The organism is Pseudoalteromonas sp. 68 DY56-GL68 (genome assembly GCF_041414825.1).
Classification (GTDB): domain Bacteria; phylum Pseudomonadota; class Gammaproteobacteria; order Enterobacterales; family Alteromonadaceae; genus Pseudoalteromonas.
The window spans coordinates 230,687-461,372 of sequence record NZ_JAOCZL010000006.1 but is presented as its reverse complement, the minus strand read 5'-3'; the positions used below and the strand labels follow the sequence as shown (position 1 = coordinate 461,372).

Sequence of the window (230,686 nt, the reverse complement as noted above, 5' to 3'; positions counted from 1 at the left end):
AGAGCTGATTGATTTTGCGCATCAGTAAAAGCAACTAAGTTTAGCTGTAAAATAACAAATTAAAATATAAATAAAAATCATTTGCATTTGATCTTTTCTGTGTGTAGTTTAAATACACAGGTTTTAAGTGCAGGTGATTTTATGACTCAAACAACATCCCACACAGCGCCAACATATCAACCAATTGACGATGCACTTGCCCCATGGCAAAAGGCAATTTATGAAGGTAATTTATCATTTGAATGTGGGGACTTAGTTGTTGCTCGTGACCACTATACAGTCGCTGCAAATATTGCGGAGACACTAATGGCACAGTTTACGAATATACCCTACAGCCACACAGTGGCCGATTCACTATCACATTGCTTCCCGGCGTTTGTTGTTGCAACGCATAACTTAGCAGATACGTTTAAAGTGATGGGTCAACCAGAAAAAGCATGTAATTGGTTATGCCACGCTCATCAAAAGCTTAGCTTGGTGTTATGCCATCCCAATGAAAAAATACGACATCTCGTTCTGCATCATCATCACAAAACCTATTTTGAATTGGTTAAATTTGCCCAAATGTCCGCAGATTTTCCTGAATTGATCACACGCATAAATCATGTATTAAGTGATCATCCTCACAAAACACAGTTACTTCATTAATGATAAGGAAACATGATGGCTTACACATTACCGACATTAGAGTATAGCTATGAAGCACTTGAACCACATATTGATGCGAAAACGATGGAAATTCATCATACACTCCATCATCAAACTTATATCAATAAAGCTAACGCCGCATTAGAAGGCAGCCACTATAGTGAACAGGATGCTGAAAAGTTACTTCGTACCATAGGCTCACTTCCTGAGTCATTACAAAAAGCGGTGCAAGAGCATGTGGGCGGTCACCATAATCATTCATTATTTTGGCAAGTGATGACACCAAACGGTGGCGGTCAGCCAAGTGGTGAATTAAATACAGCGATTGTTGAAGCATTCGGTAGCTTTGATAAGTTTAAAGAGCAATTTACCAATGCAGCGGTTAGTCGCTTTGGTAGTGGCTGGGCTTGGTTATGTGTTGATAAGAACAACCAGCTTGTTGTTGAAAGTAGCCTAAATCAAGATAGCCCTTTGATGCATAACCACACACCTATACTGGGCCTAGATGTATGGGAACACGCCTATTATTTGAAATATCAAAATCGTCGTCCTGAATACATCGCCGCATTTTATGAGGTTATTAATTGGCCTGAAGTTGAGCGCCATTATTTAGCAGCAACTAAATAAACGTTTATCAAATAGGTCAAGGTCCGAAACTGGCTAGTCAAAAAAAATTATTCAGTTAAGCTAAGCATATTAGCGAGTAACGAGAATAATTATGACTAGCCAACAATGGCAAACAGCGAGGCAAAGCCGTGACGCTCGTTTTGACGGCGTATTTTTTGTTGCTGTTAAAAGTACGGGCATTTATTGCAGACCTATTTGCCCCGCACCGACTGCGCAAGAAAAAAATGTTGAGTACTATCAGTACGCGCATTTAGCCGCGCAAGCTGGTTTTAGACCTTGCATACGCTGTCGTCCAGACAGTGCCCCCAATAGCCCTGCATGGTTAGGGACCAAAACCACCGCATTACGTGCTAAGCAACTCATTGATAAAGGAGAAGCCTACGATTGTGAGGTATTAGCTGATAGGCTAGGGGTGTCGAGTCGTTACTTACGTCGTTTGTTTAATCAACATTTTGGACTCTCGATCACCCAATATCGATTATTTAATCAATGCAATTTTGCCAAGCAGTTATTACAAGAAACCGATTTGTCGGTGGCAGATATCGCATTTGCATCAGGTTTTAACAGTATCCGCCGTTTTAATGATGCATTTTTGAAGCAATTAAATATTGCCCCGTCCAAGCTGCGTAAGTCAGATAAAAAGCCAAGTGCGACATTAAATTTAACACTGGCTTTTAGGCCGCCTTATAATTGGCAGGCATACCATGGCTTTTTACAGCGCCGTTTGATTAGTGGCCTTGAATGGCTTACTGCAACGAGCTATGGTCGAACCTTTAAAGACAAACATTGCCAAGGGCAATTTACCGCACATTTTGTTGAGCATAAAAATCACTTTAAAGTGGTCATTGATATTGATAACACCCGTTATTTACAGCAAGTGATCAACAATATTCGACGTGTGCTAGATTTAGATGCCGATACGCACACCATAGAGCTGCATTTAAATGCAGAGCTCAAAGGTGCAATGCCGCTAAGTGAAGGGCTGCGATTACCTGGGATTTGGTCAGAGTATGAAGCAGGTATTCGCGCCGTCCTTGGTCAGCAGGTAAGTGTAACGGCTGCTCATAACCTAGTGACGCAGCTTGTGAACGAGTTTAATCAGCACAGCGACACCTCTTATTTTCCAAGCCCCGAGTGGGTCGCTAACTCAGAGCTCGACTTTTTTAAAATGCCGCAAGCACGTAAAGATGCGCTTAGGCGTTTAAGTGATTATTGTTATCAAAACCCAGACAACCAAGAACTTGATAATTGGCTAGAACTAAAAGGTATTGGCCCATGGACAGTTAATTACGCCAAACTGCGTGGTCAAAGCCACCCTGATATTTTACTGGCTGGCGATTTAGGGGTTAAAAAAGCCCTCGCTGGAGTAAGCGAATTTGATAGCGAACGATGCGCACCTTTTCGTTCATATTTAACTTTTCAACTATGGCAGCAACTATGAGCATGCAACAAGTTATTATGCCAAGCCCCATTGGCGACATTACCATTCAAAGTACTTCAAAAGGTATTAGTTATGTAGGCTTTTACCCAGTTGAGAACATGCAAACAGATAAGGTGAATGAACATACATTGACACCGATTTTAATCTGTATTAGCGAGCTGAATGAATATTTTAACGGTGAGCGTACTGCGTTTACTGTGCCGTTAGATACCAAAGGTACAGACTTTCAAAGGCAAGTTTGGCGTGCACTAATGAACGTTGAATTTGGCGCAAGTAAGAGTTACCAAGATATTGCGCTGGCTATTAATAACCCAAAAGCAGTGCGTGCTGTTGGGGCGGCAAATGGTAAAAATCCAATCAGTATAATTGTGCCATGCCATCGAATTATTGGCGCAAATGGTAAACTAACAGGCTACGCTGGGGGACTTAGTAGAAAAGAGTGGTTGCTTAGGCACGAAGGCATTTTGTAAAAATTAAGTTTGGCTTCTACACTGGTATTAATTTACTAAATTCGTAGTTTATTATGACAGTGACGTTATTTTATATTAGGTGTGTAGTAGCCATTGCCATGTTTGCCACATTTTATTCGCAAGCCAGAAGCATACAGACTATCAATATTTGTTATGCTGATTCTGCGAAAGCGCCACTATTTTTGAACGCCCGGAATGAAATCCCCATTTTTGCGGCCCAAACCCAATTCAATATTTTAAAACACATTGACGATAACCTGGCTAAGATAAATTTTATTTTGCACAAAAAAACACGGCAAGCTTGTATCGAAGCAATAAAAACAGGCGAAATGGATGCTCATCTAAGCGCATTTAATCACGAAAAGTTAAGCTATGCGGCTTTTCCTGTTAATGGCAATAAGCAACCTATTAGCGAATTTGCACTTACACGATTTAGCCAATGTTTACTTGGTAATAGGCGCTTTCATACCAAGTGGGAGTCGCGGGAAGTGTTTCAGCGAAAAGCGTTCTCTCTTGTTGTGCCAAATGGGTTATTTATAGGTGATGCTGCAAGTGAAGAAACATTTTTTATAGAGCATTCATTTACGCAACAAGAGGCGGTGAATCGAGTTATAGCAGGAAATGCAGATGCAACGTTAGCAATATGCGAAATCGGTAATAACACAGTTGATTTGTCTGTATACCATAAACATAAATTAGCGCCTGTATTTCCGCCGCTTAATACGACAACGGCTTATTTAGCTTTTTCAAACAGCTTTTATTCAAAACATGAAAATGTGGCTAAACTAGTGTGGCAGCAGCTAGCAAAACAACCTATTTCCTCTCATTACGCTCAACTTCTTCATCTAAACGTGACCGATTAAAGCACTGCACTTTAAAACGCAAAGGAAAGGGTGATGTTACGGCGTGATTAAGGTAGCATATTGCGACTTTATTTTATGGGCAACCTCATGGCACAGCTGTACTTTTATTATTCTGCGATGAATGCAGGAAAATCGACAACACTTTTACAATCTGCATTTAACTACCGTGAACGAGGTATGGAACCCGTTATTTTAACTGCGGCAATAGATGATCGTGCAGGGGTGGGTAAAGTGTCATCGCGAATTGGTTTACAAGCTGATGCACACATTTTTGATGCTGATAAAAACGTATTTGAATTGATTAAAACGTTGCACGCGGAGCAAAAGCGTCACTGTATTTTAGTTGACGAATGTCAGTTTTTATCAAAAGAGCAAGTTATGCAACTGACTGATGTGGTTGATGAATTAGGTATACCGGTACTTTGTTATGGCTTACGTAATGACTTTAGAGGCGAGTTGTTTAGCGGCTCACAATACCTACTTGCATGGGCAGATAAACTCATTGAGCTAAAAACGGTGTGCCATTGCGGCCGTAAAGCGAACCATGTACTGCGCACAGATGAACAGGGCAATGCAATAGCTGACGGTAATCAGGTAGAAATTGGCGGCAACGACCGCTACGTATCGGTATGCCGCAAACACTATAAAGAAGCGTTAAATCTCGGCCGATAACGCCGAAATAAAGCTATCTATATCCTGCTTAGTGACACCTAAATGGGTTACTAAGCGCAGTGGTTTACCTGCTGAAAATAGTATGCTTTGCTTTTTTAGGGCTTTTACTACAGCGTTTAAATCGATACTTTCATCAACATTTGCGTAAACAATGTTGGTGTCGATTTGAAACGATGATGTGTCAAAACCCGCTAACGAATTTAACTTCTGTGCTAAATAAGCGGCGTTATCGTGGTCATCAGCAAGTCGTGCTACGTGATGCTCAAGTGCATACTGCCCTGCGGCAGCAAGCATACCCGCTTGGCGCATACCACCACCGAGCACTTTACGCCAGCGGCGTGCTTTATCTATTAATGCTCTGTTACCTAACAAAAGTGAGCCTACAGGGGCTCCAAGCCCTTTTGATAAGCAAATAGACACCGAATCAAAATACTGGGTGATTTCTCTAATATCAACCCCTAACTTAACCGCAGCGTTATACACACGGGCACCGTCTAAGTGCAGAGCAAGATTATGTTTATTTACACATTCTCTTGCTTGTTTAAGGTAGCTAAGCGGGAGTACTTTGCCGCCAATGGTGTTTTCTAAGCTCAGTAGTTTGGTTTTTGCAAAGTGAAAATCATCAGCTTTAATTGCAGCCACTACTTTGTCTAAATCTATGGTGCCATCAGTATTATTTTCGATAGGTTGTGGCTGAATAGAGCCTAAAACAGCAGCACCGCCACCTTCGAATTTGTAATTATGTGCTTGTTGACCGCAAATGTATTCGTCACCACGTTCACAATGCGCCATCAGTGCCAGTAAATTTGCTTGTGTACCTGAGCTACAATAAAGGGCGCTTTCAAAACCATGGCGCTCAGCAGCATATTGTTCAAGCTGATTAACGCTTGGGTCGTCGCCGTAAACATCATCACCGACAGCTGCGTCATTCATAACTGCGCGCATCTGTGCTGTTGGTTTAGTTACTGTGTCTGAACGAAAGTCGATCATCTTATTATCCTTATACTAGTTCGTTGAGAATGGCTTGGCGGTCGTTTTTATCAAAGTAACTCCAAGCGATGAAGCGACTTATTTTTTGGCCTTGTGCCATTTTTATAACTTTTACATCTTTCACATCAAGTGTACTAAGCAATTTTTTTAAAGCTGGCAAGGTGTCAGACTTAGAAACCAGTGACGTAAACCAAATACATTGCGCAGCAAACTCTTGGCTTTCAATGATCATTTTACTGATAAATTCGCGCTCACCACCTTCGCACCAGAGCTCATTTTGTCGGCCACCAAAATTAAGCACTTTTTGCGGGGCTTTGTTTAAGTTTTTCCACTTACGGTCAGTACCTTGTTTGGCCTGTTGTTCACTGGCATGAAACGGTGGGTTACATAAAGTAAGGTGAAACACATCTTTATGAGAAATAATCCCTGTAAACATTTTATTGGTATTGCTTTGCTGCTTTATAGTAATTTTAAGTCGATTAAATTGCACAATTTGCTTTGCAATTTTAACGGATAAGGCATCGATATCTGAACCTGTAAAGTGCCAGCCATATTCGTGATTACCAGTAAGTGGATAAATCACATTTGCACCTGTGCCTACATCAAGCACTTTTACTTGTTTACCTGTTGGTATGTGCCCTTGGTTATCTTTTGCTAGTAAATCAGCTAAGTGATGAATGTAATCAACACGCCCAGGTACCGGCGGGCAAAGGTAGGTGTCGGGCAAATCCCAAAAATCGATTTTGTAATGACTTTTTAATAACGCTTGGTTGAGCGTTTTGACCGCTAATGCATTGGTGAAATCTATCGTATCAGTGCCCGTTGGCGTTTGCTTTATAAAGGCTGCTAGGGCAGGGGTATCTTTGCATAGCAAAGTAAAGTCGTAGCCATTTAAGTGGCGATTTCGCGGATGCATTAAGAAAAACCTATGTATATAGCCATATTAAAAGCAGATTGTAACAAATTAATCTTGGCTCTGGCGCAGTTACGGTGGATATTTTTATAACTAGCAAAAGGCAAACTGTATCTATTGCTAATTTCTTAACTTAGATATAGAAGGCTATTCGTTAACTTATCGTGTCCTAAATACGTTAAAGTTAAATACACTTAAGGTTTGCTTCGAGTGTGAAGCAAATTAGAGTAAATTTATATAACGAATTTTTACTCGGCTCTCTTTGATGATTAGTTTGGTTTCTACCAGAATATTCTTGTTGCATTTCAGTTAATAAAAGATTAAGTTCGTGAGTTGTTTAGTTTAAAATTAATTGGAATGGTGTTTAGAGACTTAATAGTGAAATTTCTATACGCACTTCTAATCATTAAGCTGTTAGTATTCTCAAGGAGAGTTCGAGTTATGATGGAAGTCTTGGGTTTAGTTATCGGGGTAATCGGTACTGCAATAGCCATATATCAAGCTGCAATTATAAATGAATCAAAAAAACGTAAGAATGAGCTCCAGTACCTTTTCGCTGGCATCAACGCTGCCGCTACTCAGAAGCAGCAAGCTTGGCAAAACCAAATTTCATTAATGCCAAAGCCAAATACTCAAGAAGAGTTGAAGTTAGCTCAGTTATGTGTAAGGGCGAGAGATGATGCTGCAGAAATTGCTAACTTAACTAGTGCGCTTGAAGGAACGATAGATCCAGATAATAGTGCAATTGTGAATATGATGGACAAATACAAATTAATTGTTGAGAAGACAAAAAGGAACGCACCTCCAACAGAGTTTGATCAGGCACCATCGAATACTAACAAGCAAAATCAACCAGACGCTGAACAGCGTGCAGCTGTTTAGGGCGTTAACTTTCATTTTTAATTGGAGGGTAGTGTCTACTACTATTATTACTATATGTATGAGCGAGAGCAGTACTCACTAAAGATGTCATTTCAAGATCTTGAAGATATAACACTTTCAGATTTTGCTGATTTATTTAGTGCCTTAGATTCATCTAGCAAGTTTATAAATGAGTTAGATAATGATGCTGAGGATCTAATTGTTAAAAAGCTTAGTTTAAATTCACCATTTTCATTGGAATTGATTGCAGCGGGTTTTGGAACAGTATATATACTCGTTCAAATATTCGATAAGGTTAATTCATGGAGAAAAACACCTCACGAAATTAATAAGCTAAAGCTTGAAAATGAAAAGCTTCAGCTGGAGATGTCAAAAATTAGAAATGATAACATGGAGTTAAATAAAGTTTTGACAGAACTTAATAATATTAGATTTAAACTAGATAAACTTCAAATCGAAAAGATAGATAAGAAAAGCTAATAATCAACGGCAGCGGTCTGTAAAAGTGTTATTCAAATTGCTACGCAATTATCTACCACTTTTGCAAGTCGCTGTGCTGAGTGCTTCCACCCTCCTGTTTTGGCATTAACATAAATAACTCACTGAATTTGTTTATGTCACAGGCAGTGATAAGCAAATTGCTTGCGCTAGTATAATTAAGCTCAATAGGATATTCTCATCGGCAATTTTTATTAAGATGTATTTTATTATAAAAGGATTTTTATGTTTCAGAGCATCTCTGCGCTATCTGGTTTACTGGCTACGATTTGGATTTCTGTCGGGGTTTTCGTAACGGCTAAGTTTTACCCGAATTACGATCATAAAAACCAATTTTGCAGTGAATTAGGCGCTGCGGGTAGCCCCACTGAAAAGTTATCACCTATTATCAATAATTATCCCCTCGGTTTTATCTTTTGTTTATTTGGTTGGCATTTAATACAGCTTAATAATGCGAACATAGCTCTTGTCGTTACAGGTATTCTTATAATGCTCCATGGAATAGGAACATGGGTTGCGGGTTACTTCCCAATGGATAAAGACCCTTATACCCAGTCACCAACGTTGAGTTGTAAAATACACTCATGGGCGGGTGTTATCATGCTTTTATCTCTTTTACTTGCCCCAATAATAGTCGCATTCAGCCCTCCCTCTACTTATATTTCTTTTGAGTTCAGAGTGCTTTCAATCATTGTAGTTTTGTTAGCTATTTTTTATATAGTAAAAATGGCTAAAGGTTTGAAAAATAGAAAATTAACTGGCTTTTACCAGCGTCTATCGTACTGGATAAAGTTGATCTGGCTAAGTGTTTTATCTTTGTTATTAATATAAGGTTAGTTACATAGTTAAAGTCTGCTGATAGCACTAAAAATACAAACAATAGATTGACAGGAAATTTATGAGAGAAGAATTGAGAGCCAAAATACTGGAAGTTTGCGATAAGAAAATGAAGAGCAAGGGAGAGAATGTTGGTCTGTCATTTTACGCCTTTTTTAAAAATAAAAATGATTGCCCTGAATTGCTAATGGAAGCGGCTACATGGTGGATCCAAACTCATAAGTTGGATCACTTTGTTAAAGCAAAAACGATCAAAGAGATGGTAGAAAGTAATTTATAACAAGCTCTCTTAAACGCCACTAACATGTCGTTTCTGGAACTGAGCTGTTATGAAGAGCGAATCACAGAACTTTTCTTTAGTATTTTCGGCTAGTTGTATCGATTAGTTATCCCGTAAGGTACTTTTTGCTGTGCTATTAACAGACGGTGTTCAAAAAATAGTACTTAGGCAAAGGTAACTACAAATTTATTTAGGCATAGCCATTCAAAGAACCTTTTTGGTTGTTCATTTAGCAAGAGTCACTCATCACATCATGCTTGCTTTGCTTAATAGACTGGCGTAACTTAACACTGGTACGATGAGTCTATAAGAATAAAAAGGTCAAACGTGACGATTAAACAAGAATCAGTATTTATAAAGCTCGCCGAAAGCCAAACATTACACTTACGCCGTATTAGTAGAACAGATGCCAAAGGACCTGCAGTGTTTTTTATGCATGGTGCTGTAGAAAATGGCAAAATCTTTTACACCCACAGTAATAAAGGCTTGGCCCCTTTTTTAGCTGAGCAGGGTTATGTTTGCTATGTAGCTGATTTACGTGGTCGTGGAGAGAGTAAGCCTGCCATATCAAAGCATGCAAAGTATGGCCAAACTGAGGCTATTTTAGAAGATATTCCCGCATTTTTAGAAAAGATTAAACAGCTTGAAGGTGAGCCTGCTCGTTATTGGGTGGCACACTCTTGGGGTGGGGTGTTAATGAACAGTGTATTTGCGCGTTTTCCTGAGCTGATTGACGATGTAAAAGCGTGTGCTTATTTTGGCTCTAAGCGGTCTTTGTATAACCACCATCCGAGTAAGTATATTCAAGGTAATTTAATTTGGTATGGACTGGCACCATTAGTTGCACGCAAGCATGGCTTTGTTCCTGCTAAAAAACTTAAGTGGGGCAGTGATGATGAAACCCGTAAATCCCATTATCAAAGTATGCAATGGGCTAAGCGCAAACCTTGGGTCGATACTGATGATGGTTTTGATTACGCTAAAGCATTAGCCGATAAAGCGTTACCACCTATCATGCATGTTGCGGGGATTAAAGACAAAGCACTGTGCCAGCCCATTGATATCGAAAAGTTTATGGCTGAGTCAGGTATAGGTAAACAAACTATGACTATTTATGGGCGAAAATATGGTCATAAAGTCGATTATGACCACATTAACATGCTTACTCACCCACAGGCTCGTCAGGACCAGTTTGTTGATCTTCTGAACTGGTTTGAGGGCCACTCATAAGCTTTTGCATTGCTACTTCGTAGCGTTTGTATTTTTCTGTTGCCTTTGTTGAAAGCGGTTGCCTGACAGCCGCTTTACTGAGTGTCGCTACAGGCTTATTCGATTTATAAAAATCTAAAAAGTGGTCACTGTATTTAATAGTCAAAAACTCGCTTAAAGATTGCAATGTTTGTTTTGGCTCTGTAACAAGTTGTTCATAGTTAAGATCAAAAATCGCTTCTGGCATAATGTGCTGCCAATGTGCCATAAGCTCAGTGTATAAATCAAAGTACTGTTTGAACTCAGTGAGAGAGCAAAAGTAGGGTTCGTTTTCAGCAAAATAATTGCTAAAGACTGACCATGCAATCGCATTGTAGTCGCGCTGCATATTAATAAACTTGGCATTTGGAAATAACAAATAGATTAAGCCAAGAGATTGATAGTTAGCGGGTAGTTTGTTGATCATAAATGGGCGCACTTGGGGCGCTTGTCTTATTCGTTCAATGTAGATGTTACGGGCATGATTGATCAGCCCTTGATCAAGCTTCGCCAAGCAAGCAGGGTAAGGGGTCTGCGTTTGTTGTTCAATATACGCGACTACTTCATTACTAATGCTTGCATCTTCGCCTAAGCTTGAAAAGCTATCATGGCTTATTAACATTTGCTCAAGCAAAGTTGAGCCACTTCTGGGCATACCAATAATAAACACTGGCGTAATAGTGCCACTAAAAAAGCGATCGCGAGAATTGATTAAAGCCTGGCTATTATGTTGAATAATATCGTGGTAAAACGGCGTAAGCGCTGCGGTTTTAAATGTTGTTAACTTAGACTGTAGTTTGTTGGCAAGTGTAAAGTAATTAAATGCTTGGTCTGTGTCATCTAAAATATCGTAGCTTTTACCTAGCGCATAATAACAAACCATTTTTAAGCGTAAATTATTCGTGAGTGTGAGAAACTGATGCAGTTCTTGTATGTAGTTTTGCTCATGATTAAACCGAGCAAACTGCACAAGTTCAAATAAAATATAGGCTTTTACAGGGTAGTCACCCATAGTCAAAGCATGTTGCAATGTGCTGTACGCTTTATCTAGCTCGCCATAAGTTAAGTAGTGTTGAGCAAGGTAGTAATGAGGCTCAGGATTGTGACTGGCGATGGACTTTGCATACTCCAGTACAGTTAAAGCATCGTTTGGAGAGTGAACACCATTAAACGCATCTGCAAGTGCATGCAAAGGCTCAAGCATATATGGAAGCCGCTCACAAGCGCGTTGTAATAAGTAAACAGCGGCGTCATATCGCTCTAAGCGTAGTGCAATTCTACCTAAACCAAATAGGGCTTCACCACTTTCAGGATTGGCATCTAACAACGCTTTGAAGTGAAATTCAGCTTCTTTTAATTTGTTTTCTGCAAGGAGTTGATTGGCTTTATTTAGCAACATGACATTACGATGAAATTATTATTTTTATTCACTATAAAACGAAAAAGGCGAAATGTCTTTCGCCTTTTTATTTAGCATGGTTAGTTCCTAAGCTCGCTTAGAACGTATAGGTTGCTTTTACGTAGTAGAAACCGCCGTTAATACCAAATGGAGATGTTTCGTAGTACTTACCACCCCAGTTGCTATTTGGAATGCCTGTGTTATCAAAGAAATCGAGTTTTTCAGCTTCTTGGTCAAACAGGTTTTGTGCACCCACAGAGAAACTGATTTCTTCAGTTAAGAAGTACGTTACTTCTGCATCAATGGTTACAGCTGCATCAGCTGTTTTAGCTGTTGCGTCGTAATCTACGTGCACACCTTGGTATTCACCGAAATAGTTCACACGTGTAAATGCAGAGAAATCTTCCCACTGTTGCGCCCAGCTAAGTGTTGCGCGGTGATTTGGTAAATCATTTTCAAGGCGGCTTACTTTAAATTCGCCTGTGATTGGGCTTGATTTAGTTACTTCAGTATCATTCCAGTTATAGGCTAAGCTGAATGTAGAGCTACCACCTAACAATTCAGTTGCATAGTTAGCCACTAAGTCAACACCTTGCGTTGTGGTATCAAAGTCATTGGTAAAGAAACTAACTTGAGCAAGATTTTGTACGTTAGGTACGCCTGCTGCCTCTAGTGTGTCTTTATCCGCTTGGCTTAGCTCAATTTTGTCTGATTGACTGATACGGTCATCAACTTGAATGTTGTAATAATCAACCGTTAAGAATAAGTCACCTAATGTCCAAACTGCACCAAATGTGTAGCTTTGCGATTCTTCTGGCTCAAGCTCTGTACCACCTAATTGCACTGCAATTGGGTTTGTTGGTGGTAATAGGGCAGAATCCACTAACACACCACTGCTTAGGTTTGTTTGCACGTTACTAACGTTAGCCTGACCAACGGTTGGAGCACGGAAACCTGTACTTAATGAACCACGAATATTTAAGTCTTCAGTTAAGTGGTATTGCGCTGTTAGTTTGTAGTTAGTGGTTGACCCAAAGGTGTCATAATCTTCGTAACGAAGTGCTAAACCCATTAAAAAGTCTTCGGTAAATGGTGCTTCAATATCGACGTAAGCTGCGTAGTTACGACGGGTGTATTCACCAGCATCAGATGGTTTGAAACCTGGGAAACCATTTGAGCCAATACCAAAACCTTGCTCTGTTAAAGGACCCGCAGTAAAAGAAGCCACATCACCTGAAACAACAGTGAATGTTTCTTCATGCCACTCTAAACCACCGGCAATGTTTACGTCGTAAGCTAAACCAAAGTCAAAGCCTTTTGATAAATCAGCGTTAAAGTTCTTTTCTAACTGTGTGTATTTACCAGGGCTAAAGTCACGCGGGCTTTCAGGGCCAAGCGAAGCATTGATTGTATCGTAAATGAAATAGCGAGATTCATTAAAACCAACAGAACCACTTAAGTCGTAGTATGCGCCTTCTAAAAAGCCGCTAGTTACTTCGCCTTTAGTACCAATTGTTAGTGCAGTATCTGTAATGTTACCGCCAAAGTTAGGTGTAAAACCGCCTGGTAGAATTTCATTAAATGCAAAGCAGTCAGGGTTGTTAGCAACACCGTTAATGTAATCTGGGTTATCTAACACGTTGTCATCAATCATGATATCAGTCGGACAGTTGCCGCTCATGTCGCCAGTTAAATCACCAACAAGTAGCGTTTCGCCGCCGTCATTTGAGTACACACCTGGGCGAGTATGTGGGTTACGATAGTAGAAACCACCGCGCACATCACGCTCAGAGTAGTTACCAAACATGTAAAATTGCGATGTATTACTTAAATCGAGACCGATATTACCGAAAATTGAAATATCGTCATCAACTTCTGGTGCCCCCCAAACTTGCGCTAGAGGAGAGACATCAGGAACACCTGCATCAGCAAGTGCAGCTGCATCAGGACGCTGAACTGAGCGACTTGTTGCGTCAGCCGTTTTGTATTGGAAGCTTAAGTTTGCAAAGCCATCATCAGTGAAAGGAAGACCTACGTTACCAGAGATTTGCGTGGTATCGCCATCACCTTCATAGTATTCACCTTTACGGATCTCAAAAGAGCCGCCTTCAGAGGCATCTTTTAATACAAAGTTCATTACACCCGCGATAGCATCAGAACCATACTGTGCAGCAGCACCATCACGAAGTACTTCAACTTGTTTTAGAGCAATACTAGGAATTACTGAAATATCAGCACCCTGAGCACCGTCATTAATACCACCGCCTAAAAATGCAATAACAGAAGCACGGTGGCGACGTTTGCCGTTTACTAATACTAATGTACTGTCAGACGGTAAGCCACGTAAGTTGGCAGGGCGAACAAGTGACGCAGCGTCACTGATTGGGTTTTGATGCACGTTAAAAGACGGAACTGAGCCTTTTAATAGCTCAAGCATGTCTGTGTTACCTGCTTTCGTTAATTCTTCACCACCGATAATATCAATAGGTACCGGTGAATCACCAATTGAGCGTGGTGCTGAACGTGTTCCCACAACAGCTATTTTTTCAACATTTTTATTAACTTTTGTTTCTTCAGCTGTCTGCTCTGCCGCAACGACTGAACCTGATACAAATAGACCAGCCGTTGTGGTTGCTAATGCAAACTTAATTGCGTGATGTAGCGCACTATTTTTTAATTTCATTCTGACTTCCCCAGTTAGAATAGTTATGATTATGCCACCAAATAGGTATTTAAACTTGGTGTAGACAACTTATACCGACTGTAAATTTATTTTGCAAATTGTTAATGGTGTGTTGTTTTTGGTTCGGAGGAGTCTAATTTATTGTGATTATCTTTATTATGTGCATGAAAGATAAGAAGATAAATTATTCTTAAATTGATTGAAAATAGTCAGGATTTATCGGTTTGTTAGAAAAAAAATTTAATTATTGATTGTTTGTATGATTTTTGAGCTGAAAACAGGTTGGAACGATTTACTTATTTTGTTGTGTTTTATTACTTAATTGCCATTGCTTTAATTTTTCACGGTATTCATCCCAAACACAAGGACAGCAACTACCTACACCACAGCACTCATCTGGGGCTGGCTTTTGTGGTTTATTATCGCTGTGCTGGTTAGTTTCGTACATGTGAAATTTAAAATAGTAATAAAAGGATGTGCAGGGTAATGTAAAAATTAATATAAGTAAATTATGCTTTGTGAAGTCCCCTTGCTGTGTGAGAATAGCAACATGCGATTATATAAAGTCATTCATAGAGCCCCGTTTAGGGTGGCTAAAATTACAAAAAGACGTCAGCAATTACGTTTCAAGCGCGCTATGGTGGCACTAAAAATTGCACTTGCCCAAGAAAAGCAAGAAACCAAAGAAATGTTGCATATCTACAAGCGTTACACCCAAGGCAATGCCAGCAAAGAAGAATTACACACTGCTAATGAACAATTCTTAGATATTTTAAAAGGCTTGGGTCTTGGCGTCTTTGCTGTTTTACCCTTTGCACCAATAACGATCCCCTTAGTTGTAAAGTTAGGTCATTGGGTTGGTGTAGATGTTTTACCTAGCTCTTTTAATATCAACAAGTCAATTAAAGAGATCGATCAGCAAGTAGCCAAAGAAGAGGCCGAAGAGAAAAATCAAAAATAATTTTTATTTCTTTGATTTAGCCAAATAGCTTGAATGCTATACCTTTTGTTGCTTGTTATTGGTATGCTTAATTATCTTTTCTTCATTTAGAGTCGTTTAATGAGTTCATTAATTCGTCATTCTTCATCGGGTATTCCTTTATCTTTCGTTGAAAAAGCGCAACTTTCAGATTGGCTTGAATCACAATCTAAGGCACTGCAAAATTGGCTTGCTAATTGTGATTTTAAGAATAAAGGTTTGGCTTTGGTTGCCGACAGTGAATCCGGTGAGCTTACTCACGTTTATTGTTTAGTGGCAGATCTTCAAGATTTTTGGTTAGCCGGTGAGCTATCGACAAAACTGCCTGCTGGTTGTTACCAAATACAAGGTGAAGAAAAGTTCATAGAACAGGTTGCGCTTGGTTTTATGCTAGGCGGCTATGAATTTAGCGAATACAAAGAGAAGCCTTCACCGCGCGCGCAATTAGCAATTACAAATAAAAGCCTTGTTGAGCGTTTAACACAACAAGCAAATGCAATTAATCTTGTTCGTGATTTAGTAAACACGCCCGCTGCAGATATGATGCCTCAGCATCTATCTCAGGTTATGGCAGACCTAGCCGACACCTACGATGGTGATTTCAGTGAATGGGTTGGGGATGAGCTTTTAGAACAAAACTACCCAACTATTCATATGGTGGGTCGTGCGAGTGAAAATAAACCTCGCTTGCTAGATTTACGTTGGGGAGCACAAGATGCACCTCAAATAACGCTAGTAGGTAAGGGGGTTTGTTTTGACTCAGGTGGTTTAGATTTAAAACCAAGTTCGGGCATGCGCAACATGAAAAAAGACATGGGTGGTGCTGCACACGTGATTGGTCTTGCACAGTTAATCATGGCTGCCAACCTGCCTATTCGTTTACGTGTTTTAGTACCTGCGGTTGAAAATGCCGTATCACGTAATGCATTTAGACCAGGCGATGTGATCAAAACACGTAAAGGGATCACGGTTGAAATTGACAACACTGACGCTGAAGGTCGTTTGGTCTTATGTGATGCTTTAGCTGAAGCGCAAAATGATAATCCAGAACTTATTATCGACTTTGCAACGTTAACAGGCGCATGTCGTATTGCCCTTGGTACTGAGTTACCTGGTTTTTTTGCGAATAACCGTGATGTTGCCAATAAATTATTAGATGCCGGCGAAAGCTGTCATGACCCAATTTGGCAACTTCCGCTGTTTGATCAATACAAAGCACTATTAAAAAGCGATGTGGCAGATATTGCCAATTGTGCGTCAACTCCATTCGGCGGTGCAATTACCGCAGCGCTTTATTTGAAGGAGTTTATTGAACCGAGCACGCCTTGGGTTCACTTTGATGTAATGGCTTGGAACTTACGTGCATTACCTGGACGCCCTGTTGGCGGTGAAGCACTGGGTATTCGAGCGGTGTTTAATTACCTACAAGAGCGCTTTCAATAAAATTAAAGTTGGTATAGCTCTAATGGCAAATCATCGGGATCGGCAAAAAACGTAAACTGCTTCCCGGTGATTTCATCCACTCTTATTTCTTCAACTACAATTCCATGCTGTTCTAAATATGTTTTCGCTTTAGCAATATCAGCAACTTTAAACGCTAAATGGCGTAATCCCTGAGCCTCTGGATAGCTTGGCCTTTGTGGTGCATCAGGAAAAGAAAATAATTCAATCTGACTGCCATCAGGAAGTGCTAGATCTAGCTTATAAGAATCACGTGCACTGCGATACTGCTCATGAATGACAGGCAGTTTTAAAATTTCTGTATAAAAATGCTTTGAGTGAGCGTAATTACTACAAATGATAGCTGCATGATGAATGCCTAACAATTCCATTGAAACCCTCACAAAAAAGCGCGACTATTGCCGCGCTTATATCTAATTTAATTTGAATTATTCAGTGCCTTTACATGCAGCTACCGCAGGAGCCACTAACTCTAGCCCTGTTTTATCGCAAGGTGGTAAAGCTGCGTCAGACTTCGCTATTGGCGTTACGCGCTCCCCCCATTTTATGTAGCTTGCAGCCCACGTTAAACCAGCACCAAAGGCAGCTGACATTATATTTGAATGCGGCTTAATTAAGCCTTGTTCTACGGCCTCACAAAGTGCGATGGCAATTGTTGCTGCGGATGTATTGCCGTAATCCGCTATGTTAACCATAACTTTTTCGTCAGCTACTTTTAGGCGCTGTTGAATTGCTTGGATAATGCGTAAGTTAGCTTGATGAGGCACTAATACATCAATATCATCAAGTTGTAACTGTGCTTGGTTTAAAACATCATCACAGGCTTCACTCATGCCTTTTACTGCACGTTTGAAAATTTCACGGCCTTCGAATAATAAATTAGACGGGCCAATTGGTTGGTACTTGTTAAGATCGCTACCAAAGTTTTCGATGTGAAGAATATCTCTGTCTTCGCTATCACAACCCGTTTTGGTTGCAAGCAAACCAGACGGTGTATCTGACGCTTCTAACACAACTGCACCAGCACCATCACCAAATAATACCGCACTGTCACGGCGAGCCCAGTTTACATACCAAGTCATACGCTCAGCAGCAATAACGACAGCTTTTTTGATCATGCCTGCACGAATTTGTGCGGTTGCAGCTTGTAATGCATATAAAAAGCCTGAACATGCAGCGTTGGTATCCATCGCGGCGGCGCCTACCGCACCAATATTTTTTTGAACCAAAGACGCTGTGTTAGCAACCATCGTTGAAGGGGTACATGTAGCTAATAACACCAAATCAATGTCTTTAGCGTCAACACCAGCACAGGCAAGGGCTTGCTTTGCGGCAACAGTGGCTAAATCGGCAGTAGAAACATGACTGACACGACGAGATTTAATGCCTGTACGTGTTGTGATCCATTCATCATTGGTATCAACAATATTGCTAATTTCATCATTGCTGATGCTTGCTGGTGGTATACATTTACCCCAGCCAGTAATTTGGGCATAAGACATAATGTGTTCTCTTTATGTGGTCAGACGACTTTAATTTTTTCGAAGTTATATCAAAATTCACATCCTAAGACTAGCGTAACGCAGTTTCACATCGTAAATAATGGCATTTACTCGGTATTTAAGTTAAACCTAGTATAAAAAAGAGGCGATCATGAAAAAAATAAATCTAAAAATAAGCACATTATCGGTACTGTCTTTATTATCCGCATTTTCTGTTAACGCACAAACGACGATTATTTACGCTGGAAAAATGCTCGCAGGCACTGAGCAAGATGTAAAAGAGAAGCAAACACTTGTTATTGAAGACAACAAAATTGCTGCGATAAAATCAGGCTACTTAACTAAAGAGCAGTTAAATCTCAGTGATGCTGATGTTATTGATTTAAAAAATCAGATGGTATTGCCAGGTCTTATTGACATGCACGTACATGTTACGTTTGAGCGCGATGCAAAACGTAACCCACATAAATGGACCACCGAATACGAAGCAGATAATGCACTACGTTCTTTAAAGTATTTACAGCGCACCGTGAATGCTGGTTTTACCTCTGTGCGTGACCTTGGTAGTAGCTATCAAGTTATTTTTCCATTGAAGCGAGCTATAGAACGTGGCGATATCGTGGGCCCGCGTATTTTTGCTGCAGGAGATATGATCACTCCAACGGGTGGTCATGCTGATATGCATGGCTATCGTCGAGACATCAGTGAAGCTGTAGGTGCGGGGTTAGGGGTCTGTAATGGGGCTGACGATTGCACTAGAGCAGTTCGTGATGTGATAAAAAGTGGCGCTGATGTGATCAAAATCACAGCAACTGGCGGGGTTTTGAGTAATACTGCCGCAGGTGTTAATCAACAATTTACCGATGAAGAGCTCTCTGCGATCGTTAATACAGCGCATCATTTGGGGCGAAAAGTAACGGCTCACGCACACGGTACACAAGGAATAAAAGCCGCATTAAAGGCGGGGGTTGATTCAATTGAACATGGCTCGTTTTTAGATAAAGAAACGATAAAGCTATTTAAACAGCATGACGCGTATTTGGTGCCAACCTTGTTAGCAGGTGCTACTGTTAAAAAAGAGGTTTTAAGTAATCCAAACATGCCTAAGGCCATCGCAGATAAAGTTGAGTTTGTGGCTCCAAAAATGCAAGCCTCATTTAAACTAGCGCTAAAAAATAACGTTAAAATTGCATTTGGTACTGATTCAGGCGTCTCAAAGCATGGTGATAACGCCGATGAATTTGCACTCCTTGTAAAGTATGGTATGACACCTACGCAGGCTATAAAATCAGCGACTGTTGAGGCGGCAAAGTTGTTAGGGCAAAGCGAGAAACTGGGTGACTTGAGTGTTGGTAAGCAAGCGGATATCATCAGTGTTAACACACACGTTCTTAATGATATAAGTCAGCTAAACAGCGTCAACTTTGTTATGCAGGGCGGTAAAGTGCTCAAACAGTAAGGGTAAAGATGAGCGGAAAAATTAAAGCGACGTTATTTAATCATTTGATTGATGCGGAAAGACAATTGCTAGAGCCTGAGGTGAGACAATCAACTGAGGCTCTTGATGCTTTGCTCGATGATGATTTTATTGAGATTGCTGCAGACGGCACGTCATTTAATAAATTCCAAGTGTTAACCCGTCTACCTACAGAAGTTGTTCCACAGTTTTATAATCAACACTTTAAAGGCCGTATGCTGAGTGATGATATTGCGCAATTAAGCTATCAAGCTGCGTTTAGGCGCTCTGCGCGTGCAGAATTTAATTATTCTGTGCGTATGTCGCTTTGGCGTTTTAATGGCAAGCAATGGCAAATGGTCTTTCATCAAGGCACCCCCTGTGCTGTGTTTACTATTTCTATGGACGATGATTAAGTCGTAAAGAGTCCGCTATGCAAACCGATCCGGCTATAAGTCGTTTATTAGTACTTCGTAGTGCCGCCATTGCAGTGCAATTTATTGCTGTGATTGCGGTTTATTTTCTATTTGAATATCAGATTGCTTTACTGCCTCTACTCACTGTTATTTGTGTTGAAGCCGTTTTTCAACTGTTGAGTATTTTTGCTTATCGAAAAGTAACAAAAGCCAAGCCAACGGCTGTTTTAATGCAACTTACCGCTGATCTCCTGTTTTTAACTATTTTACTCTCGTTAAGTGGCGGTGCAACGAATGCATTTGTCTCGCTATTGTTGTTGCCAATAATGATAGCCGCGGTTTCTGTGAGTGCTAAGGGGCTTGCCTATATCGCAGTGTTAGCAATAGCTGCCTACAGTTTTTTACTGATAAAAATGCCTGAACACACCATGCACCAAATGCAGATGACGCATCATTTTATCGGTATGTGGATAAACTTTGTTATTAGTGCCATTGTTATCGCGTTTGTCATTGGCACATTAAATAGCACGTTAAGATCAAGAGAAGCCACTATTGCTCGAACCCGCGAGCAGCAGTTAAGACATGAGCAACTATTGACACTCGATGGTGCCGCAGCCCAAGTGACGCATCAATTAGCAACCCCTATTGCCAACTTACAGTTGTTATTCGAAGAGCTGCAAGAGCAACAGTCTGATGATCCTATTGTACGAGAAATGGCTAAGCCATTAGCACAATGTAAAGAACAACTTGAGCATTTCAGAGCACTTTCAAATGCCTTAAGAACCGGCGAAACTCAGCAGGTGATTAGCGCCAAAACATTACAAAACACCATTCAAGATGCTATGACACTGCATTTTCCTGAGCAACGCTTACATTGGCTAAATGATGCGCCCAGGTGCTCTATATTAAGTGATGCCATGCTGTTGCCTGCCATTTTAAATTTATTGCAAAATGCAGTCTCGGCGAATAATAATAACCAGCAAAATACTATTGAAGCCGATTGGCAAAGCGATAAGCAACAACTTTCATTGTCTTTACGTGATTTTGGTCAAGGCTTTAGTGAGCAGCAAATGGCATCATTAGGTGGTCAGCTAATGCCAAGTAGCGCAGGTATGGGTATGGCAGTCATGCTATCTAATGCGACCTTAGAGCGCTTAAATGGCTCATTAACACTATGTAATCACCCTAAGCAAGGTGCCATTGCGATGGTTAGTTTAAAAATTGTATGAAACTTTTAATTATCGAAGATGATGTAAACCTTGCTAATACATTGGCAAGGCGTTTTGCAAAACAGGGTTTTGAATGTGAACTTGCTCATAGCAGTGAACATGCATTAGAAAAAGTAGCTGCTTTTAAGGCAAGCCACTTTTTGGTGGATTTAAAACTTGGCGATGATAATGGTCTTACATTAATTAAACCAATCAGAACACAATTTCCAACGGCTCGAATAGTGTTATTAACAGGGTTTGCTAGTATTGCCAGCGCTGTCGAAGCTATTCGTTTAGGTGCAGACGACTACCTACCAAAACCTGTCGATTTTAATTCATTATTAAAAACAATGTTAGGTGACACTGAGATAAGTTCATCACTGAGTGACACTCAGCCGAGTCAGGTTATGTCGCCCGAACGCCTTGAATGGGAGCATATTCAGCATGTGCTACACAGGAACGAGGGGAATATTTCCCAAACAGCTAGGCAATTAAATATGCATAGGCGTACGTTACAGCGAAAATTACAAAAAAAGCCTGTTCAGCAGTAACTCCAAACTGCTCACCTTCCATTTGTCCCATTTTATTTGCTGCTTTGGGGATCCTTAACTACATTCAGAAATAATCACTAGCTGTATGAGTCTTGGTGTATGGATTTTTCAGAGCTTAATTTTTTGGCTATCTTATTTGCTGCACTTGCTTCCTTTTTACTGGGCGCTGTTTGGTATTCTCCATGGTTATTTAAACGTATTTGGATGGAAAGTTGTGGCTTAACCGAGCTGGATTTACAGCAAATTAATCCATTTCGTGTGTTTGGCGGCAGTTTTATTCTATGTTGCGTCATTTCTTTTACCTTAGCTTTGTTTATTGGAAAGCAAATAAGTGTTGGTTTGTCTGTTGGAACAGGTTTTATGGTAGGGCTATGCTGGGTGAGTAGTTCACTTGGCTTGTGCTACATCTTTGAGCAACGGCCATTAAAATTGTTTTTAGTTAACGCTGGTTATTCAATTCTACAATTTTCAGTTATTGGTTTGGTTTTGGGCGTATGGCCTTAGCCATGTTAGCATAGCTCGTCAAATTCAAGTGATGAGAGGTTCATGGCTAAACCCAATAAAAAAGGGCCGATAAAAACGGTCGATATTTTCTGCAGTCAATGTAAAACACAGTTATTCAAATATCGAAAAGGTGGCAAAGGCGCGCTGGTTAAATGTTTTATCGAGCGCATAAGTCAAGACTTTACTTCTAAACAGGGTGTATGTCCGCAATGTGAACGCCCGTTTGCACGCGAAACGATGATTCGGGGGGCGCCCGCATTAAAAATCATTGGTGGCAAGGTGACCCATAAATAGAATTTAAAATACGGACATTTATCCTCGTTTATACATTTTGTTTTGATACCATTACTCGGTTTGCTGTTTCAACGAATGAAATCAACCCTCCCCATGGATTGGGCCAGTTATTTGGGTATAAACAAATTGAATATAATGGACACATAAACGTGATAGCACTTTTATTTGATATTATTGGCATGACAGGTACATTTCTAGTTGTTGGTGCTTTTTTCTTACTGCAACTAAATAAAGCGTCTCCTACAGGGCTTGTTTATAACATGATGAACTTAACAGGCGCGATTTTGCTGTTAATTAGCCTGTGCTACAATTTCAACTTAGCCAGTTTTGTTATTGAGATCTTCTGGATTGCTGCCTCTTTAATCGGGCTGTATAAATACATCAAAAACAAACGCACAGACAGCGCAAAGCAATTTAGCTAGAAAAGTTTAATAATCTCTTTGTGGCTAAGAGATAAAAGCTCATTAATTACGCATTTAAGCTATTGTTAATGAGCTTTTTTGTGTCTTTAACTATAAAAATATTGCAAGCGTGTCTATCTTTTGTATTAATAGTGTAAATGGTGTGTTGCATGTCAGCACGTTGCTTTGATACAGGTCTTACGCAGCAAATGTTTTTAAGATGTTCAGCAATTCTCTCACTTTCTTTGTATTCGGCCGCTTCTACTGCTGAACTGGTGAATATTGAGCAAGATTTATTTAGCCTAAGCTTTGAAGATTTACTCAATGTGCAGGTTGATATCGCTAGTAAAACGAATGAAACCCTTTCTTCAGTTCCCTCAACGATGAGTGTGTTTACTCGAAAACAAATACAGGCTTTAGGGGTCGATAATGCCTATGAGGTGATGAACTTTGTTCCTGGTATGCAATCAACGCGAGGAGACTGGGTTGGTGCGGTACCTAAAGAACATGCACGCGGCGTCTATTTAGATAATGGTAATGTCTTAGTGATGATCAATGGAGAGCGAGTCAATGAATCATCATTTGGTAAAGCATCAGTTTACATGCCATATATTCCTATTGATATTATTGAAAAAATTGAGTTTATAAGAGGTCCAGGCTCGGCCTTGTACGGTAGTAATGCGTTTCTTGGTGTGATGAATATTGTCACAAGTAAAGATCGTAATTCACTCAATCTGCTTGCTGGTAGTAACGGTCGTCTTGGGGTGACTGGGCAGTTCCACAAACAATTTAACGAACAAACATCTGCTTTTTTTTCATTTTCTTATGACAAAAAAGACGGCGAGAAATACTCACAAGGCGTAAGAGACCCTTTAGAAGCTGTTTATTTTGAAGCTGGGCTTGATATCGAGCAACTTGAACTGCGTGCCCGATACAACAAAACAAAACTGGATGAATTTTTAAATCTTGCTGGTTACTCATCTCAAAACCAACACACAAGTGATAATCAGTTTTTAGGTGCCAACTACACATGGTTTGAAAGCGAGAATCTAACCATTGATAGCCATGTATCTTATACCGAACATGCTATTTCGAGTGCAGGCTTAATTGCGGCTTTTACTGATATACCCGATTTTTTACTTGGGCCTAAGTGGCAAACGACAGACACTAAATTTGATACCGAATTAAACTACCAATTTAATAATCAATGGCAGTTAGTAGCGGGTTTAGAATATGCTCAAGCTGAGCAGGTAGAGGCGGGCGTTAGAACCACCTATTATGATAGCGAATCTGAACTAGTCATAGTAGCGCCAGAGTATTATCAACAAGGCATTGTTACTGTATTAGACTTTCCTGAATTTGACTCGTTGAAATATACTTTTGAGACTTACAGTGCCTATGGGCAGGTAAAAATTCCTTACTCTGATACGTTAACGTTTTTTGTTGGAGCACGTTATGACAACGTTAAGAACATTGATAGTAAATTATCACCGCGCTTAGCAGGTATACTTGTTATTAATCCTCAACATACATTAAAAGTTCAATATGGCGAATCGTTCAGGACACCTGTCACTAATGAGTTATTTTCAAACGACAATGTAACCATTGGCAACCCTTCACTCAGCTCTGAACAAATAAAAACGACAGAGCTTGTTTGGCATTATGAAACTGACAAATTACAAACGAATACAGTTTTGTTCTACAACGAATTAAATGACTTTGTAAACGTAGAACCCTACCAAGGAAATGAGGCTTTCTTTACCTTTGCTAACTCATTTAATACGCAAAATAGTGGTGTTGAGCTAGATGGCGTATGGCAAATTGATGAAAACCTGCGCTTGTCTGGAACTTACACGCAGTACTTCCATGATCCAATTAACCCTAGCTTTAAGCGATTTGCTAGTTTAATTACCAGCTACAATCTTTTTGATAACTGGCAATTCAATTTAAATGTAATTTGGCGTGATACAGTAGAGGTAACTGCTGAAAATGGCGATTACTTTAAACAATCTGCATATAGTTTACTGGGTGGAAGTATCAAATGGCAGTTAACGGATAAAAGCCATTTAGCCTTAAAAGCTGAGAATTTATTTGGCAAACGCTATGATGTTTTTGATCCTCGCGTTGCCAGTGGTGCTGTCGCTGGAACAACCGAAGAATTATCGTTACACTACCAAGTCAAATTCTAGTAGTGTTATGACTTAAGGTCACAATGTCATCGTTAAGTAAAAAGTTAGTGGGCGCGATAGCGCTGTTGGTGTGCTTATTAGTACTTGTTTTTTACTTTGGTAGACAACACGATTTTGATAAAGCCAAGCAGCAAAGTGCTGTTCAAGCGTCGCAATTGAGCCATTACTTTTCAAGTGAATTGGCTCGCTTTGCAACGATCCCCTCTCTTGTTAGTGCAAATAACTTAGTTAAATCGTTCGTTTCGAATAAAAAAGTTGGCGAGCAAGCCGTTAATTATTATTTAGAAGATATTCAAAGAGCCAGCGGAGCATCGGATGTTTACTTAATGGACTTAACAGGCTCGGTCATCGCAAGTAGTAATTGGCAAGTTGACTATACCTTTTTAGGAAGTAACTTTGCGTTTAGGCCGTACTTTTATTTAGCTAAAAACAAACAAAAAGTAGCCTACTTCGCCCTTGGAATGCGTTCTAGTGAACGAGGCTTTTATTTTTCGGAACCTGTGATTGAAGATGGCAAAGTAATTGCCGTTGTCAGTTTAAAAGTCAATGCAAAAAAGTTTGAACAAGATCGCCAACTACTAAATACATCTCAAAGCACACATTTTTATATTTCGTTGCCCGATAGTGTCATCGTGATGTCTGATGTAGCAAGTTGGCGTTTGACTTCGTTGAATAAGTTAAGTGAACAAGAGATGGTGAATCTCATTGATTCAAGGCGGTATTTATCGCACATCCCAGAAAGATTAGCTTATTCAGGGCAAGCACTTAGTGAAAATGTTGCATTACAGCGAATTATGCTCAACGATAAACGCGCAAGCTTTGTTGCCGCATCCCAAAATATCGATATTATTCAAGCGAGAGCGACTGTGCTGGTTGATATAAGTCATTTATCTGCTGCACAAATCCCCAGACTTTTATGGTTTTGTTTATTTTATGTTGTTGTTGCGGCGTTAATTCACATGTCAATGGTGAGGTTTGCTGGCTATAAAAAGTTACTTTTTTCTCGTCATAGCCTGGAACAAGAAGTCATCGAACGCACACAAGCATTAGAGAAGGCACAAAAGGCGCTTATTCAAACAGCTAAGCTTGCGACAATAGGGCAGTTAAGTGCAGGTATAAACCATGAAATAAACCAACCACTTAGCGCGATGAATACTTATTTGGTGAGTGCCAAACGCCTGCTTATAAAAGGCGATATAGCGCGGGCAAGTGAAAATCTCGTTTTAGTTCAGTCATTAATTGAACGCGTTCATAAAATTGTTGCACAACTTAAGCACTTTAGTAAGCCATCACAGACTCAGTTACGCCAACATAGCCTCGCCCAGATGTTAAAAAATGCCTTGATGATCGCAAGCGCGCAACTTAAGCAAGATGCCGTTACTATTAAAAGCGCATCTATCGATGAGCATATAAGCGTGTGGGTCGATAGCGTTAAGTTTGAACAAGTTTTGGTGAATGTAATAACCAATGCCAGCCAAGCTATGTCTGAGTGTGAACAGCGAGAGTTAAGTTTCGAATTAGAGTTATTTGATAATCGTGTGAAATTATCGATATTAGATACGGGGCCTGGTATTGATCAGCACGCCTTAGGAAATATTTTTGAGCCATTTTACAGCACTAAGACCAGTAATGGTTTAGGGTTGGGTTTATCAATTTCACGGCAAATAATAGACTCATTCAATGGCCGCTTAAGTGCCCATAACCGGCCTGCTGGTGGTGCTCAATTTATTATTACATTGCAAACGAATAAGGAAACACAATGAGCTTAGTTACGGGGGCTTGTAAGCAAGTCATTGTTATTGATGATGAGGCCATGATCCGAGATTCATTGAAGCAACTACTGGAAATTGAAGGCTATCAAGTGCAATGTTTTAATGAACCTGTGAGTGCTTTAACAAAGTTAAGCCGCCGCTTTGAGGGAGTTGTTTTAAGTGACATTAATATGCCGAAAATGGACGGCTTGGCTTTTCTTGAGCAAGTAAAAGCATTTGATAGCGAATTACCTGTTATCTTTTTAACGGGGTTTGCTGATGTCTCTGTTGCTGTAAAAGCAATGCAACTTGGCGCCTATGATTTATTTGAAAAGCCACTCACAGAGCAACTGCTTGACTGCCTTGCTCGTGCTTGTGAAAAGCGTGCTTTAGTAATGGAAAATCGCGCATTAAAACTCGCAGTCGAAAAAACCTCTGCCCCGGGTGTGCGTATTTTAGGCGAAACCGAACAAATGCAGCAAATGATGTATTTACTCAATGCCGTGATAGATACGCCCGCAGATGTATTAATTGAGGGAGAGACAGGTACCGGTAAAGAGCTTGTGGCTCGTTACCTACATGATCAAAGTAATCGTTCTAGTGCCAATTTTGTTGCTATTAACTGCGGCGCTATTCCAGAGCAATTAATCGAGAGTGAATTATTTGGTGCAGCCAGTGGTGCATACACAGGAGCGACTCAGTCGCGCCAAGGTAAGTTTGAATTTGCCAAAGGTGGGACCGTTTTTCTAGATGAGATTGAATCAACACCGGCAAGCTTACAAGTAAAGTTACTTCGTGTTCTTGAAGAAAGGAGAGTAACTCCAGTGGGGGATAACCATGCAATTGATCTTGATGTGCGTATTGTTGCAGCGACCAAAGTTGATTTGCTAAAACTGGTTGAAACGGGCGAATTCAGAGCCGATTTATACTATCGGTTAAATTTAGTTAAAGTCAGTATTCCTGCTCTTCGAGATAGAAAGGCCGATATTCCATTATTATTTAAGCACTTTAGCTCGATTGCTGCGACACGCTTTCATAAGCCGCCCGCACCACTTAGCACCGAGGCTAAGCAGCGGCTGCTCGCCTATGATTGGCCTGGGAATGTTCGAGAACTCAGAAACCAAGCTGAACGTGCTGTGTTGCTCGGCTCTGATTTAGCATTTGCCTCTTATAACCAAAGCAATAATGACAATGAACTTGCTCAGGATTTAAGCTTAGCGGAAAAAGTCAGTTTTTATGAGCAATCATTAATTGAAGATGCGCTAGAGCGAAATAATGCGAGTATCAAAAATACCATGGCCACCTTGCAGATTGCACGCAAAACTCTTTATGACAAGATGGCAAAATATGGAATCAACCGCGAAATGTTTAAAGACTAGTGCGGGTTTGGTGACAACTAAGCGTTTTAATTGTGTGGAAAACCGCACATTTTTCGCCATCTAAATTGATTAAATAGTGACATGGCACTGTTATTAAAGGTATTTAATTTAACATTCTGAGTTGGCAACCAATTTGCCTCTGTAGTTAGGAACAGCAATTTGAACCTAATAACAGGGGGCACATAATGACAACAATATTAACTCAAACAAAAACATACCTAGCGGCGAGTGTGGCTATCGCCTGTTTTGCCAACTCAGCATTTGCTGCTGATTATGCAATATATGGTAAAGCAGAAGTCCAAATCGCAAACACAGATACAGGTGTTATGCGCTATGTCGATGAAGGTACTCAAATTGAAGCACCGTTTTCTCGAATTGGCATTAAAGGTAGTCATAAACTAACCGAGTCTTTAAAAGCCGTTTTCAAATATGAAGTGCAAGTAAAAGGCTTTGAGCATGATGATACTGACGAACCGTTTTCAGCTCGCAACACCTACTTAGGCCTTGCTGGCGATTTTGGTGAAGTGGTTGTTGGTCGTAATGATACCCGTTTTAAATACTCAGAAGGTAAGATTGACGGCTTTAACGAAACCCAAGCAGATATTGCGCAGCTTATTCCAGGCCAAGATCGTATTGGTGACACGATTACATACAGTTCTAAAGCCTATGGTGGTGCATCTTTAGCACTTACTTATGCGCCTAAAGATGATAGCAGTAATGATGAGGCTGGTTTTGCTGCAACTATTATTTATGGTGACCGTGCATTAAAATCAAAAACATACTATGTTGCCATAAGCCATGTTGATGCGTTAAATAAATTAACAGCAAGTCGTGTTGTTGCAACTTGGAAGTATGACAATTTGCAACTGGGTGGTTTATTTCAACGCAGTGAATCTACCGACGGCATAAAAGAAGGGAATGGTTATGCACTCAGTGCTAGTTACACGATTGATAAGTGGGTACCAAAGCTTCAATACGTGAAAGATGACTCTAAAATCCGTCATGCAGAAGAGGGCAAGCAATGGACAGCGGGACTTGACTACGTATTTGATAAACAAACTACGGCTTACTTATTTTACACTGATTTAGATCTTGAACTTGAATCAGACAACAGTATTGCGCTTGGTCTTAAATACAAGTTCTAGGAGTTAGTATGTCATTAGTTAATCAAACAAAAGATGGTACACAGCCACGTCCATTAATGAGCACAGTTATGTTATTACTAGGCCCATTAGTGATGCTGTTAACGTGTTTTATTGAGCCACCTGCTGGTATGAGTGTGCCAGCTTTAAGAACGGCAGGCCTTGCTTTTTGGATGGCTTCTTGGTGGGTGAGTGAGGTTGTGCCAATTCCTGCAACATCTTTATTGCCTCTTGTTATATCCCCTCTTGCTGACATTGCAGCAATCAAAGGCGTCGCAGCACCTTATGCACACCCTTTGATCTTTTTATTCTTAGGCGGCTTTTTGATCTCAATCGCGATGGAGCGTTGGGGTCTACATAAGCGTATTGCACTCAATACCATGCTTCGTGCGGGGACAAAGCCAAGCCTACAAATTTTAGCCATGATGTTGGTAACGGCATTCTTGTCAATGTGGATGTCTAATACAGCAACAGCAGTGATGATGTTACCAATTGCGATGTCGATTACTATGTTGGTTAAGCAGTCAAACCCAGAAAATGACCAATTTGGTAAAGCATTATTATTATCAATCGCTTATGGTGCAAGTATTGGGGGTATTGCAACACTTATTGGTACTCCTCCAAATGCATTAATGGCCGCCTATTTATCAGACAGCTACAAGATAGATATTGGCTTTGCTGAATGGATGAAAGTCGGTGTACCACTTGCGACCGTTATGCTTATTTTATGCTGGGTGTGGTTGACTAAATTTGCTTATAAAGTAGATACACAATGTGCAAAAACGGCCAGTAAAGACACTAAATCACTCTTTTTGTCTCAGCTTCAAGAGCTGGGAGCAATGCAGCGTGCAGAGAAGGGTGTTGCCCTAGTATTTGCTTTAGCAGCTATTTGCTGGATCTTCAGACCTTTGATCGCTGACTACTCAGGGTTGAATGTATCAGATACTGGGATTGCTATTGCTGCTGCGCTGCTGTTATTTGTACTGCCTGCTAATAAAGGCGATGGTGAGCGTATCCTTGATTGGGAAAGTGCAGCGAAAGTACCGTGGGGTGTGTTATTACTGTTCGGTGGTGGTTTAACATTGGCAGCACAAATAAAGTCATCAGGCTTAGCTGAATACATAGCGCATATGATTGAAGGTGCCAGTGCTATACCTCTGGTACTGAGCGTATTAGCCGTAACCGCGTTAATTACTTTCTTAACAGAGATTACCAGTAACACAGCGACAGCGGCAGGCTTCTTGCCACTGTTAGGGCCGGTTGCTGAATCAGTATTTGGTACCCCACTTGTTTGGGTTATTCCAGCGGCAATTGCGTGTAGTTGTGCATTTATGATGCCTGTAGCAACACCACCAAATGCCATTGTGTTTGGTTCTGGGCAAATTCAAATGCGTGACATGATCCGCTCTGGTTTTGCACTGAATATTATCGCCATTGCGATGATCACTATAGTGACAATGACCCTGGTAGCTGCTGTTTTCGGCTTCTGAACAGTCAGCGTTTAAACCAACCATCCAACCAATAAACAGCACCCAACTGGGTGCTGTTTTTCAATGTGTAATATTGCCCACAGAATTATAGAAGGTTATAGTCTGAACTTAATCTTTTAAGGGGTTCAATTTTGACGAATACTCAAATGGGTTTGATTAATCAATTCGAGCAGCTGAATAACGCTTTTTTATCTCAACCTTTCCTGCCAATACAGACACGTATCAACCTCTTAAAAACGATTAAAAAGAGGTTGATTGAGAATGAGCAACAGCTTGTTGCTGCTGCGAGTAAAGACTTTGGCTATCGAACAAGTTTTGATACTGTACTCGGAGATTTGCTACCAACAGTCAAAGCGATTTCTGATACCATAAAACGTTTACCCAAGTGGACGCGTAACGAATCTCGTTCTGTTGGGATCAGCTTATGGCCTTCACATGCCCACATCCAATATCAACCTAAAGGGGTTGTGGGTGTTATTGCGCCTTGGAATTACCCTATTCAATTATCCCTTGTGCCTGTTATTAGCGCTTTAGCCGCTGGTAATCGGGTTATGCTAAAACTCAGCGAGTTTACCCCCCATACAAATGCACAGTTAACAGAAATATTTAAAGATGAGCTTGCAAACCATTGTGTTGTAATCGAAGGGGGCCCTGATATTGCCGCCGCATTTAGTGACATACCGTTTGCACATCTGTTGTTCACGGGTTCAACCTCGGTTGGTCGTAAAGTGATGCAATCCGCAAGTCAGCACTTAACCCCTGTGACCCTTGAATTAGGAGGTAAATCTCCCGTTGTTGTGCTTGATGATGTGAATATTAAAGCCGTTGCTCGCACATTATTATTTGGCAAACTTAATAATGCAGGTCAAATATGTGTTGCGCCTGATTATGTATTTGTTCCAAAAAACCTAGAGCACCAACTTATTCAGCAGCTTTGTGAACTTTATAAACAGCATTACCAGCAAGGTGTTGAAGGAAAAAATCTTAGCTCAATAATCTCCGATGCACATTTTGCTCGTTTATCTAGCTATGTAGAAGATGCACAGGCAAAGGGCGCGCAATTGTTTACAGCTCTCGAAGAGAATACGGCTGATGAGCTTAAGCATCGTATGGGTTTGCATATCCTCACTCAAGTAAGTGATGATATGAAAGTAATGCAAGAGGAGATTTTCGGACCGATATTACCAATTATGAGCTATGACTCACTCAGCCAAGTAGTCACTTATATTAATAGTCGTCCGCATCCACTGGCTTTGTATATTTTTGGTCATGATTCGACAGTCATTTCTGATCTTAGTGCGGCAATACGAAGTGGTACACTTGCGATTAATGATGTTTTGATGCAGGTAACAGCGGATCAACTACCGTTTGGCGGTATTGGTGAGTCTGGAATGGGGCATTATCATGGTATAGAAGGGTTTAAGACCTTTAGCCATGCTCGCAATACACTGGTGTCAGGAAAGTTTAATCCGCGCACATCAATGCTGCTAAAACAGAATAAATTATTAATAAAGCTATTAAAATGGATGTACTTGCGCCAGTAGGCGCAAGTACCAGAGATTACAGACGTCCATCAGGCGCATAGAGACCTGCTTGAATTTTAGCGTAAATGGCATCAGCCTTTTCTTTTGCTGCTTCAACCTCTGCTGGCATCATGTTTCGCTCGTCTAGTTTACGGCTATGACTTGCATCCATATTGCCGTTGTATTCAGCAATTGTATTCCAAATATATGATTTTTCGAGATTCTTAGGAACGCCTAAGCCATCATAATACATCAGTGCCATATTAAACTGCGCCAAGGAAAAGTTGTTCGCAGCTGCTTTTTGATACCAACTCATGGCAGTACGGTAGTCTTGTAATACACCTTCGCCATTCGCGTACATCACACCTAAATTGTACTGTGCTGCAGGGTGATTTTTTTGCGCCGCCATTTCAAAAAGTGAAATTGCTTTTTCTTTATCTAGCTTCACGCCTTTGCCTTCTTGGTAGAGTACGCCAAGAGCAAACATAGAGTCAGCATGAATTTTCTTAACTGCCTTTTGATAAAGCTCTGCTGCTTTATGGTAGTCACGTTTTACACCAAAACCACCTTCGTATAATTTACCAAGTTCATACATGGCAGGGGCATAACCTCTATCAGCCATATAATTATACGTCTGTAGAGCTTCTTCAAATCGTCCCTCGTTAGCGGCTAGTTGGGCGTCTTCGAAACTAGCACTTGCTGCTAAAGGTGAAATAATTAGTGCACTACAAAGTATGAGTGATTTTAAATTAGGCTTGAACATAGTCGGCCTCCAAATGTGTGTTTAAATATCAACTTTTATTGATAATTGCATTGCCATTGTAGCAAAGGGCGAAACATCACTTTTAGTTTAGACCCAACCACTTCAATTGCCCAATTTAGCAGCAATGGCATGCTTTAAAAATTTTAAGTAGGCCTAAGATACAGATTTTACAGAAAAATTAAAGAAATAAAAAAAGCCCTTAGCGGGCTTTTTCGTGTCATATCTACCGTCACCGATATGAGCAATGTAGCAAGTAAAGTGTAACGTTTTATGTCGATGCTTGGGTCGAGGAAGCAACTTACAATCAAGAGTTACATCTTGAACAAACTTGGCGAAGCAATATCAATCTTTTATAAGCATTGATTTTGCTGTGAGAATTTTGAAGTGAACCAAGTTGTTGATAACGATTATTACTTAGGTTCTCGCATTCGTCAATAGTTAAATGATAATTAATTTCATTTAAGTTGGCCAAATAATATTTACACAGTCTATTAACTTGCTAAAGTATTCATTAGGAACAAGGTTTAGAAAAAGAACAATGAACAATTTATTAAAATATTTCGTCATTTTATGCTTAGTTTTTGCCACGGTAGGATGCTCTGCCAGTTTTACTTATAACAATCTGGGTTGGTTATCAGGCTTTTGGATTGATGATTATGTTGATCTAAATTCTCAGCAGTCAGACAAATTTAAGCAAATAGTTAAAACCAGCAGAGATTGGCACAGGGAAACACAGTTACCTTTATACAAGAAAGATTTAGAGAGTCTAAAATCGATGCTTGATGTTGATGTTAATCAACAACAGTTAAAACAACACTTCTTGCAAGCTAAACAACATTGGCAAACGTTAGTTGAAAAGCTTGAACCTGATCTGATCAATTTAGCAAACTCGTTGTCGATAGAACAGCGCACTGAATTTGTTGCTGCTATCCAAGCCTCAATTGACGATGAGTATGAGGAATATAAAAAGAAAACACTTGCAGAGCATAAAAAAGAACGCTTAGAAGAGAACCTTGAAAATTATAAAGAATGGCTCGGAAAACTCTCTAATGAGCAAAAAAAGTTAATTGAAACAGCAGCTAACGATCGAATTGAAACCTCTTTACTTTGGCTGGAATATAAGCAAACACGTTTGGATGCACTAAAACAACTCTTTACAGCAGAGAGTAAACGAGAAGATTTTGACCTAGCCCTAGCGGTGATAATTAATAATCGCAGTTTGTATATGAGCGAAGCGCTAATTAAAGCTGATGATGAGAACCTTGATAACTATGTGGAGCTGCTCGTCGCGTTACAAGGAACGCTCACACAGAAGCAGCGACGTAACATTCATGACGAGTTTGATGAATTAATCGAACAAGTGAGTGATCTAATTGATGACTAAATAGGTTAATTCAAGGGCTTATCTGCTGATTTAAAAGTAAGCTACTAATTGAATCAGTATGCTAGATTCATAGAACTTTTCAGAATCGTGTTTTTACAAAGTACTTAAATTGTGTACATTATTGCATTAAATAAAAATGTTCCGAAAATACTGGTTTCGCGTTAAAATTAGTCAATAACAAAGTTAATGAGATTAATAATGGATATTGGCGCACTGCGTGGCACCGAAGCTTTACGAAATAACGTTCTTAAATGGATGGGATTTTGTTTGGGGATCCTTGCAAGTATTTTTGCTTTTTTTAATCTTTTTATAAACGAGTTTTACCTACTCGGTATTTTAGAAGTTGGTTTTGCGGCTTTTTGTTTTTATATCTATTTGTACACACGTAAGCGCACTGGTCATTTGTGGCAATCGCTTACCTTATCTATTTTCCTAACTGTCTTAGTTACATTAGGTACTTATTTTAGTAATATCAAAAGCTTGTTGTTCATTTGGACGTGCTCGTTACCAATTTTGTTTTACCTATTGCTAGGTAAACAATATGGCGTTGTTTTTTCGCTTATAGTGGCAGTTGTTCAAGCATTAATTCTCGGTACTAAGCAGAGCTTAGAGCCTTTGAATACGGTTAACTTTCTACTTAATTTTTCGTTTACCTATATTAGTATCTGGGCAGTGTCTCATACCTTTGAAAATAGTCGGGCAGAGTACGGAAAACGGCTTGAAAATTTAGCACTTTTAGACCCACTTACAGGGGCTGGTAACCGTTTAGCAATGACTCACTACTTTGAAGTGGATTTGGCTGATAAACCTGGCACATATGTATTAATGATCGACATTGATTATTTTAAAAAAATAAACGATCAGTTTGGTCATGGAGTCGGTGACCGCGTATTAATTAATGTAACGGCTTTTTTTGCTGAGCGAATCAATAAAAACGTTATTTTCCGCATCGGCGGAGAAGAGTTTGCTATATTCCTTTCCCATAGTGATCCGCAAAGCGCCTATGAGTTTGCGGACATGCTTAGAGAGAATTTATCAAAGACTATTCACACTATTGATGAACAAGCGATAAACTTAACAATCAGTATTGGCGTTGCTTGTTATATGCCAAACCAAACGCTTAAAAATCTCATAAAACGTGCAGACGATGCGCTTTATCAAGCAAAAAAACAGGGGCGAAACAGGGTAGTAACAGCCTATGAGTTAAATCAACAAGCGCTTAAGTGTGATAAAGCGAGTTAAGATACTACGCACTACCTTTGTACATGCTATCAAACTCTGGAATATTCGCTTCCCATATAGGGATATCTTTACCGATGAATTCACGCATCGCATCAAAGAATAGCCGCGTTCTTACAGGTAAATCTCTGTGCGGATAAACCGCGTATACTGCGCTGTAATCGAGTAATTCCATATCGGTTAAAATAGGCACTAAATCACCACGTTTTACTTCATCATCAAGAATAAACGCTGGTGCAAGAACATAAGCATTACCTGAGATGGCTTTCATAAGAAGTACTTCGGCATCGTTAGCACGAAAAACACTTTTAATGTTTTGCTCAACAACATCGCCTTTGGCATCGCGATAGCGAATCCCGCTAATACGTTTACTTGGGCTCGAATAACTGGCAGCAGGCAGGTCTTTTAAATCTTCAACATGTTTTGGCATGCCGTAGGTTTCAATAAATTCCGGTGAGGCCAGTAGTAACATACGGTTGCGGGCAATTTTACGAGCTATAAATGACGAGTCTTTTGGCTCGCCAACACGAAAAGCCAAATCGTAGCCTTCTGACACTAAATCAATCAGTCTGTCGTCTAAACGAAGCTCTACTTCAACTTGCGGAAAGCGTTTTTGAAAGTCGTTAATTACTGGCTGAATATACCGTTTACCAATAATACTTGATGAGGTAATTTTTAATGTACCACGGGGTTCTTGGTGATAATTCTCAGCTAGTCTGACGGTATCTGATAACAAATCTCTGAGTTCGGCTGCTTTTTTTACCATTTCAGCACCCGCGGCAGTCAATGAAAACGAGCGCGTGGTACGATTGAGTAAGCGCACCCCTAATTCATCTTCAAGGCGGCTAATTTGTTTTGATATGACCGAGCGGTCTATATTCCTAGACTCTGCTGCTTTAGCAAATGAGCCTCGTTCAATCACTTCAAGCAACATTAATAAGCGGCTGGTGGTATCCATAGCAGTTCCTTAAACTTTATTGGTGCCATTCTGGCATTAATGAATTTAAAAATCTATCGTTTTTATCCGCTAATTAGTTCCGTAACATTGTCTCCAATCTATTAACAGGAGAGTCGTGATGAACAAATCTATTCTTGCAGTGGCGGTGACCATTGCGAGCTTAACGCTTGCAGGGTGTGGTACAGAAGCCAACCAAGCAGCGCAGCAACAACATTTACAACCCATTGACGTAGCAAAAGTACTTGTTAAACCAGTGCAAAATTGGCACACCTATACAACGCGGTTAGAAGCGCCACACGAAGTTGCACTTATGCCGCGTGTTTCGGGTGTTATTGATAAAATTAATTTTAAAGAAGGCGACAGCGTGAAAGAGGGTGATTTGCTTTTCACTCTTGATGCACGTCCTTTTGCTGCAGTGGTTGATAGCCTAAAAGCACAAATCGAAAGTGCTAAGGCAGCACTTGAGCAAGCTAAAAGTGAAGCCAAACGCGCGGAGCGCTTAACAGAGCGTAAAGCGATTTCAACTGAGCAAGCTGAATCTCGTAAATCAACGCTTAGACAACGCGAAGCGCAGTTGCTAGCACTACAGGCTGAGCTTACTTCGGCAGAGCTTGATTTAGAGTTTACCCAAGTGCGTTCACCCATTGATGGCGTTGTATCGCGTGCGAATATCACCAAAGGTAACAACGTGCTAGCTGGTCAAAGTGTGTTAACAAGCATTGTGTCAAACCAGCAAATGTATGCTTATTTTGATATTGATGAACGTACGTGGAATCAGTCATTTGCTGATGTGACAGCGCAAGGTGAACAAGCAGTTGTGATGCAAAAAGTGGGTGAAACCAGCTTTAACTTCAATGGCAGAATCAACTTCATTGATAACCAAATCAACCAAACTACCGGTACTCTTCGTGTACGTGCTGTGTTCGAAAACGATGAACAACAACTGCGTGCGGGTTCATTCGCTCGCATTAAGCTTGCAGCAGATAAAGTCAGTGAAAAAGTCATCGTGCCTGAACGCGCTATAGGAACAGACTTAAAGAACCGCTTTGTACTCACTGTGGGTGAGGGCAATGTTCTTGAATACAAATTAGTGACAGTAGGTGAGCGTTACGGCAGCTTACGAGCAATTACATCGGGTCTAAACGAAAGCGATGTGATTGCTGTGAATGGTCCTGCGCGTGTTGGCCCTGGTATGCCAATTTCACCAAACACAGTAATCATTAATAGCGATGGTATTGCGTTCACTCTTTCAAATAATCATTCAGATTTGGTTGCAAAACAGTAGGGCAAAATGAAATTTTCACACTTTTTTATCCAGCGACCCATCTTTGCAGCGATGCTGTCGCTTATTTTTCTCATCGCAGGGGCAATCTCGTTATTTCAATTGCCAGTGAGTGAGTACCCTGAAGTGGTGCCGCCAACAGTTGTTGTAACGGCAAGTTACCCAGGTGCAAACCCGACGGTGATAGCTGAAACGGTGGCAACGCCGCTTGAACAAGAAATCAATGGTACAGAAAACATGTTGTATATGTTTTCGCAAGCGACCAGTGATGGCCGTATGACATTAACGGTAACCTTTGCGTTAGGTACTGATTTAGACCGCGCACAAGTACAAGTGCAAAACCGTGTAAATAGTGCACTACCACGCTTACCACAAGAAGTTCAGCGTTTAGGTGTTGTAGCAGAAAAATCATCACCAGATTTAACCATGGTGGTGCATTTGTACTCGCCTGAAAAAACGCATGATACAACTTACTTAGCGAACTATGCTGATTTGTATATCAAAGACCAAATTGCACGCCTTCCTGGGGTGGGTGATGTACGTATGTTTGGTGGTGGTCAATACTCAATGCGGGTATGGCTTAACCCAGATGCGCTATCGGCACGCGATTTAACAGCAATGGATGTAGTAAATGCATTACGCGCGCAAAACCAACAGGTTGCTGCGGGGAGTTTAGGTGCGCAACCTACCTCGAAAAGTAATCAATTTCAAATTCTGATGAATGTAAAAGGGCGCTTAAGCTCACAAGAAGAATTTGAAAATGTGATCATCAAAGTGGGTGAGCAAGGTCAGCTTACACGCCTAAGTGATGTTGCACGCCTTGAATTAGGTCAAGACACCTATGCGCTAAGAGCAATGTTAGATGGTCAACCAGCTCTTGCAATGCCGGTATTCCAACGTCCGGGTTCTAATGCGATTGAGCTGTCTGATCAAGTACGTGAAACGATGAAAGTATTATCAAAAGACTTTCCGGCAGGTGTTGAATACGACATTGTTTATGACCCAACTATTTTCGTACGTGGTTCTATTGATGCTGTTATCAAAACACTGCTTGAAGCAATTGCATTAGTTGTAATCGTTGTCGTGGTGTTTTTACAAACATGGCGTGCATCGGTAATCCCACTGATTGCAGTACCGGTATCTTTGATTGGTACGTTTGCAGTTATGCAATGGCTGGGTGTATCGATTAATACCTTATCGCTATTCGGCTTGGTACTTGCCATTGGTATTGTTGTTGATGATGCTATTGTTGTGGTTGAGAACGTTGAGCGTAATATCGAGCAAGGCTTATCACCACTAGAAGCCACTCGAGTTGCGATGACAGAAGTAACAGGACCAATTATCGCCATTGCACTCGTACTGTGTGCGGTATTTATTCCTACTGCTTTCATTACAGGTTTATCTGGTCAGTTTTATAAGCAATTTGCATTAACCATTACTATTTCAACGGTTATCTCAGCGTTTAACTCGTTAACATTATCACCTGCGTTATCAGCGTTACTATTAAAAGGTCATGATGCAAAACCAGACCGCTTAACGAAGTTATTAAACCGTGTATTTGGTAATTGGTTATTTAAACCTTTTAACCGCTTGTTTGATAAAGGCGCAAATGGCTACGAAAAGCTGGTGCAAAAACTGATTCGTATGAGTGTGATTGTATTAGTTGCCTATGTTGCGCTTGTCGGTGGCACAGTTAAATTATTTGATGCGGTACCAGGTGGCTTTATTCCACAGCAAGATAAGCAATATTTAGTGGCTGTTGCGCAGTTGCCTGATGCGGCAAGCTTAGACAGAACCCAAGAAGTCGTGCAAGAAATGGAAAAAATTGCATTGCAAGTACCCGGTGTTGCAAACACAGTATCGTTTCCTGGTTTATCGGTGAATGGTTTCACAAATAGCCCTAACAGCGGCATTGTATTTACTCCGCTTGCCCCTTTTGAAGAGCGTCAAGATCCGAGTATGTCGGCAATGGCAATTGCGGCTCAGTTAAATCAAAAGTTTGCCAGTATTGATGAAGCATTTGTTGCGGTATTTCCGCCACCGCCAATTCAAGGTTTAGGGACTACTGGTGGCTTTAAACTGCAAATTGAAGACCGTGCTAACAAAGGCTTTGAAGCACTCTTTAACAGCTTACAAGCAACCATTAATAAAGCGCAGCAAGACCCTGCATTAATGGGACTTTACTCAAGCTTTAGAATTCAAGTGCCACAAATGGATATCGATATCGACCGTGAGCAAGCGCTTATTCAAGGTATTCCACTTGATGAAGTATTCAATGCCTTACAAGTGTACTTAGGTTCTGTTTACGTGAATGACTTTAACTTGTTTGGTCGTACTTATCAGGTTAATGCACAAGCTGATGCTGATTATCGCCAAGATCCAGAGCAAATTTTGAATCTTAAAGTGCGTAACCGTATGGGTGAGATGGTGCCTCTTGGTTCTGTATTAACGGTCACGCCAACAACCGGTCCAGATCGTGTAATGCATTATAACGGTTATCCTACAGCTGAATTAAATGGTAGCCCAGCGCCAGGTTATAGCTCTGACCAAGCGCAACATGCGATAGAAGCAATCCTTGCAGAGACATTACCAAATGGTATTGAGTTTGAGTGGACAGAAGTAACTTATCAGCAAATATTAGCGGGTAATACCATGGTGTATGTTTTCCCACTGGTAGTATTGCTTGTGTTTATGGTGCTCGCTGCGCAATACGAGAGCTTAAGATTACCACTTGCGATTATTCTGATTGTGCCTATGACGATTTTCTCGGCTTTATTAGGTGTGTGGTTTGTCGGTGATGACAACAATATTTTTACGCAAATTGCATTAATTGTACTGGTTGCGCTAGCAAGTAAAAACGCCATCTTGATGGTTGAGTTTGCACGAGATCAGCATAAAACGGGAATGTCTCACCTTGAAGCCATAATTAAAGCGTGTCGCTTACGACTTCGCCCAATTTTAATGACATCAATTGCCTTTACGGCAGGTGTTGTACCCCTTGTTTTAGCAACAGGTGCTGGTGCTGAGATGCGTCATGCTATGGGTAACGCAGTGTTCTCAGGCATGATTGGTGTAACTGTGTTTGGCTTATTGTTCACCCCGGTATTTTATATGTTAGTAACTAAAAAATCGCAGAAGGATCAACACGATGCATAAGCTTCCTCATGCAATTTTGAAACACGGCAAACTAGTTAGTGCAATGCTGTTAGTGGGTGCACTGGCAGGCTGCGCACAAAGCGTCGATATGCAAGCGCAGCAAGTGAGCCTGACACAATTTGTTAGCGATACACAAATTGGTGAACAAAACCAAGGTGCGAGCGAAAATAACTGGTGGCGCCGTTTAGATTCAGCGCAGTTAAACAATTTAGTGACTGATGCATTAGCAATGAATCACGATTTAAAAACCAGTCAACTTCAACTGGATGCAGCCATTGCCCGTTTAGGTGCAGCCCGTGCGGATTATTATCCGCAGGGCAGCCTAAGCGTAGGCGCAGAGCGCAGCAGTTTAGATGGCGCAATTACGCGCCAATCAAACGCTGGTGTTAACGTAAACTGGCAGCTTGATTTGTTTGGCCGTATTACAGCGTTAGTCGATGCTGCTAATGCGGGGGCACTCAACCAAGCAGAACAGCTCAGAGCATTACAGGTTGAAGTGGTTTCTGCCGTAGTGCAAGGCTATGTAAGCTATCAAGGTAATGTGCAAAAGCAAGCGATTATTGAGATGCAAATCGAAGCGCTTGAGCAAAGTATTGATGTGCTCAAAGCGCGAGTAGAGGAGGGTGTTGCGAATGAGCTTGATCTTAACCGTACCCTTGCTCAGTTAAAGCAGCAACAAGCGCTTATTCCTGAGCTTAGTTACTTGCAATATCGCGATTTGGCAACCCTTGCGGTGCTAACAGGGCGACTGGCAAGTGACATATCATTGATAGAAGAGCCTGAGTTATTAAGCCACGAATTTAGCGTGTCGTTTAATAAAGCCAGTGAAGCAATGGCACTGAGACCCGATATCACCAGTGCCTTGTATCAGTTTAGTCAGGCTTATTCACTGAGTGTTGCAGCTTCCAAAGCGTTACTGCCCGATATTAGTCTGGCAGGGTTTGCAGGCGTAGTGAGCTTAACTAGCAATGGTTTAGAAGATACCGTGCAACAATGGCAAGTGACACCAAAAGTTGAATGGTCATTGCTGAGTTATCCTGCATTATTAGCTCAACGTGATGCGCAGCAATTTTTAAGTGAAGCGGCTTATAGCGATTACCAAAGTAAAGTGTTAAAAGCGATAAGCGACAGTGAACTTACGCTGCAAAGGTTAGTCAAACAAAGTGAGCAGTTAAACTTCGCTGACGAGCGTTTTAATTATGCGAATAAAGCATTTGGTCAAGCACAAGCAATGTACGAAGAAGGGCAAATTCCTTACTTAGAGTTGTTAGATGCTCGACAGGATGTTTTAATAGCGCAAGAAAATGCTGTTGATTCAACAATTGCTTCATTGCAGGCCAAAGTGAGCGCTTATCAAGCGTTTAATGGTCGCTGGAGCTTTGAACTAAACAACCTTTAACCCAGAGTATTAAATGTCACATATTCAACAAAACACTGATCTTCCTTCAACAATGCGCGCACTAGCACTGCTTGAGCCTAATGACGCTATCGCGTTATCGGAGTTATCTGTGCCAGTCCCTTGCCCTGAAGGCAACGAACTTTTGATCAGAGTTGAATATGTGGGCTTAAACCATGGGGATGCTAACTTTGCAAAGCAGGGGTTTTGCAAGTGGAGTTATCCCCATATACTTGGTCATGATGCTGTGGGTGTTGTGATTCATGCCAATAAGGGTGTGTTTCCTGGCGTAGGCGCACGTGTTGTGTGGCACGCTAGCCTTGGCGACCAAGGTGTATTATCTGAATACACAACAGTGCCAAACTATGCAGTGTCGGTTGTGCCAGATAACGTCTCACCGTGCGATGCTGCAACCTTACCGTGTTCAGGTATGACGGCATTAATTGCCCTTGATAAGTTGCAGCTAAGCGAAGGGGATTCACTGTTTATTGATGCAGGCGCAGGTGGTGTAGGTCAGTTTGCTATTCAATTTGCTAAGCAACGTGGGGCAACAGTGTTTACCACTGCCAGCAAACACAATCATAAGTTACTTAAGCAATTAGGTGCTGATGTGGTGTTTGATTACAAAGACCCTAAACTTGAAGATAAAATTCGTCGTGAGCTTGGCCCCCAAGGTTTTGATGCCGTGCTTGACTGTATTGGTGGCGATACCACCATTCGTAACGTTGAGTTAATGCGTTTTTGTGGCCACATTGCGTGTTTAAATGAACTACCTAAATTTGAACAAGAGCTCATGTTTAGGCGTGCACCTAACATTGGCATTGTGTCTTTAGGTGGTGCGTGGCTTGCAAATAGCTTATGTGCTCAGCAAAGGCTGAGTTTTATGGGTAATTTATTACTTGATAATGCAGCCAGAGGCGAGATCAAATTGCCGAAAATTCATGCTGTAGATTTTACCGCTGAAGCTGTTTCAGCTGCATTAAATAAACAACTTGCTGGTGGCTTAACGGGCAAACAAGTTGTACAAGTCAGTGGTTAAGTTTGCAAACGAGCAGCTCAATTATCTTGTTTGATGGTCAGTGCAACCTGTGCCATTTTTGTGTGCGCTTTATTCTTCGCTTTGATAAGCAAATAACCTTTAAGTTATGCCCCATGCAAAGTGATAAAGGTGAACGTTTATTAAAGGCGCATCAAGTTGACGATCCACTTTCCTCAATGTTAGTGATTGATAAAAACCAGCTATATAAACAAAGTGATGCTGTGTTATTTATTGCCACTAAATTAGGTTTTCCATTTTCCCTTGCTAAAGTGTTTTATCTAACCCCAAAAGGCTTGCGTGATCGTTTTTATGATTGGGTTGGTCGTAACCGATACCGATTTTTTGGAAAACAAGCACAGTGCAGGTTGCTGACTGAAAAACAAAAACAGCATTTTCTATAAACTTTTTATTTAAAGCTTGCTATTGTCGTTATTGGGAACGAACAACAATAACAAAAAAATGAACATTCTCTATTTACTCTTAGCAACGTTTTACATCGCTCTATTGATGTTACAACCTGCGCTTCCTCAAGGTGTTACTGCGCTATTAAAAGCAACGCCAATACTCTTTTTAATTGTGATGGTAGTTAAATATCGAGCGCAAATACAAAACCGTACTGTTATTACTTTATTATTAGCTCTTAGCTTTTCTGCATTAGGGGATGTACTGCTAGCCCTTGATACAGGACAGCTTTTTATAGGCGGTTTAGCTGCATTCTTTGTTAGTCACTTATTTTACATCATCACAATGCTACCCGTTAAAAAGTACCGCATTGATGTGTTGCTGCTTTATTTATTTTTAGCGATAGGGGTATTTTGCTTATTGTATCCCACTTTAAATGAAATGCTTATCCCTGTGATTTTCTATACGATTGTTTTGATGATAATGGCAAGCCTTACTTGGATGACAGATAAATCGAACGGCTTCTTAGTATTAGGTGGGGCGGTTTTTGTTATATCTGACTCAATACTGGCTTTGAATCGTTTTTATATGCCCTTTTCTTACGCTGATATCGCAATTATGTGTAGTTATTATTTAGCACAATTTTGTTTAGTGAAAGGTTTTTTACAAGCTCCAGACAAAAGCAAATAGGCTTTGTGGCTGTGCTAGCTTAGCCGTGATAAAATGCGCGCGTTTAAATTTTTGAGATCTCCCATGGCAAACACAGCGCACGCACTGCACATTTTAGTTAAACACAAAGAACAAGCTGAAGTCATTATCAAGCAACTTAAAAAAGGTGCGAAGTTTCAGACTTTAGCTAAGAAACATTCAACCTGCCCGTCGGGTAAAAAAGGCGGTGACTTGGGTGAATTCAGACGCGGTCAAATGGTGCCACAGTTTGACAAAGTAGCATTCAGCGGCGAAATCTTAGAGCCACATTTAGTGAAAACGCGCTTTGGTTGGCATGTAATTAAAGTGCTGTATAGAACGTAAAGTTTAAAGCCTTAGATTTTAACTCATTTTTGGACAAAAACACGTTAGAGTATATATTCGGTAACGCCCAATTAAGGTGTGAAGCACGCGTCCACAACACTCAATTTGGCTGCCGTAAACCTAAATTAAACCCAAACCCAAAATGCCAAGTGTGCTGAATCACTCTTAAATTGTTTGTTATGTTTAAAGCCAAACGAGCCCACTGTATGGTTTCGTTCTTAGAGATTCCAACCTGCTTTCCAGCGAACCTGAATGTATCTCTAGTTTGTGGCCATCAGGGTCTAAAATGTAGAGTGATTGCCCTTCACTTTTGTTCTCTTTCCAAACTTCCACACCCAATGAAACGACACGCTTCGCAAAGGCTTCAAATTCTTCAGATGCAATGTCAAATGCGACATGGGTATAGTCGGCTTTTGGGCAAGGTTCATCGAGAGAAAGACAAAACCAGAGCCCACCTATAGATAAGTAAACTCCCCTGTCCCACTTCGCATGCGCAGTGAACCCCAAAATATCTCTATAAAACTTAAGAGAGGATCCCAAATCACTAACTGCAATTGTGATATGATTTAGCCCTAAAATCACCGTTTCCTCCATTAAACATAACGCCCGCATAATGGGCGGATTAAGCTTGGCTAAAATTAGCGAAGAATGAGTGTCAGCCAAGCTTTAGACGTCCATTTTTAATGCGCTTGTTATGTGCCTTTGTCGATTAAATGCTCATTATCAATAAATGAACTCACAGTTACAAATACATGTTTAGATGACCAATTTATTGGTTTATCTAGCTCAGGAGCACTGCCAAAAATGTAATCGTTACAGATTGAACATCTAGGTACAGCCCAAGCTCTAAAACGACCACCACAGCTACACGGATTAAAAAGTGCTTCTATTTTTTCATATGTTGGTATTAAGTGCCTGTCGTAAAATTCCCAGCCCTCGTCACTAGGTTGAAGCTGCGGAAATTTAATTCCATTTTTCTTTAATATACTACCGTCTTTTAAGAGCAATACCTTAGGGCAAGAATCACAATACATGCAGCTCATATTACTAAAGCCTAAATGATATAGTTCTCCGATTGACTCTTGTTCGCAAGATTTACACTTTTGTCCACTTTAAACAGTTTGTTAGGCATCAAAATGCCAATACCCTTGAAAAGCTATATAACAATTTTCCATTAAGGCACTCATGATTACTTGATACAAATTGAGCTGTCCATCCCTTTGCATCACTTGAGCCAATTTTAGATTCAATTAACTGATTATATATCTGTTCTAAGTTTAATTCTTGGAAAGAAGATAGTGCTTCTTCCAAGTCAGTCTGACTCCCTGATGCGGGTATATTTACGTTGGCGTTGTAAATTGCATCAATACTCTTAGGTTTGTATGCATCAAACTTTGTAACCAGCTCAGGGTTACTTTTTATAAACGAATCCAATTCTTCTTTTTCTTTTAAATCCAAATGATAAACAAATGCTGAATCACAGCTTTCAGCTGAAAAGGAGCGCTTATAAGAGTCGTTCACAAAGCGAGAAGAGAAAACAACAGTTCTAGGTTTGTTAGTTTGACTTTGAATATCAAAATCATTGAGTTCTAGAATTCTGTGAACTTTCCATATTCCTGAACCATAGCTTCTAACCCAATCTCCGATCTTAATGTTATCGTCCATACTTTCCTTGATTCCTAACGCCTTACTAATGGGCGCATAAATGCTTGGCTAAAATTAGCGACGAAGGAGCACAAGCCAAGCGTTTTGCGTCCTTTTGAGTAACTTGTTATAAGTCATTAATTCAATCTAAAGACTCAGAAACAGCTACTTCTGCCTCTATGATAGATCGATGTGCCTTTAAGCCAACATTACTAGAATAAAAATCTGCTGCAATCTTTAACTCTTCGGCTGTTAATAACGAGAGAAGCTTTGTTCTAAATACAACTTTAGCTGCATTTACATTGATAGGATCAGTCATTATTTTTGAAGGCATAGACTCGATAAAAATTCTTTTTTGATTTTCAGGTAAATCACTCAACGTTTCTGAAAACAATTTTTCAGGACTGATATTTATTTCACCACCAAATGAACTTAAGATTTCTTTCATTCCAAGCGCGACATAGAGTCGTTCGAATTCTTCGTTTGCATCAAGCTTAGGAGGAGTCGAAGAGCATGCGAATAGCGAAAGAGACATTAGCAGTAAAAGATTTTTTTTCATCATCATCCTTAATTTAGTGCCAAACTAGAGTGGCTTATAACGCCGCAAATAAACGGCAAAAATTAGTTGGCTAAAATTTGTGAGGTACGAACAAAGCCAACTGATTTTTGTCCGCCCTTTTTAATTTGCTTTGTTATATAACACATTAAAAGCCAATTACATTTTTAAATTTATAAGCCAATAAACAGATAATACCAACAGCTAGAAAATGTAACCTGTAACTTATTAGAGAAAATGATTTACTAGCTTCAATTTTTAGATAGCTTTCTTCTGAGCTCTGTTTTAGGAAATCAACTGGTAAGAAGTCAGCAATAAACATCAGTGCACCTGCAACTGCTAGAGCTATACCGATTATTAGTAAGATTTTACTCATTTCTCCGATTCCCGAGTGTTATATAACGCCCGCATAATAGGCGGATTAAGCTTGGCTGAAATTAGCGAAGAATGAGCGCAGCCAAGCTTTTTGCGTCCACCCTTAATGCGATTGTTATGTGCCTTGTACTACAAAACGTGAATATCATTTATAGTGGCACTAAACTGATTATTTTTGACCCGAGAAAACTCGAACTCTACGGTTAAATCTGTGATTTCACCATTCACAGGGAAATAGAAACCAAAAAGGTAACTACCGTCATTACATTGCAGGAATTCTGGTGTACAAAAAGCTATATCAGTATTCTCGATTTTAAATTCTGATTCGTTACCGTAATAATCAAAAACAGCTTCTCTTATTTCTTTTTCACCCCAGCGTGCACCGTAATTATTAGGTACAGTTACCAAACTAAGTGCTTGTTCAAAACTATCCTGCGACAGGTAGCAAAGCCATTTTTGACAGTATGCTTTTAACTCAGGTTCAACATTTTGGTTTAACAGTTTTAGCATGACTTTCCTTAGGCACATAACGCCGCCATATGGGGCGCACAAATGCTTGGCTAAACTTAGCGACGAAGGAGCGCAAGCCAAGCGTTTTGCGTCCAATTGCCATTATGGCCTTGTTATATTTGCTTTCCACCATTGAGGTACTCAGCAATTAACTTTTTGTTTTGTTCATTTAAATGAGGTATGGAGCACTCAGCTAGCCTTTGTTTCGCTGTTTTTCCACTGTTATCTTTTAAATTAGGTTTAGCTCCATTAACGACAAGCAACTTTACTATATTTGGATAGCCAGCGGTGACAGCTCTGATTAGAGGAGTTGTATCCGAATAACTAGAATTCAAATCAACACCAGCTTTTATGAAAAGGGAAACAATGTCTTCTGCCCCGCATTGGATTGCCATAATCAAAGGTATTCCATTTGGGTTTGCTCCAGCTTCAAGCAACTCTTTAGCAGATTCGAGGTCACAATCAGCAGCTTGAATTAATGCATCATTCAATTCCCTTTGATTCAAAACTTACCCTCGATTCTGATTGCAAATATAACGCTTGCCGTAAGCGGCACAAAATAGCAGACTAAAATTTGCTACGAAGGAGCACAGCCTGCTGTTTTGTGTCCTTTGTTTAACGGCCTTGTTAGCTGCGCTTACTCTATTCTGCTAATGACCTCAACTCTTGAATTGTTTGGGCAGTAAATTTCAAGTGTTTCAGAATGAGAGTTTGTTTTACCCCAAGTACGTTCTATATGCCATGCAGGCAATTCCTCAGAATCTTCGTCCGAAGGGCTAACTGCGAAGGACCAATGACCACTGTAAAAGCAATGAATGAGAACTCCTTGAGATTCATTAGGCGCACTAATCTCCAGAGTGCAAACGTAGCCTATTTCACTTAGTTTAGGGTTAGAAGTGACATTAAACTCGTTCACCTCACAATCAATGCCCTCGCAACAAACCATTCTGTCACTAGCTCCCCAAAATATTGCTTTCTTGCCTAGAGGCTGTAGCTCTTTAGCTTGCTCTTTGCTCTTTTTCTTAAAAAACACCTTGGGACTCCATGTGCAGCTAACACCCCGCTTAGGGGCAAAAATACGTGGGCTATAATATCGAGCGAAGCGAGGACAGCCCACGTGTTTTTGTCCCAGCACGCTCTACGTGCGTCTACAGCGGTTTGTTAGGTGTTTCTATAGTGCCATTCCATTGATAGTAGTTCCTTTTCACCTTCTAACTCTCCTATTTTCACGTAAACCCTTACCCCGTTGTGTGAGACTCTCTCATCTTTAACAACGGCTTTAAATGGCTCTTGCCAGAATTTTTCCTGATTTAGGCAAACATACATGTAGCCAGAAAACACAACTCTATTTGAATTTTCGACATTAGCGACCATGTTTGATACACCATCGTACCAAATCCCTTCTATGAGCTGTTCCGTTAATATTTCTGCAGCAATGTATTCAAATGATGAAGACACACTTTCACCGTAGAGATCTATTTGTTCTCCATTTAGCAGACGTTCAATACATCCAACGAATTGATTTATCGCCTCGACTCTCACGAAACACCTAACGCCCTGCTAAGGGGTGAGCAACGCAATACCGATGTTGCCGCACACCACCTTAATCACTAAATTCAACGCATAGTGAAAATGCCACGCGTTGCGAATCCCTCTTGAGCAGTTTGTTAGGCAGATTTTTCAATGAACTTTCTTAACTCATGTGCTCTGATATCCGCTTCACAATTTTGTGAATAAATTTCGACAGTCCCAAAATCTCTTAGCTTATCGATATAGTTACTAGGCATTTTATCACCAGAAGAAAACTGCGTTTTTAACACCCAGAAATAAAGCTCATATCCATTTCTCTTCAACTCGCTCAAGAGATTAACTGTTATTTCATAACGATCATCATCGAAGTTTGGACAAAAAGCTGCGATAAGGTAGGACTTAGTCAAGCTATCCATAAAGTTATAGTAGCCATCGGGTTGATCATCATTTGACATACGACGAATAAACCAGTCATGCCCGCCGAGTTTATAATTTTTAATATATCTATTATTATCTGTCAAAGCTTTGAGAGTCTTTGATTTTCCCCAGTTCTCATGCCCTACAACAAAAACGATTTTTTTATTACTCACTCTAAACTCCACAATATACCTAACAATTTAATAGTGCGCAAATCGCGCATATTTCTGATTTGCAATCGCGCACTTTCTGAATGGGTTAGTTTTAACAAAGTTGATAACTCGTTGCCAGCGTAATTAAAATATATGTTGTTAACTTTTGAGCCAGATAAAAATGCGCAAATTGCTCATTTTCCTGAATATAGGGGAAAAGTGCTTCTGCTGGATATACAATCAGCTTTAATAGAAGAGGTTTAACGTCCGTTTATCGCTCATAACCGCCATTAGAGTATTTACGTTAGCTCGGAATGGGGCAGAATTAAGTTACGCCTAATGTTCTGGTTTTGTCACAGAGCCGTCCTTCAGCTCCAACGCATTTCTATCTAAAATGTATTCTAGAAATTAGTTTATATAAACTAAAAAAGCGCCCTAGGCGCTTTTTTAAAATCAACTAAATTAATTTAGTGTGGGCTGCACATCTAAGCCATAGCCAAACATTACAGCTAATACTAATACAACTGATGCTGCGACCATTAGTTTAATCAACAGTGGTAAGCAGAATCTGAACCAATGTCCGTAAGGCACACCTGCCATGCCTAAAATACCCATAAGTACGGCATTGGTCGGAATGATCATATTGGAAAAGCCATCACCAAATTGATAAGCAAGCACGGCAACTTGTCTTGGTACACCCACTAAATCACCCAGCGGGGCCATTAGTGGCATGGTGACATAAGCTTGCCCTGAACCAGAAGGAATAAAGGTATTAAGTAGGGTTTGAATAACCAACATGCCAATTGCAGATATTTCAGCTGATACATAAGAAAGTGGTAGCGACATGCCATGTACAAGGCTATGCAGGATTTGGCCGTCTTCTAAAATTAGTGCGATACCCCGTGCAACACCAATTAACACTGCGGTGGTAACAAGATCAGACACGCCCTCTATAAATTTGTTTGCTGCTTCATCAGCAGAGAGTTTGCCTAAAATGGCGACAACCACACCCCAAGCAATAAAAACACCACCTAGCTCGTATAAATACCAGCCCTTAGTTGCGATGCCCCATACTGCAATTGCAAGGGTAATAATAAAGCTGCCTAAAATGAGTTTATGGCGTAGGGCAAGTGCTGGGTAACTGGTGGCTGTTTGATTTTCAAGTGGGCAAGGTACGCCAATCATCATTGATTTAGATGGATCGTTCGCTACCTTTTTGGTGTATTGCCAAACATGATGAAAACCAATGAGCACAAATGGAATAAATATAGCTAAACGTAACCACAGCCCAGAGTAAACCGGGATCCCTGCAATTTGCTGTGCGATTAATACGGTAAATGGGTTAAATGCCGATACCCCATAACCAATACCATAACCTGCGACTATCATACCTACAGCGGTCATTGCATCTAAGCGCATTGCCTTACAAAGCGCGACGAGAATAATAACAAAAGGAATGTATTCACCAGCGGTACCAATACTGCTTGATGCTAAGGCAAAGCAAAATACCACCATAAAGATTAATCGTTGCGGCTTTTTGCCGTGGCGCTCTAAAAGCCTACCAATCAGTGCATCGACTGTACCTGTGGCACGTGCAACAGCTAAGACGCCGCCAACAATTAACACAAAGAAAATAACATCTTGAGCAGCAGCAAACGCGCGGGGGATGGCTTGTAATAAATCCCAGGGGGTTAAGTAATGGCGTTCTTCAACTGTTTGATAGGTGCCAGCAACGACCATTTCGCGACCAGATTCACTGAGTGTTGTGGTGAAAAAACCTTGTGGTACTAGCCAAGTAGCAATAAGTGCAATGACCATCATACTTAGCAGTAAGATAAGTGTATGCGGGACTTTAAAACGTAAACCCATTTATTCTCCGTAATTATGTGTGGTATTTAGGTTAAATTCTTAAAATCATAACACAATAAAAGCTGACAGGTTGTCTCTAAAATGTTCACACTGTTAAAGATTGTAATAATTCAGATACAAAAAAGGCCAGAACACTGGCCTTTTTAAAGTATTTTAATTTTATTTAGCTAAACCAAATGGGTCATCGATGCTATGAGCTGGCTCGGTAAACCAACGCGGACCTTCGTCTGTCATATAAAAGTGATCTTCTAAGCGAATACCAAACTCATCTGGTATTACAAGCATAGGCTCATTACTAAAACACATGCCTGCAGCGAGTGGGGTAGGGTTACCACCGACAAGGTATGGCCATTCATGAATATCTAAACCAATTCCATGGCCTGTTCTGTGTGGGCAGCCTGGTGTTTCATACTCTGGCCCCATGCCATTTTCGGCTAGGTACTGTCTTGCTGCATCGTCTACTTTGCCACATGGCTCACCAATTTTTGCGGCAGCAAAAGCAGCAAGTTGGGCATTTTTCTCGTGCTGCCAAAACGTACGTTGACGTTCGGTGGCATCTCCAAATACATACGTACGGGTAATGTCAGAGAGGTAATCATGTACTTTACAGCCAGTATCAATCAGTACCACATCACCTTTTTTAAGGGTTTGCGGGTTTTTAACACCATGCGGGAAAGATGACGCAACACCAAATAGCACAATACAAAAATAGTTACCTGGTGCACCGACCTTTTGGTGCGCTTTTTTAATAAAGGCTTCAACTTCAGTGGTGGTAATGCCTTCATAAAGCATACTTGCCGTTGCTTTGTGTACTTCTAAAGTCATATCCATAGCACGCTGCATCAAGGCAAGTTCATTTGCCGATTTATGCATGCGGCAATGAGCAGTCACGCACTGCGCGTTAATAATGGTGTAATCGCTGTTCGCTTTATTAATGCCGTCGTAGATGAAAAACTGTGCGCTTTCATCAATACCAAGGGTGCCATCTTTGCTAATACCCATTTCTGAAAGTACTTCAACACACAGTTGGTATGGGTTTTCGTGCTCTTGCCAGCCACGAATTGGGCCATCAATCACCATGAAATCGTTTAAGCTGCCGATTTCAAAAAACGGCGCTATGTATTGCACGTCACCTTTGGCGGGTAAAATAGCACCTACTAAACGCTCACTTGCGTACCAACGCATACCCGTAAAATAAGCAAGGTTAGTGCCGGCATTTAAATAAATTGCATCAATATTATTTGCTTGCATATACGCTTGTGCTTTTGCGATACGTGCATAAAATTCGTCATTTTGAATAGGGGTTAAATCTGTTGTCATATCTGACAAAGAGTCAAGCGCCTGCTCTGGCGTTTGTGTGCCAATACCATGTGTTGTCATCGTGTACTCCTTGGTTTTTTTGTGCATTGTGGCTTGAGTAAACACTTGATGCAAACTCACTGCGACTAATCGCATAATATTCGTATTTATGGTTATTACTGTTAGCATGCGCAAAAAATAAGGAGCGACAATGCAAGTGAATTACTTAAAGAGACAAGCTGAATTTAAAGCCCTGCTAGCACAACAAGGTTACAGCGCCATGTTAGTACTAGGGCATGAAAATATTCGTTACTTAAGTGGCTTTAGTGGTAATGCCGCTTATGCATTAATTACTCAAAACGCGTGCGTGTTGATCACTGATTATCGTTATCACCAACGTGCAATTGCAGAAACAACAGGGTTTGAAGTTGTTTGTCGAGATAGAGACAACGAAACCCTTGGGCATTGTATTAACAGACACCTTAACCCAAACAGCCATGTCGCATTTGATGCAAGTTATGTCACTGTAGCAATTTGGCAAGGTGTGGCAGATGAGCTAAACGGCCACACTTTAACAGCTGTAAACGGTTTAATAGAAAAACTAAGACGCGTTAAAGACAACTGGGAAGTTACGCAAATCAAAGCGGCCGCAGCCATCGCTGATGAAGCACTAGCACAAACACTGCCTTATTTTAAACCAGGTGTAACTGAGCGAGACTTGGCCTTAGAGCTTGAATTTAGAATGCAAAAGCTAGGTTCAGAAGGAATGTCGTTCGCAACCATTATGCTGTTTGCTGAACGCTCAGCTTTGCCTCACGGTAATCCATCAGATCAGGTTTTAAAACAAGGTGACTTTGTAACGCTTGATTTTGGCGCGGTTGTGAATGGCTATCGCTCGGATATGACACGCAGTTACATTATTGGCGAAGCGTCAGAAAAACAAACCCGTATTTATAACACTGTGCTTGATGCACAAAATGCGGCACTTGAAATGGTTAAACCAAGCATTAATTGTTTAGATTTAAATGCTATATCAAACAAGGTGATTGCTGATGCGGGCTTTGGCGAATATGCGGGTAAAGGCTTAGGTCATGGTTTAGGACTATTTTTACATGAAGTGCCATTTATCAACACATTGACAGACTACAAGCTTGAGGTTGGCAATGTGATCACCATTGAGCCTGGCATTTATATACCAGGCTACGGCGGTGTGCGCTTAGAAGATGACATAGTTGTCACCGAATCTGGCTTTGAGATGTTAACCCATGCGCCTAAGCCATTTATAATCTAGTGATTACTTTTTAGCATAAGCTAAGCGGGCTAAACGTTCAGTTACATGGTAACTATCGAGCCCGCTAACTGCGACTGTATCGATAGCTTCAATATCAATAAAGCCGTCTTCAGCTAGGCAATTTTCATCTAAGTGTACGTCAGTTATTTCACCTATAATCAGCTCAGTTCCGTTAATAGCTAGGTGGTGATGTTCTTTTAAGGTAACAGCATATTTTAACCGACTGTTTGCAACAAAAGGCGCTAAAAAATCATTCAAATACTGTGTTTCTAGCCCTGTAGCATCAAACTCAGACTCTTCTTTATCATAACGTGCAGATGTTTGGTGTGCTTGATGATAAATATCTTTATTAACCTGATTAATGGTGTAACAACCTGTTGAAAGAATATTTTCAAGGGTATGTCGCGGTACAGAATGAGGGCGGATTATCATACCCACTAGCGGAGGATGCGCGCCTAAATGAAATACTGAGCTGACGATAGCGAGGTTTGTTTGATTATGGCAATTTTGAGTACCTATCAAATTAGCGCTTTTGAACCCTGATAAACTATTAATTAAATGAGCGCGATAACGGCTATCAAGGTTTGCAATTGCTTGTTTTGTTAAATGCATGAAGTTCCTTATTACCAATCTATGGGTTGTCCCTGCCAATCAAAATAAGCAGGGTTGTCAAAATTAGCTAAAAAGCGAGTGTCTGACAGAAATTTAAATAGCTGTTCTGCTACAAACTCAGGGGTAAAGAGCTTTCCGTCAGGTACATTTACCTGAAAAGGCTTTGATAGTGGTGTATCCGTTGTACCTGGATGGAAAAGCACACAACGATTTTGTTTGTTACGACGGTTAAGCTCAATTGCTGCTGATTTAAATAACATATTTAATGCGGCCTTTGACGCTCTGTAACTGTACCAACCCCCTAAATTATTATCGTTAATACTGCCTACACGGGCGCTCAGTGCACAGATGACGCTTTTAGTTTTGGTATCTAATAATCTAGAAAAGGCCGTTACGCAGCGAATTGGCAGTAGCGCGTTTGTTTGCATACTATTAATGAAATGCGTGTCAGAAATTTGTTCAAGTTTACGTTCCGGTTGGTTGTTTAGATCATGCAAAATCCCATTAAAAATAACTAATTCACTCAAAGAGGCCTGTTGTTCTGTGAGGGTTTTTGCTATCGCCGATAAGCTAGCTTCGCTGTAATCTGTTTCAAAATGAAGGTGTTTATTGCTGTGCTTTATATTTGAGCTATCAATCAAAGGTTGAGGTTGTCGACTAATTGTCACTATTAGACATGACGATAAATGTTTATTGAGTGTTGTGAAGTAGGCTTTTGCAATCTCACTACTTGCTCCACAAAGAATATATAGTTGCATTTTTGACCTGTTTTAAAAATATTTGAAAAAAATTTCGTACAAACTATCAGCCACTAATAAAGTGACAGCAGCTCTTTTTCTCATAGGGCAAAGCTAAAGCGCAGAATAAGTGAAAGGTAAAAAGTTGACCACGCGCACATCAAGGATGCCTTAACACATGGGGATTTTACCGTTTTAATTGGTAAGTCCATTTTACCAATTAACTGTATTGCAAAGTGCAACACTTAACCAAGCTGCGTATTTATTACACTTTTATGTTGAGATATTGGTTATTCTTTTTTACGAGTTTGTTAGAAAATTCGATCTATTAAATTAACGCTGACAATGATATTAATAAAAAGGATCAGTATTTAGCGGCATTTTTGCAAGCTTAAATACTGTGCAGTAAGTACTTTCAACTTAGTTAAAGAAAGGAGTATGAGAATGAGTGAACAATACGCTGCACTTCGCGGTAATGTTAGTATGCTTGGACAAATGCTGGGTCAAACTATTAAAGATGCTCAGGGTCAAGCCATTTTAGATAAGGTAGAAGAGATTCGCGCTTTATCTAAATCGTCACGTAGTGGTAACGAAGCTGATAGGCAAGCACTTATCGATGTACTACACGCTCTCACAGATGAAGAACTATTACCGGTTGCACGCTCATTTAATCATTTTTTGAATCTTGCTAATGTTGCTGAACAATTTCATACAGTATCGCGCTTTAATGACGTTGGTTTTTGCCAACTAAACCCTCTCACTCAAACATTAAAAGCGTTAGCATCAGCGGCAAAACAAGGGCAGGTTGACCCTAATAACCTTGCGCAAACTCTCTCAAAACTCCACATAAACCTTGTACTGACAGCTCACCCTACAGAAGTGACACGTCGTACTATGATCAATAAACACGTTGAATTAAGTGATTGCTTAGCGACGCTTGAGCGCAAAGATAATTTACCAACTGAACGTGATGAGCTTTTAAATCGCATAGAACAGCTAATAAGCCAAGCATGGCATACCGATGATATTCGTCGCTCACGACCAACGCCAATTGATGAAGCTAAATGGGGTTTCGCAGTTATTGAAAATAGCCTTTGGCATGCTGTGCCGCGTTTTTTACGCGAGTTTAGTCAAGATGTTAAATCTCAACTAAATCTAGAGCTACCTATTGATTATAGCCCCATTGAGTTTACTTCTTGGATGGGCGGTGACCGTGATGGTAACCCATTTGTAACTGCCGAAGTGACTCAGCAAGTGCTTGATCATGGCCGCTGGATGGCACTTGATTTATATTCCCGCGACATTGAAACACTCAGTAATGAGTTATCAATGTCAGAAGCCAGTGATGAGCTAATAGCACTTGCAGGACAAGAATTTGAACCTTACCGTGCTGTTCTTAAAAACCTAAGAAATCAAATTGTTGAAACGGTTGCCCACTTGGGGGCAAAGATCAAACAAAAGCGCACTGATGCACAAGACTTGATCACTGACATAGCACAAATTAAGCAACCGATAGATGTTTGTTATCGCTCATTGCTTAAAAACAATATGAAAGTTGTCGCAGATGGTTTGCTATTAGATGTTTTACGCCGCGTAAACAGCTTTGGCCTGCGACTCGCTAAGCTTGATGTTCGCCAAGACTCATCTCGCCATAGTGATGTGTTTTCTGAATTAACACGTTATTTAGGTTTAGGTGATTATCACCAGTGGCAAGAAGATGACAAGCAAGCCTTCTTACTTGCAGAGCTTAACTCTCGTAGGCCGCTTATTCCGAAACATTGGCAACCAAGCCCAGAAGTGAAAGAGGTTCTTGATACCTTTGATGTTATTGCTGCTCAGGATTCACAGACATTTGGTCTTTATATAATATCAATGGCTCGAACAGCATCTGATGTATTAGCTGTGCAATTATTGCTTAAAGAGAGCGGTTGTACGTTCAATTTGCCTGTTGCCCCACTTTTTGAAACGCTTGATGATTTAAATGCAGGTAAAGATGTAATTGAATGCCTGTTGGATAACACTTGGTACCGTGGTCATATTCAAAATCAGCAAAATGTTATGATTGGTTATTCTGATTCGGCAAAAGATGCCGGTATGATGGCCGCAGGCTGGGCACAATATGAAGCAATGGATAAGCTCGTTCAATTAGCTGAACAACGTGGTATTGAGCTTGTTTTATTCCACGGTCGCGGTGGTACTGTTGGTCGTGGTGGTGCACCTGCCGCACAAGCATTGCGTTCACAACCGCCGGGTTCTTTAAAAGGGGGTTTGCGCGTAACTGAGCAAGGTGAGATGATCCGCTTTAAGTTTGGTTTACCAGCTGTTGCACTACAAAGCTTAAACATTTATGCCGGAGCAGTGCTTGAAAGTAACTTATTGCCACCACCAGAGCCTAAAAGCGAGTGGCGTGATGTTATGAAGCTTATCAGTAATGAGTCATGTGAGCATTACCGTGCAGTTGTCCGCCATGATGAAAACTTTGTACCTTACTTTAGAATGGCAACCCCAGAGCAAGAGCTCTCTAAACTACCACTGGGTTCTCGTCCTGCGAAGCGAAATCCTAATGGTGGCGTGGAAAGCCTACGTGCAATTCCTTGGATATTTGCTTGGAGTCAAAACCGATTGATGCTGCCTGCATGGCTTGGGGCATTAACAGGGCTTAAGGCTGCGCTTGATAAGTATGGGATTGAAACACTTCATGAAATGAGTTTACAGTGGCCTTTCTTCCGTGCTCGCTTAGAGATGCTTGAAATGGTATTTAGTAAAGCCGATAGTTGGTTAAGTGCACATTATGACGATGCATTAGTCACTGAGCAATATCGACCACTTGGTGTAAAACTTCGCCAAGAGTTAAGTGAAGCGATTGAACTTGTACAGTCACTCAGCCCACAAAAAAGCTTACTGGCAGATCAACCTTGGATTAAAGAGTCTATTGCGCTTCGTAATCCGTATACCGATCCGCTTAACTTACTACAAGTTGAGTTGTTGCGCCGTTCACGTGAAGCAGATGAAAGCTCTGAGGGTGATATCGACAATGCCTTGATGATCACCATGACAGGCATCGCAGCGGGTATGCGTAATACTGGCTAATCAAATGCCTCTTGATTGTTTGTAACTAAACGAATATCTAGAGGCAGAGTAATAATAAATCGTGCGCCGTGTTCACATGACTCGGCGCATATCTCACCTTTTAAGTTATATTGAACAGCGTTGAATACCACATTCAAGCCTAAACCTAAGTGTTGCTCACCTAAGTTTGTGGTGTAAAAAGGTGTAAATATTTCTGACAAAATCTCATCTTTAATACCCACGCCATTATCTTGATAGACAATATCTACGTAGTCTCCATGCTCAACAAGGTGCATGTTAACACTGCCGTTGTCCTGATTTTTAAAGCCATGTTCATAACTGTTTATTACCAAGGTTTTAAGCACGTCTGTGATGATAGAGGGGTGCGAAACAATGGATACTTTGCTACCTCTAACAGAGTATGAGATTTGCTTACCTAAATAATTATCTAAAAAAGAGAGTTGTTGCTTCAAATAATCAGGCAATGAAATTTCAACGGGTGGTTTATCAAGAGCAATTGACACATTGAGTGCTTTAAACTCTTCGACAATACTTGCAAGACGATTAATATTACTTATAACCAATTCTTTTGCGCTGGCTGTGTTAGTAATGAATTGGTGAAAACACTTACTGGTAAGTTGCTGAGCCTTGAACTTTTCTGAGATTGATAGCAAATATTCATCAATTAAAGAGCTGGCAGTGACAATTGTGCCGATAGGCGTATTTAATTGGTGCGCCATACCTGAAACCAAAGCCGTAAGAGACGCTATTTTTTCAATTTCGATTAAGTGCTTTTGTGTATCATGAAGTTGTTTGAGTGCATTGGCTAACTTTTTATTTTTATTATCAATGCTATGAATTGCGGCGAATGAGCCAAACAAAATAACAACTAAGCATATCGATATAGCAATTGTCAGTTCTTTAAAAGCCTTTGCTTTGGTTGCTTTTATTTGTTCTGCTTTGGTGAGTTCTGCAATTCGTATTTCTTTTGCAGCTAAGTCAGCCTCGGCTAATGCTTTTGCAATATTTACGCTAGCTTGTCGGGTCAACACAGCGGTTTTAATTTCATTATATTGTTTAAAAGCAGATAGGGCGCTTTCAAAGTTCCCTTGCTTTTCGTATAAGTGTGAAGAAAATTTAGCAATATCTAGCTGGGTAGTGAAATCTACATATTTATTATTTTTTAAACCAACAGAGGTGAGTATTTCTATTGCCTTTTTAACATTGTTTTGAGCATCATAGGTCGTTGCTAAGCACAAAATTGCATTCATGTACTCGCTATCAATATCTTTCTCGTTGATAAGCTTTAAGGCTTGAATTTGCACCGCTTCTGAGTCAGCTAAACGGTTACTTAAACGGAGTACTTTTCCTCTTAATACTAAACTTGTGGCTAAATGGTTTGTGAAATTATGCTGCTCTTGTAAGGCAATTGCTTGATCTAATATTTTTAATGCCTCATCGTACTTGTTAAGTCCGATCAGAGCTAATGCTATATTGGTTGATGCAAAAGACTCATTTAAATGTTGGTTATTTTTTTTGGCATAGTCTTTATAATTTTCGAAGGTAACCAAGGCTTCAGAAAAGCGCTCTAATTTAAGGTAAATAAGCGCAATATTGTTTTCTGTTTGATAAACAAGGCGTTCATCTCTTGATTTAGCAAATGGCATGGCATCTCGATAGTAATTTAATGCCTCATTGTATAGCCCTAATCGCGCATAAATACCGCCTGATATATTGAAGTACCCATACATCAAGCTTTTTTCTTCTGAGTGTGCAACCATACTTTTATATTCAACAATGGTTTTCATTGCCTGTTCTAATTCATCAACCTCTAGTAAAAACCAAGCTTTGTAATTAGTAACCATGATGCTTTGTTCAAGCGTGAAAGATTGGCTATCGAGCAAAAAGTTTACACGTTCAAGACCTTCTATAGGGGAGCGAGCATAGCTTTGTCGAATTGACTCGCGGAGTTTATCAAATTCAGAATTAGAAATTGTTTCAGCTTCCACTGTATTTAAGCCTGCCAAAAAGAGTAGGCTTATAAAAAAGAAGATACGAGCACTCATAACGTATTATTCCGGTTAACAGTAAAAACCAAAGCCTCAGGCGAGGATAGTCGATGCACAGCATAATTTGAGGTGAGTACTTTAAATTGTATTTAAACTGAGCGTTATCTGAAAAAGCTTATTCTTATCTGGGAAAATCCTTAGTTATTGTAAAAGTAAGTTAACTGTTAAAAGCCGTTACAAATGGCCTAACACTAGATAGCTATAAAGTATGGTTTTTATATCTGGTCAGACCTATTTGGGCTTAGGCTATTGACTCGTTAGAAGATCGCACTAGAATGGCTCGGCTTTTGCCCCCCATCGCTTAAGCTTTTATATAGTCTTTTTCCCGAGTTAGTTTATGTCGAACGTGTCTACTTGTATCACTTATGATACAACGACGTCATTAGTAATGATGACGTTAAGAGGGACTGCAAGTGCACAGGATGTGATTAATTTTTACCAAATAGCGCATCAATACTCGTTATTATATGGCTCAGATAAAATTTTAGTTGATGTGTCAGAGTTAACTCATAACTTTGCTCCTGCTGAGTTATTCAATATTATGCCAGTGATTGCTCATTCATTAAAAAAAGCATGTGTAGCAATCGTGGTAAGTTTTGATGGTTTCATGCATGATTTGTTTGTTCAAAAGGCGAAGCGTTATAACTTACATGCTGAAAACTTTGAGTGTTTTCAAAAGGCCAAAACTTGGTTGGTCGCGCAATAAATTGACCTTAATTACTGATATATGAGGCTTGTTTTAGTTTTATAATGACGATGAAAACCTAGTATTTCATGATGTAACCTTTTACACTGTATAGCCAATTAATAAATATAATTTGTTATGACAGCAAGTAATAGAAAACATAGTCAAACAGAGCAAAAACAAGCGCCATTTAGCTTTTCTGAACAACAACAAGATACACTTTTCACTGAACTTAAAACTAAGCGCGGTATTTTATCCCACAGTGACATAATCCAGCTTTGCAATGAGCACCAAGTTACCGAATTAGAGCTTTTAAAAGCATGCGTGCCAGTCGCTAGCCTATTTTCTGTTGCACCTATCTCTAAATTTTATGTAGGCGCAGTTGCCCTTGGAATAACAGAACAAGGTGACAGGCAATTTTATTTTGGCGCAAACGTCGAGTTTTCCCATCAAGCGCTCAGCTTAGTTGTTCATGCAGAACAATCGGCGATAAATAATGCGTGGTTAAATGGTGCATCAAGTATAGTAAAAATAGCGATAAGTGACGCTCCGTGTGGTTATTGCCGCCAATTTATGAATGAACTAAACACCGCGGACACACTGGATATTCATCTTCCTGAGCATGATTTTACACTACGCGAGCTCCTCCCCAATGCATTTGGTCCAAAAGATTTAGGTAACAAGGTCAGCTTATTATCTAACACCAGTCAATCACTTAGCTTTGTTGATGAAGATAGCATTGAGCAAAAATTAGTTATCACCGCATTAAATTCTTATGTGCCTTATACAGGCAATTACAGTGCCGTGAAGATCGCTACCTATCAGCATGGAGATTTTTATGGCGGCTATGCAGAGAATGCAGCATATAGCCCAAGCCTTTCACCTTTACAAAGTGCATTAAGCCAACTTTATTTGGCTGGAGTCGCGTTTACTGGCGAAAATGTGGAGTCGATTAGTTTGCTCGAAACACAAGGTGCAGAGAATCAATTAGAGGTGACTAAAAGCGTGCTGGCGAGTTTTGATTTCTCACCAGCATTTGAACATATTATTGCTGCTTTATCCGAGTAATTGTTTTGCAGCTTCAATCACTACGGCGACTGATTTTCTTTCAATCTCGCCGTGGTCTACATTAGGAATTTCTTGCTTAGTACGGTTAACAAGCACCCCAGCTACACAGGCTGCACGTAATCCTAAAGCAGCACACATAGTGAATAAGGTCGCTGATTCCATTTCATAGTTCATTACACCCAGTTTTTGCCATTCTTCACAACTACCTTGAAAAGCGCGAGGCACATAACCCGAATGGGTATCATAGCGTTCTTGTCCTGGGTAAAAGGTGTCACTAGAGGCTGTAATTCCAATGTGAAATTGAATACCTAACTCATTACAGGCATTGACCATTGCTTGTGTTGCAAAAAAGTCTGATGCAGCAGGGTAGCTGAGTGGAGCAAAATGTTGGCTTGCGCCATCTAAACGAACAGATGCTTGGCTAATTAGAATATCACCTTCATTTATATGCGGTTGAATAGCGCCAGTGGTACCAATTCGTAAAAAGGTATTAATACCAAGTTGTGCTAGTTCTTCAACGGCTATCGATGTAGATGGACCACCAATACCAGTAGAACACACAACTATATTGTGACCATTTAAGACACCACGGTAGACATGAAATTCACGGGTTTTTGCAAGACATTCAGGATCATCTAAAAGAGAAGAAATACGTGCAGAACGATCTGGATCCCCAGGAACTATTGCAAGAGTTGCACCTTTTAAGTCGTCACGTGTTAGTCCTAAGTGAAATACCTTTTCCATTTTTGAACCTTATTTTTAGCTAAAGCGTAATACTTTATATATCTGCTGCGAATGTACAGGACAGATGTCCTGCAATACGATTGTTGCAAGAATCGAGCAGATAACCTAAACCTTAATAGATAATGATAAATGAGGATATACTATGCCTGCTTCATCTTCTATGAGTAAACATCAACAATTTGCTCGTTGTTTACAAAGCACTCAAATTTCTGCTATGGCCCCCTTTCACTGGTTGGCGTTGGCGTTTAAAGACATCGCAAATGCCCCAATACTCAGTTTAGTCTATGGGTTAGTTTTTACCCTGATACCAGCCGCGATTATGTTTTTTGTATACAGGTTCGACACGCATTTGGTTATTTTACCTGCCGTGGTTGGTTTTGCATTAGTTGGACCTGCATTTGCTGCTGGCCTGTATGACGTTGCGTGGGAGCTAGAAAAAGGCCATAAGCCAACACTACTGCACAGCTTAAAATCAATGTTCAGGAATCCCGCTGGGGAGTGGGGGTTTGCCGTTTTACTCATGGTGATCATGATAGTGTGGATGCGATTGGCAGCGCTTATTCATGCTTTATACCCTAATGTGGTTAATCCTAGCTTTGAACAGTTATCTGCTTTTTTAACATTGGGTAGTATTGTCGGTGGAATACTCCTAGTCACTGTTTTCGCCATTTCAGCATTCGCGCCTCAAATAATGATGGAGCGTCGTGTAGATATCATGACTGCGGTTATTTCTTCTATTAATGCAGTAAAAAACAATGTAGGCGCCATGATTGTCTGGGCTGCATTAATTTTGTGTTTAGTGTTTGTCGGTTTTATTACAGGCACAGCTGGCTTTATTGTAATCATGCCATTACTTAGTTATGCCAGCTGGCATGCATACATAGCCGTTATCAAAACTAAGAAGCCAAGAGGCTACGAATAATGAGTATTCACTCTGATTGAATATTAATTTAACGCAGCAACTTAAAGGGTTGCTGCAAAGTTTGACTTTAAAATTCCCCATGTTATATCTGCCAAAAGCAAGGTGCTTATGCTCGAGATAAGCCAGCAAAACCCTTCTGTTTTGAAAAAGAACTTCAATTATATCAATTGTTTGTTTTTTCAAGTTTTATTTTCTTTTACCTTTGATTGAGTTGAACATAATCAAAAGTAGAGGATAGTGTAATTTTTTAAATTACGCATGAATATGCAGATACTTACCAGCGGAGTGAAAATGAGTAACACACAAAAAACGTTCCATGAAAAATTAAGCCAGTGTTTATGTCCACCGGGTGATGGTGTTTTTACCGTTAATACGGCAAAGGAACGAAAAGATGCATTACGTACAAAGCTTTATGGGCAAACTGATAACGTTGATGTGCTTTGGAAGGAGTCACTTGAAACACTGGCTGATTCTGAGCACAAAGCGGTAATTTTAGGTATTAGCTCTGATTGTGGTGGTGGTATTTTACGAGGCGCTAACTGGGGCCCGTTATTCTTACGTTCAACCTTAATCGACCAACAGCCACAAGTACGTGCTTTTGATCTTGGTGATGTACGTATTATCCCTCACTTACTACACGATAAATATTTAAACGATGCGACAATCACTAACTGTCAAAAGGCGCTGTACGCAGACGAAAACAGTGAATACCACGTATCACCTTTGTCGATTACAGAAGATGTGTGTGATGGTTTTTACGCTAACTACCCAGACAAAGGAATTTTCGGTATTGGCGGTGACCATTCAATTAGTTACCCGCTAACAAAAGCATATTTAAAGGCAAAACGTGATGCAGGCAAACGCACTGCAATCATTCACTTTGATGCTCATACAGACTTATTAGTTGAGCGTTTAGGTATTGATTTATGTTTTGGCTCATGGTGTACGCATATTCTTGAGTATTTACCCTCACCGCGTAATCTAATTCAGTTTGGTATTCGTTCGAGTGGTAAACCGAAAGAGCATTGGGAATCAACGTTTGGTGTTAAACAGCATTGGGCCCATGAAATCTTAGAACGCGGCGCGCAAGCCGTCGCTGATGAAGTAATTGCACAACTTAAAGCCGATAACATTGATGAGCTGTATGTTAGCTTTGATATTGACGCATTAGATGAAAGCTTTGCCTCAGCCACCGGCACGCCTGAAGCCGGCGGACTAACGCCGCAGCATGCACTTGATATCTTAGTTGCTATTGCTGATGAGTTTCCGATCACGGGGGCGGATATGATGGAAATAGCGCCATTCACTGATAGCTCTTTAATTGGCCAAACAAGTTCTGAGACGACGCTTCGTGAAGGGGCAAAGATTTCAGCTTTCTTAATTAACGCCATAAATAAGTAACTGGTTTAGGTGAAAGGCGTAGTTTGCCTTTCACCTATCATTAGGTACTTCAAATTTTATTTCCAAATCTTACACTTCAGACTATATTTATATAAAAAATAATTATAACTTTTTGGTATAGTCAATTTATGCTCAAACCTATTATTCTGTCACTTGCTATGTTGTTGCAACCTTGCTTTGCAGCAATCACCGTTGTGACAGAAAATCTTCCTAGTTTTCAATATCAGAATGCGCAAGGTGTTCTTGTAGGGACTGTGGTTGAAGAAGTAACTAACGCTTTAAAGAAAAGTGGTGTTGAGTATACGTTGTCAGTAAATGCATGGCCCATATCATATAATGCCGCCTTACGAGATGAAAAAACGTGTATATTCTCCATTGCTAGATTACCAAGCAGAGAAGATAAGTTTAGCTGGGTTGCAAAGCTAGGTAATTTCACAGCTTCTTTTTATAGTTTTAAGTCACAACAGGTTAAAATTGAAAACCTAGAGCAAGCAAAAAAATACCGAATAGCAGTCTTAAAAGACAACTACAGCCACGTATATTTGTCTGAACATGGTTTTAATGAACAAAATCAGCTTATTTTGCTAGATAGCTTTGAGAACATTTATGATGTTCTCAAAAGCCGCCGCTCTAGCATTGATATGGTTGTGCTTAGCGATGAACAATTCAATTATGAGCTTAAAAAAGATAAAACCCTTTCATTGCTAAAAGCTATTTATAAAATTCCTACCGATTATCAAGATTTGTACTTTGCTTGTAATAAAAATCTTGAAAGCACCACCTTAGAAAAATTAACTAACGCCTTTTCATCGAACCAAGCAAAATAGGCTTGTTGATTATAGTAAACTAGCTATAATCAGCTGCTTTTTGAACAATTTCGCAAACCCAAATAACCGATTTTCTAGTGTTAAACATTTTAAATGTAAGACAGTTTAATCAGGTTACTCAGCGTGAAAACGTGCAAAAAGTATTATGCATTGAAAAATTCAATGCGCCTGTTTTTTTAGGAGTTTTAAAATGAGTGATCTGCTCGTTATTGTTTTCTTAATTTTCATAAGTGCATTATTTGCGATGAGCGAAATTGCCATTGCAGCTTCACGGAAAATTAAATTACGAGTCATGGTTGATGAAGGGAATAACAAAGCCCAAGCGGTTCTCGCTTTGCAGGAAAACCCAGGGGCATTTTTTGCAATGATTCAAATTTCTTTGAACGCGATTGCAATTCTTGGTGGTATTGTCGGTGAGCAGGCATTGTCGCCTTATATAGAGCAAATCCTTGTGATGATTTACCAAGGTCCTTTGCTTAGTCAAATTAGTTTTTTGATTTCGTTTTTAAGTATTACTTCTTTATTTATTTTATTTGCTGATTTATTACCAAAACGTTTAGCGATGATTATGCCTGAAGCTGTCGCTGTCAGAGTTGTGTCAATTATGCGTTGGGTCACATTTGCTTTAACGCCGTTTGTTATGTTTTTTAATGGTACAACGAATGTTATCTTGCGTGCCTTTAAGGTGCCTGCTGAACGTGAGGATATTGTTACTACCGAAGATATTGTTGCGATGATGGAAGCGGGGGCTGAATATGGCAGTCTTCAGCAGCAAGAATATCAATTGATTGGTAATGTGTTTGATTTAGAAGCGCGCTTTTTATCCAGTGTGATGACACCAAGGGATCAGATTGTTTATTTTGATGTTAGAGCAGATGCACAAGAGGTTGCTACAAAAATTATTGAGCATCCACATAATCACTTTTTAGTCTGTGACGGTAGTTTAGATAAATTAATTGGCTCTGTTGAGTCTAAAGATATCCTTCGTAAAGTGCTCAAAGGGCAAAACGCTGAAATTGACAGCGAACTAATTACTCGTGATGTCTTCTACTTACCAGAAACTTTGAGTCTTTCAGAAGCACTTAATACCTTTAAAAAAGCAGCAGAACCATTTGCGGTTGTAGTAAATGAGTATGCGCTAATGGTGGGGATTGTCACTGTTAAAGATTTAATGAAAGGGTTTATGGGCGACTTGATCACTCACCAAGGTGAAGAGCTCATTATTAAACGTGATAACTCCTCTTGGCTGGTGGATGGCCTTACACCCGTAGTTGAACTCGCTAAAGTTCTTGAAATTGAAGAGTTCCCTGAACAATCTCATTATGAAACCGTCGCAGGATTTTTGATTTACACCATGAAACGTTTACCTAAGCGGGCAGAGTTTATCAATTTTGCCGGATACAAGTTTGAAATAGTTGATGTTGAGGGCGTGAAAATCGAACAGTTAATTGTTTCACGAGTGACTGAAAGTGAAGGCGCGTAAGCGCCTTCGTCATTATTTTAAGTGTAATGAAAAATCTGTATACTGCGGCTTAGCTCCTTTAATACTAAAAGATTTTTTATGTTTCTTTTTAAAACCTTGTCTCGTATTTTTCTGACCACATTCATAGCTTGTTTATCAATATTATCGATTTCAAGTTTTGCGCAATCATCAAAAAATCAAACCTTAGTAATGGTTGGTGGTGCCCTTAATGTATGTAGTAGTGCCAAAACTCATTACTGTACAAATCAAAACGAGCTACAAGGTAAACAAGCAGCTCAATTTAAGATCACAGAGCGTGCTTTAACAGAATTAGAAAACGCATGGCCGAGTAATAACGAATCACACCGTAAACGCGTAATTCAGGTACTCAGCAAGTTGGCTAAAAGTCATTCACAGACAGTGACAAAGTCAGCTTTGTTATGGGCGTGGCGTGATATTGACAATGAAAGCTTGAGTCAACTTAGCAGCCATGAGTTTAACTTTATGTTGGATATGCTCGAAGTAGCTGTTCTCGATTCTAATGGGAATAGACTAAAAGAGCAGGTTTTTAATGACCTTAACCGAGAACAGGCGAACTCAGATATTGTTGACTTTGTTGGTGCAAGTATAAAAGTCTCGAGTCAAACGCCAACAGTGCTTGTTATAACAGCAGCAGATCGTGACCCATATGCTTCAGCAGATTTTTACGAGTCGCTTTTTGAAAATAAAGGAATCAAAACAGAGTGGCTTGCGTTAACACCAGCCTCAGCGTTTGCTATTACACGTAATCAATGTGCTGATTTAAAAAATATTCGCCAAGCAACAATGCATGTTTATAACCGTCAACAAGTCTACGCAGATAGGGTATTAGCTGAACAAGCTTTGTGTGACGCTGGTATAAAAACTGTGCGGGAAAAAATTCAGTCGGCAACGGCTGTGATCTTTAACGATGAACAGCAAACAAACCTGCAACAAGTTTTGTTTGATAACAAAGGCAATAAACTGCCTTGGTTTGATGATTTGCAATCTCGTCCAGTGATTATGTCAACTGGAGTCAGTAGTTTATTACAAGCAGGTGGCCGGAATACATTCGGTTTTGTGCCTAGCATAATTAGTGGTGACGGTATTACTTCACTGAGAGACAAGCCCATAGAGCAAGCATGTACGGGCTGTGTGAACGAGCAAGCAACAGGTGGACTTATTTACTCATCTATTGGCGGACTCGGAACATTCAATTACGGCCCTGTTGATAGTCAATTTAGTGAAAATAATCGTATGCCTAGGCTAATGAGCATTTTAAATGCAACAGGCCAGCGAAATGGCTTTGGAATTGATGAAGCAACTGCGCTTGTTATGATCCATTCTACTGATACTCGCTTAATGACCGTTATTGGTCAAAGTGGTGTAACGCATATACAGTCAGAGGGTGAAAATAAAGGTCTAATAGACTATTGGCCGACGGGGGCTGTCATCGAGGTTAAGGATAATGATTTTACTTTATCAAAAAGTTCGACAGATAAGGCGCTACCTACAATCAAAATTCCACCACTACCCATGCAGCGATTTGGAAATATTTTTGAAGCTGAAAAATTGCGTTCTTTATTGCAAGCTATTTGCTTAACACAAGAAAAACAAGCAGTAGCGCAACAAGATGAGTTTTTACTTGCTCTTAATGCAAATAAAAATACAGAGTATCATCGTCTTAATAATTCACAAACAGGGTGTGCTATAAGCAACCTAGCATTTTCTATTAAGACCTTTTAGTTTTTTAACTTAATGTCTGTATAGATTTTGTTATTGAGTTGATTTAGGTCATACACTTTTCTTACTAATATAAGCTAACCTGTAAAAAGTGCTTTAGCGTCAGTGGAAAATGTATGAAAAAATTACTGCTATTAACAAGTGGTGGGGATTGCCCTGGTCTCAATGGGGTGATCCGAGCGGTTGTCAAAGCCGCTGAACATGATGGTAACTGGCAAGTATATGGTAGCCGAAGAGCCTACTGCGGGGTATTAGAAACACCGAACGACATTGTCCACCTTACAAATGAGCTGATTGCAGGCATTCATGTTCGTGGTGGAACAATATTGGAAACGGTGAACAAGGGCAACCCCATTGCCTTTCCTATAAATGTTGATGGTAAACACCTACTAGTTGACCGTTCTAAGGAGTTAATTGAGAAGCTAGCAGAGCTTGGTTTTGATGCGGTTATCAATATTGGTGGTGATGGTTCTCATAAAGTCTCTCAGCACTTGTTTGAACATGGTTTAAATATCGTAGGCGTACCAAAAACCATTGATAATGATTTATATGGTACTGATTATACAATCGGTTTTCAGACTGCCGTCGACACCGCCACAGAAGCGATAGACCGCTTAATACCAACAGCGCAAAGCCATAACCGAGTGATTATTACCGAAGTAATGGGTCGCGATGCTGGTTGGATTTGTTTGCATTCAGCTATTGCTGCTGGTGCAGAAGTGGCGCTTATCCCAGAAATTCCCTACGATATTGGAGCGATTAAAGCCAAACTAACATCACGTTTTGATAAAGGCCATGGATTCGCCAATATTGTCATTTCAGAAGGGGCAAAATCCCTTGCTGGTGGTGTTGTTAGTAAACAATCAAATGAATTTGGCTACGAAAACCCAGTGCTTGGTGGTATTGCTGAGCAGCTTGCCTCACAAATACGAGTTGCGCTTGACCTTGATGTCAGAGTAACCGTGTTAGGTCATATTCAACGCGGCGGTACACCTAATGCGTTTGATAGGGTGTTAGCAGCAGAGTTTGGTGTGCAGGCATTCGAGCTAGTTAAGCAGGGGCGATTTGGTTTTATCCCTGTTAGTAAAGACGGTGAAATTAAACCGATCAGTTTAAAAGAAGCAACTTCAGAATATCGTGTTATCCCTTCAGAACATTCGTTAATTACAAGTGCTCGTGCAATGGGCATTTGCTTAGGCGATTAGTCAACGGCCTCTAACTGATAGTTTTAAAACGATTTTATAATCAAAATTATCAGTTATAACCGCAAATCTGCGAATAGTAATTATTTATTGCACAAAAAACACGCTCTAAGGCAAGCTTTTTATTTAATGTAAATTAGTTTAAAGACGCTTGATCTGCGTGCTTTTTAGTTTAGAATGATCGTTCACTCTAAACTAAGGATTTAAACATGCAGCGCTCTCGCATTCCATTTTTTGCAGTGTCAGCTCTTGCTGGTGCTGTTTTTTTATCAGGCTGCGGCCAATCAGAACAGGCTCAAGGGCAGACTCAGGCAGCTCAAGCGGTTCCTGTTGGTGTAATTGAGATGCAAAGCAAACCACTTACACTTACAAAAGAACTTCCTGGTCGCGTATCAGCGTCTCGTATCGCTGAAATAAGACCGCAAGTGAACGGCATTATACAATCGCGTTTATTTGTTGAAGGTGCTGAGGTTGAAAAAGGCCAAGCCCTTTATCAAATTGACCCATCGACGTTTGAAGCGCAAGTAGCAACAAGTAAAGCGGCAATCACAAAAGCAGAAGCAAGTATTGCAAATGCAAAAGCTAAATCAGAGCGTTATAAAGAACTGTTAAATATTAAAGCAGTGAGTCAACAAGATTATGACGAAGCTGATGCAGCATACAAAGGCGCTAAAGCAGATTTGTTGACAGCTCAAGCACAATTAAAAACTGCAGAAATTAATTTGAACTACAGCAAAGTGTTAGCACCTATTAGCGGTCAAATTGGTAAGTCAGATGTTACAGCGGGTGCACTTGTCAGTGCGAATCAGGCAACGGCATTAGCGACAATTACACAACTTGATCCTATTTTTGTGGATTTAACGCAATCAAGCAGTGAATTAACCCGTCTTAAAAAAGCAATTGCAACAGGCCAGCTTGATAAAGATGCCGTACAGCATTCTAAAGTTGAGCTAAAAATGGAAGACGGCACCACTTATGCTCATAAAGGGACACTTAAGTTCTCTGAAGTGACTGTTGACCCAAGCACAGGCTCTGTCACTCTTCGTGCTGAATTTCCTAATCCTGAAAAATTGTTATTACCGGGAATGTATGTACGTGCTGTTGTTGTTGAAGGCGTTAAGAACGACGCTATCCTCGCTCCACAACGTGGAGTAAGCCGTAATACTAAAGGTGAGCCAACTGCGATGGTGGTAAGTAAAGATAACAAAGTTGAGCCTCGTATTTTAAAAACAGACCGTACAGTCGGTGCTAACTGGTTAGTGACTGAGGGACTACAAAGCGGCGATAAGCTGATTGTTGAAGGTCTTCAGAAAATTAGACCAGGTGCACCTGTTAATCCTATGCCTGCTGAGTCAGTTGCAAATAGCCAGTAACGGAGAAACTTAATGTCACGATTTTTTATTGATCGGCCCATATTTGCTTGGGTACTTGCCATTGTAGTCATGCTGGCAGGTATTCTAGCAATTAGAAGTTTGCCGGTTGCACAGTATCCATCAATTGCGCCACCAGCAATCAGTATTCAAGCCAATTACCCAGGTGCGTCGGCCCGTACATTAGAAGATACGGTTACCCAGGTTATTGAACAAAAGATGAAGGGTCTTGATGGCTTGTTATATATGTCGTCTACCTCAGAATCGAATGGTTCAGCGACATTAACATTGACTTTTAGTGCTGATACGGACCCTGATATAGCGCAAGTTCAAGTACAAAATAAGTTGTCACTTGCAACACCATTACTTCCGCAAGAGGTGCAGCGTCAAGGTGTCTCTGTTGCTAAGTCTGCTAGAAACTTTTTAATGGTAGTGGGCTTTGTATCCGAAGATGGCAGCATGAATAATATTGATATCGGTGATTATGTTTCATCGAATGTACTTGATATTATTTCCCGTGTGAACGGCGTTGGTGAAGTTCAGCTTTTTGGTTCACAATATGCCATGCGAATTTGGTTAGACCCATCAAAACTGCAAAAATACGCACTAACACCAGCGGATATCAGCGCTGCGATTAGTGCTCAAAACGCGCAGGTTTCCGCTGGTCAACTCGGTGCGCTGCCTGCAGTTGATGGTCAGCAATTGAATGCCACAGTAACCGCACAAAGCCGCTTACAAACACCAGAGCAATTCAGAAATATCTTTGTAAAAACGAATGCAGATGGTTCAGTTGTTCGCTTAAGCGATGTGGCAGAAGTGGAGCTTGGTGGCGAAAACTATGGCGTTGTTGCGCGCTTTAACGGTAAACCAGCCTCTGGTTTAGGTGTTAAACTTGCCAGCGGTGCAAATGCACTTGATACTGCCGATGGTGTAAAAGCAGCACTTGCTGAGCTTGAGCCATTTTTTCCTGAAGGGCTAACAACTGTTGTTCCTTACGACACGACGCCATTCGTATCATTATCAATTGAAAAAGTAGTCAGTACATTAATTGAAGCCGTTGTATTGGTATTCTTAGTAATGTACTTATTCTTGCAGAATTTTAGAGCCACACTTATTCCAACCATAGCGGTGCCTGTTGTATTACTAGGAACCTTTGCGATTTTGCAGGTGTTTGGTTATTCAATTAACACATTAACCATGTTTGCAATGGTACTGGCAATCGGCTTGCTTGTTGATGATGCCATCGTTGTTGTTGAGAACGTGGAACGTGTAATGACCGAAGAGAACTTATCTCCACTGGAAGCAACACGTAAATCGATGGATGAGATTAAAGGTGCGCTTGTCGGTATTGCTATGGTGCTCTCAGCGGTGTTCGTTCCGATGGCATTCTTTGCGGGCTCTACAGGCGTTATTTATCGTCAATTCTCGATCACCCTTGTTACAGCAATGAGTTTATCGGTATTGGTGGCGTTAATTTTAACACCTGCTTTATGTGCAACTATGTTAAAGCCTAGCCATGTCCATAATGATAAATCACTTTTTGGCCGCTTCTTCTTAGGATTTAACCGAGGATTCGATAAAACCAATAATGGTGCGCAAAGCTTCGTGTCACGCATGATCAAGCACAGCAAACGTTACTTACTTTGTTATGGTTTGATTGTTGGTGGCATGGTATTTATTTTCTCGCAATTGCCATCTGCTTTCTTGCCAGATGAAGACCAAGGGATTTTATTTAACCAAGTTAGCTTACCTGCAGGTTCAACAACAGAACAAACGTTAAAAGTTGTTGAAAAGATGGAGCGCCACTTTTTAGAAGACCAATCTGAAGCTGTTCGCTCTATCTTTACAGTAACAGGCTTCAGTTTTGCAGGTTCTGGGCAAAATGCTGCAATTGGCTTCGTTGGCTTAAAGCATTGGGATGAACGTCAACGTGACGATCTATCTGTTGGTGCAGTAGCTGGTAAAGCAATGGGCTTTTTCTCAACTATTAAAGAAGCTTTTGTATTTGCTTTTCCACCTCCCGCTGTTGTTGAACTAGGCACGGCAAATGGTTTTACTTTATTCCTACAAGATCGTGTTGGCTTGGGGCATGACAAGTTACTTGAAGCGCGCAATATGTTCCTTGGTATGGCGGCTCAAAACCCTGTGCTTTCAGGTGTACGTCCTAATGGTCAAGAAGATAAGCCAGAGCTTGAACTTGATATTGATTTGGCTAAAGCTGAGGCACTGGGTTTAACACAGGCTGATATAAATAACACGCTATCAACCGCTTGGGGTAGTAGTTATGTAAATGACTTCATTGACCGTGGACGCGTTAAGAAAGTGTATCTGCAAGGTATCCCTGAATCACGTATGGTTCCAGAAGATTTGGATGAATGGTATGTGCGTAACTCTGCAGGTGATATGGTGCCATTTACAGCATTTGCACGTTCATTCTGGACGTATGGCTCACCACGACTAGAACGTTATAATGGTTTTTCAGCTATGGAAATCCAAGGTGCAGCTGCGCCGGGTTATAGTACTGGTCAAGCAATGATTGAAGTAGAAAAAATTGTTAAGAAATTACCGCCAGGTGTTGCCTTTGAATGGACCGGCATTTCTTATGAAGAGCGCCTAAGCGGCGGTCAAGCTCCATTATTGTATGCACTTTCATTATTAGTTGTATTCCTGTGTCTTGCCGCATTATACGAAAGCTGGTCTGTGCCTGCTGCTGTAATGCTAATTGTACCATTGGGTGTATTTGGTGCAGGAGTTGCGTCATTTGTATTTAATTTATCGAATGATATTTATTTACAGGTAGGTCTATTAACCACCATAGGTTTAGCATCCAAAAATGCCATTCTTATTGTTGAATTTGCTATTCATAAAATGGATGAAGGAATGAAGTTAGTTGATGCGGCTGTGGCAGCTATTCGTCTACGTTTACGCCCGATCTTTATGACCTCAATGGCGTTTGTATGTGGTGTATTACCCCTTGCAATAGCCTCAAGTGCAGGCTCGGGTGCTCAAAATGCACTAGGTATTGCGGTTATCGGCGGTACGCTTGCTTCATCAAGTATTGTGGTGTTGTTTGTGCCGTTATTCTTTGTATTGGTACGTCGTATCTTCCCTGGTAAGCATAAAGCGACAAATGAGGAGCAAGCATAATGACCCTTAAACTCGTTTCTGTTTCTGTGGCAGCTTTGTTACTCTCTGCTTGTAATATGGCGCCAGACCTTGAACAACGTGAATTACCCGTTGCGCAAAACTATGATGTAGAGGGTAGTGAAGGCGATATAAACGCGCTGCATTGGCAAACATTCTTTAGTGATGAACAATTACAACAGTTAATTCAACTCACGCTTGAGAATAACAAAGACATTCAAACTGCTGCACTCAATGTGCAGCAGGTGAGAGCTATGTATCAAATCGAGGATTCAAATTTGTATCCAAGTATCGATTTAAATGCATCAGGCACACGTCAGCGTTTACCAGCAGATTTATCTAACACAGGGCAAGCGACAATCACAGAGCAATACTCTGCAACGGTTGGCTTAACGGCTTACGAGCTTGACCTGTGGGGGAAAGTACGTAATCAGTCTGAGCAGGCACTGCAAAACTTATATTCAGCAGAGTATAGCTTGACCAGTGTTCGCATCAGCTTGATATCTGAACTGGTTAATGCATGGCTAAACTACGCAACTGATAAAGCGTTACTTGCGCTTGCTAACGATACGCTTAAATCACAACAAGAGTCATTAGAGTTAACGCGAAAGACTTTCGCATTGGGAGCTGCCTCACAGTTAACGCTATCTCAGTTAGAAAGCACAGTAGCAACAGCAAAGGTGGATATTGCAAATTATCAACGCTTACTTAAGCGTGATAAAAATGCCTTAGACTTTTTAGTGGGTAAAACGGTGAGTGCCGATTTATTACCTACGCAAAGTATTGATACAGTGCTTAACATGCCTGAGGTGCCTGTTGGTTTACCGTCTGAGTTATTAACACAGCGTCCTGATATAAGAGCTGCTGAGCATGACCTACTTGCTGCTAATGCAAATATTGGTGTTGCGAAAGCGGCTTTTTATCCAAGTATTAGTTTAACAGCCAATGCTGGAACAGCTTCTGCTGATCTTGATAATTTGTTTGATTCAGGCTCAGGCACATGGAGCTTTGTACCTTCGATTAACTTACCTATTTTTAATATGGGACGTAATCAGGCTAACTTAGATGTGGCTAAAGCACAGCAAGAAGCTGCGTTAACAAGTTATGAGCAAACCATCCAGCAGGCGTTTAAAGAAGTGTCTGATGCACTTGCAGACCGTCAAGGTTATAAACAACAGCTTGATGCTTTAAATGATCTTTATCGTAGCAATGAGGTGTCTTTTACCTTGTCGGATGCACGCTTCCAAAAAGGTGCAGATAGTTATTTGCAAGTGCTGGATGCACAACGTAATTGGTATAGTGCAGGGCAGCAGTTAATTTTAGGTAAGCAAGCGTATCTTGCGAGCCAAATTAACCTTTACAAAGCCCTCGGTGGTGGCTGGAGTGCCCAACAGGTTGCTCAATAAACTATCAATTGCATAATTTATTTAAGGACTTGCATGATCTTAGTTGTTTTACCACAAAGCAATGATTAAGATCATGTAAACCTTATTTAAGTTATAGTTAACCCTCGTCACATTACCTCGGAGACAAAATGACGCAAAAAACCAAAAGACACAACGACCCTGCGCTTGCTGAGGCCAGACGGAATCAAGTGCTTTGTGCGGCTGCTGATTGTTTCCGACGCAAAGGTTACCATGGTGCGGGTATGGCTGAAATTTCTAAAACAGCGGGTATGAGTGCTGGCCATATCTACAATTACTTTGCGAGTAAAGAAGCTATCATTGAATCTATTGTCGAGCGCGACATGGAAGAGATGTTCTCTATCTTTAAAGAGTTTGCTAATAAACCCGGTGACCGTGTAACGGTGCTACTCGATGGCCTAGAGCGAGGGGTTGAACGCCATACTGATTTAAACCAAGGTGCGCTTGATTTAGAAATGTTAGCTGAAGCTGCGCGCAATGAAAAAGTGGCTAATTTACTGAGAGAGTCCGATACCCATGCTCGTGATTCTATGCGTGAGTTACTAATCGGTGAAAGAGGTCCTTTGCAAGACACAGAGCTGTCTGAGGTAAATGCCCGTATTGAAGTAATGTTTTCAGTAATGGGCGGGTTATTGCTCAGAAAGATGCTTAATCCTTCCCTTGATACTGAGCAAATAATGAAGGCACTAAAACCCGCCATGAAGACTTTGTTAGTCCCTTTTGAGTAATATCAAATAGAGGCGCGATACGCCTCTATTTTTAAAATCGTTCTATTGACCACTGTAACGCGATAAGAGCAATCGCAACTGACCCTACTGGCATGACCCATTTTTTGTACCAATCATAATTTCGCATAGCAATAAGTAACGGTAAGCAAACAGCTAAAATTGCAAGTTGACCTAGCTCTACACCTAGATTAAATGCAAGTATGCTCATCAATTGGTAATTAGAAGATAAGCCAAGCTCACCGAGTACGCTGGCAAAGCCCATTCCATGCAAAAGACCAAATGCAAAGGTTACCCATCCTAAGCGAACAATTAGTGGCCAAATATTATTAAGCGCTGCAAATAGCACTGAAATTGCTATTCCCAGTTCAACCCAACGACTATTAGGTGATACCAGTTCCAATGCAGTAGCTGTCAATGTGATTGAGTGGGCGAGTGTAAAAGCGGTGATGATCCACGCTGTATCCACGGCTATTTTCTTTTTAGAATTAATCCCTTGCCAACGTTTATCATTTCTAACGAGAACGCACGTTAATAATAGAGCCACAAGGAATAAAATATGGTCGACACCCATCCAAATATGTAACACGCCCTGATAGACATATTCGATGAATGTGTCACTGTAACTCGATTTATTGAAATTAACGACTTGCGATTGTTTGTTCTGACTAAACACTCTGCTTGAATTAGCAACAGCTGCAATCGCTTTATGATTTGAGTCTATATCAAATAGCGCGGTGTATTTTAAGGTAATTGCGGCAGACGCGCTTGGGCAAATTATCTGAACAGGGACATCAATGTATGATTGATTAAAGTGAGAGTCTACTTTTAATTCTCCATTGTAAGATAATAAGCAAGGCGCTGCAGATTGCACTGTAGAAAAATGATTACTTAGATAAGAGGTAATTGCCGATTGTTTGGTTTTAATTTCTTGCCATGTAATCACGTTATCTTGGTTTAAATCAAAGGGGATTTTTTGTTCTAAATCACCAACGGCAACCTGCCAAGAACCCGATAACTTTAACTGCTCGGTCGAATCAGCTTCGAGATTCAAATAGGCTGTACTTAACTGGTGTGCTTTTAACGTAAAGCTACAAGCAAAAAGCATTAAAGCAATTAAAAGTGACTGTTTCATTGTAATTTCCTAGTTGTTCTTGGTCGCTAATTCGAGCAGGCGTTTATCGCTCTCTAACTTAGCATGCTGCCAGTTAATGTTTGCCCAATAAGTGGCTTTTATAGGATCATGATTTATCATTAAATAATACCAAGCAAGGTCACTGGCATGATAGGTGTCTTGTCTTAATTCTCGTAGTGTTACTCGCTTTTTCAGCAGTGTTTGCCACTTACTTGATTGGCTGTCTTCTTTATTTAGTTCTGCTTGTGCCAAGCGAAGTAATAAAGCATCTTCTAGATTGCTTTCATCTGCTGTAAGTTTTGAAAGTGTCACGAGCACTTTTTCGTTATTACCAAGTGCTAATTGCGCATTTGCCCACAACACAACTAAGCTGACAGGTGCTTTGGCTAAGTTAACTTCATTTAAATACTGTAAGGTTTGCTCTGGCATGTTTAATCGATAAGCCATTTCTGCAAGAACATGGCGTGTATTCATGCTTATGTTTCGTTCTTTGATAATTTTTTTTAAGCCTTCATAGCTTTTTGCCAAATCACCCATTTGGCTTTTAACATCAAGTGAGCAGGTTGAAATTGTCTCAATACTGGCTTTACCCATCAGCGATAAACAACTTGAATTTGCTGCTGCAAATTGGCCTTGTACTTTAAGAATATTTGCTTTTAGTAAAATTGAATTCACATGGCTAGGGTCGTTTTTCAATAAATCATTCAGTACCGCCAAAGCAAGTTCGAACTTGTGCTCGCGTTGCAGCAGGCGTGCATAATAGTAGTGGATATCAGGGTCATCAGTTTCGCGAATTTTTTCTGATAAGTAATTTTTTAACAGGCCTTGGTTTGATTCTGTTTTACCAGCCCATTGATTCTGCTCAAATAACGTTGCCAATTCGTATTTTGTTAATGTGGCAGGTAAAGGACTTCTTGAACTAGCTATTACATCTTCGTCGTTTGGTATATATGGCTCTGCTTGCAATAGCGTTGCTGTAAATAGTAGGAAGAAAGAAAATAATTTCATGATTTATCCTTATAAAGGCCATCCATGGCCAAGTTTGCAATTAATTTCCACTAACCAGATCATCAAAGTTTGCCTCTGCGCCTGTATTTGTAAATACACGACCGTTTAGGCTCAATGGTTTATCTGATGCACTCTGACTAAATGCAGCACGGCCAATTGTTGCAAAGTCAACTTGCAACGCCTCAATGGTGATACTCACAGTGGCTGTTGCTTGACTGTTTTTACTATCAGTCACAGCAAAATCAAAACTGTCAGAGCCTGTTGTTTCTGGATTTGGCGTATACGTATAACTACCATCAGCATTAACAACAACATCACCTAAGCTCGGTTCTGACACTAAACTGTAAGTGAGTGCATCCCCGTCAGGGTCAGACCCTTTTAGCATATCTTCAATAGCAACTTCTGTTTGTGTTGTTACCATTGCATCAATTGCACTGGGTGCATTGTTTACAGGTGTCGGTTTCATTTTGTCATCATTATCACTACCGCCACAGCCTGCGAGTACGCCTGCAAAAACGCTAAGGAGTAAGGTAGAACGATTGAATTTACACATAATTGCCTCCTTACTTAGACCCAGCAATTGGCGTTGCAAGATAAGGGAAACTAGCATCCATCATACTTGCATCCAATGGTGCACCATCTGTGAATGGAACAGTACCTACACTCGCATCATCTGATGTGCATAAGCCTAAGTCTGTGTCGGTGCCGTTGACAGGGATTGGATAACACAAACGACCCATTACAACACGAAGCGCAATATCAACAACATCATCACCCGGACGACGACCGTTAGGGAAGCCAGCTAAATCATCACCTGCTACGCCAAAGGCGGATTGTTCTGACTGCGCCGTTGCTGCAATAGCGGTATTTAAACGTAGCATTTCTGATGGTGTTACAGTTGCAAGCTGGTTTACACCTGGAAAACCAGTTAAAAACGCAGTTACCAAGTCAACACGAGGGAAGTTGGTTGGTGCAAGGGTTTCGATATTTGTACCTAAGGTAGTATTTACTGCATCTTTAAATAGGATGTTAAGTAGCTCGGGTAGTGAAGGGTGTGTTACATAATCAGCGAACTGACCATCATCAGCAGGAGCAGATGTAGAGAAAGTGTCTTTATCCTTAAGGCCAATGACAAGCTCGTTTACAAGTGGGTTACCAAGGCGAGACACTTGTGTTAAGGCACCCCCGTTCACAGCATTTCTAGCAAATGACGCATTTGGGTTTAAAATGCGTGCTTGAGGTAAACTTGCCGTTGTCCAGCTACCAATTGTGCCGTTACCTTCACCGGTGACACATGCTTTGGGTACTTCAACTGCAATTGCAGTGACATTTTTCATTGCTAAATCATCATTGTCTGCAGATTGCGTAATACCTCCCGGAAAGCCATTACCGTCACCTGCTCCAGGGGCACTGTCGCCTTCAACTGGTACATAATTAACTAAATCAAAGGTTTTACCAAGGTTAACAACAAATGGGTCTTTACGCTGGCCTACAAATACTTTACCCATACCGCTACATCCTGGAATCGCAACAGTGTAGATATACTGGTTTGCATATTCTTTATAAGCAGACATCGATGAGAATGTTTTGTTACCGATGTAATCAAGTGGTTTGTAAAACTCATTACTGCTGTTCATGGTATTGGTCAGCATTGCTTTAGTGCCGGTACGTTGTGGGCCTGAAATAACACTAACAGTATATGATTCACTAAAATTTACTGCAGCGTCATTTCCAGCTGCGACACCACCTACGTTTTTAAGAGGTACTGCCACGGTTCTTTGGTTGCCTTCTGGTCCCACAGTGAGTGCAACTCCCATATTGTCATTAGGGAGCATGCTTTTGAAATTAAAAGCAAAAGTCATATCTTCAATGGCATCACCGTCATTATCGATATGAATGCTGTAAGTTGCATCAGGATCCATAGCGAAATAATTAGGGCCGCCATATGCATCCTGAAGTGGGATATAGTTAGCGATAAAGGTGACATAGTCGCCACGACCTTCTTCGTAGCTATTAAACGCGTAAAAGTCAGTTGAATCTAATGTCGGGAAGCGCGCGATGTTTGGCGCTTCACGATGACTTGAAGCTTCAGTTGGAGAGCTGAATAGGGTACTACATACTACAATTGCAATAAGAGATGGAGTTACGTTCTTCATGACTTTATCCTTAGTTTTTTAAATTAAGTCATAGTGAATACGTATTAGTAATTTAACTGGATGCAATAATTTTAAAGTTTTTTAACAAAAATATAAAAAGCCGTGCTTAGCACGGCTTATTAGTCTAAAGAACAACTAGCTCTGTGGTGTAAAGAACCTCAGTTGGTGAGCCATTTGGGGAGCCCCCTAATGGTTCAAGGCTGACTGCAAGTAAGCTTATGTCATCCGCATTAAAGCGGGCATCCTTAGGTAGTTCTATTCTTCCTGACTTTGGTAATAGGCCAAGGGAGATAGGCGCTTCTTGCCCTTTTATTATCATCCAAAGTTCATAATCCTTATCGGTGCGAGGAATTAACGCGGCAGATGCTTTCACTGATAGGTTATTTTGTTGAACATCAATAAACCATAAAGGTGTTTGCTCTTGGTTTTTGAATAATGCGATTTGTTGTGCTTGAGATTTTGCAGACTCATGAGGCTGCCAAATGATCAGAGCAAGCACAATACATGCAGCAGTTGCTATTAATGACCATGCTTGGAGTATCGATGAATTCGATTTTTTTGCTTTGCTGTGAATAGGAATAACATCTGGGTCGACACGACTAACTATTTTTTCCCATACATGATCATCAGGAGGGATAGACTCAATGGAACTTGCTAAGTTGTTAAGATGCTGCTCCCACATCCATGTTGCTTCTCTGGCACGAGTTGATGTTAGCATTAATCTGGCAAACCTATCACGGGCAGGGCCTCTTAAAGTGCCAAGCACATATTCAGCGGCTAACATATCAATAAGTGTTTGGTTTTCATAATTCATAATGTTAAGCACCTTTGTAGCTGTTGTAACCCGCGTCTGATCCAGCTTTTAACAGTACCTAGAGGAGACGATATATGATCAACAAGTTCATGATGAGTCAAACCCTTATAATAAGCCAAGTGAATAACTTGTCTTTGTTGTGGATCAAGTTGTTCAATACAGTCTACTAATTTTGAGTCATCTTCATAGGACACCTGTATGGAGGTCAGATCTTCTTGCTCTTGCTCATCAGTTAAACTTTGCTCTTTACGTACCTTTTTATGACGTAACAGATCTAAGCAGCGATACCTCACGATACTTATCATCCAAGACATTACAGCACCTTTAGATACCTGATAGTCACTGGCGTTATGCCATATTTTAACAAAAGCATCTTGTAAAACTTCTTCAGCTTGAGCTCGATTACCCAGCATTTTTACGCTGATAGCAAATAACTTCGCACTGGTTGACTGGTACAAATCAGCAAAAGCGCGTTTATCACCTTTTGCTGTTGCACTGAGCAGTGCTAATAGTTGATCATTGTCCATAAAGTTCCTGTTGTTCTTGTTGTATTTAGTTAACGGTTAACTCATCTTTTTAGATGCAAAAAAACATTACCTTTAGAGAAAAGACTGTAATTAAATAATAAAACCACACCTTTTCTATTAGTTAGCCTAGCATGGATGTCCAACTTGGCAACTTTAGCTCATTTATTTTCATGCACTTATGTAAGTTATTCATAATTTTGTGAAAATATGACCTAAACTATAAGATAGATTTATTTTAAATTATTAAGTCACTGTTTTTATTAGCTCTAATTATGAGTGTTTAAGTAAATTACTGGTTTGAAACTTGCTTTTAATTAATAAATTAGAAAAACAAGGAGTGATTATGTGGGCTGCTATAAGTTATTTGGCGCTGGGAATTGCATTTATAATTGCAGGGTTGAGCGTTAAGGCTATTTATTTTGCGTTATTTTTTTACTGGACTGCTTTATCTTTACTTCTCGTAAGCGGTGCTTATTTCTTTAACTTGGCACGTATATTTCGTAAGCGTGAAAATGGCGTTATTCCCATTTATATCCGCTGGGCATTTATCCCTTTTCTGATGGGTGCACAACTATACAATGCCTGGTCTCGCAAAAATGACAAAGTTCCGCCATTACAGCAAATTGACGAGCAGTTATTTTTAGCATGCCGTTTATTCCCCTCTGACATAGACACTATGAAAGAGATGGGCATAACAGCTATTTTAGATGTTACATGTGAATTTGATGGGCTTGAGTGGTCATCTACTCAAGAAAATATTCGTTATTTAAATATCCCAATTTTAGATCATAGTGTGCCAACTAGGGCACAATTAAACCAAGCAATTAACTGGATCCATCATCAGGTTAAACAAGACCGCCGTGTTGTCGTTCATTGTGCTCTTGGCCGTGGACGCTCCGTTTTTGTGATGGCTGCTTATCTGTTAAGTCAAAATAAAGATGCAGATGTGCACGACATTCTATTGAAAATTAAAGAAACCCGCGAAACTGCAAATTTAAATAAGCGCCAATTGCGCCATCTAGTTCGTCGTCATCGAAATGGCGATTTATTAATTAAAAATAAAGCTGTGTTAATTGCAAACCCAGTTTCGGGCACCAAATTATGGGAATCTAAAAATAAGCAAATAACCTCACGGTTATCGCAATATTATGATCTTACTGTAAATACAACCACTAAGGATACAAATGGAACAGAGCTTGCCAAAGAAGCGATAAAGTCACAACCTGATGTAATCATTGCATGTGGTGGCGATGGAACTGTGACAGAGGTTGCCACAGTATTAGTTAATACAGATTGTAAACTAGGTATCATCCCGCTTGGCACAGCAAATGCGCTTGCCCATGTTTTAATGGGAATTAAGTCAAAAATTATTCCCGTTGAGCAAGCCTGCGAATTAATCATAGAAGGACAGGCGACGCGCATTGATACAGCGCTTTGTAATGGCGAAAGAATGTTACTTTTAGCCGGTGTAGGGTTCGAGCAACAAATGATTGAAAAAGCGCACCGTGAAGCCAAGAATGAATCTGGTCAACTTGCGTACTTGCAAGGCTTTTGGCAGGCGTTGGGAGAGCATGAAGCACAGGACTATACAGTGACAATCGACAGTAATGAGCCGCAAGTGATTAATACCACAAGTTTGATTGTGGCAAATGCAGCACCTTTTACTACTTTGTTGGCTCAGTCAGCGGGTCAGCCTGATCATCAAGATGGCCTATTAGATGTGAATTGGTTAACACCTAATACAGATTCAAAAGCAAGTACCTTGAGTATTGCCGAATTGGTTTTCTCGAGTATTACGCAAACAAGTTTCGCGATTGACAGTCATCACACAAATGCGAGGGAAGTGACTATAAGTGCGGATCAACCGCTGAGTTATGTGATAGACGGGGAAGTTAAAACAGCCGATAAGCTGGTGGTTGAAGTATCACCGAAATCACTTTCGGTGATAACATCAGAGCAGGCTTAACGCTACTTTTTTATACTTTTCCATTGGAACGGTGCGTCGTCATCGTTAGAGGTATTAGAAAAGGTATCAATGTATAATTGCTCTACCTTTTCGCGTGCCCAAGGTGTTTTGCGTAAAAACTTGAGGCTTGATTTAACACTCGGATCATTTTGAAAACAGCGCACATCAATTTGCGCCGCCAAACCATCCCAACCAAGCTTTTCTTGCAGCTTAGTTACGATATCAGCGAGTTTAACACCATGTAGAGGATTGTTAGGTTGATTGTCCATGACTCTTCTTTATAACTTTAAACCAGTGCATTCTAACTTAGAACGGCTACCTTTGCTATTTACAGATCTAGTTAACACGAATAGTTTTGGCTGGACGTGGTCTCATAATGTTGCCATCTTTATCAATTCTTAACCAAGATAACTCGCTGTTGTTAAAGTGTGTATGCTTTGCAGCACAAACGAGCTCGCTTTGACCTATCTGAATAATTGCGCCCTCAGTGTAGCGTTTGTTGTCATACCAACACAGCTTTGATTGGTCATATATATCTTGAGAATCAAATACAACAACAGGCTTATCTCTTGCGATTGAGCTCACTGAAAATAAAATACTAAACATTAAAAACGTATGCTTTAATAGACTCAAAATGTACCTCTGTGTATGCAGTTTTATATATCTACACTAAGCTTAATCCTTGTTACTATAAAAATACACATATCTATAATAAAAAGGAGAACACATGCAATTTGATACTAATATGCTTGATGAGTTAACGCTTCTTGCAAAGTTTCCGCGTGATTCACAAATGCAGGGTATTAAAATCCACTCAGATGCAGATACTTCAATAAGGGATGCCGCAAAGCGCCTCTATGATAAAGGCATTACTGATAGCCCTGATGGTGGCTATTTAACGGATTTAGGACTGGATTTGATCAAGCATGTAAGCGTTATTAATTCAGCGCTCAGTTAGAAAATATGAAATTTAAAAGGCCCGATATTAACGGGCCTTTACTTTGTTCCTTGCAAGTTAGTTTAATTAAACTGCATCAGGTTGATTCTGCGGCGCAGCATCAATAAAAGCATCAAGCTTATTACATTGCTCGTAGACAGCTGCAATCTTAGGGTATTTAGTCATATCGACCTTAAAGCGCAGTGCATTAAATACTTGCGGAACAAGGCACACATCAGCAAGCGTTGGTTTGTTCCCAACACAAAAAGTATTCGCTTCATCAAGTAGCTTTTCAATGCTTTGAAAACCAACTTCTACCCAATGCTTATACCAGGTCGTTTTTGCCTCTTCATCAACACCAAGATCGTTAGCTAAATACTTTAATACGCGCAAATTATCAATAGGGTGAATATCACACGCTACGGCATAACATAAATTGCGGATCTGAGCTTTTTGCCATGCATCACCAGTCAAAAGCGGTGTGTCTGGGTGCGTTTCTTCAAGCCACTCTAAAATAGCCAGAGACTGAGCAAGTACACCTTGCTCAGTTTCAAGTGCAGGTAATAAACCTTGTGGGTTTTTTGCTAAGTACTCGTCACTTTGTTGCTCTGATTTTAACAAGTTAACTGTCACCAGCTCGTGATCAATGTTCTTCAAATTAAGGGCAATGCGCACGCGGTATGCAGCAGATGAACGAAAATAGCTATAAAGTTTCATTATGCGTCCTGTTTACCAGTGAAATGTTTTTTAATAGTACGCCAACAGTCTGTGTAATTAGGCTGACGCTCTTTACCTTCAAGGGCATATTTTGTTGGTGAAATAACGTAACGTGATTCGAACATAAATGCCAAGGTATTTTCGTAGCGTTGTGGTTGAAGATCAGCATTTGAGGCTTTTTCAAATACATCAGCTTCTGGACCATGTGGCGACATACAATTATGTAAACTTGAGCCACCAGGCACAAAACCATGCTCTTTCGCATCATACACACCTTCGATTAAGCCCATAAATTCACTCATAATATTACGGTGATAATAAGGTGGGCGGAATGTATTCTCTGCAACCATCCAACGAGGCGGGAAGATAGCAAAGTCGATATTAGCAACCCCCTCAGTCCCCGATGGTGATGTCAATACGGTGAAGATTGATGGATCTGGGTGGTCATAACTTACCGTATTCATAACATTGAAACGGGCAAGATCATATTTGTATGGCGCACTATTTCCTGTCCATGCTACAACATCCAAAGGAGAATGGCCGATATCACAACGGAACATATTGCCATTGAATTTAGCAACTAGTTCGAAATCACCTTCTACATCTTCGAAAGCGGCTACAGGGTAGTGGAAGTCACGGTCATTAGCATAACCATTAGCACCCACTGGGCCGCGCTCTGGTAAAATATAGGCATGGCCATAGTTTTCACAAATATAGCCACGGGCTGTATCTGTTAATAAATCAACTGCAAATTTAATCCCTCGAGGAATAACTGCAATTTCACCTGCACGAATGGTCAGTTTACCGCACTCGGTTCTCAGCAATAGCTCACCGTGTTGCGGCACAAACAACATTTCACCATCTGCATTATAAAAGTAACGGTTTTGCATTGATTTATTGGCGACATAAATATGAATACCAATACCTGTTTGTGCATTGGCACTGCCGTTGGCAGCCATGGTGACTAAACCATCAATAAAATCAGTTGGCTTTTCAGGTATTTCAATTGGATCCCAACGTAGCATTGTCGGTGGCGTTGGTACTTCTGTGATAGGTGCGGTGCGAATAAGGCCATTATCAATTGGTGTATAATCACCTTGTACAACTGATGGGCGAATGCGGTAAAACCATGTTCGGCGGTTATCAGCGCGAGGCGCTGTAAATGCCGTTGTACTGAACTGCTCAGCATATAAATCGTATTTTACTTTTTGTGGGCTGAATTGACCGATAGGTAATGCACCGGGTAATGCTTCGGTTTCAAATTCATTACCAAAGCCTGTCATATATTGTAATTCGTTATTCATCACTAGACTCCTGAAAGGTTTTAGGTAAGATACTCTCATATGAGAGTAAATTCAAACCACGCTGAATTTCATTATGTAAACATTCTTTGACAGTAGTGAAGCCATGACAACAGATAAACAGCCAACACTCGATTTACAAAAATTCTTACCTTACTCACTCACTAATATAGCTGTGCAAATGAGTGATCAGTTTAGTGAACTATATCAACAACAATTTGATTTAACGGTGCCGCAATGGCGCGTTATTGCCAATCTTGCTCAATATGGTCAGTGTAGTTCAAAAGCTTTGTGTGATATGGCACAAATGGATAAATCGACTGTATCCCGTGCAGTAAAGTCACTATTAGCAAGAGAGCTCTTAACGGCGCAGCCAGACCCGATAGATAAACGTGCAAACCTGCTTATGTTGTCTAAAAAAGGGGCCTGTTTACATGAACAAATTGTACCCGAAGCAATTGCATGGCAAGCACATTTAGTTAGTGGCTTAGATAATCATGAATTAACACAATTTTTTAACATTCTTACTAAGCTTTCCAATCACTTAAATAAAAATGTGTAAATCTGTAATCAGTGCTTTATAGCAATTGATTTAGGCAATCTATACGTATATGATAATGGCTATCATTTACAATTAGAAACTTGGATGTCTCCCTATGAAATTAGCGTTAAACACCGTGAAAACGCTAGGCCTTAGCCTAGTATTAGCATCTACTTTTATTGCCCAACCTGTATTGGCAAATGGCCCAATTGGTGAGCACGTTAATCATCTAAAAGAAAATTTAAAAGATTATTCTGAGGACGTAGAGTGGATGATCGGCAAAGTAGACACTTTGGTAACCGATTACGAAACAAAAGGTGCAAAAGCGGTACAAAGCGATGACCTACTCGAATATTGGGAATCGGTGAAGTTTCACAGTGCGATAGAAACAAACTACGTACCGGTTTATGCATCAATTTGGCAGAGTATCTATGGCATTAAAATGGCCATTGATGATAAAAAGCCTGCAAGTGAAGTACGTACGCACCAAAAGGCCTTGAATGCTGCCTTGTGGCAAGGTTTAGGAGCTGTTAAACTGGCTGCCGACTTCCAGCAAAAAGGTTTATTAAAAGCTGTAAAAGCAACGGCTTCTGAAACAATGACGCAAAGTGCAACAATTGATGAAATTAAACACAAGTTAGATCGTGTTGTTGCAAAATATGCAGAGCGTTTAAGCGAAGAAGCAACACAGATTGTACACGATACTTACCTTCACTTATTCGAAGGTGTTGAAGGTACACTGATTGAAAAAGATGCGAAGTTAGTAGAAGTTCTCGAAAAAGATTTTAACGTAACCCTGCCAAAAGCTATTTCAGATAAAGGGTCTGTTGACCAAGTACGTGCAGTGGTTGTTGATATGCAAGAAAAACTAGATCGCGCTAAGGTGTTACTAGAAGAAGCCGAAAAAGCACGTAAGGATGTATTTTAGTGAAGCGTAGGACCTTTATTCAAGGCCTGGCTGCGTTTGGGGTAGTGGGCGCAATGCCGCTACCTCTATCACAAGCCTTTGCAGCGACTGCTGCAAGCCCAATTTCAGTGAAAGACTTACCAGCCCTTGAGGGTGATTTAACATTATATTTAGGCCGCGGCGAAGGCGGTTTGTATGAAAATGTACTGCAATCAATCCAAAAGAAAAACCCAAAACTTAATTTATCGATTCGACGTGGGCCTACTGCAGCATTAGCTAATATGATTGTTGCGGAAGCAAAAGCGGGTGTAAAACGTGCTGATTTATTTTGGGCCGTTGATTCTGGTGCAATTGGCTTAGTTACAGACGCAGGTCTGGCTAAACCTTTACCAAGTGATTTAGAAACTCAGTTACAACCACAGTTTCGCTATCCTGGTTGGGCACCAGTGACAGGTCGCATTCGTACATTACCTTATAACACTAAGCGCCTTAGCAAAGATCAGATCCCAGATAGTATTATGGCGATTGCAGATAGCGATTTATCAATCGGCTGGGCACCGGCTTATGCGTCATTTCAATCGTTTGTAACAGCAATGCGTATTCTTGAAGGTGAAGATAAAACAGCGAAATGGCTTAAGAAAGTTCAAAAACGCTCAAAAACCTATGCGGGTGAGCTTGGTGTAGTGATGGCGGTTGAACGTGGCGAAGTTGATATTGGTTTTGCAAATCATTATTACACATTACGTCTTAAGTCAGGTAAACCAGATGCTAACCTTGACCTTGCGTTCACTAATCAAGATGCCGGTTGTTTAGTAAATGCGTCAGGTGTGTTATCGCTGACCGACAATCCTAATGCTATGAATTTCATGCGTTACTTGTTAAGTGAAGAAGTACAAAGTTACTTAGCGCGTGAAGCGTACGAAATTCCATTGATCCAAGGCATTGACCAGCCAGCTGGGTTACCAGCGTTAACGGATGTGTCACCGCCGAAAATAGATTTAACTCAATTGGCAGATTTAAGGCCAACACTCGACCTTATGCGCAGTAGCGGTGTTTTATAATGCGCATACCTGCTTCTTATCCGATGGCGCTGCTTGCAGCGCTTTTGGCGTTAGTGCCAGTTTATATTCTGATCACATTAGCCAGTGATGCGACGGCTGTTTTTGATAGTCATAATATAAAAATTCTTGGTAACACCTTATCGCTTATGGTGTTAACTGTATTAGGCTCTATTTTAATTGGCGTGCCTCTGGCGTTTATTAGTGCTTATGTACAACTTCATTTTAAAAAGCTTTGGTTAGTGTTATTTGCAGCTCCACTTGCAATTCCAAGCTATATTGGTGCGTTTACACTCTATGCGGCATTTGGCCCAGGTGGTGAAATAAACCAGCTGTTAGGGTTTGAAACCCCAGCTATGTATGGCTTACCTGGTGCTGCCATTGTAATGACCTTGTATACTTTTCCGTTTGTTATGCTAACAACACGTTCTTCTTTACTCAGCCTCGATGCGAGTATGGTAAATGCTGCGCGTACTTTAGGTATGTCGATGAGCATGAGTGTGTTTAAAGTTATTCTTCCGCGTGTAGTTAATGGGATTGCCGCTGGCTCATTACTGGTTGCCCTTTACACACTATCAGATTTTGGTACGCCGGCGATGATGCGCTTAGATACCTTCACCCGTGTTATCTATGTGGAATACAATGCATTTGGTTTAAGTCGTGCTGCGATGTTATCGCTGCAGTTAATGGTGATAGTTGGCTTTTTATTGTTCATCGAATCGCAAATTAAAACCACGTCAGAGCGTCATGGTCGAGCTCTGATGTTATTTCCAACAAATGCGCAAAAACTGGCAATGCTAGTAACATTTTTGCCTGTATTGTTATTGGCAATATGTTTACCACTGGCAATTTTTACCCTATGGCTTGCCCGTGACGGGATTGCTGATTTTGATTTCAGCATTGCTTGGAATTCGGCTTATGCTTCTGGGATTGCTGCTATTGCAGCTGTGGTTGTTGCTGTGCCAGTTGCTCATGCCGCACTAAGCGGTAAAGTAGGGCGCTTTATGGAACGAGTAACCTATTTTGGTTTTGGTATTCCAGGTATCGTAATGGGAACTGCCCTAGTTTATGGTGGCTTACAATTACCGCTTTTATATCAAACGTTGGCATTATTGGTTATCGCTTATGTACTGCGGTTTTTACCGCTGGCTGTTGGTTCTGTGCGTACTAGTACTGAACACCTAGATTCAAGCTTAATCAAATCAGCGCGCGTACTAGGTGCAAGTCCACGTGAAGCATTTATGCGTATCACCTTGCCTTTAACACTGCGCGGTATTATTGCCGGCGCGGCTTTGGTATTTTTAGAATCAATGCGTGAGCTTGAAGCGACACTTTTATTAGGCCCGACAGGGTTTGAAACCCTTTCAACGTATTTATGGCGTGTTTATGAAGCCGGCTATTTTGGCCGTGCTGCAATACCAGGCTTATTGTTGGTAGTGATATCAGCTTGTGGCTTGGCTATAATGCTCTCTGGTGAAAAGCGCAGTCAATTAGAACATTAAGGATCAGTATAAATGCTATCAGTTAGTAAGCTGTCTATCGATTATGGTAGCAATCGTGTGGTGAGTGATCTTAATTTATCACTTGGAGAGAGTGAGATCCTTATGCTAGTTGGTCCAACTGGCTGTGGTAAAAGTACAATTTTGCAAGCTCTGGCAGGGCTTATTCCTATCAGCGAAGGTGAAATTAATTTAGGCACATGGCGTGCTACTCCAAAGCTCAAAGTGCCGCCTGAGAAACGCAAAGTAGGTATGGTTTTTCAAGACTTTGCGTTGTTCCCGCATTTAACGGTGCAACAGAATATATGCTTTAGGTTGACCGATACATCCAAAGCAGATCATTGGATAAAGTTACTGGGTCTTGAGGCGTTTCGTAATAAAAAGCCTGCAACACTATCAGGTGGCCAAAAGCAACGTGTCGCGCTTGCGCGTACATTGGCTCATGAACCTGATTTTGTACTGCTTGATGAGCCCTTATCTAATCTTGATGCAGCGCTTAAAGATACTTTACGATGGGATATTCGTAATGCATTAAAAGATGCTGGCGTCCCTGCTATTTGGGTCACTCATGACCAAGAAGAAGCCCTATCCATTGGTGACCGTGTTGGTGTACTAAAAGAGGGGGTAATTCAGCAAATCGATACCCCTGAGCGTTGTTTTAGCTTACCAACAAACCGTTTTGTGGCTCGTTTTTTAGGTGAAGCGAGTTTCATAGCAGGTCAATGTGAAGGTGATATAGCTACAACAGACTTAGGTAATGCCCCTGCAATTAAAGTTGACCACAATGCCGCAGCGGTTGATGTGCTATTGCGACCTGATGATGTTCATTTAATTCAAAATGCACAATCGTCAAATGGTGTGGTTACATGGGTGCGCTACGAAGGTGGTAGCCGTTTATGTGCTGTAGAACTTGCCTGCAAAACAACAGTTACAAGCCGTGTAAGCCATGAAGTCGTTGTGCGGCCGAATGACCACGTACATGTATCAATTAACACAACCCATCCGCTGGCCGTATATTCGCGCTAACTAATAAAAAGCCCGCCTAATTAGGCGGGCTTATAATTTGCTTTTAACTATTAGAAGCTATAACGAACCCCGATACGCATCTCCCATAAAGAAGGTTCAGTTTGTACACTCGTACCAGCAGGGTTGTTGAAAGAGCTATAAACGTACTGACCATCAACAATGTCAGCTGTTACAGCACTTTGTAACGAACTACCTGATTTTAAAACACCCCAATCATCATTTAACAGATTACCGATGTTTTTAATTACGAAATAAGCAGAGCCTTTTTGATCAGGCGTGAAGCCCATGAACTCTTGCTCAACTTTTAGATCGAATGTAACCCACCAGTCGCCATCAATATTATTACGTTTTTGGATCTCACCTCGTTTTAAGCCTTCACTTTCAATCCAGTTATTAAAGGCGGTTTGATCGAAGTCAGGTCCATAAACAACTGCTGCATCATCAACTTCTGGTACATATAAAAGTTGGCGACTCGCATCATTAAAGCCTAAACCACCTGAATCTCTATCAAAGGTATACGAGTATGGGTTAGTCTGTTGTGCTTGACCAAATAGGTTGAACTTAGTTTCGTAGCCATCAAAAATTTCATGGCTATAACCTAAAGATAATGTAAAGCGATGAGGTATCTCATAATTAGAAGTTGTCACCCCAGGATTCTCTGAATCAGATACCGCAATAAAGTGGTAATTAGAGAATGCTACAGAGCTTGTCATTGGGCTCACATCTTTAGCCACGGTATAAGCATAAGAAAGCGCTAAATCTATGCCATTATCAAATGCTTTATTCATCGATAAAGAAAGTACATGTGAATAAGCATCGCTGCCTTCTACGTTTGTCAGCATAAAGTCAGATACACGTGGGTGTAAAACATCGTTGTAAACAGGGCGGCCATCTGGCGCTGTGTCTGTTTGTACGTTGGCGATGTTGCGAATGATTGCTGAGTCTTGTTTATCTGTGTAGAGATAATCAACATTGAACACATAATCATTGCTGGTGATGTAAGTACCACCTAAAGAGAACTTCCATTCTGAAGGAATTTCAAAGTCAGGGTCTGTAACATTTGCGCTTGCATCTGCACCACCTTGTCCAACCTCGTCATAGAGTGATTGAGGAATGTCATAACCTGGCATACCGCCACCATTAAATGCAATGGCATCATCACCAAGAATTTGTAAATCTCTTTGGTTAATTTGAATATTTCGTACACCGTCATTAGAGTAGCTGTTCGAAACCCAAACATTTGGATTACCACCAGAATATAGACCAAAACCACCACGTAACTCTAATTGATCGTTATAAATCCAGTTGATGCCTAAACGCGGTTGAAGAAGGTCAATACCATCGAGGTTTTGGCTATTTGAAAAGCCATATCTGTCTTCAAAGTTTTGGTTATGGGTTGGTTTATCGCTGCTTGTATACCAATCATAACGTAGACCCGCTGTAATCGTGATATCGTAGTCAATTAGCTCAAATTTATCTTGAAAGTAAACGGTGTTTAAAGCGTAAGCAAATTCGCCTGCTGCATCGTCTGGATTTTGTGATGATGCGTTGCCATAGTAAACACGCGCAATACCATTTTCAAAATCTTCTATTGAACTAAAGCGGTATTCGCCTTCTGTGTGCTGAACAAATAAGTTGTATACATCCAGTTCTTCACGCTCATATCCAAATGATAATTCATGATCTTCTAAATAGTATGTGCCACCTAATTTAAGTGATAGGTTGTCATAGTTTAGGATATTTGATTGGCGAGAATCATCAGGGCCGATATAAACATCGATATCACCGGTGTCGATACGGAATTCACCAAAACCAGATGCAGCATCTAATGATTGTTGGCGGTTATCGAGTTTTGAATAACCCACTCTTACTTCTGTTGAAAAGTTATCTGTCCAATCAGAGTAAACAGAGGCAACATAAGATTCTAATTTAGCGCCACGCTCATAGAAGTGGTTTGAAAGAGCTATTTCGTTAGAATCAGCATCAGATTGAGCTAGAGAGAAGCCATCATTGTAGTTATACACTAGGCTTGCACGGTGGGCATCGTTAATGTTCCAATCAAGCTTTACTAAAATCTTTTCGTCTTCGACAGGTAGGCTTGGAATCATGCTACCTGGGTCGTAGTTATAGTTATCTTTGGAGATTTGTGTAATACGGTCGATCGTTGCTTGATCAATACGGTTGTCAGCAAATGGAATATAATCGAAGATTTGCGCGCCTTCTAGTTTCTCATAAGAGGTAAAAAAGAATAGCTTATCTTCAATTAAAGGTAGACCTAGGTTAAAACCATAACGTTTCTCAGTGTAGTTTCCTGTATCAAGCTTTTTACCTTCGATAGAGTCGCCTGACATTGAGTCATTGGTATAGTCGTAAAATAAACCACCATGAATTTCATTGGTACCTGATTTTGTTACCGCATTAATATTACATGATGTAAAACCACCGTATTGCACGTCGAATGGCGCAAGTTCAACAGCCACTTGGTCTATAGAATCGAATGAAAATGGCATGCGTTCGGTAGGGTAGCCGCTCGAATTTAAACCAAAGTTATCATTCATGCGCACACCATCAACAGTCAAGCTGTTGAAACGTGGATTACCGCCGCCACAATTAATTGAGTTTGCATTTGTTTCATCAATAAAGATGCGAGGGTCGGCGCGAATAATGTCTTTCAAATCACGGTTTATTGCAGGGCGAGACTCTAGATCTTCAAGTGAGAAATGACTTGCAGGACCTGTGCTGCCAGTTTGTGCGCTTATCGGTGCGCCAGATACCACGATTTGTTCCATTTGCTGTGTTTGTAAACTAACAGTCACTGGGTAATCTTGACCTAAAGTCAAATAAATACCATCAAGTTGTTGATCTTCATATTGATCAGAATCGACGATAATTTTGTAAGGGCCACCGACGCGAAGGCCTTGGCTTGAAAAATTACCTTCATTTGTTACCGTCGTTTTTTTAACTGAGCCAGATGGGACATGGATTATTGTTATTTGTGTGCCAGCAGCAGGGTTGCCATTCGGGCCTGTAACTTGTCCTTTGATAGAAGACGAGGTTTCATTGGCCATTGCAGCATGGCTGAACGTTAAACAAGTCGCAACAGCGATTGCCAGTGTACTTTTATTAAATGTTGATTTCATGAGGTTTCCCGTTATTAAATTATGATACTTACTGGGTGTAAGTACCTTTCCTTTTTTAAAATCAATGTGTGTCATTTTTATTACAGATATAAAAAAGCCCGTAATTAAACGGGCTTTAAACAGTATAGATTAGAACTTGTAACTAATACCAATTTTAGCTTGCCATGCAGAAGCACTTTGGTCGATTAGTGTGTAATTTCTTACATCGGCACCATTGTATGCTTCATGAATTATATAGCGGCCTTGGTCATCTAAACCACCAAAATCATAAACTGATTGGTCTTGATAGCTAAGGCGTTTTTCAATACCCCAGTCGCTATTAAGTAAGTTAGCAAAGTTATCAATCATGAAATACACTTCACCGCTATGACCTTTAGCGAAACCTGGGATTTCTTGCTTAACGCTGATATCCATAGTTGTTACCCAAGGCATAGTACCTGTATTACGGTCTAAGATTTCACCACGCTCCGAAATACCCGCTCTATCAAGTAGTGCTTCAAGCTCATCCCAAGTAAGTTGTGATTGATCCCAGTTTACATTTGGATCATCCGCACCAGTTGGAATATAAGCTAAGTATGCAGAGCTTGAGTAGAAGTCACGCGAATCACCTAGCGCACCGTCTTGGAATGAAGCCATTGTGTGGCTGTAAGGGCGACCTGAACGACGCTCAAAATAAAGGTCAAACTTAGTGTTATAGCCTTTAAAGAATTCAGTATGGTAGCTGATATTCACTTTGAAGCTATGTTCTACTTCATAGGCACCACGCTGTGCTAAGTCTTGGTTACGGTTTTTAGTAACACTGTGCTGGTAGTTACTTTGCGCTTGTGAAGATGAACCTGAAGACGCTTCAGTGATATCTTGGTGTGCATAGCTTGCTGAGATGTATAAACCGTTATCCCATTCTTTTGCAAGTGCTGTTGAGAAGATAACTGAACGGCCATCATCAGATGAATTTGTTAGCATGATATCGAAGTTATCAGCTAAATCACCTGAGTAGATGCTTTCTTGGATTAAACGCTCGCCATCAGCCGCAACGCCCACAGGTACGATAGCCGTGTTGTGCCAAATTGCTTCGTTTTCTTTCTTGTGGTAAGCGATTTCAGCTTGCCATTTGAAACCATTACCAAGTAATTCAGAGTCAAAGTCATATTCGAAACCAATTTGGCTACGGATGCTTGAAGGTAATTTAAAATCAGGGTCAATGTAGTTTGTGCTACCCGCACCTTTTGTCAGTGAATCTTGAATTGCACCTGGTACAGATGTGATATCTGCAGGGTTATTTGCGTAGTAATCATTAATAACTGATTGTGGTGCATCAACAAGTGTAATACCGTCTTTTTGGTATGAGTTGTTATACCAAACGTTAGGGATACCACCTTGGAAACGACCTACACCACCGCTGATTGTTAGGTTTTCTGTTGCGTAATATTTAAACCCAACACGTGGTAGGATGATATCGACGCCATCAAGATTCTCTTGATTTGAAAAACCATAAGTCTCTAGGAAGTTTTCATTTAGAGTTGGCTTGTCGTCAGATGCTAAGCGCTCATAACGAATACCGGCATTTACTTCTAAATCGTCACCAATATAAAAAGTATCTTCTAGGTAGATTGCTAATTGGCTACGCGTTGCATCATATGCTGTGTCTGCAGCATTGTTTGTATAGGCATTTGCGTAAGAGAAGTCATAAGTACCATTAAAGTTACCCACCTCACGGTTTGCAAAACCTGCAACACTGTCAAACTCCCATGAACCTAATGAATTTGCAGCAAATAGGTTATACAGATTGAGTGATTCATACTGAATACCAAAGTTAAGCTCATGCTCATCCAGAAGGTAAGTACCATCAAATGTTAATGTTAGGTTTTCAGTTGAAGACTCATTCGCGTGGCGGTATTGGTCTGTACCAAACTCATACGCTGGACCACGGTAGTATTCTTCAACTTTTACGCTACCAATATTCGAGTTTGTTAAGCTGTTTGAACTGACATCTTTATACGCGATACCAATCTCTGATGAGAAAACATCGCTCCAATCTGAATAAAGTTTTGTCGAAAAATTGTTGAATTTAGTTGCATAAGTATAACGGCTTGAAGCAAGTAATACCGTGTCACCGCCAGTGCCGAAGTTGCGCTCTTCTTGATCGTCTTGCCACTGATATGTGAAATCTAGACGATGTGCATCGCTGATGTTCCAGCTTAGTTTTACAAGTAGTGATTCATTTGTATCTTCAGGATCGCCACCTAAAGAGTCTTGGAAACCATATACATTGTCTAATACAGATAAGAAGTTATTTAGTTGCTCTTCTGTTACATCGTATTCGTTCGTTGCACCAGAGCCCTCAAAACCATAATCTAAATCAAGTTCGCTCTTCCAGCTGTTGTAGTTAACAAAATAGAAAAGCGTGTCTTTGATTAATGGACCGCCCACGTTAAAACCAAAACGTTCTTCAGTTTGAATTGGTTCTACTTTGTTAATTTCAAATGTTTTATGGCCATCTTCGTCTAAAACAGGGCGACCATCAGCATAAACTTCAGAAATGCTATCTACATCACCTGCCATATCAGGTGTTGACGTTTCGTAGAAACCTGAGAACTTAAACTCATTTGTACCAGATTTTGTTACGGCATTAATTGTACCACCACCAAAGTTACCTTTTGATGCTGAGAAAGGTGATACATCAACAGAAATTTGCTCAATTGCATCAAGTGCAACTGGTGGTTGAGCAGTAGGGTAGCCGCCATAATTTAAACCGAAGTCATCGTTTTGGCCGATACCATCAACAGTCAGGCTGTTTGTACGAGGGTTGTTACCTGCAAATGTAAGCTCACCACTACCATTGATATTTGCAAGTGGGTTTAATCGCGCTACATCTTTAATGTCTTTGTTAAAGCTTGGCATATTGTTGATTGTGTCTTCACCGAAAACACTGCTTGAACCGCCAGACTGTTGAACAATTTTATAGCCAGAAACTTCAATTTTTTCCATTGCTAATGAGTTTAATTGTTCTTGTAAGCGGTAAGTATCACCAAGCTCTAAGTAGATATTCTCTACCATGCTGTCACTGTGTGTATCTGAGTCGATAAATACAGTGTATGGGCCACCAACACGTAGACCATTGGCGATGAAAGTACCGCTTTCATTTGTAGTTAACTCACTGACTGTGCCAGTTGGTTGGTGAATAACCTTTATTTTAACATTTGCAGCTGCTTCACCAGAAGGCGTTGTGATTTTACCTCTCATTGAAGATGAGGTATCTGCAGCCATAGCACTTGTTGAAACACCAAGAGCTAATATAACTGCTCCGGTTAATTTCGAAAGGCGTAACTTATTCATTATGTTATTTCCCGTGTTAGAGGTTTGTTGGTTTATAGTTCACTGTTAGCTGGCATCTTAAGTGCCTTTACTAACGGTTTTGCTGATTTATCAAATAATGAGTTTAATAAACCGGCTAATCTAATCCCGCCTTGTTGTAGACGAGTTTTTACAATTGGTAAATTTTTATAGATATAACTGTAACTTACATTTGTTTCATTTTCTTTATAGAGTGAATTAGCAATGTTGTTTGATTCAATCAACCAATCACTTGGCGAACTTGCAAGGTAATCTGAGATTAATGTTTGGTTTGATGTATCAACGAACTTGGCAAACTCTGTGTAAGATAAGTTTTCGTTTTCTATTAATTTAGTGTCCCAAAGGCTGTGTAAGTTAGTATCTTGCCCAAAGAATGTGACAGAAATGCGATTGCCACCGCGGTCTTCGCTGTGACCAGCATGGAAAGGTTGATGGCTATCACCAACAAGGTGTACTAAAAAGCGTAATGCGAATTGCTTTTCAGCTAATGATGCTTTTTCGTTTTTTAATACTGAAATTGAATATTCGATACCTTCTAGGATATCTGCGACTGTTTCTTTGTTGTGATGAGAGTGTGCATCATAGCTTGGTTTTGCATCATCTTTAGAAAAGTTTATATAGTGCCAGCGCGATGACTTTTTTTGCCAGAATTCTTCTGGTGCAGAGCGCATTTCATCAGCCCATGTGGCTATTTGAGGGAGCGATTCACCATCTAGTAAGGGAACTAAAGCGTCTCGTGTGGTGTCGGTAATATGCATTGCTGCTAATTCACCAACAATTCGATGGCCATTTTGACCCCAAGCATGTGCAGGGGCGGCAGATAAAACAGAAATTACTGGTGTAGTTAACAGCAACATCTTCATTGTTTTTAGTAACATTGGTTGAGCGTCCAAAGTGAATGTTTGCTTAATCAAATTTTCTGGTGCCAATTCTCCTGAATTTTGAGATAAATAGAAAGGACTCAATAAGATTCATAATTTCTTGTTCATAAAGCAACAAAATCATTACCTTACAGTGTTTAAGTAAAATTACTTGTTGTAATAAGTAAGAATAATTGTTCAAATAGAGGCTAGCACGAGCAAGTGGTTAGTAAAATTGAGTTTAAGAACTATATTAATAAAAAAATCATCGATTGTTACATTTTTGTTTCTGTCTATTATTTTGTTTTTCTGCATTGGTTTTATACAGGGAAGAGCAGTTGCACCTGACTTAAAATCGTTTATTGAAACCTCGTTTACCTGCAGTACAAAGTCAGACAGCAACTTAAATGATTTGGTCGTTTATGTATCTGGAAAAACACTCGCTGAAGATGTAGCAACATCCTTGTGTGATGATTTAACTATTAGTAAACAGTATGGAAAAGTTACGTCTTACTGGGGCTATAAAACATCGGATTCTATCGAGTTTTTAGGCAAAGGGATTGCAGACTTAATCCTCGCCAAAGAGAATTTAATTGACGCATTCATGGCACAATCCACTTATAACTATCAAGCTGTTGTCGGTTTTCCTGATTACACCGCTTACCTTATTTCAAGTAAAGAAAAGCCACGAATTGAAAAGTCGTACTTTTTAGACAAACGTATTGGATTACTGGATTATCCAACAAGCCGTTCAGGCCACATATTACCGAAACAACTTTTTAAAACATTAGATATAAATTTAGAAAACTTAAATATTACTTATGCGAGTTCTCATACAGAGTTAAGGGAATTACTCGCCAGTGGTAAAGTTGACTTAATTTCATCCTATTGGCAAGACAGTGATCAAGCTAGTTTTTCAGTTAATTATATAACACCGATAAGAGATAACATTAGTGGCAGCCGCTGGTATTTAAAAATGCAAGATGAAAACACTGACCTTTTATGTGCTGTTCAGGCACGCCTCACGGATTTAGCTCGCAATCAAAGTTCTCACTACTTTAATCATGTTGAATCATTTTGGGATTGTAAAAGCGATGCAAATAAGCACTCAGTAGAGGTCATCAATGCTTCTAAATAAAGATAAGCTTTTTAATACAATCGTGTTTTTGTTTACAACTGCGCTACTAGTTGCAAGCTTCTATAGTGCAAAATTTTACAAAATACAGATGAATAATGAATTGTCTGTTGCAAAGGTGCAAAGCAGGATTGCGTTGGACTTGAACTACTTAAACTTACCCGATGATTTTTTGAAGCATTCAGGCAGTAAAGAAATGGTTTCAAATTACATTACTCAGCTAAATGCTCGAATTAATCAATCAGGGATTGCAGTTTATTCTATAGCGGGAATTTCAAGTTCAACAGTGCAAGGGGCGCATTTATCAACTCAATTACAAACCCCGAACAGAAGTGTGTCGATTACTTTTACTTTTAACAATAGCCTATTAGTAAAGTCTGATATTGCCGTTTTAATTTTTGTGATTCTAATAGCGTCATTATTTACATATTTAGTTAGCCAGAGCAGGCAGTCATCTTTTAGTGTAATTGAAGCGACAGCTGATGATGAACCAATACTTGCTGAGGCAGCTAAACTTGTTGTCGATTTAAACACGAAAACATTTTCATCAAGCGCACTTGAAGAAAAGTCAGTTGCGCTAGCGAATAAGCCATTGTGCTTTTATTTAGCATTGGTTGAGTTTTGTATCCAATATCCTGATGTTGTGCTTAATCAAAATAAAGATGTGCCAGATGAGTTGTTAAACCTTGCTAATAAATATTTTTATCGTTTAGTAGAGCTTGGTCATACAATCAGAAAACGCCCGAACTTTACCAATAGTCTTGAGAAAACCTTAAGTGAAATTAGGGCTGCATTGGATGAGGTTTGGCAAGATGAGCCTGAACTTAAAGAAATATATTACCCCCCGAAAGCATACGGTGAAGGCTCTCGATCCCGATTGCATCACTATGGTTTAAAAGCAATTTCCTGTGATGATATCGAAGTAATAGGGAAGTAGCATACTACTTCCCATGCTGTACTTATTCAGGTGCGTAATCAGCCGCTGTTAAAGGACTATTTTCTTCGAAGAAGCGCTTCAATGCTTGGGCATCCGTGTCATCTGTACTTACGAATCCCTGCCTATTCGTCAATGTTGGGTAACCATCGCCCCCTGATGCGTTGTAGCTATTGATACTCATACGATAAGTTTTGTCCATATCGAGTGCCTTACCATTAATTTTCACATCGTTGAGCTGCCCATCTTGCCTACTAAAACTAAGTTTATGGTACTGTAAATAAGCGCCTGAGTCGGGTGGGAATGAGGTCACAACTGACAGATAATCGAACAGTTCTTTTCCTGTTATATCAATGTAAGTAATGCGGTTTTTGAAAGGGTGAACTTTCAAAATATCTTTATAGCTAACATCACCTGCTTGAATGCTATCCCGAATACCACCGCCACTGATCAAGCCAAAATCAGCTCCAACAGATTGCATTTGAGCGGCGATAATTACACGAGCAAGATTAACTTGTTCGTAGCGTGCTTTGCTGCGGTCGCCTTCAAGTTTAGCATCGACTGAGCCAATCTTGCCCGCTATCTGAGCAGCCCCTTTTTTCTGATAAACCGCAAGTACGTCTTGGACTGCCTTGTCTGGTTCAATATAGTCACCAGCAAGCTGCTTATTGCCCTGTTTATTTGTGGTATACAAGTTCACAGGGATCAATTCATAATTTAGTAGAGTTAATTGCCCATTTTCTAATTTAAATTCCGCTTTACCAACATACTTACCCCACTCATGAGCTTGCATAATCCAAGTACCATTTTGTTGGTCTGGTTTACAGTCTTTACCTGGCGCAAAGCTTTTATCGGCAACGTTCGCACTTGACATACAAACGGGTTCTTGCGAATGACCACCAACAATAATATCAAGTGTACCCTTTGGCAGGTTACGTGCCATCGTTACATCTCCAGGCGCATTGATACCGAAGTTAGCGTCTACATAATGGCCCATGTGAGTTACAGCAATCGTAATATCTGGCTGATATTGGGCTTTAAGTGAAGGCGCTAAATTTGCTGTTACTTGGGTTGGATCTTTAAAATCAAGGCCACCAATGTACTGCGGGTTTCCTATTTTTGCTGTGTCAGTCGTTGTTAAACCAATTACCGCAATTTTAAGTCCATTTTTGTCAAATATTTTGTAGCCTTGATGGCGCGCTTTGCCTGTTTCTTTATCAATAATATTGGCAGATAAAAACGGAAAGTTTGACCACTTTTGTTGCTGATCAAGTACAGAGAGCGGATTATCGAACTCATGATTACCAATTGCCATTGCATCATAGCCGATGAGTGACATACCTTTGAAATCAGGTTCTGCATGTTGAAGATCAGACTCTGGAATACCTGTGTTGATGTCACCACCCGAAAGCAATAAAACAGCATGGCCTTGAGCTTTTGCTTCAGCTCTTAGCTGGTCTATCAGTGTTTTACGGGCTGCCATACCATACTCACCTTGTTCGTTATGCCAAAAACGACCGTGATTATCATTAGTATGTAGAAGAGTAAAGTACTGAGAATTGGTATCTTTTTCTTGGAAGGTGCTGCAAGCGGTTAGTGAAAACAGCAGCGACGATAAAATAATAAAACGCATAATTGTTTGCCATATTAAAGCAGTAGGTTAATTATGCGCTTAGTTTAAACGACTTAGGTTTAAATTAAATGACTTTTAATAATTTTTATTGTCATTTTCAAAATTTAACTCACCTGTCGCGGCTAATTGACGCCGTTGAAGCTCTTGCTCAGCATAGTGTGATTTTTGATGATTATTACCTACCATCCAGTTTAAAAAACTGGCCGGTAATTTACTGTAAGGCTCACCTTGGTGTAAGCCAAAATCGCAAATAGCGCTTTCTTTATTCGCCATGGTTAATTCCTATGTGTTCATTGTTGTCGTGTGAATACTAACAAACTCAGCTAATTTGATAAGATGATTTGGCTTTAATTTATCAAGTTTTTATAACATTAATGAATATACAGTGTGAACAAGTGTAATTAATATGTAATCAACTTGATTTGTTTTGTGTAACAACTTTTCCCTCTATTCAATAGCAGTTAGTTTTTATTTAACCTCTTCATCTCAAAATAAAAACTATCAGGAAGAGACAATGAAAAAAAATTTGTTAGCGTCTGCATTACTCGTAATTGGTTTTCAAGCGAATGCAACCATCGTAGAAATGCAAACGAATCAAGGCACGGTTACAGTCAATCTCTATGATCAACATACCCCAGTGACCGTTGCAAACTTTTTAGAATATGTGTCAGATGGCTCATATAATGGAAGTCTTATTCATCGTTCTGTGGACGATTTTGTAGTGCAAGGCGGTGGTTTCACATTCGATACAGATTTTACAGCAATAGAAAAGAAAGCAGCCATTGTGAATGAACCAGTCCTATCTAATGTTAAAGGAACCATTGCTATGGCTAAACAAAGTGGTAATGCAAATAGTGCCACAAGCCAATGGTTTTTCAACTTAAAAGATAATAGCGCTAATTTAGACGTTCAAAACGGTGGCTTTACAGTATTTGGTGAGATCACACAAGAAAGCTTTGAGGTGCTGACTAAAATCACTGATCTTGTACATTGTGGCGAAATCCCCGTAGTTGGTTTAAACGAAGATCAATGCCCAGAAACAACCGCTGGCTTTAATGGTGAAAATTTAGTGACTATTAACAGTGTTGTGGTTATTGATGAAAATCCTGATTCATCAGCAGGTTTGTCACCAGTAGAAAATACATTAATAGACGATGATGACAAGGGTGGAGATTCTGGTTCAAGCAGTGGCTCAATGGCTTGGTTGATGTTGATTTTGGCTGCCAGCGTTTTCTACCGTAGAAAATTTATACAGTAGAAGGTTCATACCTTGAAAAATAATGTAAGGCGCAATTTGCGCCTTAGAAAATTCTTATTAAAATCATTAACCACATGATAAGCATGATGAAACTACTGATTACAAAGCTATAATAACGTAGCTTTAGTGTGTTTGTTGTTAAGTGAATTACACTGTGTAATAACCTTAGTCCAACATAAACCCATGCAAGAATTACAAATACAAACCCAGCTGCGTTAACCTGTAAAGCCGTTAAACAGGCAATGAAAAACAAAATCGGCATTTCAAACTGGTTTATAAAGTTTCGATCTGCGACTCTAACCTCAGAACCAGCCTTATCTAGTTCCATTGTTAAAAAGTCTTGCATTTTTATGACTTTATTTCTTGCCGCTGTGAAACGGCGCCTTCCCATAATCACCATGATAGAGAATGTAAGTAATACCTGAGTGAACATTGCCGCAATTAGCCACTTTTCCATAGCTCATCCTTTGTTATAGTTATTCGGTTGATATTCGAGCCGTAAGTACTTATTTTTCACAATGTGTTACAAAGTTTTAGAGTCTATACCCTAATAAGCATTGAATTGCGGCCTATATGAGCACATGATAAATAAAAACACAGTCAATTTCTAATGGATACGAAATAATGAAAAAAATAATGGGCTTGAGTGCTATTGCATTTGCCGTCTTAGCAGGGTGTAGTTCAGCACCAAATCAAATTACTAACCCAAACCTAATTCCTGAATCGCTTATTGTTAGTCCTAATGACACTCGCGAATATAAAACCCTCAAGTTAGCCAATGAAATTGATGTGATTTTAATCTCGGACCCAAGTGCCGAAAAATCAGCTGCTGCATTGAGTGTTGGGGTTGGTTTGTTGCACGACCCTATGAGTCAACAGGGGATGGCTCACTATTTAGAGCATATGTTATTCCTTGGCACAGAAAGATACCCTGATACCAAGGGCTATAGTGATTTTATGACTAAAAATGGTGGTGCACATAACGCCTATACTTGGTTAGATATTACCAATTACATGTTTAAAGTTAACAACGACGCATACGACGAAGCGCTTGATCGTTTTGCTGATTTCTTTAAATCGCCCAAGCTTTATCCTGAGTACACTGATAAAGAAAAAAATGCCGTAAATGCAGAATGGTCTATGCGTCGCGAAATGGACTTTTTTGGTCAGTTTAAGCTTGCTCGACAAATGATGGGGGAGCATCCAGCAAACCGATTCTTAATTGGTAACTTGGAAACATTAGGCGATAAAGAGGGCAGTAACCTTCATAAAGAAACTGTGGCTTTTTATAACAAGTATTACTCGTCTAACATCATGAAAGTAGCGATGATTTCAAATCGTCCGCTAGCTGAAATGGAAGCAAAAGCGAAGCAGTATTTTGCAGACATTGAAAATAAGCAGATAGAAAAGCCAACTGTGACTGATAAGCTCGACTTTAGTAAAGCAGGTGGTAAACGTGTTTATTACTCTCCGAATGAAGATGTTAAGCAATTAGAGTTGGAGTTTACAATCAAAGACAACAGCGCTGAGTTCGCTGTTAAACCTAATCGCTTTGTGTCTTATTTACTTAGTAATGAAATGCAAGGCAGCCCTGCACAAATCCTTAGAGATAAAGGCTGGGTTTCGCATTTATCTGCAAGCGATGCGCCGACTCAATATGGCAACTATGGCAGCCTTAAAGTTAATATTGAGTTGACCGATTCTGGCATGCAAAACCGTGAAGAAATAGTTGCGACTATCATGCAGTACATTGCATTAATCAAAGAGCAGGGTGTTGATAGTAAATACTTCAATGAAATTCGAACGTCTTTAAATAATGAATTTCAATTTTTAGAAAAAGGTGACGAGTTTGGTTATGTCAGTAATTTAACCGATAGTATGCAGAAATTCCCTGTAAATAATGCAATCAATGCGCCTTATTATTATGCAAAATTTGATGCTGACGCTGTGCAAAATGTGCTGTCGCAATTAAATGAAGATACTCTTCGCATTTGGTACATATCAAAACAAGAAGAGACTGATTCACAGCTGCATTTTTATGATGGCAAATACCGTATTGAAGATATCAGTGAAGAGGAAATTGCCAGTTGGAAAAAGCCGAGTCAGTATGAATTAGCTCTACCGACTGTAAACCGCTTGCTACCTGAAAGTTTTTCAATCAAAACCGCTGAATTTAAGCAACAGGTTCATCCAGAGCTGGTGTTTGATGAACAAGGAGTGAAGGTATGGCGTCAAGCAAGTCAACAATTTGCAGAGCAGCCAAAAGGGCTTGTTGAGGTTTATATTAATACACCTGACGCACTGGTTGATGCAAAGGCGAAAGTTCTTTACTCGGTTTGGGCGGATATCTATAACTTACAGCAAAGTAAATTAAGCACAGAAGCAGCCGTTGCAGGTATGAGTTTAGGGTTACAGCCTAGTAATGGTCTGGTTTTATCATTAAGCGGTTTTACTGATAAACAAGACGTTTTATTGGCACAAGCACTTGAAAACTTACAGCTAGAAGTATCAAAAGAAGGCTTTGAACAAGCAATTGACCGCTATAAGCGCGATTTATTGAACCAACAGCAACAGTTTCCTTTCTATCAAGCGTTTGGGGAATACTCGAAATTAACACGCAGTGGTAAATTTGACACCGAGGCACTCATTACAGCAGCCAATGCTTTAACGCTCGCTGATTTTACTGCAATTAAGCAGTCGACCTTGGCAGCTAATGATCTACGTGTATTTACCTTCGGCAATTATAATCAAGACGATGTAAATTCGATTGCCAATAAATTGATAGCTATCTTGCCTAAGACGCACAAAGTATCGAAGTTTGCTCGCAGCAAAGCGTGGTTACCTAAGCTAGGTGAGCGCATTGTGTTACAAAAAGATATTATTGTCGCTGACGTTGCAGTTATCGATATGGTTGTTCATCCGACCCCAGGATATAAGCAGCAAGCACAAGCTCAAGTATTACAAAACCACTTCAGAACAGTTGCTTTTGATAAACTACGTACTGAAGAACAACTTGCTTATGCGGTTGGTGCACTTGCTCGCCCAATCGAAGATTACTCAGCACTTGGGCTTTATATCCAAACGCCAGTTAAAGGTCCAAAAGAGATGCAAGCTCGCTTTGATGAATTTAAAAAGCAATATGCAGTTGAGCTTGATAATATGACAGAAGACACCTTTATGCAGCTTAAGAACGCCACCCTTGTTTCTTTAAAAGAGCAGCCTAAAAATCTTGGCGATGAAATGGCCCCTTTAATTTCTGATTGGTATCGCGAAAACTTTAACTTTGATTCTAAAGAGAAACTGATTGCTGAGGTTGAAAAAGTAACCTTAGCTGATCTTAAAGATTACTATAAGAAAACGATGTTAAATGCTCAAGCACCGCGTTTGAACATTCAACTGCGTGGCAGTAAATTTGCGGATAAGCCATTCGCTGATCTGGAAAATCAGATTAAAGTGGATAACTTAGAAACCTATTACAAAGGAATTCAATTCCAAAAATAGGATTTATATTTCAATAAATCAAAGCCCAAGCATATGCTTGGGCTTTTGTTCTTATGCAATAAGTAAAAAACCAATAAATGCAGCTGTTGCTGCCAATATGGTATAGGGTAGTTGAGTAATAGCATGGCTCACTAAATCGCAACCGGACCCTTGTGCAGCCAGTACCGTTGAATCAGAATAAAAGCACGCTTGGCTGCCAAAAGAAGAAGCCGACAGCAATGCGCCAATCACTAAAGGAATATTCGCATCAATTGCATAGGCAAGAGGCATAACTATAGGGATAGTGACCGCGAAAATACCCCAGCTTGAACCCGTTGCAAAGGCAAGGACTGCCATAGCTAAAAATACCACGGCAGGCAGGTATTGTGCCGTCATGTAGGGGCTTAGTGTATTAATAACATATTGTGGTAGCATTAATTGGTCACACACATCCTTGAAAATAAATGCAGCGACTACAGTGCCAATTGCCGGAATCATACTTTTAAATCCATCGAGCATGCGTTCTACTAGCTCTGACAACGTCATTAGCTTTTGTAGCATATAAAAGGGTAATACAATGGCAAAAGTTGCGAGCAGCCCTTTAAATACATCAATCTCAAAGTAGACAGTGAATGCCACCAGCAAAATAATGGGCACTAAAAAGTTGTAAAGTTTGCCATTACTTGCGGCAGTCTCAAAGTTCTCTTCGGCCGCTTTTACTGCATATTCATCAGCTGTCTGGATATCGGTGTATTGACTGTTTGATATCTCGATTTGATGATTCATGGCACGTAGCTGCGCTTTTTTCATCGGGCCAAAGGCTGGGATGATGTTGACGCTCACAAGTAATACAACGAGTACAGCAAACCACGCGTAGAGCATGTATGGAATTGCTTGAATATACACTGCAATGCCTTGGCCTTCAGGTGCTACATTGTTATCAACTAATAAACCACCAAAAAATACTGCCCACGTTGATAGCGGGACTAGTACACAGATAGGCGCGGCAGTTGAGTCGACCACATAGGCAAGCATTTCACGGCTGATTTTAAATTTATCGGTAATACGTTTCATTGTTTCACCAACCGTTAACGCATTAAGGTAATCGTCTATAAAAATAATGACGCCTAACACAAATGTCATAACGAGTGATGAACGTTGTCCTTTAGCAAATTTTAATGCTAACTCAGCAAATGCACTTGCGCCGCCTGTGCGCACTAATAAAGCGATGAGAGCACCGAAACAACCACACACTAATATAAGCCAAGCAATGGTTTCGTCTTGCATTACTTTTAATGAGATATCAGCAAAATTAGACAATACAGCAGTAGGGCCTAGCATGGCTAAACCAAACAAAGCACCAATAAGTAAAGATAATATAGGGCGGCGTAAAAATACGGCCAAAACCACCACTAATACAGGAGGTAGTAAACTTAACGCAGAAGGTTCTTGCATTATATTTTTCACACAGTTAAGCAATGCGAGATTGCTTACAGAAATCAAAAGTCTTTCGACTCAAGTAACTGCTTTACGCGAACACACTTTTATGGACCCATAAGGGAAAGTGCCTGCGTTGGCTGGCGCCAGACAGTATAGAGGGTATACTGCTTTTGTTTTGCCCAAAACATCGCACGAAAAATAATCCTGAATCTTAATTTAGTCAATAAGAATTTTTATCTTATCCAAATTAATTTAATTGCAGTATTTATGTTAGGCTATCGATTAGTTTAACGGGGGTTTTATGGCTTTTTCAGATACATACAGATTAAGTAGTCATGCGGTAATCACTAATTCACAAGGTCAGGTGTTATTGCTGAAAGCTAATTACGGACAAAAAAGCTGGGGGCTACCTGGTGGCGCTTTAGATAAGGGCGAAACCATTCATCAAGCACTCATACGTGAATGCCATGAAGAACTAGATTGTGATGTACAGATTGCCTACTTAAGTGGTGTTTATTACCACACAGCGTTTAATTCGCATGCATTTATATTTAGAGCTTTTTTGCCTGAACATGCAAAAATAACCCTAAGCGACGAGCACACTGACTATGGGTATTTTAACCTTGATGATCTTTCTGACGTTCAAAAGGAACGTGTCCTTGATTGTCTCAATTTTACCTCAAATGTCGTTAGTAAAGTATTTTAGGAACGTGTTATGAGCGATATTTTTTTACGTGCTGGGTACCCAAGTGATGATAGCTTTATTCTAAAATTATTAAATCAGACATCGTTTTTAAAGCATATCGGCGATAAAGGTATCAAAACGCATGCTCAAGCTCAGCATTACATACAACAAACTTTTATCAATAGCCACCAGCAAAATGGCTTGGGCTGTTATATCGTTTGCCTCGCTGACGAAACACCCGTTGGAATGATTGGGCTTTTTCAAAGAGATGCATTGGCAATTCCTGATTTAGGTTTTGCCCTTTTAGCTGAGTATGAGGGGCGGGGAATTACAACAAAAGCGGCATCTTTATTGTTTGCAAAAGAGTACGTGAGAAATATTGACTTGTTAGCTGCTATGACATCATTACAAAATGTAGCATCGCAAAAAGTGCTAATGAAATTAGGGTTTGAAGATATTGGTGACCTTATTATCAACGATGATCACCAACCTCTGAAAGTTCTTTTAAAGAGTAAGTTTTGATAACTCTGCACCGACTTCTTGATTAATTTCAAGCCATGTTGATTCTAACGTTATAACAAGACCTTCATAACCATCTTCGTCAAGAGGCGTAATTTCGTTAAAGTAGTTTATTGCTTTTAGCTGTCTACCCGACTCAGGTGTTGTGTAATATAAGCGCCATAACCCAGCTATATTCGCATTACCATTTTGATCACCATTAAAGTGGTGTAGCTCGTACTCTAATTCATAATAAGTTTGCTGGTCTATATCTGTAATGACAGGTAAGCCTTTAATTACCATCCAGTTTTCTAGCTTTGTATAGAGAGTTTGATGCGCACTTGCCGTAAGCATTAAATCCGGTGACTCATTCCAAAGGTGATAATTAGCTGCATTTATGCGGTTATTATCGAGTACCATCGCAATACCACGGTTATTTAATGAACCTCGTAGCTGTACCGTATTAACTCTTAGTTGAGCTTGGGTTTCGTCACTTAAACGTTTCATCGCAGTTATAGGCTGCGAGAATTGGTAATACTGCATTGTTGAAAATGACGTTTGACTACATGCAGATAGTACGAATAGCGAGCTTACAAAAGCAGTTAGTTTATAGTTCATTATTGTTTCCTTGGTGTCGGATCAGCAGGAAGGTCTTTATCGAAAATCAACATATTTGGTTGCTGATTTAGGCCACGCGTTAGGGGCTGTAGCTCTTCACTTAAGCGTTTAAACTCAGAAAGAGTAGTCTGCAATTGTTGGTGAAACGCTGACCCTTGTTGATAGCTTGCCATGGTTTTTTCGAACTGTTTCATGGTCTTATCAAACTGCTGCATACTTTTGGTCATTTCTGCAAAGTTTCTATTAATATCACCCGGTAAGTCTTGCGTATCTTGCTTATTGAGCAAATCACGCATGTCATGTGCAAGTGCTTGATATTCTGAGAATGTGGTTTGCATTTGCGCTAAGCTGTCTTCTATTTTTAAATTATTTACTTTATTTAAAACATCTGAAACTTGATCGGCAATAACCGTAATACCGCTGGATATACTTGGGAATACAGTATATTCAGCAACTTTTGATAAACTGGCCGGCTCGGCGTTATTGTAAATATCTAAGTCGACATAAACTGCACCTGTTAAAAGGTTACCTGGTTTTAAAGAGGCTCTAAGGCCACTTTTTACCCAGCCATCTAAACTTGAATGCCAAAACTCACGTGCTGCTGTACTGTCGTGATATAAGCGACCATATTCAACCTTGATAAGCGCAGGAACAGCGGTGTTATCTGTTCTAAAGTGTGCAGGTTTCCCATTGATAATAACGCTTGCTGGTGCTTCAACCACGGTTCCAATTCTCATTCCTCTGTACTCAACGGGGGCACCCGCTCTTAAGCCTCTAATCGATTGCTCAAATTCAATCAAATAATAGTCAAAGTCATAAAAACGTTCTTCAAGGGCTGCTTTATAACTGTTACTTAATGAGAAGCTATGGCCATTAGTTGCAATTTCGCCCGGTGTTTGTTGCTCTGGTATACCTACAGATATTCCGCCTTTTAGAAGTTTGCTTAATGAACCCGTATTGACATTAATACCATCCGCAGAGAGGTCAATTTCAATACCAGAGTTAACCCAAAAAATAGAATTCAATGTGATTAAGTTTTGATAGGGCTCATTAATAAAAATACCATACTTCATTGCCTGGTTTTTCCAATCGAAAGTCGCGGTTTCTATTTGGCCTATTTTGTAGTCTTTAAAGTATATTCCTGTACTAACGTCTAGCACTTCAGCGTTATAACTCAATAAGGTAAAACGCCCTCCTTTAACGTCATTTGCAATCAAAGCAGGTTCATCTTGAAGCTTAAACTTATCCGCCAGCTTTTTGCTTTCACCAGGCGAAAACTCTAAATATACGCCCGATAATAGCGTGCTCATGCCACTGATACCTGTGTCATCAATTCGTGGCTTTACCACCCATATTTTTGCATCATCGGTGAGTAAGTCTTCATAATGTTTATCTATCTGGGCACGTGCAATGACGCTATTTTGTTTGTCAGATAGTCTGACATGGTCAACTTGACCTATTTTTACACTTCGAACTTTAATTTCTGTTTTGCCAGCGACAATCCCTTCAGCGTGAGGCATTCTTATAAAAATTGTGGTGCCTTGATTTGCCTGATATTGATATAGCATCCAGGCACCTATCAGTAATGCCACTAATGGAATAATCCAAATAGCGGAAATATTTGGCGCTGTTTTTATTTTAGCTGTTTCGCTCATGCCAAGTTCTCTTGTTTAGCGGTTTTTAAATTAGCAGGGCTATCCCATAATAATCTAGGATCAAATGCATGGGCTGCAAGCATTTGGCAAATAACCATAGTTGTAAAAAAGACGGTACCTATTCCAGGTGTCACAGACATCAAATTCCCCAGTTGCACCAAGGCTACTAAAATTGCTACCACAAAGACATCAATCATTGACCATTTACCTATAAATTCAGTTAATTGATAAACTCGTGTGTAACTTTTGGTTTGCCTATTAGCAGGACGTGTAACCATAAAGCATAGAAAGCTCAGTACCAGTGCTTTTGCCAAAGGCACCACAACGCTTGCTAGAAAGATAATCATAGCAATGGGGTATGAGCCACTCGCCCATAAAATCATAACACCACCGATTAAAGTTGATGGCGTTTCGTCACCAAGGCTGGTTGTGTACATGATAGGGTAGACATTAGCAGGGATATAACACGCAACCGACGTAATTAACCAAGCAGCCGCTTTTTGAATGCTATTGGGATTGCGGCTAAAGGTTTTAGTTTCACAGCGTGAACACACCTCTGTATTACATAATTGACCACATACATGGCAGGCTTTAAGGCCTTGATCAATTGCTCTTGTATTGGGTAGCGTTTGCTCTATATAAATAGGTTCTCTTAGTTGTTGCCATAAACGTTGTTTGTTTAAGCGCGTTGTTGCGGCTACGTAGCAGACAACAAAGGCAACATAAGACCAGAAACTAACGCCAAATGTGATATCTGCCATGGACATGATCTTCACCATGCTGACCATAACACCTATCAAAAATATCTCTGACATTATCCAAGGTTCAAGTGCAAAGGTGACCTTTAACAAGCGTTTTCCCCATTCATAAGGTAAAGCTTTAAGTAAACCTAAGTGTAAGGGAATGATCAAAACTAAAAGTAACATAGGCAGCCCGATGATACTTGTATCAATAAAGAGGCCTAAAAAGTCATTGTCGTAGTTAAATAAAATGCGAGCCGCATCAGGAAGGGTAATCGTTTGGGTTATGCCGCTACTACTGAATGATAAAAATGGATAGAACATACTGCTAAGCAGCATGAAGATAGCACTTAAGCTAAGCGCTACAACACTACTGTCTTGATTGGCTTTTGAAACCGACAGTTTAGTATTGCAGTGAGGGCATACAGCCATTTGTTTTGCACTAAGGTGCGGTATCTCGATGACAAGATCACAACTAGGACATGCTGTTTGCAAACTTTGGTACTCTTAAACAAGAACTTAGTTAATTTTGCACCAATTAACCGCTAAATACAAATGCAAGCACTCAAGTTCTGGACTAGTATTGAGCATAGTGTCAGTGAAAATATTTCGGCCCAAAACTTTAAGGTGGAATGTGAGTCGTACATTAATACTTTTGTTATTTATGTTTTCTTTTAAAGGCGAGTGCGTGTCTGAGCAGAGCCACGAAATGCAGCTTGTTGTGGCTGCAAGCTCTTTTTTACCTCCTTATATAGTCAAGCAATCAAACAGCGGTATTCAAATTGAAATTTTAAAAGCAGCGTTACAAGCACAAGGTATTGCTGACCCTACTATACACTACATGTCTAATAAACGAGCCGAGCAGCAGTTATTGCAGGGTAAAGTTGATATCGTTCTGAACTTTCCTCCGACTGCTATAGCAGACATTTATAAAAGTGAGCCACTTGTAATGTATCAGAATGTGGCAATAAGCTTGGCAACAAACGAGTTTGCTATTAATTCAGTGTTTGATCTTGCTGGTAAGAGTGTTTTAGCATTTCAAAATGCAATAAATTTTATAGAGCAACCATTTAAGTCTGTTTCAGAAAATTTGGCCTCCTACGACGAAGTCGTTAATCAAGAAGCACAAATTGACCATCTAATGAAAGGCTGGGTAGATGTTATAATAATAGAGCGTCGAGTATTTCTTTTTTATTTAGAAAAATATAAACAATCTAGCAAAGTACTTCCTTTTGTTGTTCACCCAATATTTAAAGAAGCGCCAAGACCTGCGTACTTTTCTAACAAAGCACTTAAAGATAGCTTTAACCTTGGTTTAGGTAAGATTATTGAATCAGGCGAATATCAAGCAATTATCCGCCTAGATGGCACTGAGTATGCGCAGCTATCAACAGAGGAATTACGCGAATAGCGCAACAGTTTGACGACTAAGTGCGATTAATTTGCCGTCTTCACTCCAAATACAGCCATCTTCAAGGCCATAACCATCTTTACTGTGGTGAGTGATTGCTTCATAGCCTATCCATCCATCCGATGCAATGTTAGGTTCCTCAACAAACTCAAGATACCACGACATGCTACTTGCTGGCGCAGGTTGCTTATACATTTGCAAAAGCGTTGGTGGCCATGAATCTGTTAGGGCAATAATATGTGCTTCACTCATTTGCTTCGGGGTATGTTTAAATTTCATCCAGCCACCTAAATGAGAGGTATCAGCACCTGAAAAGGGCATTTGACCATCTTGCAAGCACAGTGCTACATGTTGAAAAAATGCCGGCATTACTCCTTCCTTATAAGGTAGCGTAAAACGCTCATCAACAGGTTTAAGTTGCATTACTTTAGTGACATCAACACGTACAGTTGATTGGCGCTGTGCCCCAAAGCAGGCTTGAGTAATAACACAGACAGCGCCGTTTTGAACCACTTTAGCAAGCACTTGAGCGCTGTTTTTACCTTCGCGTAATACTTCAACATCAATGGAAAAATCAGTATCAGCAATTAAGGGCCCCACAAAGTTGGTACTTAAAGATAGTAAACGACGAGAGCTATCAATATGTTGACGAATTGCTTGATACAACAAAGCGGCTGATAACCCGCCAAAGGCTGTACGGCCCTGACACCAGTTTTCTGGAAACTGCATCACTTTCGTTTTGTCGCAGCCTAGTTCACTCGCTTTGGCGAGTAATTGTTCAAAATGCATAACTTTCCTTAACATTTATTATTATATTGTTGGTTATAGCATAGCAAAAGTGATCAGACCAGTTCACTTACCCTGCAATGAAGCTAAGAAAACCCCTCTTTTTGAAGAAAAAATGCCCATTTGGAAAATATTTCAAAAAAAAGTAAATTTTTTTCATTTTAATAGTTGAATTCAGTTTGTTGCACCCCTATTTACTAGTCATCGAACGTTTTAACGAATTTTGAAGTTGGAGAAGATTCATGGGTAGAATTATTGGAATCGATTTAGGTACTACTAACTCTTGTGTAGCAGTACTAGACGGTGATAAAGCACGCGTTATCGAAAACGCGGAAGGCGATCGCACAACACCATCGATCATTGCATACACGCAAGACGGTGAAACATTAGTTGGTCAACCTGCAAAACGCCAAGCAGTAACTAACCCAACTAACACATTATTTGCAATCAAGCGTCTAATTGGTCGTCGTTTTGAAGACGAAGAAGTACAACGCGATATCGGTATCATGCCTTTTAAAATTGTAAAAGCTGATAACGGTGATGCATGGGTTGAAGCACGTGGCGAGAAACGTGCTGCACCACAAATTTCAGCAGAAGTGCTGAAAAAAATGAAGAAAACAGCAGAAGACTTCTTAGGTGAAGCGGTTACTGAAGCAGTAATCACTGTACCTGCATACTTTAACGATTCACAACGTCAAGCAACTAAAGATGCTGGCCGTATCGCGGGTCTTGAAGTTAAACGTATCATCAATGAGCCAACAGCCGCTGCTCTTGCATACGGCATGGACAAAAATAAAGGTGAAAACGTTGTTGCGGTATACGACTTAGGTGGTGGTACTTTCGATATCTCTATCATCGAAATTGACGAAGTTGAAGGCGAGCACACATTTGAAGTGCTAGCAACTAACGGTGACACTCACTTAGGTGGTGAAGACTTCGATAACCGTGTTATCAACTACTTAGTCGAAGAGTTTAAGAAAGATCAAGGTATCGACCTTAAAACTGACCCACTTGCGATGCAACGTGTTAAAGAAGCAGCTGAAAAAGCGAAGATTGAACTTTCTTCTGCACAGCAAACAGAAGTTAACTTACCGTACGTGACTGCTGACGCAACAGGTCCTAAGCACATGAACGTTAAAGTTACTCGTGCAAAACTTGAGTCACTTGTTGAAGACTTAGTAACTAAGTCAATCGAGCCACTTAAGCGTGCACTCGCTGATGCTGATTTATCAGTAAACGACGTAAACGACATCATCCTTGTTGGTGGTCAAACACGTATGCCTTTAGTACAAAAAACAGTTGCTGAGTTCTTTGGAAAAGACCCACGTAAAGATGTTAACCCTGATGAAGCTGTTGCAGTAGGTGCAGCGATTCAAGGCGGTGTACTAGCTGGTGATGTTAAAGATGTACTACTACTTGACGTATCTCCGTTATCGCTAGGTATCGAGACTATGGGTCAAGTAATGACAGCGCTAATTGAGAAAAACACCACGATTCCTACTAAGAAATCGCAAGTTTTCTCAACAGCTGAAGACAACCAATCAGCGGTAACGATTCACGTACTACAAGGTGAGCGTAAGCGTGCAAGCGATAATAAATCTCTAGGTCAATTCAACCTAGAAGGTATTCGCCCTGCACAACGTGGTACGCCACAAATCGAAGTAACATTCGACGTAGATGCGGACGGTATCTTACATGTATCTGCAAAAGACAAAGATACAGGTAAAGAGCAGAAGATCACAATCCAAGCTTCTTCAGGTCTAAGCGATGATGAAGTAGAGAAAATGGTTCGTGATGCTGAAGCACATGCTGAAGAAGATAAAAAATTCGAAGAGCTAGTAGCGACTCGCAACCAAGCTGATGCAATGGTTCACGGTACACGCAAGCAAATCGAAGAAGCTGGTGATGCATTACCAGGGGAAGATAAAGAAGCAATCGAAGCTGCGCTTACAGAGCTAGAAACGGCGATTAAAGGTGATAATAAAGAAGAGATTGAAGCTAAAACTCAAGCTCTTGCTGAAAAATCACAAAAGCTAATGGAAATTGCACAAGCTAAAGCGCAACAGCAAGGTGGTGCAGATGCTGGTGAGCAACAATCATCTGCTAAGCAAGATGATGACGTTGTTGATGCAGAATTCGAAGAAGTGAAAGACGACAAGTAATTGCTCGTAACGCTTCTGCCTAATTTAAAACTAGCTGCTTTGTTGCGCTATTTAAGTTAGGATGAATCATTGAGGCGCGCCAGCGAATTCGCTTGACGCGCCTTTTGCATGTATATAGATGGTAAACTATGTTTGCCCTCATGCAGTAAAACTGCATTAAAAAGAGTAGTGTGATACATATGTCAAAAAGCGATTATTATGAAGTTCTCGGCGTAAGCAAAGATGCAAGCGAACGAGACATCAAAAAAGCGTATAAGCGCTTAGCGATGAAATATCATCCGGACCGTACTGCGGGCGATAAAGAACTTGAGTCGAAGTTCAAAGAAGTAAAAGAAGCTTACGAAGTACTGACTGATCCGCAAAAACGCCAAATGTATGATCAATACGGTCACGCCGCCTTTGATCAAAACGGCGGTGGCGGGCATGGTGGCTTTGGTGGCGGTCACGGTGACTTTGGTGATATTTTTGGTGATGTGTTTGGTGATATTTTTGGTGGCGGTGGCCGTCGTCAATCTCGCCAACAACGTGGCGCTGACCTTCGTTACAACATGGACTTGACCCTTGAAGAGGCAGTTCGTGGCAAAGATGTAGAGATTAAAGTTCCTACTTGGGTTAGCTGTAAACCATGTGATGGCAGTGGTGCAAAAGCAGGTTCTAAACCAAAAACCTGTACTACCTGTCATGGTGCTGGTCAAGTCCAAATGCGCCAGGGCTTCTTTGCTGTGCAGCAAACTTGTCCGACGTGTCAGGGCACAGGTCAGATTATTTCTGATCCATGTGATAGCTGTCATGGTCAAGGTCGCGTTGAGAAAACGAAAACTTTATCTGTTAAGATCCCAGCGGGTGTAGATACGGGCGACCGTATTCGTTTATCTGGTGAAGGTGAAGCAGGTATGCATGGAGCCCCAGCAGGTGATTTGTATGTTCAGGTCTCTGTTCGTGAACACCCGATTTTCCAACGTGATGGTAATAACCTGTATTGCGAAGTTCCTATCGGTTTCACTACGGCTGCTTTAGGTGGCGAAATCGAGGTACCAACACTGGATGGTCGAGCAAAACTTAAGATCCCATCAGAAAGCCAAACGGGCAAAATGTTCCGTATGCGCGGTAAAGGTGTGAAATCAGTTCGCAGCGGTGCTCAAGGTGACTTGATCTGTAAAGTGGTCATTGAAACACCGGTTAACCTAAATGACCGTCAACGTGAATTGCTTGAAGAGCTTGAGCAAAGCATGGGGAAAGATGGATCGAAAAACCGACCTAAAGAGAAAGGTTTCTTTGATGGTGTGAAGAAGTTTTTCGATGATTTAACTAAATAAATTTGGTTAGTTAATAAAAAGGCGCTTACTGATAAGCGCCTTTTTTATTACTAAAAATTACTCTAGTCGTTTAAAATATCTAATTTAGAACCACGTAGTAGTCGCTATTAGCTAAGCACCTGCAAAGTGTGACGTCGTCATCATATTGAGTTTTTTGTATTCTGCCTTTTTCAATTCCGAGTAACTGACATTTATTCTGACAATCCACAAAAGCATTCCACCGTATATATTCATTGCACACAAAGTTAATAGCGAAGAAAAAAGTTAAAAGAATGAATATTTGCTTTAACCAATACAGAGTATGTGAATTCAACATGACAATTATCCAAAAACGATTGGTTCTATTAGTCTAGTTGATTATAAAATTCATACCCTAGTACGATTCGTTCTTTATTAAGAATTTTATGTTATGTTGAACAAAATGATTATAGAGTAACTTGGATTAGAATTAATGACACCAGCAATCAATTTGTTGAAGAAAAAAGGAATTAAATTTGATGTGCTTTCTTATGAACATGAGCCAAATCAAAAGCAGTTTGGGCTAGAAGCCGTTGAAAAATTAAATTTAGCCGCAGCACAGGTTTTCAAGACCCTAGTTGTCGAAGACAATACTCAGAACCTGCTCGTTGCCGTGGTGCCTGTAAGCCAGCAGCTTAACCTAAAAATGTTAGCTAAGTTTGCGGGAGTAAAGAAAATAGAGATGGCACCCCAACAAGCTGTTGAAAAATCCACAGGCTACATTCTGGGTGGAGTAAGCCCGCTTGGACAAAAAAAACAACTAAAAACCTATATTCATACTAGCGCAAAAAGCTTTGAAAGCATTTATGTATCTGCAGGTAAACGTGGGCTAGAGATTGCCTTAAATCCAAAAGATCTTATGACTTTAACGCGAGGTCAATACGCAAATTTTTAAGTAATAATTTAATCTAGCTTTTAATATTGTTGATCATTGTTGTCGCTGTTGATATGAATTCAGTTATCTGAGTTTCAGTTAATCCTTCACAAAGCCTAGAATCAACCTGTTGCTCTGCAACTTCTAAGCGCGAGAAAAGGGCTTTACCTTGCTCAGTAAACGACAAAATCAAACAGCGCTTATCATTTTCGTCGGCACATTTAGACACCAAGTCAAGCTTGATGAGATCTTTCACTAAGCGTGCTATCTGCGCCTTATCACGCCCCGTTTTCGCAACAATATCGTTCGCAGTGCAGTGCTGTGTTTCAGCAATAATGTGCAAGCAGCGTACATGCAATGCGTTAAGGCCAAGCTCGTTGGCGTTAATGGCTTCGCGTACAGTAACACGGTAACTTTGTGCCAGTGTAAATAAAGCAGAAGAAAGCGAGGTTTGTGGCATGGTTCACCTAGTTATGATTAGTTGACAAAGTCAATCAAAAGCGTATAGTTGACTATATCAACTATTGGGGCGTTGTGCAATTTAACCGGCTAGGAGACTAACATGGCTAGAAAAGTTCGTCGTGCAAACGTATTAAGTACTACACGTATTTCCCCGCATCTACAAAGAATTGTCGTTGGCTCAGAGGAGTTTGCCGATTTTCCACAAGATGCAAAAGGTGCGTACGTAAAGGTATTACTCCCGCATGCCGGTGAATCTAAGGTTGAACTTGATTTACACGCTGAGCATCCTGCATTAATGCGCTCTTACACTATTCGTGATATTAACCCTGTGAACGGCGCTATTACCCTTGACTTTGTGGTTAACCAACATCAAGGTGTTGCCACCAACTGGGCACAAAGTGCGGTAGTAGGCGACGAGGTAGGTATTGCTGGCCCTGGTTCTAAAAAACTCACTGATTTTACGCAAACACATTACTTAATGCTGGCAGATTTAACCTCTGTAAATGCAATCAATGGTTATTTACAAGCCCTGCCACAAGATGCCACTGTCGATGTCATTATTCATGTTGCTGATAAAGCCGACATCATTGAGCTTGAGCAAATTGAAGCACACAGCCAACATAGTGTTGAATGGCTAGTTACAGATGAGCCAGAAACCGATCTGCTCGACCAAGTAACACGCTTATGTGCTGGCTATAACACGCAACCTATGGTGTTTATGGCATTAGAAGCAAACTTGGTTAAGGCAATTCGCCGCTTAGTGACAAGTAGCTTTAAAATTGACCGTGAACACATTGTTGCATCGGCTTATTGGAAGCGTGGTATTGATGCCGATGGCCTAAAGGTGGAAAAACAGCAACAAAGCCGTGCTTAATTAGCATTTGAAAAATAGTCATTCGCTCTCATTAACTAATTATAAAGAGTTAAATTTTGGAGAGCGAATGTCAGACCTTACCAACACACCTTTTTCATTGCTTGAATTGAGCCCAATGAAAGAGCACGAAACCGTTTCGCAAACACTAGCTAATAGTGTTACCTATGCACAAACAGCCGACAAACTGGGTTTTAATCGGTTTTGGATGGCAGAGCATCACAATATGCGTGGTATCGTGTGTGCCGCAACTTCTGTACTGATAGGTCACATTGCAGGCAAAACTCAGAATATCCGCGTAGGTGCGGGTGGGATGATGTTACCTAACCACCCACCGCTGGTTGTTGCTGAGCAATTTGGCACCCTAGAAAGTTTATACCCTGGTCGCATTGATTTAGGTCTAGGCCGTGCCCCAGGTAGTGACCCAATTACCAGCCGTGCTTTGCGCCGTGATGAACAACGCGCTGAGCGCTTCAATGATGAGGTAACGGAGCTGCAAGCTTTACTTGGCCCATATAAGTGTGACTCTCCAGTACGTGCAATCCCAGGTGAAGACACTAATGTGCCAATCTGGTTACTTGGCTCAAGCCTTTATAGTGCCGGGCTTGCAGCTAAAAAAGGGTTGCCATATGCATTTGCTGGTCATTTTGCGCCACGCTTTGTTGAAGATGCCATAGCTTTGTATCGCAGAGAGTTTCAACCATCCGAGGTATTAGATAAGCCATACGTTATGCTTGGCTTACCGGTTGTTGCAGCTGACACAGACGAACAAGCACAGTTTTTAGCAACCACCGCAAAGCAACGTATTTTAGCACTTATGCGCGGCAAGCCACTTTGGCTTAAAGAACCTGTTCAATCCATGGAGGGGTTATGGACAGCACAAGAAAAAATGCAAGTAGAAAGCTTTTTAGGGCTTTCAGTTGTTGGCGGTCAAGCGAGTGTTAAGCATAAGCTGAGTATGATTAAACAAACACTACAGGTTGATGAGTTTATTTTTACAAATGACCTGTATGAATTGAGTGACAGACAACATGCGCTGGAAATATTAGCAAGCATCATGCACTAATATGGTTTGGCAAATAGTGAATGCGTGTAATGAGTTTTTATGCGCATTGCTTAAGCCCTGACACTCACTTATTAAACGGTTTTATAGATTGATTTAATTTAATTATTCCGTTTTAAGGATTGAATTTAACTTTATACAATACATTTATTAACCATTACCCTAGGAAGGTGCACCGTGAAATCTCAAACAATTGCCGCAGTAGAACCACAAACAAAAACAGCATTAATCGCTGAGGGTGGTGGGCAAAGAGGGATTTTTACCGCAGGTGTACTCGATGCGTGGTTAGAAAATAATTACGACCCATTCGATTTATTCATTGGCACATCGGCAGGCTCACAAAACTTAACAAGTTATTTAGCGCGTCAAAAAGGTTATGCAAAACGTCTGATCAGAGGGCTTTCGCGCCATAAACGTTTTTTTCAACTTGGCCGCGGGCTGTTTGGTAAAAGCATTGTCGATCTTGATTGGTATTTTGACAAAACCAAAGAAGTAAACCGTGCCTTAGATTTTAAAACAGCAACGCAAAGCCTAGGTAAACGCGAACTATTGATCACAACCACTAATGCGGCTGACCGTAAACCCTATTACTTGAGCCCAAATGGTGAAGATACGCAATGGTTGGCTCTGTTAAAAGCATCAAGCGCATTACCCTTTTTATATAAAGATGGCGTTAACTTAACTCCTTGGTTAACAACCAAGGCCGCAAATGATGCCATTATTCAAAGCTCTAATACTGATTTAGTCCATGATATGTATTTAGATGGTGGCCTAGCTGCACCTTTACCCGTGAAAGAAGCCTATAATCGTGGTGCCCGCGATATTGTGGTTATTCGTACTGTTGATGAAAACTTTCAAGTGCAATCGGAATGGGTTAATAAGCTAAAGACACTCGTTCGCGTATCAGGCTATTGCCCCAAAACATTTGATTACCTAGTTCAGCACGAACAGGCATATAAAGATGAATTAGATTTCATTGCAAACCCGCCAAGTGATGCCCGTATCACACAAATTTTTGCAGGTGATAAATTACGCAGTAAGCTATTAGGTAGTACAGATTCAGATCTTCGTTATGATCACAAATTAGGTTTAGCAGCAGGCCGTGCATTCCTACAGCAACAACTGCTAAATTAGTCGAGAGCAGGCTCGGGTAATTAATCCCATTGCCTACTTGAGATATTTGTAAATAGAGTTAAAGTGGTTGGCTATTCACTTTTTTTGACTTTTTATACCAATCCGCTTAATTAACAGAGCAGTTTTGAGGCAATAAAACCTTGTTGATAACAAGGCAAAAATGTCGTTATTTAGTTTTTTAAATGAGAGATTTTTAACGCAGTTAGTGACAGGTTTAATCCCTCAAAATGATTAAGTATTACTGCAGGTTGGTATTAATCTATAAGAACAATAAAGGCTTGCCATGTTTAATAGTGCTGTATCGACAATCAATGGTCTTCTTTGGGGAGAAGGCCAAATTCTTATTTATATTCTTCTGTTTACTGGGATCTGGTTTTCAGTAAGGCTAAAAGCAATCCAACTGGTTAAGTTTCGCCATATGTTTAGCTTGTTAAAGTCGAGTAGCAACACAGATAAAAACTCAATTAGCTCATTTCAAGCTTTATGTACAGGTCTTTCAGCACGTGTAGGAACAGGTAATCTTGCAGGGGTTGCCGTTGCTATTTCGTTAGGGGGCAGCGGTGCAATATTTTGGATGTGGGTGATTGCCATTTTGGGCATGGCCACTGGCTTTGCCGAAAGCGTACTTGGGCAAGTCTATAAGGTTAGGGATGCCAACGGCGAGTTTAGAGGCGGGCCAGCTTATTATATTCAACAAGGATTAGGCAGCAGAGCACTTGCGGTGTGTTTTGCTTTTTGCTTGTTTCTTGGTTATGGATTTACGTTTAGTGCCATGCAAACGAATACCATTACCGATGCCCTCAATTACGCATTCGAAATTCCAACACTCTATTCAGGTATTGTGATCACAATACTGGCAGGCTCTATTATTTTAGGTGGCTTTAAAGCAATCGCCCGCTTTGCTGAACGCATTGTGCCAGTCATGGGCATTTTATTTGTACTCGCCGCTATCATAATTACTTTACTGAATATCGGTAAAGTGCCTTCGATGATTGAAGATATTTTACTTTCAGCCTTTGGCTTACAAGAGGCCGGCGCAGGAGCAATGGGCGCAGCAATTAAAAATGGTATTCAGCGAGGGCTTTATTCCAATGAAGCCGGAGCGGGTAGTGTACCCCATGCATCAGGCTGTGCATCACCAGTACCAAACCACCCGGTCACTCAAGGTTACATTCAAATGCTAGGAGTGTTTTTCGATACTATTGTGCTGTGTAGTTGTACTGCGGTGATTATTTTACTAGCTGATATTGATATTAGTGGCGAAATGGAAGGAATACGCTTAACTCAATCTGCAATGACAGCGCATATGGCCGCTGGTGGCATTTACTTTGTAGCAGCTGCAATTTGTTTATTTGCGTTTACTTCTGTGGTTGCAAACTATGCCTATGCAGAAAGTAACCTTCATTTATTTAAACTAGATAATAAACTCGGCCGTGGTATTTATACCTGTTTATATTTATCCATGATGATTTGGGGCGCATCGGCCACAATTAAACAAGTGTGGGATCTTGCAGACATTGCTTTAGGTTTAATGACAGTGGTGAACGTTATCGCTATCATACGCTTAACGCCAACTATCTTATCTGTGACAAAGGACTACCATAGTCAACGTGAAGCAGGGCAAGAACCCAGTTTTGATTCTGAAAAAGTACAGGTTCAAGGTCAAACAGAACAAGGGATTTGGCGAAAGTAATCTAAAACAATAACGAGAAAAGTAACCATGATAGATATTTACGCAGGGCCTAGTGCTGCAAAAGTAATTCAAGAGCAAGGCCTGTCTGCCGATTTGTTTAATACCTTTTTAGGAGCAAGCGGCGGCCCCAAATGGTTTACATTATTTGGTTTGGATAAATATCTATTTGGTGAATTTTTTAAAGACCGTACCACGCCTCTAAACTTGTTAGGGTCAAGTGCAGGGGCATTTAGAGCTGCCTGTTTTGCACAAAACGACCCTGTTGCTGCAATATCTCGATTAGCAAAGTCATATTCTGAAACACGTTATTCATCGAATAAAGCAAAACCAGAAGAAATAACCACAAAAGCACGTGAGTTATTATGCACTGTGTTTGCTGAAAATGGTATTCAAGAAATTATTAACAACCCTATTTTTAAAGCCCACTTTATAGTTGCAAAATCGAATGGCTTTACAGCATCAGAAAACAAAGTAATGCAGTTAATGGGGTTATCTAAAAGTTACTTAGCCAATAGAATGAATAGGCGTTTGCTAAGTAAGCAATATGAACGTTATGTATTTCAGCCTGCAGATAGTCAGTTATCGTTTTCAGATGATAATACTTTCAATACCCATACTATTGAGCTTAGCGAAGACAATTTAGCCGATGCGTTACTTGCCTCAGGCTCTATTCCATTAGTCATGCAAGGCATTAAAAATATCAAAGGAACACCACCAGGTATGTATCGCGATGGCGGTATCATCGATTATCACTTTGACTTAAGTATTCATAATGACGGGCTTATTTTATATCCGCATTTTAATAACAGCCCTAAAGCAGGTTGGTTTGATAAGAGCCTAAAGCGCGGTGTTACCCCGAGTAACTATGAAAACGTAGTGATGATCACTCCATCCGCTGACTTTGTTGCTTCGTTACCTTATGGCAAAATCCCTGATCGTAAAGACTTTACAGAACTTGATGCTGATACACGAATTAAGTATTGGCAGCAAGTGCTTGATGAAACTGAGCGACTTGCTAATTCTTTTGATGAAATTTGCAGGCATAAAAAGCCATTAATGATAAAAAATATTACTAAAGATTCTGTCTGAGAGTGTTCCTTTATGTATTTATAAAATGGTAGAGTTTAATATTTGTGACACCTTGTATAGATGTGCATACTTATTCAGTTTAGCAGGACTAGAAATACAGTTTCTAAATTAGACTATTTCAAGAAAACCTAGTTAATTAACGCCAAACATAGCATCCTTACCAACTAAAGCATTGGTAATGCAACTTAGAATTTTAAAAAGCTAGTATAGTATTTGGTAACTTGATTCGAAAAGAGGTGATCCAATCTTTGCGGTATCGAAGATAGCCCATAAATTACGTTATGTTAAATCAGCTAATCCCCGTCATTTTGTCGGTATTTCCCCGCTTATATCAAATCTGTATGATACGCCCCGTTTTTCTATGTTTTCTGCTTTTGGCTTTCAATCTATAAAATTAATCAATACTGGAGTTATTAATCTAAAAAAATCATTGAACATTCTTCCGCGTGGACGCAACAACATAACAACGTCAATGGATTAAGGGAAAATGACTGATTTTAAACAACTGCTATTTAGAGCTGGATTTATGAATTTTGGCAAGCTTGACCGTCAAGCGGCAATGGCTTTTTTGTTGCTTAACTCTGAGCGTACATTGGAACGCTGGATTTCAACCAACAACCCTTGCCCGCGTGCGGTGGCTATGCTTGAGTCACGTATCAACGGGGGTTTTACGTACCATAAATCGTGGGATGGGTTTTATATTTGTCGTGATGGGTATCTATGGACACCGCGCGGTAAACGTTATGAACCTAGCGTCATCAATAAAATTGATTTTATGCAGCGCTCTGTTCGATTTAACGAATCGGAAACCGAATCTCTTAAACAGCAAATCGCCTACTTACATGATTTAGTCCAAGCCAGCGAGACACTTAAAACGATTGGCAATGACTTAATTAAAATGGGCGACCAGTTAGCGCTTAAGGACATTGTTTTAAAATACGGTGACAAGAAAACAGCCTAACTTTTGCCGCACTCCTGTGCGGCTTTTTTTCTAGATACTCGTTTTCTGCATGTGGCGTTTGCTGTTTTAGCCCTACCTAGTACACGGCGACCACACCCACACAAACAGAGTTTAATATTTTCAGTTTTTGACTGTTCGATACTTTGGCCGTAATACTCTTTGTTAATCAGTCCAGCAACATATCGCCCCATTTGTAATGGTACGGCGTTTGCTATTACTTGCTTTTTAGATTCAAGGTTTAAGAAACTTAAATCTAACGGTTCATCTAATCCTTGAATCTCGCAACATGCCTCGTAACTTCGGGCATCACCACCGACCACGGCAGTGCCTTTAATGTCTTTGTTTGTTTTATAAATCGGGTTTAACACCGTTCCGCGCTTACTTCCAAATGTGAACACTCGCAACCTTGAGTAGTCACTAAACCATGCTAAATCCAATGTAAAACGTTGAATTATGTAGCCCTCAATTTCAAACTCAGGCACACCAACGACATTCTCATGCAAAAACCAATCAGCGCCACTTTCAAATACAACGCGCTTAAATTCTTCCAACATCTTATAGCCGTAAGTTGATGGGTTTCGGTTTAGTCTTGAAAAATCCTGACAAGGTGAACCACCTATAACACCATCAAAACGGCCTGAAACTGGTTTGAATTTGCAAATGTCACCACCTAGTATTTTATCCTGCGCTTGAACAACGCACGCGCCCTGCTCCTCAAAGGCTTTGCCAAAGAGATCGATACTCGGAAATAAAGACAAAATTAATGTGTTTTTCATGATTACCCGCTTTAATTTTCTTTCATTATGCGCTGTATTTTGTGACAAGTCCAGGGACTTTAATGTGACATACTGGCTTCAATAAATGTGACATGCCAGGCTATGAATTTGTGACGCAGCTGGCATAAAAAATGTGACATGCCAGGCGGTGAATTTGTGACAAAAAAGCCGCTATAACTGCGGCCTTTTTTATGGTTTAACAACATGTAATTTAAATTCCAATTTTAACACGTAGCTCAGTAATTATTTTTTGCATATCATCAATGCATTCTTTCAACCCTTCGTTTTGCTTACGTAAGTACCCTATATGTATTTTGTTTGTGATAATTACGCTTGTAATTAAAACAACTTGCACGATGATAAATATAAAATCTTTTAAGCTTAATTCATCCATTTTTAGCCCGCCTAAATGCACCGATAAATTGCGGCACGATGTTTTTTAAGCTTGCAATGCCCCACACGCCCCCGTTTATGGCTACCCACGTTTGGACTAGCCAAGGTGGGACACTTTCAAGGTTTTCAAATATCGTTGCGCCATGTTCAGGCGATATGACCGTGATAAGTATTGGTGCTGTAAACATGGAATAACTGAGAAACTGCAAAGCTTTGCCTTTGTCTTTCAGAGATTGCATTTCCCACTGGTGGTTATAATCTTTTGTGCTTTGCGCTAAGCGCGCTTGATTATTGATAATGCTTAAATCACGGTTCATTTCAGCTTGCTTGATTTTACCGCGATTTTCTAGCCACACGGTTAACGGCGCAAAAATACCAGATAACCACGCAAGGAATGGGTTTGTTTTATTCATCGTCTAAAATCCCGCTTGTGTGCTTTTTGATTTGATAAACAACGAACGCGCCAATCACCGCGCCCGTTATTGTTGTTAGTAGCCATTTAGTATTCATGCAGCTAATGCGACCCCTTCACGCGCTTGATTAAGATTAAATGCGCCTTTTGCTCCTTCGAAATCAGCCATTGCCAGCATAAGTTCAGGGTAAAGATACGCTGGTACTTCGTCATAGCGATTTAAGCCGATTCTGTTGCTCACATAGTTAATATAGTTTTCAGTATGATTAACATAGGTTTGGCCGTCATGCTCGCCGTTTGCGGGTGCCCATCGGTTAATAATGCCGTTTAATGTGTATAGGCCGTGTGTGTTCTTATACGTCATCAGTAATTTGTAAGCTGCTCGAAACCCAAAGGCTGGGCTGATAAATTCCTCGTACCCTTTTTCTATGTCGCGCTCCCGCTCGCCTTCCCAATCATTACCAATACGAATGTTTAGCGGGTTGTTGTTTCGCACATTCGGCGGCAACTCGCTTTGTTGTTTTTTAGTTAGCATATAAATAAACCCTACAGTGCAAAGGGTGACAAGCACGTTATACTTGTTCACCCTGTTCACCATCTTGTAATAGCTCGGCTTTACGCTCTGCTGTTAAAATTCCCACACTGATTAAATAATCAAGCCCATCAATAAGCGGCTGAAAATCTAAATCAACGTTACTCGTTGCAATTAAATCCTCCTCAAGCACTTTAACCACAGGGTCAGTGCTGGTTTTTACCGCGACCTTTTCATTAAGTGTTAAGCGGCGGCGAAACGCCCCTTTTGATATAACTCGAATAGGCGCTGTTACGCCTAGTATTGCTTTTGGGTGAATAAAATCTGCCATTTAGTACACCTTTTTATCTGTTAGAAAGAATTGATAAGAGCTTGCCGCTTCAGGTGTTGCCTGTACCTCAATGGTTTTGTGGTACTTGATGTATTCAAAGCCGCCGCCAGTCATAAAGTCACGGTTGTAGTCGCTTGATGTAACCCCGTTAAAATCCAGTACGAGCACGCCATCAGCAAAGACTTTCACTGTGTTTCTATGTGAACCCTGAATCGCTACTATTGCGCCCTTGCCTGACCTAGAGAAAATCACGCCGTTTAAGTCTGCGTGATTGATTGCCATGCTTTCAGTTTGGATTTTACCGATTGATTTAACGTCAAAATCACTTTTTGCTTTTATGTCACTAAGTTCAGTCATTAACGCTGTGTTTTTAGCGAGCAAATCAGCTAGCAACGCATCTTTAGCGGCTGTTACCGCCGCATCCGTAAGCGCTTGTTTATCAGTTATCGCTTGTGCTGTTTCAGCCTTAGCACTGGCAACCGCTTGTTGTGTTGCCACGTGCTTTGCGTTAACGTTCTCACTTGCTTCGGCAACGTCTGCTAACGTTTGGTCAAGCTTGGTTCTGTTCGCCGCTGCAACGCTTTTAAGCCACGTTAAATCCAGTTTTTGGATTTCTGTTTGCTCATCAATTAACGGCCTCAAATTTGGTTGATTATTTACGCCCGCCATTGTTCACACCCCGCTAGCGTCACACTGCCAACACCCATGTTTTTAACAAACACTGGTGTTTGCGTGTCAAATTCAAAAGTTGCTGGCGCATTTAAGTTACCTGCTAAAAACACACCGTTATCCACATTCAGCGCACTTGTGCCAATGCGGATTTTTGAAAACGTATCGCTTTCAGTGATTAGCTGGATAATTGCCCGCCTTGCTACTTCGTTACGTGCTGGGAAAATTTCAAGCGTTTGACCTTCGGAAATAACCGATTTACTGACGTCTAACCCTTCAAAGTTATTAGGCGGTAATAGCGCCATTTTGCCGTTTTCAACGGTAGCATTGGCATTAACTTGTATCGCTTCCTGAATGCGCGTGACTTCTACCGCATTCGTGATTGCTACAAGCCCTTTACCGCTTGCGTGAACTTTGATGTTCGACACTTCATATTCAATGTCTATCGGCGCGTCTGATTCATTGATGAAAATCGCTTCACGATAATCATTCATTTCAAACACACGCCCCACTTCACCGACTAAGCGGCCAAAGTCACCGCTGATAGCAAACGCGGTGCTTGCATTTACGATTGATAAAAACAAGCCCCCGATTGGAATGGTACGTTCTTGATTTGGTTGTAATGTTAACCTTGCCATTTATCGACTCCGCGCCATGTTACTTGCAACAATTGCTACACCGATTGCAGCCAATGCAAAAGCCATATACTTGACCATTTGCCCCGCTTGATTAGCAACAATGTCTTGCCCCTGCAAAGCGGTATTCTTTGCAAGCTCTGAAATAATCGCCTTATCTTCGCTGGCTGATTGTGCAATCTGCGCAACTGTTTGTGTTGAGTTGTTAAGCTGTGTGGTAGTCGCTTGTTTTAAACTGTCGGATAGTTCGCTTACTGCGTCAAATGAGAACTCACTAAATTCTTTGACTGTCGTTTTGCTTACATCGGACATTTCATTTACAGCGTTCTGCGCGTTTTCATTAACTGAATCAATCGCATCACGGCTTAACCTTCCATTTTCCTCAAGCGCTTTATCTAGCACTCGGCCATTTTCTTTCAGCGCTGCGGCTGCGGTTTTTGCTGATTCTTCGGCAGCTTTTCTTGCTGCGTCAATGGCTTCACGGCTTACCTTTCCATTTTCTTCTAGCGCTGTATCGCCAAAATCGAACGCATCCCCGACCACATCGCCCGCAAAATCAAATGCCCCATCAAGGGACTTTTCAGCCAGATTTAACCCACCTGATACTGCACCGCCGTCCAATATGCTGATTGTGCCGCTATTGCCCGCATAATCACCGTCATTGGTGACACTGTTATCAATGTCGTATTCGGTGTTAAACGAGTCATTAACGCTGTTGTCAATTTCGTGGCGATAATCAATATTCGTTTCTGATTCATCATGCGTGACACCGCCAGACACGCCCGCATAATCACCATCGTTGACGATGTTGTAATTATTCTGCGTACTGCTTGTGCTTTGGCTTGACTTGGATTTACCACCCATAAATCACCCCCTAGCGCACAGGGCGTTTAGGGCGTGAAACATCACCGCCGATAGTATCGCGGCGAGCTTTTCGCAAGGCGCGATTTACACGGCGACGCTTTAGTTTGTACGCGCCTTTTTTTGTTAATAATTTCATTATAGATTTATCCTATAAACGTATTCATCAGCGCCGATAAGCGCTTTACGAATTTCCACTAAATGCGGCTTTGTCATAGCCGCCGCGACACCATGTTTCAGGTAATGCGGGTTTTTTGTGTGATAACGCAACGTGCTGAACCCCTGTGATTTGGCAAACAAAATAAATTCGTTTGCAGTGTAAGCGAGTCCTTTACCCGCCACGGCCACGAACACAAGCTCTGTACCCTCTGGTCTTACTATGGCGAACACTTGCCCATTATCGCTTTGGTACACAAAGGCGCGGCCTTGTTTGATTTGTTTTTCAATCGTGCGCCGCCCGCTCCCCATAGCGGGCTTTAAAACCCGCATCACCTGTCTGCTGTACTCAATGCGTTTCATGGTGATTAGCGCTTAAGTAAAACGATTGCTGCAAGACCAGCTAAACCCAGCAATAGCCAAGGGCTAACCCCTGTACCGCCGTAGTTCAGCCCGCCGAACGTGGTAGAGCTACCAAAACTTTGGTCGCCGTTCCCGCTCGTTGCATCACCGCCGCTGGCGCTGTAACCACCGCCAGCCATTCCTGCCATACCGCCCATGATTACCCCTTTTTATAAACATGATAGGCGACATAACCCGCACCACCGACAAGAGCAAGCTTTGTTGCTTTGCCTAGCAAGTCGCTAGACCAACTCCCCGCCGTGAAGCCGATACCACCGCCCACAAGCACTAAAAGTAATGGCATAACGCCCCCTATTTACGCATCAGAAGGAACAGCGCCGCGACACCGCCCGCAACCAGCCATTTATTATCTACACCCGCAATAAGCTGCTGAGTCATAAACGGCTGGCCTTGTGTCGGTGCGCCCGTTGTGCCAGATACCACTGGCGAACCATCAACAAGCTGACCTTTTACAGGTTCGTTTTGTCGTAGTGCGTCAGTGTCTTTTTGCGCTTCTGATTGAACGGTTTTTTGATATTCAAGATAGCCGTTGTACTGCTCGCCAATGTAGTCGGTGGCGTTGTCGTACAAGTCGCCCGCCGTTTCTACAATTGAATCCCACCAAGACATAAAGCCCCCTTATGCTGCGTTTGCTGCGAATGCATCGTTTGCAGCGTTTGCTTGAACTAATTGCGCAAGCTGTGCAGGCGTTGGCAATTCTTTTACTTGCTTGAAGCCTTCGACATACGTTTTGATAGCGCCCGCACCATCAACGACAAATTCAAAGCTTAAGCCCGCTGTGCTTAATGCGCCCTCAGCGCCAAAGCCGAGTTGAGTAAAATCTAAAATGCAATAACCCGCTTGTAGATTGATGCCCGCATAACGTTGCAAGCCGTAGTCAAGATCGCTTCGCATTACGCGGTGAATTGTGCGTGAGCCACGCTTAACACGGATTTCAGAGATTGACACCTCGTTTTCAACGAACACAAGACGTTGAACAAATGAGCGTGTATTACCCGCTGGAAAATTCCATGTATGCTCACCCGCTGCGGCGCTTTGTTGTGTTAGCTCGTAGCGAGTAGGTAAGTAAACACGGCCAAGCGGCGTAAGGTTTGTTACGTATGCCTTGCCTTTCAGTGTTGGAACTGCTGGGTCGGCTGCGTCTTTGGCTTTGAATTTAACTTGCAGAGTTACTACGTCTGTAATTTCAGTTGCAAGTTGCGTTTGGTAAATGCCTTGGCTTGTGCGGTATTCAAATTTTGATAAGTCGAAAACGAAACGACCTTCCGCTTGGTGTTTTTGATATGCCTTATCAAGCATATCTAAGATTTTGTTTGAAGCGTATGCAACAGGAACGCCGTTTACATCAATGGTGATTTTTTCAATAGTTGAAACGGTCTTAAGGTTTGTTTCAAGCTCAATTGAGTGATACACAAGGCCAGCTTGCAGCTTAATCGTTGCTTCTTCGTTGTAAGCAACGCCCGTTGCACCTTCCAACTGAATCATTGTAGGTTGCATCTTGCCCATGATTTTTGCTAATGCGGCTGATAAATTCATTATTTAGTTACCTTTTTTGTTTAATAATCGGTTGGTGTTCGGCTTAGCCGATCACATCTTCAACTGCATCAACGTTATTTGATGACCACACCACAAGTACTGAGATAGCTAGCGCGATACCTGCCGAAATTAAGTGATTTTTAGTTTGTGCTTTCATTTGTTTTGCTCTTTGATTGAAATAAAAAATGTTTAATTAGTTTTACTGTTGCAAACGCAGCAACCGCCGCGCCTGTGCCGTAAATGATTTGTTTGTTCACATTGCGCCTTAAAGTTCTTTGCTTGCTTGAGTGGTTTTTAGTAAACGATTTGGTTTCGGCTTAGGTCAATGGGGTAAAAATGGGGTTAACCTATTAGGTTAAATTAGGTAAAAAAAAGCCGCATTTAAGCGGCTTTGGAGAATGGAAAGGTGTTGTTTTCGGCTTAAGCCGCTTTTTTAAATACGAATTTATCCTTTTTAACGTTGTTAAATCCTGGCTTCTTAAAGTAATACTCAAGGCGCACAACTTTGTTATCTTCGTAACGTTCGAGATCCATGATTTCGCTCGGTTTAAGTTGCATTTCACGCGCCACGCGCTCAACATCCCCGATAGCCTCTTGACGGCCAACCCATTTATAACCACTTTGCGCAATGACGGTTTGTGGGATTGGGGCTAAACGCTGGCTTACAGAATGGCACTTGATGTTAAATTTGCGGCCAACTTCTAATATTTCGCCGTATATCGAATCCTCATCCCCTGACGTATTCGTTACGCGGTTAATTTCTTCGGCTATAAAGTGCAGTGTTTTAGGGTGGAAACCGTTACCCATGCCCCAGACAATACCGCACACCTTAAGAAACAACTTGCGTATTTCTCTTTTGTCCTTCGGCGGGTTGTTGGGCGTAAATGCAATTTTAAAGCCTTGGTTCGTTTTACGTCCTGCTTGCAATGCACGTAAAAAGCCGCTTAGCGTTGAATAGGTCCTGACAGTGCGGTCTAAGAATGTGCGCCCTTTGTACTGGCCGTATAAGTCCCAAAATGCAACTTGGTCAGTCGCTTTGATTAGCCCCGCTTTTTGTGTGGCCACCGATTTACCTGACCCCGTTGTCCCTGAGTAAAGCGCATGGGTTATATTCAGGCTGTCATTAGGATTGATAGGCGATAAATTCATTAGGCCGCTTCCTTGTGCTCTGGCTCGCTTTCGGCTTCGGCTGAATCGCTGTTAGCCGCATCATTAGCGGTTTCTGTCGGCTTAACCTCTTTTGCTGCATCAATGGCTTTCAGTTCTTTAATCTGTTTAATTGAGCCATGCACTAAACCACCAACCGCAAGAGCTGCTATCAATTCCTCTTTGTAATCACCAAAGGCACCGCTTAAGCTATGGCCGTATTTTTTGACTACTGGTGCAACCCGCTCGGCTGTATGCGCTTTTCTTTCATCCTCAATCTTAAATTTATGATGTCCGAACTGCTGTAATAATGCCTCGTATGTGGTTATCAAATCAGTGACAACAAGCAATGAACCACCATCATCTTGCAATAACTCGCTCAACTGTTCTGTTTCACTTTTTGCTTGCGGTGCTTCGTCGGCAATACCCGCATTAGCAGGGTCAAAGTCACCGTCTAAGCTACGCGCGGCGGCGTTCATTTCTGCATCACGTTCTGCTTGCTGTGCAAGTGCCTGTGTTTGTGGGTCAATTGTTTGTTCTTCGTTTTGCTGTGTTTGCATGAGTTACCCCTTATGCTCTTAGTGCTAATAAACTGCCAAATAACGCACCTATGCCCGCTGCAATGGCAATGCGTTTCGGTTTGTTGTTAGCTGGTTTTTCGGTTTGTGTGTCGGCTTCGGTTTTCGGCTCAGAAACCGCGTTATCATTGATTTCAGTCGGCTTACTAGGCGAGTCAGTAAACGCCAAATTATCGGTAAACGATTTAACCGTTTTTTCGGCCAGTGGTTCGGCTTGTTTTTCGGTTAATGTTTCGGCTTGCTCGGTATTACCTAAAGCGCTGTAAGCCGCTATTTCTGCGGTATCTGTCGGTTTAGGTGTATCTACTGCAATCGCTTCGACTTGTGCGGCTTCAACTTCTACCGCTTCATTTTCGGCTAGTAAATCTTCGATTGTTGGGCGCATTTGGGCCCTGATTTTTTCCTGATAAATTGCGCCGTTGCATTGGTCAACGCCGCATTCTTCACAGATTAAATACAATGTGTTTTTTCGCTTGCCTTTCGGTTGGTGAACGCTGGCGATAGTTCCGCAATGATGTTTAAACACACCTAGAACGGGGTTTCTGCTGTTACTTAGTGGTACTGTGCCTTCACCGTCCGTTGTAGGAACTGTTTTTGAAGGTAGTTTCATAGACTAACCCCTTCAAGCTTGTTCAAACGATCGTTAATTTCGTAAAGACATTGGATTTTAGTTTCAAGCAACACGGCCACTTCATCAGCAAGTTTAGTTGCTGCATGTTTGGCGGTTAGCATTGTTGCATTTCTGGCGTTGTTTGCTGCTGCTGTTACTTTTTTGTGTTGCTCTGTTAGGGCGTTTAAGCTGTTCATAGTGATATGCTTTCCTGTTTAATTTGGTTATTGACAACTTTAAAACTAGTAATTGTTTTTAGTGCTTCGTCTGTTTCGTAATACGTTGCACCGCGTAAAACGCTATTTCTGACCTCTTTAGGTATTAGAGCGATAGGATTTAGCCTATCACCCGCGCTTATTTGCCAATCATTGGCGGGGTGGTTACAGTTATTTTCAGTGCTCCAAGTAGCGCCGCTGTCGCGGCTTTTAAGAGAAAAACGCGTTTCACGCGTTTGTAAAACCCGACCTGTGCAATTGTCCTGAATACCTAGGACGCGCTTTTTTTGCTCCCCATATTCATTAAGCCCATCACCCACAAGGGAAACTTGAAAAGGCCGCTCAGAACGCTTTGCAAACGCACCACCAAGCAGATTGATAAACTCCGCAAACTGTGAGCTATCAGCAGCCTTGAAAACGTTAACTGCTGTCGTTGAGAGTCGGCTAATTCCGTCAGTCTTTGCGCGTCTAAACTCGCGCCATAAACCAACGCTTGCGCCGCCAACAAACTGAAATTGACGAATGCGCCAACGAGAAGCCCAAGCACCCACATTAAGCACAAGGCCATTTTCACTAGTAAATTCACTGCCTGTTTCATCATCTGTTTCACCTTCTATATGATTTGCGTTGATGTTCTTTGAAATGTATTTAGCGATATAACCAACCGCAGAGCCTTTGTCTGGGTCGATGTATTCAGCAGTAAAGCGCGCCTTTGCTGCGCCTTTCTCTTCACCGTCAACCTGTAGCGCATAGCTTTTTAGTATTTTTGTTGTTGCTTCCTCATGCTCTGGCAGCATGAATAAAAGCATGTGCCAGTGTGGTGTTGCATCATGATGCGGCTCAACAACACGCACACCAAATACAGGTATGTCGATTTTGTGTAATTCGGCGCGCACTTTAGCCCACTGGTTTACTAAAAACGCTTGTGTTTCCTTGGGTGTGGCGTTGTTGTATTTATTGCTACTTGCGTGAAACTTGCTAGGCGCTGTGATGGTGTAAAACATTGCGCGCATACCTTGGCTCTCTGCGTATTCTTCATAACCGCGACAACGGACCATTAATTCAATACGGCGTTTTTCTGGGTTTGACACCGACCCTTCAAAGACCTTAGCGAGATCAAGTGTGATTTCACCGTCCTCGCTTTCAAGCGTCATAGAATTAAGCCAGTCTTGCTGTGATTTCTTCGCGTATCTAAATTCATTAACAGCTTGCAATGATGCGTAAGGGCTGTGCTTTTTATTTACTAGTCCAAGCGTGATATTTAAGTGCTCTAACGTCATGTCACGCGCGCGATTAAGCTTTCTTAACCACCATTTATCACAGCTCATTCTGCGGATAGCGACTTCTAACCTGTCTGCCACAAGCTCTGTATTTCCACCTTTTTTCAAGAATGTTTGATACATAGCCCACGCTGGCGCGGTTTCAATTTGGTTAATTGTGAACTCAGCAATTAATTGATATTTGTGAATTACAAGCGCTGTTGCTTCTGCTAACGTCATCCCTTTGTGAATATCAACAATACCCATTTGCTGGCATACGATAGATAATTGTTTAGCCTTGTCTTTTCTGCGCTTTTCACGCTGTAACTCTGTAATTGTCAGTGGTGAACGGGTAACAATATCGTCAACACGTTTAATCAATTGGCGAAGGAAGATGTTTGCGCTTCGTTCTGGGTTTTTTGCGGTTGTTGAGTTGAAACGCGCAGCATAAAGCTTTGCTGCATGGCGGCGTAAGTATGTTGTAGGGACTTTCTTTAGTTGCTCTTTAGCCCATTCTGCAGAACGGTCAAAACCAAACGAAGCTAAGCCGAAAGGCATAGGTCTAACTAGCTCAATCGGCTGTAGCTTTTGTTTGGTGTATCTTTTGGCTTGAGCAAAATCAAGCTTGCCGTCGATAAGTTTAGCGGGTTTTTCGCTACACTTTACCGACTCGTAGGCAATTGCAATACTGCGCACTTGCATTACAGCAGCAGCCCGCACCAATCATTTAACGCATCTTCAAGGGCAAGTGATGCCGCGTTCAACCCTATGTCAGCCAGCTTTAAAACGTACCACTCGCATAGCTCTACATTATCGGTTGTTGGTGGTGTGTTTGATGCGGTGCGCTCTTGTACTGTTCTGATAACAAGCCAAGCGGCTTTTAAATCTTCAACTGTCGCGCTCATAAAGTCACCATTCTATTTTGTGCTGCAAGCTTCAAAGCTCTGCGGCGTAATTCGTCATTAGCTAAAGGTGCTTGAGTAGCTTTAGCTTGTTTTTTGATTTGCTCGGCGCGGTCTAGCTCTGCCTTTTTATTTTTAAAGGCGAGCTTTAGCTGGGCTGCTTTACCTCTGGCGTAATCCCAATGGCTTTCAGATGTTTTTAGTTCTGTGATTTCAACGTTGAATTGGCTCATAGCAATAACCCCGCTTTCTTAGCTCGCTTACAAAGTAGCTCTGCAAACAAAAAATCACCCCTATCCACCTCTCCAACAATTCTAATCCTTACTAAATTCACTATTGGAGTGCGCATATGGGCCCTGAGATGCAATGGTGCATTTCGAAACCGTCTGATTGACGCAAACATAAATTGATATTTTAGGACTCTTTCACGCTTCAACTTAAAAAGAGCGCCAGCTGATAATTGACACATAATCTCACCTTTGGCGTAGTGGTTTTGTTTGAGCTGTTCACTTTGGCTTAAGAAAAAAGCGGTTACTGTATATTTAAACAGTAACCGCCGAGCCAAAGGAAATTAAAGCAAGCGGTTAGCGTGCTTGGATGGATACTAATATACGTTCGGTATACTAGTCTACGGTCTGTATATTGATGCATTGCTTGTAGACTAGGACTATAATCAAAAAACCGACTCGTCAAGACGGATAGAAAACATATGAAAATAACCAACTCAATTGAGCTGCTCGACTGGTTCAAAAGCGTTGCAGATGTTGACACTGACTACATGGTGTGGAAGTTAACAGGTATACCAAAACAAACGCTTAGCCATGCAAGAACTGGCGAACGTGAATTTTCTGACCTTATCGCTCTAAAGCTTTTGCTTGTTGGTGAACACCCTGAGCCATTGAATATACTGGCTTTAATGGAAGCTAATAAGGCTGAAAAGGCGGGTAATGAAGAGCGTGCAAAATTGTGGCGCAAAAGCGTTGCGTAAGTGAAAAACACCCCCGACATTTTGTCGGTCTTGACTTTCTAAAACGCCCGCCCCGCAAGGTTTGTAGGTGAATGGTAGATGAATAAATTACGTTATGTTAAATTGTGTTAAATAATTAAAAGTGGGAGTTAGGTTGCTAACTAGCCCACTTTTAGAAGGGTTTTAAATAACTTAATTTAGCTCAGAATCTACCCAAAATTTAGTGCCTTTAAGTACTGCTTGTAACGCAAGGCCATTTTCGGTTAAAGAATAAACTGTTACTTGGTCGGCAATTGCTTCGGCAACTAAAGCGCCACCATTATTTTCATATTTAGCAGCTGCATCTGCGTTACCACCGAATGCCCAACCGTGTTCAATAAAGCGATTTACAGCGGCTTGGTTATGAAAAACCATAACGACATTAAAGTCTTTAACGCCTAGACCTAAGCCTAAACCAGCTTCACCCATATTCATGTAAGTTGATTTACCTGTTAGGTTATTTTTAACTACACCATAGCCACCACCAAAGCTGGCTAAAACAACATTTACGTTGGCATTATCAAAAACTGCATAACCTGCTGAGTTAGCAATTTGCTGTTTTACATCGGGTTTTTGTGCGTAAAGCTCACTTAGTGTATTATTTTTCATGCTTTGTACTAAAGCACGTTTTTCATCGGGAGAAGCGCTTCCTGTAGTAGCACAACCAGTTAGGATGGCTGTAACTAAAATTAAACTAATAGTAAAAAACTTTTTCATACATATTCCTCGAATATTTGTATGGCAATGGTTATGATAAATATAGACTAAAAAGATAATATTTAAAGTCCAATACTAGACAGTATCGGACTTTGTGTTAGTCTTATAACTTGTTATTTTACAAGATATTTAATCATTATGCTCGTTGCTCTCGTCGATACACTTAAACAACTGCGCTATCAAATTGCCCATCTTGAAGATGATACTCTTGCTACAGAATATCCTGAACTTGATAACTTTATACATCAAGTTGGATTGACTGTTGCTGAATCAAGAAAAGACTTAACTTTTCTATATCAATTCTTGTATGTTTACGGCCGAAAATCAGAAGCAACATTTAATCGCTTTCGAAATGAACTTGAGCGATTCTGCTTATGGGCATGGTTAATTGCTGAAAAATCAGTTTTTGATCTAAAACGTGACGATATTGAAGCTTATGTTGATTTTATGGTTGAACCAGATTCAGCCTGGTTATCAAATTCAGTGCAATGGCGTTATAAAGATGAACAAGGTATAAGACGACTAAATACAAATTGGCGCCCTTTCATCAATAAAGAAAATATTGCTAGCCAACAAACACTCGCCGCTATGTTTACAGCACTCAATGTGTTTTATAAGTTCGCAATTTTAGAAGAAAAAACGTTTGCTAACTTTGTTCCCGTTGTTAAAAAGAATAGCCCTTACTTAGTGGTGCAATCGCAAATCAAAATCCCCGATACACTCAGTGATATTCAATGGGAATATGTTTTTGGTGTTACTCGGGATTTATGTGAACAACAACCTGATTTAGAAAGAAATTTATTCACTCTTGCTTGTTTAAAAGGATTGTACTTACGAATTTCCGAGTTATCAGAGCGACCTCAGTGGTCGCCGGTTATGTCACATTTTTGGCAAGATAATGATGGTTTTTGGTTTTTAAGAATTATGGGCAAAGGTAATAAATTACGTGATGTTACTTTAAGCGAAGATTTTATCACGTATCTAAAACGTTACAGACTTTACCGTGGTCTACCTGCCCTGCCCCGCGTTGATGAAGCTGAACCGCTTGTTCACAAAATTCGTGGTAAAGGGGGAATGACTGTTCGACAAATTCGCCGTTTAGTACAGCAAAGTTTTGATTTAGCAAAACAATCATTATTAGATGACGGCTTTAAAGATGATGCGGAACAACTTGAAGCGGCCACGGCTCACTGGCTAAGACATACCGGAGCAACGCATGATGCACAAACAAGGCCGCTTAAACATTTATCTGAAGATTTGGGTCATGCAAAAATTGCCACAACAGATCAAATTTATATTCAAACAAATATAAAAGAACGCGCAAAGTCTGGAATAAAAAGGAAAGTTTAATGGAATATACAATACTAGCATTAGTTGGCTTAGCTCTTTTATTTTACTCACTGACAATCCGTCAGTTAGAGCGAACCGAAATTACTGGGCCAATGTTTTTTGTGTTAGTAGGAATTGCAATGTCTTACTTTTTGCCGAGTGAGTTTAAGCTAGGCGAAGCAGAACTCAGTGACATTTTACCTTTGGTTGAATTAACCTTAAGCATTTTTTTATTTACCGATGCAGCAAAATCAAAACTAACCGTTTTAAAACATAGTTATCAGTACCCTAGCCTGTTACTTTTTGTCGCTTTACCTATGACATTAATGTTAGGTGTTGCCGGTGCTTTATTTTTCTTTTCTGAGTTATCACTTTTTCAATCTGCATTGATCGCGATTATTTTAACGCCAACTGATGCCGCGCTTAGTAAGGGAATTTTAGAATGTACATCAGTACCAGAAAAAGTTCGAGAAGGAATAAATACGGAAAGTGGTTTGAACGACGGCCTTTGCGTTCCCATTTTTTTAGTTTTACTTTTATTAGTTCAAAACCCAGAGAGTGCTGTAACGACAATTGATACTTTACTTGTTTTTACAAGAGAGTTAGGTGTTGCACTGGTTATTGCTGGCGTGTCTATGGCCGTGTTTATTCCACTTTTAAAAATTGCATTAGCACGTCATTACTTTGCCAATAATAGCAGTCCATTTTTATTAATTGGTTTAGTAATAGCTATTTTCTCTTTAACACAAAATTTCCATGGTAGTGGTTTTATTGCCGTTTTCGTCGCGGGGCTTTTATTTGACTATTTAGCCCCTAGGAAAATACGTTCTACATTAGTTAAAGATTCTGAACATATCGCAGAACTTGTTGCGCTACTTATTTGGTGTTTATTCGGTTTTGTATGTGGCCACTTAATTGTGAATGATATTACCTGGCCAATTGTTTTTTATGCGTTATTAAGTGTGACGATTTTTAGAATTGTGCCGGTACTACTTTCACTTATGTTTACTAATCTAAATTTCAAAGACAAATTTACTTTTGCTTGGTTTGGTCCACGAGGTTTGGCGTCTATCGTTTTCACTTTAATGGTAATGGACACAAATATTGCAAACAAAGAACAAATTGCCACCGTAACATTAACAACCATTTTATTTAGTGTGTTCATTCATGGCATGAGTACCAAGCCCATCGCAAAAAGTTATCAATAAAAAAGGCGCGTTAAGCGCCTTTATTATTTTAAAGTAGCTCTGCAATTAATTGCAGTGGATGCTTTGGTTTAAATTTTTCATAGCGTTTCACTTGGCTACGACAAGAAAACCCAGTTGCTAAAATAGCTTCAGGCTCATTATTAGAAATAATTGGTTGCCAACTCATTTCATAAAGTGCGCGTGAATTTTCTTGGTTTTGTTTTTCATGGCCATAGGTTCCTGCCATACCACAACAACCTGTACTAGTCGTATCTAGTTGTAAATTTAAATCAGCAAAAATAGTTTGCCAAACTTTAGATGCATTTGGCATAGCTGTTGTTTCAGTACAATGACTTAACAATTTAAATGGCGAATTCGATTTTGTGGCAAGAGTAACCTGTTTGAAGTTTTGCGTTTGAAGCCATTCATGCGCAAGTTCAACTTTAAAATCTCCACGGTTCTCTTTTAAAATTGACACATATTCATCTCGGTAACACATAACCAAAGATGCATCGAGCCCAACTAAAGGTGCATTGATTTCACTGAGTGAATTTAAAAACTCAGCTGCATTTTTTGCTGTTGTTTTAAATTCATTTAAAAACCCTTTTACATGCTGTGCTTTACCATTAGGTTTAAATGGTAATAGCATTACTTTTTTGCCTAACGCTTTAATGACTTTAATAAAGCTTTCAACTAATTCGGCTTCATAAAAACTTGTAAATGGATCTTGAACTATCAATACATATTCAGCTTGTTGTTCTTTGGAAAGCGAGTTAAGTAATTCAAAATTGAATTGTTGATCTTTAGAAATACGTTTTGAAAGTTGCGGTACGCTTAAACTTGGTGTATCAACATAACCAATAGTATTTTTAATTAAACCTGAAACAAGTTTTGTATTTACTATTGGGTTTACCACTTTAGCAAATTTTGCCATCACCGGCGCAGTTTGTTCGATACCTGCCACTAAGTAATCTTTTGCTGGGCGTGCATAAAAACTATGGTAGAAATTTAAAAAGCGTGAACGGAATGTTGGTACGTCAACTTTAATTGGGCATGCAGTTGTACATGCTTTACAAGCTAAACATTCGTCCATTGATTCTTTCACTTCATGAGAGAAATCATAAACGCCTTTTTTCTTATCGCGACTATGTTGATAGCGCTCCCACCAAGTGATTACTTCACCATTGATCAATTCTTTTTCAACATTGAGTAAATCAATATTTTCAGACTCTTGAAGTCGTAACCATTCGCGCATTAAACTCGCACGACCTTTTGGTGAATATCGGCGGTCACCTGTTACTTTATAAGACGGACACATTGGTGATTTTTCATCGTAGTTAAAACACAGACCATTACCATTACAGGTCATCGCGTTATTAAATTCTGTTTTAACATCGATAGAAATTTCTTTGTCGAACCAGGCTCGCTTTTGATCGTCAACAGAAACGAGTGAGTCTTTACTTTCAATTGGCGTACAGATTTTACCAGGGTTTACTCTGTTATTTGGATCAAATGCCGCTTTAATTTTTCGAAGTTGTGTAAATAAATGCTCGCCAAAAAATTCAGGGCCATATTCACTTCGATATCCTTTGCCGTGCTCACCCCACATTAAGCCGCCATATTTGGCAGTCAATTTAACGACTTCATCAGAAATATGACGAAGCAATTTTTCTTGCTCAGGGTCACACATATCTAAAGCAGGTCGTACGTGTAAAACACCCGCATCAACATGGCCAAACATACCATATTGAAGATTGTGGTTATCGAGAAGTTCGCGAAACTCGACAATGAAATCTGCTAAGTTTTCTGGAGGTACTGCAGTATCTTCAGCAAAAGCTAATGGTTTTTGATTGCCTTTTACATTCCCTAAAAGACCCACTGACTTTTTACGCATTGCATAAATTTTTAAAATATCAGCCTTGTCATTGGTTAACTGATAACCGATCACGCCATTAGTTTGCTTTGCAACACATTCATCAAGTAACTTACAAAGAGTGTCTACTTTGTCTTTTATGTCTTCTGGTGAAACCGCATTAAACTCAACCATGTTGAGCCCTTGCATATCTTTGTTTTCAACATCGGTTATTAAGTCCGATACTGAATGCCAAATGATATCTTCTCGAGCAAGGTTAAGCACTTTACTGTCGACTGTTTCTACCGAAGTTGCATTTGCTGCGACTAGAAAGGGTGAATGACGAAGTGCAGAATCAAAGCTATCGTATTTAATGTTAATTAAAGTCTTAAATTCTGCAATTGGCGTAATGTTAAGTTTCGCTTCTGTAACAATACCTAAAGAACCTTCGGAGCCAGTAATTAATCGGCTCATATCAAAGGTTTGTAAATCATCAGAAAAAATATGTTCTAAATCGTAACCGGTAAGAAAACGGTTTAAACGTGGGAATTTTTCTAAAATAGCATCACGGTTTTCAAGGCCAATATCGATAACTGTTTTATATAATTTACCTACAGTCGTGTTTTGTTCAGCAATTACTTTTGCTTTTTCAATAGGCATAGGGGTTGTTGACATTTCAGTGCCATCAACAAGATAAGTCGTCAGGCCTAAAACGTGATCACTGGTTTTGCCATAAACCAAAGAGCCTTGACCAGAGGCATCTGTATTTATCATGCCACCGATTGTTGCTCGGTTACTTGTTGATAAATCTGGCGCAAAGAAAAAACCATAAGGGCGTAAAAAGTCATTTAATTGATCTTTGATTACACCTGTCTGCACGCGTACCCAGTTTTCTTCGACATTGATTTCTAAGATTTCACGCATATAACGTGATAAATCAACAACTATACCGGGTGTTAGCGATTGGCCATTAGTACCCGTACCGCCACCGCGTGGACCAAATGTCAGTGATAAAAACGGATCACGTGAAGCAATTTGCATAGCAAGTTGTATGTCTTTTGCAGACTTTGGAAAGATGACACCTTGAGGTACTTGTTGGTAAACGCTGTTATCGGTCGATAAACTTAAACGTGTAGAAAAGCTTGCATCGGTATCACCACTAAAACCTTGTTTTTTAATTGTTTCTAAGTAATTAGAAACGAGTTCTGTGGCGGCTTGTTGTTGGCTTATTGTTGCTATCATGACGGTGATAAATTAAGGCATTTTGCAAATTATATCATGCTAATAGCCAAGATAAATTGAAGATTTTACAGTTTGTAACACTCTTTTTATCGATTTAGGGTGCAATACTTTTATACTGTGTATTAAAGCAGCAAATGAGATAGCCAGATGAAAAAAATTGCATTAATCAGTTTAGGTGCCTTGTGCATGTTATTGGGTTTAGTTTTTGTCATTATTCCGGGGCCCTCGCTGATCTTCTTTATTGCAGGGCTTTTCTGTTTATCTTTTTATTATCCTAAAGCGCGTGATTATTTAACCTTGTGCCAAAAGGCACTTACTAAGTCATGTGCCTATATTGATAAAAAACTTGCTCGCTGATTTAAAGGGCGTGTTGCCCTTCGAAGTAACAAAAATGCCAGCTAAGTGCTGGCATTTTTATATTAGGTTCTTTATTTTAGTTAAATAAAGTACTTAGTCGGCTAATTTCTTAGCAAGGTATAACCAAGTTTCTAATACTGTATCTGGGTTTAGAGAAACAGAATCTATGCCCTGCTCAACTAACCAAGCTGCAAAGTCTTCGTGATCTGAAGGACCTTGACCACAAATACCTACGTATTTGCCTTTTGCTTTAGCTGTTTGAATAGCCATTGATAATAGTTTCTTGATTGCAGGGTTACGCTCATCAAATAGATGGGCAATTAAACCTGAATCACGGTCAAGACCTAATGTTAACTGAGTTAAGTCATTTGAACCGATAGAGAAACCATCGAAATACTCTAAGAACTCATCTGCAAGTAACGCATTTGATGGTAATTCACACATCATGATTACTTTAAGACCATTTTCGCCACGTTTAAGGCCGTGCTCTTCTAGTAATTCAATAACGCGTTTACCCTCTTCAAGTGTACGAACAAATGGGATCATGATTTCAATATTAGTCATACCCATTTCGTTGCGAACGCGTTTAATCGCTTCACACTCTAACGCGAAACAGTCACGGAAATCTTCAGAAATATAACGTGCTGCACCACGGAAACCAATCATTGGGTTTTCTTCTTCCGGCTCATATTGCTGGCCGCCAACAAGGTTTGCATATTCGTTTGACTTGAAGTCAGACATACGAACAATTACACGCTCAGGTGCAAATGCACAACCTAGTGTTGCAATACCTTCAACAAGCTTAGAAATGTAGAATTCAACAGGCGATTCATAACCTGCCATCATCTCTGAAATTTCAGCTTTAAGCTCGTCTGACTGTGCATCAAAGTTAAGAAGTGCTTTAGGGTGAACACCAATCATTCGGTTGATTACGAATTCAACACGCGCTAGACCTACACCTGCATGGGGTAAGCGTGCAAAGTCAAATGCACGATCAGGGTTACCCACGTTCATCATAACTTTCATTGGTAATTCAGGCATTTCATCAACACGTGAAGTAAGTACTTCGTAATCTAAAATACCTTCGTAGATGTAACCTGTGTCACCTTCGGCGCACGATACTGTTACATCTTGGCCTGCTTTAATTAAATCAGTTGCGTTACCACAACCAACAACTGCAGGAATACCTAATTCACGTGCAATGATTGCCGCATGACAAGTACGGCCACCGCGGTTTGTAACAATCGCAGCAGCACGTTTCATGATTGGTTCCCAATCAGGGTCAGTCATGTCAGTAACTAGAATGTCACCTTGTTGTACTTTGTCCATTTCATCAATTGAATCGAGTACACGTACTGTACCTGAACCAATTTTGTGACCAATTGCACGGCCTTCAGCAACAACTGTACTTGTACCGTTTAATTGGAAACGCTCCATCACGTTAGCGTCTTCGTTTGAACGAACTGTTTCTGGACGTGCTTGAACGATATACAATTTACCGTCGTTACCGTCTTTTGCCCACTCGATGTCCATTGGACGACCGTAGTGATTTTCAATGATCACAGCTTGCTTTGCAAGTTCTTGAACTTCAGTATCTGTGATTGAGAATTTGTTTGAAAGTGACGAATCTACATCAACAATTTCCACTTGCTTACCGTGTGATTCATCAGCAGAGTAAATCATTTGGATTGCTTTTGAACCAATATTACGGCGAACTACTGCTGGTTTACCGTTAGCAAGTGTTGGCTTGTGAACATAAAATTCATCTGGGTTTACAGCACCCTGTACAACCATTTCACCAAGACCATAGCTTGAAGTTACAAATACAACATCTTCAAAGCCAGATTCAGTATCAATACTGAACATAACACCTGAAGAAGCTTTATCTGAACGTACCATGCGTTGGATACCAGCTGATAATGCAACACCACGGTGATCATAACCTTGGTGAACACGGTAAGAAATTGCGCGGTCATTAAATAGTGAGGCAAACACGTGTTTGATTGCAGTCATTACTGACTCTATACCACGTACGTTTAAAAACGTTTCTTGTTGTCCTGCGAATGAAGCGTCTGGCATGTCTTCTGCTGTAGCAGACGAGCGAACTGCAAATGAAACATCTTGAGATGCGTCGCCATGTAATTGGCTATATGCGTCGCGGATGGCTTGGTCTAGGTTAGGTTGGAATGGTGTATCGATAATCCATTGGCGGATTTCGGCACCGACTTTAGCGAGTGTATTTACATCATCCACATCCAATGTGTCTAAAATATCGTGGATTTTTGAGTTTAGCCCTGATTGTTCAAGGAACTCGTTGAATGCATCAGCGGTTGTAGCAAAACCACCTGGCACTTGAACACCAGCGTTAGCTAGGTTTGAGATCATTTCACCCAGTGAAGCGTTTTTACCACCAACACGTGGAACATCTTGCATACCAAGCTCTTGATACCAGAGAACGTATTCTTGCACGGATCTTTCTCCATAAAACAAATTGTAGTACTAACTGTGAGAGTTAAGAAAGAAAACCTTCTAAAAAGGTCAGCTTCATTCTACACTGGCAACAGACCTCACGTAAACCGTGAAGCCCCTATTTTGCAGATAAAGGTAATAAAAAGGTTAATTATGAGAACTGCATTCTATATTTCTGACGGAACAGCTATCACCTCTGAAGTCTTTGGTCATGCGACCTTATCTATGTTTCCTGTTGAGTTTAATCATAAAACAATCCCATTTGTTGAAACAGAAAAAAAAGCAATTGAAGTTAAGAACTTAATTAATTCAACTGCTCAGCGTGATGGTGAGCAGCCACTCGTGTTCTTCACTTTTGTTAACCACGAGCTAAGTGAAATTATTAAATCGTCTTGCGCAGTGTGTTATGACTTTTTATCACAATACAGTGATAAAATTTCTCAAGAGTTAAAAGTTGCGCCGGTACCGAAGGTTCATAGAACGCATTCAATGCACGAGAAAAGTTATGATTTTCGTATTGATGCGGTTAACTATGCGTTGACCAATGATGATGGCGCTAATATTAAAAACTACTCTGAAGCCGACATTATTTTAGTGGGTGTGAGCCGAAGCGGTAAAACACCGACTAGTTTATACCTGGCATTACAATATGGTATTAAAGCGGCCAATTACCCGCTTACAGAAGATGATTTAGAAAGAGGCACCCTGCCTGAGTGTTTAAAAGCTTACAAACATAAACTATTTGGTTTAACGATTGACCCTGTTCGCCTTGCCGATATTCGCCAGCGTCGTATGGCAAATTCAAAATATGCATCTTTAAAACAGTGTCGTATTGAAGTGCGTGAAGTAGAAATGCTTTATAAAAAGCAAAAGATTCAATTTTTAAATTCGACTCATCATTCAGTAGAAGAAATTTCTGCAAAGATTATATCTGATACTGGACTTGAAAGACGTAAGTACTAACTTATTTTAGTATCGGACATTAAAAAAGGCTGCAATATGCAGCCTTTTTTGAAGCACTTGGCTTATTACTTACGTGCGTCTTTTAATAAATCGGCAACTAAGAAACCAAGCTCTAATACTTGATCAGCATTCAAGCGTGGGTCGCACTGTGTGCGGTAGCGCTGAGCTAAATCTTCATCAGATAAGCCATACGCACCACCCGTACATTCAGTCACGTGCTGGCCTGTCATCTCAAGGTGAACACCACCTGGGTATGAACCCTCAGCCTTATGTACAGCGAAGAACTGACTAATTTCACGAAGAATATTATTAAAGCTACGTGTTTTATAACCTGAGCTCGCTTTTTCTGTATTGCCATGCATTGGATCTGAGCTCCAAATAACTTTACGGCCTTCTTGTTGTACTTTACGTACTAGTGCCGGTAGTTTCTCTGGCAGAACATCAGCACCCATTCGTGTAATTAGCGTTAAGCGCCCTGGAATGTTATCTGGGTTAACGGCATCGATAAGTTTTATTAGCTCGTCTGGGTCCATACCTGGGCCAACTTTCACACCGATAGGGTTTTTAATCCCTTTGAAGAATTCGATGTGGGCATGATCAAGCTGACGTGTACGCTCACCAATCCAAACAAAGTGCGCAGAACAATCGTACCAGTCACCTGATAAGTGGTCTCGGCGTGTTAGTGCTTCTTCGTAGCCCAATAATAACGCTTCGTGTGATGTAAATAAGTCTGTTTCTTTTAAGCTCGGTGCAACGGTTGAGTCGATACCACACACTTCCATGAACTCAAGCGCATCTTGAATTCTGTCTGCTAACTGCTGGTATTTTTCTTTAAGTGGATTTGCAGCAACAAAACCCATGTTCCAACGGTTTACTTGATGTAAATCGGCTAAACCACCTTGCGCGAATGCGCGTAATAAATTCAGCGTTGCTGCACTGTGATGATATGCCGTCATCAAACGCTGTGGATCGGGTACGCGTGCTTGCTCCGTGAACTCGAAATTATTGATGATATCGCCACGGTACGAAGGTAATGAAACACCGTCGATAGTTTCGTAATCTGATGAGCGAGGCTTAGCGTACTGACCAGCCATACGTGCAATTTTAACGACAGGGCATTTACCGCCATAAGTTAGAACAACGGCCATTTGTAAAAGTGTTTTAAAAGTATCGCGGATATTTGCTGCATTAAAGTCACTAAATGACTCTGCACAATCACCACCCTGTAATAAAAAGGCTCTGCCTTCACATACAGCTTCTAGTTGTTTGTATAAGCTACGCGTCTCTTCAGCAAATACCAAAGGTGGTGCGCTCTTTAATTGCCCTTCAACAGATTTTAGGGCTTCTTGATCTGGGTACTCTGGCTGCTGAAGTATCGGCAGTTTTCTCCAGCTGTCTGGGTTCCACGATTGCATGTTCTTTCCTCATTCCTAACATAGACCGTTAACGAAAACTAACTTATTGCACGTACTAAGTTCAAGGACAATATTCAGCTATTTACGATTATTTCGTTATTTGATAAACAGTTTCGATATTAACAATTAGAACTCCAAGATTTTATTGTTCTATACCAGTTAGTTACACCTGTTTCACGATATTTTTCGTTTATGCACTATAAAAGAACACATCTTACTTCAATCAAGCCATAGTGTAACCTCAGCTTTACATGTTTAAAACATCCTTTTTTAAGTCTACATTGATCAAATTAAAAAGTTGTACTAGCAAACACCATAAAGAACACATCATACTATAAATCGCTTAAATTTTAGGTCAGCGATCGAAAGAAATTAACTTTAAATAATCAAGTGATAAGGTTAGAATTGAATTAAATTTAAGTAAGATGTGTTCCTATGAGTTCCAAGTTAGAAATACGTAGTCAGTTTGATTTAGTAAGTGAATTAACTCATTTATTTTGTGAAGAATTAAAAGAAGTGGGTTTTCATAAGGCATCATATTATCAATTGCCAGATATCGATATAAACGACGAAAAGAAGGTTCCTTCTTCAATTAGTGTGCAAAAAATTGAAGGGGATGATGCTCATAAGTTAATTCTAAATTCCTTTGGTGATTTTTATAAAAAGTCAGGTCTGAGTAGTCGTGTATTGAAAAGGCACCCAGGCTTATTAGTTTTAAAAGATGTCGATAAACAACATTTCATTGCAAGGATAAATCAGTTAAATAAAGCCAAAGCTGATTTTAAAAATAGTGTAATAGCTATCGATAATAATGATGCGCGGTTTGAAGCGGTGCACAATGCTGTGCCTAATCTCATTACACTTGCTGCATATCGTAAGATTCATTTTGAAATTGAATCGCCCTACTCTGTTCGTTTTACTTGGATGCACAAACATGCAACTAAAACGCTAACAAAAAAAATGGCTTTAGCAATGTTGGGTAAATCGGCTAGTTATTCTAATCCAAGAATGATCGACCAACACTCTTGGCAAGCGCTAGTTGCACAAGAACAAAGTCGTGTTGCAAGTTTAGGTGATAAAGAAAAATTACGAATTCGCAGGCCAACCAGAGTAAGCCCACAAGTTAATGTAAGATATACCGCTCAAAACCGATATCATGTTAGTGCTGCTTTACCTTTTATTTTGATCAATCCAGAACCTGATGTAAAACTTGGTACATTAACTGATTATCAAAAACCTGAAAGCCACCCTCGTAAAAGAGAATATGATTTCTTAGTAGATAGACTTTACTTAGAACAAGTAACAGATTGATTATGTTAAAAAGGCCACATATGTGGCCTTTTCTTTATAGTTAGCAGTATTAAAGAAATTAGTCTTCGACTATTTCTTCAATTTTGTCTTCATCGATTAAAACAGCATTTTCAACAATGCGTTTGCCGCCTTGAATTTCGATTCGTTTGTTATGCTTATTTAGTGTAAGAATCTCATCACAAAATTGATCAGATGGATGCATCTCGTAAGTGTAATCAATAATATTACCTGTTTTGTCATCTTTAACATTGGTAATGTTATATTCAGAGATTGCACCTTTCTCTATTAAATCTTTCATTGTTGTCGTCATATCACGACGCAAAGCTTTTAATTTATTTTCTGTAATTTCGTCTGTTGAATAGATAGAGCCGTATTTTTCCATGATTGATAATAGTCGGAAATGGTAGGTCTTACCCGGTGCCGCATAACGCCATAAATGATATAAACGAAGCATCATCCAACGAGATAAACCACGTTTTAATTCTTGAGCACTATTAAAGTAGTAACCTTTGTATTCAAGGTTATCGATCATGTTATGAACAAAAGCATTCAAACAAGCTACACATTTTACGTTACCACCCTGACCTTTTTTGCCGCTAAAATGAAGTGACGATAAAAAGTTCATGTTCGATTCGTAAAATGAGTCATCAATATCTGAGTTACGCGTATCTGTCGCTGAATATTTAAAAGAAAGCTTAGAACCTTGTAATGCTTCCAATGATTCTTTGATTTGCGGATAAGGCATCGACTGGCCAACCGCTTTCAGCTCTTGCGCTAATTCATTCATTGAAAAAACAACTGCGTATTGAATGCCTGACTTAAAATTGATTTTTACAATTTTACCTTTAGAGGCTAAACGAATTAAGGCACGTTCGACTTTTTCTTCTCGGTCAGATGGCCAAACAAGATATTCAACATCTTCACCATCTTTTCTTGTGCTTACTACCGCAGGTGTAATTTTGATTTCGCCATCATAAAGAATGCCGTCTACTTTTTCAGAAATTCTTCGTGTAACGATGGTTTTCTTTGGTGCTTCTTCAACCGGAAGCTTCTTATGGCCAGAACGGACAAAACGTCCCCATAAATCATAATGATTAAATGTATTTGAGTAAGCTCTCAAACCATGTGCAGCATTTTCAATTGAAACACGCACATCTTTGTTGTCTGTAAATAGTGCAAGACTTTCATTATCGATTGCACTTTCCACCCCGTGGATCTGCCCGCGTAAGGTATCGGGTAAGTTATCTACCGAGATGTTGACCTTTCGGCTCATTGTTCTTATTTCCAATTTTTCTTCGACAGTTAATAACAACACATAAAACTTCAAAAGTTAAATGTTTAAGTTAGTATAAACTTGATCCGATCATAATTTATTTCTTTGGATCAGTTTTATACTAACTGTTTTGTAATTGCTGATTTTCAGATCAGATTTTTACTAAGTTATAGTTGATAGGTCGCGATTTTACTAACTCAGTTCAAATTATGTCCTGCTTATCACCTTTTTAAAGCAAATTAACACGACATAAATTGCTTTTTTAAAACAGCATGTGGATAAACAGCCCTTTAGTTAGCATAGATCTGATCTGTACCAACTATGGATCAGATCCATACCAACTTATTGCGCATTTTAGTCATGCTCTCGGTGTATAACTTTATAATTTAGTTAGTAAAAAATTGATCTACACCACTATTTTTGTGAGTAAAGCAGTGACTAAACTGTGCATAAGTCGAAAGCTCATCTTTTGCTTAGTAATTGGTTGATCTGCGAGTCATTAAAGATCTGATCTTTACCAAGTAAAAACACGATCTGGCTTTTTAGTAAATATTCAATGAAATCAGCTATATATTTCACTATTTTAACATCTTAACCTTATATACCTATATACTTAACCGATATTAAACTTACTTATTTATACTTAGCATTAGTAAAGTTACAAATCTTTATTAAATGTCTTATAAATAAAAGGTATGTCGCCTTAAATAGTTGTTTACAGCAATTTGAATGGACATTATACTTAAACCATAACTTTGAGGAAGAAAGTATGTCTATCAATAATAATGCGCTAGCCACTTATAGGTTACTAAAAGCGACAGCAGAAGTTGCTGAAAAATCGCTAGAAGGACGTATTCAACATTATCGTGCTCATCTTAAGTCTGAAGAAAAAGAACTTCGGACTTACACTCAAAAAGCAGCCGCAGATCTATTAGGCTGTAATAATCGTACGTTAAAAAGACGCCACGACAATGGTGATTTTGATGAACTTAACATCAAACGTGGAGCTAATGGTCACTATGCTTACACGTTAGTCAATATCTTTGCTATGGCTGACATCATGGATATTAAGCCTGATCACCGTACTGTAGATGACAAATTGCAAGTTATTGTTATCAATTCATTAAAAGGTGGTTGTGGTAAAACGACCAGCATGGTGAACATTGCCGCTGCACTTGCTACTACAAATATCAAGCGTTACCGAATTGGTATTATCGACCTCGATCCGCAAGGTTCTTCATCAAGTTTCTTTCCTCCTAGCGAGCCAGATCCGATCACTGTCGGTGACTTAATGCGTGATTGTATTGAACTTGAAGAAAACGAAACCTGGGATGAATTGGTTACTAATTCTTTTCTACCAACTCATATCCCAAATATTCGTATTTTGCCGTCTGGTATGGATGATTTTTACTTTGAGCATGAAACAGCAACTCTATTAAAAGATAGCTCTAGCTACGATAAAACACGTCATTATCATAAGTTACTTGAGAAAGTCATTGAACCCGTGAAAGACCAATTTGATCTTATCTTAATAGATACCGCACCTTCCCTTAACTTTATGTTTTACAACGCGTTAATGGCTTCAACATCCATGCTTATCCCGGTTCATCCAGAAGCTGTAGATTTTGATGCAAATAATAAATACTTAAAACGATTGGGTGAGATTTATCATACTGTTGCAGCACTAGGCCATCAAGGCTGGGATTTTATGCAATTCTTGGTAACTAATTATGTGAAAGGAAATCACTCGCAGCGTGACATTGTCAAAGATGTACGTAGTGCATTTGGTCGCCAAGTTATGAGCTATCCGATTAATCACAGCTCAGCTATTACTGCTAGTTCATCATCTTTTAATACTATTTTTGATCAAAAAACATCAGATAGCTTAGCTAGCCGAGAGTCACTCCTTCGAGCTCAAGAAAATATCAAAGATGTCGTTGATGAACTAGAAATGTTGATTCGTTCTAATTGGCAATCAACCCAATCATCTCTCAATCCAGCTAAGTAAGGTTAATAATAAAAATGGCTAAAAAACGTAAGAATGATACCAGCTTAGATCCATTTTCAACGTCAATTGAAAGCAGTAGCTTAGATGCGTTACTGGAACAAGCAACAGCTGGAGATGTAGTGAGTATGCCTTCGCCTAGCGATCCTACTCGCTTAATTACCTTAGTGTGTAAGGTTATCCCTAGCTCTGAAATTGAAGCTAAAACAAAGGTATATGGCAAAAACCGACGTGTACAATCATTATTAAATGAAAAGTCAGTCGCTGATATTCTTCCAGCGATTGCCGAAGACGGTCGTAATCAGCACCCTGCCCTATGTTGGGATAAAGGTGACGAAATGCTTGTTTTAGCCGGCTCTCGTCGTCGTAAAGCATGTATCTTAAGTAACTCTGATTACTTAGTTTTAAGCTCTGAAGATTTCACAGATCAAGATGCTAAAATACTTGCTGTATCATCTGATCAATATATTGCCCCAAGCCTATGGGAGCTTGGTCAAGCATATCAACAGACCCGTGATGAGCTTATTGCTGAAGGTAAAAAGGGCTCTTATCGTGAGATTGCAGCGATTGAGGGTGTATCGCACACAGCCATTGCTGATGCTATCAAAGCGTATGAGAACCTACCTTCAACGGTTTTAAGCCTTTACCCAACAGCAAACCATGTTGGCCGTGAAGTAGCGAAAAAGCTTATAAGTGCCAAAGAGCGTGATGAGCAACTGTTTACCAAGCTTGTAAATGACGTAAGTAGTGATAACGAAATAGCGCAAATCAGCAGCGACGATAAACGCGCTCTTGCTATTACTAAGCTATTAACTGCTGAGCCTGCAGCGCCAAGCCGCCGTGAAGCGCTTATCGACAGTGAGTTTGTCAGCGTACAGCGTAACATTAAAAGCGGCGATTTATCTGTTAAAATCGATAATAAAGTGATGACAGACAAACGCTTAGAGCAGTTAACTAAGCTTTTAAATAGCTTTAATTAGTTAGTAAAAGAATGATCCCTCACGCTTTTACAGTTAGTAAAAGCGTGATCTATTTTTCTCTTTTGTTAGTAAAATAATGATCTATTACCAGTAAAATTGGTATTTATTACACTCTGAGATCAGTTTTTTACCAACTAATCACCCCTTTACAGGCTTTTTACTCTCATAATTAGATTGCTTAGTAAAAAATTGATCTGTAAAGCCCCTGCCTTGTTATTAACCTGTTTGTATCTTGTGCGATTGTTGTTTGTTAAATGCTCAGTATGTCAGTTTGTAGCTTTGATTCTCGTTTAAAACAGTTTTTTACCAAGTTATCAGCTCCAACCAGTCCAATATTGCCCAATAGTGCTTTAGCTCTGGGCTGATAGATCATATACTGGCAGAATTATTTTTTGTTTTTACTGCCAAAAACGTTATGTCTGCTAACTTATCTAAAAGTGACTTACTAGCTATCTTTGAAGAAATTAAACAAGAGCAAGAAACTCAGTTTCCTCTATCCGAGCGCTTCATTAAACAGCTATTTAAGCCGCACGTGTTAAGTAAAGCAAAAGAATATCACCAGAACGGTCAAATCAACTGGTTAGAGCATAACAGTGACTTTAGTATTATCGATGCATCAATGTTTGGTAACGAAGGCAATACTTTTACTCAGCATATTGAGATCAGTAAATTACCAAGTGGCTTTTCGGTTGATTCGCATTGTACTTGTGGCTCTAAAACCAAATGCCGTCATATCGCGGCTGTTCTTCTTAAGCTCAAAATAGAACATTCTGGCGATTATGGGGAAGACTACATCATTAACGATTGGTTTAGTGAGCTTAAAACCCTTAAGCAAATTGCCAACGATAATGCCAAACACGTTTTATTATTCGTCCTTGATGTAGAGAAATCTGTTGTCACCCTTACCCCTAAAATTGCTAATTATGATGCTGATCATAATTATACTCTCGGGCGTAACCTAACCGAGCAGCAGTTAAATAGTTTTGTAACCCCCACTGATTTATTAGAAACTGATTTTCGTTTATATAGCTGGATCCGTTCTCAGAATGCCCTTGGTAAATTAGAGCTAAAAGGCCAATGGGGTTTTGCAGCACTGCAGCAATTAATTGCTACTCAGCGTTTGTTTTTAGGTCGCTCTCGCCAAGCAATTAAAGCTGATAGCATGCAAGCACTAGAGTTTGATTGGAAACAAAACAAAGACTTAACATCGTTGAGCATGACGCTTGCTGGCCAAGATAATTGGTTATTGCTTAAAACAACCCCCCCTACTTATCTTGACCCTGAAAAACTAAAGGTAGGTCGTATTCGTACTCCGTTAACGGCAGATGAGATTGCTTTACTTGCCAATATGCCTGCTATTCACACAGAGAACTTTGACCGCGTTTATCAACAACTCAATGATAATTTTGGTGAAGGTGTGATCCCTCATGCATTTAAGCAAAGTAAAAAAAGCCTCGCCCGAACGGTATTCCCAGTCATCAGTATTAATAATGATGAGGGAACAATTCGTTTATCATTGCAGTTTAATTATCAAAACTCTTTGTATGACTTAAGCCAAGCGCCAGCGGATATACTAAATCAGTCATTAGAAAACACTGTTGTAAATGAGTTAACTAACCTTGGCTTTGAGTTATGTAAAGGGGCTTTACAGTCAGAGTTTGTCTTTAATAAACAATCAGTTATTCATGAACATTGGTTAAAGTTCGAAATAATTCCAAACTTATTAAAACGAGGTTGGAAGATTAATGATGAGTTAGACGTAGGCAAAGTTCTAAAACAACTTTCACTCCAAGTTGAGCGTGGTAAAGGCCATCAGATAGTTAGTAAAATCGTGATCTCGGGAGTCAAAACACTACAACTATTTACTACAGAGAATTCCGACTTCCAATCTCTTAATAGACAAAGTGAACTGTTTTATTACTTCAATGTGGGAAAACGTTTTGCTGTAGTAGAAAAAAATGCAATCACACAATTAAATGACTATCGCAAGCGATTTGAGTACATTAAAACCCGTGACGAAATCTTAATGCCTTTATCGTTTTTGCCTAAGCTTATCGAGCAAAAAGCAATTAAGATTAATATTGTTGACGACGCTCTAGATGCTTACTTATCTGAATTAAATAGCTCACAGCAGCTTATTAAAAAGTCCGATATTCAAGGCTTAAACCAAGGTGTGCAATTGCGTGAGTATCAACAACACGGAGTTGATTGGCTTAACTTTTTAAAACGACATCAACTTGGTGGTATTTTGGCAGATGACATGGGGCTAGGTAAAACCCTACAAGTTATTGCCTTTTTAGCTAATGCCAAGCAATCACCACAAGCTGGCCCTACGTTAATTGTTTGCCCAACCAGCTTGGTCGGTAACTGGCAAAGTGAAATTAATAAGTTTGCGAGCAACTTAAAAATCACCACCGTCTTTGGTGCTGCGCGCAGTGACCAATTACAACAGCTGTCGCAAGCAGATTGTATCTTAACAACTTACCCACTGTTGAAACGTGACATTGCCTTTTATTCGCCGTTGTATTTTGAAAACATCATTCTTGATGAAGCGCAATATATCAAAAACGATGCTGCGCAGGTTTCACGCTTGGTCAAGCGTCTGAATGCTGACTTTAAGCTCTGCTTAAGCGGTACGCCTATCGAAAATAACTTATTTGAGCTTAAATCCTTACTCGATTTTGCGATGCCTTCTTTACTTGGTTCGCAAGCACATTTTAAGAGCTATTTTCAAACGCCTATTGAGCGTGATAACGACGTTGCCCGTGCTGATGAGCTTAAATCGTTAATTATGCCATTTATTTTGCGTCGTACTAAAGCACAGGTAACGCAAGAACTCCCAGAGAAGACTGAACTAGTTAAAGAGTTCGAATTTGAAAGCAAACAAAAAGAAATTTACACCGGTATAACTGAATCTTTAGAACAGAAATTAGTCGACCTATTTGCCCAGCAAGGTGTGCAAAAAAGTAAGCTAGCTTTTTTAGATGCATTATTAAAGCTCAGACAAATCTGCTGTCATCCAAAATTGATCGACCCTAGTTCACAGGCTGGCAGCGCTAAGCTTGAGTGGTTATCTAAGCATTTGCCTATCATGCTTAGCGAAGGTCGTAAGGTGATTATATTTAGTCAATTCACCATGGCACTTGATGTGATAGCTGAGCGATTAAATGAGCTTGGCATTCGCTTTAGTATGCTTACCGGGCAAACACGACACCGTGACCGTGTTATCGAAGAGTTTACTCAAGGTGATACATCTGTATTCTTAATTAGCCTTAAAGCCGGCGGTACAGGGTTAAACCTAACTCAAGCCGATACTGTGATTCATTTTGACCCTTGGTGGAACCCTGCTGTTGAGAAACAAGCGACAGACCGTGCCTACCGTATTGGCCAAACTAACCCTGTGTTTGTTTATAAATTGATTATGGCTAACTCAATTGAACAAAAAGTGTTTAAAATGCAGCAGCATAAGCAAGCCCTTGTTGATGCATTATTTACCGAAAAATCAATGAGTTTTACTCAATTTGATGAAGAGCAAATGCTTGCTCTGATAAAAAATTAAATTTTTTTAAAGTTTTTTTGAACTAATCAAATTTTAGGGCGTCTATTATTATGCTTGTTGTTAAATTGCAGTTTACATAAGCATTATGTTGATTTCCCATTTGGTTACTAAATTTTAGTAATGTTAGAGCCAGCTCACCTTGAGCTGGCTTTTTTTATGCCTAAACCCCCTACTCTGCTGAGCGCTAATTCGTTATGATGATGTGTCTTTAAGTTATTGAGTTTTCGTTATGATTACAGAGCTAATTGCACAGATTAATTGGCAAAGTGGTGTGCTTGGTGCTGCTGTAGGTGCTGTTGCAAGTGGTGTTATTTTTGCCCTACAAAAAAGTCGCTTAAAAAATCAGTTAACCGAACTGCAAAATAGTCAGCAAATCCAACAAAATCATTTAGAACAAAAGCAGCTGCAACTTGAACAAAGCCAGCTTACGCTTTCCCAGTTACAGCAAGATTACGCTGAACAACGTGATGAGTCTCAACACTTTAAAACCCGCTTTGTAGAACAAGAAAAGCAAGCACAACAATACAACCAGTTTTGGCGTCAAGTTGAAGCTGAGCTTGCTGATACTAAAGCTGCACTTAATCAGCGGGATGTTGATTTAAGTACCCTACGAAGTACTATAGAACAAAAAGAGCTGCATTTTAAAGAGCAGCTTAGTCATATCAAAGAAAGCAAAGAGCAACTCAAAAAAGAGTTTGAAAATCTCGCTAATCAAATCCTTGAAGAAAAATCGCAGCGTTTCAAAACCTTAAATCAAGAGAGTATTGAGCAGCTACTAAAACCGGTTCAAGGTGAGCTAAAAGGCTTTCGCGATAAGATGGAATTGATCCACGTTGAAGATCTAAAGCAGCGTGCAGCGCTAAAAACTGAGTTATTGCATTTACAGGCTAAAAGCCAAGCTATCACTGAACAAGCCGATAGGCTGAGCACCGCATTACAAGGACAAAAGAAAACCCAAGGTAATTGGGGTGAGTTAATGCTTGAAAATGTACTCGACAGCGCTGGGCTACGTGCAGGTATAGATTATCAACGTGAAGTGTCGTTTAACACCGAAGATGGCCGTTTACGCCCTGATGTTGTGGTGTATTTACCTCAGCAACGTCATTTAGTTATCGATGCTAAAACCTCATTAAACGCGTATACACGCTATGTAAATGCCGACACAGAGCTTGAGGCGCAGCAAGCGCTCAAAGAGCATGTCACGGCGGTGCAATCACGTATAAACGAGTTAGCAAGCAAAGCCTACGATAGACTGCCGGGTATTAACTCTCCCGAAGTGGTGATCATGTTTGTGCCGATAGAGTCGGCTTTTGTTGAAGCGCTTAAATATCAAAGTGATATATATCAACAAGCTATCGAAAAAAACATCTTAGTTGCTACTCCAACGACCTTATTGACTAGCTTGAACATCGTAAAACAACTGTGGCGCTTTGAAGAGCAAACTAAATTCTCAAAAGAGCTTGCCGCCCGTGCTGAGCGTTTTTACAACAAGCTCAATGGTTTCCTAACCAGTATGGAAGGGGTCGGTAAGCAATTAGACCGCGCCAAAGAAAGCTACGACAAAGCGTTTTCTCAGCTGTATCGTGGTAAAGGAAACTTAATTAAGCAAGCCTCTGAGTTCAAAGAACTGGGGGTTTCTGTTCAAAAAGAGCTACCCGCGGAAACTGTTGAAAAAGCCCACTTAGAGTTAGATTAAATGCGATACAAAAAAGCTAACGTCAGCAGAACTTATTAATTAATAAGTTCTGCTGAAACAATATCGTTGAGCATCAAAAAGTGGTTAAGTACTGATTCTTCAAGTTCGAATACCTGCGCTAGTTTTTCGCCACTTGCTGACATTCCAGTTTGCGCACCTGCAAACTCGATATGTAACCCTAAACGCTTTAGGGTTTGCGCGTCGTAACTATAAATAGCAGAATCACGTTTCTCGGTAATACCAGGCATCATACCTATGATAGTAACCGCCTGTTCTACATTAATGATCTCGAAAAATTGTCGCTCTGCGGTTTGCCATTTTGCTATATAGCTAGCGACCTCGGGTGGCTGATCCATTGGCACGTATAATGGCTGTAATGAGCCGCCATGCCAGCCTATAACGGCTTGTTCCTCAACAAGTACATGTGGACTGGCGGTAAGTACATAGTTGGCACACGACGATGCACAAAGCTCGCGTACCACAATATCGAGTTGATACTCATGAACTAAGCCTCCGAAATGGAGACCTGCCATCACATCACCACCTTCGCTATTAATAATTAAGGTGTTGATTTGCTGATCGCTATTTACTAATAATTGTTCAAACTTTTCAACATTTTGCTTTGATGTTTCGCCCTGAAAATAAATAGTGCCCGACGATACTTCACTAATTTCAACAACGCTTTGCTGTGTTGTTTTACAACCAACCAGCAGCACGCTCAATAATAATAAAAAACGCATTAACAATGCCTTGAAGTTTTGTTTGTATACAGTGCGCAATTTAATAATATGTCATTAACGAACTGCAAAAATGGCATAGTACGTTTTTTTACTTGAGAAATAAATCCATATAATGGGAACAATTGTATGAATATTGGAATTTACATCTATGATGATGCCGAAGTGCTTGATTTCTCAGGTCCGTTTGAGGTGTTTAGTACTGCCAAGCGTCTAGCGAATAATGACTGGCAAGTAGCTTTAATTGCTGAAAGTGATAGGCCTGTAATTGCCCGTGGTGGTTATAGTGTAAACCCCCATTACAGCTTTGCTGACTGCCCTTTGCTTGATCTCCTTGTTGTGGTTGGTGGTGACCATACTCAAGAGCTCGAAAAAGCAGAGGTTATTACTTGGTTAAAACACACTGCCACTAACACCAAGCGTGTTGCGAGTGTTTGTACGGGGGCGTTTTTGCTTGCTAAAACTGGGCTTTTAAACGGTAAAAATGTCACGACTCATTGGCAAGATCAACTTGAGCTGGCTGCTATGTTTTCTGATCTCAATGTGATTGCAGATACTCGTTGGGTCACCGACGGTAAGTTTACCAGCTCAGGGGGAATTTCTGCTGGCATTGATATGAGCCTAGCGTTAATCGCTGAGTTTATTAGTTACGAACACGCCCTACTGACCGCCAAACAGATGGAATATCAATGGCAGACTTTATAATTGTTCAGCAATATAGTCGGTTATAAACTGTTTTAAACAGGCAGCCTTTTTACTCAGTAAACGAGCGCTTGGCCAGATAGCATAAATGTCGCGGTTTTCCCCTCGCCAGTGTGGCAGTACTTGAACTAGCTGTTGAGATTTTAATTCATCTATAACCTCAAACCGAGGTAACAAGGCGATACCTTGCTCATCACAAACTAAGTATTTTACAAATCCAGTATCGTTAAAAGTGGTAGCAAATCGGCACATGTGAGTATAAGTTGCATTCGTTTGTGTATTGGTTAACTGCCATTTATTTCTCAACGTGGTACCAATTAATCTATGCTGTTTCAAATCAGCAGGCTCTTCTATGGCAGGTGCCGATTCAAGGTATGCTTTAGTACTTACAAATAAGGTATCAACACTGCCTAACTTTTTTTGATGGAGCATAGAATCATCCTGCGGCCCTACTCGTATTGCTATATCAGCTTGGCTTTTACTGAGATCTTCAAGTTGATTATTAAGCAGTAGCTCAAGTTGAATATCAGGGAACTGTTTAGTAAATGCGAGCCACATTGGCTTTAAGAAACCATGACTAATATTCAGAGGTGCTAAAACTTTAAGCTTTCCTGACAATTGTGCTTTTTGCTCATTAAGCTGGCGATGGGTTTGTTCAAATTGCTCAATTAATTCAACATAACTTTGAAAATACACCTCCCCTGCTTGCGTTAACGTGCATTGCCTTGCCGAGCGATTTAAAAGCTGCTCACCTAGGCGTTGCTCAAGTCGCTGTAAGCGTCTCGATACAGTTGCGGTAGGCAGCGACAAGCTCTCAGCCGCATTACTTAGGCCGCCTTGTTTAACAATCTGTATGAATAGAGCAATATCGTCAATCATGTTCTCATTAATGCAATCATTGTTTGTTTATCTTGCTATTTTTAGCACTTTTGCAATTAGATATCATGCCTTTTATTAAATCATTTAAGAGCATCTAATTATGAGTGTTAATGATATTTATGTGATAACTTTTGTAGGCATAGCGGCGACTTTGTTCATTGATCTTTATGCTTTTTTGCTAGCTAAAGTGTTTAAGGTACCTTCATTAAACTTTTGTTTAGTTGGCCGTTGGGGCTTGGTGTTATTAGATGGAAAGTTTATGCACCAGAATATAGCAGCTAGCCCTGTTAAGCATTTTGAGTGCGTGTTTGGCTGGTGCTTACACTACTTTATTGGTGTTTTATTTTCGTTTCTATTTATATTACTGGTCGGTATTGCTTGGCTTGAACAGCCCACCTTAATCGCTGCATGTATATTTGGATTAGCTAGCGTATCTATGCCATTTTTTGTTATGCAGCCAGCTTTAGGGATGGGGATAATGGCTACGAAAACCGCAAACCCATTTCAAGCCCGCTTAAAGAGTAGTGTAACTCACCTACTTTTTGGTGTCGGATTATATTTATCAGCTCAATTCATTCAATTTATTTAGGAGTAAGTAATGGACGCAAAGCATTGGCATCAACGTTGGGAAAATAACGAAATAGGTTTTCATGAAGGAGAGGTTAACCGTTATCTAGATCAGTATTTTACTAACTTGAATTTACAACAAGGTGATACTGTTTTCGTGCCACTGTGCGGTAAAACTCACGACATTCATTATTTGCTAGCGCAAGGTATGCGTGTTGTTGGGGCTGAGCTTAGTGAGATTGCCATTAAGCAATTATTTGATGAGTTAAAACTAGAACCCGAAATCAGCCAACACGGCGAGCTATTACGTTACCAAGGCGCAAATCTAACCGTTTGGGTAGGTGATATCTTTGCACTGACCGCGAATGAACTTGGCACTATCAACGCGGTTTATGACCGTGCCGCCTTAGTTGCGCTGCCAAAGCCTGTACGCATTCGCTATACCCAGCATTTACTTGAATTAACCAATAGAGCTAAACAATTAGTGGTGGTATTTGAGTATCAGCAAAGTGAGTTTTCGGGTCCGCCGTTTAGTGTAGTCGCCGATGAGCTACATCAGCACTACGATGCTTTTTATCAACTGACATTACTGTGTAAAGAGCCTCTCGAAGGTGGCTTAAAAGGGCAAGTCCCTGCCATGAACGTAGCTTGGCATCTCATACCAATCCGCAATAATACTTAATCATTTTGAGGGATTAAACCTGTCGCTACCTGCGTTAAAAATTTCTGATTTACGACTGCATGGATGCAGAAGGTAGAGCAATGCAGGAGCAATTGCCGAGCACAACTAAATAACAAAATTTTTGCCTTGTTAGCAACAAGGTTTTATTGCCTCAAAATAGACCACTTTATTAAGCGAATTGGTATAAGTTAGTACTTACAAATTTTCAGTGTGTAAATTCACACCCTAGTTGTGCGTTTTTGTGGCTGGTTATTGTATCTCTGTGCGTGCACCATAGTTAAAAGCGAATTGGTATGAAAAGAAAGCGTATTTAAGGAGCACATTTATGCAAAAGCCACGCGTTTTATTTGTTTCTCATGGCGGCGGTCCTATGCCTTTACTTGGCGATCCAAGTCATGCCGATATGGTTACGTGTTTGCAATCTATTGCTGCAAAAATTCAAAAGCCGTCAGCTATTTTGATGGTGAGTGCGCACTGGGAAGCGAACCCAATTAGCATTACTTCGAGTGCTGCTCCTGAGTTAATTTATGATTACTATGGTTTTCCTGAGCGTGCTTACAGTATTGAGTACCCAAGCCCAGGTGAACCAGCCCTTGCCGAAAAAGTACATCAGGCATTGGCAAAAGCTAATATCGATAGCACATTAAACCCATCTCGTGGCTTTGATCACGGTATGTATGTGCCTTTGAAGATTATGTATCCAGAAGCAGATATACCTTGTGTGCAATTGTCGTTACATCCAAGCCTTGAGCCAAGCTTACACTTGGCAATAGGTGAGGCTTTACAACAGCTTGATTACGATAATTTATTGATCATTGGTTCTGGCTTTACTTTTCATAATATGCGCGCATTTTTCACCCCTGAAACCGCTGAAATTAAAGCGCAAAATATGGCTTTTGAGCAATGGTTAGTTGATGTATGTGGCAATACTGAGCTGAGTGAACAACAGCGACAAGCTAAGTTATTAGAATGGCAAATGGCCCCCGCGGCGCGGTTTAGTCATCCTCGTGAAGAACACTTATTGCCATTACATGTTTGCTATGGTGCGGCAATGCGCTCCTGTAGTGATATTTACGAACTAAGTATTGCTAACAAGCAAGCCAGTATGTTCTTGTGGAACGCGTGATTTTAAGTTTAAACACATTGTTTTCACGATAAATGTTAAGATTTTATTAAGTTAATTTGTTACGCTTGATTGGTTAAAACCAAGGGATAACAAAAATGAACTTAATAAAAACATCAACCCTTGCGTTTGCTGTGGTTGCGGGTTTAGGTTTGCAAGCATGCTCTAGTACAGAGCAAGCGAACACGCCATCAGCAACAGTGAACGCAACGGCTAATCCGCTCTCGCTTGAACAAATTTATAAAGAAAAAGACTTTAAAGCTGAGCGTAGCACCTATTTTACGTGGCTCGATGATGGTACTGGCTACACCGTACTTGAAGAGCGCGAAAGCGATAAAAACAACCAAGACGATAAAGCTAAAGACGATGAGCATGGCGTAAAAGGCAATGATATTGTGTTTTATAACGCCGATGGAACGGGTCGTAAGGTACTTGTTAACTACGAAAAATTAATTCCCAAAGGTGATAAAGAGCCACTCACCGTTGAAAGCTACCAATGGTCTAAAGATGGTAAATGGCTGATGGTTTTTACCAATGGCGAGCAAGTGTGGCGCTCACGTAGCCGCGGTGATTTTTGGCTTTTAAATCTCGAAACTGATTCGCTATATCAGTTAGGTGGCGAAAACATTGAAGCGAAAAAGCTGATGTTTGCTAAGTTCTCACCAGATAGCTCAAAAGTCGCTTACGTGCGTGATAACAACATCTATATGGAAAAAGTGGGCAGCAAAGCAGTGACTGCTTTAACCACTGACGGTAACGACACCCTTGTTAATGGTAATTTTGACTGGGTATACGAAGAAGAATTTACCATTCGTGATGGTTTCCGCTGGAGTCCAGACAACAAATCAATTGCCTATTGGCAGCTTGATACCAGTGGCGTGAAATACTTCACGATGATCAATAACACCGATGATCTCTACCCTACCCTTAAAGAATTTCCGTATCCAAAAGCTGGCGAAATGAACTCTGCGGTTAAAGTGGGTGTGGTAAGTCTTAGCGACAAGAAAACCCGTTGGGCTGAACTAGGTGGCGATAATCGCGATCGTTATATTCCACGTATTAGCTGGGCAGGCACTGGTGAATCATTGATGATCCAAGATCTTAACCGCCCGCAAAGCCACAACAAGGTTTGGTTATTCGACTGGCAAAAACAACAGCTGACTAAAATTCTTGAAGATAAAGACGATGCCTTTATTGAGTGGTTTTATAAAGCTAATTGGTCAAAAGACGGTAAGTTCTTTATTTGGCACAGTGAGCGTGATGGCTGGCGCCATTTGTACCGTGTATCTCGCGATGGCAAAACGGTTGTTGATTTAACACCGGGCGAGTACGACATCATTGATATGTTAGCGCTCAACGAAGATAAAAACGTTATGTACTTTACTGCATCACCGGATGATCCAGGCCAGCGTTATTTATTCCGTACCTCGCTAGATGGCAGCTCTAAACCAGTGCGCGTAACGCCAGCGTCATTTGATGGTTCAAACAGCTATTACATGTCTAAAGATACCTCTTGGGCAATGCATACCTTCTCTAAATTTGGCACCCCACCAATGAAAGAGATCATCAAAGTAAGCGATCACAGTAATGTGAAAACCTTAGTTGAGAACAAAGCATTAAAAGAGAAATTAGCGACTGAGCAATTACCGACTCACGAGTTCTTTACAGTTAATGCCCGTGATGGTGTTGAGCTTGATGGCTACATCATGTTCCCAGCGAATATGGATAAAAGCAAAAAATACCCAATCGTTTTCTATGTTTATGGTGAGCCATGGGGCTCAACAGTACAAGACCGCTGGGAAGGTAACAGTTACTTATACAAATCGTACTTAACTCAGCAAGGCTTTATTGTTGCCTCAGTTGATAACCGCGGCACGCGCGCACCAAAAGGCAGAGATTGGCGTAAGTCTATCTACAAAAAAATAGGCTCTATTACCGTGCGTGACCAAGTTGACGCCCTTGATGCAATGGCAAAACGTTGGAATGTTATTGATACCGACCGTGTTGGTGTATGGGGTCACTCAGGTGGCGGTAGTTCAACGCTTAATTTGTTATTCCGCCATGGTGATAAATATAAAGTGGGGATTGCCTCAGCCCCTGTGCCAGATATTCGCTTGTACGATACTATCTACCAAGAGCGCTATGCGGGTAACCCAAATACCGATCCTGAAAGTTACGACAACACGTCTCCGATCACTTTTGCAAAAGACCTGCAAGGTAAATTGCTACTGATCCACGGAACTGGAGATGATAACGTTCACTACCAAGGTTCAGAGCGCTTAATTAACGAATTAATTAAGCACAATAAACAGTTCGAGTTTTTCTCTTACCCGAACCGTTCTCACAGCCTACGTGAAGGTGAAGGCACAACCCTGCACTACCACACTATGATGGCTAACTTCTTCGAAAAACACTTACTTAACAAGTAAATATGCTTCAGTAATAAACCGCAGCTTATGCACTTAAGCTGCGGTTTTTTATGCAAACTGTAAACCCCCGTTACAAGCTATTTGTAATTAACTATGGAGTCATATCGAACCAAGGCTGCTCTGCTAAAAAAGCAATTAGCTCTTCTTTAAATTTAAGAGCTCGTTTCGACAAAGTACGCTTTTGGGGCCAAAGAAGTGATATTTCACGTTGCGCTCCCTCCCAAGGAGATAAAACCTGAATAAGTTTACCTTTTTTTATATCTTCATGAACTATGCTCATGGGCAAAAGGGCTATCCCTGCGCCGGCTTTCACTAAGTTCAAAGTGACATTCATATCATTGCTAATATGTTCATGTTTTTTAGATAAAACAAATTTTTCTGGTCCTTTTTCTAATTTCCAATTTTTGAATAACTGTGCCGCAATACTAGGATGAAAGTCGAGTTGATTGATGGTTTCAGGCAGCAAGTTTTGATAGTCAGGAGATACCACAAGTACTGAATGTATTTTTCCTAATTTCTTTTGTATCAATGAAGAGTTTTGTTGAGGGCCAGAGCGAATCGCAATATCGACTTGATTAGCAATAACATCTTTATCGGGATCTCCAAGGCAAATATTAAGTGAAATATGAGGGTTATTTAAAGCAAATGATCGCCAAAAGTTATTGAGAGGCCCGCTACCTATATTGGTGGGTGCCATTATCTTGAGTTCACCTTCTAAGCTGTTCAAAGTATTTTCTAAATTGGAAAGCCGTGAGTTTAATTCATGTACAAAGTCAGCTGTTTCATCGTAGTACGCCTGACCAGCTTGAGTTAAGCTGAGCCCTTTATTTGAGCGGTGAAATAGTTCACACCCTAATTTGACTTCTAGTTCACTTATGCGCCTAGACACGGTTGCTATTGTCATACCTAAATGCTCAGCCCCAGATGTCAAACTTTGCTGTTCAGCAACTGCAATAAAGATCTTTAGATTATCTAACATTCTTGTTTTTCATATTTGCAAATAAGGTTATTAATAATCATGGTATACCACAAATGTGAAAGTCAGTAGTCTAAAACATCTCTTAAACTCAACTAAGGATAAATTTAGATGAAGCATCGTTTTATTTTCGCCATAATTATGTCTTTCGTACTCACATTTTTCATGTCTGCATGGGTCACATTTATTAATATGGGTTTAGTTGAAAACTACACTTCGTATTGGATGTCTGCTTGGTTTTTAGCGTGGCCTGCTGCTGGGGTTATTTCTTTCATTTCAGCGCCTAGGATTCACCGTTTAGCCCATGAAATATGCGAGAAGTTTTAAGGGTATTTAGTTTTATAATATTCAGTTACAAATCCCTGATTAACTTGGTCATAAAGCTAAGGTAGCGTTATTACACTTGTTGACTAGGAATATGATATGGCTTTTTTGAGTGTACGATTTCGTTACATAGTGTTATTGATGTTCTTTTTAATCTTGTCTGCTGTGGTTTATGTTGGAGTTAAGTATCAACAGCACTATAGCTCACGCTTTATTGATATAGATATCAAGTCGAACGCGCTTGCAGAAATGCGCAGAGTTTTCATTCGCTTGCCCAAAGACTACAACCCTAACAAAGCTTATCCGCTCATAATTAAAACTGACGGCAACTTTAACCTTGATACTTGGGATGACGCTTTAAGTATTTTTGAAAGCACCGATGACAAGAATAAGGTTATTCTAGTGGCCATCCCTAACCTGTTTTGGCATGACACTCGAAATCGTGATTTAGTGCCACCTTACGCTCGTAAGGATGTGGCGATAAAAGCGCGCCCGTTTAATCAAAATCAGCGAGAAATATTTGGTAAAGCTGATGTATTTTTAAAGTTTATAGAAACAGAGTTATTACCTTACTTAGAGGGAACGTATCGTATTAGCGGGCAGCGCACACTTACAGGGTTTTCGGCAGGAGGTAGCTTTGTGTTATATACCATGGTTACTAAACCAGAGTTATTTAATGCATACTTTGCTTTTAGCCCTGCGGCTTGGTATGACGATAATGTTGTCGTAAAACAGTTCAGTAAAAGCTTACCTAATACAGCAGGCAACACTCACTATTTTTATGTCACATTAGGTGGTGATGAGAATCCAACCATAACCGGTGCATTTAATGGCTTAGTGAATGTTCTTCAAAAGCATGCACCAAACGACCTTACCTGGCAGTACCACATCAACAAAGGAGCTGACCATGAACAAAACGCAAAACAATCCGTTCGCAGTGCGCTAGATGGGGCTTTTAATCATTTTGGTATGGCTCAGTAATGACGAAAAGCAAAGCTACAAATAGGCGTTAAATCAATTAACTAATTCTGTTTCTAGCAGCTTTTTATGGTTCATTAAAAAACTTTGTAATCAATAGTAACTTAAATGATGTTTACTTTTACATCATTAAGTTAGTAACTGCTCAAGCCATTCAATCACAACTTTATGTGTAGATGTTTCGAAGCGAGACTTTTCGGGAATGTAGTAACACAGTTTTGATTCAACTTCTTGGTTATTAAATGATGTTAGTAAGCCCGCATCTAGATAAGGTTGTACTAAGGTTTTTGAGCAAAACACCACACCTTTATTGGCGAGTACCTGGTTTATTCCAAACAGCTCTTGATCAAATGTTTTTACCTTGAAACATGAATCACTTAGGTTATTTATTTTAAGCCACTGCGTTAATGGTGGGGCTGGAAGGGCATTATTTTTCCATTGGCTTGTATATAAAGTAATCTGTTTATCAAGCCTAGGAGCGCTTTGTTGTGCGTTTGCCGCAAACATATCATAGCGCTCATATTTGATGATATCTGCTTTGTTTACTTCCTCACTATTTCCTAGTCGAACAGGCAGGGTATGCAGTTGCTTATCTAAAGTTTCACTAGTTGATATATCAAGTCGTAAATGTGGTTTTGCGTTATTCAGCTCTTCTAAAGCGGGTATTATTCTTAGGGCTGCTAGAGAAGATGTTGTGGTGATGCGTACTTGGTTATTTGCTTGGCTCAACTGTTCAATTGCCGCAAAAATAAGTTTAAAGCCGCTAGTTGTGTTTTGACTCAGGTACTCTCCTGATGTAGTTAAAGTTATCTTTCTCACTTCGCGATGAAATAAATCAGTATTTAACCGGCTTTCTAGATTTGCGATGTGGTGTGAAACCGCTGTGGGCGTAATGGCAAGTTCAGTTGCCGCAGCTTTAAAGCTTCCAAGGCGGGCTGCTGATTCAAAGGCTTTTAAAGCTTGTAATGATATATGCATAACTAAACTCACTTATATTAATAGCTGAGTAAAACTTATTTATAGTGAATTTTAACTCGTTTGCTAAAACGTCTCAATTTGTTGATGATATCTATACATTAACTAATAAGGTTTTAATTATGACTACTCTTTTACACATTGATGCTAGTGTACGTGAAGTGAAAAATGATAATCCAAATCATAACTCTATTTCTAAAAATATTGCTAAATATTATATTGATACCTTACAAAAAAATAATGCTATAGCTGAGTATATCTATCGTGATGTAGGGATACATCCTCCCTCTTTTATTACTCAAGCTTGGATAGAGGCTGTGTTCACCAATGTTCAAAAAAGGACTATACAGCAGCAGACACTGCTAGCTGAATCTGACGAGCTGATTGGTGAAGTGGCAAAAGCCGACACTATTGTGATATCAACGCCTATGTATAATTACGGCATGCCAGCACAATTAAAAGCATGGTTTGATCAAATTGTAAGAATTAACGAAACCTTTGATTTTGATTTAGAACGAGGAGATTTTCCTCTAAAACCGCTACTTAAAGGGAAACGATTAGTGATCATTACCTCCACTGGAGAATTTGGTTTTGAACAAGGTGGAATACGTGAACATATGAGTCATTTGGTGCCTCACCTTCGCACCTTAAGTCAGTATTTAGGAGTCGATAAAATTGACGAAATTGCCTGTGAATACCAAGAGTTTAAAGATGATAGACATCAGCGTTCACTTACCAATGCTTACGCGAAAGCTGAGCAATTAGCATTCACTCAATATAAATAAAGAAAGCCGCTTGATGCGGCTTATTTAGTTTTTGTAATGGGGGTTTACAGATACGACGAGAGTTAAAATTCATATCACCGCTTTCTTAACGTCTTCTCACTTTTTGGTTTTTACTTGTTCATCTTGGTAACAAATCACTATTCAAAGATTTTGCTTTACCTCATTAGATTTTCTTTAGAACAGCTTAAAGTTAGAACATTTATCCAATAGTTTCAGCCTATAACCCAAGGCTATGATTTAAAGCTTTTTTGTCAATTGTTTAGGTTAAGTTAATTGTGCAAGGTAATGAATGGAATAATTAAAAATATAAAACAGGATGAAGAAAATGCCTTCGCAAAAGATAACAAAATACCCATTAAATAAAGTCAGTTTATCCTTATTAATTGCTCTTAATCTACTCCATATATCTGAGGTTGCAGCACAGCAAGCTGACAATAAACAAGTTAAGACACCTGAAAATGAAGAATTAGAGATTATCAGTGTCGTTGGCTCAATGATCAAAGGGGCTAATATTGAGGGGGCACTCCCTGTGTCTGTTATTGATTCTGATGATGTTGACGCAATTGGCGCGACTTCAGGAAGTGAGCTGTTTGCATCGATACCTAGTAATGGAACAGTAAGTTTTAATGGTAACGATGTAGTGAGTGGTGTGTATGCGTCACGAGGGGATGTAGCATCAATTAACTTACGTAGTATTGGTACGGGTAACACACTTGTATTATTGAATGGGCGACGTTTGGTACAACACCCAGGCTCGCAAACAGAAAACTCAGTGCCAGTAACGACCGTTAATATGAATTCGATTCCAGTAATGGGGATTGATGCTGTTGAAGTTTTACATGATGGCGCTGCTGCTATTTATGGCTCCGATGCGGTTGCAGGGGTCGTTAATACGCAAATGAAAAAGGATTTTAGCGGTTACCGTTTTGATATGCAGTATGGCCAGGCTGAAAATACGAGTCGTGAAAAGCTCAATTTAAATGCGCTAGCTGGCTGGGATGTTAATGATGGTTCGACCAATATAACAGCCTCAGTTAATTACTATCATGGTTCTGAGGTTATGGCTTCAGAAACGAAGTTTTCACGCAATAATGATTTAAGACCATTCTTAGAGGGCACGCGTTGGGAGGGAGATTCTAACTTTAGAAATAACTCAACAACAACTCCCTGGGGACGTTTTGATGCGAGTCAAGCAGTCGACGGCCTGACAAGTTCAGCCGGACGGTTTCATATCGAAGATGTGGATGCCAGTGATTCAAATCAGCGATGTGTATTAAGCAATGGCTTGTGCATTGATAGTGGCAGCATTTCAAGTGACACTCAAGGTTATAACACCAATAGTAGCCGTACGCTTATTCCTGAAACTGAACGGTTAAATTCATTTGTTTTTATTAATCATGAACTAAGCTCAGGTACCGAGTTATACAGTGAACTAGGTTATTACCAAGCCGAGTCAAACTCACAGCGAGGTGAAACCGCTACGTTAACCTCTGCACCGGTGACAATCTCAAGTGATGCATATTGGAACCCGCTAGGGAATGGTATTAATCAAGTGTCTGGTTTTGGCATTCCCGCACAAGGACTCGATGTCACTATTGATGCTTACCGTGTTGTTGATGCTGGTGCTAGAGGGATTAATGTGGACAATAAATCTTATCGTGCTTTAGCGGGTGCCCGAGGTGATCTTGATGCATGGAGTTGGGACAGTGCGGTACTTTATTCCAAAGCTAAAACAGTTGATAAAACGAATAACCGTATAAGTTTAAGTCTCTTTCAAGACAGTGTAAACCGCCAAGACAGCTCTGCATATAACCCTTTTTGTAATGCATCTTGTAACTCTCAAGAGACGATTGATAGCTTTTTAATCGATATCAGTCGTGAGGGTGAAACAGAACTCGCATTAGTCGATTTTAAAGTGTCGAATCCTGCTTTATTTTCACTACCAGCTGGTGATGTTGGTATAGCAATGGGAGCTGAGTGGCGTTATGAAAGTTTCGCAAACACTTATGATGACAGATTAAATGGCACTATAACCTACACAGATACTGTAACGGGGAGTAATTATGCTTCTGATGTTATGGGCTCTAGTGGTCAACCAAATGCTGATGGTTCACGTAATGTAGCGTCGGCGTTCGTTGAGTTTGCAGGAGCGCTGATCAGTCCTGAAATGGAAATCCCTCTAGTCGAGAAGCTTAACTTTCAGCTTGCTGGTCGCTTTGAGCAGTACAATGATGTAGGAAGTGTATTTAAGCCAAAAGCAGTACTCAGCTGGTATCCTACCTCTAGTTTACAAGTACGAGGCTCTTACTCAGAAGGTTTTAGAGCTCCTAATCTTGAGCAACTTCATACCGCCAGTACAACTCGTGTTAATTACCCAACAGATTACTATCGATGCCAAGCGCGAATAAATAAAGGGGAGTTGAGCAACTTAAGTGAATGTAATGGCAGCGACAGCGTCTCTAATATTCGCTTAGGGAACACAAAACTAAAACCAGAAAATGATTACAACTATGGATTAGGCCTAGTTTATACACCCGAATTTATTGACAACCTAACGCTTACAGCCGACTTTTGGCGTATAGAACAAGAAGACCTGATCGGTATACGCTCCTATCAAAATATCGCTGACTTAGATTATTTCTACCGTTTAAATGGCGCAGCTAACCCAAATGTTATTCGCTCACAGGCAACTGCTGATGATATCGCTTTTTTTGACGGTTCTGGTTTGGCTGCGGTAGGCGACATGGTTGAAGTTGTTGGTTTATATGAAAACTTAGACTCTCGTGTTACTGAGGGCCTCGATTTAAGCATCAACTATCGCTTAGCTGATACTGACTTTGGTGATTTTGATATAAAACTTAACGCGGCAAAATTACTAAAAGCATATCAAAGTGTTGATAGTGAATCGGCAAAGTTAGCTGCATTAGGTTTACCTCTTGAAGATGTGGGCGATTTAATTCAAATGGACGGCCGTCCTCAGTGGCAAGCAACCGGTACTTTAACTTGGCGCTATAACAATTGGGGAGCAGGCTTGTATGGTAAATATGTTGGTGATTTTTATGATACGAGCGCCGTTCATGATGAAACCGGTGAATATTGGCATGTAAGTAGTTGGAGTACTTTTAACGTGTATGGTCAATACACGTTTGATTCTGGTACTCGCGTTCGTTTAGGTATGCGAAATATGTTTGATAGAGAGCCACCTCTAGCAGATGAAACATACGGTTATAACGCAAGCTTGCACAATGCAGAGGGACGTTATTTATACGCTAACTTTAGTTTTAGTTTTGAATAAATAATCATTCAATTAGATGAGAAGTTGTGTGCTTCTCATCTGCTTTATGGGATAAAAAATGCGAATTAATAAACTAACAAGCATCATCGCGAGTGTTATTTTACTGGCGGGTTGTACTAAGGGAACCCCGCAATCTATCGACACAATTATTATTGGAGAGGTTATTTATAGCGGAGCATCTGAAACTCCGTTTTCTGGTGTGATTGGTATTGATAAAGGCAATATAGTCTTCCTTCAAAAACATCTACCTACTGATATCAAAGCAAAAAAGACAATTAACGCGCAAGATTTTATCATCGCACCTGGTTTTATTGACCCTCATACACATGCGTGTAACGATTTTAAAGGTGGGCTGACAAATCTAAATGCAAACTACTTAACGCAAGGTGTCAGCACCGTATTCTGTAACGTCGATGGTGGTGGCGATGTTAATGTTGCGGGAACATTGCAAGAATACCAGCAGCAAGGTATTGGCACCAATGTTGGGCTTTATGTTGGTCATGGTTCAGTCCGTAAGGCGGTAATGGGACGCGTAAATCGCGCGCCAAGCAACAGCGAGCTTGAGCAAATGAGAGAGCTTGTAAAAGAGGCAATGAACGCGGGAGCATTGGGTTTATCAACAGGGCTTTATTATGTGCCTGGTAACTATGCGACAACCGAGGAGGTTATTGAGCTGGCTAAAGTCGCAGCAGAGCATGGTGGTGTTTATGATAGCCATATTCGTGATGAAAGCTCTTACAGTATTGGTCTTATAGGCGCTATTGAAGAAGTTATAACAATTGGTGAAGAAGCAAGGTTGCCCGTTCACATCGCTCACATTAAGGCGTTAGGAACCGACGTGTGGGGAGAAAGTGAGCAAGTTATTAAACTTATAGATAATGCGAGAGCGCGGGGAATTAAGGTGTCTGCGGATCAGTATCCTTGGCGAGCCTCAGGAACCAGTGTTGCGGGTAGTTTAGTACCACGTGAAGTGCTTGCCGGTAGCAAAGAAGAGTATTTAGCGAGATTACAAGACGCTTCGCAATGGCCTGCAATTCGTACAGCCATGTTAGAAAACTTAAGGCGAAGAGGCGGCGCTGATTCTTTATTGATAAGTGACCCTACGCGCCCTGATATACGTGGCAAGACACTGGCTCAAATCGCTGAAGACTGGCAGTTGGATACAATTGACGCAGCAAAAAAAATAATTATTTCAGGTAATGCGCGGGTTGCCAGTTTTAATATGTCTGAGGACGATATTAAAGCGTATATGCAAGCTCCATGGGTGATGACTTCATCCGATGGCAGCCCTGGTCACCCAAGAAAGTACGCCTCTTTCCCAAAAAAATATCATGAATATGTTTATCAAAAAAAATGGCTAAATCTAGCTGAGTTTATACATAAAAGCAGCACGCTAACCGCAGAGACATTTGGTTTAACTAATCGAGGAAAATTAGTTGTGGGAAATGTCGCTGATATTGTTATTTTTGATAAAGAAAAATTTGCTGCTAATGCAGATTATTTAAACCCAGAAAAGCTAAGTTCTGGTGTGCAATGGATGCTGATAAACGGCCAGTTAGCTATTGATAATGGCAAAGTGTTAAATGTATTGGCAGGCCAAACTATTCGACAAAATCAATCACTAAGGTAGTCATTATGAAAATGTTTTTTAAGGCGCTTTTCTGTTGTCTCATCATGTTTTCTTCTTGTTATGTGTTCTCTAGCGCCGCGAGCAACTTTTATAGTCCAGCAACGAATTTTAATACAGATATAATTTCCCCAGAGAACTTTTTGGGTCATCAACTAGGTGAGCAAATGGTTCGTAATGATCAGTTAGTTGCTTACTTTAAGATGTTATCGGAACAATCAGAACGCGTTAGTTTTGAAGTAATTGGCTATAGTCACGAACGCAGGCCAATAATTACTTTGACAATTAGCTCGCCAGCAAACCTAAAAAAGCTGCCCGAAATCCAGCAAAAGCATATGCTTTTACAGCAAGGTAATGCATTAAATACTACAAATATGCCAGTGATAAGTTGGATTAACTTTGGTGTTCATGGCAGTGAAGTAAGCTCAACAGACTCTGCGATACCTATTGCCTACCACCTTGCAGCTGCACAAGGTAAAGAAATAGAAAAGCTATTAGAAAATAGCGTTATTTTGTTAACAGCTAGTATGAACCCTGATGGCAATAGTCGTGAAGCCTCTTGGAATTTACGTTATCAATCAGAGGTAGCTATTAGCGACCCTGTGCATGCTTTACATGGTTCTCCATGGCCGTCAGGGAGAACCAATCATTATTGGTTTGATTTAAATCGGCAGTGGATGTTGCAGCAACACCCAGAGCCCGTGAGTTGGGTGAAAAAGTTCCATGACTGGCGACCAAACATCGTGGCTGATTTTCATGAAATGCGCTCTTATAAATCGTTTTATTTTCACCCAGGCGCACCTGATAGGGTTCATCCATTAATCAATAAGCAGGCTATGGGGTTGTTATCGGATGTTGTTGAGCAACCTCGCGCGTATCTAGATAGCGCTGCTACTTTGTTTTTTAATGAAGAGGCCTATGATAATTTCTACCTTGGTAAAGGAGCGACTTATCCACATTTATACGGCAGTTTAGGTATTCTATTTGAACAGGCCAGTTCTGCTGGGGTTTTGGAAACACCAAGAGGGCTGTTGTCATTTCGAGAAAATATTAAAACGTATTATCATGTAGGCCTAGCGCTTCTTAATAATGCTGTAGACAAAAAACAGGCCTTACTTAATTATCAGTATCAGTTTTCTAAAGAAACTAAAGAAACCGCGAAGAACGATAGTGTTAAAGGGTATGTATTTTCAGCACCAGAAGACCCTGCAAAGATCTTTCATTTCTTACAGCTACTTAGCCGCAATAAAATAGACGTTAAGCCCCTAACAAAAGACATAACCGTTAACGGTAAATCATTTTTTGCAAATCAAGCATACGTTGTTGAATCAGCTCAAGCGAGTTATCCCATGCTCAAGGGATTGTTCTCAAAAGTAACGCGCTTTGAAAATAATACATTTTATGATGTATCTGGCTGGACGATGCCGTTAGCTTTTGGCATTGAATATGAAGAGCTTAAACAAAGTAATTACCAAGTAGGTGAAGTGCTTGCGGTTACTTTTCCTCGCCAACCTTCCCCAAGCGAGGCTCAGGTTGCTTATGCATTTGAATGGAGCAATTATTACGCTCCTAAATTGATGTATCAATTACTGCAAGAAGGTTTTCGTCCCCGTGTTGCGAATAATGGCTTTCAAGCAGAAACAGACCAAGGGCAAAAAACATTTATGCGCGGTACAGTGGTGGTGCCTGTATCGAATCAAGATAAAAGCAAATTACATTCATTAATGAGCCAGGCTGCGGAGCAAGATGCGATAGCTAGCTACGCATTGCAATCATCGCATACTCAGAGTATTGGCATGGATTTGGGGAGTAATAACATCGAAGCAATTGAACAGCCTCACGTATTACTTGTTATTGGGCCTTCAATTTCACAGTATCAAGCTGGAGAAGTTTGGCATCTTCTTGATAAGCGCATGAATATTCCTAGTGTTTTAGTGACTAAATCACAGTTAGAAAAGTTAGATCTAAATAACTACAGCCACATTGTGCTTGTTGACGGTCAACACGCAAATATTAATAAGAAAACCACCGATAAGTTATTAACTTGGACCCGCTCGGGAGGGACATTTATTGGTATAGCTGACGGTGCAAAATGGGCCAGCAAAGAGTTACTAGACCTTGTTACGGTCGAGATTAGCCCGGGTATTGAGAATCAGCGAGAAAGAATCAATTATGCCCAGAAGTCACACCTTGAAGCGCAAGATATTATTGGTGGTGCAGTCATGTTAGGAGACTTAGACATTACCCACCCGCTTGGATACGGTTATGTAAGAAGAGAGATTGCCAGTCACCGAAGTGGCTTACTGGCGTTTGAAATGCCAAAAAACCCTTACGCGTCTATTGTACAGATAGCTCAAAAACCGTTATTAACAGGGTTTGCTTCAGTTGAAAATCAACAGCAACTAGCAGGAAAAACAAGTTTAGTTGCACAAAGGTTAGGAAAAGGAAGTGTTATTTTATTTGCCGATGATCCAAACTTTAGAGGCTACTTTTATGGAACAGAGAAGCTATTTTTAAATAGCTTATTCTTTTCAAAGTTATTCGTATCGCCCAGATAGTGTGCATTTTTGAGCCCCAAGCGTTCGACTTCGGGCTCAAGTTGGGTGTTCATTTGCATTTCAAAAAAAGACAATAAAATGATAAGCAACAATAAACTTTTACCCTTTCTGATCCTTTTAAGTGCCATTGCAAGTGCACTGTATGTGAACTTTTTTGTCACTCCAACATGGTTAGAGCAATCTTATTTATATGATACATATCAAACTGAGCATAATCAGTATGCTTATATTTATAAAGGAAAAGAAGTTACTATAAACTCAGTTGTGGCATATCAAGACTCACCTTTAAATCAAGCCTCTTTAGATGCGAGTAAACAAACGCCGAGTTTAAAAGAGCAATGGGTTATGACTGATGATGGCGAGGTACGCTTACTAAAACCTGCCTTTCATTATGGCTTATGGTCACTGCTGCCTGCATTTGTCACCATTTTATTGTGTTTGATTACCAAAGAGCCACTTACGTCTCTATTTAGTGGCATTGTTGTTGGGGCTTTATTACTTGGTCACTACGACTTAACCAATGACGTTATCATTGTGAATTTAGCAACTGAAAGTAGCGCCGCTTTGTTATTACTTTACTTGTGGTTATTAGGCGGGTTGATTGGTATCTGGTCTCGAACTGGGGCGGCTCAAGCGTTTGCAAACTTTATGACCAAGCACTTTGTGAAAGGGCAGCGCTCAGCCAAGTTGATTTCATGGTTTTTAGGCGTTATTTTCTTTCAAGGCGGTACCATGAGTACAACCTTAGTTGGCACCACAGTGCGCCCCCTTGCTGATAAAGCAAAAGTGAGCCATGAAGAAATGAGCTATATTGTTGATTCAACAGCCTCCCCTATTGCATCAATCCTCGCATTTAATGCATGGCCTGCTTATATTCAAGCGCTAATTTTTGTACCTGGGGTTTCTTTTCTTGCCACAGAATCAGAGCGAATTAAATTTTTCTTCTCAAGTATTCCATTTAGTTTTTATAGTTTTTTCGCCGTTTTAGGCACATTTTTGTTGAGCATGAATATTACGCGTTTTTCTGGCAAGCGGATTAGAGATGCTCATCAACGCGCATTATCAACAGGACAGCTTGATGCCCCAGATGCAACACCATTGAGTGCAAAAGAGTTACAGCAAACCCATGTCCCTTCTCATTACTCGCCACATGTATTAGAGTTTTTATTGCCTTTGATAAGTTTGATTAGTATCGCCATAATTACTTTTTTATACAGTGGTACGCCTGAAGTTAATTGGGCATTTGGGGTTGCGTTATTAATGTCTGCGTTTATTGCGTTGTGTAAAGGTATGTCGTTAAGTGACCTGATGGACGGGTTTGCAACAGGCCTAAAGGGGGTTGTTGTTGCCTCTGTTATTTTAATGCTTGCGGTTATTATAGGAACCATTAGTAAACAAATAGGTGGAGGTTTGTATCTTGTATCTTTACTTGGGGATGGTTTGCCCTTTTGGTTGCTGCCAATACTTCTACAGCTGATCACGCTCGCAATAGCTTTTTCAACAGGCACAAGTTGGGGAACCTATGCTGTCGCATTTCCTTTAGCAATGCCACTCGCTTGGGCTATTAGTCAATCACAAGAACTCGCACATCCAGAGTTATTTATGGCTGTATGCTTTGCTGCGGTTTTAAATGGGAGCGTATTTGGTGATCAGTGCTCACCTATCTCAGATACAACGATTTTAAGCGCTATGACCACTGGGTGTGATCTGATGGATCATGTTAAGTCGCAGCTTGTTCCTGCATCAATCGCAGCTGGTCTGGCAGGTTTACTTTGGACTTTGACTGTTTACTTTTTTGCCTAACTTTGGGAGTTAATAAATGCGACTGCGACATATCGAAGTGTTCCATGCAATCTATACAACGGGTTCAATAACGAATGCCGCTAAAGCTTTACATGTATCACAACCCTCGGTTAGTAAAGTTTTATCGCATGCGGAGATGCAATTAGGTTTTAAGTTATTTGAGCGGGTAAAGGGACGTCTCATTCCAACGGAGGAGGCGTCGATGCTATTCAACGAAGTTGACAAAATTTATCAGCAAATGCGGTCGATTAAAAACACAGCTGAAAATATAAAAAAAGCTGAGTTTGGCAATATAAATTTAAGTGTTACACCTGCCTTAGGTTTCGATGCACTTCCCTGTGCAATAGCAAAGTATCATCACGCGTATCCAAAAGTTAACTTTAATGTGCAGACGATTCATAACAATGAAGCATTGCAAGCATTACTTGAGCATAAGTGCGATTTGGCTGTTGTTTTTTCGCCGAGTGCGATGCCAGGCGTTAAAGCTATTAAAATTGCACAGTCAGAGCTGGTTGCGGTATTTCCTAAACGTTTATTTCCATCTATACCTGCGCAGCTGACTTTTCAGGAACTTGAAGGAGCAGAATTTATTGATATAAGTGATAGTGGACCTTTAGGGCACCTGTTGTGGAAGCGCATGCTTGAGGAAAATATCGTACTGGACTCTACAATTAAAGTGCAAACTTACTTTATTGCTGCACGCTTGGTAGCACAGGGAGTGGGTGTATGTATCGTTGATAAGTATACTGCTATGGGAAACTTGTCAGATGACATTGCTATCGCCTCATTCAGTCCTCCTTTATTTTTCAACGTGAGTGCTCTTCATTTAGAAAATAAAGTTTTATCACATGTTTTAGATGCCTTTTTAAATGAGTTATCTAATTGTATTTAAAGGGTATTTTGTCTGGCTATAAACATAGGTTATAGGTGCAATAATTCTTCATTCTTTTCTAAATTTTAAAAAATAATATGCTCTGTTTAGTCAATTTTTCTTTCTAAATTAGAGATATATTATGCAAATTAAGCCTCCTTATTTACTATTTATCGGTGATGCGACCGATAAACTCTCAATTAAAATGGCACAAAGTTTAGCTGATTGGCGCGCTGAACTTTGTGTAGGCGAGCTGAGCGTTAACGGTTGTACAGTCAGTACTGGCCTCAATCAATGTAGCATCTGTGAAGCTGCTAAGTTAGGTGCAAAAACATTCGTTCTAGGTTTTGCTAATAGTGGTGGTGTGTTAGACAAAAAGTGGTTGCCAATTATTAGTGAGGCAATAGAGCACGGAATGAACATCGTAAGTGGGCTTCACGATAAGCTCACTAACTTTGATGAGCTGGTCAGTCTTTCGCAAAAGTACAATACAAACTTATTGGATATTCGTCATCCAAGTACAGCATTTGCAACAGGCAAGGGATATAAACGCAAAGGTAAGCGATTACTTACTGTGGGAACAGATTGCTCTGTAGGTAAAATGTATACAAGCTTAAGCCTAGAGAAAGCGATGAAAGAACAAAATATAGATGTCGACTTTAGGGCTACGGGACAATGCGGAATTTTAATCTCAGGCAGTGGTGTAGCGATAGATTGCGTTATTGCTGATTTTATATCCGGTGCTGCGGAATCATTAAGTCCTGATGCAGAGGAAACTCATTGGGATATTATCGAAGGGCAAGGTTCGCTGTCACACCCTGCTTTTGCTGGCGTTAGCTTGGGATTGTTACATGGTTCTCAGCCTGATGCGTTAGTGATATGTCATGCTTTAAATAGAACCCATATGCGTGGCTTACCACATACTTCCTTTCCTAGTATTGAAACGACGATAGAGTTAAATATTGCTGCGGCAAAATTAACGAACCCTGATGTTCAGGTAGTCGGTATTTCCGTTAATACATCCAGTGTTAGTATTGAACAAGGAAGTGAAATTTGTGAGCGTCTGAGTCAGACATTTGGTGTGCCATGTGTTGATCCCTTACGTGATGGCGTCGATTCAATAGTGGCCAACTTATGCTAACAGAAAGATTGTTCAATATATCCTTAGAAACGTTGTCGAGCGTTTACACTGTCTCTGTTTTTCATCAATCAATACCATTGAAATCAGACTTTAAAATTTCTAGAGGAACAAAAAAGAGCGCTGATGTGATTGTGGTTGTGATTGCAGACAAAGAATTTTACGGCTGGGCTGAATCGGTCCCCTATGCGCGTTATGATGAATCAATAAATACATCGACAAAACAAATTAAAGCATTGTTTTGTGATCGTTCCTTCACTCGCAAAATGGAACTTTCTGAGTTAATTAATACACTCCCCGCTGGTGCTGCCCGTAATGCACTAGATTGTGCTATGTGGGATCTTCAGGCCAAACAAAGTGCACGACCAGTTGCAGAAATATTGAGTAAAACCAGTATAACGAGTATTTGCGCGCATACACTTAGCATTGATACACCAAAAGCCATGCAAGAGGCTGTATTAGCGATGAATTCCCCTCCTCTAGTGAAAGTAAAACTAGATAAACAAGACATCATTGCTAGGATGACGGCTATTGCAAACGCAGCGCCTCATAGTCAGTTTATCGTAGATGCAAACGAAGATTGGTGCTTTCGTGATTTAGAAGAGAATGTAGAGGTGCTAAAAGCACTTAATGTTGTACTAATTGAGCAACCTCTACCCGCTGGTGAGGATGAGCAACTGATTAACTTTACATCGCCAATCCCTCTTTGTGCTGATGAATCATGCCATACTGAAAATGATCTTCCTTATTTGCAGGGACGATATCAAGTTGTCAATATTAAACTCGATAAAACAGGAGGATTAACTCAAGCCTGTTCGTTAGCCAGCAAAGCCCAAGAGATGGGATTTGATATAATGCTTGGTTGTATGGTGGGCAGTTCTCTAGCGATGGCGCCAGCCTCATTACTTGCATCACAAGCTCGTTATGTCGATTTGGATGGGCCACTGTTAGTGTTAAAAGATCGAAAGCATCACTTTACTTATGCTGATGGTCAAATGAGCCCTCTTCAAAGTTGTCTATGGGGAGGTGCGCATAATAGTGAGCGCTTTTTCGTTGATTGCTTACAGCTACAGTAATGCTTTTCAATTAAGCTCCCAAAAGCTTGTCATAGCAGGGAGCTTAGAGGTATTTATTCTACAGAAATAAACACCTCGACCTCTTCACTATTCTTGTAAAACTCATAGTCAGTTTTATAAGCGCGAATATATGGGCAGTGCTCATTACTAAAGTATTGCCATACTTGGCCCCATACATCCACAACTGTTTGAGGCATGGCTCCTTGACCGCTAAAGCGAAGATATTTTCCCGTTGCAAGGTCTATTGATTCTGTATTCGCTGATTGTACAGGGGTACTGGTACAAGCATAGACATCAAAGTCACCCGTAACATCTGACTCGTAATGTGTGTATACACCATAAACTTGGCTTTCAGGAGATAATTTTGGCGCAACATTGGCATAAAACGCTTGCCATAACCTCGCTATTTTAGCGCCTTGGCCACTCATTTCATTACTGTTACAAGTGCGAACTTTTAAACCAAATAGTGTTGTGGAGTTATCGATAGTGATATGTGTTTTTTGCTGATCCATAGCGCTTTTTTCCTTGTGTGTTTTGTACCTATAAAATATCAGAATTTTGGATTAGATATATAGCTTTTTTGAAAAATTTTAGTCTTGCGCTTTATGGATATATCTAACAGGCTAAAAAATAGTCATAGTATCGCAATCACCATCAGGTTAAGATGAATTTAAATTAAAATAAAATTAGCAGGTGTTTTTATGAATAAAATCAATGCTCTCATCTACTTTCTCGCATTTAGTAGTGGCTTTTGTATCATGGGGATTGAGCTTTTAGGAGGGCGAATTTTAGCCCCCTATTTTGGTAGCAGTGTACATATTTGGGGCAGTATAATTACTGTGTTTATGCTGAGCTTATCAATTGGCTATCTACTAGGCGGAAAGCTTTCTACACGTAACCCTTCCTTAACTAAATATGGCGCTATCTTTTTTATTGCCAGTATTATGGTCGTACCCATTGTTTTATTTGCTGAGCCTATTATGGCTTTTATTTTTAGCCATATTGAAGACAGCCGTTACGGTTCTTTACTAGCCTCAACAGCATTGTTTTTTATTCCAACGACTATTCTCGGAATGATTTCGCCTTATTCAGTGCGGTTATTGGTTACCGATCACGAAAAAAGCGGTCAGGTTGCCGGTGGTTTATATTTTGTCAGCACTTTAGGTAGTGCCCTTGGGACTATTATCACATCTTTCTACATGGTGTTAGCTTTTGATGTAAACGATATTATTAAAACATTTGCATCAGTACTCGGTGCGTTAGGCCTGCTTGCTATTGTCGTCAGTCAAACACGTACTAAGGAGCGTACAGTATGTTTAGAGTCTTGATAGGGTGTGTAATTTTGATATTGTCGTTCGGTGTCTACAGCGAGGTAATACATAAGGAACGCTCGTTATATCGCAATATATTAGTTGAAGAGTCCGGTGATTTACTGTGTTTAAAATTTAATGAAAAAACCCGCAAAAGTACGCAAAGTTGCATCTATAAAAGTAAGCCCAAAAAGCTGGTGTTCAACTATACAAAAATGACATTTGCGAGTTTACTTTTTATCGATAACCCCCAAAATGTGCTTATTATCGGTTTAGGCGGTGGGACATTATCCAATACTATCCACGAGCTTTATCCTAACGCAAGTATAGAAAATGTTGAGATAGACCCCGCTGTTATTAAAGTTGCGCGTGATTATTTTCAATTTATAGAAACCGATAAAGTGACTTCAAAAGTACAAGATGGGCGTATTTTTATTAAACGAGCGGCATTAAAAAAGCAGAAGTACGATTGGATTATTCTTGATGCCTTTAATGGTGACTACATTCCTGAGCACTTACTGACTAAGGAGTTTTTTGCTGAGGTAAAAAGTGTGCTTGCTGAGGGAGGCATTGTTGCTGCTAATACTTTTTCTTCAAGTAAGCTTTATCAGCATGAGTCCGCTACTTATTATGATGTGTTTGGTGACTTTGTAAATGTTGTGACAGATAAAAACTCAAACCGCATAATCTTGGCGGGGTTAAATGCGATGCCAAGTGAGCCGCAAATAGCAAAGCGCGTAAAACAATTAGCGGTTAAGTTAGCGCCATATGATGTAGATATACATTCTTTGAGCGAGCATTTGTTTTATACCAGAGATAATCAGGATTGGCCTGAAGATACTAAAGTACTGACGGATCAATATTCGCCAGCAAATCTGTTAAATTATCAATAAATACATGTTCTTTAATGAGACTGATTTAGTTGCTCTGCTGTTGGCTGAGCAACGATACCTGCCTGCCCCGTTTTTGAAAGGGCTAAACTAATTGAAAAAGGGCGAGAACTGAAAGGGTATTGCTTCAAACCGTTTGGCTGTGCATAAGTTTCGCAACCTTTCGTTTTTTTCGATTAATCCTATTTGTTTTATAAAATGCATTAATATTTACTTAGCATGCTAAGTAAAATACAATAGTTAGCATGCTAAGTAATTGGAGTGCATTATGTCTTCGACTATCCCCTTTCATGAAACGTTAGATTTAACCCTCTGCGGGAGCATGGGTCGTGTACATCGTTTGTGTCGTGATGCCGTCACGCTCGCTGTGGAACCTCTTGGTCTAACTCAGTCTCGTTGGACTGTTATGATTCATTTGTTTCACTTAAATCAGGGTTGTACCCAGCAAGAGTTGGCGCATAGCTTGGGTATTGAAATGCCGTCTTTAACACGCACTATCAAGCAGCTTGAACAACAACAGATTATTGTACGTAAAGCTGATGCAGAGGATAAACGCAGTAAGCGACTGTATTTTACTGAACAAGGTCTAAACTTACTGGAGACCTTGCGTGTGATCATTGCAGATGTAAAACAAAACCTTTATGCAGATTTAACAACACAACAGCTCGATACTATGGCACATGGCCTTGTTCAGATGGAAAAGAATGCCCGTCAGTGTATTAATCACTACTCAGGAGATAAATAACTTTATGACACCGGATCAAAAATTTGCCCGTTATGTAAAAATCTCCTTAGTGGGCTTCATTGTTTTATTTCTGTATTTTGTAATTGCTGATCTTTATATGCCAGTGACGCCACAGGCCCGTGTATACCACCCTGTTGTGCAAGTGACACCACAGGTAAGTGGCCGCGTGACGGAGGTTTTAGTAACCAATAATCAAGCAGTCGAAAAGCGCCAAGCATTGTTTAAGATTAATGATGAACCGTTTGAGTTGGCTGTTCAACAGGCTGAGCTTGCTTATGACGATGCTAAACTTCAAAACCAACGTTTAGATAGCAGTGTGAAAGCAATTGAAGCGCAGCTCGCGGCAGCGAAAGCTAAGCTGCATGAACAAACATTACTGCTCGAGCGCGGTGAGTCGTTATTGAAAAAACACTCTATTTCAGAGCAAGAATACGAAACAATCAATGCAAATTACCAATCAAGTAAGGCAAATGTAGCGGCAATTGAAGCTCAGCTTAGCGAAGCTAAACTTGCTCGCGGTAAAATAGGTGATGATAACTTAGCATTACGTCATGCCCTGAATCAGCTTGAACAGGCTAAACTCAACTTGTCTTATACAACAGTAACGGCTGATACCGATGGTAAAACTGCCAACTTACAAGTGACAGCGGGTACATATGCCAATAAAGGCCAACCTTTAATGGCGATTGTTGCTAACAAGGCTGACCTTGTGGCTGATTTTCGCGAAAAGTCCTTGGTGCACGTGCAAATTGGTAGTACTGCTAAAGTAAGCTTTGATGCGCTACCTGGGAAAGTGTTTACTGGCAAAATTATTAGTTTTGAAGCGGGGGTGAGTGATGGTCAACTCAATGCAAACGGTTTACTCAGTGCCACTGAAAGCAGCAACCGTTGGGTACGAGATGCACAACGTCAACGTATTCATATTCAATTAGATGAGCACCAAATGTTAGCTAAATTTCCAAGTGGTGCCCGTGCTACAGTTCAGCTTCTGCCTGACTCAAGCGTTGGAAGTTGGTTTGCGAGCATGCAAATTCGTTTTATCAGTGTTCTGCACTTCATTTACTAAGGCAAGGTAAGTTATGTCAGTATTGCAACTTGATGGTAATGGCTTGCGCCAAGCACTGCGCATTGCCACGGGTTCAGCATTAGGGTTCGCACTGGCAAAATTGATGAATTGGCCTAATGGCATCTTTTTTACTGTCTACCCTATGTTATTGCTCGGCTTAGTCCCTGTACTTAATATGCATATCATTCGTCAGTTTTACGCTGGTGCTGTATTCAGTGCGTTGTTTGTGCTTGTTGTGCAAGGATTATTTTCCCACTTACCTGTTGTTATGACGATGATGAGTTTTGTCGCATTCGCTTTTTTGTTTTATCAAATGAGCCGTGGCGCTAACTTTTTATTTGGTGCTACAACGGTTGTGAGTTTGTCGATTCAATTACACTTTTCGACTTACACAGGTGGGGGAGTAAGTATTTATCCACTTATTATTAGTAATGCTGTTGCTGTTGTAGTCACTGTTGTTTTTTCGATGCTTATGCATGGTTTGTTTCCTGATGTTGCATCGCGTCAAGCTCGTGTAATGCCAGAAAAAGCGAAAGAAAGTATACGCCATGAAGTTTTACTTTGCTCAACAGTGGCAACCTTGTCGTTTGTGGTATTTCAGGTATTTGATTTACAAGACTCAATCTCCGCGCAAGCGGCATCGGTATTGATCTTATTTTCATTGTGCTGGAAAGCGGCCGGTATGGCGGCGTGGCAGCGTGCAATTGGCACATTAATTGGCTGTAATTTAGCGTTAGTTGCGCAGCTCTTTTTATATAATCACACTGATATATTGATTTTTCCTGCGCTTATCTTATGGATTTTGACGTTCATCTTTAGTCGATACCATATAATTTCTGGCGGCATTCCTGGCGTTGGTTTTGGTATTATTACTACGTTTGGTATTTTGTTTGGTCAATCGTTAGGACCAGGACAGGACTTGGTTTACAGTGCTTTGTATCGGTTCTCGTCAGTATCTGTGGCGATTCTAGTCAGTTTATGTGCTGTGTATATTATGCACCATATACTTAACCGTTTCGCTGTAACACGGCATCATACATTTGATTAATAAAAAAGGGAGTTACTCTGATGAACTCCCTTTTTTATTATTTGCTTCAAAAATAGTGGGCAATGATTTTAATAATTCATCTTGTTTCACCACATTGTGCACACACGTTTTTGAAACAACATCTGCAACCCATGCTCCCCACTGCGAGCTACCAGGTTCCTCACCTGGGGTGGCCCACCATCGAGCCTTGTATAAAATCTCGTTGTAGCAGGTTTCACTTCCTTGCGGATATGCACTACCGGCTTGCCAAGAGTCAAGCGCGAAACTAGACATAGGCAAAACTGACAGCGTTATCATTGCAATTGCAAAATGGTGTGTTTTGTAGTCCATGCATGGTTCCTTCAAAAGTGAGATAGTATGATTATTATAGTATTTGCTAGGTTAACCATCAATTAACTTTGTTAACAAGTTACACTTCTTTACAGTTCTGCTTATTTTTGATACTGGGATGTAGTTATAAAGTTATAATTTTATGTTTTTTCTTAGTTCTTTTGTTTGTCCTCTTTTGGTTTTGCTGTCCATCCTCTTTCGTTGAGAGTTTTTACTTGGTTTGGTTGGTCTGCGTTTCTTTTGAACCTGTGTCGCACTTATAATAAGTTCTTTTAAGCGGTTAAGTGCATCTTCTTTATTAAGTTCTTGAGTACGGTGGTTTTGCGACTTTATTACAACAACGCCCTCTTTTGTGATTCGAGAATCATTTAAATTTAACAGTCGTTGTTTGTAAAAGTCAGGAAGTTTGGAGCGATTAATATCAAAGCGTAAATGGATAGCACTCGCCACTTTGTTCACATTTTGCCCACCCGCTCCTTGAGAACGAATAGCGCTTATATCGAGCTCCCATTCATCGATTGTTACAGTATTGGAAATAATTAACATTAGGTTCAGTTAGCTGTGATAAAAACTATATTCTAACATTTGTAATTAGCTGATCATAATAACCCGTTAAAACTAACTGGCGGCTAAAAATTGTACACAAGGAGAATTTGATGAAAGCGTTACTTATATCAATGAGTTTACTCGTAATGAGTTTTTCAAGCTTCGCAGAAGATATTACGGAAAACCAACTTCAAAGTTATATTAAAGCGTTACCTGCAGTGGCTAATTGGTCGCAGAATCAGCCTGAGCTTAAAAACGTTGACTTAGGAAGTATGTTAAGTGGTTCTGAGGCAACGAATACATCATCAATGATGGGATTTCTTGATCAAATAAAACAACACGAGCTATATACTGAGTTTGCGGGATTAACTGAGCAATATGGTTTTACGCCAGAACAGTTAATTGCCGTTGGCTCTGAAGTATCAATGGCCTATTTAGCTAATTTAAAAGGTAGCTTGTCCAGTGAGAATCAAAAGCGTGTTGATCAAGCTGTAACAGGCTTACAAAGTTTCGGCGCTTCTTCGGCTAATTCGGGCACACGATCATTGGCAGGTGCATTAGAAGGGGCAAAATCAAGCACCAACGTGAACGAAGGCAATGTGAGTTTGGTTAAGGAATATATGCCACAACTAAAACAACTATTTGCAATGTTACAGTAATCTTGTCATTCAATAAAAAACGGCTAACTAGCCGTTTTTTTGTGGCCAAATAAAGGCATCTGGGTTGTCGAGTTGCAGCTTTTGATTTTCAGTTGGTAAAAAATCGGTTTGTAAAAATTGCTCAATACTGGGATGACGTTCAAAGTATAAAATATCAAAAGCAAACCGATTTAAACCATATAGGCCTCTATGAATCATATTTGCAGAAAAAATAAGTAAGTCCCCTTTTTCCAGAGCAATCGTTTTTCCGCTCTTTAGTGCATTACTATTTGAAGCCCCCTGTTTCTCTAGCCGCACTGTTAATTCCTCTTTTGAGTCCCAGTGTTTATGGCTTGCAGGAATGACTTCAATACCAAGTTCATCCTCAAAAGCGACTCGACAATGCAAAACCTCTGGGCCCTTAAGGGCTTTTTTTTGCTCGGTTAGGTTTAAATGGTACTGCATATCTCTGTGCCAATAATTACGCTGTTCTTTTTTGTAAGGGTTAAAGAAAAGCTGGGTATTCATAAAGCACGGTGCAGCAATAATTGGTCTTACGTGGTTGAGCAAAGTATCTGAATTAATGAACTTAAATAAAATTAATTTTTCGTCATCCGTTAAACATCGTGCTGCGGTCAGTCCTGAACTATTGATGCCTTTAGTTTTGTAAAAATGTTGGTTTTCCTGTAACCAGTTATCATGAAACTTATCTAGAATTGGGCGAACCTTTGATAGGCTCTTATCATTGTAAAGGCCCTTTACATGGTAATAACCATATTCTTCATAATAGCGGTTTTGCATTATTAGCCTTTAAGTATGGAGCGTACTTTTGTACCAAGCTCGGGCAGTACTTGTTGTTCAAACCAAGGATTTTTCTTTAGCCATATATTGTTGCGGGGGCTAGGGTGAGGTAACGGAAGATGGCTTGGCCAGTAGTCACGCCATGATTTTACTAACTCTGTTAATGGCTGCTTCTTTGTTTGTGGTAAATGATAAGCTTGCGCATACTTGCCAAGAACAATAGTCAGCTGAATATTATTTAACTGCGCCAGAAGCTTCTCACGCCATGCAATAGCGCATTCTTTTCTTGGCGGTAAATCACCTGATTTGCCTTTTCCTGGATAACAAAAACCCATAGGTAAAATAGCAAAACTCTGTTCATCGTAGAATTCATCAGTACTTACATTAAGCCACTTTCGAAGCCTATCGCCACTTGCATCATTGAACGGCTTACCTGTTTGATGAACTTTAACTCCGGGCGCTTGGCCTGCAATTAAGATACGAGCGTTACTGTTAAACTGGATAACAGGGTGTGCGCCAAGTGGTAAATGAGGTTCACAGATCACGCATTTACTAACTTGTTCTATTAAAATTTTTGTATTCATGAGTTAGTAAAAATATGATCTAGGCTTGTTTTGACCAAACTGCCAGCTCATTACCGCTTGGCTCTGTGAAATGAAAGCGATAACCACCCGGAAAATTAAAAAGAGATTTTATTATTTTACCGCCATGGCTCTCAACCTGTGATTGAGTTTCCTTAATGTTGTTTGAGTAAAGCACTAACAACGCCCCTCCATTCGTTGATAGACATTTTAATGGTGCTTGATAAAAGCCCCCGTCAAGGCCTGCTGATTCACAGCTAAATGCGGTGTATTGAGGTCCATAGTCAGTAAACTGCCATTTAAACACGTGCTGAAAGAAAGCTTTAGTTGCTGTTAAATCGCTCGCAGCAAATTCAACGTAATTTAAAGTATGATGGTTTGACATTATTTATTCCTTATTAAGGCTATGCTCAAGGGCCATTTCACAATGTAGCGCAGTGCTATCAAGCAGCGGCATTGAAGTATCAGCTTGCTGTACTAGTAATGCGATTTCTGTACAACCTAGAATAACAGCCTCAGCTCCTTGCTGTTTTAGTTTATCAATAATTGCTAAGTACGCAGCTTTAGACTCTGATTTTATAATCCCTTTGCATAATTCATTATAAATAACATTATGAATGATGGCTCGCTCCTGTGCTGCTGGGATTAACACATCAATAGAAAATTTATCTGCTAGTTGTTGTTTATAGAAATCCTGTTCCATAGTGAACTGGGTTCCAAGTAAAGCGACCTTTTTATGATTATTTTGGATCAGGTTTTCACCAACTGCATCAGCAATGTGTAATAAAGGAATTGAAATCGCAGCTTGTACTTGCTCAGCTAATTTGTGCATTGTATTGGTACAAATTAATAAATAATCCGCACCTGCAGCCTCAACTTGCTTGGCTGCTTTGATCAGTATCTCTGCCATCTGTGGCCAATCTTGTTGCTGTTGTAATCTTGCTATTTCGGCAAAATCCAAGCTTACCAGTACTATTTGTGCACTATGAAGTCCACCAAGGCTTTCTTTAACACCTTGATTTAAAAGCTGGTAATAACTTTGCGTTGACTCCCAGCTCATACCGCCAATTAATCCTATTGTTCGCATCCTAGCCCCCTATCCGGTTTTTATATCACCTTATGATATTAGGCTTCGCAAAGCCAGTAGATCATTATTTTACTAACTAGAGAGTACCCGATAAATTTACTTATTCTTCATGGGTACGCAAATGATAATCACTATCTTTTTTATTTTGTCGGTTTATAATAGTGCGCTTTCTATTCGTGTTTATTTAAAGGATTATCATGCATTCACAATCCATTGATGCAGTGCCTTCGCAGCGTCCTAAAAATGTGTCTAAAAAGCGCTCTGTGAGCATCTCTTATCGAATATCGGTATTCTTTCGGTTTGTTGCTGCCATCTTTGGGGGCTATGTGTTTACCAGTGTACTTATCTCTTTACTAGCCATCCTGCTTCCCTTAAATCAGCTAGACAGTGTGTTATTGACCACCACTTTGTCGGTATTTTTTTATAGTTGTGTCTTTATTTGGGTGTTTGCAGTTAAGTCATTAAAGCGTGTCTGGATCACTATTTTACTAACTACAGGTGTTCAGTTTGTAATTCTTTCGTTGATTAAGGGTTGGTTATGAAAGAGAACTTTTTTCGCTCAATGACCTGGCTACATACTTGGGTTGGTTTGTTAGTATGTTGGTTATTATTTTTAATTTTTTTTGCTGGCACAATCAGTTTTTTTAAAGACGAGATTACTTATTGGTCTGAGCCAGAAACGCACACTATTACTCATCAAGATAACCGCCTAGATAAGCAAAGACAGCAAATTAACTATGCCGTAGAGCAGTTGCAAAATAAAGCCGCAGACTCATCATCATGGCGTATTTATTTACCTGAGCCTCGTAACCCTTTATATACCTATAGTTATGCTGAGCCTAAGCAGCCAGAGCAACGACGCGCTAAATTTACTGAGACTTATTTAGACCCTGCTACAAATGAGGAAATTGCGCCGCCTAGAGAGACCAAAGGCGGGTATTTTTTCTATCGACTGCATTTTGATTTACATTACATCGATGTCAGAACTGCACGTTGGCTAGTGTGTCTAGCATCATTATTTATGCTGATTGCTCTGATTACTGGTGTTGTTATTCACAAGCGTATTTTTAAAGATATGTTTAGCTTTAGAAAAAACAAAGGAAGTCGCAGTTGGCTTGATGCTCATAATGTATCATCGGTACTAGCCTTACCATTTCATATTATGATTACGTATACAGGCTTGATAACGTTAATATTTATGGTTTTCCCCTACCCTGCTCAAACGGTGTATGAGAAGGGGCTACAACAAATGTTTAACGAGGCAAGTCCTATCAGGGCTCGTGTTGAATCGAGTGATGTTCCTGCGCCACTGGTGAGCATGAATACTATTTTAGATCAGGTTTATACTAGGTCACCTGATGCTGATATTGGCTTTTTCTTTATTCGTGATGCAAACAAAGAGTCATCACGCGTGAGTGTGTATTTGAATACAGGTAAAAAAGTTGTGGATAATGGGGCGGCATTTTTATTTTCAGGTAGTACTGGCGAATTACTCGCTGAGCAAGGTAAGGACTGGTCGGCATCAGCACGCTTTTATGATTCGATGACAGCATTACATGCAGGGCGACTAGCTAGCCCATTATTACGCTGGCTATATTTCTTATGTGGTATCGCTGGCTGCGCAATGATTGCTACAGGCTGCATTATGTGGGCTAAACGTTTAAGAGAGCGTTTAAAGCCGCAGCAGCAAGCTGGGGTTGGCTTGAAATTAGTAGAAACGTTAAATCTAGCTACCCTGATGGGGTTACCATTTGCTACGGCATCATTTTTTATTGCTAATCGATTATTACCTTTAGAGATGGTAGCGCGTGCCGATAAAGAAATACTCGTGTTCTTCCTCGCATGGTTAGCAATGACTGTGCTGGCAATAATAAGTAGCTCCAAACGTCAATGGCAATTAGCAGCGTGGCTTAACGCATTGGTATGTTTTGCTGTTCCTTTAGTAAATGCTATGACAACAGAGGGTAATTGGATCAGTTATTTACTAACTCAAAACTGGGCGCTGTTTTGCGTTGATTTTGGTTTCATTATTGCGGGAAGCCTGTTTATTTTACAGGGCAAAAAATTACGTACTGCTAGTAAAAAAGTAAGTACCAGCCGTTTTCAAAAGCCCAAGGAGCTTAAGGAGCAACAAGGATGATGGAATTACTGCAGTTTAGTTTGTGCTTTATGGCATTTAATTGTTTTGCTTTAGCAAAGTTTAACCATTTTCGTGAAGTTTTTAAAAAGAAGCTAACTGATAAACAGCGACATAGCTTTTTAACTACAGGCTGGATCACTATTTTACTAAGTTTAGTGTTATCTGTATTGAGTGAAGGTGGATATGGTGCATTATTATTTTGCGGTTATATGGCGCTAAGTGTACTTATGCTCATGATTTTATATAGTTTTACCGTTTCATGGGTAAAGCATATAAGTATACTCAATTTATCAATTTTACTGTTAAGTTGCTTTTCGGTAATGATTTTCTAATTTAGTTAGTAAAAAACTGATCTGAAAAAAATGGGTAGGCATAGCCTACCCGAGCAGGGAATTAAATTGGGGGGATCACATGTTGCTTCAATTTAATAAAGCAGAGTTTGCCTTGGTTCAATGACAGTTGTGTTACGCATTCATGATGTTTTAAAGACAATCTGTAAATCCCCTTTACAGTTCGTCATGCTCAACGAAGATTAATTCTTCGGTTTTAAAGCCATATTTTTTAGCTGTGTCTTTAAAGTCTTTTAATTGTGCCTCGCTCACCTTGGGTGTTCTTGATAAAAACCATAAATATTCTTTGTTGTAGCCAGTGATATATGCATATTGATAATTTTCTTTATCTAATTCAAAAATCACATACGAGCTGTAGAATGGGCCAAAGAAAGAAACCTCTAAATGACCTATATTAGGTTTGCTCGCAAATTTAGCTTTGCCTTGGGCTTGCTCCCATGCCTGTTCCTCAAGATTGTAGCCCTTGTTAATTACTTTTACACTGCCATCCGGATTAACTGAATATTGAGCTGTTATTCCTTCTAAGCCACGCTCAAAAGAGTGGTCTAGCCGCGCAATTTCATACCAGGTACCTGTGTATTTATTGAGTTCAAAGTTTTCAACCGGTTTTATATTCTCTGGGGTGCCAGTACAGGCAGAGAGTATCGTAGAGGTAATTGCTATAATGAGAAGTTTATGGAAGTTGCGCACGTAAAGCTCCTTTTAATATCAAACATTTTAATACGTTAATAGCGGTAAATAAGTTCAATTACGGTAAACTATCTCACACTTAAAAATTCTGTCGAGAGTGCTATGAAAATTTGGGTTGATGCGGACGCCTGTCCTACCGTTATCAAAGAGATATTATTTCGCGCAGCAGAGCGCACGCAAACAGTTACAACGCTGGTTGCTAATCATGCGATGCGTGTGCCACCCTCAAAGTTTATTTCGCGTATACAAGTTTCATCAGGGTTTGATATTGCTGATAACGAGATTGTGAAACGCGTTGAAGCGGGTGATTTAGTTATCACAGGAGATATTCCACTTGCCGCAGAAGTAATAGAAAAAAATGCACAAGCGCTGAATCCTCGTGGAGAGCTTTATACCACGGAGAATATTCGCTCTAGATTAAACGTACGAGATTTTATGGAAACAATGCGTTCTAGTGGAGTTGAAATGTCTGGAGGACCACCGCCTCTAAGCCAAGCCGACAGGCAAAACTTTGCTAATAATTTAGATCGCATTCTAGCTAAAAAACTATGATGGACACAAAGAAGCAGCTACAGGGTTTTGGAGACAGCAAATTCACTGTAGCGGTATACATTGAAAAGCGCCCACCCATGGTGCCGTGGCAAACACTTAACTTTTTGCATGCAATGCAAGCAGGCGAAATTAATAGCATAAATCAAGCTTGCGGTAATGGCTGGAGAAAAGTTTTTAACGTATACGCCAAGGTATTATTTGCTCTGCCTAGTGAACATTTTAAATTTGCAAAGCAAGCGTGTGACTGGCAAACCTTCCGAGATGATTTATTACTGCAAACTAACAGCCGCACTGCGCTTTTGTTTAGTCCGCCACTTTTAAATGAAGGTAACCAATTGCATATTATTGCAGGTCGTACCCATGCTAAAAAACTGATTCAATCAGGGCTGCTTAATTCACCACTAACTTGGTTAGATGATGAATTTGCCATTAGCAAGAGTGACAAGGTTATCGTATGCCCTTACTTCGATTATCGGCAATTGAGTAATATTAAGATTGCTCGACTAAGCCAATTAGTGGCTGATGTTTTGGCTTAAATACTTCATTGCGTTATTGAATATGCAAACTAAGCTTAAGATATTATAAAAGCTAGTGTGCTTAGTATGAAAATTCTTGTTGTAGATGATATGCCACTGATGCGCCATGTATTAATTAATATGCTGCGTCGTCTTGAGTATAACGATATCACTGAAGCCACAGACGGATCACAAGCATTTGATTTACTCGAAAAGCAGCATTTTGATCTCGTGATCACGGATTTGCATATGCCAAAAATGGATGGAAAGTGTTTATTAAATCATATTCGCGAAACTCCCTCTCTTAAATCAATGCCTGTGTTAATGGTGACATGTGAAGATAGTAAGCAGACAGTCAATGATATGATTAGTGCAAAAGTAAATGGTTTTATCATCAAACCATTTTGTTTAAATACGTTACAAAAGCAACTGATTCGCATTGTTAAACCAGATAAATGATTGTTTTTAATCTGTTCTTTTTATTAATACCTGCTGTCTGTTTTTAAACTAGTTAATAGATACATCTACAAATCAACGGCATTTTTTTGCTCTCGATCGCAAACCTATTGCCTAGCTTTAAATTGCTTTTTATAGTGAATAAAACAATAAAAAAGGGCAATAACGATGAAACCAGCTTCACATATAAAAAGCTTAGTACTAGCGGTATGCTTAGGTACAACAGGTGCTACTCAAGCTTACGATCGCATCACTGGCCATAATTTTGCCAGTCGTTCTGAAGTCATCGCACAATCAGGTATGGTTGCCACATCACAGCCATTAGCTACGCAGGTTGGCTTACAAGTACTAAAAGACGGTGGTAATGCCATTGATGCGGCGATTGCTGCTAATGCAGTACTGGGGCTCGTTGAGCCGACAGGGTGTGGAATTGGTGGCGATTTATTTGCCATTGTTTGGGATAACAAAACTAAGCAACTTTATGGTTTAAATGCCTCTGGTCGTTCACCACAAAGCTTGTCTTTTGATACTTTAAAAGCGCAAGGTGACACTATTCCTGCTTATGGGCCCTTGCCTGTGTCGGTACCAGGTGCGGTAGATGGTTGGTTTGAGTTACATAAAAAGTTTGGCAAAACACCAATGAAAGCCTTACTCCAGCCTGCTATCGACTACGCTGAAAATGGCTTCCCTGTGTCTGAACTGATTGCCTATTACATGCAAAAAAGTGTGGCTGCGCGTGGTAAATATCCAGGCTTTAAATACGTATATATGGCTGATGGGGCAATGCCAGAAAAAGGAGAGATCTTTAAGAACCCAGCCCTTGCAAACACCTATCGTAAAATTGCCAAAGGTGGCCGCGATGCCTTTTATAAAGGCGATATTGCCAAAGAAATTGGTCGCTACATGAAAGAAAACGGCGGTTACTTATCCTATGAAGATTTAGCTGCCCACCATAGTGAATGGGTTAAGCCTGTGAGCGCCGATTATAGAGGGTATACGCTTTGGGAGTTGCCACCAAATGGTCAAGGTATTGCCGCACAGCAAATTCTTAATATTCTTGAAGGTTACGATATCAAAGCAATGGGTTTTGATAGCCCTGAATACGTACACACCTTTGTTGAAGCGAAAAAACTCGCGTTTGCAGATCGTGCAAAGTATTACGCCGATCCAGCGTTTAACACCATTCCCGTACAAACACTTATTTCGCAGCAATATGCTGATCAAAGACGCAAACTGATAGACCCTAACAAAGCCGCAAAACGTGACCATGCAGGCCCAGTAGAAGGCGATACCATTTATATGACGACCGCCGATAAAGACGGCAACATGGTTTCGCTTATTCAAAGTAATTACCGTGGTATGGGCTCTGGTATGACACCAGCCAAATTAGGTTTTGTATTGCAAAACCGTGGCGAAATGTTCGCCCTTAAAAAAGGTCACATGAACCAATATGAGCCAGGAAAACGCCCGTTTCATACAATCATTCCTGCGTTTGTCACCAAAGATGGCAAGCCATATATGAGTTATGGCGTGATGGGCGGTGCGACACAGCCACAAATGCATGCTCAAATACTTATCAACATGATTGATTTTGGCATGAATCTCCAAGAAGCCGGTGATGCACCGCGTATTCTGCACACAGGTTCATCGCAGCCAACCGGTGAAATCATGGAAGACGGCGGTTTTGTTAGCTTAGAGTCAGGTTTTTCAATGGAAACCCGCCGTGAGTTAATGAAAAAAGGTCACACCTTACAAGACGCCGTTGGCCCATACGGTGGTTATCAAGCTATATTGAAAGACCCTAAAACCGGCGTTTACTACGGCGCATCTGAAACTCGTAAAGACGGCCAGGCTGCGGGGTATTAGGTTCTCGGTAGTTAACGAGTTTCAAGAGTAAAGTTAGCGAGCCTTGATGTAGCAGCGATTTTACATCGCGTAGGCGTGAAATTTATTTCGCGCGATGGTTCATTACTCGCTAACTCCCAACCACATACCCTGCAAATATGATGAAAGTCAGCGTTGAGCCATTTTTCTTTCTGAACATCTTTAGTACCGATAAAAATCTATCGTTCGTAGGTTGGCTAGAGCGCAGCGAAACCCAACAAGTTAGCGAGTTTCAAGAGTAAAGTTAGCGAGCTTTGATGTAGCAGCGATTTTACATCGCGTAGGCATGAAATTTATTTCGCGCGATGCTTCATGGCTCGCTAACTTCCAACCACATACCCTGCAAATATGATAAAAATCAGCGCTGAGCCATTTTTTTTTCTGAATATCTTTAGCATCAATAAAAAATTTATAGTTAGCAATGCATTACGTTATTTGTTAATAATAGAATTATTAAATATATGAGCGTGATACCGGAAGAAAGATGTGCGATGCGCGCGCTATTAAAGTCACACAGGAATCGCAGTGAAGTCTGAAATTGAAGCATGGATTAAGCAGATAAGTGATCGTCCCGAGGTTAAGGCAATAAACATAGGATTGTTTCAAGCTGGAAGTGTTTATCAAGCATATTTGATCGGTTCTTTTGAATACGATCCAGAAGATGATGATTGGGCATGTAGTGAAGATTATGTACCAGAATATAGGTATCTTGAGCTACCCGATACAAGCGAACTTGGTTGGGAAACTTTATTAGATTTAGTTTCAAAGTCCATTTCTGAAATTATTGCTGACAACGTTGATAACATTCTTAATCATGTTCCTGTTGTTACTGTCGGGTTTGATGATGGAAATCTGATCAGGATTAAGTGACTTATAACAAACGTATGAATTCGTTACCTTCGGCCACTCGGACAAAAACACGGCGCTGCCTCGCAATTATAGCGCAGCACCTTCTCCCTTTATGGGGGAGTAGACATACTCTATGATTCAGGTTAATAAAAATAGAATCGAGATAAATGGAAATATTGTTGAATTGCCATACTCAATTTTGGAAGCCAAGGAATTAGACCAGAGCATTTTAGTTATTTTCGACTACATGGAGTTTTCTCAAAATTCCGTAGCACGAAATTTCCAATGTATAAATCTAGATGGCTCTGTTTTATGGGTAGCAGAAAACCCTACAACTCAGAGTTCAGATGCTTATGTTAACTTTACAAGTATAGATCTAAACGGTAATCAGGTTGTCGTAAATAATTTTGCAGGCTATACATGCACAATAGATCTAGCTGATGGTAAGTTACTAAAAGGTGTGTTTTCAAAGTAGCGCCTAACAAGAAGCTTGAAATAGTTACGAACGCTTGGCTTGCGCTCGTTTGTCACTAATTTTAGCCCATATTTTCACCCGCAAATCGGGTGTTACATGCAAAGGATATTCATGCTCAGATTCTTAGTTTTAAGTTCTCTTTTAGTAACCTCAATTTATTCCACAGAGGTTCAAGCTGACTGCGATATCTCTGGTATTTGGAGGCATTCAACCAAGCCAGCAAAATTACTAGTCGACTTAAGAAAAGGCGAAATCTCTGTTCAGTCTCATGATAACAATGCTAAAGCAGTCGGGTTAGTAGTTTTAAAAGACCTTAAGTCTAGTTTAACTTCAGCAAATTGGGATGCAAAAATGTATAGTGCAGCTGAAGATTCATTTGTCGATGTTCAAATAACATCTGAAAGTTGTAATCATCTAAGTGTTAATTATAACAGTGAAGAAATCTTAGAGCTTTTCAGGTAAGTTTGCATACAATAAACGCAAGCCGCGGACAAATCTCCGTTAGGCATTTTTTGTTGGCTTCGCCATTTTACACAAAAATACCTCACTGTAATTTACCGTTGTTGCGGGCGTAGGTTTTTAGGGAGCTTATGGTGTTAACTGAGTTTCAGAAGAAGGTTTTAGAAGTGTCATCTAAAACTAAAGGCCCTGCTGGCTATGCTGCAAAGTCGAGCATCCAACATCTTCACAGAGCTTTTGAACTGGCTGATTCAATGCCAGAAATATCTGCATTCTTAGCTATCACCGCTGAGGAAGAGGCATCTACAGCTCTATTTCAAGCCCTAAAGAACAAAAAATACACAGCATCAAAAGCGTTGAAGAAAAACGATCACAAACACAAGGGAGGTGTATATCCATTCCTTATGTTAGTGGGAGAAACGCTCAACATATTGAAGCATGAGCTACCAATCGAGATAACATTTGAGATTCCAAGTGATGAAAATAACGAATTAATAAAAACTCGAATGTTTATTGGAGGGGTCAATGGGATCGATACATATATTTATCCTGACCCACCATTAAATTTAGTCTCGGTAGATCCTTCAGGGAAAGCTAAAGACTATCTAAGAGATGTGAAAAAAGTGGCTCAGGATAAAGGGATTTCGTCAATCTTCGAGCATATTAAGGAAGTTGCCAATATTCGTAATAAGATGCTTTACGCATCTGACACAGCAATCCCATGCGTTCGAAGTATCGGTGAGCTTTTAGAAAGGCACCTAGGAGCTACCTTCTTGATACATATTATATATTTGTTTGTTGTTCAAAACCCTAAGCAAAATATAGTTGAAGAGTGTCTCAATGTGTTCATGAAAATTCAACATCGGCTTGAGCATGCAGAAACATAACAAACTTAACAAGTCGCCGTTGGACACCAAAACTACGAGGCGATTTTCGCATGTTTCAACCCATCGCCACTATATTTAACCGCCCCATATTGCGGCGTTAGTGCATAGAAAGTTTTATGAGAAATTCACCTAATACAACCGACGAGCTAACATGCCTTTGTCTAGAAATAAGTTGATTGACTCAAGGTACAAAACTGTTATTCACGCTAAGATTCAACACTACTACCAAGTAAAGTTAGCAAGTTAAAAGAGTTAAATTAAATAACATAAATCGCGCGAAATAAATTTCACGCCTACGTGATGTAACTTTACTCTTTCCCCTTGTAGCTCGCTAACTTGTTGGTTTCAATCTGAGAGCTGAGAGCTCTCTTAACTCGTTAACTTGTTGGGTTTCGCTGCGCTCTACCCAACCTACGAGCTGACAGTTCTAGAACGTAGCTAACTCCCAACCACATACCCTGCAAAACCAAGCATTTTAAAATACTGTTTTGGGGTGCTGAATCCAGTTTCATTTACTAATTCAGAAAAACGAATGCGGTCTAATGGGTAAAACTCGTGCTCTAGGTTGTGGCGCATGCGCTCTGTGCCAGCTTCAGTCAAACCTAACTGTGAACAAAGCTGTAGTTGAGATTCGCGCTCAAAAGCAGATTCTGGGCGCATTAAATCGGCAATATATAAGTTGCTCGATTTTTTAAGTTTGCTGTGAATCGCTTTTAACAGCGTTTTTTTATCGCCATTATCTTCAACAAAGTGCATGACCAGTAAACACAGTGCGGCGTCGCATTGAGTGTCGATGTCGTTGATATCACCGCAGTGTACTGTCACGCGATCGCTAATGTTATGCTGGCCAAACTGTTGCTCGGCAATATCGAGCATGTCTTGTGAAATGTCTTGAGCAATAAACTGCCAGCCTGGTTTTAACGCCGCTAATTCAATGATTTCTTTACCTGTTCCGGCACCAACCACTAAAATGCACGCATCATCGTTCAGCGTTGTTGCTAATTGGGCTGCAGTTGCTTGATGTAATAGCTCATAACCTGGAACTAGTCGCAAAATACGTTCGTCGTAGTGACTTGCTTCTTCATGATTAAAAGTTGGCATGCTAATCCTTTAAATAACAGAGATGGTCGAATAACCACCTGGTTTTTTCGCTACATGCACTTGCGTGGCAACGCGTTCGGTCATTTCTGATACGTGCGAAATAACCCCCACTTTGCGGCCTTGTGCTTGTAGAGAATCAAGAGCATCCATCGCGATGCTTAACGTTTCACTGTCCAACGTACCAAACCCTTCGTCGATAAACAAAGAGTTTATTTGCACTTTATTCGACGACAACGAAGCAAGCCCTAGCGCCAGTGCTAACGACACTAAAAATGACTCACCGCCCGATAATGTATTAACAGAGCGCTGCTCATCGGCCATGTCTTTATCGATAATAGCGATATCGAGCGTTTGCCCTATGGCTGTTAATTTGTAGCGCTTATTTAGTGTTTGTAAGTGACTATTCGCATAATGCAGCAGTATTTTTAAAGTTTGCGTTTGCGCTAAATTACGCATGGTTTTGCCGCTGGCATCACCGAGTACCTTATTGAGTAAATGCCAGTGCTCATAGCTTTTTTGCTGTTCTACTAATTGCTTTTGTTTATCTTCAAGCGCTTGGCTATTTTGTTGATGGGTTTTAAGCTCAGTCGCAACTTGCAATAATGCGTTATTCGCTTGTACTTGTTGCTCTGTGGCTTGATTAAGCTGTAATTGCAGCTCATCTTCACCGAGAGCTGGCTTATCATTTTGATGCTGAGCCAGCGCCTGTTGTCGTTGTTTTAAAAGAGCCTCAGCGTCTTTTAAGCTGCTCTCGGCGGTGTTGTAATCTGCCAGAGTTTGTTTAATTTCAGCGGGGTTTATTGTTAATAACTGACTAACGGCTTGCTCATCCAAGCTTGGGTGCTGCGCTTTAAAATCGTTAAACCACAGACTAAAGCGCTCATTAAGCGCCGTTTGCTCAGCGGTGAGTTCGTTTTCACGCTCATCAAAATTGGCGATTTGAATGGCTTGTTCGTCACGCGTCTTTACCGCGTTACTATGGGTTGTCTGGGCAAGTTGCAGTGCCTGCTGCGCTGAATCTATCGCCTTTTCAAGCTCTGCTATAAACTCATCTACCGATATCGATGGGTTACTAAATAACCCCTCGCGCTTTGATTTTATCTGCGTTAATTCTATTTGAGTTTGGCTTAGTTGCTCGTTGCACTGAGTTAAATAGGTATGTGCTTCGTTAAGCTGCGGCGTTACATGCGCAAGGTGCTGCTCAATGGCTTTTAAGTTCGTTTTAAGTTCATCCGCTGTTAGCTGCGAAGCTTGATAAGCCTCAACGTGATCTGCAATGACCTCTAAAGAAATGCTTTGTGTATTGAGTGCCTGCCACCAAGGTGCACTAGTGAACTGTTGATTCAGTGTGGTGTGCAGCTGCTGATGCTCATCATTGAGCTCGTTTAAACGTGTTTGCTGATTATTCAGCTGTTGCTGTAATTCGTTTAACTGCTGCTCTTTGCTATGAAGCGCTTGCCCTTGCTGATTATACTCAGCTTGCTTAGCCGCAAGCGTGTTTTGCAGTTGTTGTTGCTGTTCAAGGGTTTTGTAGTATTGCTGTTTTTGCAGGTTTAGCTGTTGCTGACGCTCGTTTAACTGATCTTCGGTTAAATCATTTAGCTCAGTACGGCTTGCTGCCATGGTTTCTTTGAGACTCTGTTGTTGAGCACTCAGTTCTGAGATTTGCCCGTTTAACGAGCTTATCTGTTGGCCACATGCCGCCAGTTCATTACTTTTAGCTTGCTGTAATGCGTGTAGAGTATTTAAATGCTGTTTGGCGTTAGTTAACTGGTTGGTAAAGTCGTTAATAAGTTGACTAAATTGCTCATTAACCATTTCTTCATGCATAAAGGGGTGCTCTTTTGAGCCACATACTGCACACGGCTCCCCTGCTTTTAAAGTGGCACGTAACTGGCTGACCCCTTCACTGGCTCTTAACTGCACTTGCTGTAAGTTTTGCTCACAAAACGAAACCTGCTGCTGTGCTTGCTCTGCCCCTTGCTGCGCATCTTTTAATGCTGTTTGTAGTTGCTGCTCAGTTTGGCTTAATGTGTTTAGCTGGGTTTGCCAATTTTTTAACTGCTGATGATTAGTTTGCCATACTTGGCGCTTTTCAATCAGGTGTTTAATCGCCTCAAGCCCCGCATCAATATCCGCCATTGATTGGGTGTTTAAACTCGATTTAAAGGCGGTATCTTGCTCATTTAGGCGCTTAATTTCTTGCTCAAGGGCTTGGTATTGAGTTTTACACTGCTGCGCAGCTGCTTGCTGCTCATCAATCTTAGGCTGAAGAGACTTTACGTTTCGCTGTGATTGGCTAAGTGTGTGCTGTTGCTGGCTAAAGCGGCTTAATTCACTTTTATAGAATGACCAGTCTTTCGCTAATGGTTGCCATTGTGCGTGTGTCTCTAAATAGCTATTAACTTGTGCTTGTTGATCGAGCTGTTTTTGCTGCTCTGCTTTATGGCTATTAAGAGTATTACTCAGCTCTTGGTGATGGTGCTTTGCTTTTTCTGCTTGTACTTTTTGCGCCGCTGCTTGCTGATTTAAAACCGCAAGTTGCTTATCTAACTCACGTGCTTGACTTATAATAGGCTGCGCGTCTTTTTGTGCTTGTTTAGCTTGGTTAAGTTGCGCGGTTTGCTTTTCAAGTGTTTGCTCAGCGTCTTTGATCAGTGTTTTATGGTCAACGTTTAAAAGCTGCTCACGGTTTTTAATAAGTTGCCCATGTTGAGCTGTAATTGTCGCTACGCGTTCACGGTTATCTTTTATTTCTAAGCATTGCTGGGCTTGTTTGGCTTCAGTGGCTTTTTCAGCAAGCGCGTGCATTTGCAGCTGTAACTCTTGCTTTGCTTGCTCAGCTTGGTTTAGCTGTTGCTGCTGCTGAGATGCTTGCTTGTACCACGCTTGGTACTGTTCAAATTGTTTTATTTGCTTTTGTAACTCAGCAAGTTTAGCCTCAAGCGCCGTTTGTTCTGCTTGTTTAATTTCGACCTGTTCAGGACTTAAAACCTGATAATTACTTAAACTTAATTTTAACTGCTCTAATGCTTGCAGCTGATCACGATGGCGTTCAAAAATTCGCTGACCAATACGGCTAAATTTATCGGTGCCTGTTAAGCATTCAAGTAGTTGCGCACGCTCATCCCCTGTTGCTTTTAAAAACGCAGCAAATTCATGTTGCGCAAGCAGCACAGCGCGTGAGAACTGCTCGAAGCTCAAACCGATAATACGCTCGATTTCTTTACCCGCCGCGCTTCTATCAGCGATTAGGGTTTCATCAGGTAATGAATAAAGGCTATGTTGTGCGGGTTGTAATTTACCATCGGCTTTATTACGCGCTCGGCTAAAGCTTAACCTTGCTCGGTACTGTTGTTTATCTTGGCCAATAAAGTCGACTTCGGCAAAGCCCTGCCCTGCCCCACGGCGTAATAAGTTTCGCGAGTCATTGAGTTTGATATTGTCGCCGTTAAAGTCAATTTTATTGCCTGTATCACCGCGTAGCCGTGCTGTTTTGTTATAAAGTGCTAAGCAAATAGCATCGAGCAAAGTACTTTTACCCGCGCCGGTATCACCCGTGATGGCAAACAACCCAGCTTCTTTTAAAGGTGAAGCATTAAAGTCGACTTCGGCGTCTAAGATAGAGGCGAGTTGATGAACACGAATCGCTAAAATTTTCATAGTAGGTCCTCTGCATTCAACTCATCGATCACTTGGCTTAATAAGCCCTCTAGCTCTTTTGGTACAGCCTGCCCTGCCATATCTTTATTGTTTGCAAATGCTTGCTCTAAAAGTGAATGTGGGTTCAGCGCTTCAATTTGTGAGACATCTTCAAATAGGGTTTGTTCATCGTCTTGCGGGCTGTTCTGCTGACGCACCCTTTCAATGCCGCAGAACTTAACCTGCTTACCTTCAAGTGCTTGTTCTATTTGTTCTCTGAAAGTGGTGTCAGTGTCATGGGCGCTCAATTTAACCCGCAGGTATGGTGCTAGATCTTCATCTGTTAAATCGAGTTGTTTTATAAGCTCACAGAGTTCGTTGAGTGGTACGCAGTCTTTCTCTGGTAGCAACATGACTTTACAAAAACTAGGGATGTAAAGGGGGTTTACAGAAGTACCTGAGTCACTAATCTTGACTAGCACAACTTGATGCTGATAGCGTCTCTCAGAAAATGACATCGGCATTGGCGTGCCACTGTAGCGAATGGTCTCTTTCTTCGCGACGGTTTGAGCCTTATGAAGATGCCCTAGCGCCACATAATCAGGTTGATCAGTAAATATGCTTGCCGATATCGCATCTTCACCACCAATCACTAAGTTACGTTCAGAATCAGATGAGATATCTCCGCCTTTTGCATGCAGGTGGCCCATGGCAATTAATGGCGCGTTTGGTAATTCGCTTGCTGCTTGTAATGCATCTTTGTAGGCAAGGGCTACTGCTTGATTGTATGTTAGCGGCTGCTCTTGCTGGCGGTTATAACTGCTTAAATCACTACTACGTAAAAATGGCATAGCAACAACATTCGCATCGCCGTTTTTAGTGCTGATAGGCAGGACCACTTCATGGGGGGCATTGCTATCAAAGCGGCCAACAACATGGGTATCAAACTGAGCTAATAAAGGTTTTGCCGCCATAATACGATTTGCTGAATCGTGATTACCTGCAATAATCACTATGTGTAAGTCAGGGCAATGCTGCTTAGTGGTTTTAATAAATTGATAGAGTTGGTTTTCTGCACTGGCAGGTGGCGTTGCCGTATGATAAATGTCACCCGCAACCAGTAATAAGTCGATCTGTTCTGAGACAAGCGTATCGGTTAACCAAGCAAGAAATGCTTGATGCTCATCGAATCGGGAGTGCTCGTAGAATTGCTGGCCTAAATGCCAATCAGATGTATGAAGGACTTTCATTAAACGCTCTTATTATTTATTAAGAGCGTCAATATACCTAAGCTGAGCCAAGATGCCCAGCTTGGTTTGTTAACTTAAGCTATACCAAGCAAAAACCACCATAGGTAGAGCTAACAACGCCATAATCAATGGAACTTTAAGCGCTTTGGTTTGTTTTGCTTGTAAAATTTTAAGGGCATTCGTTTCATTACATGCCGCTACTTTATCAATATAAAAATACCCTGAATCTAGGTACTGTTTACAATTTTGTTCGTCCGCTGGAATTGCAATTAGTTCTTGTTGTTTTTTTAGGATATAGAAATCCATAAGCCCACCGAATTCTAAGCTGTTTACCGACACATTTTTGGGATAAATACAGCTTCTGTATTGACCCAAAATCAAAAAAGTGGGCGATTTTAAATACAAATGGCAGTAAATTTCAATAGAAAATGTCGCAAAAATTAATTTATTGCGAAAATAATGAAGGTTAGAGTCAAAATCACTAAAGATGAGCCTAAAAACAGCCCTTTTTTAGTCCATTTTGAACAGGGAGATGTGCGTGCTAATGCATCGTCTTTATCACATGCATTGACCACTTCAACATATTCAAAGCCACGTTCTTTGTACTCGTTTAAAATCGATTCTTGCGCAGGAATAGCGGCTAAACGAGAGTCTTTTTTTACAATATAAAACTTCATCTAATCACCTTTATTACTGTTAAACAAAATTTAACCAAGTTGGCTTAATACTAACTGTAATACTTTGCAATGAATTAGTGCTGAACTAAAAATAACCAATCTGTTTGTAAACCCCCTTTACACAACCCAAAAGTAGAGGCATATGGCTTCATAAACAATTCATTGCACAAAGACGAATACTAACCTAAAAAACTAGCATTTTATCGTGATTTTATTGCAACCTTGTTAGCTGTTTGAGATGGTAGGCTTACACTTAATTTACAGGATTAACAATGAAAAAAGCAGTTCTCCATTTGAGTGCTTTGGTATTGCCTTTGGCAGTATCTTCAGCAGTCATGGCGTCATCGGTAGAGCAAACTAAAGGCTCGTTTGTTGATAAGTTTCGTCAACTTGACGAAGCACTCCCAACTCCAAACGTATATAGAAGTGCTGCGGGTGCCCCTGCTGAAAACTACTGGCAGCAACAGGTAAATTACGATATTGATGCTAAGCTTGATGAAAAGAAACGTCGCTTAACAGCAAGCCAGACAATTGAATACAAAAACAACTCACCTCACACCTTAAAGTACCTTTGGCTACAGCTTGACCAAAATATCTTTAAATCTGACTCAATTGCTGAAATGACATCAACTTTCAATGGTAAAACATTGCAAGGTGACCCTCAGCCAAAATCAACCAAATTGAGCTTAGGTCAGTTACGTCGTCAGCAATTTATGGCCGACAACGAGCTGGGTTATCAAATCGCCAATGTTAAAGACGAAGACGGAAAAGAGCTTAAAGTAACAGTCGTTGATACCTTAATGCGTATTGACTTGAACGAGCCACTTAAACCGGGTAAAGACGTTGAGTTCAGCATGGACTTCGCCTTTAACATTGTTGAAGAAGATGCTGTTGGCGCTCGCTCTGGTTATGAGCACTTTGAAGAAGATGGCAACGATATCTTCTTATTAGCCCAGTGGTTCCCTCGCCTTGCTGCATACACTGACTATGAAGCGTGGACGAACAAAGCTTTCTTAGGTAGTGGTGAATTTACCCTTGAATTTGGTAACTACGACGTTGAATTAACCGTTCCTGCTGACCACATCGTATCGGCAACGGGTATGCTTGATAATCCAAGCAGTGTTCTGACTAGTACGCAGCGCAAACGCCTAGAGCAAGCTGAAGATGCTAAACGCCCTGTTTTCATCGTGACTGAAGAAGAAGCATTAGAAAACGAGAAAGAAGGCACAGACAAAACCAAGACATGGCACTTTAAAGCTGAAAATGTCCGCGACTTTGCGTGGGCGTCTTCACGTAAATTTATGTGGGATGCAAAAGGCTATCATCAAGGTGGTAAAGATCAGCCGTTAGTTATGGCGATGTCTTTCTACCCGAAAGAAGGTGGCGATCTTTGGAAGAAGTACTCTACTGAAGCTGTCGTGCATACGATGGAAGTGTATTCGCGCTTCTCGTTTGACTACCCTTACCCTGTGGCTCAGTCTGTAAATGGCCCTGTAGGTGGTATGGAATACCCCATGATCACCTTCAATGGTCCGCGTACTGACCTACAAGACGACGGAACACGTACTTACTCACAAGCAGAAAAACGTTTCTTAATCGGCGTTGTTATCCATGAAGTAGGTCACATTTACTTCCCTATGGTGGTTAACTCTGATGAGCGTCAATGGACTTGGATGGATGAAGGTCTTAACAGCTTCTTAGATGGTGTTGCTGGTCGTGAATGGGACCATACAATTCCTTGGGGTGTTGAGCCTCGCGATATCGTTGAATACATGAAGTCAGAAAACCAGGTGCCGGTTATGACGCAATCAGACAGCGTATTACGTTTAGGCCCGAATGCTTATACTAAGCCTGCTGCCGCACTTAACATATTACGTGAAGTGATCCTTGGCCGTGAGCTATTCGACTTCGCATTTAAAGAGTATGCACAGCGTTGGAAGTACAAGCGCCCTACTCCTGCTGATTTTTTCCGTACAATGGAAGAAGCGTCAGGTGTTGACCTAGATTGGTTCTGGCGTGGCTGGTTCTATACCACAGATCACGTTGATATCTCGCTAGATAAAGTTTACCAACTACGTTTAGACACGAAAAACCCTGATATCGACTTTAGCCGTTTGCGCGACATTGAAGCTGATAAGCCAATGCCATTATTCGTAAAACGTAATAAAGAAGAAGGTAAAAAACTGTGGGTTGAAGAAAACCCAGATATAACTGACTTCTACGACGAAAATGACCGCTTTACGGTCACTAACAAAGAGCGCAATGCGTATAACAAATTCCTTAAAGGTTTAGAGCCTTGGGAACGTAAAACGTTTGAGCGTGCAATCAAAGAAGATAAAAACTACTACGTACTTGAGTTCTCAAACTTAGGTGGCTTAGTCATGCCTATCTTACTAGAGCTTACTTATGAAGATGGTAGCAAAGAAGAGCAGTACATTCCGGCTGAAATTTGGCGTCGTAACCACAAGCATGTTCAAAAGCTAATTGTCACAGAAAAGGGTAAAAACCTAGTGTCAGTTACAGTGGACCCACGCTGGGAAACAGCGGATGTAGATGTAGAAAACAACAACTACCCGCGTCGTATTATTCCATCGCGTATTGAAGTGTATAAGCGTGAGAAGAGTAAAGCGAAAGTCAGCCGCGATATCATGCAAGATATTAAAACTGAGCTGAAAAAAGGTGATGAGAAAGACGCCCAGGAGCAACAATAATGCGCTTCGCAGCCATTGTTTTTGTTTTATTACTGAGTGCGCCAACCATGGCGCACCAGTTAAAAGCGTCTGTGACAACCGTGTTATTTAACAAACGCACCAACAACATAGAGCTAATGCATCGTTTTTATTTACATGATACTGAGCATGCTGTTGAACACTTGTTTGATGGCAATGCCGATATCTTAAGTAATAAAGATGACCAAAAGCGTTTTGCTGATTATGTTGAGTCACATATTGCTCTGCAAACTTTAGATGGCAAGCCACTTGAGCTGAAAGAAGTCGGTGCGCAAGTTGATGGTAAATTCTTTTGGGTTTATCAGGAAGTCACGATCCCTGAGGGAATTCATGGCATTCGTATGAGCAACGGAGCACTTCGCGACCTTTGGCCTGCACAAGTGAATATGGTAAATATTGAGGGTAAAGGGAAAGTAAAAACACTGACCTTTAGCCAAGATGATACCTGGCTTGAAGCTAAGTTTGAGGCGTTAGAACCTCAATAGTCTTATACAAAAGGATTAAAAAACTTGGCTTTTTAATCCTTTGATCCTTTAATAAAGCTATATCGTACACTATCTTATTAGTGGGTATGAACATTTCCCAATCGCCATATACAAGGATTTATATGAGTATTTATGATAACAATATTCGTGGTGTGATTTTTGACTTAGACGGCACTTTGGTGTCATCAGAGCTGGATTTCTCACTGATCAAAGCACAAGTGGGTTGTCCTCTTGAGGAGGATTTGTTGGCGTATATTGCCACTCTTCCCTCGCCTTACATGCGCGAAGAGGCGATGAATATTGTCCATCAACATGAGCTTATTGATGCGCAGCACGCACATTTATTGCCTGGTGTGGCTGATGCGATTACCAAACTAAAAGAAAGTAATATTCCAATGGCTATTGTGACTCGTAATTACGACCGTGCAGCCGCCATTAAGTTAAAAAATAATCCACTGCCAATAGAAACTGTTTTGACTCGCTCTGATGCACCTGCTAAACCCGATCCAAGTGCATTAAATGCGATTGCCACACTGTGGGAGCTTGACCAATCTGAGTTGCTGTATGTCGGTGATTATTTATTTGATATACAAGCAGCCCACAACGCTAACATGCGAGCTTGTTTATACGCACCACATGAAATTCCTGAATATGCAAATCAAGCTGATTATGTACTGCATCATTTTTCAGAATTGCCAATTTTGGTTGATTCATTCCAAGAAAGTAAGGTGTTATGTTAAATAGCCTTGTTTTTTATTTTTCCTGATATTAATTGTTAGTTTTTTATTTTTCAAAATGTCCTAGTACTAGCCCAAGCCGTCATGAGTTGCTAAAATATCGGCAATTATCAAATGTATTCATAGAGGCATAAGATGGGCAGAGCATTTGAAGTCCGCAAAAACGCCATGGCTAAAACAGCCAATGCAAAAACTAAAGTAAATTCTAAGTACGGTAAAGAAATCTACGTTGTTGCTAAAAATGGCGAACCAGATCCAGAAGTTAACCAAGCGCTAAAACGTATTATTGAGCGTGCAAAAAAAGACCAAGTTCCAGCACACGTAATCGATAATGCTATCAAAAAAGCAGCCGGTGGAGCAGGGGAAGACTACTCTCCAGCACGTTACGAAGGCTATGGCCCTGGTAACTGTATGGTAATTGTAGACTGTTTAACTGATAACCCTAACCGTACTATCAAAGATGTACGTTTACCGTTTACAAAAACAGATTCAAAAATAGGTACACCGGGCTGTGTAGCGCATATGTTCGACCACTTAGCTGTTTTAGGCTTTGAAGGTGATGACGACGAAGTTGTACTTGAAGCGCTAATGATGGCTGATGTAGACGTAACTGATGTAGAAGTAGAAGATGGCAAAGTGTCAGTGTTCGCTCCACATACTGAGTACTACAAAGCAAAAACTGCTCTTGAAGAAGCATTTGAAGGTATTAACTTTGAAGTAGACGAAATCACGTTTGTTCCACAAGTTCATACTGACATCACTGATCCAGATGATATCGCAAACTTTGAAAAGTTTATTTCTATGCTTGATGACTGTGATGACGTTCAAAACGTTTATCACAATGCGATTGTTAAAAATTAGTTTTTAAAAATTAACACTTAAAAAAGGGGCATTTGGTAATAAATGCCCCTTTTTTAATAGATTTTTATTATGCCATGAATGGTGGCTATTCACTGTAGTTATGAGTTTAGTTAAAAAAAGCAGCCAAAGGCTGCTAGGAACGACACATCAAACTCGAAGGGAGTTAAATTGTACTTAATTTAATGACTTATACTTTATACGGAACGCATGCAATAATGGTTCAGTATAGCCACTAGGTTGTTTAACTCCCTCTAATACAAGGGCTAAAGCTGCTTGATAAGCAACGCTTTGTGCTAAGGTTTCGGCTGAATCAGCCATGTTATTGTAGGCCGGATCCCCTTCATTTTGACCATCAACAACCTTTGCCATTCGCGCCATGGTTTTTTGAATTTGCTCTTCAGAACACACACCATGATACAGCCAATTAGCCATGTGTTGGCTTGAAATACGCAGTGTGGCACGGTCTTCCATTAAGCCTACATGGTTGATGTCTGGTACTTTTGAGCAACCAATACCTTGGTCAATCCAACGCACAACATAACCTAAAATGCCCTGTGCATTGTTATCCAGTTCGGCTTGAATATCTTCTTTGCTTAAGTTGCTGGCATCTTTCATAAGCGGTGGAGTGAGTAAGCTGGTAAGGCTTGCTTCTTTGCGGTCCATAAGCGCTTTTTGACAAGCAAATACATCAATATCGTGATAATGCATTGCATGCAGAGTTGCAGCAGTAGGAGAGGGCACCCACGCGGTATTTGCACCACTTTTTGGGTGACCACTTTTTTGTTCCATCATTAACGCCATTTTATCTGGCATTGGCCACATACCTTTACCAATCTGTGCTTTACCACTGAGGCCAGTTGCAAGACCAATATCTACGTTGCGGTCTTCGTATGCGCTGATCCAAGGTTCAAGTTTAATTGCGCCTTTTGGCAGTACTACACCTGCTTGCATTGAAGTATGAATTTCGTCACCGGTACGGTCTAAGAAACCTGTATTAATGAATACAACACGCTTTTTAGCCTCGAAAATACACGCTTTTAAGTTAGCTGAAGTGCGGCGTTCTTCATCCATAATCCCCATTTTAATGGTGTTTGCTGGTAAGCCTAATAGCTGCTCAACGCGAGTAAATAGGGTATTAGTGAAGGCCACTTCTTCTGGACCATGCATTTTGGGTTTAACAATATTAATGCTATTGGCCGTTGAATTTTTAAGGCCCCCTGTGCCTTTTAAGTCATGAAGTGCTGCAGTGCTAGTGATAATGGCATCCATAATGCCTTCAAACACGTCATTGCCTTCACTATCTTGGATAGCTGGGTTTGTCATTAAGTGGCCAACATTACGTACAAACATCATGCTACGGCCTTTTAGCGTCAGTGTTTCACCACTTAAAGCTTGGTATTGGCGGTCTTGTGCTAAACGGCGTTCAATGGTTTTACCGCCTTTGTTAAATGCTTCTACAAGGTTTCCTTGCATTAAGCCAAGCCAGTTTTGATAGACGTTTACTTTGTCTTCGGCATCAACGGCAGCAACAGAATCTTCACAGTCCATAATTGTTGTAAGGGCTGCTTCAAGTAATACATCTTTAAGGCCAGCTTTATCTGCTTGGCCTATAGGGTGGTGATGGTCGATTTGCAGTTCAATATGTAAGCCACTATTTTTCAATAAGATAGCGCTTGGATTTTGCGCTTCACCTTGGTAACCAATAAGTTGTTCAGGGTTAGCTAGGCGAACCTGGCTGCTGTCACGTAATGTGATTAAAAGCTCATTGTTAACCACTGAATAGCTGGTGCTTTCGATGTGCGAGCCATTTGCTAAAGGCAATGCTTTATCAAGGAACTGGCGGGCATAAGCCATCACTTTAAAGCCACGTACAGGGTTGTATGTAGAGCCTTTCTCGGCACCGTCATCATCGCTTAATACATCAGTGCCGTATAGCGCATCATACAAAGAGCCCCAGCGAGCATTCGCAGCGTTTAAGGCAAAGCGTGCATTGCTCACTGGCACAACAAGCTGCGGCCCCGCTGTGCTTGCGATTTCAGGCTCAACTTGCTCTGTTTCTATGTTAAAGCTAGCTGGCTCAGGAACGAGGTAGCCAATCTCTTCAAGGAATGCTTGATAATTCGCTGCATCCCACACTGGTTGCTGCTTATGGTAGTCATCAATCTTAGCTTGCAGTTGTTCGCGTTTTTCTAAAAGCGCACGATTGATTGGCGTTAATTCGTTGACGATATCAGCAAAACCTTGCCAAAAGGTGTCTGTGCTGATGCCTGTTCCAGGTAAAAGTTGCTGCTCAACAAACTGTGCAAGTTGTTGATCAACGCTTAAACCGTTAAGTGAGAGAGTGGTCATAATAATGTCCTTTAAACGAGCTTAATTTGATCATTCATGGTTCAACCATATCGTAAAAAAGGCTAATAAGCAGGCTATTTGCCATTCACTAAAAATATAGTGGCAATAACAACTATAAATTTACTAAATCCAAAAAATCCGCCTAATGTTGAATTAAGCGCTATGAAGCAAACGCCAAGTAGCCACTCTCACTAACAAAAAATAGATAACCCGTTCGAAGGATTTTATTATGACAACATATCAACGCGAAACCGATAACCTAGCTACTTTATGTCAAGCACAAGGCAAAACGTGGCAGTCAATCAACCCAGAATACGCAAGCCGTATGCGCTTACAAAACCGTTTTCGTACGGGTCTAGACATTGCTCAATACACTGCAGACATTATGCGTGCTGACATGGCTGCCTACGATGCCGACCACAGCCAATATACACAATCATTAGGTTGTTGGCATGGTTTCACTGCACAGCAAATGATGATGGCAATTAAACGTCACAACAAAACAACTAAACGCAGCTATGTATACCTAAGTGGCTGGATGGTTGCGGCACTTCGCTCTGAGTTTGGTCCATTACCCGACCAAAGTATGCATGAAAAAACGTCTGTTCCAGCGCTAATCGAAGAAATCTACACTTTCTTAAAGCAAGCTGATGCACGTGAACTTGACCACCTTTACAAAGATCTAGACGCAGCGAAAGCAAACGGCGGTGATGTTCAAGCCGTGCTAAATAAAATCGATAACTTCGAAAGCCATGTTGTGCCAATTATTGCTGATATCGATGCGGGTTTCGGTAACGAAGAAGCAACTTACCTACTTGCTAAAAAGATGATTGAAGCGGGTGCATGTGCTATCCAAATCGAGAACCAAGTATCTGACGCAAAACAATGTGGTCACCAAGCTGGTAAAGTAACTGTACCGCATGAAGATTTCTTAGCAAAAATTAACGCAGTTCGTTACGCATTCTTAGAGCTTGGTATTGATAACGGTATTATCGTTGCGCGTACTGACTCATTAGGTGCAAGCCTTACTCAAAAAGTGCCGGTATCTAAAACACCTGGCGACCTTGCTAGCCAATACACATCGTTCCTTGAAACAACACCAGTAAACAGTGTGGATGACTTGAACGAAGGCGACACAGCGATGAAGCTTAATGGTCAGCTTTGCAAGCCAACACGTTTAGATAATGGTTTATACCAGTTCCGCGAAGGTACAGAGAAAGACCGCGTAGTTCTAGACTGTGTAACTAGCTTACAATCAGGCGCAGACTTACTGTGGATTGAAACAGAAAAGCCAAACGTTAAACAAATCGCTGAGCTTGTTAACCGCGTTAAAGAGCAAGTACCCAATGCTAAGCTGGTATATAACAACTCACCGTCGTTCAACTGGACACTTAAATTCCGTGAGCAAGTATATGCTGAGTGGCAAGAACAAGGTAAAGACCTATCTGCTTACCCAAGCATCGATGACAACAAGGCATTAATGGCTCCAGAAATGGATGACACAGAGCTTGCAGCGGCAGCAGACGTACTTGTGCAAAATTTCCAAAAAGATGGTGCACGTGAAGCGGGTATCTTCCACCACCTAATCACGCTACCAACTTACCATACAGCGGCGCTAAGCACTGATATTCTATCAGAAGGCTATTTCGGCGACCTAGGTATGCTAGCGTATGTTCGCGACGTACAACGTCAAGAAATCCGCCGTGAGCAAGCATCAGTGAAACACCAAGACCTAGCAGGTTCTAACATTGGTGATACTCATAAAGAGTACTTCTCTGGTGAAAATGCGCTTAAAGCCGGTGGTGAAGCAAATACCATGAACCAGTTCTAACTAAGTTGTAATTTCCTTTATAGCTATTCAATAATGTTGTTAGGGGCCTTCGGGCCCTTTTTCACATTTTAGCTATCAGCTATCAGACTCGTTTCTCGCACCTCGCACCTCGTACCTCTCACCTCGCACATCGCACATCGCATCTCGAATCTCGAATCTCGAATCTCGAATCTCGCAGTTCGGATCACTCTTTAACCAAGTCTTGGATCAGTCATTTACTAGCTTTATAAAAATACAGATCACGCATTTACCAGCCTCAGAATTTTAGATCAGGATTTAACTACCTCCGTCTTATAAGCCTTAATTAGGGCTTTTTACCTGATTACAGCCTCTAGAATGGTTAAAATTGGGTCATATAAACGGCAATTTAGGGCTGTTTTGTAGAATCTTACGATTTATAAACCGATTTTTTATTAACTCACTTAAGCCATAAACCGATTTTTTACCAACTCAACACCCTTACAAACCAAAATTTTACTAACTGAAGCTAGGTTTCTAGCGGCACAAACCGATTTTTTACTAACTCAAGTTACTGATTTTGGCTATAAACCGATTTTTTACCAACTGCTTTTTATTGAATGTCCGATATTCATTAGAGGTATGTAAGGAGTTACTCACATTTTTGACTGTAAAGGGGGTTTACAGAGAGGGAACTAGCAAGGGGCAAAGTGAGAAAGAGTAAAGTTAACAAGTAGCAGCAGGTTTACCCCGCGTTATGGTTTTATTAAATGATCATTCGGATATGGCGCGATATAGAATCGCGCCTAATACAATTTGAGATAAGTTAAGCGAAACTGCGTCACGAAATCAGTTCACCTTGCGCAAATGAAGCGTTCTCGCTTCGCTCGATGTCGTTAATCATTTCCACTGTTTTTATCAAACCACCATTGAATATAGGCTACTTTAGTCATTAGGTTTGATGGGCGCGCGGTAATACCATGTGAGGCATTAGGGATACGCACCATCGCTGTATCAACACCTTGTAGCTTTAACGCTTGGTAAAATTGCTCAGTCTCAGAAATCGGGGTGCGATAGTCTGATTCGCCTGTTAATAGCATAGTTGGTGTTTTTACATTGCCCACATAGCTAATTGGAGAGCGCTTCATATAATGCTCAATATTGTCCCATGGCTTACCTGGGAACCAATAGTCAGCAAAGAAAGGATAGAAATCAGCAGTTAGTACAAAGCTGATCCAATTGATGACTGGTTTAGCAACAACAGCTGCTGCAAAGCGGTCTGTATGACCCACAATCCATGCAGTTAAAACACCGCCACCTGAACCGCCGGTAACAAACAACTTACTCTCATCAATAAAGCCTTTATTGATAACAGCATCAACACCTGTCATCAAATCATCAAAGTCATTACTTGGGTAGTTGTGATGAATTGTTTGCGCAAATTCTTTACCGTATGAATCACTGCCGCGTGGGTTCATATAAAGCACAACATTGCCCTTGGCTGCGTATAACTGCACTTCAGGGCTAAAGTGAGGGCCGTAGTTTGCAACAGGGCCACCGTGGATCTCTAAAACAAGTGGGTACTTTTTGTTTTTATCAAAACCAGGTGGGTATGCAATCCAACCTTGAATAGCCAAGCCATCATGGCTTGATTTAACCCAAATTTCTTCAACTTTGGCCAGTTCTTTGTCGCCCAGCGCATCTTCGTTTAATTGCGTTAAACGAGCCGTTTTTCCGCGCTTAATTAATGCTACATCAGCTGGACGCTGTGTATCAGCGAGTGTGAATGCAACTTCACCATCTTCGCTCACATCAAAGTCACCACCTGAATATGGGCGACCAAAGGCAACACTACCAATCTGTGAGGTAATCACTTTATGTTTACCACTACGCGGTTGGTAAGCTAGGTGTGTTTTACCTTCGCTATCGTAACTAAAATAAAGACCTTGGCCACTATCATCCCATTTAATGCTTTCGACACTGCGATCTAAATCAGCAGTGAGCACCGAGCTTTTACCTGATTTTAAATCAAGTAAATAAATGTCGTTATTTTCATAGTTAGTCTTTTTGTCATCATAGCCAGTGTAAGCGAGGTAACGACCATTTGGAGAGACTTTAGGACTTGAATCAGGGCCTTTACGGTCTGTTATTTGGCTGATTGAACGATCCGCTAAGCTAAGTTTATAGATTTCAGATTCAGTCGGATGTAGCTCATTGTCTTCATAACGATTAGCTGAAAAATAAAACGCATCGCCTTGTTCATTAAAGCTAATAGCACCACTGTGATCAAAATCTCCAGAGCTTAATTGGCGGGCATTGCCGCCTGTTGCACTAATAATGAAAAAGTGACGGTAGCCTTTTTCAGAGTAGCCACCGCCATCTGCGCGGTAATAGGTATCGTCAATATATTTAGCTGGCTCTGCCCATTTAGCGCCTTCAGGCTTGCCTGGTAAAGACACTGGACTTGCTGATTTTGCTGGCACAAATTGGCTGAACACCAATTGTTTGCCATCAGGTGTCCAAGTTAATCCGCCAGGGCTTTGCGTTAGGTTACTAATTTTTGCTACGTTACCGGTTTTTAACCATTTTACATAGATTTGGCTGCTACCATCTCGGGTAGAAATAAACGCTAAACGAGTTTCATCTGGTGACAACACCGGAGAGTAATCCATATGCACGCCAGACGTTAGCGGTAGCATGGTTTTACCATCTGGGTTTACTGACCAAATATTACTAACTTTACGGTCACTTTTGATATCCATGCGATTACGCACAAAATAAATTGTATCGCCATTTTTTGTCATTTCTATTTGGTTGGCGTATTCAAGATCAAAAACATTTTCGAGCCCAAAGGTATTGCTAGCTCCCGCATGGCTGTAAAAGCTGGTTGCTGCAAGCAGTGCTAAAGACGTTTTAAACTTCATTTGATTTCCTTGTTAGTGAGCGGTGTTTAACCTGTTATAAAGTAACAACCATCAGAAATATAGTCCATTGCGATGAATGGAGAAATCAATAGACAGATGGTCATTTCCCTTTTATGTTGAGTACAGACACTTTTAAACGTGAGGAACACACAATGATAGGTTACATCATGTTAGGCACTAACAACCTAGCTAAAGCAGTAAAGTATTACGATGAATTGTTCGCCACCCTAAACGCCGAGCGCTTTTTAGAAACTGACCGCTTTGTCGCATGGAACACTGGGCAAGATAAACCTGGTTTTGCGGTTACCAAGCCTTACAACGATGAAAAAGCGACCGTAGGCAATGGCACTATGATTGCGTTGGCAGTCGAAACTACAGCCCAAGTAGACGCTTTTTACAAAAAAGCCATAGAGCTTGGCGGCACAGACGAAGGCGCCCCCGGCCCACGCGAAATGCCAGGCTTTTATGCGGGATACTTCAGAGACCTAGACGGTAACAAACTTAATGTGTTTTGTTTTACGCATGGGTGAGTGAAGTTAGCAAATGTAGTCGCAGCTGCAACATCCCACAACATGTTGCAGTCTCGCGCGAAATAAATTGCACGCCTACAAAGCTGACAGCTTAAAGCTCATACACCTACCAAATTCTCCCTATTTTCATTAAACTGCTTCTATAAAAAATAACTATAAAAATAAGCGAGTTAGAATAATGTCGAAACTGTTTAAGTCACTTTCATGTGCCGTTACATTAGCGTTGGTTGGATGTGGCACAAATGAGGTGTTTACAGCATCTGCTAGTAGTGAGTTTGCTCATGGTGATGAGCTATTAAGTGCCACTGCGCTAACCGAAGATGCGAGCCACGCGTTAGTGGCAACCCAATCTGAAGTGTGTGTTTGGGATAATCAGTTAAAAGCACGTTTATACGATTGTATAACAGGGCAGGGCGCTGAGCATGTTGAGCTTGTGGGTTTTAGCGCTAACAAATCTCGTTTTTTTATTTCAAATCGGTTATCGGTGACTTTATACGATACTCGCACGGGGCGTAGTATCGGCACTTGGCTCACAGGGCAAGAAATTGCTAGAGACATCGCTATTTCAGCTGTAGGCGATACGTTGGTTATTGCCTATCGTAGCGGCAAGGCTGAGGTGATAAACACCCGCACAGGTGATACTAAGCGTTTTGATATTCATCGTTTAGATATTAATAGCGTGGCGTTATCGGCTGATGGTCAGTGGGCGTTTACTGGCTCAAGCGATAAGTACGTTAAGCTTTGGTCAACGAGTGATGGCAACACTCGCTTTGAAGAGCGTTTAGCGACCAGAGTGAATCACGTTACTTTAAATAAATCAGCAAGCTTGGGCTTTGCAATTGATTCGGTTGATGATCGTGTATTCTTTGATTTAGCCAATAAAAAAGAGCTATCAGAAGTGGACTCATACTCTAACTTTATTGAGTTCACCGCATCGCAATTTATCAACCAAGACAAATGGCTATTAACTGGCTCGCCAAAAATGAAGATGCGTTTATACCGTGTTGCAGATGGTGAATTAATCGCTGAATACGAAGCTAAACAGCAGCGTCAGCGCACGTCAGTGCTGAGTGTGGCTTACGATGGTACGCAGTTATATTCACAAACCAGTGACGGCCTATTGCAGGCTTGGCCGTTTGAGATGAAAAGCAACAAATAGCAGCAAAAAGTAGATAAAACAAAAACGCCTACTTTTAGTGGGCGTTTGTTTTAAATGGCGATTAAATTAGTAATCAAATTTATGCTTGGTAAACAAGCTTTGCACTTGTTGCCAAACCGCACCAGGCTTACCATCGCCAATTAATTTGCCATTTACTTTTACGACAGGGCCAACTTCTTTAGTCGCGCTGGTGATCCATACTTCGTCGGCATCAAGTAACTCGTCTTTACTAATAATGCGCTCTTGCACTTTAAGGTCGCTGTAGCTGTGTAGAATATTGAGAATTAACCAACGGGTGATCCCAGGTAAAATTTGGTTATCAAGAGGAGGCGTACTGATCACACCATCTTTAACAATAAACACATTACTTGAACTGGCTTCGGTAATTTCTTCTAAACGATTAAATAAAATGGTTTCTTTGTTACCTGCAGCTGCACCGTGTTGGTAATGAATAACGTTGCCAAGTAGTGCCGTTGATTTAATATGGCAACGCTGCCAGCGGCGGTCTTGCTCAAGTGATACGGTATATGCTGTCGCATTATCGATGTCACTAACAGGTTCTGCTGGAATTTCAAAAGCAAATGCAAATACTGTTGGAGTAATGTTAGTTGGGTAGCCATGGGCACGTTTAGTGTCGGCACCGCGGCTTACGTGCAAATAAATCCCCAAGTTGTCACCATGGTTTTTCTCGCATAAATCATTACAGATTTTACGCCACGTATCGACACTGTAATCGAGCTTAATTTCAAGCTCGTTTAAGCCGTTATTCATACGCTCAATATGTGCGCCAAAGCCAAGCATTTTGCCTTGGTAAGATGGGATCACTTCATATATGCCATCGCCAAATAAGAAGCCGCGATCCATAGGTGAAATTTTTGCTTCATCAGCGCCAAGGTAGTCACCGTTTAGGTATACCGTGCCCATTGTTAAACCTCATTCTCTGTAATAAAGCCGCCAAGTTGGCGAAGCTGAGTTATTAATTGTTGGCCATGCATAGCATGCAAACCGTCTTCAGTGAGCTCGTTTTTATGGGTAACACCATCAACACTACCGCGCTCACTTAGGTAATGCAGAATGTCTAGTGGCTCAATATCTGCCAATAAGTCTGTGTTGTGCCAGCGGCTTAAGAATCCAATGAGACCATAAGCGGCCCAATTAGATACATCAGCCAACAGCAACTCATCACAAGGTGTTAAACAAGGTGTAATACTAAGATCTTGCATATGCTGTGCAAGGTTACCCATGCCTATTTCATTACCGCCATCACCAATTGCAATAGTGGGGCAGTGTGCTTCTGTCACAAAAAAATCAAAGCAGCCACAATGTTCCGAAATATCAATGCCGCGCATATTATAATAACGTTGATGCTGATTAAGCCCCGGGCGCTCTATTGATAAAACACAATCAGGCTTTAACTGCTCAAGGGCTTTAATGCTAAAAGTGCGCGCATTATCAATGTGGTTAATTGGCAGCTCAAAACAGTTAAAGTCTTTTTTCAGGGCACTGTAAAGGGGGTTGCCAGTGACCAAAATTGGCTGTTTACCAAGCTTCTCGAGTACTTTGTAAAGTGCTATAGCGCCAACAGGGCCATCGGTTTCAAAGGTGTTGTTGACCGCAAAGCCTGTACCAATCAGAATAGTATGTTGTGCCTTGTGAAGTGACTGTGCGGCGCGTAAATAAGTGCCCTTGGTCTGCCTGGCATATAAATACTGCATACCTCGTGGATTTAGTTCGACCATCATGCTTTCTATTTTTAGACTGAGTGCTTCATCACTTAGACTTGGCATAATGCGTTGATCTCTTGAATGAGGGCAATGCCTGCTTCGTTATCGCCGTGAACACAAAGGCTGTCGGCTTGGAGCGTGAGCTGCTGGCCACTTCGAGTGGTAACAGTACCATGTTCAATTAATTGTTTTACCTGCTTCAAAAGAGCTGGCTTCTCTAAAACACTTCCTGCAAGAGCGCGTGAGACTAACTTTCCTTCATCGGTATATTGGCGATCGGCAAAGGCTTCTAAAATGAGTTCGATACCTAATTCACTTGCTAGTGCTTTGTGTTTGGTTGCTTGATTGGTGGCTAAAATCATTAATTTTAGTGGTTTTGGATAACGAGCAACTGCTTGCATAACGATATTTAACGTATGCTCTTCGCGCATCATATCGTTATAAAGAGCACCATGTGGTTTAACGTATTCCAGCGTTAAACCATGCACAGTTGCCATGCCATCAATCGCAGCAATTTGATAATGAAGGCAGTTAGTGAGTTCTTTTTCGCTCATTGCCATCGAACGACGACCAAAACCTTGTTTATCTGGATAGCTTGGGTGTGCGCCTATAGTAACCTTGTGCTTTTTTGCAAGGCAGAGGGTGCGTGCCATTACATCGGCATCGCCCGCATGAAAGCCACAAGCGATATTAGCCATATCAATATGTGGCATCACTTGCTCATCTAGGCCCATTTTCCACATACCAAAGCTTTCGCCTAAGTCGCAGTTTAGTTTCATCGTCATTTAAAATGCTGCCATTTTACTATTTGGAATATCGGTTACCAGCATATGCCCTGGGCTATGGGTAATACAAAAATCAGGTGCTGCATTGGCAATCGCAACTTGTGGAGTAACACCACAGGCCCAAAATACCGGCACCTCGCCTTCTTTAATGGTCACTGCATCGCCAAACTCAGGTTTGTTAATATTTTTAATACCGATTGCTGCAGGGTCGCCAAAATGCACTGGCGCACCATGTACACTTGGAAAACGGCTGCAAATCTGGATGGCGCGAATGGCATCGGCAGGTTTCATCGGGCGCATACTCACAACCATATTAGCATGGAAGATCCCCGCACTCTGACACGCTATATTGGTCACATACATAGGGACATTTTTTTGCTCGCTAATATTTCTAATTTCAAGGCCTGCGGCAATCAATGCCTCTTCAAATGAAAATGAGCAACCAATCAAAAAGGTGACTAAATCGTCGCGCCAATGGCTTGTGATATCAGTCACTTCTTCAATCATTTGTCCATTTTTAAAGACGCGATAGCGAGGTAAGTCGCTACGAATATCAATGTTTTCGCCAACAGTTGGCATATCGGAAACGCCTGGTAAACGGCTGGTTGCTATAATAGGGCATGATTTAGGATTGGCTTGGCTAAACTGCAAAAAGTCAAACGCGTATTGTTTAGGTAAGATCACTAAGTTTGCTTGTACAAACCCAGGCGCAAACCCAGACGTATTACCACTGTAATCACCCTCGCGTACCATTTTACGAATAGCCGCTGGGGTGGTTAATGATGCATCTTTTTGCAAGTGCCTCTCCTTGAAAATTAAAACCTAACCGAGGTTATTACAATAACACTCAGTTTAGGTCATTAATAGTAACGGGCAGCTGCCCTTTTGCAGGGGCTTTCCCTAGTAAAACGTTTGCTAGCGCTGTAAAAGCAGGACCAGCAATTTTTTCATCTGTATCTACATCTATATTGTAAGCATAGGTGGCAAGTACTGCATCGCCAAATTGTCCGAACTGCGCAATATCGTAAGGGGCACGTAAGCTTACAAATACGGTCTTTTTATTGGCTAATTTTGCTTGCTTTAATAAGGACTCTAATGCAGCTGATTGATCAGTCTTAGCAATTGCAAATTCTGGGTTATCGGCTAAATCGTCCATACCACCCACTTCAACAGCGCTTTGTTTTGGTGACGCATTTGCGGCAATGATGATATCGGCTTCATTAATTTTTTGTAATGTTGCAAGCGGCTCGTAGCCTTGCAAACTCGTGCAGCTAAAGCTGATTAGCTGATCGGTGTTATCAATTAACGCTTGTTGCAGAGCATAGCATTTGCGGGTATCTGGCATAATAATATGTACTTTGTTGCCCGATTTAATGCTAAGCGGTAGGGTGTTTTTCTCGTTTTTAATTTCGGTGATAGCCGCTAATGCTAACTCAGCTTCTACTTTCCTATGACTTTGATCGCCAAGTAAAAGCTGCGCTTTTTTGATGGCTGCTTCGTCATCAAGTGAAGAGCTGAGTTTAAATTTTTCTTTTAGTTTTAAAATACGTGTTGCAGACGCGCTCATTTCGTTGGCATTTAACGTGCCGCGTTGTACTTCTTGCTCTAATCGCTCAATCAGAGCATCAAGCACAGCTAGGTCTTTAGGGCTTCTGATTTCGATGGGCATAAGGGCAATATCAACACCTGCTGCAAAGGTATTTACTACCGCTTCAATTGGTTCAAAGAAGTGGCTGATCCCTGCCATATCGAGTGCATCTGTGATCACCACACCTTGATAACCGAGCTCTTCTCGTAATAAGTCGGTGATGATTTTGCGCGACATAGTCGCAGGTTTGATCATGGTTTTGCCTTCTTTACTGACAAATGTACTGTTATCGAGGGCTGGGTATTGGATATGTGCCGTCATGATCATACCCGGTTGTTGGTTTTTAATAATTTCTTTAAAAGGAGGTAGGTCTTGCTGCCAAATGGTTTCTTTATCATGCATTACTTTTGGCAGGCCTGTGTGGCTATCTACATTGGTATCGCCATGTCCTGGAAAGTGCTTTAATGATGAAATAACGCCGTTATTTTCGAATCCTGCCACTTGGGCACCACCTAGTTTTGCAACCAATTGCGGATCTTCGCCGTAAGAGCGCACGTTAATAACTGGATTATCTGGATTCATGTTTACATCGACTGTGGGTGCATAGTTAACATTCATACCCAGTGCCAATAGCTCGTCGGCAATAATGCGGGCAGACTCAG

General features: G+C 40.5%; 219 protein-coding genes (2 of these 219 cut by a window edge). 122 read left to right on the top strand and 97 right to left on the bottom strand.

The genetic code is table 11. The features are described from left to right. The 7 genes from NYF15_RS02865 to NYF15_RS02835 form a co-directional block, all read left to right on the top strand. Nucleotides 1–28, top strand: partial view of an N-acetyltransferase family protein gene (locus NYF15_RS02865; protein ID WP_371352725.1) — the final stretch only. The gene continues 458 nt to the left of window position 1, outside the view; 28 of the gene's 486 nt are visible here — the last part of the coding sequence; the start codon falls outside the window, past its left edge; its stop codon occupies nucleotides 26–28. A 113-nt stretch (nucleotides 29–141) separates the two neighbouring features. After that, a complete protein-coding gene (locus NYF15_RS02860; RefSeq protein WP_062567989.1) occupies nucleotides 142–648 on the top strand; it encodes a hypothetical protein in 507 nt (168 codons plus the stop codon). Between the two features lie 15 nt (nucleotides 649–663). Next, nucleotides 664–1,275, top strand: a complete 612-nt coding sequence (locus NYF15_RS02855; RefSeq protein WP_371352724.1) for a superoxide dismutase — start codon at nucleotides 664–666, stop codon at nucleotides 1,273–1,275. A 91-nt stretch (nucleotides 1,276–1,366) separates the two neighbouring features. Next, nucleotides 1,367–2,716, top strand: coding sequence for a DNA-3-methyladenine glycosylase 2 family protein (locus NYF15_RS02850; protein WP_371352723.1), 1,350 nt, complete (start codon nucleotides 1,367–1,369; stop codon nucleotides 2,714–2,716). A 2-nt stretch (nucleotides 2,717–2,718) separates the two neighbouring features. After that, on the top strand, nucleotides 2,719–3,186 hold the full coding sequence (locus NYF15_RS02845) for a methylated-DNA--[protein]-cysteine S-methyltransferase (RefSeq protein WP_237119324.1): 468 nt from the start codon (nucleotides 2,719–2,721) through the stop codon (nucleotides 3,184–3,186). A 329-nt stretch (nucleotides 3,187–3,515) separates the two neighbouring features. Further along, nucleotides 3,516–4,049: a hypothetical protein gene (locus tag NYF15_RS02840; protein ID WP_371352722.1), complete on the top strand. Its 534-nt coding sequence runs from the start codon at nucleotides 3,516–3,518 to the stop codon at nucleotides 4,047–4,049. An 87-nt stretch (nucleotides 4,050–4,136) separates the two neighbouring features. Then, nucleotides 4,137–4,721, top strand: coding sequence for a thymidine kinase (locus NYF15_RS02835; protein WP_130152169.1), 585 nt, complete (start codon nucleotides 4,137–4,139; stop codon nucleotides 4,719–4,721). Here the strand turns inward: NYF15_RS02835 and ltaE are convergent. Both ltaE and rlmF read right to left on the bottom strand, forming a co-directional pair. Continuing rightward, complete coding sequence (ltaE, locus tag NYF15_RS02830) at nucleotides 4,704–5,711, bottom strand: low-specificity L-threonine aldolase (protein WP_371352721.1); 1,008 nt, start codon at nucleotides 5,709–5,711, stop codon at nucleotides 4,704–4,706. The two genes, NYF15_RS02835 and ltaE, sit on opposite strands and share 18 nt — an antisense overlap. A gap of 10 nt (nucleotides 5,712–5,721) precedes the next feature. Further along, on the bottom strand, nucleotides 5,722–6,627 hold the full coding sequence (gene rlmF / locus NYF15_RS02825; protein WP_371352720.1) for a 23S rRNA (adenine(1618)-N(6))-methyltransferase RlmF: 906 nt from the start codon (nucleotides 6,625–6,627) through the stop codon (nucleotides 5,722–5,724). Between the two features lie 438 nt (nucleotides 6,628–7,065). Between rlmF and NYF15_RS02820 the strand changes: the two genes are divergently transcribed. The 5 genes from NYF15_RS02820 (at nucleotide 7,066) to NYF15_RS02800 (ending at nucleotide 10,351) form a co-directional block, all read left to right on the top strand. Beyond that, the gene (locus NYF15_RS02820; protein WP_130152166.1) at nucleotides 7,066–7,506 is read left to right on the top strand and encodes a hypothetical protein; all 441 of its coding nucleotides are present in this window, start codon (nucleotides 7,066–7,068) and stop codon (nucleotides 7,504–7,506) included. An 84-nt stretch (nucleotides 7,507–7,590) separates the two neighbouring features. Next, complete coding sequence (locus tag NYF15_RS02815; protein ID WP_371352719.1) at nucleotides 7,591–7,986, top strand: hypothetical protein; 396 nt, start codon at nucleotides 7,591–7,593, stop codon at nucleotides 7,984–7,986. A 243-nt stretch (nucleotides 7,987–8,229) separates the two neighbouring features. Then, nucleotides 8,230–8,835 (top strand): DUF998 domain-containing protein, encoded by a 606-nt coding sequence (locus NYF15_RS02810; RefSeq protein WP_371352718.1) that lies wholly within the window; start codon nucleotides 8,230–8,232, stop codon nucleotides 8,833–8,835. Nucleotides 8,836–8,902: 67 nt separating this feature from the next. Continuing rightward, nucleotides 8,903–9,121 carry a DUF6500 family protein gene (locus NYF15_RS02805; RefSeq protein WP_130152163.1) on the top strand — a complete coding sequence of 73 codons (219 nt, stop codon included), beginning with the start codon at nucleotides 8,903–8,905 and terminating at the stop codon, nucleotides 9,119–9,121. Nucleotides 9,122–9,448: 327 nt separating this feature from the next. Then, nucleotides 9,449–10,351, top strand: coding sequence for an alpha/beta fold hydrolase (locus NYF15_RS02800; RefSeq protein ID WP_371352717.1), 903 nt, complete (start codon nucleotides 9,449–9,451; stop codon nucleotides 10,349–10,351). Here the strand turns inward: NYF15_RS02800 and NYF15_RS02795 are convergent. The 3 genes from NYF15_RS02795 to NYF15_RS02785 all read right to left on the bottom strand — a co-directional run bounded on the left by NYF15_RS02795 (nucleotide 10,284) and on the right by NYF15_RS02785 (nucleotide 14,899). After that, nucleotides 10,284–11,768: a sulfotransferase gene (locus NYF15_RS02795; RefSeq protein WP_371352716.1), complete on the bottom strand. Its 1,485-nt coding sequence runs from the start codon at nucleotides 11,766–11,768 to the stop codon at nucleotides 10,284–10,286. The genes NYF15_RS02800 and NYF15_RS02795 overlap by 68 nt on opposite strands. 97 nt (nucleotides 11,769–11,865) lie before the next feature. Next, nucleotides 11,866–14,451: a TonB-dependent receptor plug domain-containing protein gene (locus tag NYF15_RS02790; RefSeq protein ID WP_371352715.1), complete on the bottom strand. Its 2,586-nt coding sequence runs from the start codon at nucleotides 14,449–14,451 to the stop codon at nucleotides 11,866–11,868. Nucleotides 14,452–14,743: 292 nt separating this feature from the next. Further along, entirely contained in the window at nucleotides 14,744–14,899 is a 156-nt protein-coding gene (locus tag NYF15_RS02785; protein WP_371352714.1) for an oxidoreductase-like domain-containing protein, read from the bottom strand. 102 nt (nucleotides 14,900–15,001) lie between these two features. On the opposite strand from NYF15_RS02785, the gene NYF15_RS02780 reads away from it, so the two are divergent. Beyond that, the gene (locus NYF15_RS02780; protein WP_062567975.1) at nucleotides 15,002–15,412 is read left to right on the top strand and encodes a hypothetical protein; all 411 of its coding nucleotides are present in this window, start codon (nucleotides 15,002–15,004) and stop codon (nucleotides 15,410–15,412) included. Nucleotides 15,413–15,511: 99 nt separating this feature from the next. Then, nucleotides 15,512–16,873: a M17 family metallopeptidase gene (locus NYF15_RS02775; RefSeq protein ID WP_130152152.1), complete on the top strand. Its 1,362-nt coding sequence runs from the start codon at nucleotides 15,512–15,514 to the stop codon at nucleotides 16,871–16,873. Nucleotides 16,874–16,875: 2 nt separating this feature from the next. Here NYF15_RS02775 and NYF15_RS02770 read toward each other — a convergent pair whose 3' ends face one another. Continuing rightward, nucleotides 16,876–17,262 carry a VOC family protein gene (locus NYF15_RS02770; RefSeq protein WP_237118888.1) on the bottom strand — a complete coding sequence of 129 codons (387 nt, stop codon included), beginning with the start codon at nucleotides 17,260–17,262 and terminating at the stop codon, nucleotides 16,876–16,878. A gap of 57 nt (nucleotides 17,263–17,319) precedes the next feature. Continuing rightward, a complete protein-coding gene (locus NYF15_RS02765) occupies nucleotides 17,320–18,393 on the bottom strand; it encodes a ketoacyl-ACP synthase III (protein ID WP_237115620.1) in 1,074 nt (357 codons plus the stop codon). Nucleotides 18,394–18,544: 151 nt separating this feature from the next. Here NYF15_RS02765 and NYF15_RS02760 point away from each other — a divergent pair, with 151 nt between their 5' ends. The 13 genes from NYF15_RS02760 (at nucleotide 18,545) to NYF15_RS02700 (ending at nucleotide 32,718) form a co-directional block, all read left to right on the top strand. Beyond that, nucleotides 18,545–19,852: an amidohydrolase family protein gene (locus tag NYF15_RS02760; protein ID WP_371352713.1), complete on the top strand. Its 1,308-nt coding sequence runs from the start codon at nucleotides 18,545–18,547 to the stop codon at nucleotides 19,850–19,852. A gap of 8 nt (nucleotides 19,853–19,860) precedes the next feature. Then, nucleotides 19,861–20,265, top strand: a complete 405-nt coding sequence (locus NYF15_RS02755) for a DUF4440 domain-containing protein (RefSeq protein ID WP_062567970.1) — start codon at nucleotides 19,861–19,863, stop codon at nucleotides 20,263–20,265. Nucleotides 20,266–20,282: 17 nt separating this feature from the next. Next, nucleotides 20,283–21,494 (top strand): ATP-binding protein, encoded by a 1,212-nt coding sequence (locus tag NYF15_RS02750; protein WP_371352712.1) that lies wholly within the window; start codon nucleotides 20,283–20,285, stop codon nucleotides 21,492–21,494. Beyond that, complete coding sequence (locus NYF15_RS02745) at nucleotides 21,491–22,024, top strand: response regulator transcription factor (RefSeq protein WP_371352711.1); 534 nt, start codon at nucleotides 21,491–21,493, stop codon at nucleotides 22,022–22,024. The genes NYF15_RS02750 and NYF15_RS02745 overlap by 4 nt, the downstream gene beginning before the upstream one ends. 99 nt (nucleotides 22,025–22,123) lie before the next feature. Next, entirely contained in the window at nucleotides 22,124–22,528 is a 405-nt protein-coding gene (locus NYF15_RS02740; protein ID WP_130152145.1) for a DUF1761 domain-containing protein, read from the top strand. 42 nt (nucleotides 22,529–22,570) lie between these two features. Next, nucleotides 22,571–22,822, top strand: coding sequence for a hypothetical protein (locus NYF15_RS02735; RefSeq protein ID WP_371352710.1), 252 nt, complete (start codon nucleotides 22,571–22,573; stop codon nucleotides 22,820–22,822). A gap of 149 nt (nucleotides 22,823–22,971) precedes the next feature. Then, nucleotides 22,972–23,244 carry a hypothetical protein gene (locus tag NYF15_RS02730; RefSeq protein WP_062567966.1) on the top strand — a complete coding sequence of 91 codons (273 nt, stop codon included), beginning with the start codon at nucleotides 22,972–22,974 and terminating at the stop codon, nucleotides 23,242–23,244. Between the two features lie 149 nt (nucleotides 23,245–23,393). Then, nucleotides 23,394–25,412, top strand: coding sequence for a TonB-dependent receptor plug domain-containing protein (locus NYF15_RS02725; RefSeq protein WP_371352709.1), 2,019 nt, complete (start codon nucleotides 23,394–23,396; stop codon nucleotides 25,410–25,412). Nucleotides 25,413–25,435: 23 nt separating this feature from the next. Beyond that, a complete protein-coding gene (locus NYF15_RS02720; protein WP_371352708.1) occupies nucleotides 25,436–27,175 on the top strand; it encodes an ATP-binding protein in 1,740 nt (579 codons plus the stop codon). Continuing rightward, nucleotides 27,172–28,542, top strand: a complete 1,371-nt coding sequence (locus NYF15_RS02715) for a sigma-54-dependent transcriptional regulator (RefSeq protein WP_371352707.1) — start codon at nucleotides 27,172–27,174, stop codon at nucleotides 28,540–28,542. The genes NYF15_RS02720 and NYF15_RS02715 overlap by 4 nt, the downstream gene beginning before the upstream one ends. Before the next feature lie 185 nt (nucleotides 28,543–28,727). Then, entirely contained in the window at nucleotides 28,728–29,687 is a 960-nt protein-coding gene (locus tag NYF15_RS02710; protein ID WP_371352706.1) for a porin, read from the top strand. Nucleotides 29,688–29,743: 56 nt separating this feature from the next. Then, nucleotides 29,744–31,174 carry an SLC13 family permease gene (locus NYF15_RS02705; protein ID WP_371352967.1) on the top strand — a complete coding sequence of 477 codons (1,431 nt, stop codon included), beginning with the start codon at nucleotides 29,744–29,746 and terminating at the stop codon, nucleotides 31,172–31,174. Between the two features lie 146 nt (nucleotides 31,175–31,320). Next, nucleotides 31,321–32,718, top strand: coding sequence for a coniferyl aldehyde dehydrogenase (locus tag NYF15_RS02700; protein WP_371352966.1), 1,398 nt, complete (start codon nucleotides 31,321–31,323; stop codon nucleotides 32,716–32,718). Between the two features lie 16 nt (nucleotides 32,719–32,734). Here NYF15_RS02700 and NYF15_RS02695 read toward each other — a convergent pair whose 3' ends face one another. Continuing rightward, entirely contained in the window at nucleotides 32,735–33,460 is a 726-nt protein-coding gene (locus tag NYF15_RS02695) for a tetratricopeptide repeat protein (protein WP_130152139.1), read from the bottom strand. Between the two features lie 538 nt (nucleotides 33,461–33,998). On the opposite strand from NYF15_RS02695, the gene NYF15_RS02690 reads away from it, so the two are divergent. Both NYF15_RS02690 and NYF15_RS02685 read left to right on the top strand, forming a co-directional pair. Next, nucleotides 33,999–34,844, top strand: coding sequence for a DUF6279 family lipoprotein (locus tag NYF15_RS02690; RefSeq protein ID WP_371352705.1), 846 nt, complete (start codon nucleotides 33,999–34,001; stop codon nucleotides 34,842–34,844). Nucleotides 34,845–35,030: 186 nt separating this feature from the next. After that, complete coding sequence (locus NYF15_RS02685) at nucleotides 35,031–36,086, top strand: diguanylate cyclase (RefSeq protein ID WP_371352704.1); 1,056 nt, start codon at nucleotides 35,031–35,033, stop codon at nucleotides 36,084–36,086. A 4-nt stretch (nucleotides 36,087–36,090) separates the two neighbouring features. Here the strand turns inward: NYF15_RS02685 and NYF15_RS02680 are convergent, their stop codons facing one another. Then, nucleotides 36,091–37,041 (bottom strand): LysR family transcriptional regulator, encoded by a 951-nt coding sequence (locus NYF15_RS02680; protein ID WP_130152137.1) that lies wholly within the window; start codon nucleotides 37,039–37,041, stop codon nucleotides 36,091–36,093. A gap of 118 nt (nucleotides 37,042–37,159) precedes the next feature. On the opposite strand from NYF15_RS02680, the gene NYF15_RS02675 reads away from it, so the two are divergent. The 7 genes from NYF15_RS02675 (at nucleotide 37,160) to ppiC (ending at nucleotide 45,348) form a co-directional block, all read left to right on the top strand. Beyond that, a complete protein-coding gene (locus NYF15_RS02675) occupies nucleotides 37,160–38,326 on the top strand; it encodes an efflux RND transporter periplasmic adaptor subunit (RefSeq protein WP_371352703.1) in 1,167 nt (388 codons plus the stop codon). 6 nt (nucleotides 38,327–38,332) lie between these two features. After that, complete coding sequence (locus NYF15_RS02670) at nucleotides 38,333–41,479, top strand: efflux RND transporter permease subunit (protein ID WP_371352702.1); 3,147 nt, start codon at nucleotides 38,333–38,335, stop codon at nucleotides 41,477–41,479. Further along, complete coding sequence (locus NYF15_RS02665) at nucleotides 41,472–42,878, top strand: TolC family protein (RefSeq protein WP_371352701.1); 1,407 nt, start codon at nucleotides 41,472–41,474, stop codon at nucleotides 42,876–42,878. Before NYF15_RS02670 ends, NYF15_RS02665 begins: the two co-directional genes overlap by 8 nt. Before the next feature lie 13 nt (nucleotides 42,879–42,891). Next, nucleotides 42,892–43,914: a zinc-binding dehydrogenase gene (locus NYF15_RS02660; protein WP_371352700.1), complete on the top strand. Its 1,023-nt coding sequence runs from the start codon at nucleotides 42,892–42,894 to the stop codon at nucleotides 43,912–43,914. Between the two features lie 2 nt (nucleotides 43,915–43,916). Then, entirely contained in the window at nucleotides 43,917–44,315 is a 399-nt protein-coding gene (locus tag NYF15_RS02655; RefSeq protein ID WP_371352699.1) for a thiol-disulfide oxidoreductase DCC family protein, read from the top strand. A gap of 58 nt (nucleotides 44,316–44,373) precedes the next feature. Continuing rightward, the gene (locus NYF15_RS02650) at nucleotides 44,374–45,006 is read left to right on the top strand and encodes a lysoplasmalogenase (protein ID WP_371352698.1); all 633 of its coding nucleotides are present in this window, start codon (nucleotides 44,374–44,376) and stop codon (nucleotides 45,004–45,006) included. Between the two features lie 63 nt (nucleotides 45,007–45,069). Beyond that, nucleotides 45,070–45,348, top strand: a complete 279-nt coding sequence (gene ppiC, locus NYF15_RS02645; RefSeq protein WP_371352697.1) for a peptidylprolyl isomerase PpiC — start codon at nucleotides 45,070–45,072, stop codon at nucleotides 45,346–45,348. Nucleotides 45,349–45,531: 183 nt separating this feature from the next. Here ppiC and fos read toward each other — a convergent pair whose 3' ends face one another. The 12 genes from fos to NYF15_RS02585 form a co-directional block, all read right to left on the bottom strand. Beyond that, nucleotides 45,532–45,930: a FosG/FosC2-related fosfomycin resistance glutathione transferase gene (fos, locus tag NYF15_RS02640; RefSeq protein ID WP_371352965.1), complete on the bottom strand. Its 399-nt coding sequence runs from the start codon at nucleotides 45,928–45,930 to the stop codon at nucleotides 45,532–45,534. Nucleotides 45,931–46,040: 110 nt separating this feature from the next. Further along, a complete protein-coding gene (locus NYF15_RS02635; RefSeq protein ID WP_371352696.1) occupies nucleotides 46,041–46,382 on the bottom strand; it encodes a hypothetical protein in 342 nt (113 codons plus the stop codon). A 97-nt stretch (nucleotides 46,383–46,479) separates the two neighbouring features. Further along, nucleotides 46,480–47,013 carry a hypothetical protein gene (locus tag NYF15_RS02630; RefSeq protein WP_371352695.1) on the bottom strand — a complete coding sequence of 178 codons (534 nt, stop codon included), beginning with the start codon at nucleotides 47,011–47,013 and terminating at the stop codon, nucleotides 46,480–46,482. A 121-nt stretch (nucleotides 47,014–47,134) separates the two neighbouring features. Beyond that, nucleotides 47,135–47,551: a hypothetical protein gene (locus tag NYF15_RS02625; RefSeq protein WP_371352694.1), complete on the bottom strand. Its 417-nt coding sequence runs from the start codon at nucleotides 47,549–47,551 to the stop codon at nucleotides 47,135–47,137. Between the two features lie 145 nt (nucleotides 47,552–47,696). After that, nucleotides 47,697–47,924 carry a hypothetical protein gene (locus NYF15_RS02620; protein WP_371352693.1) on the bottom strand — a complete coding sequence of 76 codons (228 nt, stop codon included), beginning with the start codon at nucleotides 47,922–47,924 and terminating at the stop codon, nucleotides 47,697–47,699. A gap of 128 nt (nucleotides 47,925–48,052) precedes the next feature. Then, nucleotides 48,053–48,433, bottom strand: coding sequence for a hypothetical protein (locus NYF15_RS02615; protein WP_130150114.1), 381 nt, complete (start codon nucleotides 48,431–48,433; stop codon nucleotides 48,053–48,055). Between the two features lie 113 nt (nucleotides 48,434–48,546). Then, nucleotides 48,547–48,939 (bottom strand): ankyrin repeat domain-containing protein, encoded by a 393-nt coding sequence (locus tag NYF15_RS02610; RefSeq protein ID WP_371352692.1) that lies wholly within the window; start codon nucleotides 48,937–48,939, stop codon nucleotides 48,547–48,549. A 131-nt stretch (nucleotides 48,940–49,070) separates the two neighbouring features. After that, nucleotides 49,071–49,466 carry a hypothetical protein gene (locus NYF15_RS02605; RefSeq protein ID WP_341804486.1) on the bottom strand — a complete coding sequence of 132 codons (396 nt, stop codon included), beginning with the start codon at nucleotides 49,464–49,466 and terminating at the stop codon, nucleotides 49,071–49,073. A 128-nt stretch (nucleotides 49,467–49,594) separates the two neighbouring features. Next, on the bottom strand, nucleotides 49,595–49,891 hold the full coding sequence (locus tag NYF15_RS02600) for a hypothetical protein (RefSeq protein ID WP_371352691.1): 297 nt from the start codon (nucleotides 49,889–49,891) through the stop codon (nucleotides 49,595–49,597). Between the two features lie 209 nt (nucleotides 49,892–50,100). Beyond that, the gene (locus NYF15_RS02595) at nucleotides 50,101–50,553 is read right to left on the bottom strand and encodes a hypothetical protein (RefSeq protein WP_371352690.1); all 453 of its coding nucleotides are present in this window, start codon (nucleotides 50,551–50,553) and stop codon (nucleotides 50,101–50,103) included. A 441-nt stretch (nucleotides 50,554–50,994) separates the two neighbouring features. Further along, the gene (locus tag NYF15_RS02590) at nucleotides 50,995–52,401 is read right to left on the bottom strand and encodes a YfcC family protein (protein ID WP_130152123.1); all 1,407 of its coding nucleotides are present in this window, start codon (nucleotides 52,399–52,401) and stop codon (nucleotides 50,995–50,997) included. Between the two features lie 159 nt (nucleotides 52,402–52,560). Continuing rightward, nucleotides 52,561–53,781, bottom strand: coding sequence for a M24 family metallopeptidase (locus NYF15_RS02585; protein ID WP_371352689.1), 1,221 nt, complete (start codon nucleotides 53,779–53,781; stop codon nucleotides 52,561–52,563). Nucleotides 53,782–53,911: 130 nt separating this feature from the next. On the opposite strand from NYF15_RS02585, the gene NYF15_RS02580 reads away from it, so the two are divergent. Next, nucleotides 53,912–54,991, top strand: a complete 1,080-nt coding sequence (locus NYF15_RS02580; RefSeq protein ID WP_371352688.1) for a M24 family metallopeptidase — start codon at nucleotides 53,912–53,914, stop codon at nucleotides 54,989–54,991. 3 nt (nucleotides 54,992–54,994) lie between these two features. Here NYF15_RS02580 and NYF15_RS02575 read toward each other — a convergent pair whose 3' ends face one another. Both NYF15_RS02575 and NYF15_RS02570 read right to left on the bottom strand, forming a co-directional pair. Then, on the bottom strand, nucleotides 54,995–55,603 hold the full coding sequence (locus NYF15_RS02575) for a flavin reductase (protein ID WP_237118868.1): 609 nt from the start codon (nucleotides 55,601–55,603) through the stop codon (nucleotides 54,995–54,997). Between the two features lie 11 nt (nucleotides 55,604–55,614). Further along, the gene (locus NYF15_RS02570) at nucleotides 55,615–56,361 is read right to left on the bottom strand and encodes an SDR family NAD(P)-dependent oxidoreductase (protein ID WP_371352687.1); all 747 of its coding nucleotides are present in this window, start codon (nucleotides 56,359–56,361) and stop codon (nucleotides 55,615–55,617) included. Between the two features lie 423 nt (nucleotides 56,362–56,784). Here NYF15_RS02570 and ppc point away from each other — a divergent pair, with 423 nt between their 5' ends. Next, entirely contained in the window at nucleotides 56,785–59,430 is a 2,646-nt protein-coding gene (gene ppc / locus NYF15_RS02565; protein ID WP_130152118.1) for a phosphoenolpyruvate carboxylase, read from the top strand. Here ppc and NYF15_RS02560 read toward each other — a convergent pair. Continuing rightward, nucleotides 59,427–61,475, bottom strand: coding sequence for a tetratricopeptide repeat protein (locus NYF15_RS02560; protein WP_371352686.1), 2,049 nt, complete (start codon nucleotides 61,473–61,475; stop codon nucleotides 59,427–59,429). The genes ppc and NYF15_RS02560 overlap by 4 nt on opposite strands. A 340-nt stretch (nucleotides 61,476–61,815) precedes the next feature. Between NYF15_RS02560 and NYF15_RS02555 the strand changes: the two genes are divergently transcribed. Both NYF15_RS02555 and cdd read left to right on the top strand, forming a co-directional pair. Next, nucleotides 61,816–62,184 (top strand): hypothetical protein, encoded by a 369-nt coding sequence (locus NYF15_RS02555; RefSeq protein WP_237115598.1) that lies wholly within the window; start codon nucleotides 61,816–61,818, stop codon nucleotides 62,182–62,184. Between the two features lie 117 nt (nucleotides 62,185–62,301). Continuing rightward, a complete protein-coding gene (cdd, locus tag NYF15_RS02550) occupies nucleotides 62,302–63,231 on the top strand; it encodes a cytidine deaminase (RefSeq protein ID WP_371352685.1) in 930 nt (309 codons plus the stop codon). On the opposite strand, the gene udp is transcribed toward cdd, so the two are convergent. Beyond that, nucleotides 63,220–63,975: a uridine phosphorylase gene (udp, locus tag NYF15_RS02545; RefSeq protein WP_062567943.1), complete on the bottom strand. Its 756-nt coding sequence runs from the start codon at nucleotides 63,973–63,975 to the stop codon at nucleotides 63,220–63,222. The genes cdd and udp overlap by 12 nt on opposite strands. A gap of 142 nt (nucleotides 63,976–64,117) precedes the next feature. Here udp and NYF15_RS02540 point away from each other — a divergent pair, with 142 nt between their 5' ends. The 10 genes from NYF15_RS02540 (at nucleotide 64,118) to NYF15_RS02495 (ending at nucleotide 78,216) form a co-directional block, all read left to right on the top strand. Continuing rightward, the gene (locus NYF15_RS02540; protein WP_371352684.1) at nucleotides 64,118–64,897 is read left to right on the top strand and encodes a DUF2189 domain-containing protein; all 780 of its coding nucleotides are present in this window, start codon (nucleotides 64,118–64,120) and stop codon (nucleotides 64,895–64,897) included. A gap of 291 nt (nucleotides 64,898–65,188) precedes the next feature. Continuing rightward, nucleotides 65,189–66,298: an arginase family protein gene (locus NYF15_RS02535; protein WP_371352683.1), complete on the top strand. Its 1,110-nt coding sequence runs from the start codon at nucleotides 65,189–65,191 to the stop codon at nucleotides 66,296–66,298. Between the two features lie 128 nt (nucleotides 66,299–66,426). After that, the gene (locus tag NYF15_RS02530; protein ID WP_371352682.1) at nucleotides 66,427–67,125 is read left to right on the top strand and encodes a substrate-binding periplasmic protein; all 699 of its coding nucleotides are present in this window, start codon (nucleotides 66,427–66,429) and stop codon (nucleotides 67,123–67,125) included. A gap of 190 nt (nucleotides 67,126–67,315) precedes the next feature. Then, nucleotides 67,316–68,608: a hemolysin family protein gene (locus NYF15_RS02525; protein ID WP_341804818.1), complete on the top strand. Its 1,293-nt coding sequence runs from the start codon at nucleotides 67,316–67,318 to the stop codon at nucleotides 68,606–68,608. 78 nt (nucleotides 68,609–68,686) lie between these two features. Continuing rightward, nucleotides 68,687–70,351: a cyanophycinase gene (locus tag NYF15_RS02520; RefSeq protein WP_371352681.1), complete on the top strand. Its 1,665-nt coding sequence runs from the start codon at nucleotides 68,687–68,689 to the stop codon at nucleotides 70,349–70,351. A gap of 113 nt (nucleotides 70,352–70,464) precedes the next feature. Continuing rightward, nucleotides 70,465–71,553: a 6-phosphofructokinase gene (locus NYF15_RS02515; protein WP_371352680.1), complete on the top strand. Its 1,089-nt coding sequence runs from the start codon at nucleotides 70,465–70,467 to the stop codon at nucleotides 71,551–71,553. Between the two features lie 206 nt (nucleotides 71,554–71,759). After that, complete coding sequence (locus NYF15_RS02510) at nucleotides 71,760–72,923, top strand: efflux RND transporter periplasmic adaptor subunit (protein WP_371352679.1); 1,164 nt, start codon at nucleotides 71,760–71,762, stop codon at nucleotides 72,921–72,923. A gap of 12 nt (nucleotides 72,924–72,935) precedes the next feature. Beyond that, entirely contained in the window at nucleotides 72,936–76,067 is a 3,132-nt protein-coding gene (locus NYF15_RS02505; protein ID WP_130152107.1) for an efflux RND transporter permease subunit, read from the top strand. Continuing rightward, complete coding sequence (locus NYF15_RS02500; protein ID WP_341804823.1) at nucleotides 76,067–77,470, top strand: efflux transporter outer membrane subunit; 1,404 nt, start codon at nucleotides 76,067–76,069, stop codon at nucleotides 77,468–77,470. Before NYF15_RS02505 ends, NYF15_RS02500 begins: the two co-directional genes overlap by 1 nt. 128 nt (nucleotides 77,471–77,598) lie before the next feature. Continuing rightward, nucleotides 77,599–78,216 carry a TetR/AcrR family transcriptional regulator gene (locus tag NYF15_RS02495; protein WP_237118857.1) on the top strand — a complete coding sequence of 206 codons (618 nt, stop codon included), beginning with the start codon at nucleotides 77,599–77,601 and terminating at the stop codon, nucleotides 78,214–78,216. A gap of 31 nt (nucleotides 78,217–78,247) precedes the next feature. Here the strand turns inward: NYF15_RS02495 and NYF15_RS02490 are convergent, their stop codons facing one another. The 6 genes from NYF15_RS02490 to NYF15_RS02465 all read right to left on the bottom strand — a co-directional run bounded on the left by NYF15_RS02490 (nucleotide 78,248) and on the right by NYF15_RS02465 (nucleotide 83,853). Then, on the bottom strand, nucleotides 78,248–79,348 hold the full coding sequence (locus NYF15_RS02490) for a HupE/UreJ family protein (RefSeq protein ID WP_371352678.1): 1,101 nt from the start codon (nucleotides 79,346–79,348) through the stop codon (nucleotides 78,248–78,250). A gap of 9 nt (nucleotides 79,349–79,357) precedes the next feature. Next, on the bottom strand, nucleotides 79,358–80,356 hold the full coding sequence (locus tag NYF15_RS02485; RefSeq protein ID WP_371352677.1) for a tetratricopeptide repeat protein: 999 nt from the start codon (nucleotides 80,354–80,356) through the stop codon (nucleotides 79,358–79,360). A gap of 40 nt (nucleotides 80,357–80,396) precedes the next feature. Next, nucleotides 80,397–80,909, bottom strand: coding sequence for an Ig-like domain-containing protein (locus NYF15_RS02480; protein WP_130152102.1), 513 nt, complete (start codon nucleotides 80,907–80,909; stop codon nucleotides 80,397–80,399). 10 nt (nucleotides 80,910–80,919) lie between these two features. Continuing rightward, complete coding sequence (locus NYF15_RS02475) at nucleotides 80,920–82,512, bottom strand: DUF4331 domain-containing protein (RefSeq protein WP_371352676.1); 1,593 nt, start codon at nucleotides 82,510–82,512, stop codon at nucleotides 80,920–80,922. 124 nt (nucleotides 82,513–82,636) lie between these two features. Further along, nucleotides 82,637–83,326 carry an anti-sigma factor domain-containing protein gene (locus NYF15_RS02470; RefSeq protein WP_130152100.1) on the bottom strand — a complete coding sequence of 230 codons (690 nt, stop codon included), beginning with the start codon at nucleotides 83,324–83,326 and terminating at the stop codon, nucleotides 82,637–82,639. Next, nucleotides 83,323–83,853, bottom strand: coding sequence for a sigma-70 family RNA polymerase sigma factor (locus tag NYF15_RS02465; RefSeq protein ID WP_062567927.1), 531 nt, complete (start codon nucleotides 83,851–83,853; stop codon nucleotides 83,323–83,325). The genes NYF15_RS02470 and NYF15_RS02465 overlap by 4 nt, the downstream gene beginning before the upstream one ends. Before the next feature lie 343 nt (nucleotides 83,854–84,196). On the opposite strand from NYF15_RS02465, the gene NYF15_RS02460 reads away from it, so the two are divergent. Next, on the top strand, nucleotides 84,197–85,819 hold the full coding sequence (locus NYF15_RS02460; protein ID WP_371352675.1) for a diacylglycerol kinase family protein: 1,623 nt from the start codon (nucleotides 84,197–84,199) through the stop codon (nucleotides 85,817–85,819). Nucleotides 85,820–85,821: 2 nt separating this feature from the next. On the opposite strand, the gene NYF15_RS02455 is transcribed toward NYF15_RS02460, so the two are convergent. After that, nucleotides 85,822–86,088, bottom strand: a complete 267-nt coding sequence (locus NYF15_RS02455) for a VF530 family protein (RefSeq protein ID WP_237118853.1) — start codon at nucleotides 86,086–86,088, stop codon at nucleotides 85,822–85,824. 67 nt (nucleotides 86,089–86,155) lie between these two features. Continuing rightward, nucleotides 86,156–86,425 carry a DUF1496 domain-containing protein gene (locus tag NYF15_RS02450; protein ID WP_130152097.1) on the bottom strand — a complete coding sequence of 90 codons (270 nt, stop codon included), beginning with the start codon at nucleotides 86,423–86,425 and terminating at the stop codon, nucleotides 86,156–86,158. A gap of 121 nt (nucleotides 86,426–86,546) precedes the next feature. Between NYF15_RS02450 and NYF15_RS02445 the strand changes: the two genes are divergently transcribed. Then, the gene (locus tag NYF15_RS02445; RefSeq protein ID WP_130152096.1) at nucleotides 86,547–86,777 is read left to right on the top strand and encodes a TIGR02647 family protein; all 231 of its coding nucleotides are present in this window, start codon (nucleotides 86,547–86,549) and stop codon (nucleotides 86,775–86,777) included. A 66-nt stretch (nucleotides 86,778–86,843) separates the two neighbouring features. On the opposite strand, the gene maiA is transcribed toward NYF15_RS02445, so the two are convergent. Together maiA and hmgA are read right to left on the bottom strand one after the other, a co-directional pair. Continuing rightward, complete coding sequence (gene maiA, locus NYF15_RS02440; protein ID WP_341804830.1) at nucleotides 86,844–87,473, bottom strand: maleylacetoacetate isomerase; 630 nt, start codon at nucleotides 87,471–87,473, stop codon at nucleotides 86,844–86,846. After that, a complete protein-coding gene (hmgA, locus tag NYF15_RS02435) occupies nucleotides 87,473–88,777 on the bottom strand; it encodes a homogentisate 1,2-dioxygenase (protein ID WP_371352674.1) in 1,305 nt (434 codons plus the stop codon). Before hmgA ends, maiA begins: the two co-directional genes overlap by 1 nt. A 103-nt stretch (nucleotides 88,778–88,880) precedes the next feature. On the opposite strand from hmgA, the gene NYF15_RS02430 reads away from it, so the two are divergent. The 5 genes from NYF15_RS02430 to NYF15_RS02410 all read left to right on the top strand — a co-directional run bounded on the left by NYF15_RS02430 (nucleotide 88,881) and on the right by NYF15_RS02410 (nucleotide 93,805). Continuing rightward, nucleotides 88,881–89,336, top strand: a complete 456-nt coding sequence (locus NYF15_RS02430; RefSeq protein ID WP_371352673.1) for a MarR family winged helix-turn-helix transcriptional regulator — start codon at nucleotides 88,881–88,883, stop codon at nucleotides 89,334–89,336. 94 nt (nucleotides 89,337–89,430) lie between these two features. Then, nucleotides 89,431–90,243, top strand: a complete 813-nt coding sequence (locus NYF15_RS02425; protein WP_371352672.1) for a hypothetical protein — start codon at nucleotides 89,431–89,433, stop codon at nucleotides 90,241–90,243. Then, nucleotides 90,243–91,283 (top strand): extracellular solute-binding protein, encoded by a 1,041-nt coding sequence (locus NYF15_RS02420; RefSeq protein ID WP_371352671.1) that lies wholly within the window; start codon nucleotides 90,243–90,245, stop codon nucleotides 91,281–91,283. The genes NYF15_RS02425 and NYF15_RS02420 overlap by 1 nt, the downstream gene beginning before the upstream one ends. Next, a complete protein-coding gene (locus tag NYF15_RS02415) occupies nucleotides 91,283–92,782 on the top strand; it encodes an ABC transporter permease (RefSeq protein ID WP_371352670.1) in 1,500 nt (499 codons plus the stop codon). The genes NYF15_RS02420 and NYF15_RS02415 overlap by 1 nt, the downstream gene beginning before the upstream one ends. Before the next feature lie 12 nt (nucleotides 92,783–92,794). Then, nucleotides 92,795–93,805: an ABC transporter ATP-binding protein gene (locus NYF15_RS02410; protein WP_341804834.1), complete on the top strand. Its 1,011-nt coding sequence runs from the start codon at nucleotides 92,795–92,797 to the stop codon at nucleotides 93,803–93,805. Nucleotides 93,806–93,855: 50 nt separating this feature from the next. Here NYF15_RS02410 and NYF15_RS02405 read toward each other — a convergent pair whose 3' ends face one another. The 3 genes from NYF15_RS02405 to NYF15_RS02395 form a co-directional block, all read right to left on the bottom strand. Continuing rightward, on the bottom strand, nucleotides 93,856–96,945 hold the full coding sequence (locus NYF15_RS02405) for a carboxypeptidase regulatory-like domain-containing protein (protein WP_371352669.1): 3,090 nt from the start codon (nucleotides 96,943–96,945) through the stop codon (nucleotides 93,856–93,858). Between the two features lie 129 nt (nucleotides 96,946–97,074). Further along, nucleotides 97,075–100,281, bottom strand: coding sequence for a TonB-dependent receptor domain-containing protein (locus NYF15_RS02400; RefSeq protein WP_371352668.1), 3,207 nt, complete (start codon nucleotides 100,279–100,281; stop codon nucleotides 97,075–97,077). A gap of 32 nt (nucleotides 100,282–100,313) precedes the next feature. Then, entirely contained in the window at nucleotides 100,314–101,177 is an 864-nt protein-coding gene (locus NYF15_RS02395; protein WP_371352667.1) for a S1/P1 nuclease, read from the bottom strand. A 217-nt stretch (nucleotides 101,178–101,394) separates the two neighbouring features. Between NYF15_RS02395 and NYF15_RS02390 the strand changes: the two genes are divergently transcribed. Further along, nucleotides 101,395–102,297, top strand: coding sequence for a hypothetical protein (locus tag NYF15_RS02390; RefSeq protein ID WP_371352666.1), 903 nt, complete (start codon nucleotides 101,395–101,397; stop codon nucleotides 102,295–102,297). Between the two features lie 139 nt (nucleotides 102,298–102,436). After that, a complete protein-coding gene (locus tag NYF15_RS02385) occupies nucleotides 102,437–103,231 on the top strand; it encodes a hypothetical protein (RefSeq protein ID WP_371352665.1) in 795 nt (264 codons plus the stop codon). A 22-nt stretch (nucleotides 103,232–103,253) separates the two neighbouring features. Here NYF15_RS02385 and ushA read toward each other — a convergent pair whose 3' ends face one another. Next, entirely contained in the window at nucleotides 103,254–104,861 is a 1,608-nt protein-coding gene (ushA, locus tag NYF15_RS02380) for a bifunctional UDP-sugar hydrolase/5'-nucleotidase UshA (RefSeq protein WP_371352664.1), read from the bottom strand. A 75-nt stretch (nucleotides 104,862–104,936) separates the two neighbouring features. Further along, nucleotides 104,937–105,134 (bottom strand): hypothetical protein, encoded by a 198-nt coding sequence (locus NYF15_RS02375; RefSeq protein ID WP_130152082.1) that lies wholly within the window; start codon nucleotides 105,132–105,134, stop codon nucleotides 104,937–104,939. Between the two features lie 241 nt (nucleotides 105,135–105,375). Here NYF15_RS02375 and NYF15_RS02370 point away from each other — a divergent pair, with 241 nt between their 5' ends. Then, nucleotides 105,376–106,119: a peptidylprolyl isomerase gene (locus NYF15_RS02370; protein ID WP_371352663.1), complete on the top strand. Its 744-nt coding sequence runs from the start codon at nucleotides 105,376–105,378 to the stop codon at nucleotides 106,117–106,119. A gap of 43 nt (nucleotides 106,120–106,162) precedes the next feature. On the opposite strand, the gene NYF15_RS02365 is transcribed toward NYF15_RS02370, so the two are convergent. Further along, the gene (locus NYF15_RS02365) at nucleotides 106,163–106,576 is read right to left on the bottom strand and encodes an MAPEG family protein (protein ID WP_130152080.1); all 414 of its coding nucleotides are present in this window, start codon (nucleotides 106,574–106,576) and stop codon (nucleotides 106,163–106,165) included. A 167-nt stretch (nucleotides 106,577–106,743) separates the two neighbouring features. Between NYF15_RS02365 and NYF15_RS02360 the strand changes: the two genes are divergently transcribed. Continuing rightward, on the top strand, nucleotides 106,744–109,620 hold the full coding sequence (locus NYF15_RS02360) for an insulinase family protein (RefSeq protein WP_371352662.1): 2,877 nt from the start codon (nucleotides 106,744–106,746) through the stop codon (nucleotides 109,618–109,620). A 51-nt stretch (nucleotides 109,621–109,671) separates the two neighbouring features. Here NYF15_RS02360 and NYF15_RS02355 read toward each other — a convergent pair whose 3' ends face one another. Further along, the gene (locus NYF15_RS02355) at nucleotides 109,672–111,054 is read right to left on the bottom strand and encodes a Na+/H+ antiporter NhaC family protein (protein ID WP_371352661.1); all 1,383 of its coding nucleotides are present in this window, start codon (nucleotides 111,052–111,054) and stop codon (nucleotides 109,672–109,674) included. A gap of 286 nt (nucleotides 111,055–111,340) precedes the next feature. Here NYF15_RS02355 and NYF15_RS02350 point away from each other — a divergent pair, with 286 nt between their 5' ends. Both NYF15_RS02350 and NYF15_RS02345 read left to right on the top strand, forming a co-directional pair. Next, nucleotides 111,341–111,745 (top strand): NUDIX hydrolase, encoded by a 405-nt coding sequence (locus NYF15_RS02350; protein WP_371352660.1) that lies wholly within the window; start codon nucleotides 111,341–111,343, stop codon nucleotides 111,743–111,745. Nucleotides 111,746–111,754: 9 nt separating this feature from the next. After that, nucleotides 111,755–112,246, top strand: coding sequence for a GNAT family N-acetyltransferase (locus NYF15_RS02345; RefSeq protein WP_237118836.1), 492 nt, complete (start codon nucleotides 111,755–111,757; stop codon nucleotides 112,244–112,246). Here the strand turns inward: NYF15_RS02345 and NYF15_RS02340 are convergent. From NYF15_RS02340 to NYF15_RS02330, 3 genes are read right to left on the bottom strand one after another with little or no spacing between them, the layout of a single operon-like run. Then, a complete protein-coding gene (locus tag NYF15_RS02340; protein WP_371352659.1) occupies nucleotides 112,229–112,840 on the bottom strand; it encodes a membrane integrity-associated transporter subunit PqiC in 612 nt (203 codons plus the stop codon). The genes NYF15_RS02345 and NYF15_RS02340 overlap by 18 nt on opposite strands. After that, nucleotides 112,840–114,495 carry an intermembrane transport protein PqiB gene (gene pqiB / locus NYF15_RS02335; RefSeq protein ID WP_130152074.1) on the bottom strand — a complete coding sequence of 552 codons (1,656 nt, stop codon included), beginning with the start codon at nucleotides 114,493–114,495 and terminating at the stop codon, nucleotides 112,840–112,842. The genes NYF15_RS02340 and pqiB overlap by 1 nt, the downstream gene beginning before the upstream one ends. Next, nucleotides 114,492–115,730: a PqiA/YebS family transporter subunit gene (locus NYF15_RS02330; RefSeq protein ID WP_130152073.1), complete on the bottom strand. Its 1,239-nt coding sequence runs from the start codon at nucleotides 115,728–115,730 to the stop codon at nucleotides 114,492–114,494. The genes pqiB and NYF15_RS02330 overlap by 4 nt, the downstream gene beginning before the upstream one ends. A 193-nt stretch (nucleotides 115,731–115,923) precedes the next feature. Here NYF15_RS02330 and NYF15_RS02325 point away from each other — a divergent pair, with 193 nt between their 5' ends. After that, nucleotides 115,924–116,646 (top strand): substrate-binding periplasmic protein, encoded by a 723-nt coding sequence (locus tag NYF15_RS02325; protein ID WP_371352658.1) that lies wholly within the window; start codon nucleotides 115,924–115,926, stop codon nucleotides 116,644–116,646. On the opposite strand, the gene NYF15_RS02320 is transcribed toward NYF15_RS02325, so the two are convergent. Continuing rightward, on the bottom strand, nucleotides 116,635–117,435 hold the full coding sequence (locus NYF15_RS02320) for a thioesterase family protein (RefSeq protein WP_371352657.1): 801 nt from the start codon (nucleotides 117,433–117,435) through the stop codon (nucleotides 116,635–116,637). The two genes, NYF15_RS02325 and NYF15_RS02320, sit on opposite strands and share 12 nt — an antisense overlap. Nucleotides 117,436–117,674: 239 nt before the next feature. On the opposite strand from NYF15_RS02320, the gene dnaK reads away from it, so the two are divergent. From dnaK to ybaK, 3 genes are all read left to right on the top strand, one after another. Then, nucleotides 117,675–119,594, top strand: coding sequence for a molecular chaperone DnaK (dnaK, locus tag NYF15_RS02315; protein WP_371352656.1), 1,920 nt, complete (start codon nucleotides 117,675–117,677; stop codon nucleotides 119,592–119,594). Between the two features lie 179 nt (nucleotides 119,595–119,773). Further along, on the top strand, nucleotides 119,774–120,910 hold the full coding sequence (dnaJ, locus tag NYF15_RS02310; RefSeq protein ID WP_371352655.1) for a molecular chaperone DnaJ: 1,137 nt from the start codon (nucleotides 119,774–119,776) through the stop codon (nucleotides 120,908–120,910). 451 nt (nucleotides 120,911–121,361) lie between these two features. Next, nucleotides 121,362–121,823, top strand: a complete 462-nt coding sequence (gene ybaK / locus NYF15_RS02305; protein WP_371352654.1) for a Cys-tRNA(Pro) deacylase — start codon at nucleotides 121,362–121,364, stop codon at nucleotides 121,821–121,823. Nucleotides 121,824–121,836: 13 nt separating this feature from the next. Here the strand turns inward: ybaK and NYF15_RS02300 are convergent, their stop codons facing one another. Next, complete coding sequence (locus NYF15_RS02300; RefSeq protein WP_371352653.1) at nucleotides 121,837–122,262, bottom strand: MarR family winged helix-turn-helix transcriptional regulator; 426 nt, start codon at nucleotides 122,260–122,262, stop codon at nucleotides 121,837–121,839. A gap of 102 nt (nucleotides 122,263–122,364) precedes the next feature. Between NYF15_RS02300 and NYF15_RS02295 the strand changes: the two genes are divergently transcribed. The 6 genes from NYF15_RS02295 (at nucleotide 122,365) to NYF15_RS02270 (ending at nucleotide 129,075) form a co-directional block, all read left to right on the top strand. Beyond that, nucleotides 122,365–123,138 (top strand): siderophore-interacting protein, encoded by a 774-nt coding sequence (locus tag NYF15_RS02295; protein ID WP_371352652.1) that lies wholly within the window; start codon nucleotides 122,365–122,367, stop codon nucleotides 123,136–123,138. A gap of 67 nt (nucleotides 123,139–123,205) precedes the next feature. Beyond that, nucleotides 123,206–124,201 carry an LLM class flavin-dependent oxidoreductase gene (locus NYF15_RS02290; RefSeq protein ID WP_371352651.1) on the top strand — a complete coding sequence of 332 codons (996 nt, stop codon included), beginning with the start codon at nucleotides 123,206–123,208 and terminating at the stop codon, nucleotides 124,199–124,201. A gap of 174 nt (nucleotides 124,202–124,375) precedes the next feature. Beyond that, the gene (locus NYF15_RS02285) at nucleotides 124,376–125,332 is read left to right on the top strand and encodes a patatin family protein (protein ID WP_371352650.1); all 957 of its coding nucleotides are present in this window, start codon (nucleotides 124,376–124,378) and stop codon (nucleotides 125,330–125,332) included. 283 nt (nucleotides 125,333–125,615) lie between these two features. Then, on the top strand, nucleotides 125,616–127,025 hold the full coding sequence (locus NYF15_RS02280) for an alanine/glycine:cation symporter family protein (protein WP_371352649.1): 1,410 nt from the start codon (nucleotides 125,616–125,618) through the stop codon (nucleotides 127,023–127,025). 27 nt (nucleotides 127,026–127,052) lie between these two features. Beyond that, a complete protein-coding gene (locus tag NYF15_RS02275; RefSeq protein WP_371352648.1) occupies nucleotides 127,053–128,114 on the top strand; it encodes a patatin-like phospholipase family protein in 1,062 nt (353 codons plus the stop codon). A 487-nt stretch (nucleotides 128,115–128,601) separates the two neighbouring features. After that, a complete protein-coding gene (locus tag NYF15_RS02270; RefSeq protein ID WP_371352647.1) occupies nucleotides 128,602–129,075 on the top strand; it encodes a DUF3653 domain-containing protein in 474 nt (157 codons plus the stop codon). On the opposite strand, the gene NYF15_RS02265 is transcribed toward NYF15_RS02270, so the two are convergent. From NYF15_RS02265 to NYF15_RS02165, 21 genes are all read right to left on the bottom strand, one after another. Next, a complete protein-coding gene (locus NYF15_RS02265) occupies nucleotides 129,072–129,899 on the bottom strand; it encodes a DNA cytosine methyltransferase (RefSeq protein WP_371352646.1) in 828 nt (275 codons plus the stop codon). The genes NYF15_RS02270 and NYF15_RS02265 overlap by 4 nt on opposite strands. Before the next feature lie 163 nt (nucleotides 129,900–130,062). Continuing rightward, complete coding sequence (locus tag NYF15_RS02260) at nucleotides 130,063–130,245, bottom strand: hypothetical protein (protein WP_371352645.1); 183 nt, start codon at nucleotides 130,243–130,245, stop codon at nucleotides 130,063–130,065. Continuing rightward, nucleotides 130,238–130,657, bottom strand: a complete 420-nt coding sequence (locus NYF15_RS02255; RefSeq protein ID WP_371352644.1) for a hypothetical protein — start codon at nucleotides 130,655–130,657, stop codon at nucleotides 130,238–130,240. Before NYF15_RS02255 ends, NYF15_RS02260 begins: the two co-directional genes overlap by 8 nt. Before the next feature lie 93 nt (nucleotides 130,658–130,750). After that, the gene (locus NYF15_RS02250; RefSeq protein ID WP_371352643.1) at nucleotides 130,751–131,191 is read right to left on the bottom strand and encodes a hypothetical protein; all 441 of its coding nucleotides are present in this window, start codon (nucleotides 131,189–131,191) and stop codon (nucleotides 130,751–130,753) included. 37 nt (nucleotides 131,192–131,228) lie between these two features. Further along, on the bottom strand, nucleotides 131,229–131,519 hold the full coding sequence (locus NYF15_RS02245; protein ID WP_371352642.1) for a hypothetical protein: 291 nt from the start codon (nucleotides 131,517–131,519) through the stop codon (nucleotides 131,229–131,231). Next, entirely contained in the window at nucleotides 131,520–132,188 is a 669-nt protein-coding gene (locus NYF15_RS02240; protein ID WP_371352641.1) for a hypothetical protein, read from the bottom strand. Continuing rightward, complete coding sequence (locus NYF15_RS02235; RefSeq protein WP_371352640.1) at nucleotides 132,176–132,826, bottom strand: hypothetical protein; 651 nt, start codon at nucleotides 132,824–132,826, stop codon at nucleotides 132,176–132,178. The genes NYF15_RS02240 and NYF15_RS02235 overlap by 13 nt, the downstream gene beginning before the upstream one ends. After that, nucleotides 132,827–133,687, bottom strand: a complete 861-nt coding sequence (locus NYF15_RS02230; protein WP_371352639.1) for a hypothetical protein — start codon at nucleotides 133,685–133,687, stop codon at nucleotides 132,827–132,829. It lies immediately after the preceding gene. A 10-nt stretch (nucleotides 133,688–133,697) separates the two neighbouring features. Next, entirely contained in the window at nucleotides 133,698–133,823 is a 126-nt protein-coding gene (locus NYF15_RS02225) for a hypothetical protein (protein WP_371352638.1), read from the bottom strand. Further along, a complete protein-coding gene (locus NYF15_RS02220) occupies nucleotides 133,823–134,203 on the bottom strand; it encodes a hypothetical protein (RefSeq protein WP_371352637.1) in 381 nt (126 codons plus the stop codon). Before NYF15_RS02220 ends, NYF15_RS02225 begins: the two co-directional genes overlap by 1 nt. A 5-nt stretch (nucleotides 134,204–134,208) precedes the next feature. Further along, nucleotides 134,209–134,400, bottom strand: a complete 192-nt coding sequence (locus NYF15_RS02215; protein ID WP_371352636.1) for a hypothetical protein — start codon at nucleotides 134,398–134,400, stop codon at nucleotides 134,209–134,211. Nucleotides 134,401–134,402: 2 nt separating this feature from the next. Continuing rightward, a complete protein-coding gene (locus tag NYF15_RS02210; protein ID WP_371352635.1) occupies nucleotides 134,403–134,546 on the bottom strand; it encodes a hypothetical protein in 144 nt (47 codons plus the stop codon). 8 nt (nucleotides 134,547–134,554) lie between these two features. Then, nucleotides 134,555–134,872 (bottom strand): hypothetical protein, encoded by a 318-nt coding sequence (locus NYF15_RS02205; RefSeq protein WP_371352634.1) that lies wholly within the window; start codon nucleotides 134,870–134,872, stop codon nucleotides 134,555–134,557. A 9-nt stretch (nucleotides 134,873–134,881) separates the two neighbouring features. Beyond that, entirely contained in the window at nucleotides 134,882–135,799 is a 918-nt protein-coding gene (locus NYF15_RS02200) for a major capsid protein P2 (protein WP_371352633.1), read from the bottom strand. A gap of 420 nt (nucleotides 135,800–136,219) precedes the next feature. Next, on the bottom strand, nucleotides 136,220–136,948 hold the full coding sequence (locus NYF15_RS02195; protein ID WP_371352632.1) for a hypothetical protein: 729 nt from the start codon (nucleotides 136,946–136,948) through the stop codon (nucleotides 136,220–136,222). Beyond that, nucleotides 136,948–137,505 (bottom strand): hypothetical protein, encoded by a 558-nt coding sequence (locus tag NYF15_RS02190; RefSeq protein WP_371352631.1) that lies wholly within the window; start codon nucleotides 137,503–137,505, stop codon nucleotides 136,948–136,950. The genes NYF15_RS02195 and NYF15_RS02190 overlap by 1 nt, the downstream gene beginning before the upstream one ends. A gap of 10 nt (nucleotides 137,506–137,515) precedes the next feature. Continuing rightward, complete coding sequence (locus NYF15_RS02185; protein ID WP_371352630.1) at nucleotides 137,516–138,133, bottom strand: hypothetical protein; 618 nt, start codon at nucleotides 138,131–138,133, stop codon at nucleotides 137,516–137,518. Next, complete coding sequence (locus NYF15_RS02180; RefSeq protein WP_371352629.1) at nucleotides 138,130–138,330, bottom strand: hypothetical protein; 201 nt, start codon at nucleotides 138,328–138,330, stop codon at nucleotides 138,130–138,132. Before NYF15_RS02180 ends, NYF15_RS02185 begins: the two co-directional genes overlap by 4 nt. Next, on the bottom strand, nucleotides 138,327–140,309 hold the full coding sequence (locus NYF15_RS02175; RefSeq protein WP_371352628.1) for a replication endonuclease: 1,983 nt from the start codon (nucleotides 140,307–140,309) through the stop codon (nucleotides 138,327–138,329). Before NYF15_RS02175 ends, NYF15_RS02180 begins: the two co-directional genes overlap by 4 nt. Then, nucleotides 140,309–140,512: a hypothetical protein gene (locus tag NYF15_RS02170; protein WP_371352627.1), complete on the bottom strand. Its 204-nt coding sequence runs from the start codon at nucleotides 140,510–140,512 to the stop codon at nucleotides 140,309–140,311. The genes NYF15_RS02175 and NYF15_RS02170 overlap by 1 nt, the downstream gene beginning before the upstream one ends. After that, nucleotides 140,509–140,742 carry a hypothetical protein gene (locus NYF15_RS02165; protein ID WP_371352626.1) on the bottom strand — a complete coding sequence of 78 codons (234 nt, stop codon included), beginning with the start codon at nucleotides 140,740–140,742 and terminating at the stop codon, nucleotides 140,509–140,511. Before NYF15_RS02165 ends, NYF15_RS02170 begins: the two co-directional genes overlap by 4 nt. 476 nt (nucleotides 140,743–141,218) lie before the next feature. On the opposite strand from NYF15_RS02165, the gene NYF15_RS02160 reads away from it, so the two are divergent. Then, entirely contained in the window at nucleotides 141,219–141,497 is a 279-nt protein-coding gene (locus NYF15_RS02160) for a hypothetical protein (protein ID WP_371352625.1), read from the top strand. A 171-nt stretch (nucleotides 141,498–141,668) separates the two neighbouring features. Here NYF15_RS02160 and NYF15_RS02155 read toward each other — a convergent pair whose 3' ends face one another. Then, complete coding sequence (locus tag NYF15_RS02155; protein WP_130152062.1) at nucleotides 141,669–142,232, bottom strand: YSC84-related protein; 564 nt, start codon at nucleotides 142,230–142,232, stop codon at nucleotides 141,669–141,671. Between the two features lie 138 nt (nucleotides 142,233–142,370). Between NYF15_RS02155 and NYF15_RS02150 the strand changes: the two genes are divergently transcribed. Together NYF15_RS02150 and NYF15_RS02145 are read left to right on the top strand one after the other, a co-directional pair. Then, entirely contained in the window at nucleotides 142,371–143,582 is a 1,212-nt protein-coding gene (locus tag NYF15_RS02150; protein WP_371352624.1) for a tyrosine-type recombinase/integrase, read from the top strand. Further along, nucleotides 143,582–144,769, top strand: a complete 1,188-nt coding sequence (locus tag NYF15_RS02145; RefSeq protein ID WP_371352623.1) for a cation:proton antiporter — start codon at nucleotides 143,582–143,584, stop codon at nucleotides 144,767–144,769. Before NYF15_RS02150 ends, NYF15_RS02145 begins: the two co-directional genes overlap by 1 nt. Before the next feature lie 28 nt (nucleotides 144,770–144,797). On the opposite strand, the gene NYF15_RS02140 is transcribed toward NYF15_RS02145, so the two are convergent. Then, the gene (locus NYF15_RS02140) at nucleotides 144,798–147,842 is read right to left on the bottom strand and encodes an FAD-binding and (Fe-S)-binding domain-containing protein (RefSeq protein ID WP_371352622.1); all 3,045 of its coding nucleotides are present in this window, start codon (nucleotides 147,840–147,842) and stop codon (nucleotides 144,798–144,800) included. Nucleotides 147,843–147,989: 147 nt separating this feature from the next. On the opposite strand from NYF15_RS02140, the gene NYF15_RS02135 reads away from it, so the two are divergent. Beyond that, nucleotides 147,990–148,199 (top strand): PGPGW domain-containing protein, encoded by a 210-nt coding sequence (locus NYF15_RS02135; RefSeq protein ID WP_054553331.1) that lies wholly within the window; start codon nucleotides 147,990–147,992, stop codon nucleotides 148,197–148,199. Between the two features lie 93 nt (nucleotides 148,200–148,292). Here the strand turns inward: NYF15_RS02135 and ppsA are convergent, their stop codons facing one another. Continuing rightward, nucleotides 148,293–150,668, bottom strand: a complete 2,376-nt coding sequence (gene ppsA / locus NYF15_RS02130; protein ID WP_371352621.1) for a phosphoenolpyruvate synthase — start codon at nucleotides 150,666–150,668, stop codon at nucleotides 148,293–148,295. Nucleotides 150,669–150,821: 153 nt separating this feature from the next. On the opposite strand from ppsA, the gene NYF15_RS02125 reads away from it, so the two are divergent. Beyond that, on the top strand, nucleotides 150,822–151,631 hold the full coding sequence (locus tag NYF15_RS02125) for a pyruvate, water dikinase regulatory protein (protein WP_058584340.1): 810 nt from the start codon (nucleotides 150,822–150,824) through the stop codon (nucleotides 151,629–151,631). A 65-nt stretch (nucleotides 151,632–151,696) separates the two neighbouring features. Here the strand turns inward: NYF15_RS02125 and NYF15_RS02120 are convergent, their stop codons facing one another. Next, the gene (locus tag NYF15_RS02120; protein ID WP_054563102.1) at nucleotides 151,697–153,046 is read right to left on the bottom strand and encodes a class II 3-deoxy-7-phosphoheptulonate synthase; all 1,350 of its coding nucleotides are present in this window, start codon (nucleotides 153,044–153,046) and stop codon (nucleotides 151,697–151,699) included. Between the two features lie 435 nt (nucleotides 153,047–153,481). Here NYF15_RS02120 and NYF15_RS02115 point away from each other — a divergent pair, with 435 nt between their 5' ends. Continuing rightward, on the top strand, nucleotides 153,482–154,357 hold the full coding sequence (locus tag NYF15_RS02115) for a DNA replication terminus site-binding protein (RefSeq protein WP_371352620.1): 876 nt from the start codon (nucleotides 153,482–153,484) through the stop codon (nucleotides 154,355–154,357). A gap of 58 nt (nucleotides 154,358–154,415) precedes the next feature. Here NYF15_RS02115 and NYF15_RS02110 read toward each other — a convergent pair whose 3' ends face one another. Continuing rightward, nucleotides 154,416–155,630 carry a hypothetical protein gene (locus NYF15_RS02110; protein WP_054553336.1) on the bottom strand — a complete coding sequence of 405 codons (1,215 nt, stop codon included), beginning with the start codon at nucleotides 155,628–155,630 and terminating at the stop codon, nucleotides 154,416–154,418. Nucleotides 155,631–156,399: 769 nt separating this feature from the next. Here NYF15_RS02110 and NYF15_RS02105 point away from each other — a divergent pair. The 4 genes from NYF15_RS02105 (at nucleotide 156,400) to rmuC (ending at nucleotide 163,870) form a co-directional block, all read left to right on the top strand. Continuing rightward, nucleotides 156,400–157,638, top strand: a complete 1,239-nt coding sequence (locus NYF15_RS02105; protein WP_130152053.1) for an AAA family ATPase — start codon at nucleotides 156,400–156,402, stop codon at nucleotides 157,636–157,638. A gap of 14 nt (nucleotides 157,639–157,652) precedes the next feature. Continuing rightward, nucleotides 157,653–158,615, top strand: a complete 963-nt coding sequence (locus NYF15_RS02100) for a transcriptional regulator (protein ID WP_371352619.1) — start codon at nucleotides 157,653–157,655, stop codon at nucleotides 158,613–158,615. A gap of 415 nt (nucleotides 158,616–159,030) precedes the next feature. Next, nucleotides 159,031–162,174: an SNF2-related protein gene (locus NYF15_RS02095; protein WP_371352618.1), complete on the top strand. Its 3,144-nt coding sequence runs from the start codon at nucleotides 159,031–159,033 to the stop codon at nucleotides 162,172–162,174. 229 nt (nucleotides 162,175–162,403) lie between these two features. After that, nucleotides 162,404–163,870 (top strand): DNA recombination protein RmuC, encoded by a 1,467-nt coding sequence (gene rmuC, locus NYF15_RS02090; protein ID WP_371352617.1) that lies wholly within the window; start codon nucleotides 162,404–162,406, stop codon nucleotides 163,868–163,870. Between the two features lie 35 nt (nucleotides 163,871–163,905). Here rmuC and NYF15_RS02085 read toward each other — a convergent pair whose 3' ends face one another. Next, on the bottom strand, nucleotides 163,906–164,610 hold the full coding sequence (locus NYF15_RS02085) for a hypothetical protein (protein WP_371352616.1): 705 nt from the start codon (nucleotides 164,608–164,610) through the stop codon (nucleotides 163,906–163,908). Nucleotides 164,611–164,736: 126 nt separating this feature from the next. On the opposite strand from NYF15_RS02085, the gene NYF15_RS02080 reads away from it, so the two are divergent. Continuing rightward, entirely contained in the window at nucleotides 164,737–165,312 is a 576-nt protein-coding gene (locus tag NYF15_RS02080; protein WP_371352615.1) for a DJ-1/PfpI family protein, read from the top strand. Here NYF15_RS02080 and NYF15_RS02075 read toward each other — a convergent pair. Next, nucleotides 165,307–166,188 carry a LysR family transcriptional regulator gene (locus NYF15_RS02075; protein WP_371352614.1) on the bottom strand — a complete coding sequence of 294 codons (882 nt, stop codon included), beginning with the start codon at nucleotides 166,186–166,188 and terminating at the stop codon, nucleotides 165,307–165,309. The two genes, NYF15_RS02080 and NYF15_RS02075, sit on opposite strands and share 6 nt — an antisense overlap. Before the next feature lie 100 nt (nucleotides 166,189–166,288). Here NYF15_RS02075 and NYF15_RS02070 point away from each other — a divergent pair, with 100 nt between their 5' ends. The 4 genes from NYF15_RS02070 (at nucleotide 166,289) to NYF15_RS02055 (ending at nucleotide 170,989) form a co-directional block, all read left to right on the top strand. Then, a complete protein-coding gene (locus tag NYF15_RS02070; RefSeq protein ID WP_371352613.1) occupies nucleotides 166,289–166,777 on the top strand; it encodes a DUF2938 domain-containing protein in 489 nt (162 codons plus the stop codon). Nucleotides 166,778–166,786: 9 nt separating this feature from the next. Further along, nucleotides 166,787–167,437, top strand: a complete 651-nt coding sequence (gene tmpT / locus NYF15_RS02065) for a thiopurine S-methyltransferase (RefSeq protein WP_371352612.1) — start codon at nucleotides 166,787–166,789, stop codon at nucleotides 167,435–167,437. A 325-nt stretch (nucleotides 167,438–167,762) separates the two neighbouring features. Further along, nucleotides 167,763–168,563 (top strand): class III extradiol ring-cleavage dioxygenase, encoded by an 801-nt coding sequence (locus NYF15_RS02060; RefSeq protein ID WP_371352611.1) that lies wholly within the window; start codon nucleotides 167,763–167,765, stop codon nucleotides 168,561–168,563. 95 nt (nucleotides 168,564–168,658) lie between these two features. Next, complete coding sequence (locus NYF15_RS02055) at nucleotides 168,659–170,989, top strand: S9 family peptidase (RefSeq protein WP_371352610.1); 2,331 nt, start codon at nucleotides 168,659–168,661, stop codon at nucleotides 170,987–170,989. Between the two features lie 91 nt (nucleotides 170,990–171,080). Here the strand turns inward: NYF15_RS02055 and NYF15_RS02050 are convergent, their stop codons facing one another. Continuing rightward, nucleotides 171,081–171,968, bottom strand: a complete 888-nt coding sequence (locus tag NYF15_RS02050; protein ID WP_371352609.1) for a LysR family transcriptional regulator — start codon at nucleotides 171,966–171,968, stop codon at nucleotides 171,081–171,083. Between the two features lie 108 nt (nucleotides 171,969–172,076). Between NYF15_RS02050 and NYF15_RS02045 the strand changes: the two genes are divergently transcribed. Together NYF15_RS02045 and NYF15_RS02040 are read left to right on the top strand one after the other, a co-directional pair. Further along, nucleotides 172,077–172,292: a DUF2798 domain-containing protein gene (locus tag NYF15_RS02045; protein WP_371352608.1), complete on the top strand. Its 216-nt coding sequence runs from the start codon at nucleotides 172,077–172,079 to the stop codon at nucleotides 172,290–172,292. A gap of 96 nt (nucleotides 172,293–172,388) precedes the next feature. After that, on the top strand, nucleotides 172,389–173,270 hold the full coding sequence (locus NYF15_RS02040) for an alpha/beta hydrolase (RefSeq protein ID WP_371352607.1): 882 nt from the start codon (nucleotides 172,389–172,391) through the stop codon (nucleotides 173,268–173,270). Nucleotides 173,271–173,396: 126 nt separating this feature from the next. Here NYF15_RS02040 and NYF15_RS02035 read toward each other — a convergent pair whose 3' ends face one another. Further along, entirely contained in the window at nucleotides 173,397–174,245 is an 849-nt protein-coding gene (locus NYF15_RS02035) for a LysR family transcriptional regulator (protein ID WP_371352606.1), read from the bottom strand. A gap of 119 nt (nucleotides 174,246–174,364) precedes the next feature. On the opposite strand from NYF15_RS02035, the gene NYF15_RS02030 reads away from it, so the two are divergent. The 8 genes from NYF15_RS02030 to dgcA all read left to right on the top strand — a co-directional run bounded on the left by NYF15_RS02030 (nucleotide 174,365) and on the right by dgcA (nucleotide 187,395). Further along, nucleotides 174,365–175,027: an FMN-dependent NADH-azoreductase gene (locus tag NYF15_RS02030; protein ID WP_371352605.1), complete on the top strand. Its 663-nt coding sequence runs from the start codon at nucleotides 174,365–174,367 to the stop codon at nucleotides 175,025–175,027. 325 nt (nucleotides 175,028–175,352) lie between these two features. Further along, entirely contained in the window at nucleotides 175,353–178,322 is a 2,970-nt protein-coding gene (locus NYF15_RS02025; protein ID WP_371352604.1) for a TonB-dependent receptor domain-containing protein, read from the top strand. Between the two features lie 58 nt (nucleotides 178,323–178,380). Beyond that, nucleotides 178,381–179,952 (top strand): amidohydrolase family protein, encoded by a 1,572-nt coding sequence (locus tag NYF15_RS02020; protein WP_371352603.1) that lies wholly within the window; start codon nucleotides 178,381–178,383, stop codon nucleotides 179,950–179,952. A gap of 164 nt (nucleotides 179,953–180,116) precedes the next feature. Continuing rightward, nucleotides 180,117–182,507: a M14 family zinc carboxypeptidase gene (locus NYF15_RS02015; RefSeq protein ID WP_371352602.1), complete on the top strand. Its 2,391-nt coding sequence runs from the start codon at nucleotides 180,117–180,119 to the stop codon at nucleotides 182,505–182,507. 78 nt (nucleotides 182,508–182,585) lie between these two features. Further along, nucleotides 182,586–184,310, top strand: a complete 1,725-nt coding sequence (locus NYF15_RS02010; RefSeq protein WP_130152037.1) for a Na+/H+ antiporter NhaC family protein — start codon at nucleotides 182,586–182,588, stop codon at nucleotides 184,308–184,310. Between the two features lie 16 nt (nucleotides 184,311–184,326). Continuing rightward, nucleotides 184,327–185,202, top strand: coding sequence for a LysR family transcriptional regulator DgcR (gene dgcR, locus NYF15_RS02005; RefSeq protein WP_062567850.1), 876 nt, complete (start codon nucleotides 184,327–184,329; stop codon nucleotides 185,200–185,202). 121 nt (nucleotides 185,203–185,323) lie between these two features. Continuing rightward, nucleotides 185,324–186,322 carry an N-acetyltransferase DgcN gene (dgcN, locus tag NYF15_RS02000; RefSeq protein ID WP_371352601.1) on the top strand — a complete coding sequence of 333 codons (999 nt, stop codon included), beginning with the start codon at nucleotides 185,324–185,326 and terminating at the stop codon, nucleotides 186,320–186,322. Beyond that, nucleotides 186,316–187,395, top strand: a complete 1,080-nt coding sequence (gene dgcA / locus NYF15_RS01995; RefSeq protein WP_371352600.1) for an L-Ala-D/L-Glu epimerase DgcA — start codon at nucleotides 186,316–186,318, stop codon at nucleotides 187,393–187,395. Before dgcN ends, dgcA begins: the two co-directional genes overlap by 7 nt. Nucleotides 187,396–187,448: 53 nt before the next feature. Here the strand turns inward: dgcA and NYF15_RS01990 are convergent, their stop codons facing one another. Further along, nucleotides 187,449–187,907: a GyrI-like domain-containing protein gene (locus tag NYF15_RS01990; protein ID WP_371352599.1), complete on the bottom strand. Its 459-nt coding sequence runs from the start codon at nucleotides 187,905–187,907 to the stop codon at nucleotides 187,449–187,451. 189 nt (nucleotides 187,908–188,096) lie between these two features. Here NYF15_RS01990 and NYF15_RS01985 point away from each other — a divergent pair, with 189 nt between their 5' ends. The 5 genes from NYF15_RS01985 (at nucleotide 188,097) to NYF15_RS01965 (ending at nucleotide 192,454) form a co-directional block, all read left to right on the top strand. Then, on the top strand, nucleotides 188,097–188,723 hold the full coding sequence (locus NYF15_RS01985) for a fused MFS/spermidine synthase (protein WP_130152033.1): 627 nt from the start codon (nucleotides 188,097–188,099) through the stop codon (nucleotides 188,721–188,723). Further along, on the top strand, nucleotides 188,708–189,598 hold the full coding sequence (locus NYF15_RS01980; RefSeq protein WP_371352598.1) for a spermidine synthase: 891 nt from the start codon (nucleotides 188,708–188,710) through the stop codon (nucleotides 189,596–189,598). The genes NYF15_RS01985 and NYF15_RS01980 overlap by 16 nt, the downstream gene beginning before the upstream one ends. Nucleotides 189,599–189,863: 265 nt before the next feature. Continuing rightward, entirely contained in the window at nucleotides 189,864–190,340 is a 477-nt protein-coding gene (locus NYF15_RS01975) for a MarR family winged helix-turn-helix transcriptional regulator (RefSeq protein WP_130152031.1), read from the top strand. Nucleotides 190,341–190,344: 4 nt separating this feature from the next. Further along, complete coding sequence (locus NYF15_RS01970; RefSeq protein WP_371352597.1) at nucleotides 190,345–191,406, top strand: HlyD family secretion protein; 1,062 nt, start codon at nucleotides 190,345–190,347, stop codon at nucleotides 191,404–191,406. Between the two features lie 13 nt (nucleotides 191,407–191,419). Next, nucleotides 191,420–192,454, top strand: coding sequence for a DUF2955 domain-containing protein (locus NYF15_RS01965; RefSeq protein ID WP_371352596.1), 1,035 nt, complete (start codon nucleotides 191,420–191,422; stop codon nucleotides 192,452–192,454). Nucleotides 192,455–192,466: 12 nt separating this feature from the next. Here NYF15_RS01965 and NYF15_RS01960 read toward each other — a convergent pair whose 3' ends face one another. Together NYF15_RS01960 and arfB are read right to left on the bottom strand one after the other, a co-directional pair. After that, nucleotides 192,467–192,784 (bottom strand): hypothetical protein, encoded by a 318-nt coding sequence (locus tag NYF15_RS01960; RefSeq protein WP_130152028.1) that lies wholly within the window; start codon nucleotides 192,782–192,784, stop codon nucleotides 192,467–192,469. A 132-nt stretch (nucleotides 192,785–192,916) separates the two neighbouring features. Beyond that, complete coding sequence (arfB, locus tag NYF15_RS01955) at nucleotides 192,917–193,330, bottom strand: alternative ribosome rescue aminoacyl-tRNA hydrolase ArfB (RefSeq protein ID WP_062567841.1); 414 nt, start codon at nucleotides 193,328–193,330, stop codon at nucleotides 192,917–192,919. A 110-nt stretch (nucleotides 193,331–193,440) separates the two neighbouring features. Between arfB and NYF15_RS01950 the strand changes: the two genes are divergently transcribed. Next, the gene (locus NYF15_RS01950; protein ID WP_237118794.1) at nucleotides 193,441–193,989 is read left to right on the top strand and encodes a short-chain dehydrogenase; all 549 of its coding nucleotides are present in this window, start codon (nucleotides 193,441–193,443) and stop codon (nucleotides 193,987–193,989) included. 27 nt (nucleotides 193,990–194,016) lie between these two features. On the opposite strand, the gene NYF15_RS01945 is transcribed toward NYF15_RS01950, so the two are convergent. The 4 genes from NYF15_RS01945 to NYF15_RS01930 are packed head-to-tail and all read right to left on the bottom strand — an operon-like array spanning nucleotide 194,017 to nucleotide 196,437. Beyond that, nucleotides 194,017–194,769 carry a phytanoyl-CoA dioxygenase family protein gene (locus NYF15_RS01945; protein WP_371352595.1) on the bottom strand — a complete coding sequence of 251 codons (753 nt, stop codon included), beginning with the start codon at nucleotides 194,767–194,769 and terminating at the stop codon, nucleotides 194,017–194,019. A 2-nt stretch (nucleotides 194,770–194,771) separates the two neighbouring features. Beyond that, nucleotides 194,772–195,353 carry a uracil-DNA glycosylase family protein gene (locus NYF15_RS01940; RefSeq protein ID WP_371352594.1) on the bottom strand — a complete coding sequence of 194 codons (582 nt, stop codon included), beginning with the start codon at nucleotides 195,351–195,353 and terminating at the stop codon, nucleotides 194,772–194,774. Nucleotides 195,354–195,372: 19 nt separating this feature from the next. Continuing rightward, nucleotides 195,373–195,735, bottom strand: coding sequence for a VOC family protein (locus tag NYF15_RS01935; protein WP_237118792.1), 363 nt, complete (start codon nucleotides 195,733–195,735; stop codon nucleotides 195,373–195,375). Nucleotides 195,736–195,738: 3 nt separating this feature from the next. Further along, nucleotides 195,739–196,437, bottom strand: a complete 699-nt coding sequence (locus NYF15_RS01930) for an aspartate/glutamate racemase family protein (RefSeq protein WP_371352593.1) — start codon at nucleotides 196,435–196,437, stop codon at nucleotides 195,739–195,741. A gap of 197 nt (nucleotides 196,438–196,634) precedes the next feature. On the opposite strand from NYF15_RS01930, the gene NYF15_RS01925 reads away from it, so the two are divergent. Genes NYF15_RS01925 through NYF15_RS01915 form a run of 3 tightly spaced genes read left to right on the top strand, consistent with a single transcriptional unit; the run spans nucleotide 196,635 to nucleotide 198,909 of the window. Continuing rightward, nucleotides 196,635–196,979 (top strand): hypothetical protein, encoded by a 345-nt coding sequence (locus tag NYF15_RS01925; protein WP_371352592.1) that lies wholly within the window; start codon nucleotides 196,635–196,637, stop codon nucleotides 196,977–196,979. Continuing rightward, nucleotides 196,976–198,577 (top strand): PepSY-associated TM helix domain-containing protein, encoded by a 1,602-nt coding sequence (locus NYF15_RS01920; RefSeq protein WP_371352591.1) that lies wholly within the window; start codon nucleotides 196,976–196,978, stop codon nucleotides 198,575–198,577. Before NYF15_RS01925 ends, NYF15_RS01920 begins: the two co-directional genes overlap by 4 nt. Next, on the top strand, nucleotides 198,574–198,909 hold the full coding sequence (locus tag NYF15_RS01915) for a DUF3325 domain-containing protein (protein WP_130152020.1): 336 nt from the start codon (nucleotides 198,574–198,576) through the stop codon (nucleotides 198,907–198,909). The genes NYF15_RS01920 and NYF15_RS01915 overlap by 4 nt, the downstream gene beginning before the upstream one ends. Nucleotides 198,910–199,083: 174 nt before the next feature. Here NYF15_RS01915 and NYF15_RS01910 read toward each other — a convergent pair whose 3' ends face one another. After that, nucleotides 199,084–199,617, bottom strand: coding sequence for a lipocalin family protein (locus tag NYF15_RS01910; RefSeq protein WP_371352590.1), 534 nt, complete (start codon nucleotides 199,615–199,617; stop codon nucleotides 199,084–199,086). 102 nt (nucleotides 199,618–199,719) lie between these two features. On the opposite strand from NYF15_RS01910, the gene NYF15_RS01905 reads away from it, so the two are divergent. The 8 genes from NYF15_RS01905 (at nucleotide 199,720) to NYF15_RS01870 (ending at nucleotide 205,694) form a co-directional block, all read left to right on the top strand. Next, on the top strand, nucleotides 199,720–200,169 hold the full coding sequence (locus tag NYF15_RS01905; RefSeq protein WP_130152019.1) for a YaiI/YqxD family protein: 450 nt from the start codon (nucleotides 199,720–199,722) through the stop codon (nucleotides 200,167–200,169). Beyond that, entirely contained in the window at nucleotides 200,166–200,705 is a 540-nt protein-coding gene (locus NYF15_RS01900; RefSeq protein WP_371352589.1) for a hypothetical protein, read from the top strand. Before NYF15_RS01905 ends, NYF15_RS01900 begins: the two co-directional genes overlap by 4 nt. Before the next feature lie 66 nt (nucleotides 200,706–200,771). Next, on the top strand, nucleotides 200,772–201,143 hold the full coding sequence (locus tag NYF15_RS01895; protein ID WP_371352588.1) for a response regulator: 372 nt from the start codon (nucleotides 200,772–200,774) through the stop codon (nucleotides 201,141–201,143). A gap of 165 nt (nucleotides 201,144–201,308) precedes the next feature. After that, entirely contained in the window at nucleotides 201,309–203,006 is a 1,698-nt protein-coding gene (gene ggt / locus NYF15_RS01890) for a gamma-glutamyltransferase (RefSeq protein WP_371352587.1), read from the top strand. A gap of 543 nt (nucleotides 203,007–203,549) precedes the next feature. Further along, complete coding sequence (locus NYF15_RS01885; protein ID WP_371352586.1) at nucleotides 203,550–203,894, top strand: hypothetical protein; 345 nt, start codon at nucleotides 203,550–203,552, stop codon at nucleotides 203,892–203,894. Between the two features lie 112 nt (nucleotides 203,895–204,006). Further along, nucleotides 204,007–204,348: a hypothetical protein gene (locus NYF15_RS01880; protein WP_237118782.1), complete on the top strand. Its 342-nt coding sequence runs from the start codon at nucleotides 204,007–204,009 to the stop codon at nucleotides 204,346–204,348. Between the two features lie 111 nt (nucleotides 204,349–204,459). Then, the gene (locus NYF15_RS01875; protein WP_237118781.1) at nucleotides 204,460–204,810 is read left to right on the top strand and encodes a hypothetical protein; all 351 of its coding nucleotides are present in this window, start codon (nucleotides 204,460–204,462) and stop codon (nucleotides 204,808–204,810) included. Nucleotides 204,811–204,938: 128 nt separating this feature from the next. After that, nucleotides 204,939–205,694, top strand: a complete 756-nt coding sequence (locus NYF15_RS01870; RefSeq protein WP_237118780.1) for a hypothetical protein — start codon at nucleotides 204,939–204,941, stop codon at nucleotides 205,692–205,694. 438 nt (nucleotides 205,695–206,132) lie between these two features. Here NYF15_RS01870 and NYF15_RS01865 read toward each other — a convergent pair whose 3' ends face one another. From NYF15_RS01865 to NYF15_RS01845, 5 genes are all read right to left on the bottom strand, one after another. Further along, the gene (locus NYF15_RS01865; protein WP_371352585.1) at nucleotides 206,133–206,795 is read right to left on the bottom strand and encodes a class I SAM-dependent methyltransferase; all 663 of its coding nucleotides are present in this window, start codon (nucleotides 206,793–206,795) and stop codon (nucleotides 206,133–206,135) included. 9 nt (nucleotides 206,796–206,804) lie between these two features. Beyond that, complete coding sequence (locus NYF15_RS01860; RefSeq protein WP_371352584.1) at nucleotides 206,805–210,458, bottom strand: SbcC/MukB-like Walker B domain-containing protein; 3,654 nt, start codon at nucleotides 210,456–210,458, stop codon at nucleotides 206,805–206,807. Further along, a complete protein-coding gene (locus tag NYF15_RS01855) occupies nucleotides 210,455–211,687 on the bottom strand; it encodes an exonuclease SbcCD subunit D C-terminal domain-containing protein (RefSeq protein ID WP_371352583.1) in 1,233 nt (410 codons plus the stop codon). Before NYF15_RS01855 ends, NYF15_RS01860 begins: the two co-directional genes overlap by 4 nt. 69 nt (nucleotides 211,688–211,756) lie before the next feature. Next, nucleotides 211,757–211,993: a hypothetical protein gene (locus tag NYF15_RS01850; protein WP_062567824.1), complete on the bottom strand. Its 237-nt coding sequence runs from the start codon at nucleotides 211,991–211,993 to the stop codon at nucleotides 211,757–211,759. 134 nt (nucleotides 211,994–212,127) lie between these two features. Further along, nucleotides 212,128–212,364, bottom strand: a complete 237-nt coding sequence (locus tag NYF15_RS01845) for a hypothetical protein (RefSeq protein WP_371352582.1) — start codon at nucleotides 212,362–212,364, stop codon at nucleotides 212,128–212,130. A gap of 272 nt (nucleotides 212,365–212,636) precedes the next feature. On the opposite strand from NYF15_RS01845, the gene NYF15_RS01840 reads away from it, so the two are divergent. The 4 genes from NYF15_RS01840 to NYF15_RS01825 all read left to right on the top strand — a co-directional run bounded on the left by NYF15_RS01840 (nucleotide 212,637) and on the right by NYF15_RS01825 (nucleotide 217,176). Beyond that, nucleotides 212,637–215,075, top strand: a complete 2,439-nt coding sequence (locus NYF15_RS01840) for a M1 family metallopeptidase (RefSeq protein ID WP_371352581.1) — start codon at nucleotides 212,637–212,639, stop codon at nucleotides 215,073–215,075. Further along, nucleotides 215,075–215,578, top strand: a complete 504-nt coding sequence (locus NYF15_RS01835) for a DUF6702 family protein (protein WP_371352580.1) — start codon at nucleotides 215,075–215,077, stop codon at nucleotides 215,576–215,578. The genes NYF15_RS01840 and NYF15_RS01835 overlap by 1 nt, the downstream gene beginning before the upstream one ends. Nucleotides 215,579–215,700: 122 nt before the next feature. After that, nucleotides 215,701–216,318 (top strand): HAD family hydrolase, encoded by a 618-nt coding sequence (locus NYF15_RS01830; RefSeq protein WP_130152010.1) that lies wholly within the window; start codon nucleotides 215,701–215,703, stop codon nucleotides 216,316–216,318. 132 nt (nucleotides 216,319–216,450) lie between these two features. Then, complete coding sequence (locus NYF15_RS01825) at nucleotides 216,451–217,176, top strand: YebC/PmpR family DNA-binding transcriptional regulator (protein ID WP_054553380.1); 726 nt, start codon at nucleotides 216,451–216,453, stop codon at nucleotides 217,174–217,176. A 174-nt stretch (nucleotides 217,177–217,350) separates the two neighbouring features. Here NYF15_RS01825 and NYF15_RS01820 read toward each other — a convergent pair whose 3' ends face one another. Further along, complete coding sequence (locus NYF15_RS01820; RefSeq protein ID WP_371352579.1) at nucleotides 217,351–219,525, bottom strand: malate synthase G; 2,175 nt, start codon at nucleotides 219,523–219,525, stop codon at nucleotides 217,351–217,353. Nucleotides 219,526–219,754: 229 nt separating this feature from the next. Here NYF15_RS01820 and NYF15_RS01815 point away from each other — a divergent pair, with 229 nt between their 5' ends. Then, nucleotides 219,755–221,356, top strand: coding sequence for an isocitrate lyase (locus tag NYF15_RS01815; RefSeq protein ID WP_130152007.1), 1,602 nt, complete (start codon nucleotides 219,755–219,757; stop codon nucleotides 221,354–221,356). An 854-nt stretch (nucleotides 221,357–222,210) separates the two neighbouring features. On the opposite strand, the gene NYF15_RS01810 is transcribed toward NYF15_RS01815, so the two are convergent. Further along, a complete protein-coding gene (locus tag NYF15_RS01810) occupies nucleotides 222,211–224,238 on the bottom strand; it encodes a prolyl oligopeptidase family serine peptidase (RefSeq protein WP_371352578.1) in 2,028 nt (675 codons plus the stop codon). Between the two features lie 152 nt (nucleotides 224,239–224,390). Between NYF15_RS01810 and NYF15_RS01805 the strand changes: the two genes are divergently transcribed. Beyond that, a complete protein-coding gene (locus NYF15_RS01805) occupies nucleotides 224,391–224,768 on the top strand; it encodes a VOC family protein (RefSeq protein WP_371352577.1) in 378 nt (125 codons plus the stop codon). A 178-nt stretch (nucleotides 224,769–224,946) separates the two neighbouring features. After that, on the top strand, nucleotides 224,947–225,927 hold the full coding sequence (locus NYF15_RS01800) for a WD40 repeat domain-containing protein (RefSeq protein WP_371352576.1): 981 nt from the start codon (nucleotides 224,947–224,949) through the stop codon (nucleotides 225,925–225,927). A 66-nt stretch (nucleotides 225,928–225,993) separates the two neighbouring features. Here the strand turns inward: NYF15_RS01800 and NYF15_RS01795 are convergent, their stop codons facing one another. The 5 genes in view from NYF15_RS01795 to NYF15_RS01775 are tightly spaced (at most 49 nt apart) and all read right to left on the bottom strand, a layout consistent with a single transcriptional unit that may run on beyond the window. Beyond that, a complete protein-coding gene (locus tag NYF15_RS01795) occupies nucleotides 225,994–226,851 on the bottom strand; it encodes an aminotransferase class IV (protein WP_371352575.1) in 858 nt (285 codons plus the stop codon). Nucleotides 226,852–226,853: 2 nt separating this feature from the next. Beyond that, nucleotides 226,854–227,714, bottom strand: a complete 861-nt coding sequence (locus NYF15_RS01790; protein ID WP_371352574.1) for a glutamate cyclase domain-containing protein — start codon at nucleotides 227,712–227,714, stop codon at nucleotides 226,854–226,856. Next, nucleotides 227,702–228,430, bottom strand: a complete 729-nt coding sequence (locus tag NYF15_RS01785; protein ID WP_371352964.1) for a 5-oxoprolinase subunit PxpA — start codon at nucleotides 228,428–228,430, stop codon at nucleotides 227,702–227,704. The genes NYF15_RS01790 and NYF15_RS01785 overlap by 13 nt, the downstream gene beginning before the upstream one ends. 6 nt (nucleotides 228,431–228,436) lie before the next feature. Next, nucleotides 228,437–229,234, bottom strand: coding sequence for a putative hydro-lyase (locus NYF15_RS01780; RefSeq protein WP_237119312.1), 798 nt, complete (start codon nucleotides 229,232–229,234; stop codon nucleotides 228,437–228,439). A gap of 49 nt (nucleotides 229,235–229,283) precedes the next feature. Next, nucleotides 229,284–230,686, bottom strand: the 3' portion of a protein-coding gene (locus NYF15_RS01775) for a glycoside hydrolase family 3 protein (protein WP_371352573.1). It continues 406 nt past the right edge of the window; the window shows 1,403 of its 1,809 coding nt (coding positions 407–1,809); its start codon lies beyond the right edge, outside the window — the gene reads right to left on this strand; its stop codon occupies nucleotides 229,284–229,286.

What these genes read in the sequence shown, in the direction of transcription:
- NYF15_RS02860 (WP_062567989.1), top strand. Translation starts at nt 142, where the DNA reads ATGACTCAAACAACATCCCACACAGCGCCAACATATCAACCAATTGAC.
- NYF15_RS02855 (WP_371352724.1), top strand. Translation starts at nt 664, where the DNA reads ATGGCTTACACATTACCGACATTAGAGTATAGCTATGAAGCACTTGAA.
- NYF15_RS02850 (WP_371352723.1), top strand. Translation starts at nt 1,367, where the DNA reads ATGACTAGCCAACAATGGCAAACAGCGAGGCAAAGCCGTGACGCTCGT.
- NYF15_RS02845 (WP_237119324.1), top strand. Translation starts at nt 2,719, where the DNA reads ATGCAACAAGTTATTATGCCAAGCCCCATTGGCGACATTACCATTCAA.
- NYF15_RS02840 (WP_371352722.1), top strand. Translation starts at nt 3,516, where the DNA reads ATGGATGCTCATCTAAGCGCATTTAATCACGAAAAGTTAAGCTATGCG.
- NYF15_RS02835 (WP_130152169.1), top strand. Translation starts at nt 4,137, where the DNA reads ATGGCACAGCTGTACTTTTATTATTCTGCGATGAATGCAGGAAAATCG.
- ltaE (WP_371352721.1), bottom strand. Translation starts at nt 5,711, where the DNA reads ATGATCGACTTTCGTTCAGACACAGTAACTAAACCAACAGCACAGATG.
- rlmF (WP_371352720.1), bottom strand. Translation starts at nt 6,627, where the DNA reads ATGCATCCGCGAAATCGCCACTTAAATGGCTACGACTTTACTTTGCTA.
- NYF15_RS02820 (WP_130152166.1), top strand. Translation starts at nt 7,066, where the DNA reads ATGATGGAAGTCTTGGGTTTAGTTATCGGGGTAATCGGTACTGCAATA.
- NYF15_RS02815 (WP_371352719.1), top strand. Translation starts at nt 7,591, where the DNA reads ATGTCATTTCAAGATCTTGAAGATATAACACTTTCAGATTTTGCTGAT.
- NYF15_RS02810 (WP_371352718.1), top strand. Translation starts at nt 8,230, where the DNA reads ATGTTTCAGAGCATCTCTGCGCTATCTGGTTTACTGGCTACGATTTGG.
- NYF15_RS02805 (WP_130152163.1), top strand. Translation starts at nt 8,903, where the DNA reads ATGAGAGAAGAATTGAGAGCCAAAATACTGGAAGTTTGCGATAAGAAA.
- NYF15_RS02795 (WP_371352716.1), bottom strand. Translation starts at nt 11,768, where the DNA reads ATGTTGCTAAATAAAGCCAATCAACTCCTTGCAGAAAACAAATTAAAA.
- NYF15_RS02790 (WP_371352715.1), bottom strand. Translation starts at nt 14,451, where the DNA reads ATGAAATTAAAAAATAGTGCGCTACATCACGCAATTAAGTTTGCATTA.
- NYF15_RS02785 (WP_371352714.1), bottom strand. Translation starts at nt 14,899, where the DNA reads ATGTACGAAACTAACCAGCACAGCGATAATAAACCACAAAAGCCAGCC.
- NYF15_RS02780 (WP_062567975.1), top strand. Translation starts at nt 15,002, where the DNA reads ATGCGATTATATAAAGTCATTCATAGAGCCCCGTTTAGGGTGGCTAAA.
- NYF15_RS02775 (WP_130152152.1), top strand. Translation starts at nt 15,512, where the DNA reads ATGAGTTCATTAATTCGTCATTCTTCATCGGGTATTCCTTTATCTTTC.
- NYF15_RS02770 (WP_237118888.1), bottom strand. Translation starts at nt 17,262, where the DNA reads ATGGAATTGTTAGGCATTCATCATGCAGCTATCATTTGTAGTAATTAC.
- NYF15_RS02765 (WP_237115620.1), bottom strand. Translation starts at nt 18,393, where the DNA reads ATGTCTTATGCCCAAATTACTGGCTGGGGTAAATGTATACCACCAGCA.
- NYF15_RS02760 (WP_371352713.1), top strand. Translation starts at nt 18,545, where the DNA reads ATGAAAAAAATAAATCTAAAAATAAGCACATTATCGGTACTGTCTTTA.
- NYF15_RS02755 (WP_062567970.1), top strand. Translation starts at nt 19,861, where the DNA reads ATGAGCGGAAAAATTAAAGCGACGTTATTTAATCATTTGATTGATGCG.
- NYF15_RS02750 (WP_371352712.1), top strand. Translation starts at nt 20,283, where the DNA reads ATGCAAACCGATCCGGCTATAAGTCGTTTATTAGTACTTCGTAGTGCC.
- NYF15_RS02745 (WP_371352711.1), top strand. Translation starts at nt 21,491, where the DNA reads ATGAAACTTTTAATTATCGAAGATGATGTAAACCTTGCTAATACATTG.
- NYF15_RS02740 (WP_130152145.1), top strand. Translation starts at nt 22,124, where the DNA reads ATGGATTTTTCAGAGCTTAATTTTTTGGCTATCTTATTTGCTGCACTT.
- NYF15_RS02735 (WP_371352710.1), top strand. Translation starts at nt 22,571, where the DNA reads ATGGCTAAACCCAATAAAAAAGGGCCGATAAAAACGGTCGATATTTTC.
- NYF15_RS02725 (WP_371352709.1), top strand. Translation starts at nt 23,394, where the DNA reads ATGTCAGCACGTTGCTTTGATACAGGTCTTACGCAGCAAATGTTTTTA.
- NYF15_RS02720 (WP_371352708.1), top strand. Translation starts at nt 25,436, where the DNA reads ATGTCATCGTTAAGTAAAAAGTTAGTGGGCGCGATAGCGCTGTTGGTG.
- NYF15_RS02715 (WP_371352707.1), top strand. Translation starts at nt 27,172, where the DNA reads ATGAGCTTAGTTACGGGGGCTTGTAAGCAAGTCATTGTTATTGATGAT.
- NYF15_RS02710 (WP_371352706.1), top strand. Translation starts at nt 28,728, where the DNA reads ATGACAACAATATTAACTCAAACAAAAACATACCTAGCGGCGAGTGTG.
- NYF15_RS02705 (WP_371352967.1), top strand. Translation starts at nt 29,744, where the DNA reads ATGAGCACAGTTATGTTATTACTAGGCCCATTAGTGATGCTGTTAACG.
- NYF15_RS02700 (WP_371352966.1), top strand. Translation starts at nt 31,321, where the DNA reads ATGGGTTTGATTAATCAATTCGAGCAGCTGAATAACGCTTTTTTATCT.
- NYF15_RS02695 (WP_130152139.1), bottom strand. Translation starts at nt 33,460, where the DNA reads ATGTTCAAGCCTAATTTAAAATCACTCATACTTTGTAGTGCACTAATT.
- NYF15_RS02690 (WP_371352705.1), top strand. Translation starts at nt 33,999, where the DNA reads ATGAACAATTTATTAAAATATTTCGTCATTTTATGCTTAGTTTTTGCC.
- NYF15_RS02685 (WP_371352704.1), top strand. Translation starts at nt 35,031, where the DNA reads ATGAGATTAATAATGGATATTGGCGCACTGCGTGGCACCGAAGCTTTA.
- NYF15_RS02680 (WP_130152137.1), bottom strand. Translation starts at nt 37,041, where the DNA reads ATGGATACCACCAGCCGCTTATTAATGTTGCTTGAAGTGATTGAACGA.
- NYF15_RS02675 (WP_371352703.1), top strand. Translation starts at nt 37,160, where the DNA reads ATGAACAAATCTATTCTTGCAGTGGCGGTGACCATTGCGAGCTTAACG.
- NYF15_RS02670 (WP_371352702.1), top strand. Translation starts at nt 38,333, where the DNA reads ATGAAATTTTCACACTTTTTTATCCAGCGACCCATCTTTGCAGCGATG.
- NYF15_RS02665 (WP_371352701.1), top strand. Translation starts at nt 41,472, where the DNA reads ATGCATAAGCTTCCTCATGCAATTTTGAAACACGGCAAACTAGTTAGT.
- NYF15_RS02660 (WP_371352700.1), top strand. Translation starts at nt 42,892, where the DNA reads ATGTCACATATTCAACAAAACACTGATCTTCCTTCAACAATGCGCGCA.
- NYF15_RS02650 (WP_371352698.1), top strand. Translation starts at nt 44,374, where the DNA reads ATGAACATTCTCTATTTACTCTTAGCAACGTTTTACATCGCTCTATTG.
- ppiC (WP_371352697.1), top strand. Translation starts at nt 45,070, where the DNA reads ATGGCAAACACAGCGCACGCACTGCACATTTTAGTTAAACACAAAGAA.
- NYF15_RS02635 (WP_371352696.1), bottom strand. Translation starts at nt 46,382, where the DNA reads ATGTATTGTGATTCTTGCCCTAAGGTATTGCTCTTAAAAGACGGTAGT.
- NYF15_RS02630 (WP_371352695.1), bottom strand. Translation starts at nt 47,013, where the DNA reads ATGGACGATAACATTAAGATCGGAGATTGGGTTAGAAGCTATGGTTCA.
- NYF15_RS02625 (WP_371352694.1), bottom strand. Translation starts at nt 47,551, where the DNA reads ATGAAAAAAAATCTTTTACTGCTAATGTCTCTTTCGCTATTCGCATGC.
- NYF15_RS02620 (WP_371352693.1), bottom strand. Translation starts at nt 47,924, where the DNA reads ATGAGTAAAATCTTACTAATAATCGGTATAGCTCTAGCAGTTGCAGGT.
- NYF15_RS02615 (WP_130150114.1), bottom strand. Translation starts at nt 48,433, where the DNA reads ATGCTAAAACTGTTAAACCAAAATGTTGAACCTGAGTTAAAAGCATAC.
- NYF15_RS02590 (WP_130152123.1), bottom strand. Translation starts at nt 52,401, where the DNA reads ATGGGTTTACGTTTTAAAGTCCCGCATACACTTATCTTACTGCTAAGT.
- NYF15_RS02585 (WP_371352689.1), bottom strand. Translation starts at nt 53,781, where the DNA reads ATGACAACACATGGTATTGGCACACAAACGCCAGAGCAGGCGCTTGAC.
- NYF15_RS02580 (WP_371352688.1), top strand. Translation starts at nt 53,912, where the DNA reads ATGCAAGTGAATTACTTAAAGAGACAAGCTGAATTTAAAGCCCTGCTA.
- NYF15_RS02575 (WP_237118868.1), bottom strand. Translation starts at nt 55,603, where the DNA reads ATGCATTTAACAAAACAAGCAATTGCAAACCTTGATAGCCGTTATCGC.
- NYF15_RS02570 (WP_371352687.1), bottom strand. Translation starts at nt 56,361, where the DNA reads ATGCAACTATATATTCTTTGTGGAGCAAGTAGTGAGATTGCAAAAGCC.
- ppc (WP_130152118.1), top strand. Translation starts at nt 56,785, where the DNA reads ATGAGTGAACAATACGCTGCACTTCGCGGTAATGTTAGTATGCTTGGA.
- NYF15_RS02560 (WP_371352686.1), bottom strand. Translation starts at nt 61,475, where the DNA reads ATGAGTGCTCGTATCTTCTTTTTTATAAGCCTACTCTTTTTGGCAGGC.
- NYF15_RS02555 (WP_237115598.1), top strand. Translation starts at nt 61,816, where the DNA reads ATGTCGAACGTGTCTACTTGTATCACTTATGATACAACGACGTCATTA.
- cdd (WP_371352685.1), top strand. Translation starts at nt 62,302, where the DNA reads ATGACAGCAAGTAATAGAAAACATAGTCAAACAGAGCAAAAACAAGCG.
- udp (WP_062567943.1), bottom strand. Translation starts at nt 63,975, where the DNA reads ATGGAAAAGGTATTTCACTTAGGACTAACACGTGACGACTTAAAAGGT.
- NYF15_RS02540 (WP_371352684.1), top strand. Translation starts at nt 64,118, where the DNA reads ATGCCTGCTTCATCTTCTATGAGTAAACATCAACAATTTGCTCGTTGT.
- NYF15_RS02535 (WP_371352683.1), top strand. Translation starts at nt 65,189, where the DNA reads ATGAGTAACACACAAAAAACGTTCCATGAAAAATTAAGCCAGTGTTTA.
- NYF15_RS02530 (WP_371352682.1), top strand. Translation starts at nt 66,427, where the DNA reads ATGCTCAAACCTATTATTCTGTCACTTGCTATGTTGTTGCAACCTTGC.
- NYF15_RS02525 (WP_341804818.1), top strand. Translation starts at nt 67,316, where the DNA reads ATGAGTGATCTGCTCGTTATTGTTTTCTTAATTTTCATAAGTGCATTA.
- NYF15_RS02520 (WP_371352681.1), top strand. Translation starts at nt 68,687, where the DNA reads ATGTTTCTTTTTAAAACCTTGTCTCGTATTTTTCTGACCACATTCATA.
- NYF15_RS02515 (WP_371352680.1), top strand. Translation starts at nt 70,465, where the DNA reads ATGAAAAAATTACTGCTATTAACAAGTGGTGGGGATTGCCCTGGTCTC.
- NYF15_RS02510 (WP_371352679.1), top strand. Translation starts at nt 71,760, where the DNA reads ATGCAGCGCTCTCGCATTCCATTTTTTGCAGTGTCAGCTCTTGCTGGT.
- NYF15_RS02505 (WP_130152107.1), top strand. Translation starts at nt 72,936, where the DNA reads ATGTCACGATTTTTTATTGATCGGCCCATATTTGCTTGGGTACTTGCC.
- NYF15_RS02500 (WP_341804823.1), top strand. Translation starts at nt 76,067, where the DNA reads ATGACCCTTAAACTCGTTTCTGTTTCTGTGGCAGCTTTGTTACTCTCT.
- NYF15_RS02495 (WP_237118857.1), top strand. Translation starts at nt 77,599, where the DNA reads ATGACGCAAAAAACCAAAAGACACAACGACCCTGCGCTTGCTGAGGCC.
- NYF15_RS02490 (WP_371352678.1), bottom strand. Translation starts at nt 79,348, where the DNA reads ATGAAACAGTCACTTTTAATTGCTTTAATGCTTTTTGCTTGTAGCTTT.
- NYF15_RS02485 (WP_371352677.1), bottom strand. Translation starts at nt 80,356, where the DNA reads ATGAAATTATTTTCTTTCTTCCTACTATTTACAGCAACGCTATTGCAA.
- NYF15_RS02480 (WP_130152102.1), bottom strand. Translation starts at nt 80,909, where the DNA reads ATGTGTAAATTCAATCGTTCTACCTTACTCCTTAGCGTTTTTGCAGGC.
- NYF15_RS02475 (WP_371352676.1), bottom strand. Translation starts at nt 82,512, where the DNA reads ATGAAGAACGTAACTCCATCTCTTATTGCAATTGTAGTATGTAGTACC.
- NYF15_RS02470 (WP_130152100.1), bottom strand. Translation starts at nt 83,326, where the DNA reads ATGAATTATGAAAACCAAACACTTATTGATATGTTAGCCGCTGAATAT.
- NYF15_RS02465 (WP_062567927.1), bottom strand. Translation starts at nt 83,853, where the DNA reads ATGGACAATGATCAACTATTAGCACTGCTCAGTGCAACAGCAAAAGGT.
- NYF15_RS02460 (WP_371352675.1), top strand. Translation starts at nt 84,197, where the DNA reads ATGTGGGCTGCTATAAGTTATTTGGCGCTGGGAATTGCATTTATAATT.
- NYF15_RS02455 (WP_237118853.1), bottom strand. Translation starts at nt 86,088, where the DNA reads ATGGACAATCAACCTAACAATCCTCTACATGGTGTTAAACTCGCTGAT.
- NYF15_RS02450 (WP_130152097.1), bottom strand. Translation starts at nt 86,425, where the DNA reads ATGTTTAGTATTTTATTTTCAGTGAGCTCAATCGCAAGAGATAAGCCT.
- NYF15_RS02445 (WP_130152096.1), top strand. Translation starts at nt 86,547, where the DNA reads ATGCAATTTGATACTAATATGCTTGATGAGTTAACGCTTCTTGCAAAG.
- maiA (WP_341804830.1), bottom strand. Translation starts at nt 87,473, where the DNA reads ATGAAACTTTATAGCTATTTTCGTTCATCTGCTGCATACCGCGTGCGC.
- hmgA (WP_371352674.1), bottom strand. Translation starts at nt 88,777, where the DNA reads ATGAATAACGAATTACAATATATGACAGGCTTTGGTAATGAATTTGAA.
- NYF15_RS02430 (WP_371352673.1), top strand. Translation starts at nt 88,881, where the DNA reads ATGACAACAGATAAACAGCCAACACTCGATTTACAAAAATTCTTACCT.
- NYF15_RS02425 (WP_371352672.1), top strand. Translation starts at nt 89,431, where the DNA reads ATGAAATTAGCGTTAAACACCGTGAAAACGCTAGGCCTTAGCCTAGTA.
- NYF15_RS02415 (WP_371352670.1), top strand. Translation starts at nt 91,283, where the DNA reads ATGCGCATACCTGCTTCTTATCCGATGGCGCTGCTTGCAGCGCTTTTG.
- NYF15_RS02410 (WP_341804834.1), top strand. Translation starts at nt 92,795, where the DNA reads ATGCTATCAGTTAGTAAGCTGTCTATCGATTATGGTAGCAATCGTGTG.
- NYF15_RS02405 (WP_371352669.1), bottom strand. Translation starts at nt 96,945, where the DNA reads ATGAAATCAACATTTAATAAAAGTACACTGGCAATCGCTGTTGCGACT.
- NYF15_RS02400 (WP_371352668.1), bottom strand. Translation starts at nt 100,281, where the DNA reads ATGAATAAGTTACGCCTTTCGAAATTAACCGGAGCAGTTATATTAGCT.
- NYF15_RS02395 (WP_371352667.1), bottom strand. Translation starts at nt 101,177, where the DNA reads ATGTTACTAAAAACAATGAAGATGTTGCTGTTAACTACACCAGTAATT.
- ushA (WP_371352664.1), bottom strand. Translation starts at nt 104,861, where the DNA reads ATGCGTTTTATTATTTTATCGTCGCTGCTGTTTTCACTAACCGCTTGC.
- NYF15_RS02375 (WP_130152082.1), bottom strand. Translation starts at nt 105,134, where the DNA reads ATGGCGAATAAAGAAAGCGCTATTTGCGATTTTGGCTTACACCAAGGT.
- NYF15_RS02370 (WP_371352663.1), top strand. Translation starts at nt 105,376, where the DNA reads ATGAAAAAAAATTTGTTAGCGTCTGCATTACTCGTAATTGGTTTTCAA.
- NYF15_RS02365 (WP_130152080.1), bottom strand. Translation starts at nt 106,576, where the DNA reads ATGGAAAAGTGGCTAATTGCGGCAATGTTCACTCAGGTATTACTTACA.
- NYF15_RS02360 (WP_371352662.1), top strand. Translation starts at nt 106,744, where the DNA reads ATGAAAAAAATAATGGGCTTGAGTGCTATTGCATTTGCCGTCTTAGCA.
- NYF15_RS02355 (WP_371352661.1), bottom strand. Translation starts at nt 111,054, where the DNA reads ATGCAAGAACCTTCTGCGTTAAGTTTACTACCTCCTGTATTAGTGGTG.
- NYF15_RS02350 (WP_371352660.1), top strand. Translation starts at nt 111,341, where the DNA reads ATGGCTTTTTCAGATACATACAGATTAAGTAGTCATGCGGTAATCACT.
- NYF15_RS02345 (WP_237118836.1), top strand. Translation starts at nt 111,755, where the DNA reads ATGAGCGATATTTTTTTACGTGCTGGGTACCCAAGTGATGATAGCTTT.
- NYF15_RS02340 (WP_371352659.1), bottom strand. Translation starts at nt 112,840, where the DNA reads ATGAACTATAAACTAACTGCTTTTGTAAGCTCGCTATTCGTACTATCT.
- pqiB (WP_130152074.1), bottom strand. Translation starts at nt 114,495, where the DNA reads ATGAGCGAAACAGCTAAAATAAAAACAGCGCCAAATATTTCCGCTATT.
- NYF15_RS02320 (WP_371352657.1), bottom strand. Translation starts at nt 117,435, where the DNA reads ATGCATTTTGAACAATTACTCGCCAAAGCGAGTGAACTAGGCTGCGAC.
- dnaK (WP_371352656.1), top strand. Translation starts at nt 117,675, where the DNA reads ATGGGTAGAATTATTGGAATCGATTTAGGTACTACTAACTCTTGTGTA.
- dnaJ (WP_371352655.1), top strand. Translation starts at nt 119,774, where the DNA reads ATGTCAAAAAGCGATTATTATGAAGTTCTCGGCGTAAGCAAAGATGCA.
- ybaK (WP_371352654.1), top strand. Translation starts at nt 121,362, where the DNA reads ATGACACCAGCAATCAATTTGTTGAAGAAAAAAGGAATTAAATTTGAT.
- NYF15_RS02300 (WP_371352653.1), bottom strand. Translation starts at nt 122,262, where the DNA reads ATGCCACAAACCTCGCTTTCTTCTGCTTTATTTACACTGGCACAAAGT.
- NYF15_RS02295 (WP_371352652.1), top strand. Translation starts at nt 122,365, where the DNA reads ATGGCTAGAAAAGTTCGTCGTGCAAACGTATTAAGTACTACACGTATT.
- NYF15_RS02290 (WP_371352651.1), top strand. Translation starts at nt 123,206, where the DNA reads ATGTCAGACCTTACCAACACACCTTTTTCATTGCTTGAATTGAGCCCA.
- NYF15_RS02280 (WP_371352649.1), top strand. Translation starts at nt 125,616, where the DNA reads ATGTTTAATAGTGCTGTATCGACAATCAATGGTCTTCTTTGGGGAGAA.
- NYF15_RS02275 (WP_371352648.1), top strand. Translation starts at nt 127,053, where the DNA reads ATGATAGATATTTACGCAGGGCCTAGTGCTGCAAAAGTAATTCAAGAG.
- NYF15_RS02270 (WP_371352647.1), top strand. Translation starts at nt 128,602, where the DNA reads ATGACTGATTTTAAACAACTGCTATTTAGAGCTGGATTTATGAATTTT.
- NYF15_RS02260 (WP_371352645.1), bottom strand. Translation starts at nt 130,245, where the DNA reads ATGGATGAATTAAGCTTAAAAGATTTTATATTTATCATCGTGCAAGTT.
- NYF15_RS02255 (WP_371352644.1), bottom strand. Translation starts at nt 130,657, where the DNA reads ATGAATAAAACAAACCCATTCCTTGCGTGGTTATCTGGTATTTTTGCG.
- NYF15_RS02250 (WP_371352643.1), bottom strand. Translation starts at nt 131,191, where the DNA reads ATGCTAACTAAAAAACAACAAAGCGAGTTGCCGCCGAATGTGCGAAAC.
- NYF15_RS02245 (WP_371352642.1), bottom strand. Translation starts at nt 131,519, where the DNA reads ATGGCAGATTTTATTCACCCAAAAGCAATACTAGGCGTAACAGCGCCT.
- NYF15_RS02240 (WP_371352641.1), bottom strand. Translation starts at nt 132,188, where the DNA reads ATGGCGGGCGTAAATAATCAACCAAATTTGAGGCCGTTAATTGATGAG.
- NYF15_RS02235 (WP_371352640.1), bottom strand. Translation starts at nt 132,826, where the DNA reads ATGGCAAGGTTAACATTACAACCAAATCAAGAACGTACCATTCCAATC.
- NYF15_RS02230 (WP_371352639.1), bottom strand. Translation starts at nt 133,687, where the DNA reads ATGGGTGGTAAATCCAAGTCAAGCCAAAGCACAAGCAGTACGCAGAAT.
- NYF15_RS02225 (WP_371352638.1), bottom strand. Translation starts at nt 133,823, where the DNA reads ATGAAATTATTAACAAAAAAAGGCGCGTACAAACTAAAGCGTCGCCGT.
- NYF15_RS02220 (WP_371352637.1), bottom strand. Translation starts at nt 134,203, where the DNA reads ATGAAACGCATTGAGTACAGCAGACAGGTGATGCGGGTTTTAAAGCCC.
- NYF15_RS02215 (WP_371352636.1), bottom strand. Translation starts at nt 134,400, where the DNA reads ATGGGCGGTATGGCAGGAATGGCTGGCGGTGGTTACAGCGCCAGCGGC.
- NYF15_RS02210 (WP_371352635.1), bottom strand. Translation starts at nt 134,546, where the DNA reads ATGCCATTACTTTTAGTGCTTGTGGGCGGTGGTATCGGCTTCACGGCG.
- NYF15_RS02205 (WP_371352634.1), bottom strand. Translation starts at nt 134,872, where the DNA reads ATGTCTTGGTGGGATTCAATTGTAGAAACGGCGGGCGACTTGTACGAC.
- NYF15_RS02200 (WP_371352633.1), bottom strand. Translation starts at nt 135,799, where the DNA reads ATGAATTTATCAGCCGCATTAGCAAAAATCATGGGCAAGATGCAACCT.
- NYF15_RS02195 (WP_371352632.1), bottom strand. Translation starts at nt 136,948, where the DNA reads ATGAATTTATCGCCTATCAATCCTAATGACAGCCTGAATATAACCCAT.
- NYF15_RS02190 (WP_371352631.1), bottom strand. Translation starts at nt 137,505, where the DNA reads ATGCAAACACAGCAAAACGAAGAACAAACAATTGACCCACAAACACAG.
- NYF15_RS02185 (WP_371352630.1), bottom strand. Translation starts at nt 138,133, where the DNA reads ATGAAACTACCTTCAAAAACAGTTCCTACAACGGACGGTGAAGGCACA.
- NYF15_RS02180 (WP_371352629.1), bottom strand. Translation starts at nt 138,330, where the DNA reads ATGAACAGCTTAAACGCCCTAACAGAGCAACACAAAAAAGTAACAGCA.
- NYF15_RS02175 (WP_371352628.1), bottom strand. Translation starts at nt 140,309, where the DNA reads ATGCAAGTGCGCAGTATTGCAATTGCCTACGAGTCGGTAAAGTGTAGC.
- NYF15_RS02170 (WP_371352627.1), bottom strand. Translation starts at nt 140,512, where the DNA reads ATGAGCGCGACAGTTGAAGATTTAAAAGCCGCTTGGCTTGTTATCAGA.
- NYF15_RS02165 (WP_371352626.1), bottom strand. Translation starts at nt 140,742, where the DNA reads ATGAGCCAATTCAACGTTGAAATCACAGAACTAAAAACATCTGAAAGC.
- NYF15_RS02160 (WP_371352625.1), top strand. Translation starts at nt 141,219, where the DNA reads ATGAAAATAACCAACTCAATTGAGCTGCTCGACTGGTTCAAAAGCGTT.
- NYF15_RS02155 (WP_130152062.1), bottom strand. Translation starts at nt 142,232, where the DNA reads ATGAAAAAGTTTTTTACTATTAGTTTAATTTTAGTTACAGCCATCCTA.
- NYF15_RS02150 (WP_371352624.1), top strand. Translation starts at nt 142,371, where the DNA reads ATGCTCGTTGCTCTCGTCGATACACTTAAACAACTGCGCTATCAAATT.
- NYF15_RS02145 (WP_371352623.1), top strand. Translation starts at nt 143,582, where the DNA reads ATGGAATATACAATACTAGCATTAGTTGGCTTAGCTCTTTTATTTTAC.
- NYF15_RS02140 (WP_371352622.1), bottom strand. Translation starts at nt 147,842, where the DNA reads ATGATAGCAACAATAAGCCAACAACAAGCCGCCACAGAACTCGTTTCT.
- NYF15_RS02135 (WP_054553331.1), top strand. Translation starts at nt 147,990, where the DNA reads ATGAAAAAAATTGCATTAATCAGTTTAGGTGCCTTGTGCATGTTATTG.
- NYF15_RS02125 (WP_058584340.1), top strand. Translation starts at nt 150,822, where the DNA reads ATGAGAACTGCATTCTATATTTCTGACGGAACAGCTATCACCTCTGAA.
- NYF15_RS02120 (WP_054563102.1), bottom strand. Translation starts at nt 153,046, where the DNA reads ATGCAATCGTGGAACCCAGACAGCTGGAGAAAACTGCCGATACTTCAG.
- NYF15_RS02115 (WP_371352620.1), top strand. Translation starts at nt 153,482, where the DNA reads ATGAGTTCCAAGTTAGAAATACGTAGTCAGTTTGATTTAGTAAGTGAA.
- NYF15_RS02110 (WP_054553336.1), bottom strand. Translation starts at nt 155,630, where the DNA reads ATGAGCCGAAAGGTCAACATCTCGGTAGATAACTTACCCGATACCTTA.
- NYF15_RS02105 (WP_130152053.1), top strand. Translation starts at nt 156,400, where the DNA reads ATGTCTATCAATAATAATGCGCTAGCCACTTATAGGTTACTAAAAGCG.
- NYF15_RS02100 (WP_371352619.1), top strand. Translation starts at nt 157,653, where the DNA reads ATGGCTAAAAAACGTAAGAATGATACCAGCTTAGATCCATTTTCAACG.
- NYF15_RS02095 (WP_371352618.1), top strand. Translation starts at nt 159,031, where the DNA reads ATGTCTGCTAACTTATCTAAAAGTGACTTACTAGCTATCTTTGAAGAA.
- rmuC (WP_371352617.1), top strand. Translation starts at nt 162,404, where the DNA reads ATGATTACAGAGCTAATTGCACAGATTAATTGGCAAAGTGGTGTGCTT.
- NYF15_RS02085 (WP_371352616.1), bottom strand. Translation starts at nt 164,610, where the DNA reads ATGCGTTTTTTATTATTATTGAGCGTGCTGCTGGTTGGTTGTAAAACA.
- NYF15_RS02080 (WP_371352615.1), top strand. Translation starts at nt 164,737, where the DNA reads ATGAATATTGGAATTTACATCTATGATGATGCCGAAGTGCTTGATTTC.
- NYF15_RS02075 (WP_371352614.1), bottom strand. Translation starts at nt 166,188, where the DNA reads ATGATTGACGATATTGCTCTATTCATACAGATTGTTAAACAAGGCGGC.
- NYF15_RS02070 (WP_371352613.1), top strand. Translation starts at nt 166,289, where the DNA reads ATGAGTGTTAATGATATTTATGTGATAACTTTTGTAGGCATAGCGGCG.
- tmpT (WP_371352612.1), top strand. Translation starts at nt 166,787, where the DNA reads ATGGACGCAAAGCATTGGCATCAACGTTGGGAAAATAACGAAATAGGT.
- NYF15_RS02060 (WP_371352611.1), top strand. Translation starts at nt 167,763, where the DNA reads ATGCAAAAGCCACGCGTTTTATTTGTTTCTCATGGCGGCGGTCCTATG.
- NYF15_RS02055 (WP_371352610.1), top strand. Translation starts at nt 168,659, where the DNA reads ATGAACTTAATAAAAACATCAACCCTTGCGTTTGCTGTGGTTGCGGGT.
- NYF15_RS02050 (WP_371352609.1), bottom strand. Translation starts at nt 171,968, where the DNA reads ATGTTAGATAATCTAAAGATCTTTATTGCAGTTGCTGAACAGCAAAGT.
- NYF15_RS02045 (WP_371352608.1), top strand. Translation starts at nt 172,077, where the DNA reads ATGAAGCATCGTTTTATTTTCGCCATAATTATGTCTTTCGTACTCACA.
- NYF15_RS02040 (WP_371352607.1), top strand. Translation starts at nt 172,389, where the DNA reads ATGGCTTTTTTGAGTGTACGATTTCGTTACATAGTGTTATTGATGTTC.
- NYF15_RS02035 (WP_371352606.1), bottom strand. Translation starts at nt 174,245, where the DNA reads ATGCATATATCATTACAAGCTTTAAAAGCCTTTGAATCAGCAGCCCGC.
- NYF15_RS02030 (WP_371352605.1), top strand. Translation starts at nt 174,365, where the DNA reads ATGACTACTCTTTTACACATTGATGCTAGTGTACGTGAAGTGAAAAAT.
- NYF15_RS02025 (WP_371352604.1), top strand. Translation starts at nt 175,353, where the DNA reads ATGCCTTCGCAAAAGATAACAAAATACCCATTAAATAAAGTCAGTTTA.
- NYF15_RS02020 (WP_371352603.1), top strand. Translation starts at nt 178,381, where the DNA reads ATGCGAATTAATAAACTAACAAGCATCATCGCGAGTGTTATTTTACTG.
- NYF15_RS02015 (WP_371352602.1), top strand. Translation starts at nt 180,117, where the DNA reads ATGGTTCGTAATGATCAGTTAGTTGCTTACTTTAAGATGTTATCGGAA.
- NYF15_RS02010 (WP_130152037.1), top strand. Translation starts at nt 182,586, where the DNA reads ATGATAAGCAACAATAAACTTTTACCCTTTCTGATCCTTTTAAGTGCC.
- dgcR (WP_062567850.1), top strand. Translation starts at nt 184,327, where the DNA reads ATGCGACTGCGACATATCGAAGTGTTCCATGCAATCTATACAACGGGT.
- dgcN (WP_371352601.1), top strand. Translation starts at nt 185,324, where the DNA reads ATGCAAATTAAGCCTCCTTATTTACTATTTATCGGTGATGCGACCGAT.
- dgcA (WP_371352600.1), top strand. Translation starts at nt 186,316, where the DNA reads ATGCTAACAGAAAGATTGTTCAATATATCCTTAGAAACGTTGTCGAGC.
- NYF15_RS01990 (WP_371352599.1), bottom strand. Translation starts at nt 187,907, where the DNA reads ATGGATCAGCAAAAAACACATATCACTATCGATAACTCCACAACACTA.
- NYF15_RS01985 (WP_130152033.1), top strand. Translation starts at nt 188,097, where the DNA reads ATGAATAAAATCAATGCTCTCATCTACTTTCTCGCATTTAGTAGTGGC.
- NYF15_RS01980 (WP_371352598.1), top strand. Translation starts at nt 188,708, where the DNA reads ATGTTTAGAGTCTTGATAGGGTGTGTAATTTTGATATTGTCGTTCGGT.
- NYF15_RS01975 (WP_130152031.1), top strand. Translation starts at nt 189,864, where the DNA reads ATGTCTTCGACTATCCCCTTTCATGAAACGTTAGATTTAACCCTCTGC.
- NYF15_RS01970 (WP_371352597.1), top strand. Translation starts at nt 190,345, where the DNA reads ATGACACCGGATCAAAAATTTGCCCGTTATGTAAAAATCTCCTTAGTG.
- NYF15_RS01965 (WP_371352596.1), top strand. Translation starts at nt 191,420, where the DNA reads ATGTCAGTATTGCAACTTGATGGTAATGGCTTGCGCCAAGCACTGCGC.
- NYF15_RS01960 (WP_130152028.1), bottom strand. Translation starts at nt 192,784, where the DNA reads ATGGACTACAAAACACACCATTTTGCAATTGCAATGATAACGCTGTCA.
- arfB (WP_062567841.1), bottom strand. Translation starts at nt 193,330, where the DNA reads ATGTTAATTATTTCCAATACTGTAACAATCGATGAATGGGAGCTCGAT.
- NYF15_RS01950 (WP_237118794.1), top strand. Translation starts at nt 193,441, where the DNA reads ATGAAAGCGTTACTTATATCAATGAGTTTACTCGTAATGAGTTTTTCA.
- NYF15_RS01945 (WP_371352595.1), bottom strand. Translation starts at nt 194,769, where the DNA reads ATGCAAAACCGCTATTATGAAGAATATGGTTATTACCATGTAAAGGGC.
- NYF15_RS01940 (WP_371352594.1), bottom strand. Translation starts at nt 195,353, where the DNA reads ATGAATACAAAAATTTTAATAGAACAAGTTAGTAAATGCGTGATCTGT.
- NYF15_RS01935 (WP_237118792.1), bottom strand. Translation starts at nt 195,735, where the DNA reads ATGTCAAACCATCATACTTTAAATTACGTTGAATTTGCTGCGAGCGAT.
- NYF15_RS01930 (WP_371352593.1), bottom strand. Translation starts at nt 196,437, where the DNA reads ATGCGAACAATAGGATTAATTGGCGGTATGAGCTGGGAGTCAACGCAA.
- NYF15_RS01925 (WP_371352592.1), top strand. Translation starts at nt 196,635, where the DNA reads ATGCATTCACAATCCATTGATGCAGTGCCTTCGCAGCGTCCTAAAAAT.
- NYF15_RS01920 (WP_371352591.1), top strand. Translation starts at nt 196,976, where the DNA reads ATGAAAGAGAACTTTTTTCGCTCAATGACCTGGCTACATACTTGGGTT.
- NYF15_RS01915 (WP_130152020.1), top strand. Translation starts at nt 198,574, where the DNA reads ATGATGGAATTACTGCAGTTTAGTTTGTGCTTTATGGCATTTAATTGT.
- NYF15_RS01905 (WP_130152019.1), top strand. Translation starts at nt 199,720, where the DNA reads ATGAAAATTTGGGTTGATGCGGACGCCTGTCCTACCGTTATCAAAGAG.
- NYF15_RS01900 (WP_371352589.1), top strand. Translation starts at nt 200,166, where the DNA reads ATGATGGACACAAAGAAGCAGCTACAGGGTTTTGGAGACAGCAAATTC.
- NYF15_RS01895 (WP_371352588.1), top strand. Translation starts at nt 200,772, where the DNA reads ATGAAAATTCTTGTTGTAGATGATATGCCACTGATGCGCCATGTATTA.
- ggt (WP_371352587.1), top strand. Translation starts at nt 201,309, where the DNA reads ATGAAACCAGCTTCACATATAAAAAGCTTAGTACTAGCGGTATGCTTA.
- NYF15_RS01880 (WP_237118782.1), top strand. Translation starts at nt 204,007, where the DNA reads ATGATTCAGGTTAATAAAAATAGAATCGAGATAAATGGAAATATTGTT.
- NYF15_RS01875 (WP_237118781.1), top strand. Translation starts at nt 204,460, where the DNA reads ATGCTCAGATTCTTAGTTTTAAGTTCTCTTTTAGTAACCTCAATTTAT.
- NYF15_RS01870 (WP_237118780.1), top strand. Translation starts at nt 204,939, where the DNA reads ATGGTGTTAACTGAGTTTCAGAAGAAGGTTTTAGAAGTGTCATCTAAA.
- NYF15_RS01865 (WP_371352585.1), bottom strand. Translation starts at nt 206,795, where the DNA reads ATGCCAACTTTTAATCATGAAGAAGCAAGTCACTACGACGAACGTATT.
- NYF15_RS01860 (WP_371352584.1), bottom strand. Translation starts at nt 210,458, where the DNA reads ATGAAAATTTTAGCGATTCGTGTTCATCAACTCGCCTCTATCTTAGAC.
- NYF15_RS01855 (WP_371352583.1), bottom strand. Translation starts at nt 211,687, where the DNA reads ATGAAAGTCCTTCATACATCTGATTGGCATTTAGGCCAGCAATTCTAC.
- NYF15_RS01850 (WP_062567824.1), bottom strand. Translation starts at nt 211,993, where the DNA reads ATGGATTTCTATATCCTAAAAAAACAACAAGAACTAATTGCAATTCCA.
- NYF15_RS01845 (WP_371352582.1), bottom strand. Translation starts at nt 212,364, where the DNA reads ATGAAGTTTTATATTGTAAAAAAAGACTCTCGTTTAGCCGCTATTCCT.
- NYF15_RS01840 (WP_371352581.1), top strand. Translation starts at nt 212,637, where the DNA reads ATGAAAAAAGCAGTTCTCCATTTGAGTGCTTTGGTATTGCCTTTGGCA.
- NYF15_RS01835 (WP_371352580.1), top strand. Translation starts at nt 215,075, where the DNA reads ATGCGCTTCGCAGCCATTGTTTTTGTTTTATTACTGAGTGCGCCAACC.
- NYF15_RS01830 (WP_130152010.1), top strand. Translation starts at nt 215,701, where the DNA reads ATGAGTATTTATGATAACAATATTCGTGGTGTGATTTTTGACTTAGAC.
- NYF15_RS01825 (WP_054553380.1), top strand. Translation starts at nt 216,451, where the DNA reads ATGGGCAGAGCATTTGAAGTCCGCAAAAACGCCATGGCTAAAACAGCC.
- NYF15_RS01820 (WP_371352579.1), bottom strand. Translation starts at nt 219,525, where the DNA reads ATGACCACTCTCTCACTTAACGGTTTAAGCGTTGATCAACAACTTGCA.
- NYF15_RS01815 (WP_130152007.1), top strand. Translation starts at nt 219,755, where the DNA reads ATGACAACATATCAACGCGAAACCGATAACCTAGCTACTTTATGTCAA.
- NYF15_RS01810 (WP_371352578.1), bottom strand. Translation starts at nt 224,238, where the DNA reads ATGAAGTTTAAAACGTCTTTAGCACTGCTTGCAGCAACCAGCTTTTAC.
- NYF15_RS01805 (WP_371352577.1), top strand. Translation starts at nt 224,391, where the DNA reads ATGATAGGTTACATCATGTTAGGCACTAACAACCTAGCTAAAGCAGTA.
- NYF15_RS01800 (WP_371352576.1), top strand. Translation starts at nt 224,947, where the DNA reads ATGTCGAAACTGTTTAAGTCACTTTCATGTGCCGTTACATTAGCGTTG.
- NYF15_RS01795 (WP_371352575.1), bottom strand. Translation starts at nt 226,851, where the DNA reads ATGGGCACGGTATACCTAAACGGTGACTACCTTGGCGCTGATGAAGCA.
- NYF15_RS01790 (WP_371352574.1), bottom strand. Translation starts at nt 227,714, where the DNA reads ATGCCAAGTCTAAGTGATGAAGCACTCAGTCTAAAAATAGAAAGCATG.
- NYF15_RS01785 (WP_371352964.1), bottom strand. Translation starts at nt 228,430, where the DNA reads ATGAAACTAAACTGCGACTTAGGCGAAAGCTTTGGTATGTGGAAAATG.